191 protein-coding genes, 3 pseudogenes and 2 riboswitches (1 of these 196 running past the window's edge) are annotated in these 230,471 nt (G+C 61.1%); of the genes and pseudogenes, 81 read left to right on the top strand and 113 right to left on the bottom strand.

Annotated elements, in window-relative coordinates; genetic code table 11:
• Together BGK68_RS28210 and BGK68_RS07865 are read right to left on the bottom strand one after the other, a co-directional pair.
• A pseudogene (locus BGK68_RS28210) lies at positions 1-200 on the bottom strand (IS3 family transposase); the annotation flags it as partial.
• Between the two features lie 41 nt (positions 201-241).
• Positions 242-556, bottom strand: a complete 315-nt coding sequence (locus tag BGK68_RS07865; protein WP_017455550.1) for a transposase — start codon at positions 554-556, stop codon at positions 242-244.
• A 269-nt stretch (positions 557-825) separates the two neighbouring features.
• Between BGK68_RS07865 and BGK68_RS07860 the strand changes: the two genes are divergently transcribed.
• Both BGK68_RS07860 and BGK68_RS07855 read left to right on the top strand, forming a co-directional pair.
• Entirely contained in the window at positions 826-2,385 is a 1,560-nt protein-coding gene (locus BGK68_RS07860; RefSeq protein ID WP_075256634.1) for a tetratricopeptide repeat protein, read from the top strand.
• A 165-nt stretch (positions 2,386-2,550) separates the two neighbouring features.
• Complete coding sequence (locus BGK68_RS07855) at positions 2,551-3,711, top strand: porin (protein ID WP_075256633.1); 1,161 nt, start codon at positions 2,551-2,553, stop codon at positions 3,709-3,711.
• 102 nt (positions 3,712-3,813) lie between these two features.
• Here BGK68_RS07855 and BGK68_RS07850 read toward each other — a convergent pair whose 3' ends face one another.
• From BGK68_RS07850 to BGK68_RS07825, 6 genes are read right to left on the bottom strand one after another with little or no spacing between them, the layout of a single operon-like run.
• Positions 3,814-4,251 (bottom strand): Fur family transcriptional regulator, encoded by a 438-nt coding sequence (locus tag BGK68_RS07850; RefSeq protein WP_083657755.1) that lies wholly within the window; start codon positions 4,249-4,251, stop codon positions 3,814-3,816.
• A gap of 15 nt (positions 4,252-4,266) precedes the next feature.
• On the bottom strand, positions 4,267-5,070 hold the full coding sequence (locus BGK68_RS07845) for an ABC transporter permease (RefSeq protein WP_075259725.1): 804 nt from the start codon (positions 5,068-5,070) through the stop codon (positions 4,267-4,269).
• Positions 5,071-5,075: 5 nt separating this feature from the next.
• Positions 5,076-5,669, bottom strand: coding sequence for an ABC transporter ATP-binding protein (locus BGK68_RS07840; protein ID WP_075259724.1), 594 nt, complete (start codon positions 5,667-5,669; stop codon positions 5,076-5,078).
• A gap of 29 nt (positions 5,670-5,698) precedes the next feature.
• Positions 5,699-7,066, bottom strand: coding sequence for a hypothetical protein (locus BGK68_RS07835; RefSeq protein ID WP_075256631.1), 1,368 nt, complete (start codon positions 7,064-7,066; stop codon positions 5,699-5,701).
• Entirely contained in the window at positions 7,059-8,297 is a 1,239-nt protein-coding gene (locus tag BGK68_RS07830; protein ID WP_075256630.1) for an ATP-grasp domain-containing protein, read from the bottom strand. Before BGK68_RS07830 ends, BGK68_RS07835 begins: the two co-directional genes overlap by 8 nt.
• 10 nt (positions 8,298-8,307) lie before the next feature.
• Entirely contained in the window at positions 8,308-9,786 is a 1,479-nt protein-coding gene (locus BGK68_RS07825; protein WP_075256629.1) for a pyridoxal phosphate-dependent decarboxylase family protein, read from the bottom strand.
• Positions 9,787-9,947: 161 nt separating this feature from the next.
• Between BGK68_RS07825 and BGK68_RS07820 the strand changes: the two genes are divergently transcribed.
• The 10 genes from BGK68_RS07820 (at position 9,948) to BGK68_RS07775 (ending at position 22,084) form a co-directional block, all read left to right on the top strand.
• Positions 9,948-10,550, top strand: coding sequence for an undecaprenyl-diphosphatase (locus tag BGK68_RS07820; protein WP_158035423.1), 603 nt, complete (start codon positions 9,948-9,950; stop codon positions 10,548-10,550).
• Between the two features lie 34 nt (positions 10,551-10,584).
• Positions 10,585-11,247, top strand: a complete 663-nt coding sequence (locus BGK68_RS07815; RefSeq protein ID WP_075256627.1) for a response regulator — start codon at positions 10,585-10,587, stop codon at positions 11,245-11,247.
• Positions 11,223-12,572, top strand: coding sequence for a sensor histidine kinase (locus BGK68_RS07810; protein ID WP_075256626.1), 1,350 nt, complete (start codon positions 11,223-11,225; stop codon positions 12,570-12,572). The genes BGK68_RS07815 and BGK68_RS07810 overlap by 25 nt, the downstream gene beginning before the upstream one ends.
• Before the next feature lie 253 nt (positions 12,573-12,825).
• Positions 12,826-13,992, top strand: a complete 1,167-nt coding sequence (locus BGK68_RS07805; protein WP_075256625.1) for an efflux RND transporter periplasmic adaptor subunit — start codon at positions 12,826-12,828, stop codon at positions 13,990-13,992.
• 7 nt (positions 13,993-13,999) lie between these two features.
• Entirely contained in the window at positions 14,000-17,161 is a 3,162-nt protein-coding gene (locus BGK68_RS07800) for an efflux RND transporter permease subunit (protein ID WP_075256624.1), read from the top strand.
• Position 17,162: 1 nt separating this feature from the next.
• The gene (locus BGK68_RS07795) at positions 17,163-18,590 is read left to right on the top strand and encodes an efflux transporter outer membrane subunit (RefSeq protein ID WP_075256623.1); all 1,428 of its coding nucleotides are present in this window, start codon (positions 17,163-17,165) and stop codon (positions 18,588-18,590) included.
• Positions 18,591-18,601: 11 nt separating this feature from the next.
• Complete coding sequence (locus BGK68_RS07790; protein WP_075256622.1) at positions 18,602-19,282, top strand: response regulator transcription factor; 681 nt, start codon at positions 18,602-18,604, stop codon at positions 19,280-19,282.
• A complete protein-coding gene (locus BGK68_RS07785; RefSeq protein ID WP_075259723.1) occupies positions 19,275-20,651 on the top strand; it encodes a sensor histidine kinase in 1,377 nt (458 codons plus the stop codon). Before BGK68_RS07790 ends, BGK68_RS07785 begins: the two co-directional genes overlap by 8 nt.
• Positions 20,652-20,753: 102 nt before the next feature.
• The gene (locus tag BGK68_RS07780) at positions 20,754-21,191 is read left to right on the top strand and encodes a DUF4148 domain-containing protein (protein ID WP_075256621.1); all 438 of its coding nucleotides are present in this window, start codon (positions 20,754-20,756) and stop codon (positions 21,189-21,191) included.
• A 137-nt stretch (positions 21,192-21,328) separates the two neighbouring features.
• Positions 21,329-22,084 (top strand): COG4705 family protein, encoded by a 756-nt coding sequence (locus BGK68_RS07775; protein ID WP_075256620.1) that lies wholly within the window; start codon positions 21,329-21,331, stop codon positions 22,082-22,084.
• A gap of 60 nt (positions 22,085-22,144) precedes the next feature.
• Here the strand turns inward: BGK68_RS07775 and BGK68_RS07770 are convergent, their stop codons facing one another.
• Positions 22,145-24,184 carry a TonB-dependent siderophore receptor gene (locus BGK68_RS07770; protein ID WP_233149445.1) on the bottom strand — a complete coding sequence of 680 codons (2,040 nt, stop codon included), beginning with the start codon at positions 24,182-24,184 and terminating at the stop codon, positions 22,145-22,147.
• Between the two features lie 825 nt (positions 24,185-25,009).
• Between BGK68_RS07770 and BGK68_RS07760 the strand changes: the two genes are divergently transcribed.
• The 4 genes and pseudogenes from BGK68_RS07760 to BGK68_RS07750 all read left to right on the top strand — a co-directional run bounded on the left by BGK68_RS07760 (position 25,010) and on the right by BGK68_RS07750 (position 29,028).
• Entirely contained in the window at positions 25,010-25,507 is a 498-nt protein-coding gene (locus BGK68_RS07760; RefSeq protein ID WP_075256617.1) for a sigma-70 family RNA polymerase sigma factor, read from the top strand.
• A 2-nt stretch (positions 25,508-25,509) separates the two neighbouring features.
• A pseudogene (locus BGK68_RS28655) lies at positions 25,510-25,671 on the top strand (FecR/PupR family sigma factor regulator); the annotation flags it as partial.
• Between the two features lie 12 nt (positions 25,672-25,683).
• Entirely contained in the window at positions 25,684-26,505 is an 822-nt protein-coding gene (locus BGK68_RS07755) for a FecR domain-containing protein (protein ID WP_233149255.1), read from the top strand.
• 84 nt (positions 26,506-26,589) lie between these two features.
• Entirely contained in the window at positions 26,590-29,028 is a 2,439-nt protein-coding gene (locus BGK68_RS07750) for a TonB-dependent siderophore receptor (protein ID WP_158035422.1), read from the top strand.
• 1,462 nt (positions 29,029-30,490) lie between these two features.
• Here BGK68_RS07750 and BGK68_RS07745 read toward each other — a convergent pair.
• The 3 genes from BGK68_RS07745 to BGK68_RS07735 form a co-directional block, all read right to left on the bottom strand.
• Positions 30,491-31,141, bottom strand: a complete 651-nt coding sequence (locus BGK68_RS07745) for a carboxymuconolactone decarboxylase family protein (protein ID WP_075259721.1) — start codon at positions 31,139-31,141, stop codon at positions 30,491-30,493.
• A 100-nt stretch (positions 31,142-31,241) separates the two neighbouring features.
• Positions 31,242-31,724, bottom strand: coding sequence for a (R)-mandelonitrile lyase (locus tag BGK68_RS07740; RefSeq protein ID WP_083657754.1), 483 nt, complete (start codon positions 31,722-31,724; stop codon positions 31,242-31,244).
• A gap of 59 nt (positions 31,725-31,783) precedes the next feature.
• A complete protein-coding gene (locus tag BGK68_RS07735; RefSeq protein ID WP_075256615.1) occupies positions 31,784-32,197 on the bottom strand; it encodes a (R)-mandelonitrile lyase in 414 nt (137 codons plus the stop codon).
• 98 nt (positions 32,198-32,295) lie between these two features.
• Between BGK68_RS07735 and BGK68_RS07730 the strand changes: the two genes are divergently transcribed.
• A complete protein-coding gene (locus BGK68_RS07730) occupies positions 32,296-33,186 on the top strand; it encodes a LysR family transcriptional regulator (protein ID WP_075256614.1) in 891 nt (296 codons plus the stop codon).
• Between the two features lie 495 nt (positions 33,187-33,681).
• Here the strand turns inward: BGK68_RS07730 and BGK68_RS07725 are convergent, their stop codons facing one another.
• The 4 genes from BGK68_RS07725 to BGK68_RS07710 all read right to left on the bottom strand — a co-directional run bounded on the left by BGK68_RS07725 (position 33,682) and on the right by BGK68_RS07710 (position 38,537).
• Positions 33,682-34,122: a GNAT family N-acetyltransferase gene (locus tag BGK68_RS07725; RefSeq protein ID WP_075256613.1), complete on the bottom strand. Its 441-nt coding sequence runs from the start codon at positions 34,120-34,122 to the stop codon at positions 33,682-33,684.
• 239 nt (positions 34,123-34,361) lie between these two features.
• On the bottom strand, positions 34,362-36,935 hold the full coding sequence (locus BGK68_RS07720) for a DEAD/DEAH box helicase (RefSeq protein ID WP_075256612.1): 2,574 nt from the start codon (positions 36,933-36,935) through the stop codon (positions 34,362-34,364).
• The gene (locus tag BGK68_RS07715) at positions 36,928-37,899 is read right to left on the bottom strand and encodes a HamA C-terminal domain-containing protein (RefSeq protein WP_075256611.1); all 972 of its coding nucleotides are present in this window, start codon (positions 37,897-37,899) and stop codon (positions 36,928-36,930) included. The genes BGK68_RS07720 and BGK68_RS07715 overlap by 8 nt, the downstream gene beginning before the upstream one ends.
• Before the next feature lie 311 nt (positions 37,900-38,210).
• A complete protein-coding gene (locus tag BGK68_RS07710; RefSeq protein WP_075256610.1) occupies positions 38,211-38,537 on the bottom strand; it encodes a helix-turn-helix domain-containing protein in 327 nt (108 codons plus the stop codon).
• Between BGK68_RS07710 and BGK68_RS07705 the strand changes: the two genes are divergently transcribed.
• From BGK68_RS07705 to BGK68_RS07695, 3 genes are read left to right on the top strand one after another with little or no spacing between them, the layout of a single operon-like run.
• Positions 38,519-39,226 (top strand): hypothetical protein, encoded by a 708-nt coding sequence (locus tag BGK68_RS07705; protein WP_143432970.1) that lies wholly within the window; start codon positions 38,519-38,521, stop codon positions 39,224-39,226. The genes BGK68_RS07710 and BGK68_RS07705 overlap by 19 nt on opposite strands.
• A 34-nt stretch (positions 39,227-39,260) precedes the next feature.
• Positions 39,261-39,500: a hypothetical protein gene (locus tag BGK68_RS07700; protein WP_075256608.1), complete on the top strand. Its 240-nt coding sequence runs from the start codon at positions 39,261-39,263 to the stop codon at positions 39,498-39,500.
• Positions 39,501-40,190, top strand: a complete 690-nt coding sequence (locus BGK68_RS07695; protein WP_143432969.1) for a hypothetical protein — start codon at positions 39,501-39,503, stop codon at positions 40,188-40,190. It begins immediately after the preceding gene.
• 66 nt (positions 40,191-40,256) lie between these two features.
• Here BGK68_RS07695 and BGK68_RS07690 read toward each other — a convergent pair whose 3' ends face one another.
• The 4 genes from BGK68_RS07690 to BGK68_RS07675 all read right to left on the bottom strand — a co-directional run bounded on the left by BGK68_RS07690 (position 40,257) and on the right by BGK68_RS07675 (position 42,944).
• Complete coding sequence (locus BGK68_RS07690) at positions 40,257-40,886, bottom strand: PqiC family protein (RefSeq protein WP_075256606.1); 630 nt, start codon at positions 40,884-40,886, stop codon at positions 40,257-40,259.
• A gap of 2 nt (positions 40,887-40,888) precedes the next feature.
• Positions 40,889-41,350 carry a paraquat-inducible protein A gene (locus BGK68_RS28650; protein ID WP_075256605.1) on the bottom strand — a complete coding sequence of 154 codons (462 nt, stop codon included), beginning with the start codon at positions 41,348-41,350 and terminating at the stop codon, positions 40,889-40,891.
• 66 nt (positions 41,351-41,416) lie between these two features.
• On the bottom strand, positions 41,417-42,082 hold the full coding sequence (locus BGK68_RS07680; protein ID WP_075256604.1) for a DUF3313 domain-containing protein: 666 nt from the start codon (positions 42,080-42,082) through the stop codon (positions 41,417-41,419).
• A gap of 271 nt (positions 42,083-42,353) precedes the next feature.
• Entirely contained in the window at positions 42,354-42,944 is a 591-nt protein-coding gene (locus tag BGK68_RS07675; protein ID WP_075256603.1) for a TetR/AcrR family transcriptional regulator, read from the bottom strand.
• Between the two features lie 258 nt (positions 42,945-43,202).
• Here BGK68_RS07675 and BGK68_RS07670 point away from each other — a divergent pair, with 258 nt between their 5' ends.
• Complete coding sequence (locus BGK68_RS07670) at positions 43,203-44,744, top strand: sensor domain-containing diguanylate cyclase (RefSeq protein ID WP_075256602.1); 1,542 nt, start codon at positions 43,203-43,205, stop codon at positions 44,742-44,744.
• On the opposite strand, the gene BGK68_RS28645 is transcribed toward BGK68_RS07670, so the two are convergent.
• Together BGK68_RS28645 and BGK68_RS07660 are read right to left on the bottom strand one after the other, a co-directional pair.
• Positions 44,741-45,067 carry a nucleotidyltransferase family protein gene (locus BGK68_RS28645; RefSeq protein WP_075256601.1) on the bottom strand — a complete coding sequence of 109 codons (327 nt, stop codon included), beginning with the start codon at positions 45,065-45,067 and terminating at the stop codon, positions 44,741-44,743. The two genes, BGK68_RS07670 and BGK68_RS28645, sit on opposite strands and share 4 nt — an antisense overlap.
• Positions 45,068-45,104: 37 nt before the next feature.
• Complete coding sequence (locus tag BGK68_RS07660) at positions 45,105-46,004, bottom strand: LysR family transcriptional regulator (RefSeq protein ID WP_075256600.1); 900 nt, start codon at positions 46,002-46,004, stop codon at positions 45,105-45,107.
• A gap of 111 nt (positions 46,005-46,115) precedes the next feature.
• Here BGK68_RS07660 and BGK68_RS07655 point away from each other — a divergent pair.
• Together BGK68_RS07655 and BGK68_RS07650 are read left to right on the top strand one after the other, a co-directional pair.
• Positions 46,116-46,873: pseudogene (locus tag BGK68_RS07655) on the top strand (SDR family oxidoreductase).
• Between the two features lie 85 nt (positions 46,874-46,958).
• A complete protein-coding gene (locus tag BGK68_RS07650; protein ID WP_075256599.1) occupies positions 46,959-48,014 on the top strand; it encodes an alpha/beta hydrolase in 1,056 nt (351 codons plus the stop codon).
• Positions 48,015-48,116: 102 nt separating this feature from the next.
• On the opposite strand, the gene BGK68_RS07645 is transcribed toward BGK68_RS07650, so the two are convergent.
• From BGK68_RS07645 to BGK68_RS07635, 3 genes are all read right to left on the bottom strand, one after another.
• Positions 48,117-48,356, bottom strand: coding sequence for a hypothetical protein (locus tag BGK68_RS07645; protein ID WP_075256598.1), 240 nt, complete (start codon positions 48,354-48,356; stop codon positions 48,117-48,119).
• A gap of 298 nt (positions 48,357-48,654) precedes the next feature.
• Positions 48,655-48,861, bottom strand: coding sequence for a DUF2188 domain-containing protein (locus BGK68_RS07640; protein WP_075256597.1), 207 nt, complete (start codon positions 48,859-48,861; stop codon positions 48,655-48,657).
• A 33-nt stretch (positions 48,862-48,894) separates the two neighbouring features.
• Complete coding sequence (locus BGK68_RS07635; RefSeq protein WP_075256596.1) at positions 48,895-49,200, bottom strand: DUF3892 domain-containing protein; 306 nt, start codon at positions 49,198-49,200, stop codon at positions 48,895-48,897.
• A gap of 133 nt (positions 49,201-49,333) precedes the next feature.
• Between BGK68_RS07635 and BGK68_RS07630 the strand changes: the two genes are divergently transcribed.
• Positions 49,334-49,672 carry a helix-turn-helix domain-containing protein gene (locus tag BGK68_RS07630; protein WP_075256595.1) on the top strand — a complete coding sequence of 113 codons (339 nt, stop codon included), beginning with the start codon at positions 49,334-49,336 and terminating at the stop codon, positions 49,670-49,672.
• A 58-nt stretch (positions 49,673-49,730) separates the two neighbouring features.
• Positions 49,731-50,561 (top strand): ImmA/IrrE family metallo-endopeptidase, encoded by an 831-nt coding sequence (locus tag BGK68_RS07625; protein WP_083657752.1) that lies wholly within the window; start codon positions 49,731-49,733, stop codon positions 50,559-50,561.
• 962 nt (positions 50,562-51,523) lie between these two features.
• Here the strand turns inward: BGK68_RS07625 and BGK68_RS07615 are convergent.
• From BGK68_RS07615 to BGK68_RS27795, 3 genes are all read right to left on the bottom strand, one after another.
• Positions 51,524-52,126, bottom strand: coding sequence for an XRE family transcriptional regulator (locus BGK68_RS07615; protein WP_075256592.1), 603 nt, complete (start codon positions 52,124-52,126; stop codon positions 51,524-51,526).
• 104 nt (positions 52,127-52,230) lie between these two features.
• Entirely contained in the window at positions 52,231-53,457 is a 1,227-nt protein-coding gene (locus BGK68_RS07610; protein ID WP_075256591.1) for a type II toxin-antitoxin system HipA family toxin, read from the bottom strand.
• A complete protein-coding gene (locus BGK68_RS27795) occupies positions 53,454-53,771 on the bottom strand; it encodes a hypothetical protein (RefSeq protein WP_075256590.1) in 318 nt (105 codons plus the stop codon). The genes BGK68_RS07610 and BGK68_RS27795 overlap by 4 nt, the downstream gene beginning before the upstream one ends.
• 193 nt (positions 53,772-53,964) lie before the next feature.
• Here BGK68_RS27795 and BGK68_RS07600 point away from each other — a divergent pair, with 193 nt between their 5' ends.
• Positions 53,965-54,474, top strand: a complete 510-nt coding sequence (locus BGK68_RS07600; RefSeq protein WP_075256589.1) for a hypothetical protein — start codon at positions 53,965-53,967, stop codon at positions 54,472-54,474.
• 858 nt (positions 54,475-55,332) lie between these two features.
• Here BGK68_RS07600 and BGK68_RS07595 read toward each other — a convergent pair.
• The gene (locus tag BGK68_RS07595; RefSeq protein ID WP_075256588.1) at positions 55,333-55,905 is read right to left on the bottom strand and encodes a TetR/AcrR family transcriptional regulator; all 573 of its coding nucleotides are present in this window, start codon (positions 55,903-55,905) and stop codon (positions 55,333-55,335) included.
• A 394-nt stretch (positions 55,906-56,299) separates the two neighbouring features.
• On the opposite strand from BGK68_RS07595, the gene BGK68_RS07590 reads away from it, so the two are divergent.
• The gene (locus tag BGK68_RS07590) at positions 56,300-57,076 is read left to right on the top strand and encodes an SDR family NAD(P)-dependent oxidoreductase (RefSeq protein ID WP_075256587.1); all 777 of its coding nucleotides are present in this window, start codon (positions 56,300-56,302) and stop codon (positions 57,074-57,076) included.
• Between the two features lie 189 nt (positions 57,077-57,265).
• Here the strand turns inward: BGK68_RS07590 and BGK68_RS07585 are convergent, their stop codons facing one another.
• The 9 genes from BGK68_RS07585 to BGK68_RS07545 form a co-directional block, all read right to left on the bottom strand.
• Positions 57,266-58,363 carry a porin gene (locus BGK68_RS07585; RefSeq protein ID WP_075256586.1) on the bottom strand — a complete coding sequence of 366 codons (1,098 nt, stop codon included), beginning with the start codon at positions 58,361-58,363 and terminating at the stop codon, positions 57,266-57,268.
• 209 nt (positions 58,364-58,572) lie between these two features.
• A complete protein-coding gene (locus BGK68_RS07580; RefSeq protein WP_075256585.1) occupies positions 58,573-59,418 on the bottom strand; it encodes a fumarylacetoacetate hydrolase family protein in 846 nt (281 codons plus the stop codon).
• A 118-nt stretch (positions 59,419-59,536) separates the two neighbouring features.
• Positions 59,537-60,406 (bottom strand): alpha/beta fold hydrolase, encoded by an 870-nt coding sequence (locus BGK68_RS07575; RefSeq protein WP_075259719.1) that lies wholly within the window; start codon positions 60,404-60,406, stop codon positions 59,537-59,539.
• A gap of 89 nt (positions 60,407-60,495) precedes the next feature.
• The gene (locus BGK68_RS07570) at positions 60,496-62,250 is read right to left on the bottom strand and encodes an FAD-dependent oxidoreductase (RefSeq protein ID WP_075256584.1); all 1,755 of its coding nucleotides are present in this window, start codon (positions 62,248-62,250) and stop codon (positions 60,496-60,498) included.
• A 113-nt stretch (positions 62,251-62,363) separates the two neighbouring features.
• Positions 62,364-63,701, bottom strand: coding sequence for an MFS transporter (locus BGK68_RS07565; RefSeq protein ID WP_075256583.1), 1,338 nt, complete (start codon positions 63,699-63,701; stop codon positions 62,364-62,366).
• Positions 63,702-63,780: 79 nt separating this feature from the next.
• Positions 63,781-64,818, bottom strand: coding sequence for a 4-hydroxy-2-oxovalerate aldolase (dmpG, locus tag BGK68_RS07560; RefSeq protein WP_075256582.1), 1,038 nt, complete (start codon positions 64,816-64,818; stop codon positions 63,781-63,783).
• The gene (locus BGK68_RS07555; RefSeq protein WP_075256581.1) at positions 64,815-65,765 is read right to left on the bottom strand and encodes an acetaldehyde dehydrogenase (acetylating); all 951 of its coding nucleotides are present in this window, start codon (positions 65,763-65,765) and stop codon (positions 64,815-64,817) included. Before BGK68_RS07555 ends, dmpG begins: the two co-directional genes overlap by 4 nt.
• An 11-nt stretch (positions 65,766-65,776) precedes the next feature.
• Positions 65,777-66,583 (bottom strand): 2-keto-4-pentenoate hydratase, encoded by an 807-nt coding sequence (gene mhpD / locus BGK68_RS07550; protein WP_143432968.1) that lies wholly within the window; start codon positions 66,581-66,583, stop codon positions 65,777-65,779.
• A 19-nt stretch (positions 66,584-66,602) separates the two neighbouring features.
• Positions 66,603-67,553, bottom strand: a complete 951-nt coding sequence (locus BGK68_RS07545; RefSeq protein WP_075259717.1) for a 3-carboxyethylcatechol 2,3-dioxygenase — start codon at positions 67,551-67,553, stop codon at positions 66,603-66,605.
• A gap of 368 nt (positions 67,554-67,921) precedes the next feature.
• Between BGK68_RS07545 and BGK68_RS07540 the strand changes: the two genes are divergently transcribed.
• The gene (locus BGK68_RS07540; protein ID WP_075256580.1) at positions 67,922-68,863 is read left to right on the top strand and encodes a LysR family transcriptional regulator; all 942 of its coding nucleotides are present in this window, start codon (positions 67,922-67,924) and stop codon (positions 68,861-68,863) included.
• 43 nt (positions 68,864-68,906) lie between these two features.
• Here BGK68_RS07540 and BGK68_RS07535 read toward each other — a convergent pair whose 3' ends face one another.
• Positions 68,907-69,719 (bottom strand): IclR family transcriptional regulator domain-containing protein, encoded by an 813-nt coding sequence (locus BGK68_RS07535; RefSeq protein WP_075256579.1) that lies wholly within the window; start codon positions 69,717-69,719, stop codon positions 68,907-68,909.
• Between the two features lie 135 nt (positions 69,720-69,854).
• On the opposite strand from BGK68_RS07535, the gene BGK68_RS27790 reads away from it, so the two are divergent.
• From BGK68_RS27790 to BGK68_RS07520, 4 genes are all read left to right on the top strand, one after another.
• Positions 69,855-70,025, top strand: coding sequence for a hypothetical protein (locus BGK68_RS27790; protein WP_158035420.1), 171 nt, complete (start codon positions 69,855-69,857; stop codon positions 70,023-70,025).
• A 216-nt stretch (positions 70,026-70,241) separates the two neighbouring features.
• On the top strand, positions 70,242-71,351 hold the full coding sequence (locus tag BGK68_RS07530) for an alcohol dehydrogenase catalytic domain-containing protein (protein WP_198937175.1): 1,110 nt from the start codon (positions 70,242-70,244) through the stop codon (positions 71,349-71,351).
• A 17-nt stretch (positions 71,352-71,368) separates the two neighbouring features.
• Positions 71,369-71,908, top strand: a complete 540-nt coding sequence (locus BGK68_RS07525; protein WP_075256578.1) for a cupin domain-containing protein — start codon at positions 71,369-71,371, stop codon at positions 71,906-71,908.
• A gap of 52 nt (positions 71,909-71,960) precedes the next feature.
• Positions 71,961-72,980 carry an ABC transporter substrate-binding protein gene (locus tag BGK68_RS07520; RefSeq protein ID WP_075256577.1) on the top strand — a complete coding sequence of 340 codons (1,020 nt, stop codon included), beginning with the start codon at positions 71,961-71,963 and terminating at the stop codon, positions 72,978-72,980.
• A gap of 127 nt (positions 72,981-73,107) precedes the next feature.
• Here the strand turns inward: BGK68_RS07520 and BGK68_RS07515 are convergent, their stop codons facing one another.
• Both BGK68_RS07515 and BGK68_RS07510 read right to left on the bottom strand, forming a co-directional pair.
• A complete protein-coding gene (locus BGK68_RS07515; protein ID WP_075256576.1) occupies positions 73,108-74,172 on the bottom strand; it encodes a carbon-nitrogen hydrolase family protein in 1,065 nt (354 codons plus the stop codon).
• Between the two features lie 93 nt (positions 74,173-74,265).
• Positions 74,266-75,156, bottom strand: coding sequence for a SphA family protein (locus BGK68_RS07510; protein WP_233149253.1), 891 nt, complete (start codon positions 75,154-75,156; stop codon positions 74,266-74,268).
• Positions 75,157-75,537: 381 nt separating this feature from the next.
• Here BGK68_RS07510 and BGK68_RS07505 point away from each other — a divergent pair, with 381 nt between their 5' ends.
• Both BGK68_RS07505 and BGK68_RS07500 read left to right on the top strand, forming a co-directional pair.
• Complete coding sequence (locus BGK68_RS07505; RefSeq protein ID WP_143432967.1) at positions 75,538-76,581, top strand: AraC-like ligand-binding domain-containing protein; 1,044 nt, start codon at positions 75,538-75,540, stop codon at positions 76,579-76,581.
• Between the two features lie 427 nt (positions 76,582-77,008).
• Positions 77,009-78,490 carry a hypothetical protein gene (locus tag BGK68_RS07500; protein ID WP_143432966.1) on the top strand — a complete coding sequence of 494 codons (1,482 nt, stop codon included), beginning with the start codon at positions 77,009-77,011 and terminating at the stop codon, positions 78,488-78,490.
• A 123-nt stretch (positions 78,491-78,613) separates the two neighbouring features.
• Here BGK68_RS07500 and BGK68_RS07495 read toward each other — a convergent pair whose 3' ends face one another.
• The 7 genes from BGK68_RS07495 to BGK68_RS07465 all read right to left on the bottom strand — a co-directional run bounded on the left by BGK68_RS07495 (position 78,614) and on the right by BGK68_RS07465 (position 87,263).
• A complete protein-coding gene (locus BGK68_RS07495) occupies positions 78,614-79,195 on the bottom strand; it encodes a mechanosensitive ion channel family protein (RefSeq protein ID WP_198937174.1) in 582 nt (193 codons plus the stop codon).
• 163 nt (positions 79,196-79,358) lie between these two features.
• The gene (locus tag BGK68_RS07490; RefSeq protein ID WP_075256572.1) at positions 79,359-79,880 is read right to left on the bottom strand and encodes a DUF2846 domain-containing protein; all 522 of its coding nucleotides are present in this window, start codon (positions 79,878-79,880) and stop codon (positions 79,359-79,361) included.
• Positions 79,870-83,091 carry a CusA/CzcA family heavy metal efflux RND transporter gene (locus BGK68_RS07485; RefSeq protein WP_075256571.1) on the bottom strand — a complete coding sequence of 1,074 codons (3,222 nt, stop codon included), beginning with the start codon at positions 83,089-83,091 and terminating at the stop codon, positions 79,870-79,872. Before BGK68_RS07485 ends, BGK68_RS07490 begins: the two co-directional genes overlap by 11 nt.
• Before the next feature lie 29 nt (positions 83,092-83,120).
• Positions 83,121-84,383 carry an efflux RND transporter periplasmic adaptor subunit gene (locus tag BGK68_RS07480; RefSeq protein WP_083657750.1) on the bottom strand — a complete coding sequence of 421 codons (1,263 nt, stop codon included), beginning with the start codon at positions 84,381-84,383 and terminating at the stop codon, positions 83,121-83,123.
• 7 nt (positions 84,384-84,390) lie between these two features.
• Positions 84,391-85,545, bottom strand: a complete 1,155-nt coding sequence (locus tag BGK68_RS07475) for a TolC family protein (protein WP_233149252.1) — start codon at positions 85,543-85,545, stop codon at positions 84,391-84,393.
• 200 nt (positions 85,546-85,745) lie between these two features.
• Positions 85,746-86,099 (bottom strand): cobalt transporter, encoded by a 354-nt coding sequence (locus BGK68_RS07470; protein ID WP_075256568.1) that lies wholly within the window; start codon positions 86,097-86,099, stop codon positions 85,746-85,748.
• Positions 86,100-86,339: 240 nt separating this feature from the next.
• Positions 86,340-87,263 (bottom strand): LysR family transcriptional regulator, encoded by a 924-nt coding sequence (locus tag BGK68_RS07465; protein WP_233149251.1) that lies wholly within the window; start codon positions 87,261-87,263, stop codon positions 86,340-86,342.
• Between the two features lie 304 nt (positions 87,264-87,567).
• On the opposite strand from BGK68_RS07465, the gene BGK68_RS07460 reads away from it, so the two are divergent.
• The 3 genes from BGK68_RS07460 (at position 87,568) to groL (ending at position 90,338) form a co-directional block, all read left to right on the top strand.
• Positions 87,568-88,203 (top strand): diguanylate cyclase, encoded by a 636-nt coding sequence (locus BGK68_RS07460; RefSeq protein WP_075256566.1) that lies wholly within the window; start codon positions 87,568-87,570, stop codon positions 88,201-88,203.
• A gap of 147 nt (positions 88,204-88,350) precedes the next feature.
• Complete coding sequence (locus BGK68_RS07455) at positions 88,351-88,668, top strand: co-chaperone GroES (protein WP_075256565.1); 318 nt, start codon at positions 88,351-88,353, stop codon at positions 88,666-88,668.
• Positions 88,669-88,715: 47 nt separating this feature from the next.
• Positions 88,716-90,338: a chaperonin GroEL gene (gene groL / locus BGK68_RS07450; RefSeq protein ID WP_075256564.1), complete on the top strand. Its 1,623-nt coding sequence runs from the start codon at positions 88,716-88,718 to the stop codon at positions 90,336-90,338.
• 110 nt (positions 90,339-90,448) lie between these two features.
• Here groL and BGK68_RS07445 read toward each other — a convergent pair whose 3' ends face one another.
• From BGK68_RS07445 to BGK68_RS07415, 7 genes are all read right to left on the bottom strand, one after another.
• A complete protein-coding gene (locus tag BGK68_RS07445; protein ID WP_083657749.1) occupies positions 90,449-91,858 on the bottom strand; it encodes an FGGY-family carbohydrate kinase in 1,410 nt (469 codons plus the stop codon).
• Positions 91,855-92,169 (bottom strand): L-rhamnose mutarotase, encoded by a 315-nt coding sequence (locus tag BGK68_RS07440; protein WP_075256563.1) that lies wholly within the window; start codon positions 92,167-92,169, stop codon positions 91,855-91,857. The genes BGK68_RS07445 and BGK68_RS07440 overlap by 4 nt, the downstream gene beginning before the upstream one ends.
• Complete coding sequence (locus BGK68_RS07435; RefSeq protein WP_198937173.1) at positions 92,169-93,197, bottom strand: ABC transporter permease; 1,029 nt, start codon at positions 93,195-93,197, stop codon at positions 92,169-92,171. Before BGK68_RS07435 ends, BGK68_RS07440 begins: the two co-directional genes overlap by 1 nt.
• Positions 93,194-94,252, bottom strand: coding sequence for an ABC transporter permease (locus BGK68_RS07430; RefSeq protein WP_083657748.1), 1,059 nt, complete (start codon positions 94,250-94,252; stop codon positions 93,194-93,196). Before BGK68_RS07430 ends, BGK68_RS07435 begins: the two co-directional genes overlap by 4 nt.
• Positions 94,243-95,883 (bottom strand): sugar ABC transporter ATP-binding protein, encoded by a 1,641-nt coding sequence (locus BGK68_RS07425; protein ID WP_083657747.1) that lies wholly within the window; start codon positions 95,881-95,883, stop codon positions 94,243-94,245. The genes BGK68_RS07430 and BGK68_RS07425 overlap by 10 nt, the downstream gene beginning before the upstream one ends.
• Before the next feature lie 64 nt (positions 95,884-95,947).
• A complete protein-coding gene (gene rhaS, locus BGK68_RS07420; protein ID WP_143432965.1) occupies positions 95,948-96,982 on the bottom strand; it encodes a rhamnose ABC transporter substrate-binding protein in 1,035 nt (344 codons plus the stop codon).
• 93 nt (positions 96,983-97,075) lie between these two features.
• A complete protein-coding gene (locus BGK68_RS07415; protein WP_075256561.1) occupies positions 97,076-97,879 on the bottom strand; it encodes a DeoR/GlpR family DNA-binding transcription regulator in 804 nt (267 codons plus the stop codon).
• 263 nt (positions 97,880-98,142) lie between these two features.
• Here BGK68_RS07415 and BGK68_RS07410 point away from each other — a divergent pair, with 263 nt between their 5' ends.
• Both BGK68_RS07410 and rhaI read left to right on the top strand, forming a co-directional pair.
• Positions 98,143-100,269, top strand: a complete 2,127-nt coding sequence (locus BGK68_RS07410) for a bifunctional rhamnulose-1-phosphate aldolase/short-chain dehydrogenase (RefSeq protein WP_075256560.1) — start codon at positions 98,143-98,145, stop codon at positions 100,267-100,269.
• A gap of 81 nt (positions 100,270-100,350) precedes the next feature.
• Positions 100,351-101,646, top strand: coding sequence for an L-rhamnose catabolism isomerase (rhaI, locus tag BGK68_RS07405; protein ID WP_075256559.1), 1,296 nt, complete (start codon positions 100,351-100,353; stop codon positions 101,644-101,646).
• A gap of 62 nt (positions 101,647-101,708) precedes the next feature.
• Here rhaI and BGK68_RS07400 read toward each other — a convergent pair whose 3' ends face one another.
• From BGK68_RS07400 to BGK68_RS07370, 7 genes are all read right to left on the bottom strand, one after another.
• Positions 101,709-102,638, bottom strand: a complete 930-nt coding sequence (locus BGK68_RS07400) for an amidohydrolase family protein (protein WP_075256558.1) — start codon at positions 102,636-102,638, stop codon at positions 101,709-101,711.
• 50 nt (positions 102,639-102,688) lie between these two features.
• Complete coding sequence (locus tag BGK68_RS07395; protein WP_075256557.1) at positions 102,689-103,984, bottom strand: MFS transporter; 1,296 nt, start codon at positions 103,982-103,984, stop codon at positions 102,689-102,691.
• Between the two features lie 80 nt (positions 103,985-104,064).
• Positions 104,065-104,991, bottom strand: a complete 927-nt coding sequence (locus BGK68_RS07390; RefSeq protein ID WP_075256556.1) for a hydroxyacid dehydrogenase — start codon at positions 104,989-104,991, stop codon at positions 104,065-104,067.
• Positions 104,988-105,677 (bottom strand): RraA family protein, encoded by a 690-nt coding sequence (locus tag BGK68_RS07385; RefSeq protein ID WP_075256555.1) that lies wholly within the window; start codon positions 105,675-105,677, stop codon positions 104,988-104,990. The genes BGK68_RS07390 and BGK68_RS07385 overlap by 4 nt, the downstream gene beginning before the upstream one ends.
• Before the next feature lie 37 nt (positions 105,678-105,714).
• Positions 105,715-106,635 (bottom strand): SMP-30/gluconolactonase/LRE family protein, encoded by a 921-nt coding sequence (locus BGK68_RS07380; RefSeq protein WP_075256554.1) that lies wholly within the window; start codon positions 106,633-106,635, stop codon positions 105,715-105,717.
• Positions 106,632-107,969: an MFS transporter gene (locus tag BGK68_RS07375; protein WP_075256553.1), complete on the bottom strand. Its 1,338-nt coding sequence runs from the start codon at positions 107,967-107,969 to the stop codon at positions 106,632-106,634. The genes BGK68_RS07380 and BGK68_RS07375 overlap by 4 nt, the downstream gene beginning before the upstream one ends.
• Before the next feature lie 10 nt (positions 107,970-107,979).
• Complete coding sequence (locus tag BGK68_RS07370) at positions 107,980-108,927, bottom strand: amidohydrolase family protein (protein ID WP_075256552.1); 948 nt, start codon at positions 108,925-108,927, stop codon at positions 107,980-107,982.
• Between the two features lie 127 nt (positions 108,928-109,054).
• On the opposite strand from BGK68_RS07370, the gene BGK68_RS07365 reads away from it, so the two are divergent.
• Complete coding sequence (locus tag BGK68_RS07365; protein WP_075256551.1) at positions 109,055-109,957, top strand: LysR family transcriptional regulator; 903 nt, start codon at positions 109,055-109,057, stop codon at positions 109,955-109,957.
• Between the two features lie 32 nt (positions 109,958-109,989).
• Here the strand turns inward: BGK68_RS07365 and BGK68_RS07360 are convergent, their stop codons facing one another.
• On the bottom strand, positions 109,990-110,658 hold the full coding sequence (locus BGK68_RS07360; RefSeq protein WP_075256550.1) for a GntR family transcriptional regulator: 669 nt from the start codon (positions 110,656-110,658) through the stop codon (positions 109,990-109,992).
• 201 nt (positions 110,659-110,859) lie between these two features.
• Here BGK68_RS07360 and BGK68_RS07355 point away from each other — a divergent pair, with 201 nt between their 5' ends.
• The 3 genes from BGK68_RS07355 to BGK68_RS07345 all read left to right on the top strand — a co-directional run bounded on the left by BGK68_RS07355 (position 110,860) and on the right by BGK68_RS07345 (position 113,838).
• On the top strand, positions 110,860-111,726 hold the full coding sequence (locus tag BGK68_RS07355; RefSeq protein ID WP_075256549.1) for an NAD(P)-dependent oxidoreductase: 867 nt from the start codon (positions 110,860-110,862) through the stop codon (positions 111,724-111,726).
• Between the two features lie 30 nt (positions 111,727-111,756).
• Positions 111,757-112,395 carry a 4-carboxy-4-hydroxy-2-oxoadipate aldolase/oxaloacetate decarboxylase gene (locus BGK68_RS07350; RefSeq protein WP_075256548.1) on the top strand — a complete coding sequence of 213 codons (639 nt, stop codon included), beginning with the start codon at positions 111,757-111,759 and terminating at the stop codon, positions 112,393-112,395.
• Positions 112,396-112,512: 117 nt separating this feature from the next.
• Entirely contained in the window at positions 112,513-113,838 is a 1,326-nt protein-coding gene (locus tag BGK68_RS07345; RefSeq protein ID WP_075256547.1) for an MFS transporter, read from the top strand.
• A gap of 131 nt (positions 113,839-113,969) precedes the next feature.
• On the opposite strand, the gene BGK68_RS07340 is transcribed toward BGK68_RS07345, so the two are convergent.
• Entirely contained in the window at positions 113,970-114,719 is a 750-nt protein-coding gene (locus tag BGK68_RS07340; protein WP_075256546.1) for an SDR family NAD(P)-dependent oxidoreductase, read from the bottom strand.
• Positions 114,720-114,909: 190 nt separating this feature from the next.
• Here BGK68_RS07340 and BGK68_RS07335 point away from each other — a divergent pair, with 190 nt between their 5' ends.
• Both BGK68_RS07335 and BGK68_RS07330 read left to right on the top strand, forming a co-directional pair.
• Positions 114,910-115,809 (top strand): LysR family transcriptional regulator, encoded by a 900-nt coding sequence (locus BGK68_RS07335; RefSeq protein WP_075256545.1) that lies wholly within the window; start codon positions 114,910-114,912, stop codon positions 115,807-115,809.
• A 187-nt stretch (positions 115,810-115,996) separates the two neighbouring features.
• Positions 115,997-116,941, top strand: a complete 945-nt coding sequence (locus BGK68_RS07330; RefSeq protein WP_075256544.1) for a TraB/GumN family protein — start codon at positions 115,997-115,999, stop codon at positions 116,939-116,941.
• Positions 116,942-116,969: 28 nt separating this feature from the next.
• Here BGK68_RS07330 and BGK68_RS07325 read toward each other — a convergent pair whose 3' ends face one another.
• Both BGK68_RS07325 and BGK68_RS07320 read right to left on the bottom strand, forming a co-directional pair.
• The gene (locus BGK68_RS07325; RefSeq protein WP_075256543.1) at positions 116,970-120,680 is read right to left on the bottom strand and encodes an Ig-like domain repeat protein; all 3,711 of its coding nucleotides are present in this window, start codon (positions 120,678-120,680) and stop codon (positions 116,970-116,972) included.
• A gap of 329 nt (positions 120,681-121,009) precedes the next feature.
• The gene (locus tag BGK68_RS07320; RefSeq protein WP_075256542.1) at positions 121,010-121,246 is read right to left on the bottom strand and encodes a hypothetical protein; all 237 of its coding nucleotides are present in this window, start codon (positions 121,244-121,246) and stop codon (positions 121,010-121,012) included.
• A gap of 485 nt (positions 121,247-121,731) precedes the next feature.
• On the opposite strand from BGK68_RS07320, the gene BGK68_RS07315 reads away from it, so the two are divergent.
• Positions 121,732-122,409 carry a YitT family protein gene (locus BGK68_RS07315; protein WP_233149250.1) on the top strand — a complete coding sequence of 226 codons (678 nt, stop codon included), beginning with the start codon at positions 121,732-121,734 and terminating at the stop codon, positions 122,407-122,409.
• Between the two features lie 127 nt (positions 122,410-122,536).
• Entirely contained in the window at positions 122,537-123,781 is a 1,245-nt protein-coding gene (locus BGK68_RS07310) for a nitrate regulatory protein (RefSeq protein ID WP_075256540.1), read from the top strand.
• An 18-nt stretch (positions 123,782-123,799) separates the two neighbouring features.
• Here the strand turns inward: BGK68_RS07310 and atzF are convergent, their stop codons facing one another.
• The 7 genes from atzF to BGK68_RS27995 all read right to left on the bottom strand — a co-directional run bounded on the left by atzF (position 123,800) and on the right by BGK68_RS27995 (position 132,395).
• On the bottom strand, positions 123,800-125,215 hold the full coding sequence (gene atzF / locus BGK68_RS07305) for an allophanate hydrolase (RefSeq protein WP_075256539.1): 1,416 nt from the start codon (positions 125,213-125,215) through the stop codon (positions 123,800-123,802).
• Positions 125,212-128,835: an urea carboxylase gene (gene uca, locus BGK68_RS07300; RefSeq protein WP_075256538.1), complete on the bottom strand. Its 3,624-nt coding sequence runs from the start codon at positions 128,833-128,835 to the stop codon at positions 125,212-125,214. Before uca ends, atzF begins: the two co-directional genes overlap by 4 nt.
• A 96-nt stretch (positions 128,836-128,931) precedes the next feature.
• The gene (locus BGK68_RS07295) at positions 128,932-129,567 is read right to left on the bottom strand and encodes an urea amidolyase associated protein UAAP2 (RefSeq protein ID WP_075256537.1); all 636 of its coding nucleotides are present in this window, start codon (positions 129,565-129,567) and stop codon (positions 128,932-128,934) included.
• Positions 129,568-129,582: 15 nt separating this feature from the next.
• Entirely contained in the window at positions 129,583-130,314 is a 732-nt protein-coding gene (locus tag BGK68_RS07290; RefSeq protein ID WP_075256536.1) for an urea amidolyase associated protein UAAP1, read from the bottom strand.
• A 1-nt stretch (position 130,315) separates the two neighbouring features.
• Positions 130,316-131,092 carry an ABC transporter ATP-binding protein gene (locus BGK68_RS07285; RefSeq protein ID WP_075256535.1) on the bottom strand — a complete coding sequence of 259 codons (777 nt, stop codon included), beginning with the start codon at positions 131,090-131,092 and terminating at the stop codon, positions 130,316-130,318.
• Positions 131,089-131,904 (bottom strand): ABC transporter permease, encoded by an 816-nt coding sequence (locus tag BGK68_RS07280; RefSeq protein WP_075256534.1) that lies wholly within the window; start codon positions 131,902-131,904, stop codon positions 131,089-131,091. The genes BGK68_RS07285 and BGK68_RS07280 overlap by 4 nt, the downstream gene beginning before the upstream one ends.
• Positions 131,905-132,051: 147 nt before the next feature.
• A riboswitch (guanidine-I (ykkC/yxkD leader) is annotated at positions 132,052-132,152 on the bottom strand.
• Positions 132,153-132,245: 93 nt separating this feature from the next.
• The gene (locus tag BGK68_RS27995; RefSeq protein ID WP_198937317.1) at positions 132,246-132,395 is read right to left on the bottom strand and encodes a hypothetical protein; all 150 of its coding nucleotides are present in this window, start codon (positions 132,393-132,395) and stop codon (positions 132,246-132,248) included.
• A gap of 446 nt (positions 132,396-132,841) precedes the next feature.
• Positions 132,842-132,941, top strand: a riboswitch (guanidine-I (ykkC/yxkD leader).
• 67 nt (positions 132,942-133,008) lie between these two features.
• Between BGK68_RS27995 and BGK68_RS07275 the strand changes: the two genes are divergently transcribed.
• The 3 genes from BGK68_RS07275 to BGK68_RS07265 all read left to right on the top strand — a co-directional run bounded on the left by BGK68_RS07275 (position 133,009) and on the right by BGK68_RS07265 (position 135,939).
• Positions 133,009-134,085, top strand: a complete 1,077-nt coding sequence (locus BGK68_RS07275) for a putative urea ABC transporter substrate-binding protein (protein WP_075256533.1) — start codon at positions 133,009-133,011, stop codon at positions 134,083-134,085.
• A 169-nt stretch (positions 134,086-134,254) separates the two neighbouring features.
• Positions 134,255-135,181, top strand: a complete 927-nt coding sequence (locus BGK68_RS07270; RefSeq protein WP_075256532.1) for a TorF family putative porin — start codon at positions 134,255-134,257, stop codon at positions 135,179-135,181.
• Positions 135,182-135,321: 140 nt separating this feature from the next.
• Positions 135,322-135,939 carry a flavin reductase family protein gene (locus BGK68_RS07265; protein WP_075256531.1) on the top strand — a complete coding sequence of 206 codons (618 nt, stop codon included), beginning with the start codon at positions 135,322-135,324 and terminating at the stop codon, positions 135,937-135,939.
• A 12-nt stretch (positions 135,940-135,951) separates the two neighbouring features.
• Here the strand turns inward: BGK68_RS07265 and BGK68_RS07260 are convergent, their stop codons facing one another.
• The 9 genes from BGK68_RS07260 to BGK68_RS07220 all read right to left on the bottom strand — a co-directional run bounded on the left by BGK68_RS07260 (position 135,952) and on the right by BGK68_RS07220 (position 147,033).
• Positions 135,952-136,395, bottom strand: a complete 444-nt coding sequence (locus tag BGK68_RS07260) for a MarR family winged helix-turn-helix transcriptional regulator (RefSeq protein ID WP_075256530.1) — start codon at positions 136,393-136,395, stop codon at positions 135,952-135,954.
• Between the two features lie 101 nt (positions 136,396-136,496).
• On the bottom strand, positions 136,497-137,255 hold the full coding sequence (locus BGK68_RS07255; protein WP_075256529.1) for a maleate cis-trans isomerase family protein: 759 nt from the start codon (positions 137,253-137,255) through the stop codon (positions 136,497-136,499).
• Positions 137,256-137,263: 8 nt separating this feature from the next.
• Positions 137,264-138,289, bottom strand: coding sequence for a carbon-nitrogen hydrolase family protein (locus BGK68_RS07250; RefSeq protein ID WP_075256528.1), 1,026 nt, complete (start codon positions 138,287-138,289; stop codon positions 137,264-137,266).
• A 39-nt stretch (positions 138,290-138,328) separates the two neighbouring features.
• Complete coding sequence (locus tag BGK68_RS07245; RefSeq protein ID WP_075256527.1) at positions 138,329-139,264, bottom strand: fumarylacetoacetate hydrolase family protein; 936 nt, start codon at positions 139,262-139,264, stop codon at positions 138,329-138,331.
• A gap of 53 nt (positions 139,265-139,317) precedes the next feature.
• Positions 139,318-140,457 carry a cupin domain-containing protein gene (locus BGK68_RS07240; RefSeq protein WP_075256526.1) on the bottom strand — a complete coding sequence of 380 codons (1,140 nt, stop codon included), beginning with the start codon at positions 140,455-140,457 and terminating at the stop codon, positions 139,318-139,320.
• 31 nt (positions 140,458-140,488) lie between these two features.
• Positions 140,489-142,810 carry a bifunctional salicylyl-CoA 5-hydroxylase/oxidoreductase gene (locus tag BGK68_RS07235; protein ID WP_075256525.1) on the bottom strand — a complete coding sequence of 774 codons (2,322 nt, stop codon included), beginning with the start codon at positions 142,808-142,810 and terminating at the stop codon, positions 140,489-140,491.
• Positions 142,807-143,250 (bottom strand): acyl-CoA thioesterase, encoded by a 444-nt coding sequence (locus BGK68_RS07230; RefSeq protein WP_075256524.1) that lies wholly within the window; start codon positions 143,248-143,250, stop codon positions 142,807-142,809. The genes BGK68_RS07235 and BGK68_RS07230 overlap by 4 nt, the downstream gene beginning before the upstream one ends.
• 10 nt (positions 143,251-143,260) lie before the next feature.
• Positions 143,261-144,769 carry an indolepyruvate oxidoreductase subunit beta family protein gene (locus tag BGK68_RS07225; protein WP_075256523.1) on the bottom strand — a complete coding sequence of 503 codons (1,509 nt, stop codon included), beginning with the start codon at positions 144,767-144,769 and terminating at the stop codon, positions 143,261-143,263.
• Positions 144,770-144,828: 59 nt separating this feature from the next.
• Positions 144,829-147,033, bottom strand: a complete 2,205-nt coding sequence (locus BGK68_RS07220) for a thiamine pyrophosphate-dependent enzyme (protein WP_075256522.1) — start codon at positions 147,031-147,033, stop codon at positions 144,829-144,831.
• 454 nt (positions 147,034-147,487) lie between these two features.
• Here BGK68_RS07220 and BGK68_RS07215 point away from each other — a divergent pair, with 454 nt between their 5' ends.
• Positions 147,488-148,513: an AraC family transcriptional regulator gene (locus tag BGK68_RS07215; RefSeq protein ID WP_083657744.1), complete on the top strand. Its 1,026-nt coding sequence runs from the start codon at positions 147,488-147,490 to the stop codon at positions 148,511-148,513.
• A 79-nt stretch (positions 148,514-148,592) separates the two neighbouring features.
• Here BGK68_RS07215 and BGK68_RS07210 read toward each other — a convergent pair whose 3' ends face one another.
• The 5 genes from BGK68_RS07210 to BGK68_RS07190 form a co-directional block, all read right to left on the bottom strand.
• On the bottom strand, positions 148,593-150,221 hold the full coding sequence (locus BGK68_RS07210) for a phytoene desaturase family protein (protein WP_075256520.1): 1,629 nt from the start codon (positions 150,219-150,221) through the stop codon (positions 148,593-148,595).
• Between the two features lie 5 nt (positions 150,222-150,226).
• Positions 150,227-151,024, bottom strand: a complete 798-nt coding sequence (locus BGK68_RS07205) for a cyclase family protein (RefSeq protein ID WP_075256519.1) — start codon at positions 151,022-151,024, stop codon at positions 150,227-150,229.
• A gap of 38 nt (positions 151,025-151,062) precedes the next feature.
• Positions 151,063-151,629, bottom strand: coding sequence for a flavin reductase family protein (locus BGK68_RS07200; protein WP_083657743.1), 567 nt, complete (start codon positions 151,627-151,629; stop codon positions 151,063-151,065).
• A 9-nt stretch (positions 151,630-151,638) separates the two neighbouring features.
• The gene (locus BGK68_RS07195) at positions 151,639-152,889 is read right to left on the bottom strand and encodes a styrene monooxygenase/indole monooxygenase family protein (protein WP_075256518.1); all 1,251 of its coding nucleotides are present in this window, start codon (positions 152,887-152,889) and stop codon (positions 151,639-151,641) included.
• A 95-nt stretch (positions 152,890-152,984) separates the two neighbouring features.
• A complete protein-coding gene (locus BGK68_RS07190; RefSeq protein WP_075256517.1) occupies positions 152,985-153,773 on the bottom strand; it encodes an SDR family oxidoreductase in 789 nt (262 codons plus the stop codon).
• Positions 153,774-154,205: 432 nt separating this feature from the next.
• On the opposite strand from BGK68_RS07190, the gene BGK68_RS07185 reads away from it, so the two are divergent.
• From BGK68_RS07185 to BGK68_RS07150, 8 genes are all read left to right on the top strand, one after another.
• Complete coding sequence (locus BGK68_RS07185; RefSeq protein ID WP_075256516.1) at positions 154,206-155,117, top strand: SphA family protein; 912 nt, start codon at positions 154,206-154,208, stop codon at positions 155,115-155,117.
• A 104-nt stretch (positions 155,118-155,221) separates the two neighbouring features.
• Entirely contained in the window at positions 155,222-156,802 is a 1,581-nt protein-coding gene (locus tag BGK68_RS07180) for a methyl-accepting chemotaxis protein (protein ID WP_075256515.1), read from the top strand.
• A 142-nt stretch (positions 156,803-156,944) separates the two neighbouring features.
• Complete coding sequence (locus BGK68_RS07175; RefSeq protein WP_075256514.1) at positions 156,945-157,652, top strand: gluconate 2-dehydrogenase subunit 3 family protein; 708 nt, start codon at positions 156,945-156,947, stop codon at positions 157,650-157,652.
• Between the two features lie 45 nt (positions 157,653-157,697).
• On the top strand, positions 157,698-159,479 hold the full coding sequence (locus BGK68_RS07170; RefSeq protein ID WP_075256513.1) for a GMC family oxidoreductase: 1,782 nt from the start codon (positions 157,698-157,700) through the stop codon (positions 159,477-159,479).
• Between the two features lie 13 nt (positions 159,480-159,492).
• Positions 159,493-160,938 (top strand): cytochrome c, encoded by a 1,446-nt coding sequence (locus BGK68_RS07165; protein ID WP_233149249.1) that lies wholly within the window; start codon positions 159,493-159,495, stop codon positions 160,936-160,938.
• A 174-nt stretch (positions 160,939-161,112) separates the two neighbouring features.
• Entirely contained in the window at positions 161,113-161,622 is a 510-nt protein-coding gene (locus tag BGK68_RS07160) for a sigma-70 family RNA polymerase sigma factor (RefSeq protein WP_075256511.1), read from the top strand.
• Positions 161,619-162,599, top strand: a complete 981-nt coding sequence (locus BGK68_RS07155) for a FecR domain-containing protein (protein WP_075256510.1) — start codon at positions 161,619-161,621, stop codon at positions 162,597-162,599. The genes BGK68_RS07160 and BGK68_RS07155 overlap by 4 nt, the downstream gene beginning before the upstream one ends.
• A 106-nt stretch (positions 162,600-162,705) precedes the next feature.
• Entirely contained in the window at positions 162,706-165,210 is a 2,505-nt protein-coding gene (locus tag BGK68_RS07150; protein ID WP_075256509.1) for a TonB-dependent siderophore receptor, read from the top strand.
• A gap of 21 nt (positions 165,211-165,231) precedes the next feature.
• On the opposite strand, the gene BGK68_RS07145 is transcribed toward BGK68_RS07150, so the two are convergent.
• The 4 genes from BGK68_RS07145 to BGK68_RS07130 all read right to left on the bottom strand — a co-directional run bounded on the left by BGK68_RS07145 (position 165,232) and on the right by BGK68_RS07130 (position 171,504).
• Positions 165,232-167,322 carry a TonB-dependent receptor gene (locus BGK68_RS07145; protein ID WP_233149248.1) on the bottom strand — a complete coding sequence of 697 codons (2,091 nt, stop codon included), beginning with the start codon at positions 167,320-167,322 and terminating at the stop codon, positions 165,232-165,234.
• Positions 167,323-167,858: 536 nt separating this feature from the next.
• Positions 167,859-168,908 (bottom strand): NAD(P)-dependent alcohol dehydrogenase, encoded by a 1,050-nt coding sequence (locus tag BGK68_RS07140; protein ID WP_075256508.1) that lies wholly within the window; start codon positions 168,906-168,908, stop codon positions 167,859-167,861.
• A 278-nt stretch (positions 168,909-169,186) separates the two neighbouring features.
• Entirely contained in the window at positions 169,187-170,251 is a 1,065-nt protein-coding gene (locus tag BGK68_RS07135) for an aldose epimerase family protein (protein WP_075256507.1), read from the bottom strand.
• Positions 170,248-171,504, bottom strand: coding sequence for a XylR family transcriptional regulator (locus BGK68_RS07130; protein WP_075256506.1), 1,257 nt, complete (start codon positions 171,502-171,504; stop codon positions 170,248-170,250). Before BGK68_RS07130 ends, BGK68_RS07135 begins: the two co-directional genes overlap by 4 nt.
• 375 nt (positions 171,505-171,879) lie before the next feature.
• Here BGK68_RS07130 and xylF point away from each other — a divergent pair, with 375 nt between their 5' ends.
• From xylF to BGK68_RS07095, 7 genes are all read left to right on the top strand, one after another.
• Positions 171,880-172,896, top strand: coding sequence for a D-xylose ABC transporter substrate-binding protein (gene xylF / locus BGK68_RS07125; protein WP_075256505.1), 1,017 nt, complete (start codon positions 171,880-171,882; stop codon positions 172,894-172,896).
• Between the two features lie 103 nt (positions 172,897-172,999).
• Complete coding sequence (gene xylG / locus BGK68_RS07120) at positions 173,000-174,556, top strand: D-xylose ABC transporter ATP-binding protein (RefSeq protein ID WP_075256504.1); 1,557 nt, start codon at positions 173,000-173,002, stop codon at positions 174,554-174,556.
• A gap of 25 nt (positions 174,557-174,581) precedes the next feature.
• Positions 174,582-175,739, top strand: coding sequence for a sugar ABC transporter permease (locus tag BGK68_RS07115; RefSeq protein WP_198937172.1), 1,158 nt, complete (start codon positions 174,582-174,584; stop codon positions 175,737-175,739).
• A 304-nt stretch (positions 175,740-176,043) separates the two neighbouring features.
• On the top strand, positions 176,044-176,835 hold the full coding sequence (locus BGK68_RS07110) for an SDR family NAD(P)-dependent oxidoreductase (protein ID WP_075256503.1): 792 nt from the start codon (positions 176,044-176,046) through the stop codon (positions 176,833-176,835).
• 33 nt (positions 176,836-176,868) lie between these two features.
• Entirely contained in the window at positions 176,869-178,653 is a 1,785-nt protein-coding gene (locus BGK68_RS07105; RefSeq protein WP_075256502.1) for an IlvD/Edd family dehydratase, read from the top strand.
• Between the two features lies 1 nt (position 178,654).
• A complete protein-coding gene (locus BGK68_RS07100) occupies positions 178,655-179,581 on the top strand; it encodes an L-fucono-1,5-lactonase (RefSeq protein ID WP_075256501.1) in 927 nt (308 codons plus the stop codon).
• Between the two features lie 141 nt (positions 179,582-179,722).
• Entirely contained in the window at positions 179,723-181,141 is a 1,419-nt protein-coding gene (locus BGK68_RS07095) for a sensor domain-containing diguanylate cyclase (protein ID WP_075256500.1), read from the top strand.
• Positions 181,142-181,151: 10 nt separating this feature from the next.
• Here the strand turns inward: BGK68_RS07095 and BGK68_RS07090 are convergent, their stop codons facing one another.
• On the bottom strand, positions 181,152-182,297 hold the full coding sequence (locus BGK68_RS07090; protein WP_075256499.1) for a serine hydrolase: 1,146 nt from the start codon (positions 182,295-182,297) through the stop codon (positions 181,152-181,154).
• A 238-nt stretch (positions 182,298-182,535) separates the two neighbouring features.
• Here BGK68_RS07090 and BGK68_RS07085 point away from each other — a divergent pair, with 238 nt between their 5' ends.
• Positions 182,536-183,837, top strand: coding sequence for a UDP-N-acetylglucosamine 1-carboxyvinyltransferase (locus tag BGK68_RS07085; RefSeq protein WP_075256498.1), 1,302 nt, complete (start codon positions 182,536-182,538; stop codon positions 183,835-183,837).
• A gap of 616 nt (positions 183,838-184,453) precedes the next feature.
• Complete coding sequence (locus BGK68_RS07080) at positions 184,454-197,965, top strand: hypothetical protein (RefSeq protein WP_075256497.1); 13,512 nt, start codon at positions 184,454-184,456, stop codon at positions 197,963-197,965.
• Between the two features lie 169 nt (positions 197,966-198,134).
• Here BGK68_RS07080 and BGK68_RS07075 read toward each other — a convergent pair whose 3' ends face one another.
• Entirely contained in the window at positions 198,135-199,244 is a 1,110-nt protein-coding gene (locus BGK68_RS07075; protein ID WP_075256496.1) for a hypothetical protein, read from the bottom strand.
• Between the two features lie 250 nt (positions 199,245-199,494).
• On the opposite strand from BGK68_RS07075, the gene BGK68_RS07070 reads away from it, so the two are divergent.
• A complete protein-coding gene (locus BGK68_RS07070; RefSeq protein ID WP_075256495.1) occupies positions 199,495-200,154 on the top strand; it encodes an HAD family hydrolase in 660 nt (219 codons plus the stop codon).
• A 4-nt stretch (positions 200,155-200,158) separates the two neighbouring features.
• Here BGK68_RS07070 and BGK68_RS07065 read toward each other — a convergent pair whose 3' ends face one another.
• Together BGK68_RS07065 and BGK68_RS07060 are read right to left on the bottom strand one after the other, a co-directional pair.
• Positions 200,159-200,731 carry a TMEM175 family protein gene (locus BGK68_RS07065; protein WP_075256494.1) on the bottom strand — a complete coding sequence of 191 codons (573 nt, stop codon included), beginning with the start codon at positions 200,729-200,731 and terminating at the stop codon, positions 200,159-200,161.
• Positions 200,732-200,733: 2 nt separating this feature from the next.
• Positions 200,734-201,420 (bottom strand): YoaK family protein, encoded by a 687-nt coding sequence (locus BGK68_RS07060; protein WP_075256493.1) that lies wholly within the window; start codon positions 201,418-201,420, stop codon positions 200,734-200,736.
• 299 nt (positions 201,421-201,719) lie between these two features.
• Here BGK68_RS07060 and BGK68_RS07055 point away from each other — a divergent pair, with 299 nt between their 5' ends.
• Positions 201,720-202,340 (top strand): response regulator transcription factor, encoded by a 621-nt coding sequence (locus BGK68_RS07055; protein WP_075256492.1) that lies wholly within the window; start codon positions 201,720-201,722, stop codon positions 202,338-202,340.
• 212 nt (positions 202,341-202,552) lie between these two features.
• On the top strand, positions 202,553-203,083 hold the full coding sequence (locus tag BGK68_RS07050; RefSeq protein WP_075256491.1) for a hypothetical protein: 531 nt from the start codon (positions 202,553-202,555) through the stop codon (positions 203,081-203,083).
• Between the two features lie 25 nt (positions 203,084-203,108).
• On the opposite strand, the gene BGK68_RS07045 is transcribed toward BGK68_RS07050, so the two are convergent.
• The 8 genes from BGK68_RS07045 to BGK68_RS07010 all read right to left on the bottom strand — a co-directional run bounded on the left by BGK68_RS07045 (position 203,109) and on the right by BGK68_RS07010 (position 212,143).
• Entirely contained in the window at positions 203,109-205,562 is a 2,454-nt protein-coding gene (locus BGK68_RS07045) for a TonB-dependent siderophore receptor (RefSeq protein WP_075256490.1), read from the bottom strand.
• 125 nt (positions 205,563-205,687) lie between these two features.
• On the bottom strand, positions 205,688-206,716 hold the full coding sequence (locus BGK68_RS07040) for a FecR family protein (protein ID WP_075256489.1): 1,029 nt from the start codon (positions 206,714-206,716) through the stop codon (positions 205,688-205,690).
• Position 206,717: 1 nt separating this feature from the next.
• A complete protein-coding gene (locus tag BGK68_RS07035) occupies positions 206,718-207,245 on the bottom strand; it encodes a sigma-70 family RNA polymerase sigma factor (protein ID WP_083657921.1) in 528 nt (175 codons plus the stop codon).
• Between the two features lie 94 nt (positions 207,246-207,339).
• The gene (locus BGK68_RS07030; RefSeq protein WP_075259707.1) at positions 207,340-208,191 is read right to left on the bottom strand and encodes an AraC family transcriptional regulator; all 852 of its coding nucleotides are present in this window, start codon (positions 208,189-208,191) and stop codon (positions 207,340-207,342) included.
• Between the two features lie 132 nt (positions 208,192-208,323).
• Positions 208,324-208,857: a Dps family protein gene (locus BGK68_RS07025; RefSeq protein ID WP_075256487.1), complete on the bottom strand. Its 534-nt coding sequence runs from the start codon at positions 208,855-208,857 to the stop codon at positions 208,324-208,326.
• A 2-nt stretch (positions 208,858-208,859) separates the two neighbouring features.
• A complete protein-coding gene (locus BGK68_RS07020) occupies positions 208,860-209,687 on the bottom strand; it encodes an alpha/beta fold hydrolase (RefSeq protein WP_075256486.1) in 828 nt (275 codons plus the stop codon).
• 136 nt (positions 209,688-209,823) lie between these two features.
• Positions 209,824-210,246, bottom strand: a complete 423-nt coding sequence (locus BGK68_RS07015) for a DoxX family protein (RefSeq protein WP_069375217.1) — start codon at positions 210,244-210,246, stop codon at positions 209,824-209,826.
• A 13-nt stretch (positions 210,247-210,259) separates the two neighbouring features.
• Positions 210,260-212,143, bottom strand: coding sequence for an amidohydrolase (locus tag BGK68_RS07010; RefSeq protein ID WP_075256485.1), 1,884 nt, complete (start codon positions 212,141-212,143; stop codon positions 210,260-210,262).
• A gap of 301 nt (positions 212,144-212,444) precedes the next feature.
• Between BGK68_RS07010 and BGK68_RS07005 the strand changes: the two genes are divergently transcribed.
• The 5 genes from BGK68_RS07005 (at position 212,445) to BGK68_RS06985 (ending at position 215,712) form a co-directional block, all read left to right on the top strand.
• Positions 212,445-213,134, top strand: coding sequence for a hydrolase (locus BGK68_RS07005; protein WP_013236439.1), 690 nt, complete (start codon positions 212,445-212,447; stop codon positions 213,132-213,134).
• A gap of 102 nt (positions 213,135-213,236) precedes the next feature.
• The gene (locus BGK68_RS07000; RefSeq protein WP_013236440.1) at positions 213,237-213,401 is read left to right on the top strand and encodes a DUF1427 family protein; all 165 of its coding nucleotides are present in this window, start codon (positions 213,237-213,239) and stop codon (positions 213,399-213,401) included.
• A gap of 22 nt (positions 213,402-213,423) precedes the next feature.
• Entirely contained in the window at positions 213,424-213,666 is a 243-nt protein-coding gene (locus tag BGK68_RS06995) for a DUF1427 family protein (protein WP_075256484.1), read from the top strand.
• Positions 213,667-213,705: 39 nt separating this feature from the next.
• Positions 213,706-214,083 carry a response regulator gene (locus BGK68_RS06990; RefSeq protein WP_075256483.1) on the top strand — a complete coding sequence of 126 codons (378 nt, stop codon included), beginning with the start codon at positions 213,706-213,708 and terminating at the stop codon, positions 214,081-214,083.
• Positions 214,084-214,137: 54 nt separating this feature from the next.
• Positions 214,138-215,712 (top strand): sensor histidine kinase, encoded by a 1,575-nt coding sequence (locus BGK68_RS06985; RefSeq protein ID WP_198937170.1) that lies wholly within the window; start codon positions 214,138-214,140, stop codon positions 215,710-215,712.
• Positions 215,713-215,725: 13 nt separating this feature from the next.
• Here BGK68_RS06985 and BGK68_RS06980 read toward each other — a convergent pair whose 3' ends face one another.
• From BGK68_RS06980 to BGK68_RS06970, 3 genes are all read right to left on the bottom strand, one after another.
• Entirely contained in the window at positions 215,726-216,625 is a 900-nt protein-coding gene (locus BGK68_RS06980; RefSeq protein WP_075256482.1) for a helix-turn-helix domain-containing protein, read from the bottom strand.
• Between the two features lie 63 nt (positions 216,626-216,688).
• Complete coding sequence (locus tag BGK68_RS06975) at positions 216,689-217,327, bottom strand: FMN-binding negative transcriptional regulator (RefSeq protein WP_075256481.1); 639 nt, start codon at positions 217,325-217,327, stop codon at positions 216,689-216,691.
• 72 nt (positions 217,328-217,399) lie between these two features.
• Positions 217,400-217,852, bottom strand: coding sequence for a PACE efflux transporter (locus BGK68_RS06970; RefSeq protein WP_075256480.1), 453 nt, complete (start codon positions 217,850-217,852; stop codon positions 217,400-217,402).
• 159 nt (positions 217,853-218,011) lie between these two features.
• Between BGK68_RS06970 and BGK68_RS06965 the strand changes: the two genes are divergently transcribed.
• Positions 218,012-218,917 carry a LysR family transcriptional regulator gene (locus tag BGK68_RS06965; protein ID WP_075256479.1) on the top strand — a complete coding sequence of 302 codons (906 nt, stop codon included), beginning with the start codon at positions 218,012-218,014 and terminating at the stop codon, positions 218,915-218,917.
• 219 nt (positions 218,918-219,136) lie between these two features.
• Here BGK68_RS06965 and BGK68_RS06960 read toward each other — a convergent pair whose 3' ends face one another.
• Positions 219,137-220,108 carry a 3-hydroxyacyl-CoA dehydrogenase NAD-binding domain-containing protein gene (locus tag BGK68_RS06960; protein ID WP_075256478.1) on the bottom strand — a complete coding sequence of 324 codons (972 nt, stop codon included), beginning with the start codon at positions 220,106-220,108 and terminating at the stop codon, positions 219,137-219,139.
• Positions 220,109-220,276: 168 nt separating this feature from the next.
• On the opposite strand from BGK68_RS06960, the gene BGK68_RS27990 reads away from it, so the two are divergent.
• Together BGK68_RS27990 and BGK68_RS06955 are read left to right on the top strand one after the other, a co-directional pair.
• A complete protein-coding gene (locus tag BGK68_RS27990; RefSeq protein ID WP_198937169.1) occupies positions 220,277-220,435 on the top strand; it encodes a hypothetical protein in 159 nt (52 codons plus the stop codon).
• A gap of 13 nt (positions 220,436-220,448) precedes the next feature.
• Positions 220,449-221,036 carry a disulfide bond formation protein B gene (locus tag BGK68_RS06955; protein ID WP_075256477.1) on the top strand — a complete coding sequence of 196 codons (588 nt, stop codon included), beginning with the start codon at positions 220,449-220,451 and terminating at the stop codon, positions 221,034-221,036.
• Between the two features lie 107 nt (positions 221,037-221,143).
• Here BGK68_RS06955 and BGK68_RS06950 read toward each other — a convergent pair whose 3' ends face one another.
• From BGK68_RS06950 to BGK68_RS06930, 5 genes are all read right to left on the bottom strand, one after another.
• Positions 221,144-222,211, bottom strand: a complete 1,068-nt coding sequence (locus BGK68_RS06950; protein ID WP_075256476.1) for a porin — start codon at positions 222,209-222,211, stop codon at positions 221,144-221,146.
• Positions 222,212-222,370: 159 nt separating this feature from the next.
• A complete protein-coding gene (locus BGK68_RS06945) occupies positions 222,371-223,459 on the bottom strand; it encodes an ABC transporter ATP-binding protein (RefSeq protein WP_075256475.1) in 1,089 nt (362 codons plus the stop codon).
• Positions 223,460-223,536: 77 nt separating this feature from the next.
• Complete coding sequence (locus BGK68_RS06940) at positions 223,537-225,348, bottom strand: ABC transporter permease (protein ID WP_075256474.1); 1,812 nt, start codon at positions 225,346-225,348, stop codon at positions 223,537-223,539.
• Between the two features lie 216 nt (positions 225,349-225,564).
• Complete coding sequence (locus BGK68_RS06935; RefSeq protein WP_075256473.1) at positions 225,565-226,671, bottom strand: ABC transporter substrate-binding protein; 1,107 nt, start codon at positions 226,669-226,671, stop codon at positions 225,565-225,567.
• Between the two features lie 79 nt (positions 226,672-226,750).
• On the bottom strand, positions 226,751-227,713 hold the full coding sequence (locus BGK68_RS06930) for a Bug family tripartite tricarboxylate transporter substrate binding protein (protein WP_075256472.1): 963 nt from the start codon (positions 227,711-227,713) through the stop codon (positions 226,751-226,753).
• 281 nt (positions 227,714-227,994) lie between these two features.
• Between BGK68_RS06930 and BGK68_RS06925 the strand changes: the two genes are divergently transcribed.
• Entirely contained in the window at positions 227,995-228,669 is a 675-nt protein-coding gene (locus BGK68_RS06925; protein ID WP_075256471.1) for a response regulator, read from the top strand.
• On the top strand, positions 228,669-230,126 hold the full coding sequence (locus tag BGK68_RS06920; protein ID WP_075256470.1) for a sensor histidine kinase: 1,458 nt from the start codon (positions 228,669-228,671) through the stop codon (positions 230,124-230,126). Before BGK68_RS06925 ends, BGK68_RS06920 begins: the two co-directional genes overlap by 1 nt.
• Before the next feature lie 62 nt (positions 230,127-230,188).
• On the opposite strand, the gene BGK68_RS06915 is transcribed toward BGK68_RS06920, so the two are convergent.
• Positions 230,189-230,471, bottom strand: the 3' portion of a protein-coding gene (locus BGK68_RS06915) for a methyl-accepting chemotaxis protein (protein WP_075256469.1). It continues 1,505 nt past the right edge of the window; the window shows 283 of its 1,788 coding nt (coding positions 1,506-1,788); its start codon lies off the right edge, out of view; it ends in the stop codon at positions 230,189-230,191.

The raw sequence follows: 230,471 nt of genomic DNA, 5'->3' as shown, positions 1-230,471 counted from the left end.
TGAACCTCTTCCTGCACCGTGTTCTTATTGAACCCGAGCAGGCCAGCCACCGTGCGATAGCCGAAGGACGGCTCTTCCAGGATCATCTTGCGAATGGGTTCGGCAAAGCGCTCCTGCACCTTGGGCTCAGCCTTCACCGGCTTGTAGTAAGCGCTGCGCCTGGCAATCCCAAACCACGCGCATATCTTGCTGACAGCCACATCGAAACCGTCTTGTTTGAGTCCCTGGCGGATGGTCTCGATTACTTGTCTTCCTCGCCCAACAGGGACGCCAATTTTTTTCTGGCGCGCAGCTCCAGCATGGCTTCTCCGTAGGCTTCCTGCAGCTCCTTGAGTTGCCGCTCGTACTGTTCTCTCACATCCAGCGGCTTGGCGCGCAGGGCGTTCTCCATCCCTTTGCGGCCTTCATCGACCCATTCTTCGATCTCGGATGGCGGGATATCAAACGACCGGCTAGCCTCGGCTACCGTCGTCTTTCCCTGGATGATTTCCATCACCAGCGCCGCTTTGCGCTTGGCTGTCCAACGTTTGAATTCTTCTTCCATGACCTTGCTCATTTTGATTCCCTTTTAGGATTATCTACTGAGCAGGTTTTTAGTGGGTCATTACATTCGCGAACCAGTCATCGGTTGATTCGGCCTACGACGTCCCAAAGCGGCTAGCTCTTCTTAGCTCAGAGAGCGACAGCAGCCAGCTCTACCCGCCATCGACATAGCAACGGAGAAATGCATGAACCGTCAGCATCCCGACGACCTCGGGGCGCAGGGCTTCTTTCGCCCTGACGAATTAGAAGAGGGCCTCGAGAAGACCACCATTGGAGGTGAACATGGCCACCCGTGATGCACTGCCCATTATCAGAGCGGCCAGGACCGGAACCGCAGCGGCCCAACTTGCGCTTGGCGCCCGCTACTTCTATGGAATGAGTGGCCTTCCACAGAGTACCGGCACAGCATTTTATTGGCTTGAGCGCGCCGCACGGCAGAACCTTGAGGAGGCGTTCATGATGATTGGACAGAACGTACCATACGAGACGGTAGCAACAATGGCGCGTCCTTATGAGGCAGCACCTTGGTACGAGAAAGCCTACGATGCCGGCGTTCTTAAAGCCGGTCTCGTTTTCGCGAGAATTGTCCTTGAACATGTAAAACAATGCGGCGTCGGAGCTAAGAAGAAGGCGCTACACGTACTCAAGTCTTTGGCTGACGCTAAGGACCACGAAGCTCAATGGATGCTTGCCCAATACCTCCATCAGAACGTCCCTCCAAGCGCTAATCGTCATTCTGGCGCTATAGAGTCAATTGAGGCCGTTCGATTTGGGAACGAGCTTACCCAGAAAGCGGCCCAGGCTGGGATAGAAGCTGCACAGTATTCTTTGTCAGAGCAGGCTTGGCAGAATGGAAGCTACAAAGAATATGAAATACTTGCCACACCACTCGCGGAAAAGCTACTTCAGCGCTATGAAATAGCACGGTCCCAACATGTCAAAGAACCCCTGGCGGCCGCTCAAATCGAACTTAGTTCCCAGGAAACAGCTCTCTTGATGAATTACGCGGAAGTGTTGCAGAGCCAAACGAAGGTACCACTTCTTAGAGTACAGCGTCTCTTGGAAATAGTGGCCATTAGCGGCTCAGCTCACGCAAGACTTAAGCTTGGGTTGCGACATGCTCGTATCGACCTAGCTGGTGAACGGACCTTCCCTAATCACGGAGCGGCGCACTATACAAAAGCTATTCCTTGGCTGCTATACGCTGCTCATGACGGCTTACCCGAAGCTTGGCACGCGCTGTCACGCATCTACGCAAAGTCAGAATTCTCTCAGCGAAACTTAATTACGTCTCGTGGTTACCTAGAGCGCGCAGCAGAAATGGGGCTCCTATCTGCTCAAATAGAGTATGCGCAAACATCTTGGCGCTATCGGCGTGAATCCCAGTTCAACGATATCCGTGCTGCTTATTGGTGGCTGAAGGCCGCGGAACAAGGAGACGTTCAGGCCCGCAAGGAGCTCGAGGCATTCGCAAAACTACCACTGAAGGGGAAGTGGGCGGAGCAGATTCTAGACCAAGTTACGACAAAAATTCGCAAGGCCAATCCATTTCTATCTATTCGGCTCGAAATCGCCGTTGCATTTGGCCTGTCTCGCCCCGAGGCGTTACTCCTTGATTTCAGGAAGGGAGACCATGGGCATTGCCTAGAGGTAGATATCAGCAAATACCACGCAAAAAGCCGTCGGCGCCTAGTTTTGGTTGATAGCGAAGAACAGCGAGAAGTATTAAAGGCTGCCGCCCGAGTGTTCGGTGACGTTGACCTTAGTACGAACGGTCCTGAAGGGAATTATCGAAAGAGGCAATACAAGTTAAAAACACTTCTTCCCTCTTCAACACCTTAGAAAACAGGCTCAAATAAAACAACAATTTCTATCGAATCACTTGAACGACACCGAAATAGTTATTCATTTTCACCAAGCAGAAGTCACCGCAAAGAAGAACCCTTAATGTTCAACAATCCGACAACAAGTCCGGATTATTACGACCACTTTGTAGAAGGAAGTCACATGAAAAAATCTCTGCTCGCACTGGCTGTTCTCGGCGCATTCGCTGGCGCAGCTCAAGCTCAAAGCTCCGTCACTATCTATGGCATCGTCGACACGGGCGTTGTCTACACCAGCAAGGCTCTGAACGCAGCTGGTACCGGCACCGGTAGCAAGTTCAGCGTCAACTCCGGCGTTCTGCAAAGCTCCCGTCTGGGCTTCAAGGGCACTGAAGACCTGGGCGGTGGCATGCAGGCACTGTTCGTTCTGGAGAGCGGCTTCAAGAACGATACCGGCGCCCTGGATGACTCCAAGACCACCAATACTTTGTTCCGTCGCAAATCGTTGGTAGGTCTGTCCGGCAACTTCGGCTCCGTGCTGCTGGGCCGTAACACCGACTACGCTGACGTCATCTCCTCGTACACTTCGGTTGGCGACTTCTTCGGCGTGACCGGTGCCGTCGGCCACAACCTGGACCGACTGGAAGGTGTTCGTACCAACAATTCCGTCACCTACACCACTAACACCATCGCTGGTTTCACCGGCAACCTGATGTACGGCTTCGGCGAAACAGCCGGTCAGACTTCCGCTGGTCAGGCCTTCAACATTGGTGGCAAGTACGACAACGGTCCTCTGGGTCTGGGTATCAACTACTATCAGTCCAAGCAAGGCTCGACTCCTTCGGACACCAACCTGCTGGTTGGCACCACTGGTCTGGGCGACCCGACCCAAGCTGGCAACTCGGCATTCAAGGTCCTGACCCTTGCTGCGAGCTACCAGTTCGGTGCAGCACGTGTGTACGGTAACTACTCGCGCGTGAAGCAAGACCTGAACACCGGCTCGCCGACCGCTCTGGCTTCGAAGACCCTGTCCGCCGCTAACAAGGCTGACATCTACGAACTGGGTACCTCCTACATGCTGTCCCCCAGCTTGAAGTTGATGGGCGCTGTTACCCACACCCGCGCCGGCTTCAATTCGTCGGCCAAAGGCAAGCTGACGCAGTTCAGCTTGGGCACCGACTACTACATGTCTAAGCGCACTGACCTGTACGCTATCGTCGCTAACATCCGTGCTTCCGACATGGCTAACACCGGCGTGTTTGGCGATGCCGTTGGTAACAGCACCATCGGGGGTGCCGATGGTAGCCAGACCGCCGTGGCTGTTGGTATCCGCCACAAGTTCTAATAGTTTATTTTAGACATCCCGGCGATGTCTTGAGGCTACGCCTCCCCGAAAAGGGAGGCATTCGCCCGCATGAGGTTGATTCATGCGGGCTTTTTTTCTTGCCTAGCGCTCAGCGCAAGTTGGACAAGTTACCTGAATCACGATGGGGCGTTCTCCTGGTTGCAATTCCATGGTCTCCGCGAGGCTATTCAGCTCAGGACGTAACTTGGGGAGTGACACTTCCATGCTGCGATTACACATCACGCATACAACTTCGGGGGAAGCTTGCTTACTATTCAAACGGCCCAGTGAGAAGAGCAGGCGAATTTCCTGCCCTTCTTTATACCAACCTCGCTCTACCAAGCCGTAGTTGCTCAGCTCTTTAAGTACGCGATAGACAGAAGCAAGGCTTATGGAACCACCATCTCCTGTAACCTTCATGAAGATGCTCTCCGCGGTCATACGTTTACGGCCAGTCTCTTCCAAGACAGATAGCAACTGAAGTCGGGTGGCTGTAGGGCGCAATCCTTTTGATTTAAGGAGCGTTAGAGCTTTATTCATATTTATACCGGGATATTAGCGGAAGCCGGGGCGAAGCCTATCTAGCCTGAGTCGATGTCGAGAATCAGTAAGACGTAGCGCGGCGAGAGATGTGCATCCATAGGCAGCCATGCCGCTGGCGCCAGCTAGGATGAACATCAGCAAAATCTGGTATTTCGCTGCTTCCAGCGCATCCATACCTGCCAGCACCTGGCCGGTCATGATTCCAGGTAGGGTGATGATTCCCGCAGCCGACATTTGATTGATGACTGGAAGAATCCCGCTGCGAACCGCGGCAATCAACTGCGGTCGCATGGCCTCATGTCTAGTCGCTCCCAAAGCGATTCTGGTCTCAATCTCTGCGGCAGACGAACTCGCGCTTGAAAGAAATGTGTCCATCGCGATGCTTGCCGAATTCAACACGCTCCCAAGCACGATTCCCGTCAACGGAATCGCATATCGAGGTTCGTACCATGGCTCTGGCCGTATTGCCGTTGTGAGAGCTAGAGCCACCGTTAACAGCGATGAAGTGCCCACAACAATCGCACTGATACCTAGCCCAAATCTCCCTTGAAATTGCTTTTTTGGCCGACTCGCTACTTCACGAGCAGCTGCGGCAATCATCACAAGCACGGCTAGTGTTGTCATCAAGGGAGACTGATTTCCTAGTATCCAGCGCAATATCAGGCCGACCAGGAGCAGCTGAATGACCATTCTTAATGCCGCAGTCACCAACGATTTGTGAACTTGCAAGCCAAGTAGAAGTGAGACCAGACCGTTGACAATGATAAGAATGGAGGCCAGGGTCAAATCCACCGGGGAAAGCGAGAGAACTGTCACGTTCATCATCTCCGCTTAACTTCAATCGTGTTGCTGGCCAAACGCTCTGCTTGTTCTTTAGAATGTGTTACGAGAAGAATCGACATGCCACCTCGCATTTTGGAAAGAAGTAGGTCTTCCATACAAAGTACATTGCCAGCATCCAATGCGCTGGATGGTTCGTCTAGCAGAAGCACTGACGGGTTCTTTAGAAGTGAGCGAATTAATGCGGCTCGTTGGCGCTCGCCAGTAGAAAGTTCGGAGATGGCCGCCTTAAGGCGGTCACCCTTTAAATTGAGCCGTTCCGCAAGCACCTCTGCGGCGCCATGGGCTTCAACCGGCAAGTGTTCAATGACACTCGAGTGCCACCATGCGACATCCGCACCCTGATAGAGAACCTTCTTTCTCCACTCGGGTGCTGTATATGCAGTTCGCGCCTTCCCATCAAGGAAAACCTCGCCAGCGCCCGGGTCCATATCAGCAAGGAGTCGCAATAATCTTGTTTTCCCGGCGCCGGACGGGCCAGATACTACCGTGCACTCCCCTGCCAACAAGCTGAAGCTGATTGGTGCAATCAACGTCGAGCAGACCTCAAGCGCTTGCAGTCGCGGGGTCGACATGACGAATCCTCCCTGTGAAATTGAAGTAATCATGGCAAGAGCCTAATTTCCTCGTCGAGAGCACGGATTGCGGAATGAACCTCTTCGTGCAGCCACACAATTCCTTCGTTGTTCGGCATGCGACATACTTTCACCAGCATTGTCGCTGAGAGGCTTAAACGCAAGAATTGGGTGCGTTGATATCCGCGCCCACCACACGGAACTGGTTGACCAAGGGCATAGATATTTCCGTTACTTTGTCGACGTGTCAGCAAGTTTCGATAGACACGCTCAACTTCGTAAGTAGCCAAGTTCCTCTTAGGAATGCGATGCATTCCTCGCAAGGCAAATAAACTACGTGGTCCTTTTGAGATATCACGAATTGACTCAAGCAACTCCACAGTATCTATCTCTGCGACGGCACTCAGAACGGCCGCCTGAAAGTGCGCGACCACCTCGTTCCGTAGTGCTGCAGATATTCGTTGATGGCGAGACATAGAGAATAGTGCGGCTTCCCAGCGAGCAAGCAGGCCGAAATTCGGAACTCCATGGTCATCTAAATCTGCCGCCTCGCCCGGCCAGAAACGACTCCACTGCTTGTCGGCTAACAGCGCTCCACAGAATGCTGGGGCACCAAAGAACTTCGAGCCAGTGAGAGCCACCATGAAATGTGAGCGGATGTATTCATTGAGACGATTCTCATCGCATCTAAACTGAGAACAATCAACCAAGACGGCCACATCCTCTGGCGACTTAGCAGCTAAAAGCTTGACCAGGTCGAGACTGGGATATATCCCACCTGACTTTGACTCATCAACTCGAATGAGGAGAACAGGAACTTCTGCAGTAATTGCTTCGACCACAGCACGGTAGAAATCCTGGTCAATTGACTTTGCAGACCTCGGTGAGCCATCAAGATGTCGGATTGGAATCTCTGTTATTTCAGCCGTATTTTCTCCGTGCTCACGACTTCCAGTTAGAAGTGACGACAAAATCTTGCTGCCGGTTTCGGGGGACTCCCCCATGACAATACGAAAAGGCTTGCCAAATTTCCGGTGGGCGAGCTCCGCAGCCATTGCATGTGCATCAGTGCCTGAACGGTGCAGATACCAATGTAGACCCACACTAGCAAGCCCCCATATATCGATAAATTCCTTCCGAATCCGCTGCTCTTCAAGTCGCCAAACATTGACGGCATTCCCCTCAATCAGCTCTTCGTTAATTCGATTTCTGAATCTTTCGATAGCAAACCATGCTTCAGGCGAAACATGACTCGCCGTCGAGGAGGAAAACTCAACTTGGCTATCACGCGGCTGAGGGCTGATTCCATATTTGTTGGTGCCGGTTTGCTCGTCCACAAGAATGCGCTCGTCGCCGCCTTGAACGAGCAACTGGCTAATTATCGGCAGCCTATTCATTACACTTTCCCGCTGCGTTGTGAACCATCTTCTGGAACGCCTCAAATACCTTGCGCATTGCGACATGCTTGTACGGGAACATGTCTATAGGGTCCATGGCATGAACAATCATGCCGGTGTCCAACTCAAAGACCAGCAACTTTCCGTCCGGGGTCTCGCCACAGTCGATGCCGAAATAGTCCAAAGGAAACGCATCATGAAGGGCAGCAAAGGCCTCCTTGTGGCGAACAGCAAAACCATCTTCAAAATTGGCCATGGTGCTCGCCTCTTCACTGCGACGCTCTGGACGAGCAGTCATGTCGGCATTGAGATAATGGACCATCCAGTGATTAGAGATGGCCATATGACATAGAAATGGCGCCCCTTCAATGAAAACAATTCTGTATTTTCGGAATAGACCATCGGTACTTCGGTAATCCACAAAGCTAGAGAGATAAAACTCGGGAATGCCATCAAACTGAGCTAAATAGGCACCTAGTTCGGCGCGATTATTTACCTTTTCAAGCCCCTTACCTGCATGAGAATCGACTGGCCGCACAATCAATGGCCACGCTCCGTCGGCCAAAAATTCGGTTTCCTCTGCGCCTTCTACGATGGCACCTAAGTCATAGTTGGAGACACGAGCAGTCAACGGCGCATAAACTGAGGCGACGTCGTTCAAAAGAAGCGATACCGAATCACGCGCTAAACACAGTGAGTGCAACGGATGATTAAGCAGCGGGGAGTTCCAACCATCAGCTGCGCCGCAAAGTTCATTCAATAAATCACTGGTTGCTGCGGATTCGCCTACGGCGACGAAAATGACATCGTGCTCAGGAAGCTTTGATGGTATTGGCTCCCCTGGCACAAGGTAAAACGCTTCAAGCGCTATATCTGCATGAGATACTAAGAATTCCAACGGCGTATTCGCCATGAAGTTACCAGGTGCCACGATGGCTAGGAGCCTCACGGTCGGCTCGGAAGCGGCAGTAGGCAATTTGAAATGCCGCTCCAGACGTAGTGCCTCATTCTGAATGCTGGCAGCCATAGTTTCATTGCCACCAATCTGAAGAATGTACGACAGGTCCATATGCCGAATTGCATCATCTGGGTTCTCAGTCAGATGCGCAATTATTTTTGTACCGAGGGGGGTAAGGTCTACCCCAGAAAATGCCGCGTGAAGTAACCTCTCCAACCCGAGCTGAAAAGGTGAGTCCGGCACAAGTTCCGGGCTCGACAATGAAAAAGGCATGAATTTTTCCCTACGAAGTGCCGACGTTGTTTAGCTCTCGGCCCTGCATGACAACGAAGTCGACCAACGATTCCAGCTGCGCCCGACTTGTTCTATGGTTAAAGAGAGCCGCCCGTATGGCGTACTTTCCCGAGATTCGAGTAGATGATGGCGCCGCGATTCCTGACCGTTGGAGCGCCAACAACAGACAGGAATTTACGTTTTCACTCAACGTCTCGACCGTGCGGTAACGGAAACATACGATGTTCAGGTTCACCGGCGCCAAAAGCTCCAATTCATCACTGCGCTCGATAAGCTTTGCCAAGTACCTGGCTCGTTCGCAGCTCTCTGAAATTGATTTCCCTAATCGCTCAGTTCCATAGACCTTCAACGTCATCCATGTCTTGAGCGCCCGGAACCCTCTCGATAAATCGGGTCCCAGGTCGCACGGCCATGGAGAGCCATCGGACATTCCACCCCGTTCGCGAGCCAGGTAGCTTTGATTTGTTTCGGCAAAGGCGGCCAACTGACGTTCTCTACTTCGAACCAAAATGAACCCTGCGTCATATGGGACATGCAGCCATTTATGAAAGTCCATCGCGATTGAGTCAGCGCGCTGTATTCCAGCGACTTTGTTAGCGAGGTCTGGAGCCAAGACGCAAAGGGCACCGAATGCGCCATCTACGTGGAAATGAACGTTGTACTCGGCAGCCAGGTCGGCTAGCTCGCTCATGCCGTCAATTGCGCCAACATCGACAGTGCCGGCGGTCCCTACGATTAGGAACGGACTGCAACCTGAGGCCAAGTCCTCCTGGATAGCCCGGCGCATAGCTTGAATGTCCACTGCGCCATCTGGCTGCTGCGCTATCAACCTAAGATTGGCACTTCCCAGGCCGGCCATATCCATCGCTCGAGAAATGCATCCATGAGCGGCCGTAGACGCATATGCGACCAACTCTTGCCCAGGCTTCTGTTGCACGCCTTGCTTCCGGATGCTCTTCCCGCAAGCCCAAGTCCTCGCAACTAGCACGCCGATGAAGTTAGCCATGGACGAGCCCGTGACGAACAAGCCGCTGGCGCTGTCTGGAAACTCAAACAGCTGACTCATCCACCGTACAACCTGGCGCTCGACCTCGATAGGCATATGGTCTCGCCCACCTAAGTTCGCATTCAGCCCAGCCGCCAACATTTCGGCGAGCATTCCCACAGGAGTGCCGGCACCGTGTACCCACCCCATGAAACCTGGATGGGTGTTACCTACTGAAAATGGCAGAATGCTGTCTCGAAACAGGCCGTATGTCTGCTCCAACGCACATGGAGCTTGCGGCAACGACTCGATGATGGAATGGCGGACATTTGGTGGAATCGGCTGCCAAACTGGACCACGGCCTGTGGACGCCCGCTGAAGATAGCAAAACATCTCATCGAGCATGGCATGCCCTTGCTTGCGCAATGCTCCCCAATCCTCAGGTTCCAGCGGGCTTTTCCAGTCATTACTTTCGGTATTCATGCAAACCTCAGCGCCCGTCGCAATTCATCGTCAAGTCAGATGACCCGCATCGTATCGAGCCCGACTTAGCTATTACTTAGGTGTGTTGGTGAGAATCCCGCGGTTTATTGGCCTCTCCCCTCAGGAAGGCCTAAGTCTCGCCAACTATGCTGGCGAAACTTATGAAAGCAGAAACAGGCATGGAACTACTTAATCAGAAAATTTTTCTGCTGCTGAATTGCAGCAATGTGTGCAGCGGCACTTGGAGAGACCACCTTGCAATTTTTACGGCCGAATGGCTGGTATGGGCTCTTCCTCTGCTTCTAACGTACATGTGGCTGTCCGGAAACTTCAAGATGAAGCGAGCTGCCGTTTTCGCCGCCTCCTCTGCCTTAGTCGCTTTGGGAATTGGGGGCGTGATTGGCTGGCTGTGGCCACAACCCCGTCCATTTACGTTGCCATTGGGGCATTTGCTCATCAACCACACTGCGGATGCATCCCTACCAAGCGACCATTTGACCCTGTGGTGGGGCATCACTTTGGGCTTGGCGTATTCGCCCCCCACTAGGCGGATTGGTCTAATATTGGCAGTGGTTGGCTTGGCTCCAGCCTGGGCCCGCATCTTTGTAGGTGTGCACTTCCCTGCCGACATGCTAGCCGCGTTTGTGGTTTCTCTTGGCTCTGCTCACATTGTGAGTACGTATGGCCGCACCTTGATGACCAAGGCAGCGGTTATGGGTATTAAGGCCCAGCGTGCGCTTGTTCGGCGATACTCCCCCGGCTGATGTCGCCGGCAACCATATTTTTGGAAGGTTTGATGTGAGAGTGCTATTGGTTGAAGATGACCGCATGATTTCCGCTGCAACAGAACAGGCATTACGCGACGCGGCCTATGCTGTTGATTGTGTCAGCGATGGAGGTGCCGCCCAGCTTTCGGTCAATACCCAGCAATACGACGTGATTTTGCTGGACCTCGGATTGCCGAGGCTGGATGGCTTTCACGTGCTACGTCACTTGCGCGACAACAATATAAGCACGCCTGTTCTTATCATCACGGCGAGAGACGCTCTGGAAGATAGAATCCGTGGCTTAGATGGTGGTGCCGATGATTATGTTATGAAGCCCTTCGAAATGGATGAACTACTGGCGCGCATGAGGGCCGTGATTCGTCGCCACGGTGGTAGCGGGAGCCCCGTCCTTACGAACGGCGCAATTCAATTGGACCCAACGACACGCGAAATGACTTTCGAGGGTATAACTCAGCGCCTGTCGGCCCGCGAATTTAGCCTAATGCAATCGCTGATGTTACGACCGGGGGCCATTTTGTCCCGCCAAGACTTGGAGGACCGAATCTACGGCTGGAACGAAGAAGTCGAAAGCAATGCTGTGGAATATCTGATTCACTCAATCCGCAAAAAGTTTGGAAACCCAATCATCAAAAATGTTAGGGGCCTAGGATGGATGGTCTCAAAAGGAAATTAACTGGCTCGCTGCAAGCTCAGCTCTCATTTTGGCTCTCGGTTGTCATTATTGTGACCTCGGTTGGAGGTGGCTATTTCTCGTTCCTCGGCACTTTTCATGAAGCAAATGAGTTCCAAGATGACCAGCTGAGGCAAATTGCCGGCTTAATGCAGCAACAAGAGCCACACACTGGCCTTCTCATTACTCAAAGTATTGAGCAAAGCGAAGACCCTGAATCCCAAGTAATTGTGCAGGTTCTGGCATCAAACGTGAACCAGATTCGCCTGCTTGATGAGGACGTTAACCTACCATTCTCTCTTCCAGAGGTTGTGCAAACAGTACCTGGGAGTCGCTATATGTGGCGGGTGTTCATAAGGCACTTGCCTAGCGGTGGTCGATTAGTAGTCAGCCAGCGAACAGATATTCGAGACGAAATTGCAAGTAGCAGCGCATGGAGGACAATGTATCCACTCATGCTTTTGATGCCTGTACTGCTTCTGCTCCTTAACGTATTGATTCGCACAATGCTGAAGCCAGTCAAAGCGCTGTCGCATGAACTGGACCTACGCAAGGACTCTGACTTAAGCCCACTAGATGACCGACACGTTCCCAGTGAAATACGGCCATTTACTGCCTCTATTAATGCGCTTCTCCTTCGAGTGAAGCGGTCTGTCGACATGCAAAAGCGATTCGTCGCAGACGCCGCACATGAACTGCGCTCACCTCTGACGGCACTTTCCCTGCAGGCCGATAATATCCGCAAAATTGAGCTTCCACCCGTGGCCCAAGAGCGGATGATGGAGTTACGCGGCGGCCTTCAGAGGATGCGCTCCCTATTGGAGCAATTGCTGGTAATGGCCCGCAGCCAGGAGTCGGTTGCCTACCCCAATATAACCATCTCGATGGAGGATGTCTTCAAGCAAGTGCTAGAGGACCTCATTCCCTCAGTTGAAGCCAAGAATCTGGACATTGAAGTCGATACCGAGCGTTCTGCCATTTTTTCGGGACAGCTTTTTGACGCGTTGATGCTCATTAAAAACTTAGCTGATAACGCCATCAGGTACACACCTGCCGGAGGCCAGCTTATCCTTCGGGCGCGCCGCGAAAATGACTTCTTAACCGTTACCGTAGAAGATTCGGGACCAGGAATCCCCGAACAAGAAATGGAACGTATCTTCGACCCGTTCTATCGTATTCTTGGAAGCGGAGAATCTGGCTCGGGTCTTGGCCTGGCTATTGTCAAAGCTATCGCAGAACGAAACGGCGCCACAATCAAATTTAATAACCGTATTGATAACAACGGTGTACGCTGCGGGCTTCGCGCCACTGTGCAATTCCCCATCTAAAGAGCGATATCCCCTATCGTACGCGCGATGGCCAACTTCCCATGGTCATCGCGCCTCTCCTAAGTAACATCTAAGTCCTCCCCCCTAAAGTGCTCACATGTCGCGACTGCTATAGCAGCGCGTCCGCGCTCACATGAACGTTTCTTAATGAAACGCAAATATCGGCTTAATCGCCTCTCATGCAAAGTGCGCTCCGCCTATCCACCAACTTTGCAAGCCCGCCTTTGCGGTCGAGCACCTTGTGAAAGCACCTATGAGCTTAGTCAAGCCCTACCAAAGCTGCGCCGCCCTGGCAGTGGCAATTACCCTAGCGGCCCTTGCGGGATGCGGGAAGAGCCAACAAGCAGCTCCAGCAGCTGGCCCACAGTCCGTCACCGTGACCACAGTTCACCGTACGTCTGTGCCGGTCAATATCGAGCTGCCCGGTCGGACGTCGGCATATCTGGTCGCCCAAGTGCGGGCACGCGTTGACGGCATCGTTTTGAAGCGTGGCTTCCAAGAAGGTGCTGACGTTCGTGTCGGGCAGTCGCTTTATCAAATTGACCCCGCACCATATCAAGTTGCGTTGAAGAGCGCTGAAGCAACATTGAAGAAAGCGGAATCCAACCTGGTCGCCATGAATCTGCAAGCTGAGCGCTTCAAGGTCTTGGTCGCTGGAAAGGCCATTAGCAAACAGACATATGACAATGCCGTCGCCTCTCAAGGTCAGGCCGAAGCTGACGTAGCAGCCGCTAAAGCAGCTGTGGCGAATGCGCGCATTAATCTCAGCTACACCGCCGTCACCGCCCCAATTTCTGGTCGCAGTAGCGGTTCGCTGGTGACCCAAGGCGCCTATGTCCAAGGAAGTGCTGCCACGTTGCTTACAACAATTCAGCAAATCGACCCGATATACGTCGACCTGAACGAATCCAGCACGGCCGGTCTGCAACTTCGTCGTGATATCGCCTCCGGCAAGATTCGCCCCAACGATGTAAGCGCCGTCAAAATCTCACTGAAGCTGGAAGATGGCACCACATATGACCAACCTGGCAAGCTCCAATACAACGGCATTACTGTGGACCAGACAACTGGCTCAGTGACAGTACGTGCGTCCTTCGCCAATCCCAAAGGTGTCCTTCTACCGGGGATGTTCGTCCATGCGAGCGTCCAGCAAGGCGTGAATGACAATGCGTTCCTGGTTCCTGTTTCTGCTGTGACCCACAACGCTCAAGGTGAAGCCACCGTCATGGCAGTAGATAGCGCCGGCAAGACCGCCACGAAAATCATCCAGACTGGCGCCACCGACGGCCCCAACTGGGTCGTGACCGGTGGGCTGAAGGATGGTGACCGCGTAATTGTGACTGGCTGGCAGAAAGTTCAGCCTGGCTCGCAAGTCACGGCAGTCGAGGCGAGCACGACCAGTTCGTCGGCAGTGAAGTGAGGACGAAATGGCAAAGTTCTTCATCGACCGTCCTATTTTCGCAATCGTCCTCTCCATCCTCATCATGCTGGGTGGCGCGATGGCGATTACCTCTCTGCCCATCGAGCAGTTTCCTCCTATTGCGCCACCCACCGTACAGGTGAGCACTAGCTATCCAGGCGCATCGGCAACAACCGTTCAGAATACCGTTGTCCAAGTCATCGAACAGCAGATGACTGGTATCGACAATCTGCTGTACATGTCTTCGGCCAGCGATGATACCGGCCAGTCCACCACTACTCTGACTTTTGCAGCCGGCACCAATCCGGACGTAGCCCAGGTTCAGGTCCAGAACAAGCTGCAACTGGCTACGCCTCTTCTGCCGACACAAGTGCAGCAGTCCGGCGTGAAGGTCACGAAGTCGACCAACTCATTCCTGATGGTTATCGGCTTTGTGTCCACCGATGGCAGCATGAATAAGTTCGACATCGCCAACTACGTGGTGTCCAACGTTCAGGACTCAATTAGCCGAATCAATGGCGTCGGGAACATGGACGTGTTCGGTTCCCAGTACGCCATGCGTATTTGGCTCGACCCGACCAAACTCAATAGCTACTCCCTGGTTCCATCAGACATCACCACCGCGCTTCAAGCTCAAAACGTTCAAATTTCGGGCGGCCAGCTTGGCGGTGCTCCTGCGGTCAAAGGCCAGCAGCTCAATGCCACTATCACCGAATCTACTCTGCTTCGTACGAAGGAAGACTTCGGCAATATCCTGCTGAAAGTGATGCCCAATGGTGCGCAAGTCCGATTGTCAGACGTTGCCCGCATCGCTCTTGGCGCCGAAAACTTCAACATCGATAACAAGTACAACGGCCAATCAGCCTCTGGTATGGGCATCCAATTGGCGCCTGGTGGTAACGCCTTGACGACTGCCAAAGCAATTAAGGCTCGTATGGCCCAGTTGGAGCCGTATTTCCCGCATGGCCTAAAAGTTGTCTATCCAAACGACGTCACACCGTTCATTCAAGTCTCCATCCAAGAAGTGGTGAAGACGCTGCTTGAGGGTATTGTTTTGGTGTTCCTGGTGATGTACCTGTTCTTGCAGAACATCCGGGCCACACTTATTCCATCCATTACGGTCCCAGTAGTGTTGCTGGGCACCTTCGGCGTTATGGCCGCTCTTGGCTTCACTATCAACACGCTGTCCATGTTCGGCCTGGTCCTTGCGATTGGATTGCTGGTTGACGATGCCATCGTGGTTGTCGAAAACGTCGAGCGGGTGATGCATGAAGAGCATCTCTCGCCACTTGAGGCGACTCGCAAGGCTATGGGACAAATTAGTAGCGCCCTGATTGGTGTGGCGCTCGTCCTGTGCGCGGTATTCGTCCCTGTTGCCTTCTCCAGCGGCACGGTTGGCGGTATTTATCGTCAGTTCTCCCTGACTATTGTCGCATCCATGCTGCTGTCCGTTTTCGTCGCACTGACGTTGACGCCGGCACTTTGCTCAACAATCCTGAAGCGCCCTGACGAAAATCACGCCGAGAAAAAGGGTTTCTTCGGCTGGTTTAACCGGACCTTTGACCTCGGTCGCGACCGTTATGTCTCCGGCGTGCGCCATATCATTGCTCGTTCTGGGCGCTGGCTGGTCATCTACGCAGCTCTCATCGCGGTGGTTGTCGTGATGTTCGGTCGCCTGCCTACGTCATTCTTGCCGTCCGAAGACCAGGGATTCCTGTTCGTTCAAGTGAAGACTGCCCCCGGCACTACGCAGGAAACGACCGGCGCCATCATGGATGAAGTTGCGGCGTACCTGCTGAAGGATGAAAGCGCCATGGTTGATGCCACCTTGACGGTGAACGGCAACGCCAATGGTATCCGCGGACAGAACATTGGCCAGATTTTTGTACATCTTAAGGATTGGTCAGAACGTACAGACCCGAAACTAACCACCCAAGCACTGACAGCCCGCATTGCCAAGCGATACGCCGACTATAAAGCTGCCGACATCTTCGCTCGTAGCCCGCCGCCGATTCGAGGCCTAGGTAGCGCAGCGGGCTTTGACTTCGAGCTTGAAGACCGTGGCGGGCTTGGTCACGCGGCTCTTTCCCAAGCACGCGACCAACTGCTAGCTATGGCGCAAAATGACCCAGCCCTGTCTCAAGTGCGATTCGTTGGGCAATCTGACAATCCTACTTTCAAAATCAACATTGACCGCGAGAAGGCTGCCGCACTCGGCGTGGCTGCATCCGACGTCGACCAGACTTTCTCTTCGATGTGGGGTTCCAGGTATGTGAATAACTTCCTCGACACCGACAACCGCATCAAGAAGGTCTATGTACAAGCCGATGCCCAGTTCCGTATGAATCCGGACGACATCATGAAGCTCTATGTCCGTAGTAACACGGGTGCGATGGTTCCTTTCTCCGCCTTCGGCACCTACCAATGGACCTATGGCCCGCCAAACCTGCAACGCTATAACGGCGTTGAAGCGATGGAAATCCAGGGTCAATCCGCACCTGGCCAAAGTACCGGCCAGGCAATGGCAGCCATGGAAAAGCTGGCGGCGAAGCTTCCCTCCGGCATCGGCTTCGAATGGACCGGCACCTCGCTGCAGCAACAGCAATCCAGCTCGCAGGCGCCTTTGCTGTACGGTCTCTCCATTCTGGTGGTGTTCCTCAGCTTGGCCGCGTTGTATGAGAGCTGGATTATCCCGATGTCGGTAATTATGGTCGTCCCAGTTGGCGTACTTGGCGCCCTGGCAGCAACCTCGGCAACCGGCCTCTCCAACGACATCTACTTCCAGGTGGGTCTGCTGACAGTGATTGGCTTGTCTGCCAAGAACGCGATTCTTATCGTCGAATTCGCTCGCGAACTGCAACACCAGGGCCTGACAGCCCTGCAGGCCGCGATTGAGGCAGCAAAGATGCGTCTGCGCCCCATTGTCATGACCTCGATGGCATTCATGCTTGGCGTTCTTCCGCTAGTCGTCGCCCACGGCGCCGGCTCAGCCAGCCAAAAGGCAATTGGTACGGGCGTCATTGGTGGCACATTGACATCGACGTTCCTGGCTACCTTCCTCATTCCCATGTTCTTCGTCGTAGTGGTGGATAAGCTCGGTGGCAAGAAAGAAAAGAACGGGCCAGACGAACACAGAAGCGATACGACACAGCAGACGGAGGGCCATTGATATGAAACTGATGACTAACGCAATTTGCCTAGCCTTGGCTTCCCTGGCTGCAGGATGCTCTCTCCAACCGGTGTACAACCGCCCTGACACTCCAGTCGCGACGGCCTATCCGACCGGGCCGGCATACGGCACGCAGGCGGCAACATCGCCTGTAGCTGCGAACAACCTTGACTGGCACGACTTCCTTAAGGATGCCCGGTTGCAGCGCCTGGTGGAAATCGCATTGAAGAACAACCGCGACTTGCGCGTAGCCGCACTCAATGTCGATAAAGTTCGAGCGCAGTACCAAATTCAGCGTTCCGCGCTGGTCCCGCAGTTAGATGCTGGCGCCGACCTCGCTGCCTCACGTAAGCCTGGCAGCGTTTCTAGCAGTGGCAAAACAACCTACGCTCACGACTACTCTGCAAATCTGGGAGTGTCTTGGGAGCTCGATTTCTTCGGTCGCATCCGCAGCCTTTCGGATGCAGCCCTGCAGCAATATTTTGCCAGCGGCTATGCACAGCAGGCAGCGAAAATCGCACTGATTTCGCAGGTAGCTGACCAGTATTTGACGCTTTTGGCGTATGGCGAGCAGCTCCAGGTGACCAAAGACACCTTCGAGAATGCTCGTCAAACGTACGACATTATGAAGCTGCAGTACGACACCGGGACGCTGTCTGAACTGGACCTGCGGCTGTCACAGACAACATTGGAACAAGCTCAAATCAACTATTCAGCACAGGTGCGCGCTAAGGCACAGGCTGAAAACGCTATGGTTTTGTTGATTGGCCAGAGCTTGCCAGCTGATTTGCCTACGGGCTCGACGCTGGAAGAGCAAAACCTGCTGTCCGACATCCCAGCCGGCCTCCCCTCTGACTTGCTGCAACATCGACCGGACATCCTCCAGGCAGAGTCGAGCCTTCGCGCTGAAAATGCCAATATTGGCGCTGCGCGTGCAGCTTTCTTCCCTTCTATTTCACTGACGGGCTCAGCTGGCTCGATGAGCACGACCTTGGGCGGTCTCTTCGCCCCTGGGTCTGGAGCGTGGACATTCTCTCCGTCAATTAGCCTGCCCATTTTCTCGGGTGGTGCCAACCAGGCCAATCTCGATGCCGCCAAGGTACAAAAGAGTATCGCCGTGGCCCAATACGAAAAGGCCATCCAGACCGCCTTCAAGGAAGTGACTGACGGCCTCGCGGCACGCGGAACCTACGACGACCAATTGGCGGCTCAGCAGCGTTACGCTGACGCCCAACAACGTCGACTGGAGTTGGCGCAGCTTATGTATGACAACGGCGCCGACAGCTACCTGAACGTGCTGACGGCTAACACCGACTTGTACAACGCTCGCCAATCTCTGATTACCGCACGCCTGAACCGGCTGACGAATCTGGTTGACCTTTACCGCACCATGGGCGGCGGATGGCGCCAACAGGATGTCAAAGGATAAGGAGCGGCCTGATGAAACTACTGATTGTGGAAGACAACGACCGCGTTGCCCATTTCCTCAAGAAAGGTCTCGCTGAGTCTGGACACACTGCTGACCATGCCGACAACGGCCGAGACGGTATGTTTCTGGCAGCGAGCGAGCCCTATGACGCCATCATCATGGACCGTATGCTGCCTGGCGGCATCGATGGACTTGGCATCATCGAGGCTCTTCGTAAGACGGGGAATAAGGTTCCAATCCTTATCCTGAGTGCGATGTCTGGGGTCGATGACCGCATCCGTGGCCTGCAAGCCGGCGGAGACGACTATCTGGTCAAGCCCTTCTCTTTCGGAGAGCTATTGGCCCGACTGGATGCGCTGGCAAGGCGAACTCGCGAATCGAGTGCTGAAACATCTCTGTCTGTGGCCAATCTTCACCTGGACCTTCTTACTCACAAAGTCACTCGCGGCGGAAAGGCTATTCCTATGCAGCCTCGTGAGTTTCGCCTCCTTGAATACCTGATGCGTCATGCCAACCAAGTGGTAACGCGCACCATGCTATTGCAGAACGTCTGGAATTATGATTTTGACCCGCAGACCAACGTCGTCGATGTTCACATCAGCAAGTTGCGACAAAAAATTGATGCGGATGCGGAAAAACCGCTCCTACGAACCATTCGTAATTCCGGCTACATGCTGACCAATGATGACTAAATTCTTCAGATTCTCTGCTCGCACTGTTTCAGCATGCTACGTCCTTTTTAGCTTGATGGTTCTCCTGTCTTTTGCCACCCCTTTAGGCTACGCATGGCGAGAATATGTGGAAGAAGATAGGTCGCGAATACTTCATGCCGACACCTTGCGGTTGCAGCGAGTTTATGAAGAACAAGGTATTGCCGCCCTAAAGCTCGCCATCGAGACCCAAGTCGGCATGAATGCTGGCGGGTCGGAAGATATTATTTTGCTCACCGATGTCGGCCTCGTGCGTCAAGCTGGTAACTTGCCCTCCTGGCCGAAGACCATTGCGGAAGTGCCAAGCGAAGGGCGGTATTCCATTGATGTCAATGGAAAGACGACGCGAACCCTTGCCAAACACATCATCCTCGACAATCGGTATCACCTCCTTGTAGCTCAAGACATCGATAGATATCGGCTGCTGGAGAATTTGTTCGTATATGGTCTTGGCGGTGCGGCGACCGTCATTATTCTTCTTGGAGCGGCAGGCGGACTTCTGGTACGCAGAAGCCTTCTGGCCAAGGTAAAAGACATCAACAATGCTGCTTCAGCCATTATGCAAGGCAATTTCTCGCATCGGCTACCGCATAGCGGTGGTGAAGATGAGTTAGCAGTGGTTGTTGAGACTGAGAACAAGATGCTGGCTCAGATTGAGCAGCTGATGGATGGAGTCCGAAACGTCTCGAATGCGATTGCACATGACCTCCGTACCCCACTGGCTGAACTACGTTCGCGCTTGGAAGAACTCCTGCTAACGAGACCTGACAGCGAACAAGCTTTTGCCGAGATTGAGCTGGCAATTGCAGACGTCGACCGAGTCATTGCTATCTTCAATGCTTTACTTCGCCTAGCGGAAATTGATACCGGAGCACGTCGTTCCGGCTTCAAACCAATTGACGTCGCGACCATCGTTGATGATGTTTCCGAGTTCTACCTTCCTCTTGCCGAATCCAAACAGCGTGTTCTCCGCGCCGAAGGCTCCCGACATCTTCATCTTAAAGGAGACCCTTTACTTTTGACCCAGGCAATCGGAAATCTGATTGATAACGCCTTAAAGTATTCGTCTCAAAATGGTCTTGTAACCGTTACATCCGGACGCAGACAGGATGGAATGGTGTTTGTCGAAGTATGCGATAACGGCCCTGGGATACCTATTGAAGAGTTACCGAAAGTACAGGAGCGCTTCTATCGCTGCGACGCTAGCCGTGCGACTCCTGGGATGGGACTCGGGTTAAGCGTAGTAGCCGCGATAGCCAAGCTGCATCACGGCCGCCTTGAGTTAAGCAATATTCACCCCGGCTTGCGTGCAGTTCTACTCTTAAATCCCAGCACGATTAAAGATGTTTAATGTATAGGAAACAGATAGTTAATGGTCCAAGGCGCATAGTGTCTCCAACAGCCAACCGGGCTGACGAACACCCCCAAGCGGGAACTCTCGAAAGGAAACATTATGAAATCCACTATTACCAAAATCATCGCCACCACCATCCTCGCGGCCGCATCGGTATCCGCGTTCGCGCAGACTCAGAGCACTGCTTCTGCCGAACGTGATTGGGACAACATGCATTCGCGGAACCAGTACCCTATTGTCCCCTTCAAGAGCACCAAGACACGTGCAGAAGTGAAGGCTGAGCTGATTGCCGCTGAAAAGGCCGGCACCATCGCAAACGGCGACAATTATCCTATCCTGCCCGCGCCCACCACTCACAAGACTCGCGCGGAAGTCCGCGCTGAACTGGTGGCGGCTCAACGCGAAGGTCTCATCACCAACGGCGATGACTACCCCATCCTCAAGCAGCCCGTGTCTCACAAGACTCGCGCGGAAGTCGAATCCGACGTTGCTAGCGCCCAGCACGCCGCCATGATTTCCGGCGACCATTCCCAGTAATTCCTTCCTTCAATGAACTGCGTTGCCCGTGCTTGCGCGGGCATTTTTTTGCGTCATTTATAGCGCCCTAAGAATCACCTAAGTCATCGTTTGTATGGTCAGGAGCTCCTATTTGTCGAAAATATCAAGGAGTAACCATGGCTCAGCCCAAGCGCGACCTTGTGAAGGTTCCTGAAGTTACCGCCCTTTTTTGGCTTATCAAGATTGCCGCTACTACTCTTGGTGAGACTGGTGGGGATGCTGTTTCGATGTCGATGAACCTTGGCTATCTAGTAAGCACAGGCATTTTTGCCGTTCTATTTCTCATTGCAGTGGTCGCCCAGGTTCGCGCAAAGACCTTCCATCCAATTCTTTACTGGACGACAATTGTGGCAACTACTACAGTCGGAACCACACTTGCGGATTTCGCCGACCGCTCCCTAGGAATTGGATACGCTGGCGGCTCCAGCCTACTCCTGCTCCTACTACTTTCCTCTCTCTTCATCTGGCATCGAACCCTAGGTAGCGTGTCTGTGGACAGCATCAGCTCCTCCAAAGCCGAAATTTTTTACTGGGTCACTATAATGTTTTCGCAGACCCTAGGCACCGCATTGGGCGATTGGACCGCCGATACAGCAGGGCTAGGCTACACTGGCGCAGCAATCCTCTTCGGCTCACTGCTCCTAGTCGTCCTAGCGGCGCATTTTTCTAGGAAAGTATCTGGTACGGTCCTGTTCTGGGCTGCCTTCATCTTGACCAGGCCACTCGGTGCTGTTGTGGGTGATTTTCTAGATAAGCCAAATGCGCAGGGCGGATTGGAACTTAGCAGATATACGGCTTCTACCGTGTTGCTCGGCTTGATGCTGATATGTATTTTGGTGTTTCGTCAAAAGGCCGCTAAAAGTTCCCACTAGAACGGGAAAATGCCCTGAAATTTCGAATTCAGGGCATTTCTGATAAGGCAGGCCACAAAATTACATATCGATTTTGACGCGCGCAACGACGGTTCGCTCAGTACCTGGAGTCACGTACAAGTTGCTCCAGGAGCCTGTGTAATAGTTGCGGTTGAAAAGATTGTGAACATCAACCGAAACTCGCACATTCTTGCTGACCTGCCAGTAACTCAGTAATTTCACGGTTGTGTATGCCGGCAATGTATAGGTGTCGGCTGTGTTTCCTGAGCGGTTACCCACGTAGTTCACGCCTGCGCCAAGGCCGTATCGATTTCCGTTTTGTAAAGCGTCTTCACGAATGGCCAGGATGCCGGCACTGTAAGCTGGAATATTGGTTAATCTGGTGCCCGCAGCTAATGTCTTGTCCTTGGTCACGCGAGCGTTGTCCCACGAGAAGTTCCCGGAAATGCGCCAGTTCGCTGTCAGCTGACCAAACACATCGGCTTCAAATCCTGCGCTCTTTACCTCGCCAGCTGCTACTGAAAAACCTGGCACATCACTAGACGTCAACACGTTAGTCTTGGTGATGTCGTAAACTGCGAAATTCGCACCTAATTTTTCGTCTTTAGACTGCAGTTTCACGCCTGCTTCATACGCCGTCGAATGCTGCGGGTCAAACGCTCGGCCATTAATATCGACGCCACTATTGCCGCGGAAGGATTTACCTGCAGTGACATAGTAGGAACTCCAGTCATTCGGCAGATACGTCACTCCCGCACGCGGTGAAACAGCACTCTGCTGCTGCGAAGTGTTGCTCACCGAAGGGGCACGAGTCTGTACGCTTTGGTTGTACTGGTCCCACCGCACGCCCCCCAAAACCTTCCATTGAGGAGTCAAGCTAATTTGGTCTTGCACAAACAGTGCCTTAACCCGCTGGCGTTCATCCGAGCTAGAAGTGCGGTTGGTCACTGGCGGCAAAGATAAACCATATACCGGATTGTAGATATCCAGCGGCATATTGGTAGTGGAACGCAGAATTTCGGTGTTCATCCACAGTTGCGATGCTTCGGCGCCGAACAGCATATCGTGTCCGATGCTTCCGGTTTTGAACTTTCCCTCGAGCTCTGCCTGGAACGACACGTCGCGCGATGGAAGTTGGCGCCAAGTGCGACGGCGATTCAACGTCCTGTTGTCGGCAGCCAGAGAGTCGGCCTCGGTGTAGTAGCCGTCAAAGGTGCTTTCTTTGTAGCTGGCACCGAGCTTCGCTCGCCAGTTCTCTGAGAAATTGTGGTCCAGCGTAAGTTGATGAGTATCGCTATTCAACTGCAGGTTTCCGTCGGACGGCTCATTTAACACTCGGTCGCGTGGCAGTGTGCCCAAGACGCCTCGAACATTGATAACACCACGGTCAAGTGGTGTACTCGAACGAAGAATTTCGGCCTCGTAGTTCAGGATAGTGTCGTTATTGATGACCCAGGTCAGCGCCGGCGCAACCAGCTGACGACGATTACTGAGCATGCTGTTGCGGGTGTCACCCTCTTCGGTCATCACATTCAGGCGGTAAGCCAGATTTTGACTCAATGGACCGGTGCTATCTAAGGTCGCGCGCTTCAACCCACCGGTGCCAGCACTCAATTCGGCCACATTCTTCTGAGTGAACTGGGGCTTCTTCGTAACAATATTGATGGTGCCTCCCGGCTCGCTGCTGCCATAGATGGCGGAAGCGGGCCCTTTCAGGAATTCGATACGCTCGACCGTGGCAGTATCGCGTCGGGGATTGTAGCCACGGGAGCCTGGGAAGCCATTGATAAGGAATCCCATATCCGTGCTACTAAAACCTCGTATGCCGAAGTTATCCCACGTGCCACCGAAGTCGTTCAGCTTTGTAATGCCGCTCACATATTCAACGGTATCTGCCAAACGCACAGCACCCACATCTTCAATTTGCTGGGCGGTCATCACGCGCACAGATTGTGGCACTTCCATTATGGGAGTTTCGGTTCGCGTCGCACCACTCGTGCTGGCGGCCTTGTATGACTTCGAGTCCGACGACGAAACGACACTGATTTCTGGAAGTGCATTCGATGTCGAATCGGCCGGTGCACTTTGTGCGCAAGCCATTGTGTTGAGTGAGATAAGACCTACAGCCACCAAGTGGCGACGAATGATGCAGTGCTGTGGAAGTTGCATAGGAGCATGAACGAGATTTTCAGGAGGCTGAAATATAAATGATAATTATTAATATATGCGAATTATTATCAACAAAGTATTTCAACTGTTGTAAATCCCGAAGTCCTAAGTATTGGCTAAGTTTTGGCGTATATCTGGGCGCTTCGAGTGGCCTGTGGTGGCATTTGCATCTTTCTCGTGCTTTATACTTCCGCTCTCTAAAAAGGGAGCGAATACAGGGATTTGGATATCCATGGACGCAGCAACCATTGACCTTTTTTGCCCTGACTGCGGCAGCCGCACCCTCCAGGTGATGGAGCGCGAGCGCCCTATTCAGGAAACGAAGGTGATATGCCCGTCGTGCCTGCAGCCGTCCAAGATTGCCCAACTCAAGACTGTGACCGGTGTCTCCTGTCAGAAGCATATGCGACGCCGTGACCCTAATTCGGCCGTCGGGAAATACCCCCCGCATCTGCGATAACTCCGGACTCCCTCGTACTCCCGAGCTTGTTTTGAGGCCAAGTTCAAATTTAGAGGCTTGACTTCACATCTCCGGACTCCTCTCCCTAGCGACCAAATCGTCGCGACTCACTCCCTGCCATTCTTTCTCACTTAGTCACTTGGGTAATTGACAAAATGACATTTCCAAGGATTAGCCAAACGAGCTTTTTCCCAACACGCCTTTACATTTTGATTGTAATGAAAATCATTCCGCTTTACAGTTCATCTTAAATAATTCTCATTAAAAGTTAAAATCCAACGCCAGAACCCGCGACTATGCCCGCCGACTCATGCGTCTCCGTAGAAGATTTGTATAGCGCCCACCATGGCACCTTAGTGGAATGGTTGCGCAAGAAACTTGGCTGCGCGAGCAATGCAGCGGACTTAGCTCAAGACACATTTCTCCGTGTGCTATTAAAGCGAGACCTCGAGGCTCTTCGGGAGCCCCAAGCATATCTACGAACAATTGCCCATTCGCTAGTGGTCAACTACTGGCGCCGGCAAGATTTGGAGCGCGCTTACTTAGAAGCTTTAACAGCGCTCCCAGAAAACTCTCTGCAGTCAGAAGAAGACAAGGCCCTACTATTGGAGGGGCTAGAGGAGATTGATAAGCTTCTTGGGCGACTTTCAGTCAAGGCCCGAACTGCTTTCCTACTATCTCATCTGGATGGGCTCACTTATGCGCAAATCGCGCTCGAGCTCGCGGTCTCCGACCGCATGGTAAAAAAATACATGGCCCAAGCTATGTTGGTCTGCATGGAATTCCACGCCTAAATATGAAGGGGAACGATACTTCGGGCCCTGTTCGAAGGGACAGCCACAGCGTTTTGGAAGCAAGCGCCGAATGGTATTCCATCATGCGTGCGGACAGCGTTAGCGACGAAGATATTCGCAAATTGAATGTTTGGTTGCTCGAAGACCCGCGGCATCGGACCGCTTGGGAGCGAGTGATGAGTATCAGCAGCAAATTTGAGGGGATGCCTTCGTCATTGAACGCAAGGGCCGCTAGCCAGGCTGTTGCCACGATTGGCAACAAGCGCCGACAGTCACTCAAGCTACTAGGAGTTCTCTCTTCTATTGGCCTCGTCGGCGTCTTAGCTTTCCGGAACCGCTATGCCTCATCTCTTTTGGCTGAATACCGCACCAGTGTGGGCGAGCAGCGTCAACTGACATTGGCCGACGGTACTGAGCTCTGGCTCAATACCGAAACAGCCATCGACGTTGACTATGGGAGGGCTGAACGCCGTATCACTTTGCGGTCGGGGGAGATTCTAGTGAAGACTGCCGCAGATACCCTCTCCCCCTCACGCCCATTTCTGGTTGTGACCGACCAGGGAGCACTACACCCCTTGGGCACTCAATTCACTGTCCGCACTGAAAGCACATCATCCAACATTGCAGTCTTTGAGGGTGCCGTTAAAGTAAGCCTTAAGAGAAACCGGACCGCGTCTCAGGTTGTACCCGCTGGCTTGCAAATGTTCTTCTCGAATACATCTGCAGGGAATCTGACACCGGCAGAAACTCTACGCCGGGACTGGATACACGGCGCATTAACCGCTGACGACATGCGACTAGAAGATTTTATCAACGAGCTGAGTCGCTATCACCCAGGTATCTTGAGCTGTTCTCCTGATGTCGCAAATCTAAGGATTGTCGGCTCCTATCCAATTCAAAACATGCCTGCCATCCTGGAGGCACTGGAAGGCTCGCTACCGATTACCGTTAAGCAATACACACCATGGTGGACTTCCATCAGTAAAAAATCCGCATAAAACGCTTTTCCTGGTTCCCCTTTTGCTCGAGGCGGTTGGCATACCTGATGAAAGCCACAACTCCTCGAACACGAAAGGGACACCATGTCAGCACAACTCACCGGCCGATTGAGCCGCCAGCTCAAGGCAAAGCGCCTGGCCATAGCAATTCACGTAGCGTTTTCCGCTCTGCCGGTCGCTGCCCTGATGACCGCAGCATCGCCGCTACGAGCAGCTGAGCCGGCTGGTGCTAATGTCCGTTCGTACAACATCCCAGCTGCTTCTTTGAGCAGCGTCATCAGCCGATTCGCTACCGAATCCGGCATTCTGCTGTCGGTCGATAGCAATCTGACTGCTGGCAAGACTAGCGCGGGCTTGCAGGGCAGCTATTCCGTACAGAGCGGCTTCGACAAGCTCTTGAGCGGAAGCGGACTGACGGTTACTCAAAGCGGCAGTGGCTACGGGCTCGCACGTGTAGCTAGCGACGCAGCCACCGACTCCAATTCGCTACCGCAAGTGGCCGTCGTTGGCCAACGCGATGCCGTTGTAGGCTATGTGGCCCATAGCACGACCACCGCAACCAAGTCCGACACTCCCATCCGAGATATCCCACAGACCGTGTCGGTGGTCACACGCGATACCATCCGTGACCAGGCTATGCAAAGCATGGCAGACGCCATTCGCTACGTTCCGGGCATCGGAATGGCGAACGGCGAAGGTAACCGTGATAGCCCCATTATTCGCGGCAACAATGCATCGTCTGGTGACTTCTACATCGATGGCATTCGTGATGACGTCGAGTATTATCGCGACCTGTACAACGCCGACCGCGTTGAAGCTCTGACCGGACCAAACGCAATGATTTTCGGCCGTGGTGGCTCCGGTGGCGTCATCAACCGCGTCACCAAGAAGGCTGATTGGTCCAATAACAAGGAATTGAGCGTTACCTACGGCTCTTATAACAACCGCCGAGTTACAGCCGACATCGACCATGCCCTGAATGACGATGTCGCAGTGCGTGTCGCGGCCATGTACGAAAACTCGGACGGTTACCAAAAGAACTTCAACCTGGAACGCTTCGGTATCAACCCAACCGTAAGCATCAAGGCTAGCCCCGACACGCTCATCACGTTGGGCTACGAGCATTATCAAGATGACCGCGTAGCTGACCGTGGCGTTCCATCGCTGCGTGGCGTTCCGTACGACACCGATTTTTCTACTTTTTTCGGTGACCCACGCGCCGACCGTCGTCCGGTGTCGCTGAAAACCGACAGTTTCAGCGCCATCATCAGCCATAACTTTGGTGGCGGTGCAAAGCTGACCAACCAGACTCGTTTCATGGCATATGACAAGTTCTACCAGAACTACAATGCCGGCGCAGTCAATCTGACCACTGGCGCCGTTCCCATCACTGCGTACAACAACCACCAGTGGCGCCGTAATCTTTTCAATCAGACGGACCTGAATTTCGACCTGCAGACTGGCGACATCAAGCACCGTATGCTCGTCGGCATGGAAATCGGCCAGCAAAACACGGATTACTTCCGTACCACTGGCATCTTCGCAAACGGTAGCACCACCACCAACGTGAACCTGGCGAATCCTTCGGCCAACCTGCCTGTTAGCTACATCCTTGGTGCGAGCACAGCCGACCGCGATGCAACCAGCAATGCGAACCTCTTCGGCCTCTACATCCAGGACCAAATGGAATTGTCCAAGCAATTCCAGATTATTGGCGGCGTACGATTCGACCGTTTCACGTTGGATTATCACAACCGCAACCGTGCGGTCATCGCCGGCGGCGACCTTTCCAGCTCGGACAACTTGGTTTCACCACGCTTGGGATTTGTGTTCAAGCCAATTGAAGCGATTTCGCTGTATGCCAACTACAGCGTGGCCTACTTCCCACGAGGAGGAGACCAGCTGAGCAGCCTGAGCAACGTCAACCAGGGGCTGAAGCCAGAAAAGTTCACCAACTATGAAGTTGGCGCTAAATGGGAAATTCGTCCGGACCTTCTTGGGACTGTCGCTCTGTATCGTCTGAAACGCACCAATGTGGCGGTTACCAATCCACTGACCGGTATTGCGGACCAACTGACCGATGGTCAAAAGACTGATGGTATCGAATTCGGTTTGAACGGGTATATCACCAGTCAGTGGAGCATCAAGGGTGGCTATGCTTACCAAGACTCCAAGCTGACAGCAACCACATCAGGCACCGCTCAGAATGGCGCCGTGGCAGCCATGGTTCCCAAACAGACGTTCTCACTGTGGAACCGTTACGACTTCACTCCTCAGTGGGGAGCAGCGCTTGGCATTATCCACGTGGCTGACCAGTACGCTTCCACCAGCAATCTGGTGAAGCTACCTAGCTACACGCGTTATGACGGTGCCGTCTACTTCGTGCTGAACAAGGACACTCAGATTCAGCTCAATGTGGAAAACATCACCGATAAGAAATACTGGACGAACGCCAACGGAGACAACAACATCACGCCGGGGGCCCCGAGGTTGGTTAAGTTGGGCCTGACTACCAAGTTCTAAGCCGCAGTCAGAGCGAGGTTGGCCACTACATTGCCTGATGTAGTGGTCTTTTTTCCTTTCCAGACCTATCTACTCATGTTCTACCTACTGGAATCATCTAGCTGGTAGCTTAGCAATCAATTCGCACGCGACTACTAAACCGGCAACCCGGAGAGCCCCCCAGTCCGGAAAAGTGTCAGGATTGTGGTATTCGCATACACGCACAGCACCGGCAATAACATGTACGCGCATGCTCCAGCCGGCCGTAGCCAAAATACCCACCACGCGATAGTCTTATCCGTTGTGATGGCCATGGAAAACCTGGGAGGATGAGCTCTTACCTGACCGGAGTCGACGCAGTTGTCGAATGTGCATTTCGCTGGTGCCAAAAGGTTGGGCTATAAGTCTGTTCGAGTGCAGAAACCTATAGTCCAAACAACCTCTTAAAGATGGAAGCGAAATAGTTTGCGAATCTAAACTTAGGAGAAGCTTAGGTATTTCTACGCTCCCCTCCCCCTAAGAAGCACCAAGCACAACATCAATCATTGTTATACCCCAGAAACGACGCTACCGTCCTAGCGGCCTAAATCGATACCCCGGCGATGTGGGGGTTCTGCACCGCCCATAAACAGCGCCTCGTACGCGCGCATTATTAAAGAGCACCTTGGGCTGCCGCAGGCGCCCTGGCTGCAAAGCGCGAAGCGCAATACGCCGACCTAAAAAGCGCTTTCTAAAATCGGGGAGGTATTGGGAGGGTGTCTGCGCTCAGTATCAAAGAGCGAAATGCCGTTCTACCCTGATGATTGCGAAGTAATAAATATAGGAGGGGGATTCCATATTAAAGATATCTTTAATATAGCTATATATGTTTTTATTGTTTTAAGGGATATTCCGAGAACCCTATGGGGCCGTCGGTCATCCGTTAAAAACGAAGATTCCGCCAGACGTCTCGAGTCGCGCCTCTAGCTTTGCCAGCGCACCGGTGTTCTCAACTCTTCCCCACAGTAACCGGTTATCCCCTCATCGCTGCCGTTTTCACCCGACCAATGAAGCGGTCACGGCCATGCATTCTCAGTCGAAGAGTTGGCGCAATCAACGTGTGGCATTGCGCTCAAACGTCTAGTGACAGAGGGATTGTATCGCGTCGAAATCCTCTATGGAAGCGGGTTTTTTGCGGTTTCTGCCTACGCTATCTTGCCCTGAAATAATATACCTGCGAATAGCAGAACATTTTGAAACGCTGGTACTAAAAATATTTTTCAGACTTTCGATAGCACGCCGCTGGTATCAACCTTCGGCCACCACCGCAACGACAGCTTGCGGCAGCGCTTTGGATAGCCGCTGTCCATCGCGAGTGAGGCCAACGGCCTCGTAGAAGTGACCTGACCGGTTTCGTCGGCCAGACCGTTTTTCAAGTAGCCCATAGTTCTTCTTGACCTTACGAAGTAAAGTTGCCTATTGGCATTCCTACCGCATCCCCTCGCTACTTACCTAGCGCTTGCTGGCGCTGGATTGCATCGCTAGTACGGCGACCAGCCTCTTCGCCCACCTCTTTCCGCAATACAGTGACCGCTTGCTGAAGCTGAGGAACGGTCAGCCCCACATTCATGCTAATACGGATATGTGCTGCTAGTTGCGGCTCCGTTCCGGTCATCGCCGACAACGCACCAACTGTAGCCAGTTCGCGGCTACGCCAATCCAAATTTGAACGGGAGAAGATATCGCCGAACAGGTGTGCCTTAAGATAGAAATCGATGGCCGGTGCGAAATCGAACAATGGCCCTTTCACCGGGGCGCCGGAAAGCTTCGTCTGATTCTCGGTACCGGCAGAAAGTAGCTCATCTCCTGTAGGTGATGGACCTGGCTCCTCGCCTTGTGCATCATTGAAACCTTGCTGCTTACGCTCTTGCACCACCTTCATCAGCTCGCCCAGAGCATTGAGACTACGCGGGAAGCCAGCATAGGCATACATCTGCACAAGAGTCTCTTTCGTTTCGCTGATAGTCAGCCCCGTGTCCAGAGCGTTTCTGAGTGCAGAGTTCAAACGTACCAGGTCGCCAGTAGCAGCAAAAGCTGCTACTGGAATCAGTGCCTGCTGCTTCGCCGATAGTGCTTGTTCAACATCCATTTTCATTCCTTCTTGAGCGTAGACAATATGCACCTGCGAAAGAACCAGGCTTAGCAAGAGAAACTTGGCCTTTCGAAGCAGGGAGTGCTTAATTTGGTGGATGCGTTCAACGGGAGGCGTATTGTTCATCGCTAACCTTTTCCATCCATTGCACGTTTTTTCCTTCCTTCGTACCAGTCACTGCCAAGTGCGTCATAGCCACGTTGGATGCAGCTCCATGCCAGTGCTTGACTCCTGGCGGGCACCACACAACGTCGCCAGCTTTGATTTCCTGCACTGGCTTTCCCCACTCTTGAGTACGACCAACGCCCGCGACCACGACCAAATACTGCCCCTCTGGATGCGTGTGCCATGCGGAACGAGCACCCGGCTCAAAGGTGACGTATGCCCCCGAGGCATTGATGTTCTGATTCGCAGAATAAAGAGGGTCAACTCGGACTCGTCCTGTAAAGAAATCTGCAGGACCTACGGCCGAAGATTGCATTCCAGCTGCTGTTACCTGTTGGCCCGCGGGTTCTGATGCTTGGCTTGCCTTAACTACCGCCAGCGCCAATAGGACACTGACCAAAGTGCACGAAATTCGGTTCATAGCTCCCTCCAATTGGTCGTTGAGTAAGTACGAAGGTATTTACGACAGAGCTAGCCCAATTAATCTGTTACGACTGGTCCGGCCAGATATTCCTCGTCGGTTACGTGTTCCATCCACTCCACGTTCTTCCCGTCGAGCATTTCAGTAATCGCCACGTGCGACATAGCAGTCTTGTCGGTGGCGCCATGCCAGTGCCTGCGCTGACACGGACACCACACCACGTCTCCAGCTCGAATCTCAGTGCGAGAGCCGCCTTCGCATTGTGTCCAACCAACGCCATTGGTCACAATGAGCGTCTGCCCGAGAGGATGGCTATGCCACGCAGTGCGCGCGCCAGGTTCAAAGGTCACAATGGCGCCACCACTTCTCGCCGGCTCCTCAGCCTGAAAGAAGCTATCAATTCGGACCGAACCGGTGAAATACTCCGATGGCCCTTTCGCGGATGGCTTACTGCCGTTGCGGGAAATCTTCATTCTGAACTCCATTTACTGTTGACCAAACGATTGTAGGAGCTCAAATATTTGTGCGATAGATGGCTAAATCGGGATGCAGTTGTGCATATAATTCACCAATGAAGACCGAAAACTGGAACGATTTGCAGGCATTCGTCGTGGTTGCTCGCGAGCGAAGCTTTACGCGCGCCGCGGCGCAGCTGGGTATTTCCCGCTCTGCTTTGAGTCACGCAATGCTTGGGCTAGAGGCGAGCCTAGGGATTCGGCTATTGACGAGAACGACACGGAGCGTATCGACAACGGCTGCCGGCGAACGACTATTGGCGACATTGGCGCCTCGATTCAGCGAAATCGCGGAGGAAATCGAGGCCCTAACGGAGTTACGAGATAAGCCCGCCGGGGTTGTTCGAATTACCGCCCATGACCACGCAGTCACGACAGTGCTGTGGCCGAAGCTCCTTCCCATGCTGCGTGAACATCCAGACGTGCAGGTGGAGTTCAGTATTGACTATGGCCTGGTCAACATCGTCGCTCAGAACTTCGACGCAGGCGTCCGGACGGGCAACCTCGTCGAAAAGGACATGGTTGCTATCCCAATTGCTCCACCGCTACGGATGGCGGTTGTAGGCTCGCCAGCCTATATGGCAAATAGAAAAGACCCCACCCATCCACGAGAGTTGATTGAACACCGTTGCATTAATCTGCGACTTCCAACCCTTGGAGGTCTTTATGCATGGGATTTCGAGCGAGATGGTCAGGAGCTTAACGTTCGGGTGCAAGGTCAGGCCGTGTTCAACAACACGTTCCTCATGCTTCAGGCGGCCTTAGATGGAATCGGTCTAGCTTACGTCCCACATGACCTAGTGGCGCCGCACATATCCGCCGGCGCCTTGATATCAGTGCTTGAAGAGTGGTGGCCCAGCTTCCCTGGCTACCACCTCTACTTCGCAAATCGCCGTCAGAAATCACCCGCTCTGGCCTTGGTAGTTAATGCGTTAAAGCTGAATTGACTGCACACGAAGAAGCAACGGCCAAATCCTCAAGGCTCGTTGCCGTGTGCGCTCCGCAGATTATCTATTTTGTCGACCACGCAAATAGCCGAGAAACTGAAGTGCCGTTCTGAGATTTGGTGTTGGGGGCCCAAGTGAGTCACTAGGAGAGCTTTGCATCATGCGCGGCTACCCCACAGTAACCGGTTATCCCTTCATCGCTGCCGTTTTCACCCGACCAATGAAGCGGTCACTGTCTTATCTTTTCAAACGGAAAAGAGGGCGAAATCAGCGAATGGCATGACGCTCAAACGCTTAGTGACAAGCCTAGCACAACGTCGCTAGAGCTGCTCTGGAAGCGGTTTTCAGCGGAATTCAGGCACAACGAATTACCCTAAAAAAAGATGTCTTGGAATAGCTGCACTTTTTAAAGTTTAGGGCCTGAAAATATTTTCACCTGAATTACTTTACGCAGACGTTGTGACAATAATTCTCACCAAAGAGCCACTTGCCCTACTAAGGGAGAGCCCTCGAAAATCTCTGCCCGTCGCGAGCAAAACCAAGATTTTCGTAGAACTGGTGCGCAGCTTCTCGCTGGTCGCCGCTGGTCACTTCAATCTTCACACATCCGTTCTCTGCAAACCATTCGCTAGCGGCGCTCATCAGCGCCCTTCCGATGCCTTGGTCACGGCAGCCGGCGTTGACCACCATGCTAGTGATGCGCCCGAGGAAGCCCATCGTGTGAAACATTGGCATCACATGCAGACTTATGCACCCCACCAGATGGTCTTCGCTTGCAGCGACCAAAACTAGGTCAGTGGAACTACTGTGGACAGCAGATATGCGCACCTCCACTTGCTCAACAGAGGAGACATAACCAAGTTGCGCCAACAATGCAGCAATCTCCCCTGCGTCCTCGACGCAAGCATTTCGAATATGCGGCGGCAACTTATTCATCAACTTCTTCCCTAGGCAAAAACCGCTGACGGGCGCGGAACAACCTTGATTATACTGTGCAAAAACCTATGTTTTTAAAAACAGTAATCTTCATTCCGTTGCCTCTCCTGCGACGCTCCCTCGCAGGCGATATCGGGTTGTCTTCACGCACAAATTTGTCCTGCGGTCCTGCAAGTCCGCGCTCATGTACTTGTACAGCTTCGACATAAATCCCCCTGGCCATTCCGAGATGTCCCCTACTACAACGCTGTTTCCAAGCCCAGTCGCCTAATCTCACTAATGATAATTGGCGAAAGCCCTGCACTCTTCACTCGCAAATTTCTCAATCTCCGTTTAATAGCGACAGCATCTAAGTCGCTTCTACCTAACAGGTCAGTTAGCTCCCTGGCAGCAATGCGAGATAACCCGAGCTCCATACAGCCAATCATGGTTCCGCTGCATGCTCCGAGCTCCAAAAACAATGGAATGGGAGGCACTTCGAACTCAAGGTCGGGAGAAACCAATTCGACGGCATATTTCAATAGGTCGATGTAGCAACCGATGTAGCGAACGTAATGAAACCTCAGCATCGTCTCGACATCATCAAGCACCTTGATAATTGTCTTCCCTGGCTCCGGTTCTGCGACCCCATCTCGTTCGGCCTTCTCTTTCGCGTATCGGATTTGATATTCAATCATGTCCCTCAAGGACTGCCCGCGCATCCAGCTCAACGCAAACCAACCAAAATAGTGATGTTGCTTGGTTTCCTTCCCTTCCAGATGGCGGTGAATCAAATCCATAACAAACTGCAACTGTTCTTTGGCTTTGTTAGGCTGCAGTGGATGAGGAGGCACAAGTTGGCGCAGTCGACCTCTTTTCACCGCTGCGAAGAGCACGTCAAACATTGCTTGTTGCCGCAGTGGCGATACAGATGCGTTCTTCTTGAGAACGTCCGATGGCAGCATGACCTTATTCAAGTGCTCCGTGACTGCGTCTCTTATTGCACCAGCGCTTTCCAACGGAACTCCCATCGTGGCGCGCTCAATCGTCTGTTCCATCAGCCCTTCTTTAGCGTCAATAAACAGACGTGCAAATACGCTCTCAGCGAAATTGGTCTCCTTTACACCTGACACATGCTCTTCATCTCGGATGAAATCCATCACCTCTACATGCGACGACGTAAAAGCCTTGCTCAATGACGGCGTAACCTCCTTCTGCCTAGGCTCCTCCACTGGCTGCCGTTCCCATTGCTTATATTCGATTAAGAACACGTTTCCGTGCGTGTCTTTAGCGAGGCGTCCTGCACGACCAGCCAGGTTCCAGAAGTCCTCTGGCCCCATCGGCTTGCCCTTTCCTTTCTTTGGATTACGAATAAAAATGTTTCGCGCCGGCAGGTTCACCCCTTGCAGCAACGTGGAGGTGCAAACCAAATATTTGAGTGCCCCGCTGGAGAAATACTCTTCGATTGCCTTCGTGAGTGTGGTCGGCATACTGCCATAGTGATATGCGACGCCCGACTTTATGCACTCTACCAACGCATATTCAGGATGTACGTGTCGCTTAACGAAGTCCGAGAGTTCAACAAGAGATTCTGCTTGAGGAGTGACCTTGTTCTGCCGCTTCAGCGCCTCCGCTATTGCCTCCGCCATACTTTCAGCGGCAGCCTTTCCAGACGCGTAGACAAGATTTTGCCCTTCGTCACCGAGATTCATGACTGCCGTTAAGAAGCGATTGCCAGCTCCTGAAACGGCCTCACCTTCTAAATCAACCTTTTCCAGCGAAAGTGGCACCATGTTATCTCGATGCAAAGTTAGCTCCAGATATGGCTTTTTCTTTGCAGTCTTGAAGTTCACATAGATAAGATTCTGGCGAACAGGACGTAGAACCGTCTCCACAGAGGGAAGCTCACCCAACCCCATAAGTGCGCCAATAGATGCACCGCTGCGAGAGCCCGGAGTAATGAATAGGATTTGCGCCTCCGGCGCGCGCTGATGCACATCTTCCAAACACGATAACAGCAGCATCCCACGCGAGCCGTCGGCAATCTGCTGCGCCTCGTCTACTATGACACAATCTAGCGCCAAATCGGTCTCGTCCATAGCGGTTCTTAGGCGCTCCTGGGTAAACACGAATATGCGTGACTGAGTCGCTGCCAGTCTCTCATCAGAACGTGGCACGCTGCTAATGACTGGTGCGTACTCAAAATCCTGAAAAGCTCTAGTTAGGGAGGACTGGACTTCGTGAATAAGGGAACGAGTCGGAACAATATAGGCGATGTCTAGTAGTCGGTCCGACTTGCCAAGCATGGCCTTCAAATAAAGTTGAATCAGGAAGGACTTGCCGGCCGAAGTGGGCGCAGCGATGCTCAAAAATTGCTGCTTCTTTAGCTCATCCCATACATCGGCCTGAAAATCGGTGAGCAATATTTTTTTACCTAGGACCGAGACGTAATTCTCATCTCGTCGTACCTGCTCACTGAGCTGAAGTTGCCATGGCAACGACCCGTGCGCAAGGTTGTCTCCCTTCAGGAAGGCACTTGCGGGGAAATTCCCTAGCATTGCCAGAATGTGTTCGCAAACTGCTCGCTGACTGCTTTCTAAAGAAATGGTCGCGAGGGCATACACGATATCTTGCGACAACGTCGAATACTCTTTGCTTCCGGACTGCGCGAGAATGAGCGCAGAGCGTAATAGCTTGTTCTTTTCTCCGGCGTCAATGACTGGATTTCGCCCTGATAGGGACGCCAGGCTCTCTTTCTGCAACAACTCATAGGCAATCTGGAATTGCTGGTTCCCAGCCACACGTTGAGCCAATTCAAGATTGAAGTTACCCATGAAGCTCCCTATTAAACTCGTCACGGAAAGACTGCACATCCGGAAGGGGAAGGAAAAACAAATCAACGGAAGCCAGCGAAATCTCGTGCTTTTCCAAATGGGATTGTGCCGTACGCAGCTTTTGGCTTAGGCTCTTCCGATAAAGCTCCTGAAATTGCTCTTCCGCTTCTTCCGAAGTAGTCTTCGCCAGTTTGGAGTAGGCGCCGTAGTCGTAGCCAATCAGAATGGCAAATCTGTCGCTTCGACGATTACCCTCATCGGTGTCATAGGGGTGGAGATAGCGGAGAAGATACTCCTGTAGTTCCTCAGGGAAACCGTCCAAATCGATGTTGCCGGTGGTCAGCTGAAGCTCATTGTCCATTCGTCCATCGGTATTCTTGGCCAGCCAACCGATAGACTCAGCTGCGTCGGACATTGCACTGGAAAACGTCTCGTGAAGTTTGGACTCGCCGAAATACATAGTAAGTCTCTTACCAGTCTCATCCCACATGGCGTGGACACCATCTGCCCCATGTACCGGCATCGAAGGTGACGTTTTAAGGCGCATTTTTGACAGCACCAATGGCGCCTTCAAATAATGCTCGATGAAAACGTAAAGCAACAGCTCACCGCCCTCTCCCGAGCGGCTACTGGACTCCTTTGTCTTTATAAATAGAGCCTTTGCCCAGTCCGCTAGGCCCTCTGTTTCCCGAGAGTCATATTCACTTTGCCAGTCTTTCTCACGCGCACGGCGGCGCTGCTGCTTCGTCGCACAGAATCCGGTAATTTCCCTCATGAGCAATTTCACGAGTTCCGGGACAGACGGCTTCCCAGCTTTGAAAGCGGGATACAAGAAATGAGCTGAAACTGGAGGTAACCCCTCTTCGTGAACACTGCATTTTTTTATTCGTGCATCAACGTTCCGACGCCCCAATAATCTGTCGAAATGCTTCCTTGGTTGATGCCCATCAACGTGCACTGTCATTAGCGAAGGTCCCCTTACGGAAATGGCGTCGACGTCCCCACGTCGAAGTCCAATGTCGAGCTTGTAACTTAACTGAACTTTACCGCTTCACGGGAATTTTGGTAATTATTCTTAGGCAAGAAATTGCAATATCTCTTGACTTCATTACAGATAATTAGTCTTTTAGTCCAAAAACGGCCTAACGGAGGGCAATGCGCACGCTACTAAGTAGCTGGCTAACAGCCGGCACTACAAGGGGTAGTTACCTAGGGGGCTGAAATATGTGGGTGCGCGGCAGGACACCTTTGCGCCGTGCCGGGCCAGGGTGAATGTCACTTCCGAGCGGAGAGCTCTTGCACGAGGTCCTTCGCCCGCTCGCGGTCTCCATTCTTTAAAGCGCCCCAAGAAAGAACTATCTCTGCGAGTCCATCGTCTTCGCAGTAAAAATAGGCTGTCGGCACCGCTAACGCGGCACCAATCTTCTGCGCCACCTCAAATGGCGGCTCATGAACACCGGTCTCGTATCTGCTAATGCGCGCACTAGCAGTCATCTCATCTAATCCGATTAGCACTCCCAAACGGTCTTGCGGGATGTCTGCCTGCAGGCGAGCTTGCCGCAGACGGAGTCCGAAGACGGTTGATGGGATTCGTTTTGACATACTACGATATTCGTAGAACCCGCTTGTTAAATCTCTACGAAAAACGTAGACTTTCCATCAGGAAATCGCAGAAATGGAGTTTTCTTGAATACCAAACAAAAGAAAATCGATTCCCGGGGGAAGTTATGCTCGACGCGCTCAACATCCTAAATAGGGTGTTTTTGAGCTCCACGTTGCTTTCCAGCGTCACGCTCTACTCTGACGGCGACTACGTGGTGCAGAAAACGGATGAAATCCGCGACGTAGCGAACGTTATCAGTACACACCGAGAGTGGTGGCGCTCCGAAAGCAAATGCAAGTACATCGGCGTCATGGTTCCGTACGTTCGGGACTGGCCAGAGACATCCGTTGTTTCCGAAGTTGAGGTCGTACACCCACCAGAGCCTGACAAAATCGCCGGCCAGGCTTTCATCTTCAATCGCAAGATTTGCCCAGACGTTCCTGACGAACCTATCTTGCGGCTCGCTGAGCAATGGCGTAATCGCGGCTTCATCTACGAGAAGCGAATTATCACCGCAGAAGACCTGGCATCCATGAGACCTGCGGACCGACCCAAGTGGATAGCTCAGGTTTTAGGACGTCTGCGTCGTGTGGCTGAGTATGACCAGAAGGTGAAAGAGTTCGTGGACCACCTATCTATGGCCGTCCCAGCCAAACAGGGACAAGACCAGCTATCCCCGGAGAAGTGAGTCTCCCCCTGTATTAACGACAACTGAGATAACTATGCTGAAAAAAGTATGGACATTGGGCCTTGGCCTTCTCCTGACCTGCGCCGCCGCATCGGCCGCAAAAGTGGAAATGAAAGCCGATTCCCAGGAGTGGCAGACACAGTATTTTGATGCAAACGAAGTGTCTACTGAGGTGTACGTGAAAATGACCGAGGATGGGCAGAACTCAGATATACCGAGGATATACCAGTTCAAAGTAGAGCCAGATTGGGCACAAGCACCAGCGACAATGTGAGTGAAGATTGTTGAGCTGAAATCTCTTGATAAGGCTATGTTCTCCTCTACGAGAACTGCCCACTATGTGCGTCAGCTAGTCAACGTCAGAAAGATTTCAAGGGTCGTCACATTTAAGGCCAACGATTATGCGCAGTTCGGGCTGTCAGAACAGGACGGATTCTGGCTTAGCTACGTATATTTGAGCACCGGCGAAAAGCTGACTGCAGTCGCTCCCAGGGACAACTCTGGTTATCTCGCATGCGGAACGCAAAATGGAGAAGTGAAGGCCAATCGCCAGTTCTCCAAGACGGTTCAACGCCAGACGGTACTCAAGGACTCATGTTCTGGGTTTACTGAACCCAAGGACCAAATCATGGCGTCGCTATCACTTGATACGAGTTTTAGCTTCGGCGAGGAGCTCAAGCCTATTCTGGATGACTGCGCTGCGAAAGCCGCGGCCAGGAAGGAAAGGGAGGAACTTGCGAAACAACAAGCCGCGCAAGCTCGAATAGATGCCGATACGTTGTTCGAACAACAGAGGGCAAAACACAAGATGCGTCCAGGTGTACAGCTGCTGGGCGACATGGGAGCAGACCGCGCGAAACGCCTCGTGAACAATTGCTTCGAGACCCCAAACTTCCTCCAGCCAAATCGTGGCGAGTCCAGCATGACGAAGGAGCAGTGGCGCCAAGGCCATTGCGGCGGCTAATATAAAGAGGAAGTGGAAGACCTAATGAGAGAGTTGCGCATTCGAGGGATTGTCTCGAACTAATCGTCACCGAAAGGACAGAGAGAGTGCTCTTACGGCAACAGCGACGTCTGCAACTACGCTGTTTGATAGCCTTTGAAACGCGATGACCTGCCCATCAGCATCATCAGCAATGTCGAGATTGATATTAGTTCGTCCTATGAGTACCTCTTCCGATGGCATGGCACGAACTGTCCATTGCACAACGGCCGAGAAGTATCCATTTGTGCTGACGTCCGCCCTAGCCAAGGCGATAGATACCTGGAGCCTTTTTAGCCTCTCCGCACCAGGAACACCGTATGAATCCACCGCTCCCAAGCGCTCTTGAAGTCCCAATGAGATTGCGGTTCTAAGTTCTTGTGGAAGCGGTGTGGTCCATCTATCAGCAGCGGATGACTCCATTCCACCATTGCGGCTACGGAGCATTAACTGAGCAGAAGCAAGTGCATCCGCAGTGTGGACGGGCAAAACTTCGATGACAATCGCTTCGCCATCTTGATTCGTTACAGACGAGGCGACCTTCGATGCTCGACCATCATGGTTGCTAAGCGTGTGGTAACGCGTGGTAGCAACACTATTACATGCCGTCAACAACAATGCTGATGATGCTGCAATCAAGACGGTGCGCTGCATCCAAATAGCGAATGATATTTTCATGCCTATCGCCACAGGTCACTAGAATTACTTGCTAACAAAGCCCCCAGAAGAACTATCAGCAGTCCTAGGGAAAATAGCGCTATTCCGGGAACAACCGCTGCTACTAAATTGACGTGGATTAGAGATATCAGCATTCCCAGCATGTAAATCTGAATCATGGCCCAGGGTCGGAAGCGATTCATGATTTGCATGATTCGACATCTCTCTCTGGTTTGGCGCGGCCGGCCCCGAAGCAATACGAACGCCATCGCAAGCATCTCGATAAGCGGATACAAAATTGTGGCTATAACCATGACAAACCGGAATGACGAAGCTCCCCCGCTGCGCGACATAAGAAGGCACTCGATAAATGTGACCTGAACCACGTTTCCAGCGCTAGCCACTTCAGCGATAGGAAAAATATTGCTGAAGATGAGCAATATCAGTGCTGAAAATACGAGCGGAAGTCGTATATCGTCCCTCATCTCAGCGCGCCTCCCGTGCCGATGCTCTCGGCCACATCCGTCATTTCCTACATCAATACGCGATTCCTAACGCAGCTGGGCTAACAACGCCTTCGCACCTTTATCGATACCCGCTTTCGATGCACTGAGCGCTCCCATGCTAGCTCCGATATCCCATGGCTTCGGATATTGCTTAGTGATGTACGCCTTGAGCAGACGATTGTCCTGCGCATCGTAAATTTCTACGGAATAGATGACAGAGCCCCCAATGAGTGCCTCACGGTCGCGTGCATTCTGTACTGCGTTGTATAGACCTCCGCCAATATCAAATCTCGTGAAGGTCGACAAGAAGGCTGTATTCGTCTCCGCGCCAGTTAAGGTCAGCCTTACCAGCAGCGCCTTACCACTAGGTGAACTGCTAACTCGGAAACGGCTCCTCAGCGCCTCTGCGAATTTTTGCTGCATATAGCTCGCCAGTGTCGCCTTGTCTTCCTCGCTCATGCTGCCAAACTGGTTATCGGCGCCGGCGTAGATGGTGACTGGCGCCACTGCGACTACCTCATAACGGCTCCAATCTACGGCTTGCGAATATGAATATGGAATACGACCGCTGCTATCGCTCGTGTTCTTCGTTAAGGCGTTGGAGGAATCAATTCCGGTGTATTTGACGGGGTCCGAGCTTGCACATGCGGTCAATGTGGCGCAAATAAGCGAGACAACACAAAGCCGCTTCACCTTAAGGGAAGAACTCATTTGGTATTCCTTTGTGATTTCCGGACTGGCGGCCCATCGGGGCAAGCGAGGCCCGCAAGGCGACATTAAGTCACCCTAGAGTGCCGAGACGAGTCCGCCCTAACCAACACATCTACAAGATGCGCGATAAGACTGACGCTTGAGCCATGGCCATAGCATGAGAGGCACTATAGCATCGAAATTAGATTTTACAATCCGTCCAGACGGTTTTTATTGTAACTTTAGTGAAGGTCGTTGCAGCGGCGTCACCGCCCTTCTGACTGGATATTAATCAGGCCTTTGTCGCTTTGGATTTCTTCCGCGGTGCTTGTTGCCAGCGTGACTCGTCAAGCAGCATCTCGAAGCAGCGTTCGCGCTCTTCCGAGGAAAGGGGACACATATTGAAAAGTGAGGTCCAGAGCAGACCGCGAGCGGCAGACCAACGGAGGAGCGCCAAGTCAGGGTCATCAGCCTCATTTCTTATGGCCGCGACCTGAACTGCTTCGGAACTCTTTAGCCCGTCAACCAAGGAAGGCTGTTCGCTGACGGCACCAAGGATTGCCAGAGCTACCGATTGGGGCTGCTTCGATGCCTCCCGCAAGACCGAAATCTGCATGGCCAGCGCTGGCTCAGAGGACATTTTTCCCTCCCCTTCCAAGAAATCTCTCGCAAATTGGGAAAAATGTGTGCGTTGGTTATCAAGCAACGCAATTAATACCGCTTGCTTTGTACGGAAATGATGTAAAACCCCGCCTTTGCTTATGCCTGCCTCTTTGGCAATGGCATCAATCGTCAGCTTATTGGCGCCGTCGCGAGCTATGACGGTCAGTGCTGCCTGGATAATGAGCTGTCTTGATTTTTCTGAACGGGCGGAATTTTCCATGTCTTGTGCGGCAAAGGCAACTAGCGAAGCACAACACAATAGCCGTTTAGACCATATGGCGCAAATAGACGAAAAAAGGGTGTTTAACCGAGCAATAAAGATTGAAAATCTGTTCAAAGATGGCAATCAATATTCAGTTCTAACCGAGCCATAAAACGAACGTCGTAGGTAGCAATTACTCCTGGCTGAAGCTGGCTTAGGGCGGCACGTTAAGTTGCTTAGAAGAAGTGATTTCAGGTTTTCTTACAGCAAGAGATTATGACTGCCCAGTCCATTACTGCAGCATCAAAATTCGTCAAGGGCTTCGTAGTAGCCGTTTGCGTCGTCATAGTGTTGCTGGAAGCTTGGGGGTCAATGCAAGACCGGGAGATACAGCTCCTCGAATCAGGGCGCTCCACCGCAAATATGGCCTTGGCGTTGAGCCAGCACGCCAATCAGACCTTCGACGAAGTAGACATCGTCCTGCGGACAGCACGAGAGCATTTTCGCAAGGATGGCAATACACCGGAAGGACTAGAAAGAACTCACCAGTTCCTAGTTGAGAACGTTAGTAGCGTGCCTCAACTGGCTGGGCTCTATATCTACGATGAAACCGGACGGTCGATTGCCACCTCCCTTCCGTTGTCCGACACCACTATCACGAATCAAGAGCGCGACTACTTCGTTTATCACCAGCAGCACCGCTCTGGCATTCCGCACATAGGCAGTCCCATTCGAAGCAAGGCCACTGGACAATGGCTTCTGACCATCAGCCGTCGCATAGACAAAATGGATGGTTCATTTGGAGGCGTTCTTCTGGGGACCATAGACATCGGCTTCCTTGAACGCTTCTACGCCAAATTCAACATTGGCAAGATGGGCGTCATTCTTTTTGGCCTTAGCGACGGTACGATTCTCTATCGCCGACCACTGCTAGATGACTCCATAGGAAAGTCACTTGCGAACTCTCACTTCTACCAGCAATACGTTACAAAGACCGCTGCAAACACGGTAGAAATTCGCTCAATCCAAGACAACGTCGTCCGAATTAGCAGCTTCCAACATGTCGAAAACTACCCACTCTTTGTCACCGTTGCATTGTCCAAGCAAGAAATGCTGGAACGTTGGACTCGGCGCACTTGGCTAAGAGGTATTGGCATAGCCCTTCTTTTACTCATCCTCTCCTATGTCGGGGTCAAGATGGTGAAGCAGGTTTCCCTCAGAGAAGCGGCTCAAGCGGAAGCAACTGAGGCCAAACAACAGCTTGAGAAGATGTATCAAACACTCGAGGAGCAATCTCAGCGGGATGGCCTGACAGGAGTGTTTAACCGCCGCTATTTTGACCAAGCAATATCAACGGAGCTATCTCGATTCCATCGACTTGGCGGTTCGCTCATTTTGATAATGATTGATGTAGACCACTTCAAGAAATACAACGACACATACGGCCATGCGGCCGGCGATACCTGCCTTCAAAAAGTAGCAAGCGCAATAGAATCTGTGACTCAGCGACCCAGCGATATTGTTGCTCGATACGGTGGAGAAGAGTTTGTCGCAATTTTGCCGACCGCAGGCCAGGACGGCGGAATCGCAGTAGCTAATCAGATGTTGACGGCCGTACGCAACTTAGATTTGGCTCATTCCAAGAGCCCAGTAGGGAAGGTGCGAATAAGCGTTGGTATCGCTTCGCTAATTGGTAACCCTGGCCATCTGGTCTCACCAAGAGAACTTATAGAAACAGCCGACGGTGCGCTCTATACTGCAAAAGAGCAAGGTCGCGACCAGGCAGTTTATCGAGACTTCCACTTCAACGAAACCTAAGTATCTCGCAAACTCAGATTTATCTCAGCCCGAGTGAGGTCACCGACGGTGTCGATATCCCTCACTATTCCCTCATCCTGCAGCTGCATATCCAGAACTTCACCCGTTTTACGTCGTTCCGCCAATACCGAGGCCGCCCCTGCGTCACCGCAAAGCTGACGAAGCTGGCTTAGACATTCATGTCGAAATCCAACGGGATGGCCTTTTTGCCCTTGCCAGTGAGGTACAACCGCAACATGCTCATTAAGCTGTGACGCTACCATTCGAATTGAATTGGCCGCGATAAGCGGTAAATCACCAGGCAAGATTAGAGCTCTGCTCATCCAGATTTCAAACTTTCTCCCGCGTCCTAATTTGTGACTATGTTCGCTCCCGCTCCCAGTCCTTGATAGCTTGAGTAAACAGTCTCAATGCTGTTGGCGGGTGTCGATTTGCGGGGTAATAGAAGCACAATCCCGGCATCGTTGGACTCCATTTCTGCAGGAGTGGTACCAGAGCACCAGACGCAACATGGGCTGCCGTTTGATATTCAGGGAGCCATGCAATACCAATGTCCTGCAAAGCGGCATCGAGCATCAAGTTAGTATTCCCGAGCGTCATTGGTCCAGTTGCGTCGATGTTGACACTCTTTCCGCGGCGCTCCAGGTTCCATCGGTACAGGGTCCCGCTGGAGAACCGAAAACGAATACAGCGATGCTTGAGCAGGTCTTCTGGCATATCCGGCGTTCCATACTTGGCCAAATAGGCGGGAGAAGCTACCGCGGTGAATTTGATGTCTGCCCCAAACTTGACGGCAATCATGTCTTTCGGTACGTCGTCGAACACCCGAATTCCTGCGTCATAGCCGTCGGCCACGATATCGACGAATCGCGTGTCGACAACAAACTCGATGTGCACGTCAGGGTACTTTTCGAGAAAGTCAGGAAGGACGTGGCGTATCAGCGGTCTGGCTCCGGCCTCCGCCGCACTGATACGGATTGTTCCAGAAGGTCTATTGACGGCACTGGCCACTTCATCCATAGCATCAGCCAAATCTGCCATTGCCGGCGCCACTCGCCTCAATAACTGCTCTCCAGCCTCAGTCAGAGCGACGGAGCGGGTGGTACGGTTGAATAAGCGAACATTCAAACGCTCTTCCATCCCTCGAAGGGCGTGACTTAACGCAGACGGAGATACCCCCAGTCGCAAGGCAGCGGTCCGAAAGCTCTTATGTTCGGCGATAGCTGTGAAAGCAGTCAGCTCTGACAATCCCACTTTCATTGATGCATTTCCCTCATCAGCTCGTGCATATTTCACCCCATAGTTGAAATAAAAACAGCAATCTATACTGCTTCCATCGACTCCAGTCAACACTTTGAAAGGGACATTGAGATGAACATGCAGCAAAGCAACAATATTGAAGGCAAAGTCGTCGTTATCACCGGCGCAAGCAGCGGCTTGGGCGAAGCAACCGCCCGCCACTTGGCAGCAAAGGCGCCATCATCGCGTTGGGTGCGCGCCGTTTTGAGCGAATTGACCAAATTGCAAAAGACATCACGGCCAATGGTGGCAAGGCGATTGCCGTTGCTACCGATGTAACTAACTCTGACGCAGTGCAGGCACTGGTCGACAAGGCGGTGGAGGCGTTTGGCCGCATTGACGTCATGATTAACAACGCCGGCCTGATGCCCCACTCGCCCCTGGAGCGTCTGAAAATCGCCGACTGGAATCAGACAATCGACGTCAACATCAAGGGTGTCCTCTACGGCATTGCGGCTGCACTTCCGTACATGAAGGCTCAGAAGAGTGGCCACATCATCAACGTCTCCTCCGTCGCGGGCCGCCAGGTTCGTCCTGGTAGCGCCGTTTATGCAGCCACCAAGAGCGCAGTGCTGATGATTTCGGAAGGCCTGCGCCAAGAAGTGAAGCCTTACGACCTCCGCACAACTGTCATTTCCCCAGGCGCAGTTGCGACCGAGTTGCCACAAAGCGTGACGGAGCCGGATGTCGCCGGCGCCATCGGCAAGTTCTACGAGAACTTCGCCATCGCCCCTGAGTCGTTCGCCCGCGCTGTGGCTTTCGCCATTAACCAACCAGCAGATATGGATGTGAACGAAGTCACCTTCTGCCCGACACGCCAGGAAGGCTAACAATAGTCTTATCTATTGAGCGAAGCGCCTTTTGAAGTGTGAAGCGCACTTCGCCCTTAGAGCATCAACTGATAGGAATTTCAAAATGGTAAAGACAACATTGAAAGCTCTGGCAGTCGCGGCAGTTATTGCTGGGGCCAGTGCGCAGGTGGACGCCGCGGATTACAGGAAGAATCCGTTCACGCTCGTATACGACGGCGCCATTACCGAGAACGTACCTGGTAAGGTGAATATTCACCCCGTGACCTACAAGCTGAACGGCCTGGATATTTCAGCGAACGTCTACACTCCTGCCAACTTTGACCCGAAGAAGAAGTATCCGACGGTGGTCGTAGCGCATCCCAACGGAGGCGTGAAGGAGCAAGTGGCCGGTCTCTATGCACAGCGCCTGGCCGAACAAGGTTACATCACCATTGCGGCAGATGCTGCATATCAGGGCGCAAGCGGTGGACAACCGCGCTACGTGGACAAACCACAAAATCGTGTGGAAGACATCCACGGCATGGCTGACTTCATCACTCAATATGCTGGCGTTGATTCCACTAGGCTCGGCCTCCTAGGCATCTGCGGCGGCGGCGGATATTCGCTGAAGGCAGCGCAGACTGACAAGAGATTCAAGACAGTCGCGACTCTCAGCATGTTCAATTCTGGACGCGTCCGCCGTAACGGTTTCATGGATTCGCAAATCTCCAGCATCCAGGAGCGCCTGCAGCAGGCGTCAAATGCTCGAGCCCAGGAAGCTGCTGGCGGCAAGGTCCCCTACGCCAACGACGTTCAGCTGACCGACGAACAAATCGCGAAGCTGCCGTTTGAGATGTATCGCCAGGGCTTTGAATACTATGGCAAAACCCATGCGCATCCCAACTCCGAAGGAAGGTTCACGCTGAGCAGCCTTTTGGACCTCATGAGCTTTGACGCTACCAACCAAATCGAACTGATTAATCAGCCGTTGCTGATGATTGCGGGTAGCAAGGCAGATAGTCTGTACATGACTGAGGACGCGTTCGCGAAAGCTACCGGCACTAAGGACAAGGAACTGTTCAAGATTGAAGGGGCCACTCACATCGAGACCTACTGGGTTCCGAAATACGTGAATTCTGCTATGGAAAAGCTGACCCAATTCTACGGCCGGACTTTGTAATTCGAAGTGACGAGAACAACCTCACAGGCATCAATTAGAAAAGCCCGCATTCGCGGGCTTGAGAACATAAAGCTGGGCAGATGTCTCACTTCGAAGGCGCCATCACAGTGTTGACCAGATTCGCTTGAGATTGCGACTCCTGGACACGCGCTTCGGCGGCGGGAGGGCAACCTCCTGGACTGCAACCATGTTGCCGTCGCCATCTGGCTTATAAACTATCACCGGCGAGGCATTCTTCCGAGCCGCCTTATTTTCCTGGTGCTTCCGACGGTCATGAATCGCTCGGGAATAATCCGTCATTGAAATAGCCTCGAAAGGCTGCTTTTTCATACGCTTGGTCATATTTACTCGCTACGTGTTGGTCCTTAAAAAGGCTCCGCGCGGCAGTCTCAATTGCCGTGGCCACGGATACCAAACAAGTATAGGAACAACGTCAGACCATAATTTCAGCTCACTTCCGCATTGACTGCGACGCCCTCAAGGCACAGAAAATAACCTTGGAACGTGCGGTGGTGCGTTTAAAAGATATGCGCAAGAAGGAACGAAAGCACTAATTCATCGGGGAACTGTAGACTCAATCAGGGTCGTCGGGGCACGACATGGACAACCTCTTGCTGAAGGTGGACCCTGTTGCCATCAATTACGGCTTACGCCACTTGTCAGGATTGCCGCCGGACGTGTGACGAACACGCTCCACGTGCGGCGCAACACCATTGTTCAACTGCTTCGCGCGGTCAATGGCTTCGCGCTGTGTCGGCAAGACATCGCTGGCACGCTGCGAATTTGGCCGCCTCACGGCATAGTCACCTTCCGGGCGCCGTTCAACATAAATACGCTTGTCGGTCATTTTTAGAACCTCCAAAGATTGAAGAATGCGCTTTCAGCGCAGTGGCAGGGAAAGCAGATTGTCAGTAGTCCTGCCATCAGCCACCGTCTGCACGTACTTGATACGGCCATTGCTGTGAACGCGTACCCACGCCCCTTTCAATTTGGGATTCTTGTCAGGGCACCACACCGAGTAATCACCATTTTTCTCGATGAACTCGACCATTTCTTGGCGGGTACACACCCCTGACGAGTGCACTACATTTGCGTCATCGACCCGCTCCCACCACAAGTGGCTGATGTGCTCATGACCATTGCCCTCGGCCATGCGACGAGCCACACACTTAATTGTTGTTGCCATCGTTACATCCTTTCTAAAAGAAGTCACCCCAAATTGTTCGGAGTAGACGCACTTATAGTATTGCCACCCAAAATCCACTTGTCAAGCATAAATAATGCGTCTACTCTGAACTTCATGAACAGGAGATTTCACAGTGGCAACAAAAGCAGCAACGGTTTTAGGTGAAAAAATACGGACGCAACGCAAGCGCCTGAACTTGACGCTTGACCAATTGGCAGAAAAAACAGGCTCTAGCAAGAGTTACATCTGGGAGCTGGAGAATCGCCCGGTTGTAAGACCATCCGCCGACAAACTGGCGCGCTTGGCGGAAGTGTTTGAGGTGACAGTTGAATTCCTCTTGGACGACAACAAAACTGAAGTCACCAAGTCGGATGCTGACGAGGTCTTTTTCAGAAGAATCGGTCAGCTGAATGCGAAGAAGCGAGCACAACTCGAGAAATTTCTAAGGGCAATCGACGACGACGATGAGTGACCCGAGCTCGCCAGTACGATGGGGAATTGACCTAGCCAAACTATGGCGTGCAGCTGGCATGGGATTTCCCGTCGACGTCAAATTACTGGCGCTTGATTACACATCAAAGAAATTCTCAGACCCAATCCGCGAAATCATCGACCATGCACCTCATGGGCTGGATGGTATCGATGGCATGCTAGTGTGCCGCAAGAAGCGCAATGACTGGTGTATTTCCTATGATGGAAACATCTCCATTCCCGGACGGGTCAACTTTACCTTGGCGCATGAATTCGGTCATTACCTGCTGCATCGTACAACCCGAGACGATTTCAAGTGCGGTCAAGAGCAGATGATGGACTACGACAGTGTTGAGTCCAAGCGAATCGAGAGCCAAGCCAATATTTTTGCATCGTACCTGTTGATGCCAAGAACAGACTTCGAAGACCAAATCAAAGGACTGCAAGTAACTTTCGAGCTACTGGGTGAATGTGCCGAGCGCTATGGCACGTCACTCACAGCCACTGCGTTGAAATGGTTGGAATTTACCGAGGAAGCGGCAATGCTTATCGTCGCAGACTCAGACGATTTTATACATTGGAGCTACTGCAGCCAGGCGGCGAAGCGAATGCAATGCTACCGCGCGCCAGGAGAAGAACTTCCAGAGGAAGTCAGAATATCTCTTCGAGAGGGAAAACTTATGCGCGGCCAGCTTCGCAGAGTTGCGCCCGGAGTCTGGCATCAAACTGCTGAAGCCATGGAGTCTTTAGTGATTTCTGACCAATTTGAGCAGAGAATTTTCCTGGTCAAGTTCCCATATGCCTCAAATCGCGACTACGAAGAAGGCAAAGAAACAGACGCATTCGATATGCTGTCCGATAGAGCCAAGGGATTCAACTGGTCCAAGTAAATTTCTTCTAAAAATGCAGAAGCCCCGACTAGCGAGGCTTCTGGTCCATCGGCTCCGATTCCTCATACCCAGCGGTTGCTAGGCCAAGCAAAACTTGGGGGGCGAATTCTGGAGTCGGCTGAAAAGGTCATGTGATACAGGTTATCAAGCGGATGATTACAACGCATATTCAGTGCGGCAGCGGGACGATTCCCTCTACTTCCAGAGATGTTGCGGCACAATCGAAATCGGCTGTGCCGCGGCTCAAGGAAAAATAGAGGCGTCTCAGGAACAGGTCGCGGGACTTCTCTTGGTTATTCCACTCCAGGTGGAACCTCATTCCTAAGATGAGGCGGCGCTTAACTTTTACGACGAACACCCGCTTTTGCTAAGCCTTGCTAGTCTTTCGACTAGACCTCCTTACTAGCTGTTGGCTCTCACCGAAGCGGCAGGGAGGATTTTTTCTCTTAAGAAAACTGGAGCATGGTGGTATGTAACGCCACTCGATTTCGAGGCACGAAATCAGCCACGGCGCAAATACCGTATCAACATGCAGAAGCCCCGACAAGCGGGGCCTCTGGTCCATCGGGTCCGATTCCTCTTACCCAGCGATTGCTAGGCCAAGCAGAACTTGGCGGGCGACCTCGCGAGTCGGCTCAAGAGGTCCTTTAAAACAGCATATCAAGCCGATGGTTACAACGCAAATCAATGCAGCGTGGGAGCAATTCCGTCTACATGCTTCAAGAGATACCGTAGTGTAACTTCATTGGCTTCGCCGAGGCTCAACCCTACATAGTTCTTTGCAAGACGGCAAGATGAGCCGACATGGAGGTCAACCGAGTATGGGCCATTCGGCTGGCAGCCAGAGTGGAATGCGGGGTCTCTACGAATACAGACGTACACGAATTCCCCTGGATGAACGTCCGAGAGAACGGAGAATGCCTCAACGAGCTCTAGGGCGGCTGCCCCATTCAAAACGGAAATTAGCTTGTCTCCAGCCCGGCCGCGGGCATATCATCCCCATCTGCGACACGTGGTAGCCCTTGCGGCATTTCCGTCTTCAGGGCGGCCAGCTTATATCGAGGGCCGGCTGGCGCTTCTATCTCAAAGCGGACATTCTTCCCCGCTCGCAACAGGATGTCGACGAGAGAATCGATAGTGATATTCTCAGGATTCATCCTCGTTATTTCATATACCCGCGCAGGCTTCACCCCAAGTTTTTCTGCGGCACCGGCGTACGTAAGTTGGTTCTCATCTATCCAAGCCGCGAGCTCCTTCATCAGGCTCTCCATGAGGGCCAGTTTTGCCATAAGGGCGATGTCCTCTTCCTCCCTGTTGTCTGGAACCTCCGTCGAATGCAGCACTGCAGTAAGTATGGCACTCTCAACGTCCGCTACAGCAATACGAATTGCCTGCGCCAAAGAGGTAGCACTGCGCGTGAAATCGAGAACAATTTTCCCAGGCGCACTTATTCCAACCAGAGCATCCAGGCAGCCCGCTTCACCAAGCCGTTCGAGGATATCGTCCACGCCACCGGCGGCGTCGGCCGGGTCTAGCAGATATCGGAGGATGAAGTGATACTCCATGGGTGTATCCGACTCTTAGAGAATCAATGAATTGCGCCGCTATACCGCGTTATACGGAGTCTGGATAATTATCCGTTTCCGGGATAACGCTGTTTCCCAAACAGTTAACTCAATCGCTCCACATTGGCCTTCACCTGGGCGGCCATGCCGCGAACTGTGGCCGCACGGACTTCCGCGGCATCGAATGCCTCGGCAAAGCCGCCAGCGACAGCCAAATGCCTGTCTATATATTCTTGCGCCTTGTCGCTCGAGATGTCTGCATAAGCAGCAAGCTCAATCATGTGGTTACGAGTGATTGCCTCCGCTTCTCCCATCACATCCATCTGATGATAGCCACCTGGACCCGCTGCAAAAGTCAAGTCATAGGCCGGCGACAGCTTCCAGCGGCCGTCCTTGTCGATACAGAAGGAGATGTTCTTGGGATGGTCGTCTCGATTATTGAATACGACATTGAACACCACGCGGGCAAATGCCTTTTCCACCTCGCCCCCTTCTCCTGTGAGCTCGCGCGTAACCTGGAGGAACTCTGCATAGCCCAATGCCCCAGGCACGCGGAAGTCTGCACCTGTAATGCCCGCCAACGTATGGACTGGCACGCGCAAGCCGTTTTCCACATCGAAGCGAGCGACACCGAAAGCGCCCAGCTTCTTGGATAGGTCAAAGTATCGCGTGGCAGGTATGTCTAATCCACAGTCCCGCGCCAAGGCGGCGTAGCTGTTCTCAATGGCGCACACCTCTTTGTGCTCACCGGGCAATTGGAATTTCACCATCCAGGGGATACCGTTTGCGATGCCCTGCGTCTTCATGTCACCGGTAGACGGGTTGTAATCCACCAGAATCTTGGGCCGTGCGCCGTGCGGAGCAGCTCCTGCCGCAAGTAGTTGAAGAAAGAACTCGCTATCCTTACCGCGCATAACATCCTGTGCCTGTTGTGCCAGCTCACAAAGGTCAAAGGTTGTCGTGGGCGCAGTCAAGACTTGGGCCGGCGCGTATGTCAGAGCACCCATCGTCTGGCTTCCAAGGAGAGCCAGACGGTCAAGTGATGACACGTCGTCGATTTCGAGGCCGTTCTTGCGCCAATACTGGTCCATCAACATCATCCCCCACCCGTCGGGCAAGCTATCTGCGAATAGCCCCGGCAGAAATTTTTGTTCCCGCCGGAAGGTGAACGATTGCTCTTCCATCGGGAGTTTGAGCGGAGACAGCTCAAGGTCTTGCATGACAGCTTGGAAGGTGTAGCTAAAGACGACGTTGCCGTCAGTGCCCTGCTTTAATACTCCTAGAGGCCAGCGTTCTCCCCAGCCTTCGTAGTAAACATCAACGCTTTTCAATTGGAACTCCTCTTTGGTTGGGCAATATTGTCCACAGCAATCTGAACCCTCGTCTTGACGGTGAGCTCTGGCAAAGGGCCACGCGGTCCTTCTTTCATTTTCTTCAGCTCTATCTGGTCGAAGATATCGAGTCCGAGGCCGAAGCGGTTCAGCACCACCATCAGCTCCATGACGGAATAGTCGCCTGTCGCGTCCAGGATGCGCACAATGGTGCCCGCGGCGAGCCCCAGTTCGGCGTCGAGGGCGTCGTAGTCGTATGCCGAACTGCTGAGCGCATTGCGGAGATAATCGGAGATGTCTTCTAGCGTCTTCACGGCGGGTCCCTATCTGCATCTATGGACTTGGCGCCACCAGTCCGAAAGATAGTGTATAGACCAAGACAGGGCTGCAACAGGGGATGCGAGGGGCATGTACCTTTAATCGAGCAGTAACGCCGATAGGTTCGATTAACGGCACATCGGATAAGTAAAGCATCGCGTGAGTTTGATGATGGTGTAGATTCTCCAAATGAACACTCGAGTCAAAGACATCATCACCAAACTCTATCGTCCTCCAGAGCACGGGCGACGAGTGTTCGCACTCTCTAGGGGCGACGCTGAGAAAATTCCTCTGATAACAGGTGTCGCTGTAGTTTCGATTACCGCGCCTGAGAAAGCACCAGCGCAGCTACCAGCGTACGAATATCTTTTGCGCCTCAGTTTCGCCGACGTCGATTTTCTTGGAGAAATCTCCGCCAGAGCGGCGGAAAAACTGCCGGCCGCGATGACAAGGCAAGACGCTGAAGCCATATTGGGTTTTGTCCAGGCTCTCCCCTCCTCAATACATAGCTTGATAGTTCACTGCGAAGGTGGATTCTCCAGGTCCGCCGGCGTCGTGAAGGCCTTGGAAGAACTATATGGCTATGAGGTAGAGGAGGCGAGATTGACTCAAGCGAATCCGAGTGTAGTGCGGACGCTCCTCGATATCGCGGGCCAAAAAAACGAAACCGGGAAGAAACGGAAGAACAAGCCTGAATAGGCATCGTCGATAGAGCGCGGTCTGCAACGGCGCTTCGCTTAAACGCTCCCATGATTGCGCCCCTGTTTCAGTACCTGGACGCAATCAATCCGAAGGCACTCGCCACAGCTACCGCTGTACAGGGGGCGGCAAAATACATTCACGCCTACACCAAGTCTCCAGTGGGGCATGTCCTTTGGCGCCGCTCGCCAGTTCCACGCGAGGATTCGAATAGCCTAGTCTTGATGGGGAGAACGCATTGCCGGAGGTACTGCGCACACGTCATAACGGGGCGAAATCGGGTGGAAATGCCCGTCGGTGCTAAAAAGAACGTCTTCTTTTTCCGTTTTTCACGAAAATACGATTTTTGATGTCGAGGGGGAGTAATTTTAGGCGAAACTACCTGTTCCAAGAGAGACTGAAAGGTACGCTGGTGCTGGCTCTTAGGTTGGAAATCCAGGATTTTGGGAAGCCAACTATTTCTGGCTTACATGTATTTGTGTCGAGGAAAGTTAATTCGCTCCCTGGTGCAATCGGAATCAAGCACTAACTCACGCCCAGCAAGGAACACAGGCGATGTCAGTTCTTCTGGCATTCGCCTGTTTTTCTTGTTTTGACAGACACATTTATTGACCTTTTTTGGCACGTTCGCCGGCTCCGAGCCACTCAAGAGCCTCATCTGAAGCGGCCCGTCATCAACTGCACAGTCGAGGGGTTCGCCTCTTTAAGGTGCCTCAAGTCTGTTTGGTATCCACACAATTGATGGAGCGCGAGGGCCATCAGCACGCGTCGGTTATCTTTGTACGCGCATAAGCAAAAGCGACGCCGGCTCGCGGAGTAACAGGCCCAGGAACAACGGGAATTTCCACTGCAAAATATTTACCTCACACTGATTCCATCTAGGAACAGGTCGGTCAAATGCGCGATCCGCGGTTTCGTCGTACTACCTTGCTCAACGCTAAGTGAAATCGCTACCACCATACAAACGAGATCCTCGAAGGAGACGTCCTTACGAACGGCTCCCGCATTTTGTGCGCGCTCGAGCAAGCGTCGTACTTCTTCGCCGCTAGCGTGGCAACCGGGCGTTCCACTCTTCAATACTGCACCCAGCGCCGCAGCCAGTCCCCGATAGTGACACGCGTGCGCAACAAGATCACTGACGAAAGCGCGTACCGAATCAGCCGGCTGCAGCTTGTGGTCGCGTCGTCGGCTAGCGTTGGCCAACGCCATCAGGCGCTCGTCATTTGCAGCCGCAAGCAACGCCTCCCTAGTTGGGAAGCGACGATACAGGGTGCCAATCCCAACTTTAGCGCGTTTAGCGATGTCGTCAAGCGAAGCGTCAGATCCGCGTTCCAGAAAGACCTCTTCGGCTGCCGCCAGGATACGCTCACGATTGCGGGCCGCATCGGCTCTTAACGAAGGCTCTTCTATTCGGGGAAATTTGTTCGTCATATTCAAATTAGCTTGCAAAAGTGGATGATATCTCCACATAATAAATGGAGCAAATCTCCGGTTATGAAAACAATGGAGACGGCACAGTGGTTGGAAGCGTGCCTGGTGGTTACCGATAGCAGTGGATGAGTTCGCTGGCCACAGCCAAGCTATTTTTGGTCTAAGGCGTCCACGTTCCGATCAGACGGCAAAAAATACACTGAGGAAATTTGTCTCATCTAGGCCGCTTGACGAAGCAGGATGAAGTTGGGAGCGCCGCGCTGTAACGTAGATCAACCGAAGACATCTGTGTCGCAGATGTTGAGTTATTCCGAGGTGATGGTCGGGTGGCAGTCCGATTGTCTGTTTTTCGTCTGACGGTGCCGGTTTTTAATATAAACGTTAATGAATACTTATGAAGATTGATCTGTCGGGAAAGACGGCATTGGTGACAGGATCGAGCGAAGGTATCGGCTTGGCCATTGCGCAAGGATTAGCACTATCAGGAGCCAGTGTAATCATTAATGGCCGGTCGAAGGATAAGCTGGAGGCAGCGCTCACGCAGCTTGGAGGAGATGCCAGAGGAGTAGCGGTCGATCTCGCTGATCCGGGCGGCATGACCAGACTCATGGAGGAAGTCCCCCATGCTGATATCGTGGTCAGCAATCTTGGCATCTTTGAAATGGGCGATTTCTTCGAGGTTGACGACGCCGCGTGGGATCGGCATTGGCAGATTAATATGATGACGGGGGTACGCCTGGCTCGGGCATATTTGCCGGCAATGGAGAAGAATGGATGGGGCCGAATGATATTCATCAGCTCAGAATCGGCGTTCAATATTCCGCCGGAGATGATTCATTATGGCGTGAGCAAGACTGCTATTGTTTCGCTCGCCCGCGGATTGGCAAAGCGATTTGCCGGTACTGGCGTGACCATCAATTCGGTTCTTCCCGGGCCCACGATGACAGAGGCAATGGCTAACATGATCGGGGCGATGCGCGCAGAGGAAGAGTCTCTTGAAACAGCTGCAGCCAAAGTCATTACAGCGATGCGACCGAGCTCCATCATCCGTCGCGCTGCCAGCGTACAAGAAGTTGCCAATATGGTGGTCTATGTGGCCTCCCCATTGTCATCTGCAACGACTGGTGCCGCCCTCCGTGTTGACGGTGGAATCATCGATACGCTGATGTGAGTGTCGCCTGCCGAGACGGTTACGCGGGCAAACCGAAAAGGCGATATCCCACGACAGACTGCACTTAGCTGCATGCAGTCCGTCGGGGTTGAGCCTTTTCATGGCGGCACTGAAAAATCATCTGGAATGATGGAACCAGAAAATGCGCCCCATACAGCTACTCGCTTGAAGCATTTCTGAAAGCTGGTATCAGAAAGTATGGCGAACACCTGTCATTAAGCCCAGCTGGTTTTTCCCTGCCCCCACCGTTCCTCCCGCATCAAGAGAAACAGCTGACGTTCCACCATTCTTGATATAACCAAGAGAAGAATAGACTGCTGTACGCTTGGACAAGGAATACGTCAGGCGCGCCACCGACAAAGTCACATCATTGGAGCTACCCTTGGTATTGAGTCGTGCCAGCTGCGCATCCAGGACAAGAGCGGCCGAGAATGGATAACTCATGCCCAGATAGTACAAATCGGAATCCTTGTACAGGTTCGACGCTGCTCTGATACGGTGATCCACAATACCGCCACCAACCTTTATATCTCCGAGCATCCAATAGCCGTTTACGGTCACGCGTTGCTCGCAATTGTCGCTACTGGTCAAGCCACCTGCTGCGCCAGCATTTCCGTACAGAATATCGTAAGAGCTGTTGATGCCATAAGCTTTGGTCTCATAGGCCAGCAGTCCGGTAAATTGGCGGCACGCTTTAGCGTTGCCCGCTACCTCGCCAGGGCAATTGGTTGCGGCCGGACCGCCTGTACCTGCAGCGTCACGACCAAAGCTGTAGGTGGCCCCCGCCGTGAAGGAACCGAATGCACCCAGATAGCCGATGGCGTTGTCGCTGCGGGCGTTCGGTAGATATCCGTCGATGCTGCCGATGGAAAAGATGTTCGGACCCATGACATCACTTTTGAGTGGCGCAAGGTAGGTCATGTTGACCTGACGCCCCAACATGATCTGGCCCCAAGCCCCCTTAAGGCCGACATAGGACTGGCGGCCGAATATTCGATTTCCTTGCCCCATTGCTCCGGTGTCAGGGGCAAAGCCCGTTTCTGCGACAAAGATGGTTTGCAAGCCGCTCCCCAGATCTTCGACGCCTTTAAAGCCGATGCGAGACGGGAAAGTGCCGGTCAGCGATGGCATCTTCATTACAGAATTGCCATTCGCGTTTGCGTTGCTCGTGTAGACAACGCCCGTATCGATAATCCCATAAACTGTCACGGCGCTTTGTGCGAACGCATGACCCGCAACGACAACTGAAACGAGCGCAATTGCGCAGAGAATTCTTGAATTCTTCATGTCATTCCTCCTGTAGTAATTAATAGTTTTTTTAATAGTGGTCCGAGCTCTCTAGCCAGACTCGTCAGATATATCGTGCGCTGTTTCTCGTGTGCTCTTTATGAATTAATTAATTGGTGTCGCCTACAGACCTGACATAAGCAGGTCATCGGCATACAGTGACATGAGCAAAAATCGAGCGCTGCAATAATGTGCGGTGTTATGGACATTTATCCTTGCACAACTTGTTGGTGTTGCTCACCCAGACCATCAATACCCAGACGGATCGCCTGGCCAGCGCGCAGGTAGACGGCCTCGGGCTTGATGCCCATGCCCACTCCCGGTGGCGTGCCGGTGGAGATCACATCACCCGGCTGCAGGCTCATGAAGCGCGACAGATAGGACACGATATGCGCCACGTTGAAGATCATGGTGCTGGTATTGCCGTTCTGATAGCGCTTGCCATCCACTTCCAGCCACATGCCCAGCTTCTGCGGATCGGCGATTTCATCGCGGGTCACCAGCCAGGGGCCGATGGGGCCGAAGGAATCGCAGCCCTTGCCCTTGTCCCAGGTGCCACCGCGTTCGATCTGGTATTCGCGCTCGGAGACGTCGTTGACCACGCAATAGCCGGCCACGTGCGAGATGGCATCCTTCTCGTCGATGTAGGCGCCGCCCTTGCCGATGATCACGCCCAGTTCCACTTCCCAGTCGGTCTTCTTGGAGCCGCGCGGGATCTTGACGTTGTCATTGGGGCCGACCACGGCCGAGGTCCACTTGTTGAATACCACCGGTTCGGCCGGAATCGGGAGGTTGGATTCGGCGGCGTGGTCCGCGTAGTTCAGGCCGATGCAGATGAACTTGCCGATATTGCCCACGCAGGCGCCGATACGGGGATTGCCTTCCACCAGCGGCAGGGTGTTGAGGTCGAGCTTGCGGATCTTTTCCAGCGAGGCATCGTCCAGCACGGCGCCGTTGACGTCCTTGATATGCGCCGACAGGTCGCGAATCTTGCCGGCCTGATCCAGGATGCCGGGCTTTTCCAGACCAGTTGCACCGTAACGAACCAGCTTCATCTATGTCTCCTTGTAATGACTGACGCAAGAAAAGCACCAGCCGCATTCGGAGTGAAGGCGTCTGGCGATTTTCAAGCACAAGCTTTTTTATGGATGTCTGCTGCCACAACGCTGCGTATCAGTGGGAGAAGAAGTCCAGCACCATACGATTGAATTTCTCGGCGTGTTCCCATTGGGCCCAGTGGCCACAACGATTGAAGATGTGGAGTTCCGCATTGGGCAGCCCCCAGACGAGCCGCAGGCCGATGTCGAAAGGAACGAAGCGATCATCACGTCCCCAGATAATCAGGGTTTCCGCCTTGATTTCTGACAGACGATGTCCAAGATCCGGGAATTGCTTCGGATTGGCCTCCGCGCTCTTCACGAAGTTTTCCAGGTGGTCCTTGCGAGAAACGATATTGTTCAGACGCGTCTGGTACATCTCTTCTGTGAGGCTGGATGGATCGAAGACGAAAATGCTCATCATCTTCTTGAGGTTTTCGATGGTCGGTTGGCGATAGAGCGCCTGAATGGACTTGATTCCCTCGGTCGGCATCGGCACGAACTGGCTCGGGCCGCCCGTTCCGCCTCCCATCAGTACCAGCTTGGCAACGCGTTCCGGATTGGCAAGCGCAAATGCAACAGCGCTATGTGCGCCCATCGAATTGCCGATGATGTGGACAGGTATGACAATACCAATCGCATTAAGCAAGCCCTTCAGCGAACGCGCATTGAGATCCGAGCGCGAGCCCGTCGACACCACAGGATCACTCTTGCTCCATCCCGGACAGTCCATGAGGATGACGCGATAACCTTGTTGCACCAGCGGCTCAAGGTTCCGGTGGAAATTGGCCCAGCCACTGGCTCCTGGCCCCGATCCATGCAGCATGACAACGATTTTCTCGCCTTCGCCCATGTCGTTGTAGTGGATACGCAGGGCCAGATCGCCTTCTTTGATATCGGCAAATTTACTGGTACTGGCTTCAGTCAGCGGGATATTCTGGCTCATGATCTTCATTTCTCCTTCAACGGGTATCTAAATTGGTCGGCACAATGCGCAACTGCCTGCCGCACCTGCTGGAACTGACAGGCAGTGATTCAGTCGATGCCAAGTACGGCAGCAAGCGCAGACTGCAGCTTTTCTCTGGCGGACGGAACGTCATGAATGGCGCCAATCTCGCGCCAGGCGACATATCCATCGGGCCGCACCAGAATTGCCCCGGCTTCCTCGACTTCGCGCGCGCGCTGCCATTCGCAGTACGGGTCCTGATAGTCACGCGTACCTGTTTGCACCACTTTCAGGAATTCAACATTCAGCGCGGAGGCGGCTTGCGCCCAGGCCTCACCGCTCAATCCGGTCATCAGAGTGAATTTCCCCTTTCCGATGACATCCAGCGTTGAGATGCGCCTACCTTTACTGTTCACCAGCCAGGCATGAGGCAATTTGGCCCCAGGTCGCGTAGTGACCTGAAGGTACAGCTCCTTGTCTGCCTTCCATTCTTCCGCACTGCTGTTCGGATCGGGCAAAACAGCCGCGGAGCAATAACGTTGATTGAGTTCAACCCCCTGAGCATTGAACTCATGATCCTTCAGCGCCAGCGCATCTTGTGCGGCCTTTCGGGCCTTCACGCCCTCAGGGCCGGGGTCTTTGAAGCGCGCAATACCGGCGGCCACAGGGTTCGCAGCACCTTCCACTCTGAAGACTGCCTTCAGCGGCGCATAATCCAGTCGCGACTGGTTTGCGCGCAAGACGATCTGCTTACCCACCGGGGCGCGCTCGTCGCTGTATGAAGCCAGAAGCTTGTCCTTAGCGTGCCCTTTCAACACGAAAGCCAGTTTCCAGGCGAGATTGAAGGCGTCCTGAACGCACGTGTTGAGGCCCAGTCCGCTCGAAGGTGGATGGCGATGTGTGGCATCGCCACCGCAGAACACACGTCCTTTCGAATAGGACGTCGCGTAGGCCTGGTTGACGTACCAGACAGATTGACGCTCGATTTCAACCTCCAGATCGGGGGCGCCGACGAGCAGGCGAATCTGTTTGAGAATGGTCTCCTCACTCAGATCGGGCTCACCCTTCGAGATGTCGATGCCCCATCCGGCAATCCACTTTTTCCAGGGCGTGACGGCGCGCAGCAGACCTAGCCCGATTTCACCGAAGCTGGCGTCCTGCGTGACAATCCAATGCAAGATGCTAGGCCGGTGTTCGACGTATTTGCTCAGATCGGCATTGAAGATCACATAGGCAGTCCCAGCCCGAGCCATCTGCCCTTCAATCTGCAAGCCCAGTTCTTCTACAATTTGCGACCGGGCTCCATCTGCACCAACGAGATACTTCGCCCTCACGCTGTACTCCCGTCCACTCAACCGATCCTGAAGACGGACGCTAACCCCCGTGTCGTCCTGTTCATGCGAAAGATATTCCGTATTGAGGGAGAACGACGCGCCACGTTCTGCCGCGCTGTTCAGAAGGATGGGCTCCATTTTCGGCTGGATAATATCCACCACGGGGCAGGGACTGCCCTTGACATAGTCCCCATGGCGCTGTTCGCCGGTCCCCCAGGCACGCATGCGCAGCAGTTCCTCACCCGCGAAGCTGGTCGTCACCAGGCTGTCGCCCATATACTCCCAAGGGGTTGCCTGCCGGATCACTTCCTCCTCGATGTCGAGATCACGAAATACTTCCATCGTGCGCTGATTGGTAATATGCGCGCGCGGAGTGTTCGCAAGCCAGTTCCATCGCGAGACCATGTGGCAACGCACGCCGTAGGTAGCAAGGGCCAGTGCCGCAGTGGAACCCATCGGGCCGCTGCCCACAATGAGAACGTCGGTTTCGAAGTCATGGGTGGTACTCATAATTGCGTCCTATTTTTACGTATGGCTTTGCACTCAGTGCCCAATGAATGCGCAGCGTTCTTTACCTGTAGGCGTACTTGTCTATCCGGGCAGCGGTACGCCTTCAAGATGGATTACGTGTTGTTCAGGCTAACTTTGGAAGAAATATCGCGTGGTTTCGACGGAACGGCGAAAACCACCAAGATGAGACAGATCACAGAAAGACCCGCGATGCCAGCCACACCGGGCATGAGGCTGCCCGTGCTCGACTTGATGTAACCCAGCAATGTGGGACTGGCGAAACCACCGACATTGCCCAGCGTGCTGATCAGTGCGATACCTATCGGCGCCGTCTTCTTGTCGAGATAGGTCGGCGGCAAGGACCAGATAAGGGGGCCACTGGCAGCCGTAGCAAAGCTGGCTACAGCAAATGCCACCAGGATGAGCGGAAGCGAGCTGGCCAAGGCTGCGGAAATCAGGCCACCCGAAATAAGCAGGAAAATACTGATGAGATGCCAGCGGCGCTCCATGAAGCGGTCAGAGGTCCAGCTCAATACGATGGCCCCGACCACGCCCATTGCCAACGGAATCGCAGTCATGACACCGATGGTTGAAAGAGAAGTGATGCCGCTTTCACGCACAATGGTAGGCAGCCAGAAGAACAGCAGATAGTTGCTGCAGATCGCGGTGAACCAGAGCAGGGCGACGATGTAGTTCATCGGCTTGCGCAAGATCTGGCGTAGCAAGCCGGTCTCATGGGATTCACCTTTGACCACTTGATTGGCAAGGTCTGCTTTCACGATGGCCTTCTCGGCATCCGTGAGCCACTCTGCGTCTTCAGGCTTGTCGCGCAATACAACATACGAAATCAAGCCGAGCACGCACGCTGGCAATCCTTCTATGATGAACACCCACTTCCAGCCGGACATTCCCATGACGCCGTTCATACTTGACATGATCCAGCCCGTCAGAGGGGCCGCAATCGAACCGGCCACCGCATTGGCGACGAAAATGACTGCCGTGACGCGCGCTCGCATGCGTGCGGGGAACCAGAAGGTCAGATAAAGAACAATCCCTGGCAGGAACCCGGCCTCAAACGCCCCCAGAAGGAGGCGAAGAATGACAAGGTGGGTAACGCTGGAGATAAATGCAGTGGCCACTGTAACGAGGCCCCACAAGACCATGATGCGCACAAAGGTCCGACGAGCCCCCCATTTTTCCAGATAAATATTGCTGGGAATTTCGCACAAGGCATAGGTCAGAAAGAAGATGCCGGCAGCCAGTCCGTATGCAGCTGCAGAAATGCCCAGCTCCTCACTCATCTGCAGCTTGGTGAACCCAATGTTGATGCGGTCGATGAAGGAAACGCCGTAGCAGATGAACAGCAGCGGAATGATCCGCCACCAGATTTTTCGATATATCCGTGCGCGGTTTTGCTCGTCATTGACGTGCGTAGCCTGGAACTGTGACATGTCTCTCTCCATTGTCGATTTTTTTGATTTTTATTGAGGCGTCAGGCATCGGGGCCCGGCGCCTTTACTTCTTGAGCCTTCAGGCTGCGACTTGACGTTGTTTGACCATGTCCAAGGCGACATCAACAATCATGTCTTCCTGACCGCCGACCATCTTTCGCTTTCCAAGCTCAATCAGGATGGCGCGGGTATCCAACCCGAATTTCTCGGCGGCAGATTCAGCGTGGCGAAGGAAGCTGGAATAGACGCCGGCATAGCCTAGGCTGAGCGTCTCGCGATCAACGCGGACGGGCCTGTCCTGGAGCGGACGTACCAGATCTTCGGCCGCATCCATCAATTCGAAGAGATCTGTGCCGTGCTCCCAGCCATAGACGTCGGCCACTGCAATGAAGACTTCCAGTGGCGCATTTCCTGCGCCAGCTCCCATCCCGGCTAGGCTTGCATCAACCCGGATAGCACCGTTCTGAACCGCAGCGATGGAGTTTGCGACGCCCAGAGAAAGGTTGTGATGCGCGTGGATTCCACGTTCTGTCTCCGGCTTGAGCACGGCGTCATAGGCTCTGAACCGGGCAGCGATGTCGTCCATCGTCATTGCCCCGCCAGAGTCGGTCACATAGACGCAATGGGCACCGTATTGCTCCATCAGCCGGGCCTGCTCAGCCAGCTTCTCCGGGGCGAGCATGTGCGACATCATCAGGAAACCCGATACATCCATGCCCAGCTTGAGCGCATACTCGATATGCTGTCTCGAGACGTCGGCTTCGGTGCAATGCGTTGCCACGCGCACAGAGCGCACGCCGGCGTCGTATGCGCGCTTGAGATCATGTGTCGTGCCAATCCCGGGAATGAGCAGCGTGGTGAGCTTCGCGTGAGAGATCTCTTGCGCAACCGCCTCGATCCAGGCCCAGTCGGTATGGGCGCCAAAACCATAATTGAAGCTGGAACCTGATAAGCCATCGCCGTGTGCAACTTCGATGGCATCGACTTTTGCCGAATCAAGAGCGCGGGCAATTTTCCGCACATGCTCCAGACTGTACTGGTGACGGATCGCATGCATTCCATCGCGCAACGTCACATCCTGGATATAGAGTTTCTTGGCTGGTGCTGCTGCTGTCATACTTCCTCCACGATTCTGTCGTTCTGCTGGCGACGCGCGATACGTTCAGCCGTTGCGAGGGCCGCCGATGTCATGATGTCCAGGTTCCCGGCATAGGCCGGGAGATAGTGCGCGGCGCCTTCCACTTCCAGGAAGGTCGTCACCTTCAGGCCCGTAAAGACCTTATCCATTTCGGCGATGAACAAGGGATTGCTGTCGTCAAACCGCTCAAACTGCACGGCTTGCTTCAGGCGATAACCGGGAACATACGATTTGACCTGCGCCACCGTTTCCTCGATGGATCTGGTGATGGCGGCCTCATCTGCGAAGTCGCACAGGCAATAAACGGTGTCCCGCATGATCAGCGGCGGCTCCGCCGGATTGAGGACGATGATGGCTTTTCCGCGATTGGCTCCACCGACCTTTTCGATGGCCAGCGAGGTGGTCTCGGTAAACTCGTCGATATTGGCACGCGTACCGGGGCCAGCCGACTTCGAAGAGATGGAGGCAACGATTTCTGCGTAATGGACCTTGCTCACCTTGCTCACAGCAGCCACGACCGGAATGGTTGCCTGTCCACCGCAAGTCACCATGTTGACGTTCGGTGCGTCCAGATTCTGCTCGCCGTTGATGCAAGGGATGGTGAATGGACCAATGGCAGCGGGGGTCAGGTCGATAACACGCTTCCCGAAGGCCTGGAGAACCTCATTGTGGTGTTTGTGCGCCCCGGCAGATGTGGCATCAAAGACGATCTCGATGTCGGCGAAGCCATCCATCTTGGTCAGGCCATCGATCCCACCTGCAGTAATTGGAACGCCGAGGCGTTCAGCACGCTTGAGGCCATCCGATTCCGGGTCGATACCGACAAAGGCGCCCACTTCAAGAACTTTGGACAAGCGCATGATTTTGATCATCAAGTCCGTCCCGATATTGCCGGACCCGATAATTGCCACCTTGGTTTTAGACATAAAAATGACCTTTAAACAAACGTTGCTGTAACTTGACCCAGCTCCGACATCTGGGCAATGAAGGTATCGCCGGCCGCTACGGGAACCATGGGCCCCAGAGCACCGGTGAGAACGACGTCCCCCGCCTTCAGGGGACGGCCGCGCCTGGCAACTTCGCGGGCCAGCCAGACTGCGGCGTTCAGGGGGTGGCCCAGGCACGCAGCCCCGCCACCTTGCGAAACGACAGATTTGGATGAAGGGTCAGCGTTTTGCTCGCGTGTCATGCTCATCTGCAATCCACGCAGATCCAGATCTGCAATCCTGCGTACCGGACCACCGAGCACATACATGCCCGAAGAGGCGTTATCAGCCACCGTATCGAAGATCTTGATGTCCCAGTTGGCAATCCGGCTGCCGACAATTTCCAGGGCAGGAACCACAAAATCGATTGCCCGAATGATGTCCGCCACGGTCACATTGATGTCCGTGATGTCCTCCCCCAGGATCAACGCCACTTCAGCTTCCACCTTCGGCTGATGGAGGTTCCTGATATCAATGGATTCGCCTTCTCCCACGGCCATGTCCGAGAAAAGCATTCCGAAATCGGGCTGATCAACGCCAAGCTGCTGTTGAACCGCCCTGGAAGTCAGGCCAATTTTTCGCCCCACCAAGCGACGACCTTGGGCCTCATAGAATCTCGTGTTGATATCCTGGATCGCGTAGGCCTTATCAATATCAGCCGAGGACAGCCGGTCGCGCAGCGGCTGAATGAATTCCCCTGTGGCGTGCGCATTGCGCAGCTCCGAAGCTAATGCTTCCAGCTCGATTTCGTGAATCATTTCCATCATCCTTTTTGGTTCAATCGCTCTTGGATGCAGGCTCAGCGAACATCATCGCCATGCCAGCAATCCAGCCCTGGATTGCTTCGTAATAGAGAAGATCCGCCTTGTACTGTCCCTGTACGGAAAGAGCCGCAAAAGCCGCCACCCAAGCGAGTACCTCCGGCCCACCCCGACCGGCTTTACGCCTGACCTCATCGTTATTGAGTGCGTCAAAATCGCTCAACTGGCCGCTTTGAAGCTTTGCAATGAATTCACGGTCCCATTCCGGATCGACGGGAAGAATGGCCGGATCGCCCTGCAGCGCTCGCGCTCCAGCCTGGAGCACTCGCTGCTCCCTGGCCAGACGAGCCTCCGGTGAAGGATTTCGACCACTGATGAGTCGTTGCTTCACGTCGTCCGGAGAAGTGGAAATGCTTGGTGTCGGAGGATCGTGGGACAGACCGCCCGAGGAGGAAATAAGCACCCGCTTGCCTGTGGCAAGCGCAAACCGGCCGACAGCTTCGCCGAGAAGTCTTGCCCGCTTGAAAGTCGGCAAGGGCGGCGCCGCGCAGTTGATGAAAATCGGAATGGTGGGATATGAGGAAAACGTATCGAACATGGCTTCCCATATCTGCACAAAGCCGTGATCGACTTCCATGCGATAAGACAGCGCCACATCAATACCGTCTTCTATCAGTTGCCTGGCAAGCGCCAGCGCATCTTCCGATGCCACAGGAAGCGGACCTGGTTTCGTGTCCCAGTCGCCCACTGATGTCGCGTTCACGCCGACGCAGAACGCGGGCATGAGCTCATAGAAAAAACCATTGAAATGATCTGGAGCGAACTGAATCACGAGGTCCGGCTGAAAGTCCTGTACACGCTTGGCCAGATCCTTGAATCCTTGCCGTACCGCAATACGGACGTCTTCGGGGGCGACCCCATCCCGCATCAGCGGGGTATGGGAGGCACTTAACACTGCAATGGACACTGTCTTGTCTCCTGTCTGTCCCTGACCCTGCTTCAATGGGCTGTGCCATTGATGCGGAATGGGCATGCAAACCTTGTCTCCGCATGCGCTCGCTTGGGTTTATTTATTAGGAAGGCCGATGGACCAACTGCGAGCGCATCTCCAGTCAGATGTCGCTCTGGATGTGCGTTGGAGGGAATCTTATTCGCTTCGAAGTTATGCCGATAATGCGTATCGGCTATATTTGTTATCCACAAATCGGATAGCCATTATTATTGGTCTGATCCCGCGATTTTGAGATTATCCCTAGCGAGCGTCTTACTTCTCTGATAGCTGGATGAGAAAGAGTTTGCGCACATACCTATAAGAATTGGCAGGCAGGAGACAAAATGGACTCAAAACTGATCGACTATTTTTTGCGTGTGGCCGAGCTGGGCAGCATCAACAAGGCGGCAGTAGATCTTAGGCTTTCCCAGCCTGCTTTATCGCGCCATATCGCGGTTCTGGAACACGAATTGCGGGCCAAGCTCTTCATCCGGAACCAGGGCGGAGTACAACTTACCGATGCAGGAAATCTGCTCCGTGAGCGAGCACGTCCTATCTTGCGCCAGTTATCCAACCTGATCGAACAAGTAGGTGATCGTGCTGCCGGACAATTGTCTGTGGGGGTCCCACCCTCATGGCAGTATCTCTTTACATCCCGCTTCGTTGAAAAGCTGATCGAGAGGTATCCCAACATTGCACTACGGGTGCACGAGGGTGTCAGCCATGTCCTCCGTGAAGATATGCATGCGGGCATGCTTGACCTGGCCATCGTTCCCTTTGAAGCCGCCTCTCCCAACGGTTATGTCAATAACGCACTTGTGCGAGAGCCACTGGTGTTGGTCTCTCACAAGGATGCAGAGCTTCGGCCTGAAAAATCAGTTCCTCTCGCCCGCCTGGATAAGTTGAAACTGGCGCTTCCTGGAAAACCGAACGTGATTCGAGCCCATATTGAGAACTCCCTTGCGCGCAAGGGATTAGGTTTCAACAATGCCTTTGAGGTTGACGCTGTCAATCTCTCGATGGACTTGGCACGCAAGGGTCTTAGCGATACGGTAACGCCCTGCTGCGCAGTCAGCGGAAATCCTCAGTGGGAGGACTCCGTTTCCTGGAGTCCGATTCGCGGGATGTTCATTACATGGGCACTGTGTGAAAACACCGCAAGAAGCCACTCGCCGGCAGTCGGAGAAGGACGTCGCCTGATAACCCAGGTGGTCGCTGAAGTAGTGCAAAGCGGGACGTGGCTGGGAGCGGACCTATTTTCGCAGACCGAATGGGCCGCTGTTTAGGCAGCAGGCTTGGCCGAAATTTCATCACCCTGACGGGAGCAGCCTAAACGCGGCACGCGGAAGCGCCTTTGGAGATTTCCTCCGCCAAGGTGCGCAGCAAAGGCACATATCGCACCGCAATTTCACGGTCGGTAACGACATTGCTTTGCAATACCAAGTTGATTGCTCCTATGGCCTGTCCTGTGATCAGGATAGGTAAGGCGATGGCAGTCACGCTAGCTTCCGATAACCATTCTCCCCGGTTAACCGCGTAGCCTCTTTTCCGGGTTTCCTGCAGGATGCGCCTGACGTAGGCGTTATCACGCGCCAGCTCACCGATAGAATCAGTCCTCTTTCGCAGAACTGCCAGCGTGGCTTCTCGCTCTTCCTGCGAACAATTTGCGAGCCATGCCCTTCCCAGCGAAGACACCAGCGTAGGGATATGAAGACCAATCGTAGCGCGATGCTGAGACAGCAAGCTTGCCCGGTGAGTAGACTCTCGTACGATCATGAATCCGCTGTCGGGCGTGGCCAAGTCGCTCGGCCAGGAGAGCGACCGCAGGTGCTTGTACATGGCAGGCGAGGCAACCTGATCAATCCAGTCCGCGCTTACATATCCTTCGGATAAGCGGCGAACCTCAAAACCAAGTGCATACGAAGCGCCATCATCCTTCTGATGAACCAGGCCTTCAGCCTTGAGCGTCTCCAGAAGACGTTTCACCGTCGTGCGATGCAGACCGCTGGCACGCGCCAAGTCGGCGACCCCACCAATGCCTCCTGGCATGGCGTTGAGTGCACGCAGAACGGCAATTCTTCGGCTCAACCCCCTCACTTCCCGGTAAGTCTGGGGATTAATCAAGCTATCGATACGCGGCATTTTTGACTCCCAGGTCGTGCACTCTGTGCACAGTCTATACGACGTGATCCGGATCAGAAATACTAAAAAAAACGATGCTGCTTGCCTGTAGCAATAAACGGCTGAGCGTGACACCTAAAAAATATGGAGACACAAATGACCTTTATCAGTCGCATTTTTCGCGCCCTGAATACGCCGGGACACGTATCCATTCCCTCTGTTCGCCGACAGACGCAGTTCGCTGGTCGGTCCTTGCTCGTCGTTGTCGATCTTGCAGACGGTCACGAAGTCAGCCTTCCCACGGAAGTCACCGTACGCCTGAACTGATGCCAGTTGAGCGCGCCCTCGGCATCACGCATCTATCGTTGCGTGCGTGGTCAAACCAGCGCCCACATCTGAAAGTTCAATGCGTGGCGGCGAATTCATGGCCCTCCAGAGAAGATGCTCAAGTCTGTCATGACGGACTTTGTTCTCTCGTCACACACTGACGACCGGATCTGGTCGATCCGGTCAGTTTTCCACCAGCCCAAACAAGGAGAAAACATGACCAAAACGATGCGTGCGGCCCGCCTGCACAAGATTGGAGAGCCTTTTCAGATCGATACGGTCGACGTTCCCGAGGTTCGGCCTACCGATGTACTTGTAGAGGTAAAAGCAGCAGGCGTGGTACCCAACCTGCACAATGTGGTCACGCACTATGCGCAGTGGTTTCCATTTTTACCTCTGCCGACGCTACCTGCCATTTACGGACTGGATTCCGCAGGTGTAGTAACACAAGTCGGCGCTCAGGTTCGCGGTATCCAGCCGGGCGACCGAGTGTATGTGAACCCCGGCCTCTCCTGCGGATCGTGCGAGGCTTGCCGCCGCGGTGACCCTATCAACTGCACTGCATTCACCTTCCAGGGCTATTTCGGTTTCGGCCCAGGGTCACAGAAAATCTTTGAAGACTATCCTTATGCCGGATTTGGCCAGTACATGACCGCACCAGCGGCCAATCTGGTAAAGCTTCCCGATAGCATCAGTTTCGAACAGGCCGCTCGCTTCGGCTATCTCGGCACGGCCTATTCGGCATTACGCAAGGCGCAGTTCGCGCCAGGGCAGACAGTCCTGATCGATGGTGGTACGGGTACGCTTGGTCTTGGCGCTGTTATCCTGGCGTTGGCGATGGGCGCAGCCAAAATCTATGCGACGGCGCGAAACAAGGTCTTGCTTGACCGCGTGCGCAGCATCGACCCTCAAAGGATCATTCCGATTGCGATGGGCGAAGGCCCGGTCGCCGAATCGGTGATGGAAGCGACGAATGGGTACGGTGTCGATGTGCTGATCGAAGCACTGGGACCCAATGCCCCCGTCTCGGCGGTCCTCGATTCTTTCAATGCATTGCGCCGTGGCGGCAAGGCGATCAATATCGGCGGCGTGTCAGATCCGATTCCCCTGGAACCGTTCCCCCTCATGTGCTTGCAGAAGTCCTATATCGGCTCGCTATGGCTCTCCACCTCTGAAGGGCAGGATATGGCCAATATGGCTCACGCGGGTACGTTGAACCTGAATGTCTTCGATCACGAACGATTCTCCCTGGAGCAGGTGAACGAAGCGCTAGCCGCTATTGAGCAGCGCACCGGAGGATTCACCAACGTGGTAATCATGCATTGAAACAAGGAGCGCACATCATGCAATACAGACGTATCGTGACGGGCCATGATGCCAGCGGGCAGTCGATTTTCCTGTCCGACGCAGCGCCGCCGCGTACCACGGCATTCCAGCACATTCCTGGTTTCGTGACTTCGTTATTCTGGGAAACGGAAGCTGACGCGGTTATTCCTGCGCCAGCGTGCGATCCTGCGGAGGTGGCTAAGTCCTGGGTGCCGGTTCCCAACGGCACCAACCTGATAATCGCATGCTTCCCACCAGATTCGGTAATGACGAACCGGGAATTTGACCCCATCGCCGCGCGTGACGAGTACCTGCAGGTGCTTCCCGGATTGGCAGAGAAGTTCGAGAGCGACAGCCCCGGCATGCATACCACCGATACCGTCGACTATGCGGTACTGCTGGACGGAGAGTTGCATCTTGAGCTGGACGGCGGTGCGATGAAGCGTTTGGCGCCGCATGATGTGGTGATCCAGAATGGCACCCGCCATGCGTGGCGCAACACCAGCGATAAACCTGCAACGATTCTTTTCGTGTTGGTGGGAGCCCGCCGCACATAGTCCGATATAGGGTCCGCGCCAATCGCCACGATGCTCCTGTAGATGAGAGTAAATGGCGACTTGGCCCGGCTTCTCGGCTCAACTTAAAAAATACGAGACGCATGAAATGAAAATTCATAGGTATATCGCAAGTGCTGGTTTGGTCGCCGCCTCAATGAGTGCTGGCATTTCGTTGGCACAAGAAAACACAGTTCCTCGCGTCGGCTTCGTGGCAGGTGCCGGGGGCTATCCCAAGATGGCCGTTACCAACCAGGCTTTCTTTGATGGACTGGCCGATGCCGGTTACAAGGACGGCCGTACCATGCAGGTCGTATTTCGCACAGCAGAAGGCAACATGAGCCTCATGCCTGCACTCATTCGAGAAACGCTGGCCGAGAATGTGGATTATCTGGTGGCTTCCAGCTCTCCTGGATGTGCTGCGGCAAAAAATGTAACGACGACAGTTCCTGTGCTTTGCATCTCGGTGCAGGATGATCCGATCAGGGAGGGGCTGACGACCAGCTTAGCCAGCGGCAGCGGGAATATCGTTGGGGTCCACAGCTATCTTGCAGATGGGATTTCCCAGCAACTCGGCATGTTGCAAGAATTGAAGCCAGGTCTGCAGAAGCTAGGTGTTCTTTTCAATCCCAACAATGCTACGCATAAACGTCTTCTGGCTGACTGGGAGAGAGTCGCCAAGCAACAGAGTGTCGTCATCGTCCCCATGCCTGCGACAGTCTCCAGCGATCTGGAAAAGGCCATTTACGCTGCAAAATCGCAGAAAGCGGAAATTGCCATCGGCTTGCTGGGTGCTGATACCTACGCTATGCGAAAAGAAATTGCCGAAGTGGCCAAAGCGAATGACTTCCCTATCGCCATGGATACGCCGGGTGGATACACCCAGATGGGCGGCGTTGCGACGATTGGGGTCGATATTGTCCCGCTCTATCGACGCGGGGCTTTGGAGCTGATGGTGCCTATGCTACAGGGAAAAAAACCTTCGGAATTGCCCTGGATTGGCCCCAAGGAAGCTGTGATGAAAATCAACGATGACACCGCAAGAGAATTCCGTCTCGTCGTCAAGCAAAAATAGAAATGACCACGCACACATGCGTGCGCGGCCAGCGGCTGCGAGCGGCAAGAAGCGAGTACGAGGAAATTATTTACCCATTCCTGATTCGTTGGAGTGGCTGCGCATGCATGCGCAGCCCTACATGCGGTCAAGTACCGACATTAGTCGCATCAGCTCCGTCTTGCCCAACCTCTGTTGATGCTGTGGCAAAGCCATCTGTGGCCTTGACTGCGTTCTCACCGCCAGCAGAGAAATACTCAACCGGTCTTGCGCGTGCCTTGTTGAACAGCAATCGCGTGACATCCGGACGTGCATAGTGTCCCGCAGGATCGGCGGCGCTCTTGGCGATGCTGATGACACCGAGATCAATATCAGCGTAAATCAATCCCTCCTGATGCTCCGGCATCTTCTGGGTGAGCGCACTGCCATCGGGCCCGTAGATGACTGAATGGCCACCTCCTGCGTGAATCAGCCCCAACTTGTCCGGACTATCGCATAGCTCGTCGATAGCCTCTTGCGAGATGACGCAGCTCGGCGCCAGCACAAAGCACGAACCTTCGACTGCATAGACCCGACTCACCGCATTGTTCACCTCCCAACCAAGCGCTGGCGCGAAGGGTTCGTAGAGAGAAAAGCAGGGCCATGCCGCAACGTGCACCTGTTCGTTCTGTGCATACATGGCGAACTTGTTGAGCGGCTGCAGGTGCTCCCAGCAGCACATTGCTCCGAGACGGCCAAGCTCCAGTGTTTCGTGGACAGCCAGATCGCTGCCATCTCCCTCGCCAAAGACCGTACGCTCGGCGTGCGTTGCACGTAGCTTGCGGCGCCGAGCGATGGTCTGGCCATCAGGCCCGATGAGCCATTGTGCGATATACAGGGTGCTGCCACTGCGTTCGGATAGCCCCAGCACTACGGTGATGCGGTTCTGCCGCGCACAGTCCGAGATCCTCGCGGCCTGCGGGCTCTCATAAGCGAGCGAATTATCGAAATAGCGCTGCACGAATCCCCTTGCAATGGCCCATGCAGGCGCTCCCATCCAGACGTGGAATGGATAGCCGGGCAGCCAGGTCTCGGGAAAAGCGATCAGCTTGCAGCCTTGCCGTGCGGCTTCCTCAATGAACGACAGCGTCTTGTCGACGGTCTTGTCGAGGTCAAGGAATACGGGAGCGGCCTGGACCACTGCGACTTTGTACTTTGGATGTGTAGGGCTCATGTTGGATTCCAGTCAAGAATCTGCTGTGGAAGGAAGCTGCTTTCCTGTCTTCAGGAAAGTGCCGGTCAAGCTGCATGCGCAGCAATGAACAAGTCAGAAGGGGATAGAAGCGCGCAACGCCAATGCGGTCCCCTGGGTGCGGTTGCTTACCGCCATCTCTCGCTGGATCTTTGCCGTGAGGACGAACCCTCGCCCATTGTCATATTTGACCGAGGGTCCGATGGCGAACGCTCTTCCCCTGGTGCCGGATAGGTTTGCGCCCTGTTGCTCGTCGTCAGCAATCTGGCGATACCAATAGCCGCTGATCCCCGCCACCCAATCCCGCGCAACGCTGTAACCGGCCGCATAGTCCAGGTTGAATTCGGTCCCACTACGATAGTGACTTGCCGAGTTGGTTTGGTTGATATTGAACGTCGCCTTGAAGTCGCCGTTGAAGCCATCCTTGTCGATGTACGACATAGCCAGCAGAGGTTGCAGAGACCAATAGTTGCGTCCGATGTTGGCGAGGTCGTTTTTGTTGTAGGCACCGGTTGGAGCTACCAGATCGAAGCCGTACACGCTATGCAGGTGCGCCGAGTAGTGGTTCGCGACCGCAGGTCCGAAGGTGATATCGCCCAGGCCGGTTTTGGTCTGGCTACTACCTGCGGCATCGACGGAAAGATTGACCACCGGCAAGATGGTATGCATGACCAGATTCCCACCCAGTAGCTGGTAAGGGGTAGACCACACTATGCGCGTAGCGAGCACCTTTGAGTGCACGGAGAAGCCGGGGATGGCTTTGGCATTGCCGTTGTCATCATTCAGGCGAGTGCTCGAATAGACGTTGCCGAATTGCAGGACATAGAGCCCCGGCGGTGGAACAGCGCCGAGCAGAAAATTATCGGCTCCTGAAAAATAGGTCGATCCACCGCCCTCGGTCGCATGAGACAGCGGCAACAGTGAAGCGGCCAGCAAAATCATTCCACAGCGTGTCAGAGTCTTCACTCTTGTTTTCCTTGGCGGTTAGTTAATGGGCTAGGAAGATGACGGAAGCCCTTCTGCAACGGCAGCTGCTCCGACAAGCCCCCGCCTCGCAGAAAGTGTTGAAACTGCATCGAACCGTGTATATTGTTTCCCCATCTACGAGCCGGACTATGCAGCAGGAAGGGCTTTTCCACTTGGCTGAAACGGCGGATTCAATTGGCTGGATTGGTGGTCTTGTCTGGTTGGGAGCCGTTACTTGTTTCAGGTGGAGATTTGGCGCCGGAAAGCTCTTGCGCGGCCGTCAGGCGTAGAACAAAAAATTATTCATGGCGCGAAATTTGCTAGCGCCTAAAGGAGACGTTGCGTGGATCGGCCACTCTTTTGAGGGGCCGCGATCAGGCAATGAACTTGGTCGATCCTAAGTTTCAGCACACCATCATGATGACGAGCACATCTTCGCAGGCAGGAGAGAAAAAGCAGGTCATGACCCTGTCCACGCGCTCAGCCGGCGCCCCCGACAGTCTGGCCTACTGGCACGAACTGGTCTCCGACAAGATCCTTCCCCTGGACTTCAGGCTGCTCGGTGCAGCACCTTTCGAGGCGGAAATGAAATGCTTCGACGTAGCGGACCTGCATATCTCGCATATCCGCGCCAGCCCGCATTGCGCCTTACGTACCAACGAGCTGTCACAGCATGCGGGAAGCGAATCATTGATCTTCAACTTCGTCTTGGATGGTTCCTGCGAGGCGCGACAGGATGGCAGGCAGACCCTGCTCAAAGATAGGGGCGGCGCATTTTGTAACGCCGCACGGCCCTATGCGCTCAACTTCCACGAGCCTGTCCAGATTCTGGTTCTGCAGCTTCCTTATGACGCCTTGGGCAAGGCGGTACGAGGTCTTGATTGTCTGGCGGCACAAGATTTCTCCACCGACAGCGAAATCTTCCCGCTCGTGCTGAATTACATCGGTCATCTGGCTACACGCACTCACCAGCTGGATGGTGTTCCGGCAAGCCGGATAAGACAGAATCTCGTCGACCTCGTCAGTGCAATGATGACCGAATCCCTGCAGCGGGGGCCCATGGAATTATCCGAGTGCAAGACCGCCGCGCTAGTGCGCGTCCGCTCATTCATCGAAAGCAATATCAGCAATCCGGAGCTCAACCCTTCGCTGGTATCCGGTGCGCTGCACTTGTCTGTCCGGTATATCAATCAGTTACTGGAAAAAGAAGGAACCTCCCTATCGCGTCTGATCTGGCGCCGCCGCCTTGAGTTGGTTGCGGAAGACCTGATTGATCCACGCGTGTCCGCGCTGAGCATCTCCACCATCGCCTTCAATCGCGGATTTAACGACCTGGCTCACTTCAGTAAGTCGTTTCGCCAGCGTTATGCGAAAACTCCTCGGGACTATCGCGCCACGAGGGGGATGGGTCTAGACTATGCGTAAATCGAGATGAAGCTCATGTCGGACGAAGGACGAGATAGATCATGTTGCCGGAACTTCCCGTTCTTATCCCATTAAGGCGACGCGCAAGTGAATTACATCCAAAATTGATCCACACCATCCGTGGATTAGTTTCAGTGCAATTCAACAGACGTTCTTCTGTCACGGAAAAAAATTATCCCGAATGTGACAAACTCATCCCTCGCCACAGGCAGTGAGACCTGAACACAACAAGTCGCCCCCATCAGATTCCGCATCCCGACATATAGAATCCACGTATGATTTACACTTTGGTTGCCGGTACGTGAGATGACTCGCATTACAACGATGGGTAGATCTTTAACTCATTAGTACATTGCTTTCTCGACTTTATGAATAAGCGCATTTGGCAGCGTAGTAGACTTTCTCGGTCCTTAATTACAAGATAAATATGACAAGCCAAATTACCTACTTTGTTCCAAAGGCTTCTTCTACATCAAAAGATATCAATTTCGATCTGGATACCGATCCATTTAAAAGCCAGTTCAAATTGGGATCACCTCCGCACGATCCAATTCCAACAACTGGATTAATGGCGATGGCATTGAACAGCGGCTATGGCGCCGTACCAACCGAATTATTCACTCCAACCGCCGTTTCCTGGTGGCGTCATATGCGACGCTATCTCATAGGAAGACTGAGTTTAGCTAACCGCCTAATCTCGCGACAAGGAACACCACCTACCATTCAAAGCGTGATTCCTCTCGATCTATTGGAAAAAACTGAATCAGGAGATCTGGCTACATTATTCGGCATGATTTTTTGCCGCGCTGCTGCTGAAATCTGGGCCACCCGCTATCAAGGCGGAGCGAAAATAACGCGGTTCTGGCATGTACAAATAGCAAAAGATAACGCAACGAAGCTCGATATAACCACCGATCTCTTTTATGACGACGCCCTCAATCCAGATTATGTCTTTGAACTCGACGGGAAAAACTGGTTCAGCCTCGAGGCGAAAGGAACATTTGGTCCCAAACGATGGACCTTTTTGCAACCTGGATTAAAACAGGCCAGCAAGATCCTCAGTATTTCATTTATTAATCCCGCAACTAATTTTCGTTATAAGAGAAATATTAAATCGTATGCCTGCACGCTGTGCTATTTCGACAGTCAGAGAGAGCTTCAAGTCATTCATGTCGATCCTCCATCGAACTCTGAAGAGCGAGATACGAACGAGGGCAGCATCTCGCCCATCTTGGTAAAGGAATTTGCCGACCTCGTGAAATTTGAACAATCATTTGCACAGTTCTCCTTATTGGGAAGCGATTTTTCTTCAAGTCAGCTCCATGAAATACCGTTTAGCGATAGATTTACATGGAAGCTACTTATCGATGGGGAGACTTTCAGAGAGCGAATTTATATCGGACTCCCATCTGCGATGGATAATTTCAGAGACTCCTTGCGGACCGCCCTGCTAATACTTCGCAGCACGGTACCTCTATGTAACGCTCTTAAAAACAGTTCTACCTCGGATATCTCCAAAGCCGCAGATATATGCATGAGTTCGTTAGCGAGCGGCGAATCAAACGCCTCAGAACAAGAGCGTTTTGCTCGCGACAAAGTGCTTGAAATCATTCAATACGTGATGAAAGGCCGTGATGACAGCGAGAAAAAATCTGCAACCATTCTCAAGGAAGTAGCCGAGCAGAAACTTTTGACGTCAGAGGATGAGACGCAGCTGAGCGTGCTGCAACTGCATCGCCATTTGAGGAACATCGTGAAAGTGGTTGACCGATATGCACGCATGAACCTTGAGCTATGGGCGAAGGAAGAAGAGCGTCCCGATTTGACCGTCACAGATAATGGATTGATTGTTTCATCTGGAATCCAATTTACGCCCCCTAGCGCCAGATTTCCTAAGGTCAAGATCTGAAAACCTTATCCCATAGAGATAGCATCGGGAATTGCTTCTATTTCAGGGGGCGCCGTTTTCCAGGCAAATTTCTGAGCGAAGAAGGACGACTCCCGATGCAACCCGACCTGGACTGCAATGGTTTCAGGACAAAGACCCAGACCCATCACTCCACCTACGCACGATCCTCTGGAAGAACAGGCTGTTAGGCAGTTGCAAGGTCGTCTCGCCCCCCTCATGCTCCTCCGCAAGGGTGGTATAGACCAGATTGATGTCGAGCACCCGCCCCTTTAACCCCGGCTTATCGCCACCTTCGAGAACCTCAATCACATCCCCGACCCGGAATGGCTGGGTGGTGTAGATCAGGATGGCGCAGAACAGGTTGGACAGCACGCTCCACGCGGCGAAGAACGCCACTGCGCCCACCGCCGCAAATCCGGTAAAGGCAGACCATAGCGCGGCGCTGGAAACACCCATGCGTTCCAGCGCCCACAGCAGCGCGCCACCATAGACAAAGAACCCGAGCACGCGCTGCGTCAGTGCGGCCGCTTTGTTAGGAAATCCGTAGGTGAGCGCCAGCCTGCCAATCAGCATCCTGGCCACGCGCATGATCGCCAATGCGCCGAGCACGATCAGGATGACCTCTGCGGTCGGCACTAGAACATCGAACCAGTCGGCCAGCCATTGGGGCAGGCCGTCATGTATCGATTGCAGAAATTTACTCATTCAACTCCTCTTTTATCAGGGACGGGATCTCATCGACTTGCCTGAATAGTTCAACGATGAATAGCGCCGGATCGAAAATTATAAAAGAGCGAAGGATAAGACACCGAGGATCGACCAAAAAAAGGGGCGCACAATGCGCCCCCTGCTCCATGAGCAGATTCGCTCAGTCGGTGTTGGTGACGACCAGATCAAGCGGCTGCATCGACTCTCTCGCACGTCCTTGGCTGACCGGCTTGATGGTCGGTTCAGCCGAAAGCAGGTGCTCTACGATCTGGTATTCCAGGAAGGCCTCCTTTGTCATCTCGACCGGGATCGATACGGTCTTCCTCTCCTCCACAGTCACCTTGATCGTATGCGTTCCCGGCCTCAGCTTTATCCGGGCGAAGGTCTTCGGCCCCAACTCTGCATGCAATACATCATCCACGAAAATCCTGGATTTGATGCTGCGCTGCTGGGAATACGGCCTCGTCACGTACAGATAGCCCCATCCCTCGGGCGCAGGCGCCAATGCCTTGGCCTCATCCTCATGAGCATCGTCATGCAGCGGCACCGCTACGCAGGTGCTGGACTGCTGCAAGATCGTGCAGGGAACGCTGTCACGTGCAGGCGCAGCACATGCGGACATCAAGATTGCGGACGCTGCCAGCAGAGACACCTTCGTATAGCGCTTGGTATCAGTAGCCATGGTGATTTCCCTTCACGGTGGATGAATGCTTGACCCAGAATTTCCAGAACGGCGGGCGTGATAGCGGACCTGCGGGATTGTCTTCTTCGTCCTTGTCATGGGCCAGCTTGTACAACAGCGGCAACACCAGCAAGGTGAGCGCGGTCGAGGACAGGATGCCTCCAATCACCACCGTGGCCAGGGGACGCTGCACCTCTGCGCCGGTGCCGGTGGCCAGCGCCATCGGCACAAATCCCAGCGAGGCCACCATCGCGGTCATCAGGACCGGACGCAGGCGCGTCATTGCCCCTTCATGAATGGCCTCATCCAGCGTACGCCCTTCTTCCCGCAGGCTCCGGATGAACGAGATCATGACCAGACCGTTGAGCACCGCAACGCCGGACAGGGCGATGAAACCCACCGCCGCCGAGATCGACATTGGAATGCCGCGCATGGCCAGCGCCAGAATGCCGCCCGTCAGTGCAAACGGAATGCCGGTGAACACCAGCAGGCCGTCTTTGACATTGCTGAACATCGCAAACAACAGCACGAAGACCATCAGCAAGGCGACCGGGATGACGATCTGCAATCGCTGCGTTGCCGATTGCAGGTTCTCGAACTGGCCGCCCCAGGTCGTCCAGTAGCCGGCGGGTACCTTGACCGCAGACTGCAGCTGGCGCTCGGCCTCGGCCACGAAACCGCCCAGATCGCGCCCGCGCACATTGGCGCTGACCACGATGCGGCGCTTGCCATCCTCGCGGCTGATCTGGTTGGGGCCGGGGGCGATCGTCAGGGACGCGACCTCACCCAGCGGCACATAGCTCACGCGCGTGGCGCCCTCCTGTGGCGGCAGGGCAATCGGCAGCCGTCGGATGGCCTCCAGATCGGTACGGGCCTGGTCCGGCAGGCGCACCACGATGCCGAAGCGACGGTCGCCCTGGAACATCGTGCCGGCTTCCTTGCCGCCGATGGCGGTGGCGATCGTGTCCTGGATGTCGGAGACATTGAGGCCGTATCGGGCCGTCTTCTCACGGTCGATCTCCACCGTCAGCATGGGCAGGCCGGTGGTCTGCTCGATCTTCACTTCGGTGGCGCCGGGGATCTTCTCCAGGACGGCCGATATCTTGCTGGCGGTGTCGTTGAGCACCTGCATGTCGTCACCGAAGACCTTCACCGCCACATCGCTGCGCACGCCGGAGATCAGTTCGTTGAAACGCAGCTGGATGGGTTGCGAGAACTCGTAGCTGTTGCCGGGGATCTTCGCGACCTCTTCCTGGATCGCCTCCAGCAGCTCCTCGCGGCTCTTCTTCGGTTCGGGCCACTGCTCTTGCGGCTTGAGCATGATGTAGCCATCCGATATGTTGGGCGGCATCGGGTCGGACGCCACTTCCGCCGTGCCGGTGCGGGCGAATACGCGCTCCACTTCGGGGAATTTCTGCTTCAAGGTCTTCTCGATCTGCTTCTGCATCTCCAGCGACTGGGTCAGGCTGGTGCCGGGAATGCGCAGCGCCTGGATCGCCATGTCGCCTTCATTGAGGCTGGGCACGAATTCCGAGCCAAGACGGCTGGCGACGACGCCGCAGACGAGGATCAACGCGCCGGCAAAGGTGAGGGCGACGGGCTTGTTTTCCATGATCGTCTTGAGCATCGGCTCATACAGACGCTTGGCCCAGAGCATCAAGATGTTCTCTTTCTCGGCGACCTTCTCGCCGATGAACAAGGCAATGGCGGCCGGAATGAAGGTGACCGAGAGGATCATCGCGCCGATCAGGGCGGCAACGACGGTAAAGGCCATCGGCGTGAACATCTTGCCTTCGACGCCGGTGAGCGCAAACATGGGCAGGTACACGATCATGATGATCAGCTGACCAAAGATCAGCGGACGGCGCGCTTCCTTGGCGGCGGCGAACACTTCGTGGAAGCGCTCGCTGCGCGTCAAGGTACGGCCATGGTGCGCCTGGGCGTGCGCCAGCCTGCGTACGCAATTCTCCACGATCACCACGGCGCCATCGATGATGATCCCGAAGTCCAGCGCCCCCAGACTGAGCAGGTTCGCGCTCACCTTGTTGGAGACCATGCCGGTGAACGTGAACAGCATAGCCAGGGGAATCACCATTGCCGTGATGATGGCGGCGCGGATGTTGCCGAGGAAGACGAAGAGCACGGCCACCACCAGCAAGGCGCCTTCGACCAGGTTCTTCTTGACCGTGGCGATGGCCTTGTCGACCAGGACCGTACGGTCATAGACGGTGACCGCTTCGACGCCCTTGGGCAAGCTGCGGTTGATCTCTTCCATCTTCCTGGCGACGGCCTGCGAGACCTTGCGACTGTTCTCGCCGATCAGCATGAAGACGGTGCCGAGCACCACTTCACGGCCGTTCTCGGTGGCTGCACCGGTGCGTAGTTCACGTCCGATCTCGACCTCGGCCACATCGCGTATCCGGATGGGAACGCCTTTGACGTTGGCCAGAACGATGTTGCCGATGTCTTCGATCGAGGCTACCTGGCCCGGTGCGCGGATCAGATATTGCTCGCCACGCCGCTCGATGTAGCCGGCGCCGACATTGCTGTTGTTCTTTTCCAGCGCCTTGATGATGGTGTCCATCGTCATGCCGTAAGAGACCAGCTTCTCTGCGGACGGTGCGACCAGGTACTCCTTGGCGAAGCCGCCGATGGTGTTGATCTCGGTCACACCGGGAACCAGCCGCAGTTGCGGCTTGATGACCCAGTCCTGGATTTCCCGCAGGTCCGTCGCGGTATAGGGGGTGCCGTCGGGCTTGCGCGCGTCGTCCCGGCTTTCCACCGTCCACAGGTAGATTTCCCCCAGGCCGGTGGAAATCGGCCCCATGCCCGGATCGATGCCTGGCGGCAGCTGGCTCCTGGCCTGCAGGATGCGCTCATTGACCAGTTGGCGGGCGAAGTAGATGTCCGTGCCATCCTTGAAGATGACCGTCACCTGGGACAGGCCGTAGCGGGACAGGGACCGCACCTGTTCCAGATTGGGCAGGCCGGACATCACCGTCTCGATCGGATAGCTGATGCGTTGCTCGGCCTCCAGCGGCGAATACCCGGGCGCGGAGGTGTTGATCTGGACCTGCACATTGGTAATGTCGGGCACGGCGTCAATGGGCAGCTTCTGGTAGCTGTAGACGCCATAGGCGCCCATCCCCAGCACCGCGAGCAGGACCAGCCATCGATGCTCGATGGCGAAGCGAATGATGCGTTCAAACATGATTGTCGTCTCTCTCGAAGTCGCCGGTCTTAGTGGCTATGCTCGGCGGAACCCTTGCCCAGCTCGGCCTTGATGGCGAAGCTGCCGGTGGCGGCATATTCGGCGCCGGCGTTGAGGCCGGATCGGATTTCCACGAACTTGCCGTTGCTGCGTCCGGTGACGACCTGCTGGGCCGCAAAGCCGCCAGGCACGCGCACGAAGACGACGCTCTTCTCTTCCACGGTCTGCAGCGCATCCACCGAGACCGCCACGGGCACTTGCGCCTCGTCCGACACCACCTCGACATTCACGAACAGACCGGGGCGCCAGCTGTCATCCGGATTGGGCAGGATCACGTGGGCCTTGGCGGTGCGGCTCTGTTCGCCGATCAGGGAGCCGACGTAGGAGATCTTGCCGCTCGCGCTGGCGTCGAAGGCGGTGGCGCGAACGGTGACCTTCTCGCCCGCGCGGACGAACTGCATGTCCTTGGGCGAGACGATGATCTCGGCCCATACGCTGCTGAGGTCCGAAATGAGGAAGGCGTTGGCGTCTTCCTTGACCGCCTCGCCCAGGCCCAGGTGTTTTTCCACAACGACGCCATCAAATGGCGCGCGGATTTCATAACGGTTCAGGCCACCGGAGGACGCCGTCGCACCGATGGCGCGCAGCTTCTGCTGGGCGTTGCGCACGGCCACTTCGGCTTCACGCAATGCGGCCTGGGCTTGCAGGTAGTCTTGTTCGGCGGAGATCTTCTGTTCCCACAGGTGCTTCTCGCGTTGATAGGCGGTCCTGGCCAGGGCCAGGCGCTGCTCGGCGTTGAGCAACTCGGATCGCTGTTCCGACACGGCGCTGCTGTTGATCACCGCCAGGACTTGTCCCTTCCTGACCTTCTGGCCCAGCTTGGCCGAGACCGATTCCACGATGCCGGCCACCTGCGGCACGACGTGCGCAGTGCGGTCTTCGTTGAAACGGATCTCGCCCGGCAGTTGCACGCTGCTGTTCAAGATCATGGGGCCAGCTGTCTTCACCTCGATGCCGGCGGTCGCGATCTGCTCAGGGTTCAACGCGATCTTGCCCTCTTCCCTGGAGGGCTCAGCGTCGTGGTGCTCCCCCTCGCCGTGTTCTGCGGAGTCCTTGTGCTCGCCGCCTTTCTCTTCGCCGTGGTGCTCGTTATCCTTGTGGCCGCTCTCCTCCTGGTGTGCGGAGGATTTTTCTGCGCCGGCTGGAGTACCGGCCTGCATCAGGCTGATCCCCGACAAGATTGCGGCGATGGCGATGATCGCCGCGATGGCGAATTTCTGCTTCCTGGTCATGTTGTTCTCACTCTGCTGAAGGGGTCTCATTGCCGGCCAGACGATCCAGGTCTGCGGCGGCCTGGAATGCGGTGGAAAGCGCTTTCCAGTACTGCGCCTTGGCCTGGAAATAGGTGCGCTGCGCGTCCAGTACATCCAGGTAGGCGAACTTGCCCAGTTCGAATCCTGTGCGCGCGGCCTGGTAGGCGCTGTGTGCGCCGGGGACGATCTCGTTGCGCAAGGCAGCGGCTTCTTCCCTGGCGTTGCGCAGGCGTTCGAAGCTCTTGGCGGCCTCGCTCTGCATCTGCACCTCCACGATGGACAGTTCGTCGCGGGCGATGTCGACGCGCTTCAAGGCTTCCAGCTCGTTGCCCTTGTTGCTGTCCAGCACCGGGATGGGAACGGAGAAGCCGACCACCCACATGTTTCTGGCATTGGATTCGTCACGCTTGTTACCAAAACTGAGATTCACGTCCGGTGTGCGCTTGCTGGTCTCTATCCGCGCCAGTGCGCGGCGGCGCTCTACTTCCAGCTGCGCCAGCTTCACCGCCGGTCCCACAGCCACCTTCCCGGTGAGCTGTGCGATTGAAGGGAGCACTGGCAAGGTTTCGACGCCGCCCTCCGTGAGCTCGAAGGCATTGCCGACCGCCCCCCAGAACGTCGCCAGTTTCTTCTGCGCGAGCAGCACATCGCTGTCGGCCTGGTGCAATTCCAGTTGCGCACTGGATTCGGCCACTCTGGCCTTGGTCTGCTCGACCGGCGAGATCTTGCCCGCCGTGACGCGACGGCCGGTCATGTCCGCCGCGGTCTTGGCCAGTCCCAGCAACTCCTTGGCCAGGCGTTGGCGTTCCATCGCGACCATGACCTCGTAATAGGCCGCGATCACCCCTGCGCGAATCTCGGTGCGCTTGGCGGCGTAGTCCAGCAAGGCCATCTCCCGTGTGCGCTGGGCGGCTTCGATACGGGCGCTGCGCTTGCCGCCGAGTTCAATGGGTTGGGTGATCTGGTAGGTGGTGGTGCGGCTGGACTTGCGGAAGTCCTCCATCAGCGCCGAGAACTCAGGATTGGGCCGTGCTCCCGCCTGGATGATGGTGGCCTCGACCGCCTCGATTTCCTTGCGGGCGGCGGCCAGGGTCTTGTTCTGCTCGAGCGCCAGGCTGATGGCTGCCGGCAGCGACAGCAAGCGAGGCTCTTGAGCAAGAGACGAGGCGGTGTGGGATTGGGGGTGTTCCGTGTTTGCAGGCGCAGTGTCCTGCGCATGGCTGACGCCGGCTGCAAGCAGCCCGAGCGCCAGCAAAATGCTGTGCCGATACATCGAATTCTCCGGTGATGAAAAGGGGAATCCGGCGAGAGCGCGTGGGGGTGCGGGTCAGTCTCGCCGAGTCAGGCGGCGAGCGGCCAATTGGGCTTGTCAGGCCCATCGGCGATATGGGAGGCGGGATGAAGGAGGTAAGCCGGATGCGCCTTTTGCTGAGGCGCCAGCGGAACGGCCACGCTCAAGCGGCAGATGTCCAGCGACTTGATGCAAGAAAAATGGCACAGGGAACAGTCAGCGTCGCTAACGCTGGGCGCTGGTTTCTCGGTCCCTGTTGGCGCATCTGCTGTGGCGGAAGGATGTTCGTGATGCCCCAGATGGGTCGTGATCCGTTCGCTTTCTTCCTGGCAATACGCCGCCACTGCCGCCCAGGAGAGCTGCATCGGCAACAACAAAGCAAGCAGGACAATCAGTGCGCGCATGGGAAGAAAAGGAGGATAGCCGCCGACCGGACCGATCGTTAGCGAGGAGCTGGGCGTGCTACATGGCCAGTCATCGGCGGCGATTATGCATCATGACAGGCCCACTGTCAGTGCGAAAAATCGTCGGGGTGGATTCTACGGCGAGGCTGCGTACAAAAAGATTGCCCAGTGATTACAGCTTTGTAATGAATGCCGTACGGAAAATGGAAGGCCTGGCCCCATGCCGGCGCTGCCACCCTGTCATCCCTCCTGCCTGAGCGGATGCCGGCTGCGGAAATAGTCTTGAATATGCTCCACGCACACGAGCACCTTCTGCGGCACCTGGTCACGGTAGTTGGTGGACAGGAAGGCACAGTAACCATTGGCCGTCCACTCCGGCAGCACCCGTTGCAGCCGGCCGGCGTCGAGGTCTTCCTGTACCTTGGTCTGCAGCAGCCGCGCCACGCCATGTCCCTGCAAGGTCAACTTGTGCAATGAATGGGTGTGGTTCACCGAGATGCGCGGTGTCAGGCGCATCTGCACCTGCTGTCCGTGGCGGTCACGCAGGCCCAGTTCCATGGTCGAGCCCAGCGGCGTAAAGAACATGAACTCATGCCCCATCAAATCCTCGGGCGTACGGATGGGTGCGGATCGTTGCAGGTAGGCCGGCGCTGCGCACAGCACTGATTCCAGCGGGGCCAGGAACACATCCTCCGGCCCGGGTGCCTTGCCCGCGCGCAAGGCGATATCGACGCCCTTTTCCATCAGATCGACGTTATGGTCGTTGACGTCGATATTGATGCGCAGCTTGGGATGGTTCTGGATCAGGCCTTCCAGCGCCGGCACCAGATATTCGGAAGCCATGAAGCTGGAGGTGGCGATACGCAGTTCACCGACCACTTCCTTGTGCAGGTTCTCGGCGGTCTGGCGGGCCTCATTGGCCAGCACGACGATGCGCGCGCAATTGGCATAGAAGGTCTGCCCGGCTTCGGTGAGACTGAGCTTGCGGGTGGTCCGATGCAATAGCGTCATTCCCATGGCGGCTTCGAGGGCGCTGATGTGCTGGCTGACCGAAGACGAACTCAGCCCCAGCGCGCTGGCCGCTCCGGAGAAGCTGCCCATTTCAACTACCCTGGAAAAGATCACCATGCGCGGCAGGTAATCCATGACATCGTTTTTTATCATTGCGGTTTCGTGATTGCGTTGCGCGAGGCCCCGGACTTCGGGCGCTGCCACCGCAAACCCGCGTGCTGTCTTGGCGCAGGCCATTTGGGGAGAATGCCTAGGCCAGGCAAGGATGAGACTCTAGTGCAGATCGGTGCTTTTGATTAGCGGCAGAAAATTGAGAGATGTGTTCAACAGAACCGCGGAATGGAAGCGATCCTCCTCGCCACCGCGAGGGATTGAAATTCCAGCTCGACAACTTCTAGAATAAGCGCACAGAGTTGCCGACACCCTTGCCACCGTCCCGCTACAGGAGATTTGATCGATGGAAATCTTCGACAACGTCACGGCCCAGATGGAAGCCATCCGGCTGCCGCTCTATGCGGTCAGCGTCAGCGCTGCCCATGCAGCGGACAGTCCGCTTTATCTGTTCCTCCACTGGCATGGTTTTCAACGCGCCACCCCGCTGCATTTGCCGGGGATAACGATTCCGCCCAGGCCCGTGCCCAGTTCACTGCTGCAGGTGGACGGCCCTTGGTATTCCGATTTGCTGCGCGACGAAGTGGTGCTGCAGTTGGCCTGGCGACTGGGCGCCTGGGATGTCAGGCGCACCTACGCGCGCGCTTGCAATGAAATCGGTGCGCCGCCCCGAGAGGCGTTGCAATGCCGTCAGGCTTTCGGCGAGGGTGACGAGGATCACCCCGTCACCCTCGACGAGACCCCGCAGGGGCGACGCGACGCCATGCAGCTCGCGGCCCGCCGGGGCTACTGGCGCTGGCTGTTCCATCCGGTCAAGGGCGGCTTGTGGTCGCAACTGGCGCAGGATGACGAAACCCTGGCCAGCGATGGCGCACGTGCTGGCCCCTGTCCCGTAGCGCCGCTGCCGAGCGAGGGGTGCGGGCGGCAGACGGTCTATCGCATGGGGCGCATCACGCGGCTGATCCTGCCGCGCCGGTTGTAACAATCAGTTACAAATTGAGTCCGGCGCGGGTCTTGATAAGGCCGCCAGTGAGACCTATTTCCTGCATCGCCGAATTTGCAAGGCCGGGATCGCCAGATCCCTGATTCTCTTTTCTTCACGTGACATTGACCATTCTGGAGATTGAACATGAAACTTCGTCCCCTTTATGACCGAGTGATCGTCAAGCGAATCGAACATGAGCGCCAGACCGCCTCGGGCATCGTCATTCCCGACAGCGCCACCGAAAAGCCCGAGCAGGGCGAAGTGCTGGCCGTAGGCAATGGCCGCGTCCTGTCCGATGGCAGCCTGCGCGCGCTGCAGCTCAAGGTCGGTGACCTGGTGCTCTTTGGCAAGTACGCCGGGCAGACCGTCAAGCTCGATGGCGAGGAACTGCTGGTCCTGCGCGAGGAAGACATCTTCGGTGTCTTCGAGCCTGCCGCCGTGCAGGACAGGAAAGCCGCCTGACGCGGCCCATCCCCGCCCCCCTATTCCCTAGTTCGTGGAGACCTAACATGAGTGCGAAACAAGTGAAGTTTCATGACACTGCCCGCGCCCGCATCGTCAAGGGCGTCAACGTGCTGGCCGACGCCGTCAAGGTGACCCTCGGCCCCAAGGGCCGCAATGTGCTGCTGGACCGCAGCTTCGGTGCACCGGTGATCACCAAGGACGGCGTCTCGGTGGCCAAGGAAATCGAATTGAAGGACCGCCTCGAAAACATGGGCGCCCAGGTCGTCAAGCAGGTCGCCTCCAAGACCGCTGACGTGGCGGGCGACGGCACCACCACCGCCACGGTGCTGGCGCAGTCCATCGTGCAGGAAGGCATGAAGTATGTCGCCGCCGGCATGAATCCCATGGACCTCAAGCGCGGCATCGACAAGGCCGTGGCCGCCGCCATCGATGAGCTCAGGAAGATTTCCCGCCCCATCACCACCAACAAGGAAATCGCGCAGGTCGGTGCGATCTCGGCCAATTCGGACGAGGCCATCGGCAACATCATCGCCCAGGCCATGGACAAGGTCGGCAAGGAAGGCGTGATCACGGTGGAAGACGGCAAGTCGCTGGAGAACGAGCTCGACGTGGTCGAAGGCATGCAGTTCGACCGGGGTTACCTGTCGCCCTACTTCATCAATGATCCGGACAAGCAACTGTGCCAGCTCGATGATCCGCTGGTGCTGCTGTATGACAAGAAGATTTCCAGCATCCGTGAACTGCTGCCGGTGCTGGAGATGACGGCCAAGGCCGGCAAGCCGCTCTTCATCGTGGCCGAGGATATCGATGGCGAAGCACTGGCCACCCTGGTGGTGAACTCGGTGCGGGGCGTGCTGAAGGTGGCTGCGGTGAAGGCACCGGGCTTCGGCGACCGCCGCAAGGCCATGCTGGAAGACCTGGCCGTGCTGACCGGCGGCACCGTCATCTCGGAAGAAACCGGCAAGAGCCTGGAGAAGACCACGCTGGAAGACTTGGGCAGCGCCAAGCGCGTCGAGGTGCGCAAGGACAGCACCACCGTCATCGATGGTGCAGGCGCCCAGGACAAGATCGATGCGCGCGTCAAGGCAATCCAGGCCCAGATCGAGGAAGCCACCAGCGACTACGACCGCGAGAAGCTGCAGGAACGCGTGGCCAAGCTGGCCGGTGGCGTGGCCGTGATCAAGATCGGTGCGGCCACCGAAGTGGAAATGAAGGAAAAGAAGGACCGCGTCGACGACGCCCTGCATGCCACCCGGGCAGCGGTGGAAGAAGGTATCGTGCCCGGTGGCGGCGTGGCGCTGCTGCGCGCACGTGCGGCCATCAGCAAGCTGGAAGGCGCCAATGCCGACCAGAACGCCGGCATCCAGATCGTCCTGCGCGCCCTGGAAGCGCCGCTGCGCGTGATCGCCACCAACGCCGGCGACGAGCCTTCGGTGGTGGTGGCCAAGGTGTATTCCGGCAAGGGCAACTTCGGCTATAACGCCGCCAATGGAGAGTACGGCGACATGGTTGAACTGGGCGTGGTCGATCCCACCAAGGTCACCCGCACCGCCTTGCAGAATGCGGCCTCGGTGGCGGCCTTGATCCTGACTACGGATGCGACCGTGGCCGAGGCGCCGGCGGAGGAGAAAGAAGCCAGCCCTGCTGCCGCCGCCCTGGATATGTGAACCGGGTGCGCGATCCGGATAGATCGCACCGTTCATGAGGAAAAATCTGACGCCCGCTTGATGCGGGCGTTTTTTTTGAATGGCGCGTATCCCTTCCTGATCGAGAATCCCTACGCCGCTACCCGCTCAAGTTCACCGAGCTTGCGCAGCCAATCCTCCCGATAGGCCGCCAGCCCGCGCAGCGCAAGCGGCTCGGCCGGCAGCAATGCGGGCAGCGTCGCAGTTTCCGGAGTGCGCTCCCACCGATCCAGCAGCCATCCACCCAAGGTCGTCCCGCTGGCATCGCTGGAGCGATAGACCGTGCGCGAGACCAGCGCCGCCAATAGCGCTGCGAAGTGCGGATTGGCCGTAAAGCTGCCTTCGACGACGATCTCGCCCGGGGCGTCCAGCGCATCCAGGCAATACGCGGTCATCAGCGCGCAGTACAGCGTGGCCAGCGCATAGCGGCCGCCGGGCTGCGGCGGCATCTGGCCGACGATGCTGCCGCGGCGTCCGGCAAACGGGCCGCCGCATTCCGAAAAACAGGGCAAGGCAAAGACCTGCGCATCGATCAGGGCCTGCAATTGTTCAGCGCTGCAGGGGAGATCATCACCGGCAATCTGCGCAAATTCCCGTCCCCCCATGAAGCGCATGCAGGCCACTGGTGCGCCCAGCACGTTGACGTTGGCGAGCATGTCGGCCTCTTCCCGCAGGCCGCTCACGCGCCCATCGAGCGCGGCGGCGATGAGCCAGGTGCCGCTGGAGAGCACGATGCGCGGCCCGCCGCCATCACCGCGCAGATAGCGCAGCAAGGAGGCATTGCTGTCATGCACGCCGCACAGGATGGCGCAGTCGGCAGGCAGGCCGGTGCGCTGCACAAGCTCCGGACGCAAGGGCCCCAGCCGTTCCCAGCCCGAGCGCAAGGGCGGCATCAGCTGCGTCCAGTTGCATTGCGCCGACAGCGATGAATAGCACTGCTGCCCTGGCTGCCACAGGTCGGTATGGCAACCCAGCGAACTGAGCTCGCCCGCCGCCACCCCAGAAAGCCGCCAGGACCAGTATTGCGGATACATCAGCAGATGGCGGGCGCGGGCGAAGGCCTCCGGATAGCACTGCGACTGCCAGTAGAGCTGCCGGCCCAGGTTCAAGCCCATGCCCAGCAGCGGCGATGCACTCTGCGCGAAGGGCGGGCGCAGCGATTCGTAGGGACGATGCGCGGGCGCCAGCGCAAAGTCGTGTTCGTAATCCGCCACCGGCAGCACGATGCCGGCCTCATCCACCAGCGCCGCCGTCGCCCCATGGGTGACCGGGACGATGGCGCGGATGCGCCATTGGCGCGCCAGGGTGGCGAGATTCTCCAGCAGCCAGGCCTCGATGGCGGCCACGTCGTGGTGCGGATAGGGACCGTCCTGGCGCGGCTGGTTGGGACGGCGTCGCACGGCCAGCTCCTGCCCGTGCTCATCGACCAGGGTCAGCTTGATGTTGGTCTTGCCGATGTCGAAGACGGCGATGGCCGTCGTAGGGGTGGCGGATTGCATCATGGCAGATGGAACATCGGGATCAGGGGCTGCGTCAGCGGCTGATAGTTGCGCGAGGTCTCCATCAGGTCGGCCATCGAGGTCCACCAGCGCTGCATCAGGGGATTGAGCGGCAGGCTGTCCATGCAATGATCCGGCGTTCGCCGCAGCACCGCGAAAAGCTTGCCGCTGTCGGCCTCGAGGAAGATGCTGTAGTCGCGCACGCCGGCCTGGTGCAGCAGCACGGCCAGTTCCGGCCACAAGGCGTCATGCCGGGCGCGATACTGCTCGGCGCAGCCAGGGCGCAGCTGCATGGTGAAGGCGATCTGTTCCATCACCGCCCTGCCCCCTGCCGGCCGCGCAGCAGGCGCGGTATTGCAATGGTGGCCAGCAGCAGCGCACCGACCACGATGGTCATGATGATGCCGGGGATGTTGGCCAGCGCCAGCCCATAGGTGAGCATGCCCATGACCAGCACCGACAGCATCACACCGCCGATAGTGCCGGTACCACCGGCAATGCTCACGCCGCCCAGAATGACCACCGTGATGATCTCCAGCTCCCAGCCCATGGCGATGTTGGGACGGGTGCTGCCGATGCGTCCGGTCAGGAAGAAGGCCGCCAGGCCCGCCATCGCGCCGGTCAGCACGAACAGCGCCAGCCGGTAGCGGTCCACCGCCACGCCGGAGAAACGCGCCGCCACCGGATTATTGCCGATGGCATAGAGACGGCGGCCCCAGCGGGTGACGTGCAGCAGCACGGCGAACACCACGGCGGCCAGCAGCCAGACCACGAAGGGGCGCGGCAGGACATCGAAGAAGTAGCCCTGTCCCCAGTCGCCCAGCACCTCCGGGTACTGGGTAAAGGCCTGGTCACCCAGCACCACGCTGGCCAGTCCACGAAAGAGCGACATCGAGCCGATGGTCACCACGATGGAAGGCAGGCCCAGGCGCGTGACCAGCGCGCCATTGAGCAGGCCGCAGGCGGTGCCGGTGGCGATGGCCACCAGCAGCAGCCCGAGCGGCGGCACGCCGGCCTGGTTGGCCAGGCCCATGGCCACCGAGGCCAGCGCGATGATGGCCGAGACCGAGATGTCGATCTCGCGGCAGATGATCAGCAAGGCCATCGGCAAGGCGATCATGGCCTTCTCGCTGAAGTTGAAGGTGCTGTCGGCGAGGTTGTAGGGATCGAAGAAATGCGGCAGCAGCAGGCCATTGACCGCGCACACCAGTACCAGCAGGATGGCCAGCAAGGCCTCCCAGTGGCGCAGCAGGTCGCGGGGCTGGAAGCGCGCCTTCTCGTCGATGCGATAACGGGACCGTGGCGGGGACGCCGGCTCGTTCATGCTGCTCATGCTGCTCATGCTCTACTCCCGGTGATGGCGGACTTGTGCCCGTGCAAGGGCAGGATCTGCTTGCGGCGGCCCTGCTTGCCACGGGCATTGAGCACCACGGCGCAGAGGATGACCAGGCCGGTCAGGGCGCTCTGCCAGAAGGGCGAGATGCGCATGATCGGCAGGGCATTGTTGATCACCGACAGGAACAGCGCGCCCAGCACCGCTCCGCTGACCTGGCCGACGCCACCGGCGATGCTCACGCCGCCGATCACGCAGGCGGCGATGACAGTCAGCTCAAACCCGTAGGCAATCTCGGTATAGGCCACCGCATAGCGCGCCACCCACAGATAACCGGCCAGCCCCGCCATGGCGCCGGACAGGCCATAGGTCCACAGCAAGCGTCCACGGCTGGCAATGCCGACATAGGCCGCTGCGGCGGGATCGTTGCCGATGGCGTAGAGGTCGCGGCCAAAGCGCGTATGGCGCGCCAGGAACCAGATCGCCACCACCGCCAGCGCGCCCAGCCAGACCAGGTGCGTCAGGCCGCCCAGCCGCGCCAGCGGGAAGGCGATGAAATCAGCCGGCATGTTGCGCGAAGACACCCACGCGCCGCCCGAGAGCACGAACACCATGCCGCGATAGACGCTCATGCTGCCCAGCGTCACCACGATGGGCGGCAGTTCCAGATAACCGATCAGCCAGCCATTGAGCAGCCCCAGCAGCAGGCCGATCAGCACCGCCATGAGGATGAACACGCCCACCGGCAGCGCCGGGAAATGCATCGCCAGCAGCGCCGACATCATGCCCGACAGCGCCAGGTTGGAAGCCACCGACAGGTCGATGCCGCGGGTGAGGATCACCAGCATCTGCGCCAGTGCCAGCATGATGGTGATGGCGCTGTCGGTGAGCAGGTTGTCCATGCTCTGCGCACTGAGGAACACCGGTGCGCGCAAGCCCACCAGCAAGATCAGCACCACCGTCAGCAGCGCCAGCAGCGGTTCGCGGCGCTGCCACAGCGGTTCTCCGGCCTCGCGGCCCGGGGCGCTGGAAGCGCGCAGGGAAGTCAGGAAATTCAATGCCATGTGGTCTCTCCGGCAAGGCTTGCGGTGGCAGCATCGGCGTGCAGGCCGCCCGAGGCAGCGGCGGCCAGCGCCTCGGCGCTGGCGTCGGCGCGGTTGAAGACCTGTTGCACGCGGCCCTGGTGCATGACCACGATGCGGTCCGACATGCCCATCACTTCCGGCAGTTCTGAAGACACCAGGATCACCGCCAGGCCTTGCGCCACCAGTTCACCGATGAAGCGATGCACGGCGGCCTTGGAGCCGATGTCGATACCCTTGGTCGGTTCATCCAGGATCAGCACGCGCGGCTGCGTGGCCAACCACTTGGCCAGCACTACCTTCTGCTGGTTACCGCCCGAGAGCTGCGCCACATGCTGGTGGAAATGGCTGGCCTTGAGTTCGAGCTGTTCGCACAGGCGGCGGGCGATGTCGATCTCGCGGCGGCGATGGCGGCGCAGGAAGAAGCCGATGCCAGGCAGCACCGGCAAGGTGATGTTCTGGAAGATCGGCAGGGACAGCAAGGCGCCCTGGCGCTGGCGGTCTTCCGGGACATAGGCCAGGCCATGGGCGATGGCCTGGGCGGGCGAACACAGCTTGACCTCGCGGCCATCGATGCAGACGGCGCCCTGCGCCTCGGGCGAGAGCCCGAACAGCGCATGCATGACCTCCGAGCGCCCGGCCCCGACCAGTCCATAGAAGCCCAGGATCTCGCCAGGCCGCACGGCAAAGCTGACGTCATCGAATTCGCTGGGGTGGGACAAGTGCTTGACCTCCAGCACCGGCGCAGTCCCGTCCTTGGTGTTGCTGGCGGCGCGGCTGAACACCTGGCCGACCTCGCGTCCCACCATCAGGGCCACCAGTTGCTGCTCGGTGATGTCGGCCAGTTCGCCGCTGGCGATGAAGCGGCCATCGCGCAGCACCGTATAGCGGTCGGCCACGGTATAGATCTCGTCGAACTTGTGGGAGATGAAGATGACCGCCGTGCCAGCGCGACGCAGTTGCCCGATGATCCGGTACAGCTCGCCGATCTCGTGGTGCGACAGCGCAGCGGTGGGTTCGTCCATGATCACCACCTGCGCCTGTTGCGACAGGGCCCGTGCGATCTCCACGAAATGACGCTGCGCCACGCTCAGGTCCTTGACCCGTGCGCGCACCGGCAGGTCCACTTCGAGACGGGCGAACAAGGCGCGCGCCTCGTCCTCCATGCGCCGCCAGTCGATGCGCCGGGGCGTGCCGCACAGCGGCTGGCGACCGATCCAGATGTTCTCGGCCACGCTCAGTTCCTCGAACATCACCGTCTCCTGATGCACAGCGGTGATGCCGCCGCGCATCGCATCCTGGGCGCTGGCAAAGCGCACTTCGCGCCCGCCCAGATGGATGCTGCCTTCGTCGGGCTGATGAATGCCGGTGAGGATCTTGACCAGCGTGGACTTGCCCGCGCCATTCTCGCCCAGCAGCGCCATGACTTCGCCGGGGCGCACCGTGAAACCGACATCCTGCAGCGCCACCACGCCCTGGAAGCGCTTGCCGATGCCGGACAAGGACAGCACGGGCGCGGTGCTGTCATCAGCGACGGCGCGCATGGCGCTGCGCGCAGGCGCCTGGGGAGGATGCAATGCAGTCCCTGGGATGGACATGACGTGACTAGACATGAATAGACCGTGAGCGTAAGCAGGGAAGAAAGGAGCGCCGGGCGCTCCCGCTGGCGGCGGATCGTCAGAAGATCTTGGCGAATTTGTCCACGTTGCTGGCGTCGTAGGTAAAGGGCGGCGCCAGGGCCGCCTCGCCTGCGGCGTCCAGCTTGATGCTGCCCATGCGTCCCACGGCGATGCTTTCACCCTCCTTGCCCTGGGCCTTGCCCTTGACGAACTGGTAGGCGGCATAGGTCGCGGCATAACCGAGGTCGATCGGATTCCAGATGGCGAAGCTCTTGACCGCGCCGCTCTTGACGTGACCCGCCATCTCCGAGGGCAGGCCCAGGCCGGTCACGTAGACCTTGCCGACCAGCTTCTCATCGACCACCGCCTTGCCGGCCGCATTGATGCCCACGGTGGTCGGCGCGATAATGGCCTTGAGGCCAGGATGGCTGCGCAACAGGCCGATGGCTTCGCGATAGCTCTTGTCGGACTGGTCGTCGCCATAGACGGTGGCCACCAGCTTCATGCGCGAGAACTCGGGACGGGCCAGCGCCTTCTTCATCTCGCCGATCCAGATGTTCTGGTTGGTGGCCTGCGCGGTGGCCGACAGGATCGCCACGTCACCCGCGCCGCCGATGGCGTCAGCGGCCATCTGGATCTGCTTGAGGCCAATGAGCTCGGTATTGGAGGGATTGAGCTGCATCAGGCGACCGCCCTTGGCGATGCCGCTGTCGAAGGACAGCACCTTCACGCCGCGCTGCATGGCGCGCTTGGTGATGGGCACCAGCGCATTGGCGTCGTTGGCCGAGATGACGATGGCGTCGACCTTCTGGCTGATCAGGGAATTGACGATCTCGATCTGCCCTTCGGCGGTCGGTGTGGTCGGGCCGGTGTAGATGACCTCCACATCACCCAGTTCGCGCGCGGCTTCCTTGGCGCCTTCATGGGCGGCGTCGAAGAAGCCGTTGCCCAGGCTCTTGACCACCATGGCGATGCGTACCTTCTCGGCAGCATGGGCGGGTGCAGCGGCGATCAGGCCGATGGCGCCGGCGGCCAGGGCCAGCAACGCTGCGCGTAAAGGCCGTGCGGCCGCATTGAACGTGTTGCGGGTCATGTCTTGTCTCCTTGTTGGATGAGTAAGTTGCGGCCCTGTCTGCGCAGGCGCCGTGTTGCAATCAAGGTGCGATGTGCTGGTTACGGATGAAGCTCAGCCGACCAGGGCCAGCCGTTCGTGCTCGGGCGCCACCGTGACGACCTTCACCCCGGCCTGCTCCATCATCTGCGCGGCGGCGTCCGAGATGCCGGTGTCGGTCACCAGGCAGTTCACCCGGTTCAGGCCACACAGGATCAGGCCGGCCTTGCGCGAGAACTTGCTGCTGTCGGCCAGCACCACCAGCTGTTCGGCCTGGCCCAGCAAGCGCTTTTCGGCCTGGATCAGCAAGGGATCGGCTTCCATCAGGCCCAGCATCGACACGCCGTAGATGCCCATGAACATCTTGCTGGCGTAGTGATGCTGGGTGATGTCGTTCTCGAAGGGACTGAGGATGACGTTCTGCTCACGATAGATCTGGCCACCCGGAACGATGATCTGGTTCTCGCTGGTGGTGAGCAGGCGCTCGGCCATCAGGAAGGAATTGGTCAGGATCTTCAGGCGCTTCTGGGCCAGGTACTCGGCCATCAGGAAGGTGGTGGTGCCGCCATTGATGATGATGGTCTCACCGTTGTCGCACATCTCGGCCGCATGGCGGGCGATGGCGCGCTTCTGCGCCGGCTGCCGCGCCAGGCTGGCCTGGAAGGTCTCGCCGGAGAGCGCAAAGGCGCCGCGCTTCTGGGCCAGGCGCTCGGCCCCGCCACGGGTGCGGGTGAGCATGTCGCGTTCGGCCAGCCAGGCGATATCGCGCCGCACCGTTGCCGCCGAGGCATTGAGCAAGTGGCAGAACTGCTCGACGGTGAGCGCCGTATGCTCGCCCAGCAGCGCAAGCAGGCGCTTGCGGCGATTGTGATTGATCATGCCTGTCTCCATGATGATTGCCGGCAAGCCTGGTCTTTGCCAGGCGTCTGGTCCGGCGTTTTTCGTTATGGAGCAAGACTAAGCGATCGCCAAAAAGCAAGTCAACAATCAATCAATCAACTTGATGAGTGATTTACAAACAATCAGAAAGTTGATTGCAGATCGATTGACTCTGATTGCTGGCTGCTTTTTACTAGCCTCCATGCTGTTCAAGCAGGATTCTTGCGCCGTTGCGCGCAACCATAACCAGAACTGGAGACCCCATGACTATCGCTTCACCGACCGGACTCGCCCACCCCAAGGCGGGCCAATCGCGCATCGCCTCGGCCTGGGATGAGGCCTACGCCGCCACCCTGGACGAGCCGCAGCGGCTGCTGTACCGCTCCAACCTGCTGGGCGCGGACAAGGAGATCACCAATTTCGGCGGCGGCAACACCTCGGCCAAGATCGCCATGCCTGATCCGCTGACCGGACAGACGGTGGAAGTGCTGTGGGTCAAGGGGTCCGGCGGCGACCTGGGCAGCATCAAGCTGGACGGCTTCGCCACCCTCTACATGGACAAGCTGGAAGCCCTGCGCAGCCGCTACCGCGGCCTGGAGCACGAAGACGAGATGGTGGGCTACCTGCCGCATTGCACCTACAACCTCAATGCCCGCGCCGCCAGCATCGATACGCCGCTGCACGCCTACATCCCGCGCCGTCATGTGGACCACATGCACCCGGACGCGGTCATCGCCATCGCCGCCTGCAAGAACAGCCGCGACCTGACGGCGCGCATCTTCGAAGGTGAGCTGGGCTGGCTGCCCTGGCAGCGTCCGGGCTATGACCTGGGCCTGAAGCTGGAACAGCTGGTGCGCGCCCAGCCGCATCTGAAGGGCATCGTGCTGGAAGGACATGGCCTCTTCACCTGGGGCGACAGCGCCCGCGAATGCTACGAGAACACCCTCAACGTGATCCGCCGCGCCGATGCCTGGCTGGCCGCCAACAGCCGCGCCCCGGCCTTCGGCGGCGCGCGCTACCAGGCCCTGCCGGCGGCCGAACGCGCCGCGCTGGCGGCCCGCATCATGCCCTTGCTGCGCGGCAAGATCAGCAAGGGCGAATACAAGCTGGGCCACTTCGATGACAGCCAGGCCGTGCTCGACTTCGTCTGCAGCAATGACCTGGCTGCGCTGGCCGCGCTGGGCACCTCTTGTCCCGATCACTTCCTGCGCACCAAGATCCGCCCGCTGGTGTTGGATTTCTCCCCGCAACAGCCTGACCTGGCCGCCCTGGAAGCCAGCCTGGACGCTGCACTGGAAGCCTATCGCCAGGACTACGCCGCCTACTACCAGCGCTGCGCCCGCCCCAACAGCCCGGCCATGCGCGATCCCAATCCGGTGATCTATCTCATTCCCGGCGTGGGCATGCTGTCCTTCGCCAAGGACAAGGCCACCGCCCGTATCGCCGGCGAGTTCTACATCAATGCGGTCAACGTCATGCGCGGCGCCAATGGCGTGGACAGCTACGTGGGCCTGCCGGAGCAGGAAGCCTTCGATATCGAATACTGGTTGCTGGAAGAAGCCAAGCTGCAGCGCATGCCCAAGCCCAAGAGCCTGGCCGGACGCATTGCCCTGGTCACTGGCGGCGGCGGCGGCATCGGCCAGGCGGTGGCGCGCCAGTTGCTGGCCGAAGGCGCCTGCGTGATGCTGACCGATATTGATCAATCCGCGCTCGACAGTGCGCAACAGAGCCTGCTCAAGCACGGCGGCCCGGACGCCATCGGCGTGGTGCGCGCCGACATCACCAGCGAAGCGGATGTGGCGACGATCCTCAACAGTGTGGCGCTGCGTTTCGGCGGTATCGATCTGCTGGTCTCCAATGCCGGCATCGCCTCGGCCTCGCCGCTGCAGGACACCAGCCTGGAAGTGTGGCAGCGCAATCTCTCGGTGCTGGCCACCGGTTACTTCCTGGTCAGCCGCGCCGCCTTCTCCAGCATGCTGACCCAGGGCCTGGGCGGCAGCATCGTCTACGTGGCCAGCAAGAATGGCCTGGTGGCCTCGGCCGGGGCCTCGGCCTATTGCACCGCCAAGGCGGCCGAGATCCACCTGGCCCGCTGCATCGCGCTGGAAGGTGCGCCGCATGGCATCCGCGTCAACGTCGTCAATCCCGACGCCGTCATTCGCGGCTCGCGCATCTGGGACGGCAAGTGGAAGGAAGAACGCGCCGCCTCCAACAAGATCGAGGCCGACGACGTCGAGGAATTCTATCGCCAGCGCAGCATGCTCAAGCGCAGCGTGCTGCCGGAGGATATCGCCGAAGCAGTCTACTTCTTCGCCAGCGAGAAGTCCGCCAAGAGCACCGGCAACATCCTCAACGTCGATGCCGGCAATGCCGGGGCCTTCACGCGCTGAGGCACGGCGCTGGCCCTCTCTTCAGCATTCCCTTCAACCATGATGACGATGCCCAAGGACGGCGTCGTCGCAGGAGACAGCATGAGCTATCGTATCGAGACCCAATTCATTGCCGAGCAGAACGCCCGCGCGCACCAGCAACTGCAATCCGACTACGAAGCGCTGGCCGGCGTGCTATCGCGGCGCGGCTGCGACATCGAGGCCCTGACCCGCCTGGCGCAAGCGTTTGCCGTGGCCCTGCCCAGCTGGGGCGTCGGCACCGGCGGCACCCGCTTCGCGCGCTTCCCCGGCCAGGGTGAGCCGCGCAACGTCTTCGACAAGATCGACGATTGCGGGACCATCCACCAGCTCACCCGCGTCACGCCCGGGGTATCGCTGCACTTTCCCTGGGACCGCACCACCGATGCCCGCGCCCTGCGTGAAGCGGCGGCCCAGCATGGGCTGCACTTCGATGCGGTCAATTCCAACACCTTCCAGGATGCCGCCGGCCAGGCCCACAGCTACAAGTTCGGCAGCCTCACCGCGTTGGATCCCGACGTGCGGGCGCAAGCCGTGGCGCACAACATCGATTGCATCGAACTGGGACATGCGCTGGGCTCGAAGGGGTTGACCGTCTGGATCGGTGATGGCGCCAACTTCCCCGGCCAGAGCAATCTGCGCGGCGCACTGGAGCGCTATCTGGAGAGCATGCGCGCCATCTATGCCGCGCTGCCTTCGGACTGGCTGGTCTACATCGAGCACAAGCTCTTCGAGCCGGCCTTCTACGCCACCACCATCGCCGACTGGGGTACCAGCTTTGCCTGCGCCACCGAACTGGGGCCCAAGGCCAAGTGCCTGGTCGACCTGGGCCACCATGCGCCCAATACCAACATCGAGATGATCGTGGCGCGCCTGGCGCAGTTTGGCAAGCTGGGCGGCTTCCACTTCAATGACAGCAAGTATGGGGACGACGACCTGGATTCAGGCAGCATCAATCCCTTCCAGCTGTTCCTGGTCTTCAACGAATTGCGCGACGCCGCCCAGCGCGACGGCCAGGCCTTCCGCCCGGCCTACATGCTGGACCAGTCGCACAACGTCACCGATCCCATCGAGAGCCTCATGACCAGCGCGGTGGAAGTGCAGCGCGCCTATCTCCAGGCCGCATTGGTGGATACGCAGGCGTTGTCGCATCATCAGAAGAACAACGATGCGCTGATGGCCGCCCAGACGCTCAAGCAGGCCTTCCGCACCGATGTGAGCGCGATCCTGGCCATGGCCCGCTATCGCAGCGGCGGCGCCATCGATCCGGTTGCCTTGTATCGCGCCAGCGCCTATCGCGATCACAAGCGTGAAGAACGCCCGGTGGTCGCAGGACGTAGCAGCAGCGGCATTGTCTGAGGACTGCGTAAATCTATCGGTGCATCGCCGCCACCGCCGGACGGTGGCGGCAATGACCCCACTCAGGCAAAGCCGAACAGCGCCGCCGGATTGCTCACCAGGATCTGCTGGCGCAAGGCCGGATCAGGGGCCCATGCAGCCAGCAGGTCGAACAGCACAGCGTCATCGGGCTTGATCTTCTCGGTCGGATGCGGCCAGTCGCTGCCCCACAGGGTGCGCTGCGGCGCGGCCTGCAGATAGGCCTTGGCCAGCAGGCTGGTATCGGGATAATCGGGCGGCCCTTGCAGGGTATCGGCATAAGGTTCGGACAGCTTGATCCAGGTATTGCCCTTGGCCAGCAGGCGCAGCACCGCTTGCGCGCCGGGATGATCAAGACCGTCCGGCTGCGGGATGCGGCCCAGGTGGTCAATGACCACCTGCGTAGGCAGCGCGGCCAGGACGGACTCATGCTGCGCGATCTGCGCACCCGACATCAATACCTGCACATGCCAGCCCAGCGGCGCGATGCGCTCGGCGGTGCGGCGCAGACGCTCCACGGTGGTCACGCCCCAGCTCTGCGCAGAGAGGAAATTGACGCGTACGCCGCGCACACCCAATCGATCCATTTCCTTCAATTGCGGCAAATCGACATCGTCATCGATAACCACGATGCCGCGCGCCTCTGCGCCGAACTGGGTGAGCGCATCCAGCAGGCAGCGATTGTCGCTGCCATAGGTGGAGGGCTGCACCACCACATGCCGCGCAATGCCCAGCTTGGCCATCAGCAGCCGGTAGTCGGCTACGGTGGCCCCGTCCGGGCGTCCGCCGCGCCAATGCGGCGAGACCGGGAAGCGCGCATCGTAGATATGGTGATGACTGTCGCACGCCAGCATCGGCGCCTTCAGCCTGGGCGGCTGGCTGCCGGCAGAATTGGGAACGGATTGCGCAGTCGCGCTGCGCACGCCGGCACAGGCCAGCATGGCCCCGGCGATGAAGCTTCTTCTATCGAGCATCGTTGTCTCCAGCGGCGCTGGCGGGCGCCGCCATGTTCATGGCTTGGGGTTCAATGGCCCGCGCGCGACTTGCGCGACAGGAACAGCAGGATGCCCACGCTCACCACCGACAGACCCACCAGCGGCAACAAGGCCATGGCATAGCTGCCGGTGGCGTCCTTGACCCAGCCATAGACGTTGACCATCAGGCCACCGCCGATCAGGTTGGAGACGGCGTTGATGCCCGCCAGCCCGGCCGCTGCCGAACCCGTGGCCAGCCAGCTGGAGGCCATGGCCCAGAACGGTCCCTTGAAGGAATACGCGCCGATCAGCACCATCGTCAGCAACAGCACCACCGGGGCCAGCGAATTGGCCAGCGACGCCAGCGCCAGTCCGCCACCGATGAGCATGAGCGGAATGGCGGTATGCCAGCGGCGCTCGCCGGTACGGTCGGAATGACGGCCCCACCACACCATCAGCACCGAGGCGATCAGGTAGGGAATCGAATTGACCAGGCCCGTCTGCATCACCGACAGACCGAAGGACTTGAGCAACTGCGGCTGCCACACGTTCAACACCGAACCGGCCGCCGAGGCGCAGGCGCAGACCAGGGCCATGCCCCACACATGCGGCTGGCTGAACAGCTTCCACAAGGGGATATGCTGCTTGGCGGCGCGGCTGGCGGCCTCCTTGTCCATGGTCTCGGTCAGCCACTGGCGCTGCTCATCGCTGAGCCAGCGGGCCTGATCGGGACGGTCGGTCAGGAAGGACAGGCAGACCAGGCCCAGCACCACCGTGGGCAAGCCCTCCAGCATGAACAGCCAATGCCAGCCGCGCAGTCCGCCGATGCCATCCATCTGCAGCAGCAGCGCCGACACCGGCGAGGCCACGAAGCTGGCCGCGGGAATGGCCACCATGAACAGCGCCACGATGCGCGCGCGGTAGGCCGAGGGTACCCAATAGGTCAGGTACAGCACCACGCCGGGGAAGAATCCGGCCTCGGCCGCACCCAGGATGAAGCGCACGAAGTACAAGGAGTTCGGTCCTTGCACCAGCGCCGTACAGGCCGAGATCAGGCCCCAGGTGATCATGATGCGCGCCAGCCATCTGCGCGCGCCGAATTTCTGCAGCGCCAGGTTGCTGGGCACTTCGAAGATGAAATAGGCGATGAAGAAGAGGCTGCTGGCAAAGCCGAACATCCTGGGCGACAGGCCGAGGTCGTGATTCATCTGCAGCGCGGCCATGCCGATATTGCCGCGATCGATGAAGGCGAACAGGTAGCACAGCATCAGGAAGGGCAACAGTCGCCATGTGACCTTGCGCACGGTCTCTTGTTCGAGCCGCTTCTCGTTCTGGATGGTCTCCATTTGTCTCTCTCGGAAGGAGGGCTCAGCCGGTCTTGCCGGCTGGCCGATTGCATTGTAATTGTTGATCGGTACTTTGCGCGCTACGCGCCAAGTACGGCCAGGACGTTATTGGCTGCGCCCGTCCCCATGGCAATATAGGCATCGGAGGTCACGCCGCCGATGTGCGGACTCAGCACCGCATTGCCGACGTGCTGCAGCGGATGGGGAGCGGTGAATGGCTCCTTCTCGAAGCTGTCCAGTCCGGCCGCGCGCAGCTTGCCGCTGTCGAGCGCAGCGATCAGGGCTTGCTCGTCGATCAGGCCGCCACGGGCGGTATTGACGAGGATGGTGCCGTCCTTCATCCGGGCCAGCGACTGGGCGTTGATCATGTGCTTGTTCTCGGCGGTCAGCGGGCAGTGCAGCGAGACCACGTCGGACTGCGCAAAGAGCGTATCGAGATCGACCAGTTGCACGCCTTGCGGAGCTTCCTTGGCATAGGGGTCATGGGCCAGTACCGGCATGTCCAGTGCAGCAGCGACCGCCGCCACGCGGCGTCCGATGGCGCCCAGGCCAACCAGGCCCAGCGTCCGGCCCCGCAGTTCCAGGCTCTTGTGGGTGGACTTGTCCCAGTGCCCTTCACGCATGCGCTGGTCCAGTCCCACCACGTTCTTGGCGCAGGCCATGATCAGAGCCCAGGTGTGCTCGGCCACGGCCGGGGCATTGGCGCCTGCCGCTGCTTTCACGGCGATGCCGCGTTGCTGCGCCGCCTGGCTGTCGATGGAATCAATGCCGGTGCCGTGCTTGGAGATCACGCGCAGGCCTGGGGCCGCGTCCATCACGCGGGCGCTCACGCCGCCGTATCGCACGATGATCGCCACCGGCTGATGTTGCTGGGCCAGCTTGAGCAGATCCTCTTCGGTCGGCTTGGCGCCGGCGTAGACCAGTTCATAGTCACGCAGCAGTTCGACCGCAGCAGGCGCCAGGTCGACACCGGTGACGATCACCACTTGCTTGTTGGCTGCACTCACAGCGACTCTCCTTCGGCCAGCACGCCAGCCTTGCGCAGTTCGCTCTCCAGCCAGGTCGGACGCAGCGGGCCGCCGCCGCGGATGGCGGTGAGGCGCTTGGTCTCGTCATCGACCTTCTTGGCGGCAGCGCCCAGCAGCGAGGCCGCCTTTTCACGCTCGATCACCACCACGCCGTCGGCATCGCCCACGATCAGGTCACCCGGTTGCACGGCGGTGCCACCCACCGAGATGGGCCAGTTCACGCGACCGGCGATGTTCTTGGTCGGACCATTCGGATTGGCGCCCACGGCATAGACCGGGAAACCGATTTCACAGAGGGCCTCGGTGTCGCGCACCGAACCGTAGATGATGATGCCGGCCAGGCCGATGGCCTTGCATTGCGAGACCATGATCTCGCCCATCAGCGCGCAGGTCTCATCGCCCTTGCCATCGATGACCAGCACGTCGCCCGGCTTGGCGATGGCCATGGCGGCGTGGATCATCAGGTTGTCGCCCGGACGGACTTCCACCGTCAGCGCCGGACCAGCCACGCGCATGGACGGCGACAGCGGCGCTACGCGGCTGCACAGGGTGCCGCGACGACCAGCCACGTCGGCCAGGATGGAGGCGGCGAATTCCGAGGCCTGGGCCACGATGGCGGCATCGACACGTTTGAAGTCGCGGATGAAATCAGGTTGAGTGCTCATGGTGATCCTTTGATGAAAATGAAGACAGCGGCCACGCTCAGGCGTGGGAATACATGGGCAGACCGGCCACCGGCACGTCGGCGCGCAGGATGGACCCGGTCTGGGATTCGGTGATGAAGAGGCTCTTGCCGTCCGGCCCGCCAAAGGCCAGGTTGGTGGTGGAGATGCCGGCGCTAGAGCGGATGCGCAGCAGCGGTTCGGCAAACTTGGACAGCCGCCAGATGGAACCAAAGCCGGTATGGGCGATGTAGAGGCAGCTCTCCGCATCCAGCGCCAGGCCATCGGGACCGGCCATGCCGCCATGCAGGTTGGCAAACACGCCGACCTTGCCGACCACGCCGTTGTGATGCAGCGGGATACGCCAGATCTGCTGCGCCCGCGTGACGGCCACCAGCAGGTGGTTCAGGGCCGGGTCATAGACGATGCCGTTGGGACTGGGGATGGTATTGATCAGGCAGGTCAACTGGCCATCCGGCGCGAGCCGGTAGACGCGGCCAGTGGGGTCCTGCAGGCCGGTCTGGCCCTGGTCGGTGAAATAGATCTCGCCCTTGGGGCCGAACACCAGGTCATTGACGCCCTTGAAGCCTTCCGAGCCCACCGTCTCCAGCAGCGGCGTGACGGTACCGGTATCAGGATCGAGCTGGACCAGGCCGCGTTTGTAGTCGGTGATGACGATGCGGCCGGTCTTGTCGATCTTCAGGCCATTGGGCCAGCCATCGTACTCGGTGACCAGTTCCCACTGACCGTCCATGGTGATGCGGAAGATGCGGCCATAGGGAATGTCGGTGACGTACAGGCGGCCCTGACGGTCGAAGGACGGACCTTCGAGGAAGGAATCGATGGGCAGGCCGCCGCGGTTGGCGTCGCCCCAGGCGTTCTTGCGAGGAGTACGGAAATGCTCGGGCAAGCGGGTGAAGACGCTGGCCTCGACCACGGGAGGCGGGGCAAAGAAGCTCATGCTGTTTCCTTGGAAGTGGGAGGGACGCGGGACGGATCGCCCAATGCCAGCGTGATGACAGCACCCAGCAGCAAGGCGCCGGCCACGAAGATCAAGGGATAGGTAAAGCCCTGGGTGGATTCGCGGATGAAGCCGATCACCGACGGTCCGACAAAGCCGCCCAGGTTGCCGATGGAGACGATCAGCGCCAGTCCGCCGGCGGCAGCGCGTCCGGTCAGGAAGCCCGAGGGAATGGCCCAGAAGGTCGCCTGGAACGACAGGATGGAGGCCACCGCCACGGTGATGGCCAGCATCTTCAAGAGCGGCGTATGCAGGAAGGCCGAGACGCCCAGCGAGAGCGCCGCCAGCACGATGGCGCCAGCCACGAAGAACAGGCGTCGCTCACTGCGATTGGCCAGGCGCGCCCACAGCGTCATCGCCACTGCACCGACCAGGTAGGGCACCGCCGCCACCAGGCCGACCTGGTGCGAGGGCAGGCCGAACTCGCGGATGATCTGCGGCAACCACAGGCCGATGCTGAGCGAACCGATGATGCCGCAGAAGTTGGCCCCGGCCAGGGCGAACACGCGCCAGTTGGTGAAGGCGTCCTTCAACTTGTTGCCATGGCGGGCGGCCAGCACGTTCTGCTCGGTGGACAATTCATTTTCCAGCCATTGCTTTTCGTCAGCGCTGAGCCACTTCGCCTTGGCCGGACGATCCGGCAGCAGGAACAGGCACATCACGCCCAACAGTACGGCGGGCAAGGCTTCCAGCAGCAGCAGCACCTGCCAGCCCTTGTAGCCCCACATCCCGTGCAATTCCATGAGCGCGCCCGACAGCGGCGAACCAATGATGTTGGCCACCGGAATGCCGATCAGGAAGAAGGCCGTGGCCTTGCCGCGCCATGCGCCCGGGAACCACTGGGTGAAGTACAGGTAGATGCCCGGCGTGAAGCCGGCCTCGGCCATGCCCAGCAGGAAGCGCGCCAGTGCAAAGCTCTTGGGACCGACCACGAAGGCCGTGGCCATCGAGATCAGGCCCCAGGAAATCATGATGCGCGAGATCCACATGCGCGCGCCGAAGCGATGCAGCGCCAGGTTGCTGGGAATCTCGAAGAAGAAATAGCCGATGAAGAAGAGGCCCGCGCCCAGCCCGAACTGCGAAGGCGTCAGGCCCAGGTCCTTGTTCATGGTCAACGCAGCGAAACCGACGTTGATGCGGTCCAGATAGCTGACCACGTAACACAGGAGGATGAAGGGGATGAGGCGGCGCATCACCTTCTTCATGGTGGCTTCTTCGCTGACCACTGCGGTGGCGGCAGCCGAGGCGGCGGGAGAAATGGATACCTGCGACATGGGCGCTCCGTCAGAATTGGTAGAGGCGGGCCGGATTGGCGACCAGCACGGTGCGCACCATCTCGTCGGAACCCAACCAGGAAATCATCACATCGAGCAGGCGCGCATCATCGGGCTTGTGCTGCTCGGTGGGATGCGGCCAGTCGCTGCCCCACACCAGCTGCGTCGGCGCCAGTTGCACCAGCGCGCGGGCCAGCGGCGCGACGTCCTCATAGTCGGGCGCGCCACGCTTGCTGTAGAGATAGGCGCCGGAGAGCTTGACGCTGGCGCGTCGCTCACGCATGAGCCCGGTGACGAAATCGAATACCGGATGGGTCGCATCGGCCTGCAAGGGAATGCGGGCGAAGTGATCGAACACCAGCGGCACCGGCAGCCGCGCCAGCATTGCGCGATGGGCCAGCAAGACCTCATTGGGCATGTTGGCCTGCAGGTGCCAGCCCAGCGGCGCTACGCGGCGCGCCAGCGGTTCCATCATCTCCACGGTGGTCACCGAGCCCACGGCCAGGTTGAAGCGCAGACCGCGCACACCGGCCTGGTGCAGGCGCTGCAGCTCGGCGTCGCTGACCTGGTCGTTGACCACGGCCACGCCGCGCGCCGAGCGACCCAGTTGCTCCAGCGCATCCAGCGTGCAGCTGTTGTCCACGCCATAGGCAGAAGGTGTGACGACCACGTTGCGCGTCGTGCCCAGCCGTTGCTGCAACTGGCGGTACATCGCCACCGTGGCCGGCGCATGCACCAGCTTGGCCCCGGGCGCCCATGCGAAGCGCGGGTCATAGATGTGCATGTGGCAATCACAGGCATCGTCGGGCAAGCGGCTCGCAGCGCGTTGGCTGCCGGAAGAATGCGGATAGGCGTCGGCCTGGGCCAGTGCGTGCGGCAGGTGCATGGCAGCGCCAAGGCTGAGGGCGAGCTGGCCGCTGCGTCGCAGGAAGGCACGCCGGGAAGGCAGGTCTTGCATCGTACTGGTCTCCAGGTTGTTGTCGTCGCCACGTGGGCGAGGGTTCTTTTGGAGGGCAGTCTACGTGCGCGAATATTTAATGTATATTTGCTTTTATTTTGTTATCCATAACTTTCAGGAATGAATCATGGACTTCCGCGATCTCAAGTATTTCGCCGTCATCGCCGAGGAAGGGCATGTGGGACGGGCCGCCGAACGGCTCTACAAGACGCAGCCGGCGCTGACCAAATGCATCGATCGCCTGGAAGAACAATTGGGGGCGCCGCTGTTTGAACGGGTCGGTCGCGGCATCCGCCTCACTGCGGTCGGCGAGGCGCTGCTCAACCGTGCGCGCCAGATCAGCCTGATGATGGACGAGACCGCCCGCGAGATCGGCGACTATGCCCATGGACGCGAAGGCAACATCCGCCTGGGCTGCGTGCCCACGCTGGCCGAACATGTGCTGCCCGGTGTGTGCCAGCAATTGCTGGGCGAGGCGCAGAAGGTCACGATCGACCTGAAGGTGTCCATGAACGACGCCCTGCTGGCGGGCCTGAAGGCGGGAGAACTGGATATCGTGCTGGGCCCGATGATCCAGGATGATGAGCTGTTCCATACCGAAGAGATCATGCAGGACCAGATGGTGGTCATGGCCAGCCCGCATCATCCCATCTTCGACAAGAAGATCCGGCTGCGCCATCTGCTGGACTACCAGTGGGTGCTGCCGGCGCAATCGGTGCTGAGCCGCCAATGGCTGGACAATGTCTTCGACCGCCACCACCTGCCCCGCCCCAAGGTCCAGATCACGCCCACGGTGCTCAACATGATCCTGCCGCTCATCGAACGCAGCAACCTGCTGGGTTTTGCCTCCAAGCTGAACCTGTCGGAAGGGCGCGGTCACCTGCGCGAAGTGGTGCTCAAGGAGACCACCATGCTGCGCCGCATGGGGCTGACCTACCGGCGCGACATGTATCTCTCGCCGGCGGCGCAGCGGCTTATCCGCATCCTCCATGAGGCGTCCTTGCAGCACTGGGATGCGGACAAATCCTAGAACGCATCTCACGCCTATTGATGAAATGGGTTCTAGTCAGGCGCGCCCATGTCCTCGTACTGGCTGCGGCGGCGCATGAAGCGGTGATAGGACATGCGCAGATGGAGCTGCATCACCTGGCGCGCCAGCTCTGCGTCACGCGCCTGCATGGCCAACAACAGATCCTGATGATGATGCAGGCTCTGTTCCAGTTCCGATTTCTCGTAGAGATGGAATGAACGCACGATGATGGGCATGTCGATGATGGTCTCCAGCATCGCCCGCAATCGCGGCGAGGCCGAGTATTCCAGTATCGTGCGATGGAAGACGCTATTGGCCGCCTGAATCTTCTCCACAGAATGGACGCCGCCGCTTTTGATGGCCTGCGCCATTTTCTCGTTGCTCTCCCTGAGCAGGGACAGCATCTTCTCATCGCCACGTTCTGCGGCCAGGCTGGCGGCATAGGGCTCCAGCAACATGCGCAACTGGAAGGTCTCTTCGATATCCCAATCACTCCAGGCCGCCACATGAATCCCTTGGCCGGCATCGGCGGTGGCCAATCCATCTTCGACCAGGCGCCGCAAGGCCGTGCGCACCGGGGTGCGGCTCACGCCCAGTTCGCGGGCCAGCGGTTCTTCCTTGAGCTGGGTGCCGGGCTTGTATTGCCCGCCCACCAGACGCTGCCGAAGGATCTCGTAGACCTTCTCCTTTCCGCGCTCCACCGTTGTGACTCCTGATTCAAATGTCGTGGGCGGATTCTATATGGCGCATCGCAAGCGCGTCCAATGGGCCGCCAGCGATACCCTCGCTTGTTTCAAAAATGTATCCATTCTGGATTTTTAACCGGATCATCACGGCAGCGATTGCTTTATTTGTTCTTTTTTTGTATTCTGCCAAAAAGCAATCAAAACCAGGAGACCGCAATGCATATTGCAATCATCGGCATGGGCGAAGTAGGTCGCTGCTATGCCAAAGCCCTCTATGACGCTGGCTACGAGCTCAGCCTGTGTGAAGCCTTCCCTTCTGCGAGCGCCACCGGACTGGCTGCGCAATGGGGTATCCCGCTCCATGAAAAACCGGGAAATTGGCTCGAAAATGTACAGTGGGTGCTTTCCTGCGTGACGGGCTCGCAGGCCTTGGCCGTGGTCGGCCAGGTTGCGCCCTTCCTGAAAAGCGGCACCGGCTTTGCCGACCTGACCACTGCAAGTCCTGCAACCAAGCGGCAGGCATCTGCAGCGGCGGCCCAGTCTGGCTTGCACTACCTAGACGTCGCCATCATGGGCGCCATTTCCCTGAAGTGGGAAAAGACGCCTCTGCTGGCCGCTGGTGAAACCGCCAGCGCATTCAAGGAAATGCTGGAGACAGCCGGCGCCCGGGTGCAAGTCATCACCGATGGCAAGCCGGGTGACGCGATCTCGCTGAAGATCCTGCGCAGCATCTTCACCAAGGGCATGGAAGCGCTCGCGGTCGAATTATTGATGAGCGCCGAAAAACAGGGCGTACGGGAAGAGTTGTATCACCAGCTCAAGGACATCGACGAGACCCCCTTGCGCGACTTCATCGACATGCTGGTGCGCACCCATGTGATTCATGCAAAGCGTCGCGCCCACGAAGTGCGCGACGCCAGGAACGAGCTCGACCAGCAGCAGCTTCCCTCGCTGGTGCTGCCTGGCGTCGAAGAGCGCTTCGACGCTACCGCTTCCCTGCTCGAAAGACACCCTCTGGGGCAGGACCAGCCCGACGTCGGGCAGGCCCTTGCCTGGCTCCTCAGCAATTCGGCAGCGACCTGAGCTGCATCTCCTCCACACACAGGACTCATCATGATCACCCAAGAACAAATCCAGCAATTGCGCGCGCTTGGCTCGGCGACCGTATACGAGGCGCAAGGCGCCAAGGGCGCCCTCGACCACGGCATGAAACCGATCGACCCGGCCTCGCGCCTGGCCGGTCCGGCACTGACCGTGGATGCGCGCCCTGGCGACAACCTGGTATTGCACTATGCCGTGCTGCAGGCAAAGCCCGGGGATGTGCTGGTCGTCGACGCCAAGGCGTTCATGGAAGCCGGGCCATGGGGCGACGTGCTCACCGTGCTGGCGATGAAGAAGGGCATTGCCGGCCTGGTCGTCAATGGCTGCGTGCGGGACGCCAATACCATCATCGACCTGGGCTTCCCGGTGTTCTGCCGTGGCCTGTCGATCAAGGGTACCGGCAAGCATCAGCCGGGCAAGGTCAACGTTCCCATCGTCATTGGCGATGTGCTCATCCATCCTGGCGACATCATCGTCGGCGACCGTGACGGCCTTGCCGTGGTGGCCCAGTCTGAAGTCGAGATGACGATCGCCAGCAGCATGGCGCGCGAAGAGAAGGAACAGAAGATGCGCGAAGCCATCGAGAACGGCGCCTCCACCGTCGAGCTGATGCAGCTGGACACGATCCTGAAGCAATACGGAATGGTCTGATCTGATCCCCCTGCGGCAAGCCGGCACAAGACCGGCAGCAAAGACAACGCGCCTGGAAATCCCGCCAGGCCGACCAATACAGATAACAGCAAATCCAGATTGCTGAAGGAGACATTCATGGAAGCAGCAGCAATTCAACGCACCAAAAAGAAGACCCATTTCCGCTGGGTCGTCGGCGCACTCATCTTCATCGTCTATACCGTCGCGGCGGCAGACCGCGCCAATCTTGGCGTCGCACTTCCTTTCCTGCGCAAGGAATTCGTGATGTCCAATACCGAGGCGGGCGCACTGGCCAGTATCTTCCTGTTCGCCTACAGCCTGGCGCAACTGCCCTCGGGACTGGCCTATACGCGCTTTGGCATCCCCCGCGTCTTCTCGCTGGCCATGCTGGCAACCTCGGTCTTCACGGGCCTCATCGGCACCGCCTCCTCGCTGCTGGCGCTGAAGATCTTCCGCTTCGGCCTGGGCCTTGCGGAAGGTCCACTGCCCATCGGCATCACCTCGACCATCAACAACTGGTTCCCGGCGCGCGAAAAAGGCACGATGACCGGCATCTTCCTGGCCGCCGCCAAGTTTGGTCCGGTGCTGGTTCCGCCGGTCTGTGCGGTGATCATGTACTACTGGGGCTGGCGCCACATCTTCTACTTCTTTGCGGTTCCCGGCGTCATCCTCTCGGTCGTGTGGCTGATGGTGGTGAAGAACCGTCCTTCCGAAAGCCCCCATGTCTCGGCGGAAGAACTGGAGCACATCAACGACAGCCAGGGCGCTGCCGCCGGCCAGGGTACAGGCCCTGCCGTGACGCGCGACTTCGCTTTGCTGGACCGCATCATCCGCAGGAGCCAGGTCGCCACCATCGAGACGACCAAGGGCATCTTCTGCTCCTGGAACATCATGGGGGCGGCGCTTGGGTATTTCTTCATGACCGCCATCGTCAACGTCTTGCTGGCGTGGATTCCGACCTACCTCATCAGCGTGAAAGGCTATTCGATCGCCAACATGGGGATGGTGGCCGCAGCGCCCTGGGTGGGCGCGGTGATCGGCAACCTGCTGGGCGGCACGATGACCGACCGCTGGCTGGAGAAGCGCAGAAAGCCCGCGATGATGATTTCCGCCTTCTTCACCACCATCATGATGGTCATCCTGATCAACTCTCCTGCTGATCCGCTGCTCTATGGCGCATTGCTGCTGCTGACGGGGATCTTGCTCAACATCGGCTATTCGACCTACATGGTGTATCCGATGGGGATGACCTCGAAGAAGGTGTATCCCATGGCCTGCGCCATGGTCAATACGCTGGGCCAACTGGGCGGCGCCTGTGCACCGCTGGCGGCGGGTTTCTTGCTGGACAGCTACAGCTGGAACCATGTCTGGATCTTCATGGCCGTGTGCTCCATCCTCTGCTTCATCACCATCCTGACCATTCGCGAGCCGGTGCAGGGCTGATACATTGCCGCTGCCACATGGCCACCAAGCCGAGGCATATCCTGCCTCGATCCTCAATGCGATAGCCTGACCTGGGACGGATGCTTTCGTCCCAGGTCAATGCCATTACCTCAGCCTTCGTTGCTGCGCCATCACACCTGCGCCATCCCGCCATCGACGAACAGCTCGATGCCATTGACGAAGCTGGCGGCGTCCGAGGCCAGGAAGGCGACAGCCTTGCCGATTTCCTGCGGCTCGCCCAGGCGGCCCAGCGGTACCTGGCTGGCCAGGTAGTCGAACAGGCCTTGGCGGGCGTCGTCAGGCACCAGCTCGCCCAGGCCGGGGGTGCGGATCGGGCCGGGGCTGACCACGTTGACGCGGATGGCGCGGTCCTTCAGGTCGAGCGCCCAGGAGCGGGCGAAGTTGCGCACGGCGGCCTTGCTGGCGCTGTAGACGCTGAAGTTGGCCGTGCCCAGGACCGAGGTGGTCGAGGAGGTGAGGATCACCGACGCGCCATCGACCAGCAAGGGCAAGGCCTTCTGCACGGTGAAGAGCACGCCGCGCACATTGGTGCCGAAGATGCGGTCGAAGTGCTCTTCGGTGATCGCCCCCAGCGGCATCATGTCGCCGCCGCCTGCGTTGGCGAAGAGGATGTCGAGCCGGCCTGCGCTCTTGGCAATCTGTGCATAGACGGTGTCGAGGTCCGAGAGCACCGAGGCGTCGGCGCGAATGCCGGTAGCCGCAGTGCCGATGCTGGCCACCGCTGCATCCAGTTCGGCCTGGCGACGGCCGGTGATGAATACTTGCGCGCCCTGCGCCGCCAGTTCCTGCGCGGTGGCCAGGCCAATGCCGGAAGTGCCGCCGGTGACCAGTGCGATCTTGCCGTTGAGTTGCTTGTTCATGATGTTTCCTTTTCGATCAGGTTGAAGGTGTCAGTCAGTTCGGTCTGCCATGCCGCTGCCGCTGGCGTTCTGGGCCGTGTGCAGCAAGGCATGACTGCACTTTATCGATCCGGCGTTTATGGATAAAGTGTGTAAAATGAAAATGACTATGCACATCCATAGATAATGAAAAGACGGCGAGGAAGCGACCATGGATCAACTGTTGGCCATCCGGGCCTTTGCCCGGGTCGTGGAGGCGGGCAGTTTCACCCGCGCGGCGGATTCGCTGGACATGCCCAATGCCACCATGAGCAAGCTGGTGCGGGAACTGGAGGCGCACCTGGGCGTGCGCCTGCTGCAGCGGACCACGCGGCGCGTGAGCGTTACGCCGGAGGGACAGGATTACTACGAGAGGACCGGCCGCCTGGTGCGCGACCTGGAAGACATCGATACCTCCTTCAATGCCGTGCGCGGCAATCCGCGCGGCAAGCTGCGCATCGATGTGGGCGGCTCCACTGCCCGTGATGTACTGATCCCGGCGCTACCGGATTTCCTGGCGCGCTATCCGGACATCAGCATCGACCTGGGCGTCTCCGACCGCCCGGTGGACCTGATCGGCGACAGCGTCGATTGCGTCATCCGGGGCGGGCCGCTGGACAATTCTTCCCTGGTGGCGCGCCAGATCGGCCAGGCGCGCATGGTCACCTGCGCCACGCCGGCCTATCTCAAGCAGTTCGGGGTGCCGGCCTATCCGGATGAACTCAAGAATGGCCACCGCCTCATCAGCTATCTGTCGCCGCAAAGCGGGCGCGCCTTTCCCTTTCGCTTCGAGCGCAAGGGTGAAAAGATCGAGATCAAGACCGAGCACCGCATCGGGGTCAATGAAAGCAACGCCCACCTGGCGGCGGCGCTGGCCGGCCTGGGCATTGTCCAGACCTTCCGCTATGCGGCCGGGCCCGCCCTGGCGCGGGGCGAGCTGGTCGAGATCCTGACGAAATGGCGGCCAGCGCCGTATCCCTTCCATGTGGTCTATCCGAACAACCGGCATGTCTCGCATCGCCTGCGGGTCTTCATCGACTGGCTGATGGCCTACCTGCCAGCGAAATTCTGATGGCATGGCCGGCGCTGGCCGGCTGGCAGCGGGCGCGGGAGTGTCGCTGAACGGTTCCGGTTGTTCTTATGAAAACGTCCTGTTCATTGATCAGATCTTGTCACAGAGACGTCGGCGATTTGTCAGCTCTTTTTAAACTGGGCTCTCTATGATGAACCCATCGTTCCCGCCGAAAGACCTGCCGACCATGAACCTCATCCGGACCCGCGCCATTCTGCTCATCGCCCTGCTCTTTTGCGCCCATGGCGCGATGGCGCAAGCGATCCCGGAGGACTGCCCGCCCCAGGTCAGGGTCTCGCCTGAAGAAATGAAACGGCTCGCCCATAGCGCGCAACCGGACCGCGGGCCGTTGTGGGAAATCAGCAAGGACGGGCATCTTTCCTATCTCTACGGCACCATCCACTTGGCAAGGCTGGAATGGGATTTTCCCGGCCCCACCATCCTGAAGGCCTTGCGTTCGGCCCGCACGTTGGTGGTGGAAATGGACATCACGCGTCCCGGCATGGCGGCGACGATGCTCGCGCCCATGCCGCAGCAAGCCGCCGATGCGTCCTCACCCTTGTACCAATCATTGCTGGCAAGAACAGACCAGCAATTGCGCAAGGCCTGCGCCGATCCGGAGAATTTCAAGGGCGCGAGCCTGGCCTCGAAGATGGCTTCGCTCACGCTGCTGTCGGCCCGGCGTCGCGGCTTCTATGCTGACTTTGCCATCGACGCCGCCTTGATTGGCTTTGCCCGTTATGCAAAGAAAGACATCGTCGAACTGGAGCAACCGTCGGACCAGCGGCGCGCCATCGGCCAGACCCAGCTGACGTCGCTGGAGCGCGATCTTGACGAGCTGGAGAGCGGCAAGACCGAAGACGACCTGAGCGCGCTTGCGCTGGCATGGGAACGCGGTGATATGGTCGGCATTGCAGAACTGTGCAAGCAACTGCAATGCACCGACGACCGGCAATACTACGAAGACCGTAACAAGGTATTCGCGGCCGGCATCGCCAAGGCCGTGACGGGGCCAGGTCCGGCCTTCATCGGCGTGGGCTTCCTGCATATGCTGGGGCCGGACAGCGTGATCGACCAGCTCAGGGCGATGGGCTTCGAGGTCCGGCAGGTCGCCCTGTCTGGAAAAAGTTAGTTTCCGCACAGCCCCCTCCCCGGCCTGGCTAGAAGCGCCCGCTCACCTGGAAGTTCAATGACTGCGAGGTCGTCATGGCGTTGGCGGCATTGTGCGAGTAGAGCAGCATCAGGGCCAGGCCGTTCTTGAGCAGCAGCCGTCCACCCAGCGTGAGCAGCCATTGCCTGCTTTCCTGGGTGGCGTCGCTGTAGCGGTAGACCGGACTGGACAGGGCGGAATCGGCGTAGCTCATCGTCGCCGTTCCCGTTCCCTGCAGGTTGCGCTGGTAGGCCATCCTGGCCTGCGGCGTCAACAGGCCCACGGGCAGCGTCACATCGAACTGTGCGCGCATGCCGAGATAGGCCGCATCATTGCGCAGGGACTGGCTGAAATAGGTCAGTGCGCCCGCGCCGCCGCTTTCGGTATAGCGGTCCAGGGTGGCGCGGGCCAGGTCCAGCCGCACATAGGGCGAGACCAGCCAGTCCTGGCCGCGCCATTCATAGCCCACCGTGGTCGAACCAAACACCTGGCGGCCTGTGCGCGAGCCGGCAGCCAGGGCGCCGGTATCGGCGATGAAGCGCGACAGCTCGAAACGCAGCGCGCCATAGCCGGCCAGCGCGTCCACGTACAGATCATCGGCAGGATGAGTACTGGCATAGAGCACACCCATGACGCCCTGGCCACGGCTGCTGGCGCTGTCATCATCGGCGCGGTAGCCGCTGAGGCTGTAGCCGGCGCCCATGCCTAGCGTGAGGCCGCGACTGATCCGGTAATCGCCGCCCATACTCACACCCGAGGTGGACAGGCGTGCGCTGCTCTGGCCGGCGCTGCCTTTCTGGTTGACCAGATCAAGCGCGCCGCCGATCCACCAGGCGATATCGCGCCGGGAGGCAGCTTCGCTGACTTGCGGCAACTCGGGCAGCTTATCGTCCGGGCCGCTGGTGCTGGCCGTGCTGACCGTGCTGGACCCCGCCAGCGCCGTCTTGCGCAAGCCCGCGCGCAGGTAGGCCAGTTCACTGTCCCGATAGTTGACGATGTCGCCGCCGCGCGCCCAGGTGGTGGGTTCACGGCGTGGATCATTGGTCTGGCCGAAGCTGAGGCCGAAGGAGGACGGGGCGGCGCCCTCGCCATGCAAGAGTTCCAGGCGCTGCGTGAAATTGGCCAGGTGCGCCGTGGCGAAGCGCTGCACCGCCTGGGTCTGGGCGCGCACCATGGCGGTGACGGCGGTACTGCTGGCCGGATCTGCCAGGATGGCATAGCTGAAGCCGCCGGCCACGGTCACCGTGCCACCGGCGGCGGTCACCACCAGATCGACCGTCCCTGCGGTATGCGCGCTGGTGACCACCACCAGTTCGGTATCGCTGTTGGAGACGATGCGCGCAGCGCTGCCGCCAAAGCTGACCGCGCTCGCGCCCGCCAGACGCACGCCGCTGATGCTCACCCGGGTATTGCCCAATGCGCTGCCGCCGGCGGGCGTCACGCCAGTCACTGCCGGGCGGATGCTGGCCACGGCGACGGTCACGCTGGCCGAGCCGGTGCTGTTGTTGTTGCTGTCGCCGTTATAGACCGCTGAGAGGCGATGGCTACCCACGGTCAGCGTATTGAGGGTGAGGCTGGCGCTCTGTCCGGAGAGGCTGACCGTGCCCAGGATGGCCGCGCCATCCATGAAGCTGACCGTGCCGGTGGGCGCTATGCCGCCCGCCACGGTGGCGGTCAGCGTCAAGGGCGCCTGTTCGTTGAGGGCGCTCGCCGAACTGGCCAGCGAGAGCGTCGGCGTGGACCTGCCGATGCTCACGCGCACCCCGGTTGAGTTGGCGCTGGCGTTGTTGCTGTCACCGCTGTAGTGGGCAGTGACGGTGTGGCTGCCGAGGGCAAGGGTGGAAGTGCTGAAACTGGCCGCGCCGGAGACCACGTTGACCGTGGCCAGGGTGGTCCCGCCCTCGCTGAAGACCACGGTGCCACCGGGGAGGCTGCCGGTGCTGCCACTGACGACGGCATTGAAGGTGATGCTGCTGCCCAGGCTGGCGCTGGCCGGGGTGGCGCTCAGGGTGAGCGTGGCCACGACCTTGTTGATGGTCACGGTGATGGCGCTGCTGGTGGCTGCGGCATGGTTGCTGTCGCCGGCGTAACTGGCTCTGATGATGTGGGTGCCGGGAGTGAGCGTGCCCAGGCGCAGCGACGCCGCGCCGCCCGACAGGCTGGCCGCGCCAAGCGTGACGCCGCCCTCCGTGAAACGGACCAGGCCGGTGGCGGCGGACCCGCCGCTGAGGGCGGCGTTCAGGGTCAGCGTAGCGCCGTAGCTCACCGACGTGGAAGAGGCCGACAGCACCAAGGCCGGCGTGCGTTGGATCACCGTGACCGTGGCGACGGCGGAACTGGCGGCGGCGTTATTGCTGTCGCCGTCATACTGGGCTTCCAGGCTGTGCGTGCCGATGGCCAGGGTGCTGGTCGAGAAAACGGCCGCGCCGGCGGAGACCACGGCGCTCCCCAGCACGACGCCGCCGTCGGTGAAGGTGACCGTGCCACTGGGCGAGCTGCCGCCCACCGTGGCCGTCAGCGTGACGGCAGCGCCGAAGGCCGTGTGCGATGTCGAGGCATTGAGCACCACCGTCGAACTGACCTGCCCCACCGTCAGGGTCGTGGCGGACGCGGTCGCACTGTCGTGGTTGTTGTCGCCTGAGTAGACGGCGCTGATGGCGTGGCTGCCCACGGCGAGTCCCGGCAGGGGCAAGCTGGCGCTATCGCCGGACAGTGCGGCGGTGCCGAGGACGGCGCTGCCATCCTTGAAGAGGATGGTTCCACCGGGAGAGAGCACGCCGGTCAGTGTTGCCGTGACCATGGGTGTCGCGCCATAGGTGATCGCGTTGGACGAGGTGCTCACCAACAGCGTCGGACTGAGCGGGGAAACGGTGACCATCAATGCCGATGAACTGGTCGCAGCATTGTTGCCATCACCGGCGTAGCGTGCGGTGATGAGATGGGCGCCAGCCGTCAGATTGCCCAGCGCGAGCGTGGCCGCGTTGCCGGCCAGTGTGGCGCTGCCGATGACGGCGCCGCCCTCGTGGAACTCGATGCTGCCGCTGGGTGAGTAGCCGTTGCTGAGCGCAGCGTTGAAGAGGAGATTGCCACCATAGCTGATGGACGACGCGGAGCTGCCCAGCGAGAGCGTGGGCGTGGCCGCAGCGACGGTGACGATGAGCGGCGCAGAACTCGTGGCATCGCCATCGAAGACGGCCGTCAATGCATGGCTTCCCGGCGCAAGCGTGCTGATGTCGAGGCTGGCGGTGTAGGAAGAGACAGCGACGGTTCCCAGCGTGACGGCGCCGTCCATGAAGCTGACAGTGCCGCTGCCGGCATAGGTGCCTGCCAGGTTGGCGGTGAGCGTGACTGCTGCACCATAGGCAGGGCTGGTCGATGAACTGCCCAGCGAAATGGAAGTGGGCGTTGAGACGACCGCCGTAATGGTCCATTTGGCCGACCCGATCGGATTACGTTTCGCATCGAAATAGTCCAACGTGACCGTGGAAGTGCCGGCCACAGTGGGCGTTCCTGAGACGACGAGGTCGAAGAAGCTCGAACCGATGCCCACTAGTAGTCCGCTGTCCCAATTGTCGTAGGAATAGAGGGTCTGGTAGCAGCCGCCGCAGTGGGGTGTGAAGGTGGCGCTATAGGGAACGCCCACCAGGGCGTCAGGCAAGGCCGTCACCGTCTGCGCCCGCGCTGCCGGCCAGCTCCAGAGCAGCAGAAAGACCAAGGCCATCCATCTGCACATGACTGGCCAGCGGCAGTCACGCCAAGCATATCCCGTTGCCAAAAATGGTGAATCCACCACTGCGCCCTTATCAAGATTCAAGTGTTGGCTTTATGCGCGCAGGGAGATACGCGGTCCACGCACTATCAACGTAATGGCGCGTAAAAAAAGGAAAAGAGGCCGTGACGGCCAGGATGCGCCAGCCCTCGACAGAGGCGCTGCGAGCGCGGCGCGACTAGGCTGAAGATGGAAAAAGGAATAGCCCGATGGGATGCCCGATGGGACGGTAGGGATCGCCGGGACCGGCGAAATCCGCAGAGGGAAGGATCAGGGAAAAATCAGGGGAAGACCAGTTCCAGGCCGAACATTTCGCTGACGAAGAAGGTGGCCACGCCCAGGAGCAGCAGCGACAGCACGAAGATCGCGACGACCTGCCCAGTGGCGCGCAACACTGCGCGACGCTCATTGATCCTGCCCTTCTTGCCCTGGTCGTAATGCCACTTGATGGCATAGAACATGCCGGTGCACAGCACGATCACCTTGAAGGTGACGAAGAGTATTGGGACCCAATCCATGATGTCGATAATTTCCGTTTGCTGGAGAGACGAAACTCCGATGACGCGCCGGCACTCGGCATGCGTATCGGCTACCACCTGGCCCTTCGCTGATCCTTGTTGCGCCGGAACCTGGCAAAGGCGTGTCACTGTCTCCCCGTAACACTGGCACTTCTTGCACGTGCCTGGGCATTTTACCCAGTCCGCTCGGGGTGGGTCCAGAAGACAAGATCCATACAAGGACTGCCCAGGCCCGAATACGCCAGCCACCGAGGCAGCGCTCCAGCTTGCCCACAGGCATGTTTCCTGCTTGGCCGAAAGTGTTGCAGGGATGCAGCGCCGTCCCATCCGGGCATCGCCGCACTGCAACAAATCCTTTACCATGCGGCCCAGCAGCGACTGTCAGCGACAGCAGGCAGTTGCGATGCAAGGGCGATACCGGCTTACCCGCCAGCGTCGCTCCTGCCTGACGCGTTCGTTATCCACGATAGATGATTGGTATCGCCATGAGCACTTCGACCACTTCCCCGGCCGCTTCTTCCGCCTCCCGCCCCGTCGCTCCTGCGCCCGTACGCGGCCCTGCCGCCAGCCCGGTGCGCCACAGCTGGATCGACAACCTGCAAGGTCAGCTCTTTGGCGTGGTCATGGTGGCCTTTGGCATGTCCATGCTGCACAGCCTGGGACTGATCATCGGCCAGATCGCCGGGGTGGCCTTCCTGGTCAGCTATGGCAGCGGCATCAGCTTCGGCCTGGCCTTCACCCTCATCAACCTGCCCTTCTACCTGCTGGCGGCGCTGCGCATGGGCGCCGCCTTCACCTGGCGCACCCTGGCGGCGGTGACGGCAGTGTCGCTGCTGACCAATATCGCCGGCAACTACATCAGCTATCGCCACCTCGATCCCGCCGTGGGAGCAGTGCTGGCAGGCCTGTGCGTGGGCATCGGCCTGATCGCCCTGTTCCGTCACCAGGCCAGTTGCGGCGGCATGAGCATCCTGGCGGCCTACGTGCAGGAGCGCACCGGCTTCAAGGCGGGCTGGCTGCTGATGGGCTTCGACCTGGCGCTGTTCGCCACGGCGGCCTTGTTCCTGCCCATGGAGCGGGTGCTGTATTCGCTGGTGGGGGCGATCACCATGAATCTCTTCGTGGCCTGGAATCACCGCTATGAGTGGTACATCGCGCGCTAAAGACGTGCAGCGCTGCCCCGTCCCAGAGCGCGCGGCGGGTTGATTCCATTACAATTCCGGATCAGCGGGGGCATTGCATGCATCTTGCTTGCCCCCAGCGGCCCTGCCCCTCTTTTCCTGCACGTCCATGAGCAATGTCCTGACCTACCTGATCACCGCCCGCCGCTGCGAAGTGGAAGAGCTGCAACGCCTGTCCCGCACCTGCCAGATGGTCTTGACCGTGGGCCAGCTGATCCACTGCCTGCAGCAGGAACGCGGCCTCTCCAACATCTACCTCGGCTCGGGCGGCCAGCGCGACGCCGCGGCCCGGCAGGCGCGGGTGGCCAACAGCCAGGCCGCAGCCGCCGAGTTCCAGGACTGGCTGCATTCCATCGAACAAGACAATGCGCTCTCCAACGGTGCGCGGCTCTATACCCGCATCGCCTTTGCGCTGCATGCGCTGGAGGGCCTGCCGCGGCTGCGCGAAGAGATTTCGGCGCTGCGCTGCTCGCCCACGGAAAGCTATGAACGCTTCAAGACCGTGGTCGGCGCACTGCTGGCGCTGGTCTTCGAGGCCGCCGACGTGGCGGTGGATGCGCAGATCTCGCGCCTGCTGGTGGCGCTGTTCAATCTGATGCAGGGCAAGGAATTCGCCGGCCGCGAGCGCGCCGCCGGGGCCGCTGCCTTTGCCAGCGGCAAGATCACGCGCGAGCAGGAACAGAGCATCGAATACCAGATCGAGATGCAGGAACAGGCGCTGCGCCGCTTCGAGTCCTTCGCCGAAGACGTGCGCGCACCCTGGCAGGCGCTGCAGGCCGGCCTGCCGCTGGCCGAGCTGGAACGCCTGCGCCGCAAGCTGCTCACCAGTCACGAGCGCGGTCTGGATGCCGAGATGGCCGAGGCCTGGTACCAATGCTGCTCGGCGCGCATCGATGGTCTGCACCAGATCGAGATCCACCTGGCGCAGTTCGTCCAGGCGCGCTGCCAGGCCAAGATCACCGAACTGCAACAGGAACTGGACGACCAGGATCAGCTCTTCAGCCAGCACGACCGGCTGGACCCGCTCACCCCGCTGGCGGCCTTTTCCGCACCGCTGGACGAACAGGCCTTGGCCGACGGCGTCGGTTCGCACCTGGCCCACAGCATCGTCGACATGCTGCGCAGCCAGTCCGATCGCCTGCAGAACCTGACCGCCGAACTGGCCACCGTGCGTGACAGCCTCGAAGAGCGCAAGCTCATCGAGCGCGCCAAGGGCGTGCTGATGATGAAGCAGGGCTTGAACGAAGAAGCCGCCTATCGCCTGCTGCGCAAGCATGCGATGAACCAGAACCGGCGCATTGCCGAGGTGGCGCAGGCGATCCTCTCGCTGACCGAGATCCTGCCCGAAGCCTGAACGCCTCCCGGCGCACGCTCAAGCCGCCCGCCGACGATCCTCGAGCTGGCGCTGCCCGACCAGTGGCCGCCCATGTGCGCGCTGCAAGGCGTCGGCCACGCCCAGCAAGGCCTGGTCGCTGAAGGCCGGGCCGAATACCGTGATGCCCCAGGGCAGGCCGTTCTTCATGAAGTTCATGGGCGTGGCCACGGCGGCGTAGTCCAGCATGTTCATGAAATTGGTATACCAGCCCAGGTCCGAATTGCGCTGCACCGGCTGCTCGCGCAATTCTTCCAGCGTCACCGGGCGTGGATAGGCGGGCGTGACCACGCAATCGACGCTGGCCAGGATGCGGTCGCATTCGGCCTTCAATTGCTGCAGGCGATATTGCGCGCGGAAGGTATCGACGGCGCTGTACTGCGGCGCCTTGCGCAGCACATCGCGAATCACCGGCAGGATTTCATCAGGCTGCTCCTGCAACAGCGCTTCGATGGTGCAGTAGCGCTCGGCCACCCAGGGTCCTTCATAGAGCAGGCGCGCCGCTGCCAGGAAGGGACTGAAATCGATAGGCACAGCGACGCCGCCGATGGCTTCCATCTGCGCCAGCGCCTCCACGAACAGCGACGGGCTCTCGCTGCAGCCGAGGAATTCCAGCTGGCGCGGCACGCCAACGCGCAGGCCCCGAGGCGGCGGCTGGAAGGCCGAGGCGTCATTGTGCGGCAGGTTGGCGCGGCTGTATTCGTCGCGCTCGTCGGGCTTGCCAGATTGTGTACACAGGGCCAGCAAGTGACTGGCTTCGGCCGCCGTGGCGGTGAAGAAGGTCACGCAGTCCAGCGTGCGGCAGGCCGGCACGACCCCGGCGGTGGACAGCAGGCCTTTGGTCGCCTTCAGTCCAACCAGGTTGTTCAGCGCGGCCGGCACGCGACCGCTGCCGGCCGTGTCGGTGCCCAGCGCAAAGCTGGACAGGCCCAGCGCCACCGCCAGCGACGAACCGGAGGACGAGCCGCCGGAAGGATAGTCCGGATGCACGCTGTTGCGGCAAGCGCCGTAGGGAGAGCGGGTGCCGTTCAAGCCCGTGGCGAACTGGTCGAGGTTGCATTTGCCCACCGGGATCGCCCCCAGCGCGATCAGTTGCGCCACCAGCGTGGCGCTCTCGCGCGGCACGTAACTGAAGGCCGGACAGGCGGCCGTGGTCGGGATGCCCGCCAGGTCAATGTTGTCCTTGATCGAGAAAGGCACGCCATACAGCGGCAGGCTGTGCGGGGATTGCTGCTCCAGCGCCTGCAGGTAGGGCTCGCACTCCTCTTGGCTCAACAGGTGGATGTAGAGCCGGTATGTCGGGTTGAGCGCCGCAGCGCTCTCGCGCAGGCGCTGCATCACCGTGCGCGGGTCCAGGCTGCCGTTGCGATAGGCGGCGGTGAGCGCATCGATGCGCAGGTCGAAGGAATGGATCATGCGGCCTCCTGTTGGGTATCTTCCATGACCAGCACGCACTGACCTGCGCGCACCGGACTGCCGGGCTGCACACGCACCTCGGCGACAACGCCCGCTTCGGGCGCGGCAATGTTGATTTCCATCTTCATCGATTCCAGGATCATCAGCAGCTCACCCTGCGCCACGCGCTGGCCGGGACTGACCTTGACCTGCCACAGGTTGCCGGCGATCGGCGCATCGACAGCCGTCTGACCGTCCTTCAGGGGCTGGTCTTCCTGCTCGATGGCGCTGCCTTCCTCGCTCTCGTAGTTGGCCTGGCCGCTGGCGATCCAGCGCTGGCGCTCGGCATCGAAAGCGGCTTGCTGGTGCTGGCGGAAGGCGGCGATGCCCTCGGCTTCGCGCTGCAGGAAATCCTGGTAATCCGCCAGATTCAACTGCGTCTCTTCGATGCCGACCTCGAAGCGGCCCAAGGGGAAATCACGGCGGATAGTCTGCAATTCTTCGGCCGTGACCGGATAGAAACGGATCTGGTCGAAGAAGCGCAACAGCCAGGGCTTGCCGTGGAAGGCTGCGACCTCGCGGTAGCGGTTCCACATCTGCAGGGTGCGGCCCACGAACTGGTAGCCGCCCGGCCCTTCCATCCCATAGATGCACAGGTAGGCGCCACCGATGCCCACCGAGTTCTCGGCGGTCCAGGTGCGCGCCGGGTTGTACTTGGTGGTGACCAGGCGATGGCGCGGGTCCAGGGGCGTAGCCACCGGTGCGCCCAGGTAGACGTCGCCCAGGCCCATGACCAGGTAGCTGGCGTCGAAGACCGTCTCGCGCACCGCGCCGATATCCTTGAGGTCGTTGATGCGACGGATGAATTCAAGATTGCTGGGACACCAGGGCGCATCCTTGCGCACGGTGGTCATGTATTTCTCGATGGCGAGCTGGCAGGCCGGATCGTCCCAGGACAAAGGCAGATGCACGATACGCGACGAAACCGTCAGGTTTTCGCTGGCACAGACGGCGTCCCACAATCCGGCGATGGTCTGCAGCAGCGTCGCCAAGGGCAGCGCTTCCGGCTGGTAATGCATCTGCAGCGAGCGGATGCCCGGAGTCAGGTCGATCACGCCCGGCAGGGCCTGTTCTTCCAGCGCCGCGATCAGGGCGTGCACGCGGAAGCGCAACACCAGGTCCAGTTGCGGGCTGCCCACTTCCAGCAGCAGATTGGCATCGCCCGACAGGCGCGCCACCAGACGTCGCTCATCCTGACCCAGGTCCAGCACGATGGGCGAGGCCAGGGGTGCAGGCGACCAGTCCACCGGCTGCGGCTGCAGGCTGGCGACACCGGCGTGTGCTGCCAGGGCAACGCGGCGCGCCGTGCTTACGTCCACCGGAATGAAGCGGACCTTGTCGCCCGCCTTGAGCTGCCCGATCTGCCAGAGGTCGGCTTCGATCACCGTGACCGGGCAGACGAAGCCGCCCAGGCTGGGGCCATCCGGCCCCAGGATCACCGGCATGTCGCCGGTGAAGTCCACCGCGCCCACGGCATAGGGATTGTCATGGATGTTGGAAGGATGCAGGCCCGCCTCGCCGCCGCTGTCGCGCACCCATTCCGGCTTGGGGCCGATCAGGCGCACGCCGGTACGGCTGGAATTGAAGTGGACTTCCCAGTCGGTGGCGAAGAAAATCTCCATGTAGGCCGGCGTGAAATATTCCGGCGCACCATGCGGACCATAGATCACGCGGACCTGGCGCACTGCCTCCAGCGCGGGATACAAATCGGCAGGCAGGGTCTGCCCGGCCTTGGTCATCGCCTCTGCGGCCAGCGGGGCGAGGTGCAGGATGTCGCCACTGGCGAGGGCGCGCCCCGCATGGCCGCCGAACTGCCCCAGCGTGAAGGTGCTGCGGCTGCCCAGATAAGTCGGCGCCTGCACGCCACCGCGCACGGCCAGATAGCTGCGCGCACCGGCCCCGCTGATGGCGCCGAGCTTGAGCGTACTGCCGGCAGGGATGTGCAGCACGGTGGCCATGGGCTGCGCCACGCCATCGAGCAGCACGGGAATGACTGCGCCAGTGACCACCACCATGGCGGCGGTATTGAAGCGCAGGATCGGCCCGCTCATGGTCACTTCCAGTCCCGCCGCATCCTCGGCATTGCCCAGCAGGCGATTGCCCAGTCGCAGGGCGCGCTCATCCATCGGTCCCGAGGGCGGCACACCGACGGCCCAGTAACCGATGCGGCCAGGATGGTCCTGCACCGTGGTCTGGGTGCCGGGGGAGAGCACCTCCACCGTATCGGCGCGATAGACCAGTTGTTCCAGGCAGCGCGTCCACGGCTGACCGCTGGCGAACGGGGCATCGTCCAGGATCTGGCGCAGGTAGTGCTGGTTGGTTTCCACGCCATACAGCATGGTCTGGCGCAGCGCCGCATCCAGCGCCAGGCGTGCAGCTTCACGGGTGGGCTGCCAGCTGATGAGCTTGGCGATCATGGGATCGAAATACGGCGGGATCTCGCAGCCGGCCTCGACCCAGGTATCGATGCGCAGTGCCTGCCCATCGGCAGGGGGAAACTCGACCGCTGTCAGCAAACCCGGACAGGGCTGGAACTGGCGACCCGGGTCTTCCGCATACAGGCGCGCCTGGATCGCATGGCCGCGCGGCTGCAGACTGGCCGCCAGTTGCGCCAGCGGCGGCAGGTCACCAGCGGCCAGCTCGATCATCCAGCGCACCAGGTCCACACCCCAGACCTGTTCGGTGACGCCATGCTCCACCTGCAGGCGCGTATTGACTTCGAGGAAGTAGAACTGCCCGGCCAGGCTGTCATAGACGAACTCCACCGTGCCGGCGCTGCGGTAGTTCACCGCCCGCGCCAGCTTGATGGCCGCCGCGCACAAGGCTTCGGCCATGCCCTCGGGCAAGTTGGGCGCGGGAGTTTCTTCCAGCACCTTCTGGTTGCGCCGCTGCACCGAGCAATCGCGCACGCCGAGTGCGATCACCTCGCCTTGGCCATCGCCGAAGACCTGCACTTCCAGATGGCGGGCGCGTTCGATGTATTTCTCGATGAAGACGCCGGCATCGCTGAAATTGTTCTGGCCCAGGCGGCGCACCGAATCGAAGGCATCGCCCAGTTCGGCATCGCTGCGGCAGACGCGCATGCCGATGCCGCCGCCGCCGGCGGTGCTCTTCAACATCACCGGAAAGCCGACACGGGATGCAGCGGCCAGCGCATCGTCGATGCTTTCCAGCAGGTCCGTGCCTTCCAGCATCGGCACGCCCTGTTCACGTGCCAGTGCGCGCGCGGTGTGCTTGAGGCCGAAGATGCGCAATTGCGCAGGCGTGGGACCGACGAAGGCGATGCCAGCGGCTTCGCAGGCTTCGGCAAAGGCGGCATTCTCGGAGAGGAAGCCATAGCCGGGATGGATGGCCTGCGCGCCGCTGTCGCGGGCGGCGGCCAGGATCTTGTCCACGGCCAGATAGGTCTGTGCGGCCGGCCCTTCTCCCAGCGAAATGGCGCGGTCGGCCTGCAAGACGTGCAGGCTGCCGAGGTCGGCTTCGGAATAGACGCACACGCCGGTCACGTCCAGCGTGCGCAAGGTGCGCAGGATGCGGCAGGCAATGGCGCCGCGATTGGCGATGAGCAGATGGTCAAACATGGAATGGGCCTGGAAATCCGGGTCGTCCCGTGATTCGAAAAACCGGCTCGCGGTCGTCCGCGAGGGGCTGGGCTGCGGTCGTTCAAGTGGTGCGGATCAGTCCCACACCAGCACTTCGGCGGCGGTGGGGTTCCAGCCGTTGCAGGGATTGTTCAATTGCGGGCAGTTGGAGATGAGCACGATGAGATCCTGCTCGGCGCGCAGCTCCACGTACTTGCCAGCAGCGGAGATGCCGTCCTCGAAGGTAAGGCCGCCCTCGGGCGTGACCGGCACGTTCATGAAGAAGTTGATGTTGGCGCCGATGTCGCGCTTGTTGAGGCGGCCATCGTGAAGACAGGCACACAGGAAGTTGTCGCGGCAGCTGTGCATGTAGCGCTTCTCCAGCGCATAGCGCACGGTATTGCTCTCCTGCGCGCAGGCCCCGCCCAGGGTGTCATGGCGGCCGCAGGTATCGGCCACGATGGTGGCCAGGGCGCGCCCCAGGTTGGAATACAGCACGCTGCCCGCGCCCAGATAAGCACGATTCTGGCGGCGCAGGGTGCGCTGGGGATCGTAGCGCTCACGCGGATTGGCGGCGCTGTAGAAGAGGGTGTCGATGGCCTGGTTGCCTTCCAGGTCCAGCAGGCGCACGGTCTGCCCGGCGCTGAGATTGAAGAGATAGGGTTCGCCCGCTGGGATCACGTGACGGAACACGGCTTGTTCAGGGGCGCGCTGGCTTTCGATGATGTGCATGTGAGTCTCCCTGGCTCAGAGATGGAAGCGTTCGGTGTTGTGGAAGGCGCGCTCGTTCTCCGGGCGCGCATGGCGGCAGGCGTGGGTGCTGTCGTCGCTGTGCGTCTGCAGCCATTCCAGCCGGACCGGGCGCGGCGCATAGTGTGGATGCGGGTCCATGGGATGCTGCAGGGCCGTCAGGATGATGAGCGTGTCCATCGGTGCGGCCAGCTCGATGTAGTCCCCTGCTTTGGAATTGCCGGGCACGAAGTGGAAGACGCCTTCGGCATCCACCTCCACGCGCGAGAACAGGTTCACCACCATCAGCAGGTCTTGCAGGTCGAGGTTCCACTTGCCCATTTCCACCAGCAGGTTGTCCACGCCGTTGCGATAGAAACCATTGCGCAATTCCTGGTAGCGGCCCTGGCCGTATTTCTCGCGCACCTCCTCGGCATTGAGCACACCACCGAAGCTGTCATGCCAGCCGCAGGTATCCTCGGTGATGGCGGCCAGCACCCGGCCCATGTCGGAGTAAAGGCAATGCCCGGCCTGCAGGCGCGCGGTGTGCTGGCCCTTGAGGGTATCGGGCAGGTTCAGGCGTTCGCTGGGCTGCTGGGCGTTCAGCATCATCATGCTGACGTTGGCGCTGCCTTCGATGTCGGTGATGCGCAGCGACTGGCCGCGCTTGAGGATGAAGGAGGTATGGCCGCCGCCGGGCAGCAGTTCTTCGTAGAGTCTGGCTTGCAGGGCCAGGGGGTCCTTGCTCATGTCAGCTTTCCTTTGCAGTGAGGAGGGAGGCCAGCTTGCCGGCCTGTTCGCGGGCGCGGGCCTCGTTGAGGGCGATGTCGTAAGTGATGTGGGCCCCGTAGGCCTGCGGGTATTGCGGATCGACGCGCACCTTGTCGAACACCAGCAGGCGGGTGCCGAGCGTGAAGCCTTCGGAGAGGTCGTGGGTGACCATGAAGACGGTCAGGCCGCTGTCCTTCCACAGGTCCAGCAGCAGGGTGTGCATCTCCTTGCGGATGCCCGGATCGAGCGCACCGAAGGGTTCATCCAGCAGCAGCACGCGGGGACGCACGATGAGCGCCTGCGCAATCGCCAGGCGCTGCTGCATGCCGCCCGAGAGGCTGCTCGGATACAGGTCCAGCGCGTGACCCAACCCCACGCGATGCAACAGCTGCGCCGCCTCTTCGCGGGCGCGCCGCTTGGCGCCGCCGAACAGGCGACCCAGCAAGGGCGAGCGCGGCAGCTCCAGGCCGATGGCCACGTTGTCCAGCACATTCAGATGAGGGAACACCGAGTAACGCTGGAACACCACGCCACGCGTGGCGTCGGGCTCGGATGGAAAGGGCTGGCCCTGCAGCAGCAACTGTCCCTTGCAGGGACGCTCCTGCCCCAGCAGCAAGCGCAGGAAGGTCGACTTGCCACAGCCGGAAGCACCGACCAGGGTGCAGAACTGGCCTTCTTCCACGCGCAGGTTCAGGCGTTCCAGCACCACGTTCTGGCCGTATTGCTGCCAGACGTTGCGGATCTCGATATAGCTCATGCGCGGCCTCCTTCAGCCCAGGGGAAGAAGCGGCGGTGGACGGCGCGCAGCAACCAGTCCATCAGCCACGCCAGCAGGGTGATCCAGACCACGTAGGGCAGGATCACGTCCATGGCCAGGTAGCGGCGCACGAGGAAGATGCGATAGCCCAGACCCGCCGTGGCCGAGATCGCTTCTGCGGAAATGAAGAACAGCCAGGCTGCGCCCAGTGACAGCCGCAGCGAGACCAGCAGGCGCGCCAGCATCTGCGGCAGCGCCACGCGCAGCACCACGGTCCAGCTGTTGGCCCCGAGCGTCTGCGCCTTGATCAGCAACTCGGCGGGAATGGCGCGGCCCGTATGTTCCAGATCGCGCGCCAGCAGGGGCGTGACGCCGATGACGATCAGCATCACCTTGGACAATTCATCGAGTCCCATGACGATGAAGAGAATCGGCAGGATCGCCAGCGGCGGCACCATCGAGATCACGGTCAGCAGCGGTGAGAATCCCGCGCGCAGCACCGGGAAGACGCCATTGGCGATACCCAGCACCAGCCCAACCAGCGCGGCGATGCCCAGGCCCAGCAAGACCCGCTGCAGGCTGGCCAGCGTATCGGCCCAGAACAGGTAGTCGCCGGTGCGCGGGTCTTCCATGAAGGCCATGTGGCGCACCGCATCGACCATCTGCATGAGGCTGGGCAGGAGCTTGTCGTTGGGATTGTCGGCCAGGCGCGTGGCCGAGCCGACGGCATAGAGCAAGGCCAGGATGAGGAAGGGCAAGAGCGTGAGCAGCCACTGCCCGGAGCGGCCCGGATGGCGGTTCAGGAAACGCATGGCGCGCCTCCCTGCGACAATGACCGGGACGGGGACGGAGGCAGCACAGCGGCTGCCGGATGAGACCTGGGGATGCGAACAACGATCACGAGAAACTCCGGTCGGGTTGAACAAAAGCAGGAGCAGCGCAGCACCTGTGGTGCAACTCTCTCCCGGGCTTTTGTCCCGCCGTGTAACCTCGACCGAGGTCGCCGGCTCTCGGACCAGTCATCTGCCTGCGGCAGACCGGAACCCTAGCCAGCTATTTGAACGTCTTGTGCAGCCGTCGGATGATCAGGTCATCCTCAGATCATCGGTGCGGGCTGCCCTGCATGCAGCGAATTTCAGCAAATTCCATACCATCAGCGCGCGCGGCGCAGCCAGCGCAGCGCATGCGCAAGCACTTCCATCAGCAGCAATGAAGTGCGCATGCGGCCACACAGCGGCAGGGCCTGCGCGGCCTCGCTGGAAAAGGCGAAGGGAAAAACGGCAGTGTCGTGAGATCGGGTCATGGGCATGGTCTGCTCCTGCGAACATGGCCTGGCCGTCCAGGGATGGTTGCCGATGCTACGCGTGATGCATGCGCTTCATTTGCTTCGGCCCAAGTCGTCTTGGCTCGCCCACGGCGAGAACGACAATCTTGCATGCAAGATCCAGACCAGCCCTGCACGCCTTTGCGCACCCGGCGCAAACCCGCATCTGCACTGGTTCGCAGCCAATCGCACGTAGCATCGCGGATCGCCGGAGCGCAAGCATGGTGCAAGCCGGCACCGATTTGGCGCGCGCACGATGCGCCAGCATCGCTCACGTATGGCGCAGCCAATGGAGCGTTGAGCCGTTCGCTATTAATAGCGAAAACCGGCATCCCGCATCATCGACATCGCCTCAGGGCATTGGCATGAACCTTGCTGAAAAGCGAGCGGGAGCCGGCGAGTCCGGTCTTGTGTAGGCACAATTTGCAATGGACAGCTAGGGTTCCGGTTCGCTGTTGCGGATGTCTGGTCCGAGAGCAGTCGACCTCGCAAGAGGTTACACGGCGGGAGAAAAGCCCGGGAGATGACGCGTTCGCAAGGACCGCGCCGCTCCCGGGCTTTTTTCCAATAAACCCTTCGAGGACCCTACGCCGTGTACAACATTTCCCGAATCCTTGGTGGCGCTGCCATCGCCCTGGCCGCCTTCACGGGTGCGCTTTCATCCGCCCACGCCGCCCCCCGCACCGACTTCAAGGTCTGTACCTCCATCTACGCCGGCTGGATGCCCTGGGGTGAAGCCCAGGCCCAGGGCATCCTGGCCAAGTGGGGCAAGAAGTACGGCATCACCATCAACGCCGTGCAGTTGAACGACTACGTGGAATCGATCAACCAGTACACCGCCGGCAAGTTCGACGGCTGCACCATGACCAACATGGATGCGCTGACCATTCCCGCCGCCGGTGGCGTGGATTCCACGGCCCTGATCGTGGGCGACTATTCCAATGGCAACGATGGCATCGTCCTCAAGGGCAAGAACAAGAAACTGACCGACATCAAGGGCCAGTCGGTGCAGCTGGTGGAATTCTCGGTCTCGCACTACCTGCTGGCCCGCGCGCTGGAAACGGCCGGCCTGCGCGAGCGTGACGTCAAGGTGGTCAACACCAGCGATGCCGATATCACTGCCGCCTTCTCCACTCCTGCGGTGACCAGCACGGTGACCTGGAACCCGATGCTGTCCTCGATTGCGGCCTCGCCCGATGTCTCGCTGGTCTACACCTCCAAGCAACTGCCCGGCGAGATCATGGACCTGATGGTGGTCAACACCAAGACCCTGCAGGAGAACCCTGCCTTCGGCAAGGCATTGACCGGCGCGTGGTACGAGATGATGGCCATCATGAGCGCCAAGGATGAACGCGCCACGCGCGCACTGACCGCCATGGGCAAGGCTTCCGGGACCGACCTGGCGGGCTTCCAGTCGCAGCTGGCGGCGACCGCCATGTTCTACCAGCCCAAGGCGGCGCTGGAGTTCGCGACCAAGAAGGAGCTGCCCGGCATCATGGGTCGCATCGCCAAGTTCAGCTTTGACCACGGCATCCTCGGCCCCAACGTCAAGAGCGCCGATGGCATCGGCATCGCCTTCGACGGCAACGTGGTGATCGGCGACAAGAAGAACGTCAAGCTGCGCTTCGACCCGGCCTACATGAAGATGGCAGCCGACGGAAAACTCTAAGTTTTTTGCGCGCATGCGCCGGTAGTCCCCACAGTACCTGCATCACAAGAATGCCTTGCGCGGGTCCGGCAACGGACCCGCCCGGCCCTGTTCGTCCCTCGCTTTCACACTGATCCACGCTGATCCACGCTGATCCGCGCTTACCTGGTACAACCCAACGGAGAGAACCTTGACTACCTACACCGCTTCCCTGTCGCGCCTCGGCGCCCTCAGCACCTGCGCCGCCCTAGCCTCCCTGCTGGCCTGCGCCCCGGCGCTGGCCGAGGACGCCCCCGCCGCCGCGCCCGCCGGCCCCTGGACCATCACCAAGCACATCGACCTGGCCTCGCGCTATGTGCTGCGCGGCGTCACCACCACCTACGGCAACGGCCAGCCGCTGGGCAACAGCGGCGCCGACGCGCCCGAATCGGACCAGGCAGCGCTGCAATGGGGCATCGATGTCGTCCACAGCAGCGGCTGGAGCTTCGGCTACTGGGCTTCCACCATCAACTATTCGTACAAGCAGTTGGGCAATTCCTACAGCGACCGCAGCATCACCGAATTCCAGAAACCGCGTTCGGTGGAAAACGATCTCTACTTCGCCTATGCCGGCAATATCAGCGGCGACCTCGGCTATACCCTGGGCATGACCGGCTACTACTATCTCAACGGCAGCCATGCCAATGCGCTGGAAACCAAGGCGGGCCTGACCTGGGGCGCGCTGTCCTTGAATGCCCAGACCCTGCTCAACGACGTGGTCTGGGGCAACAAGGGCGACACCTACTGGACCCTGGTCTACACCAAGCCGCTGCCCTATGACATCACCTTCACCAGCACGCTGGGCGCCTACACCTACAAGCGCGAAGGCAAGTATCTCGGCACCCGCGATACCGCCACGGGAGCAGCCTGCGGCGCGGGGCAGGCCTTCGCGGTCAATGGCTGCTTTGCCGGCAACGCTCCCAGCAGCGGCGGCCTGCGCCACCTGACGCTGGGCCTGTCGGCACCCTTCCCCAACTCGCCCATCACCTGGTCGCTGCAAGCCATCCTGGGCGGCTACAACCGCTTTGACGTCAAGCAGGGCAACCAGCTGGTGGGGATGTTGAGCCTGGGCTTCTGAATGGCGGATTGCTGACAGTCCAGGCAGCGCAGTGACCGTCCGTATCTGGCAGGAATGATGCGGCGGCCTGCCTGCCGCAACAGCAGGGGCGACATAATGCGGGTTCCATCCGCTTTCACCGCAGCTTGTCCGCCCTTGCCATGAACCCGCTCTTTCACCGCTATGAACCGCGTCACGGCCACGGCCTGGCGCATGATCCCATCCCGGCCATCCTGGGGCCGCGTCCGATCGGCTGGATCTCCACCCGCAGCGCCGAGGGACGACCCAACGTCGCCCCCTACAGCTTCTTCAACATCTTCAATTACCGGCCTCCCATCGTGGCCTTTGCCAGCGTGGGCAAGAAGGATAGCGTGCGCAACGCCGAGGCCACCGGCGAATTCGTCTACAACCTGGCCACGCGCACGCTGGCCGATCAGGTCAACCTGAGCAGCCTGGAACAAAGTGAAGTCGATGAATTCGCACTGGCCGGATTGACCGCAACACCCGGCATGGTGGTGGCCGCGCCGCGTGTGGGCGAAAGTCCGGTGGCCATGGAATGCCGGGTGACGCAGATCCAGCAACTGAACGCGCTCGATGGGCGCACGCTGGAGACCTGGATGGTCTTCGGTGAAGTGGTGGCGGTCCACATCGACCAGGCGCTGCTGGCCGATGGCGTCTACGATACGGGCGCTGCGCAGCACATCCTGCGCGGCGGCGGACCGGCGGATTACTTCGAGGTGCTGCCGCAGGGACTGTTCCAGATGCGGCGGCCCAAGTGAGCCGGGACCAGGTCAGCGCTGCGGACGGTAGCGCGTGATGATTTCCTGCAGCAGTTCCTTGAGCATCTCCACCTTCTGCGGATTCATCGAGGCCAATACCTCGCGCTCATGCTGCTCGGCCAGTTCGATCAGACCCGAGACCAGCCGGCGTCCATTGCGCGTGACCCGCACCAGGGTATAGCGGCGATCATCCTGGCTGGTGGTGCGCTCCACATGGCCCTGGGCTTCCAGCCGCAACAGCAAGCGCGTGACGGTAGGCTGCTTGCTCACCGCCGCATCGGCCAGGGCCGAGATGCTCATGCCGCCATTGCTGGCCAGGATCGACAGCACGCGCCACTCCAGCACCGACAGGCCGTGTGCTTCCACCACTGCATGAAACTGGGTCGACAACAACTGCCAGGCCTGCCCCAGCAGTGCCGGCAGGTAGTTGTCGACGAATGCCTTTGACTTTGCCATTCCCCTCACTGCCTCTTCTTCTGAAAGCAGCAAGGATACCCCGTCCCCGGGCGCAATGGGGAGACCCATGGCGTCCTCGGACGAGGCTTTCTTGACCCCGCTCAATAGCGCCCCGACAGCAGCGCGCCAAAGCCCGGCACGGCGGTCTGCAGCTCCAGCCGCTTGAGCATCATGTAGGTGGTGGCCACTGACGAAGACAGCACCGGCAGGCCGACGCGATCCTCGATGGCCTGGACCGAGGCCAGCGACGGCATCTGCACGCAGGCCGACGCCACCACGGCATCGATCCCCTTGGTATGGAGGCGCTTGGTGATCTCGATGGGCGCACGCGGGTCCTGGCGGCCCACTTCCAGGTTGTCCGGGATTTCCAGCGAAATGCTGTCGACCACCTCGATGCCCTCATTCTCGATGTAGTCGATCACCAGTTGCGTGAGCGGCTTCATGTAGGGCGTGAGGATGGACACCTTCTTCGCGCCGATGGCATGCAGGCCATCGACCAGGGCGCCGGCGCTGGTGACCACCGGGGCCGGACCGCCATTGTCCACGGTGCGTTGATGCAGGCGTTGCTCGGAGAGGCGATGATAGCCGCGCCCCATGCTCATGATGGCCACCAGGCAGGCATAGCCCAGCACATCGACGCGCGCATCCGAGAGCTCCAGGGCGCAACGGTCGCTGTCGCCATCCATGGCGGCCAGCTCTTCCTTGGTGACGTGCTTCATGCGCATGCGGCTGGAGTGGAAGGTGAAGCGCTCCGGCAGGATCAGCTCACGCGCGCGCAGGATGGCCGGGATCTCGGTCTCCATGGTGGTGTTGGACGAGGGCACGATCTGCCCGATGCGATAGCTGCGTGGGGTGCTCATTGGCGTGCTCATGCTTGGCCCTCCGGGCTGTCCGCCGCTGCATCGACCGGCGCTTCTTCCATGACGCCGCCGCCATCGGAGAAGTGCGCCGCCTGCAGAGGCTGGCGATTGACGTTGAGATTGAAGACATCGAAACGGTTGTAGTGACCGGTGATGTCGTGCATCTGGCGCGGCTGGATGCAGCGCGAGAGATCGATGTCGGCATAGACGATGCCTTCCTCGTCGATGAGCGGGCTGCCGATCACCCGGCCATCCGGACCCAGCACGCCCGAGAAGGCGCTGTTGCGGCGCGACAGCAGCGCGCGGGCCTGCGGATGGCTGGCTTCCATGGCCTGGATGATCTCTTCGGAGACCGTGGAGCAGGAGACGATGGTGAAGACCTTGCCCTCGAAGCAATGCGCCGCTGCGCGCACCTTGATGGCGTCGGCCATATCGTAGTCGGCCGGCGCCACCGGCAGCGCGATATAGCTGGCCACGTGGACCAGCTCGCCTTGCGCCAGCAGCGAGAAGCGCGCCAGGGTATTGGTGTTTTCTCCACAGGCCAGCGCGCCCAGCGGGCCGATGCTGGTCTGGTGCACGCGCAGGCCGGAAGCGTCGCCCGGCGCCCAGGTCAGCTTCTCGGCCCAGGTCGGTACCAGCTTGCGATGGCGGCCAATGATGCGGCCATCATCGGCAATCGTCACCACGGTGTTGTAGATCGTGCCGATGCCGTGGCGGTTGCGCTCGTTCACGCCCACCACCACGTTGACCTGGTGGCGCGCTGCGGCCTGGGCGATCTTGCTGATCTCCGGGCCGGGGATCTCGATGGCCGAGCGCGCCAGGCGCTCGAACCAGCTGCTGCCCTCGATGGGGTTCATGATCCAGCTCCAGTAGGGATAGCCGGCCACGAACACTTCCGGGAAGGCCACCAGCCTGGCGCCGTTGCCGGCGGCCTCGGCAATGAGCGCCACCACCTTGTCGACGGTGGCGTCGGTGTCGAGAAAGACGGGCGCCGCCTGGACCGCCGCGGCCTTGAAACGTTGAAGTTCGAGCATGTCAGTTCCTTGTGATTGAACAGGCTGGTGTGCGCAGCTTCAGGCCTTGCCCGGCGGCAGTTCGCCGACCGCCACGATGGGGTTGCGCAGGCTGCCGATCTTTTCCACGGTGGCCACCACCACGTCGCCCGGCCACATCCATTCCTGCGGCGAGCGGCCTGCGCCCACGCCAGCCGGGGTGCCGGTGGCGATGATGTCGCCGGGTTCCAGGGTGATGCCGGCGCTGATGTCGGCGATCAGGGTATCGACCTTGAAGAGCATGTGACGGGTGTTGGCGCTTTGCTTGGTGACGCCGTTGACGGTGAGGCTCAGGTCCAGGTTGTGCGGATCGGGGATTTCATCGGCGGTGACGATCACGGGACCGAAGGGCGCGTAGGTGTCCTGGCCCTTGGAATAGATCCACTGGCCGGCGCGGCGGTTGTCGCGGGCGCTGATGTCGTTCATGACGCTGTAGCCGAACACGTAGTCCAGCGCGCTGGCCTTGCTCACACCCTTGGCCTGCTTGCCGATGATGACGGCCAGTTCCACTTCCCAGTCCATCTGGCGGGTGATGGCCTGGTTATGCTCGATGGCGTCACCCTGGCCGATCACGGTGGTGGGCGGCTTGGAGAAGATCACCGGTTGCTTGGGCAGCTCCTTGGAGGTATCCAGGGTGCGGCTGGACTCTTCCACGTGTTCGACATAGTTCAGGCCGATACCGAAGATGTTCTTGCGTGGACGCGGGATCGGCGCCAGCAGCTTGACGTTGACCAGCGGACGCGCCACGCCCACTGGCCACTGGCCGCGATGACGCTCCAGCAGCGCGGTGGTGCTGGTCATGGCGCACGGACCGAGGTCGATGAAGTCCAGCATGTTGTCGGGCAGGGCTTCGCCGGCGTGCAGACCCAGCTGTTGCAGATCGACGACCAGCTCATCGACGATGGCGCCCAGACGGGCAGCGGCGCTCACATTGGCGCGATAGGTAACCAGTTTCATTGCATCTCACTCCTGTTGGATGTTGGTGGGGCGTTCAGAAAATCCCTGCAGCCTCATTGGCGTGCAGCGGTGATGATGGGTTGGTGGCCCTGGTGCTCGGCATAGGCTTCTTCGCGGTACAGGCCCAGCTTTTCCATGACCGGCAGGTCGCTGAAGCAGAACAGGCAGGCGTCGTCGCTGGCGCTGCCGTTGACGTGCTCGTGCCAGGCCCAGGACGGGACGCAGAAGATGTCGCGCTCCTTCCAGTCGAAGCGCTGGCCGTCGATGATGGAATGGCCATGGCCCTTGGCGACCTGGTAGATGAAGCTGCCGGTATGCCGATGCGCACGTCCCGCGAAGCCCGGCCGCAGCAACTGCATGCTGGCGCCGATGGTGGCCATCACATGGCCGCCGCCCACGGGATTGGTGTAGTGCATCAGCAGGCCGTCGTAGGGACTGCCTTCGGCTGCGCGCGCATAGCGCTGCAACGCCTCGTAGGTCGGCCCCCACTGGTACTTGAAGAGCGGCGAGTAGGGTCTGTTCCAGCCCACGTCCTGCGGACGCAGTCCGGGTGCACCCCACAGCGCCACGGCGTCATCCACCGGATGGGCCACGGCCTGGTGCAGGTCTGGATGCACGGCGTAGAAGCCCGCTTCCAGCGCATTGACCAGCGGGATATCCAGGCCATCCTGCCAGATGCAGGGCAGGCCATCGGCTTCGACGCCATGTTCGTGCCAGGTGCCGTTGGGGGTGAGCACGAAGTCATTGGCTTCCAGCGTCATCTTGTGGCCATCGACGATGGTGTAGGCGCCGCGACCTTCCATGATGAAGCGCAGGGCCGAGGAGGAATGCGCATGCGCGCTGGCCACCTCGCCCGGATGCATCACCTGCAGGCCCGAATAGAGCCAGCCGACGGCGGCGGAGACCTCGCGCCGGCCCGGATTGTCGAGATAGATCACCCGGCGGCCCGCCTTCTCCGGCGAGACCAGCGCCACCGAACGCAGCACATGCTCGCGCAGCTCGGCATAGCGCCACAGCACTGGTACCGATTGCGACTTCGGCTGCCAGGGTTCGATCTTGTTGGCCACGGTCCACAGCGCGCCGGTCTTCAACTGTTCCAGCTGGCGGTAGTAGGCCAGCAGTTCCGGCGTGTCCGAGACATCGGCACGGCCGGCCACGCTTTCGCGGTACTGATCGTAGGTGTCATTGCTCACGATGCTTCCCTTTCATGGATGGGTTGACGACTCAGCGGCGGGTGCCGGCCAGGCTGCGTTCCAGCTGGTCACGGCCCCACTGGTAGGCCGGCGGCCAGGCCACGTCCGACCATCCCTGGCGCGCACTCTCGTGCAACAGCCAGGCCGGATCGGCCAGCAACGGGCGCGACAGCGCGCACAGGTCGGCGCGGCCCGAGGCGATGATGCCGTTGACCTGGTCGGCCTCGGTGATCGCCCCCACGGCGATGGTCGGTACACCCGCCTCGTTGCGGATGCGGTCGGCAAACGGTGCCTGGAACATGCGGCCATAGACCGGCTTCTGCGCCGGGGTCACTTCGCCGGAAGAGACATCGATCACGTCGGCCCCATGCGCATGCAGTTGGCGGGCGATTTCCACCGCCTCATCCACGGTCGTGCCGCCCTCGGCCCAGTCGGTAGCCGAGATGCGGACCGACAGCGGCAGGTGCGCAGGCCATGCGGCACGCACCGCCTTGACCACTTCCTGCACGTAGCGCAGGCGGTTTTCCAGCGTGCCGCCATACTGATCCTGACGCTGGTTGGTCAGCGGCGAGAGGAAGCTGGAGAGCAGGCAGCCATGCCCAGCCTGCAGCTCCAGCCAGTCGAAGCCGGCCTCGACGGCACGCCGCGTAGCGGCCACGAAGTCCTCGCGGATGCGCGCCAGTTCATCATGGCTGGCCTCGGCCGGGACCTGCGAAATTCCTTCCAGATAGGGCAGCGCACTGGCCGAGACCAGCGGCCAGTTACCCGTCGTCAGCGGACGATCCGGCTGCTCCCAGCCCAACTGGGTGGAACCGCGCCGCCCCGCATGATTCAGTTGCAGGCCGATGCGGGCCTGGCTGTTGGCATGGACCATGTTCACCACGCGCTTCCAGCCCTGCTTCTGTTCCTCGTTCCACAGGCCGGGGCAGCCCGGCGTGATGCGCCCTTCGGGACTGACGGCGGTAGCTTCGGTGAGCAGCAGGCCGATGCCGCCCAGCGCGCGTGCGCCCAGGTGCACCAGATGGAAGTCGCCCGGCACGCCGTCACGCGCCGCATACAGCAAGGTAGGGGACGCCACCACGCGATTGGACAGCGTCAGCTCGCGCACCTTGAAGGGTGTGAGCAGCGGCGGCGTAGGACGCGCGCCATCGGCGGGCAGGCCGGCGCACTTGGCCAGCCAGCGCTCGTAACCGTCGAGCCACTGCGGATCGCGCAGCCGCAGATTCTCGTGCGAGATGCGCTGCGAGCGGGTCAGCAGCGAATAGGCGAACTGTTCCGGCTCCAGGTCTGCATAGCGGGCGATGTTCTCGAACCATTCGGTGGAGTTGCGCGCGGCGTTCTGGATCTTGAGCACTTCCACGCCGCGCACCGCTTCGTAGCGCTCCAGGCCAGCGCGCAGGCCGCCCGGCTGCTTGAGCATGTTGGCCAATTCGATGGCGTCTTCCAGCGCCAGCTTGGTGCCGGAACCGATGGAGAAGTGCGCCGTATGGGCAGCGTCGCCCATGAGCACCACCGGGACTTGCGCCCCTGCCTCGCCATGCGGGCGGGTCCACTGCACCCACTTGTCGCAGATCACGCGGGGGAAACGGATCCAGATGGCCGAACCGCGCAGGTGGGTCGCGTTGGAAATGAGCTTTTCGCCATCGAGCCAGGGCGCAAACAGTTTTTCGCAGAAGGCCACTCCATCTTCCTGCGACATCTTGTCGATGCCGGCGGCCTGCCAGGCGGCATCGGTGGTTTCGACGATGAAGGTGGACAGGCCATTCTCGAAGCGGTAGGCGTGCGCCTGGAACCAGCCATATTCGGTCGGCACGAAGATGAAGGTGAAGGCGTCAAAGACTTTGTGCGTCCCCAGCCAGACGAAGCGGCAATTGCGCTGGTCGATGTCGGGACGGAAGGTGTCGGCATAACGGGTGCGCACGGCGCTGTTGATGCCGTCGCTGGCGATGAGCAGGTCGGCCTGGTACTGGCGTGCGATCTCCTGGTCATCCTGCACCTGGGTTTCGAAGACCAGTTCCACACCGAGCTCTTCGCAGCGCGCCTGCAGGATGTTGAGCAGGCGCTTGCGGCCGATGCCAATGAAGCCGTGGCCGCCACTGCGGATGACGCTGCCCTTGAAATGCACGTCGATGTCATCCCAGCGGCTGAACTCGCCGGTGATGGTGGCGGCCGATACCGGATCGGCCTCGCGCAGGTTGTCCAACGTGGCATCCGAGAACACCACGCCCCAGCCGAAGGTGTCATAGGGACGATTGCGCTCGACCACCACCACGCGGTGGGACGGGTCCTGCAGTTTCATCAGCAGACCAAAATACAAGCCGGCGGGACCGCCGCCGATACAGACGATGTTCATGTCGCACTCCTTTGTTGTGGGTGAGCCCCCGTCTCCAGGGCATTGCGCAGCAGGGCGGGCACATCGATGGAGCGGTGCGTCTGCAGCGAGGTGCAGACCAGCACCTGCCGCACCTTCATGCGCAACTGTCCGTCGGCTGCGGTACAGGACAGGTTCAGCGTGAGGGACTTGCCGCCGACGCGCTCCACTTCCAGCGCCAGCGTGACCTCATCGCCCATGCGCGAGACCGCCTCGAACTGCGCCTGCAGTTCCACCGTGGGCAGGCCGTAATGCAGCTGGCCGATGTAGCCGGCAAAGCCGACCTCGGGCAGCAGGTGGTCGATCCAGGCTTCGAGCAGATCGTTGAAGAGCACGAAGTACTGGGGATAGAAAACGATGCCGGCCGGATCACATTCGGAAAAACGGATGCGGTGGGGGCGTTCGAATCGTTGCAGAGTCATGTCGCTCTCCTCATTGCAGGGCGTGCTGTTGCAAGCTGGCGCGCAGCTTGTGGCCGTGCTCGTCGGCCAGCTCCGCTTCGCGCAGTTCGCGCAGCACCGCCGGGGCCAGGGCGCGGGCATGGCGGTCCACTACCTGCATCAGGGTTTCGTAGTTGCGCAGGCCGCGCACATGGGTGTCGCTGTAGCCCTTGACCAGCCGCTGGCATTGCGCCACTTCCAGCGCCAGGGCCGGATTGACGGCGGCCAGCGTGGTCACGCGCTGCCACCAGCGTTCGATGCGCTCGGTCTCCTGCGCGTAACGCAGCGTGACGCGGCGGAAACGCCGCCAGCGCGACAGCCCATAGAGCAGCAGGAAGCCCGGCAGCGAACTGGTCTTGATGACCCGCCCTTGCTGCGTGCAGCGGCGCACCAGGCGATGCGCCCAGTGCGGACGGGCCAGCCAGCGGCCCAGGCCGGCCGGCAGGGTCTCGCAGATTTCTTCCAGGCGCGGATGCATGAATTCGTTGATGTCCACCAACTGCTCCTGCTTGGCGCGCACATCGCTGCGCACGCGATCGAAGCGGCTGCTGCGGGTCTTGATATCGGCCACGCGGATGGTGTCTTCATAGGACATCCATAACGCCAGGTAGCGCGCCGACTCGGCCAGCAGCTCCGGCTCCTGGCCCCCGGGCGCAGCCGCCAGCGCCGCCAGCCGTTGCAGGTAGAGGGCGGCGTAGTCGGGGTCCTGATAGTCGATCAGGCGGCGCACGCCCTCCACCGCAATGGGCGCCACCGCTGCGGGATAGGCCTGGGCCTGCTGGACCAGCCGGGCGACCTGCCTGTCGGCGATGGCGGCCACGTCCACCGGCTTGAACATCGGTGCAGCCGCTGATGCACCCGGTTCTGCCGCCTCGGCCTGGCGGGCCTGGTCGTGACCCACGGCGAAGGCTTTCAGGCTGGGCTTGACGCCCACGCCGCCGCGTTCGATGGTGGCCTCGAACTGGGCGCGGCTGAAGGGCAGCACGCCGGTGCCGCACAGGCTGCCGAAGAGCACGGCGCTGATCACGCTGCCCACCCGTTCGGCGGCCTCGGCCATGTCGAAGCTGACGAAACGCTTGGCGGCCTTGCGGGCGTGCTCGACCAGCGCGTCGCTATCGACGCGGCCATCGCCCATGGCGGTGCGCTCGCCGATGGAATAGACGCGATGGGTGGAACTGAGCAGCGTGGTGCGGTCCGGGGTGACCAGTCCGCGCTGGACGGCGCGCCCGGCTTCCATCAGTTCGGAGGCCAGCACCACATCGACATCGCCCGGCATGGGCATCAACGCCAGCACCGGGGTGCGCGCACCGGGCTGGTCGGCGCCGGGGAACAGTTCCACGTAGTAGATGGTGGCGCCGGTGCGCTGGGCCACGCCGGGCACGGAGGTGGTCTGGGCGAAGTAGCCATTGGATTCGCCCAGGTCGACGATCCAGTCGGCCAGCACGCCGCCGCCTTCGCCGCCCATGGCGAGGATGGCGATCTTGATCGGTTTAGGGGACATGGTGCAGCTCCATCTTCAAAGTCAGGTTCTTGTACATGGCGGTCATGCCGTAAGCGCGCTCAGAAGGCATAGCGCGCACGGCGCCTGGCGTCGCGTCCTTGCAGCCAGCCGATCACCAGGGTGCGCACGCGCTGGCGCAGCTGGTCCATGCGGCTGGGATTGGTGATGATCTCGGCGCGGAAGAAGGACGGGCACAGCACCGCGGCATGCGAGACCTCGCCGCACAGGCCGCAGCCCACGCAGCTGTCCACCACGGTGGCCACCGGATCGCGCCGCAGCGGATCGGGATTGCTCTTGATGGACAGCGACGGGCAGCCCGAGAGACGGATGCAGGAGTGATCGCCAGTGCAGGTCTCGGGATCGACCCCAAAGCGCTCGCGCACCACACGCTGGCCGGCGGCGATGGCCTTGCGCATCTTGGGCTTTTCGCGGCGCTGCAGGTTGAGCATGCATTCGCTCTGCGCTACCAGCACCTTGGGGCCTTTCTCGGTGGTGGTCAGGGCTTCGCGCAGGGTGCTGGTCATGCGCTTCAGGTCATAGGTGCGCTTGATGGTGCGCACCCACTTCACTCCCACGCCCTTGACCGCTGCTTCGATCTCGTGACCGGTGCTGCGGGTGGCGTTGAGGGCGCGCGAGGACAGGATGTCCTGGCCGCCGGTGGCCGAGGTGTAGTTGTTGTCGATGATGATGGTGAGGTTATCGCTCTGGTTGAAGACCGCATTGGCCACACCGCTGGTCAGGCCGTTGTGCCAGAAGCCGCCATCCCCCATCACCGCGATGGCGCGCTTGCCGGCTGGCGCGTTGAGCGCGGCCGCCCCGGCCCCGCCCAGGCCATAGCCCATGGTGGTATTGCCCAGGTTGAAGGGCGGCAGGATGGAGAACAGGTGGCAACCGATGTCGGCGCTGATGTGGTGCTCGCCCAGTTCGCGCTCCACCAGCTTCATGGCGGTGAAGATGGGGCGTTCGGGACAGCCGGTGCAGAAGCCCGGTGGCCGTGCATGGACCGACTGGTCCAGCGTGGGCAGCTTGGCTTCGGTGATCTTGACCTCGCTGGACTTGGCCGGCGCGTTGCCGTTGGCGATGGGAATCACGCGCGCGGTTGCCGGGGCCGGAGCCGGGGCTGCCGGCGCCTCGATGAGCTGGTAACGCTCCAGGAACTTGCGCACGCCCGCCAATACGGTGGCGGTGTTGTATTCCCCGGCCATGGGCAACAGATCCTTGCCATGCAGTTGGGTGGCCGAGCCGAGCTGGCGCAGGATGTTGGCCACGTTCTGCTCGACGAAGTTGGGCTGGCCTTCTTCCAGCACCAGAATGGCGCGCTTGCCCTGGCAGAAACGCTCGAACTCGGCATCCACCAGCGGATAGGCCACGTTCATCACGTACAGCGGGATCTTCGACTCGCCGAATACATCGGCCAGACCCAGTTGCTCCAGCGCACGGATCAGGGTGTTGTAGGTGCCGCCCTGCAAGGCGATGCCGACGTCGGCTGCACCTTCGGCAAAGAATTCGTTGAGCGCACGCGCACGGATGAACTCGATGGCGGCGGGCCAGCGCTGCTCCACCTTTTCCTTTTCATGCAGGAAGCTGGCCGGCGGCAACACGATGCGGCTGAGGTCGCGCGCCGGGTTTTCCAGCGCGTCCTTGACCGTGAAGGCCGGACGTCGGTTGGCCGAGCTGACGAACTGGCCATGGACGTGGCAGGAGCGGATGCGCATCTGCAACATCACCGGCGTGCTGCTGGCTTCGGACAGGTCAAAGCCATCCTTGACCGCCTGCACGATGCAGGGCAGGTTGGGACGCGGGTCCAGCAACCACATCTGCGACTTCATGGCAAAGGCGTGGCTGCGCTCCTGCATGATGGAAGAGCCTTCGCCATAGTCTTCACCGACGATGATGAGCGCACCGCCCAGCACCCCGCCCGAGGCCAGGTTGGCCAGCGCGTCGGAGGCGACGTTGGTGCCGACGGTGGCCTTGAAGGTCACCGCCCCGCGCAGCGGATAGTTGACCGAAGCGGCCAGGGTGGCGGCGGCGGTGGCTTCGCTGGCGCTGTTCTCGAAGAGGATGCCGTGCTCGGACAAGATGTCCTGGGCGTCGGCCAGCACGTCCATCAGGTGCGAGATGGGTGCGCCCTGGTAGCCGGCGACATAGGCCACGCCAGATTCCAGCAAGGCCTTGGTGACGGCCAGGATGCCCTCGCCGCTGAATACTTCTCCTGCGCCCAGGCGCAGTTTCTTGACTTCTTCTACGAATGATCGCTCGGCCATCGTGGTCCCCGTGTGCAGTGAATTTCCTTGAGTTGCACTTTCGTTTCTGGGGACGCTGGCGTCAATACATGATTAATCATGCATTAGGACTTTTGGCAGAGGCTGGATAGGGCGCGCATTTCCGGGATAGGAAAGGGGCCGTGCGAACCGTGATGGTCGTGACGGAAGCAAGGCGGGCGGCGCGCAGAACACCGCATAAGATAATGATTTACGGATTTTCCGTTACCCGCTGACAACATCCTCTGTGCCTACCGACAACGCCATGTTGCAGCGCATATTGCTTCTGCAGGCCTGGCAATGAGATAAAGGCAATACAAGAACTAAAACATGATTTTTCATGCATCTTGGCACGGAACTTGTTAGGCAAAGGAAGTCATTCCGCCCTCTTGTTGCCGTCCAGATGATGAGATGACAAGAGACACCACCGCCGGACTAGCCCGCAGAGGTAGCAGCCATGATGAACGTACTCCACTCCGATCCATCCACCGGGCGCATGCCCATGCCGGCGTCGATCGAACGCCTGCTCAACGGCTCCAACAAACTCCTGTTCGCCTCTTCCGACCTGGACGAAGTGCGCTCCATGGTGGGCCGCGTGATGAAGCCGCACCGGCTGGACCTGGCCGGACACGGCGAGCGGCTCGATGCGCGGATGCACTACACCTCGCTGGGCGACCTGTCGGTGAGCCGCCTGCGCTATGGCTCGGCGGTGCAGATCGAACCAGGGGCGCTGGAGAGCTTCTTTCTGGTGCAGATGCCTCTTTATGGATCGGCCAGTATCGAAAGCGGTGCGCAGCGCATCGATTCCTCGGCGGAGCTGGCTTCGGTGCTGAGCCCGCAGGAAGCCACCCGCATGACCTGGATGGCCGGCACCGACCAGCTGATGCTGCGGCTGTCGCGTTCCCTGGTGGAACGCACGCTGGTTGGTTATCTAGGCCATCCGCTCAACGAGCCGCTGCGTTTCGAGCTGGGCTTTCGCTGGCGCGACTGTGCGCCCTGGCAATGCATGCTGGCCTACCTGATCGATTGCACGCTGCAGCATCCCGACCTGGCCATGCACAAGATCGTGGTCTCGCAGATCGAGCAACTGGCGGCCTCCATCCTGGTCACCTCGCATCGCCACAACCATTGCGAGGACGCCCCGGCGCGCCGCAGCACCATCCTGCCGCGCCATGTGCGGCGCGCCCAGGATTTCCTCGAAGCCCACGCGCATGAGCCGGTCACGGCCGAACAACTCGCCCAGGCCGCCGGGGTGAGCGTGCGCAGCCTCTACGCCGGTTTCAAGGATTTCCTCGGCGTGAGTCCCATGCAATACCTGCGCGACCTGCGCATGGAGCGCGCCCGCACCGAACTCATGAGCGGCGACAGCAATCACGTGGCCGGCGTGGCGCTGCGCTGGGGCTTCGCCCACATGGGGCGCTTCAGCAACGAGTACAAGCAGCGCTACGGCGAATCGCCCAGCAAGACCTTGCGGGCGCGCTGATCCACCCTCCGGTTGCGAAAAAAAACGCCGGGATCAACCGGCGTCCAAGACCCTCCAGACCAGAGAAGAGAAAGATGCATCAGCGCCGCGCCAGCCGCTGCGCCACCATGTAGCCGGAGCCGGCGCCCAGTCCCGGTCCGGGGTGGGTGCTGGCGCCGATGTGGAAGACATTGGCCACCGTGGTCTGCTGTCCGCGTGCGCCCTGGCTGCCGGCGAAGGGGCGCAACCAGAAGAACTGGTCAGGTGAACAGACGCCCGAATACGGATCGCCGCCCACCAGGTTGCAGTTCAGCGCCTCCAGATCCGCCGGCGAATAGGCCCGGCGGCCCACCACCTGCTTGCCCAATCCCGGCATGACCCGCTCCAGCCGCGCCTGTACGCGATCGGCAAAGGCCTCGCGCACCGCCGTGTTCCAGCGTCCATCGGCCGGCACGGCAATCTCGCCGGCGGCATCGCCCTTGAGGCGGGTGGGCAACTCCTGCATCTGTATCCACAGGATCCAGCCGCCCGCAGGCGCGCGTGATGGATCGGCCGTCGTGGGCTGGCCGATGGCCAGCGTGGGGCGCGCGGGCAAGTAGCCATTGTTGGCCTCGGTGACGTTGGCGCAGACCTGCTCCATGCTCTCGGCAAGGTGGACCAACGGCACCTGCAACAGCTCCGGCGTGGTCCAGGCCGGCGGCGCATCCAGCGCAAAGTGGATCTGCATGCCGCCGCGGCCGAACTGATAGCCCTGCGCACGCTGCTGCACCTGCTGCGGCGCCTGCGCCAGCAAGCGGCCATAGAGTTGCGGCGGCGTGACGTTGCAGACCACGGCCTGGGCCGCCTGCAACTGCGTGCCATCGGCCAGCGCCACCCCGGTGGCGCGCTGCTTGCGGCCTTCGCCGTGGGTGAGGATGCGCGCCACGTCGGCATGGGTGCGGACCTCGCCGCCATGCAGTGCAATGAGACGGGACAGCGCCGCCACCAGCTGGCTGCCACCGCCCTTGACCACCGGCATGCCGCCACTGACCACCGCCGCGAAGGTGAGCTTGCCGATCAGGGCCGAGGTGGCATCGTCCGGACCGAGGCCGGAATGCAAGACCCACGGCGCGATCAGGGCGCGGGCCAGATCGGATGTGAGGGTGCGCTGGGCCCAGCGGCGGAAGCTCTCCATGGCGTCCGCGCCGAAGCCCAGCAGGCCATCCAGGCCGCGCGCGCGCCATTCGGAAAAGAGCAGGCGCAGCAACTTCCAGCCGTAGGGATCGCTGCCCAGCAGACCGAAGGTCAGCGCCGCATCCTGGCCGAACAGACGCTGCGCCATCGCCAGCAAGGCCGCGCCATCGCCTGGTGCGAGCGCGTCGATGCGGGCGGCGGCGTCGGCCAGGTCCTGGCGCAGCGCCAGGCCTTGACCATCGGGCGTGACCAGTCCGGTGGTGTAGGCCGGTTGCAGCAATTCCAGTCCGGCGGCCTTGAGGTCATCGGCCAGTTCCGCATACGCGGGGCTGCCCATGAACAGCGGATACCAGGACGACAATACCTCATGGGTATAACCCGGAAACAGCTCTTCGGTACGGATGCAGCCGCCGGCGCGGTCATTGCGCTCCAGCACCAGCACGCGCTTGCCGCGCCGCGCCAGCAGCGCCGCGCCGACGAGCGAATTGATGCCGCTGCCCACGAAGATGACATCAGCGGCGTCTGCACCGGAAAAGGAATGTGCGGAGAAGGCCATTTGCCTTACTCCACCAGCGCCAGCACGCGCAAGGGACTTCCGGAACCGCCCTCGATCTTGAGCGGCGCCGAGAAGATGATGGCGCCCTGCGGCGGCAGCTGGTCGAGGTTGCGCAGGCATTGCAGGCCATAACGATTGGCCCCGTGCATCAGGGTATGGCAGGGATAGGGAACAGGCCAGGCGTAGGACTGGCCGGCATCGGTATTGATGGTTTCCACCCCGAAGCCATGGACCTTGCGCTGGTGGATCAGCCATTCCACCGCCGCCTGCGTGGGACCGGGTGTATGGGCGCCGTCCTCGCGCAGGTTCAGGAACGCGTCAGCATCATCGGCCCGCAGCGACCAGTCGGTGCGCAACAGCACCCAGGCGCCGGCGGGGATGGCGCCGTGGCAGGCTTCCCATTGCGCCAGGAAAGGCACATCGAGCAGCCAGTCTTCATTGGCCGCCACTTCGGCGCTGGCGTCGATCACCACGGCCGGCGCAATGAAGTTGCCGGGTGCGATGGTGTCCACGCTGTTGCCGGGATGGTCGCGTCCGCTGATCCAGTGGACCGGGGCGTCGAAGTGCGTGCCGGTATGTTCGCCGCAGGAGAAGTTGTTCCAGTACCAGGCTGGACCGGCTTGATCGTAGTGCGAGATGCGTTCTATCCGGAAACCCTGCACCTGGCCGAACTGCGGCGGCAGTTGCAGCGCGGGGAAGGAAGGCGACAGCGTCTGCGTCAGATCGACCACACGCAGGCGGCCATCGGCCAGACCGGCAGCCAGGGCGGGCAACAGCGCAGTGGAGGCAGTGGGGGATGCCATGGAGGGCTCCTTGTGGAATCGGTGGATCGGTGGATCTTTCAGGACGAGGCCTGCAGCGCCGTGAAGCGCCCGGCATGGAAGACCAGCGGCGCGGCCGGCTGGTGGTGGGTGCGTACCACGCGCCCGACCATGAGCAGATGGTCGCCCACGGTACGGCAATGGTCATGCTGGCACACCAGCACGGTCAAGGCGTCGCCGATGACGGGCAAGCCTTCGGGCGCGTGCGCCACGGCCACGCCCTCGAACTTGTCGGCAATGGCCGGGGTGGCGAAGCGGCGCGCCAGTTCCTCGTGGCCATCGGCCAGCACATTGATGGCGAAGTGCGAACAGTCGCGGAAGGCCTCCAGGTTGGGCGAATGGTTCACCAGGCTCCACAGCACCAGCGGCGGGTCCAGCGACAGCGAGGCGAAGGAATTGATGGTCAGCCCGACATCGCGTCCGTCAGCGGTGCGCATGGTCACGATGGCCACGCTCGTCGGGTAGGCGCCCATCAGGTTGCGCAGGGTACGGGGCGCCAGGTCGGTCTGGCCCCAGGGGGCCGGTGCTGCTTGCGCTGCGGTATCTGCAGCAGTATCGGCATAGGCCAGGTCGGCGGTGGTGGACATGATGGCTCCTTATGCAGCAACAGCCACGGTCTTGGCCTGGTGGCCGGCGACCAGTGCCTCGCAGGCCTTGGCGTCGGCCCACCAGGGGAAGTAGCGCGGCGGGTGGTTGAAACCTTCGGCAATTTCCTTGGCCAGCGAAGGCATCTGTCCGGCCGCGCCCAGCAGACCCAGGATGTGCGGCGGCGGCGGGGTCAGCAGCGAGTTGGTCCATTGCACGACCCACTTGGCGTAATCCCAGAATTGTTCGAAGGTCTGCTCCATCCAGTCGCGGGTGTAGGGCTGGTCGCCATGGGCGAGGATGGCGTCCAGGTAGACCTTAGCGGCCTTGGTGGCGTTGTTGGCGCCCTGTCCGGTGATGGGGTCATTGGTGGCGACGGCGTCGCCCAGGCCGAAGACCAGGCGGCCGGAAGGCAAGGTCAGCACCGGCTTGCGTACGGTGGGCGCAAACGACCCTGCCAGGATGCCCTTGTCGTCGGTCAGCTCGGCCCGCTCTGCACGCTCGGCCTCCCACGGCAGGTACTTGCGCAGGAAGTCCTTGGAGGTCGCCAGGTGTTCCTGCGGCGTACGCACCTCGCGCCAGCAATCCAGCGGACCACCGGGGATGCCTTCGAAGACCATGATGTCGCAGGGACCGGAGAGCGTCAGCGCCGGGAAGACGAAATACTCGCCCACCCCGGGAATGAGATTGAAGGCCACGCTGGAATAGTCCGGCTGGGGTGTCAGGCCATGCACGTAGGTCAGCGCCAGCGCGCGTTGCGGCTTGTCGAAGGGAGAACGGGCGGCGTCGCGCTCGAAGAGCTTGACCACTTCCCCCTTGCCGGCGGCCAGGATGACCAGGTCGTGCTGCTCGGCCAGGGTTTCCAGTTCGGCCACGCCGGCGTCCTGGATCAGCACCTTGCCGCCGCGCGACTCTACCTGCTCCAGCCAGGACGACATCTTCAGGCGCTGGTCCACCGCCTGGGCCGGGCGATCCAGGCGGGCGCGCCAGTCGATGACCTTGGCGCCGGCCACTTCCGGATGCGGCACGGCAAAGCTGATGCCCTGCACCGGGGGACATTGTCCCTCCCAGTCATTGATGCCCAGGTCGCGCTCGATCTGCAACGACGGATCGAACATGCACTGACTGGACATGACCTTGCCGCCGCGCAGGTCGTCTGGCGTGCGATTGGTCACTACGGTGACCTGATAACCCTGGTCCAGCAGACCGAAAGCCAGCGGAAGACCGGCCTGACCACCACCTACGATCGCGATGCTACGCATGATAATTCTCCTCTCGATGTCGATCGAATCAGATCGATCGTTGCAAATCGTTTAAATGCTTTAAATTTTTAAAATCGTATAAATCATTGATCGCGTCATTGCGCCAGGCGCGCAATGGCCGGCACGGCCTGCTCCGGCCCCATGGCCGAATAGCCGCCATCCACCGCATAGTCGGCGCCGGTGACGAAGGAGGCATGGCCGGAGAGCAGGAAGGCCACCACATCGGCCACTTCTTCCGGATTGCCCACGCGCTTGAGCAAATGGAAATCGGCTGCCACGCGGTCGGTCTTGGCGCGGTCGCCGCCGGTCAGTTCATCCATCACGCGCGACCAGGTCCAGCCGGGCGAGACCGAATTGACGCGAATGGCGTCGCCGGCGAAGTCCATGGCCATGTTGCGCGTGACCTGCACCAGCGCCGCCTTGGAAACCGGATAGAGCCAGCGTCCGGTCTGCGCCACCTTGGAAGAGATGCTGGTGAAGTTGACGATGGCCCCGCCGCCAGCCTTGACCATGTAGGGACGCGCCGCATGGGCGGCCATGACGGCGCTGACCAGGTTCACATCCAGGGTCTTGAGCCAGTCCTGGCGCGAGGAGGCGGCGCCGTCATCGAGATAGGACGCGGCCAGGTTGACCAGGAAATCGAGCCGGCCGAAATGCGCCGCCACCTCTTCCATCGCCTTGGCCACCTGGGCGTCATCGGTGATGTCCACACGCCAGAAGCGACAGGCGCTGCGGTCCTCGCCAGCCACGCGCTGGCCGCCATCGGCGTCGATGTCAAACAGCGCCACCTTGACGCCGTAGCTGCGCAGACGCTGGACCACGCCTGCACCGATCAGGGTGGCGCCGCCGGTGACGACAGCCACTTTGCCTTCGAGATCTTTCATTGCGCTCATCCTCTGTTCTCAGTTGTCTGTTGTGGTGATGCAGGGCGAAGCGCCTGATGGCATCACTTCTTCACTTCGTCGCTTCGCCGCTGCCCCTGCAATGCATGATGGACGCAGCAAGCCGTAAGTCCCTATCCGCAGCGCGCACGGGTTATCCACCATTTGCCGCAATTTGAAAATCAGCGGGATGCAGCCCGCGTGCTTTGCCACGCGGCAAGCCGGCGTTCACCGTCGGCGCAAGTTCCTGCACAGAAGGGATAGCGATGACCGGATCTGGATCATCGGTTTGTCCACGCTGCCGCGATCATTGATCCGCCTCAATTCATCTGCACGCCAGGCCGCGGCGCCCCGCTCGGGGCCGCGGCAAGGGCTGAAGCGAGCGCGTCGTCCGCACCTGACCTGCCACCACCATTTCAACCACAGAGGGAAACCATGAAGAACGCACCACGCACACTGCTGGCACGCGCCCTGGGACTGGGCTGCAGCCTTGGACTGGCCCTGGCCTGCCTGCCGGCTCACGCCATCGATAGCAACGGCCTGCCGTCCTATCCGGACGGGCTGGAAAACTTCGGCTCGGGCGCACTGCCGCCACCGGGGGTCTATGGGATGGTCTATACCGGCTATGCGCAATACGATCACGTCCGCGGCAACAATGGCCAGGACATCGGCCCGCCGGACTTCCGCGTGCAGGTGGGCGTGCTGGCGCCGCGCGTAGTGTGGGTCACGCAGCAAAGCATCCTGGGCGGCCAGTTGGCCTTCCACGCGCTGGCGCCGCTCCTGGATGTGGATGTACGCGCGGGCGGTCGCACCTTCCACAGCCGTGGCCTGGGCGACATCACCGTCGGCCCGGCCCTGGCCTATCACGCCTCGCCGGCGCTGCACTATGCCGTCGGCTTCGACATCACCATGCCTAGCGGCCAGTACAGCGTCGACAATCCGTCCAGCCTGGGCAAGAACATCTGGGTCTACCAGCCGCTGCTGGCCCTGAGCTACCTCCAGCGCGAGGGCGTCAATGCCGACCTCAAGCTGATGTATGACTTCAATGGCCGCAACGGCGCCACGCAAACCCGTTCGGGCCAGGCCATCCACGCCGACTATGCGCTGGGCTGGGGCTTCGGCAATGGCCTGGTGGCCGGCGTGGGCGGCTATGTCTACCAGCAGGTGACCAATGACAACGGCCCCAATGCCGCCGCCGGCAAGTCGCAGGCGCTGGCCATCGGCCCCAACCTGAAGTACGACAACGGCCGTGGCCTGGTGGTCACCGCCAAGTTCCAGCAGGAATACGACATCCGCAACCGTCCCGAGGGCAAGCAGTTCTACGTGAAGGCCATCCTGCCGTTCTGACCCGGCACGCCCGCCGGCCTGCTGCTTGCCCATGGGCCAGGCAGGCCGTTGGCGGGCTGCTTCCTCCCGGCTGCGCCGGGAAACCCACTTGCTGGAGACCGCTCATGGAGACCGCACCTCTCACCTCGCGACCGCTGCCCCTGGCGCTGCGCATTGCCCTGACCTTTGGTACGCTGGCGCTGCTGTGCATCCTGTCGGGCCTGATCGGCCTGTGGCAACTGCAACTGGTGACCGGTAAGCTCGACGCCGTGGTCAATGACGGCAACCTCAAACTGGCCCTGGCGCAGGATCTCTCGCGGCAAGTGCATATCGGTGTGGAATCCTTCCAGAGCGTCATCATCATCAGCGACAAGAGCGCCGCCCAGGCCGCCATGCAGCGCGGCGGCGCGGCCCATGAACGCTTCATCGCCCAGCGCAAGGCCTTGCTGGCGCTGGCCGGCGACGCGCAGATCCGGCAACTGATCCAGACCGTCTTTGCCGTCAACGACCAGAAGGCCGAACCGGCCTTCGGACGCTTCGTGCAACTGAGCATGGCGGGGCAGCGCGACGAGGCTGGCCAGTGGCTGGCCACGCAGCTCAATCCGGCGCTGGCGCAGTTGCAGGCGGCGATCCAGGCGCTGATCGATGTCCAGACCGAACGCAACCAGCAGCTGCAACGGCAAAGCCAACGCGACAGCCAGCGCGCGCGTTGGCTGATGGGCGCATGCTTCCTGGCCTGCCTGGCGTTCGCGGGCGGGGCGGGTTATGCGCTCATCGCCAGCATGCGCAAGAGCCTGGGAGGCGAGCCGCATGATGCACTGCAAGTGGCGCGCGAGATCGCCGGGGGCAACCTGGTGGTGAGCGTGCCGGTCTCGGGCCGTGACCAGGCCAGCATGATGGCGGCCATGCGCGAGATGCGCGACAAGCTCATCGACGTGGTCGGGCTGGTCAATCACAATGCCCATGCGGTGGCCTCGGCCAGCCAGCAGATCGCGCAGGGGCACCACGATCTCTCCGAGCGCACCGAGATCCAGGCCAGTTCGCTGCAGCAGACCACGGCGTCGATGGGCGAATTGAGCAGCAAGGTGCGCTACACCGCCGAGCAGTCGGCGCTGGCCTGCCGCCTGGCTGACGAAGCCTCGACGACAACCCATAGCGGGCGCGAGGTGGTGGAGCGCGTGATCGCGCAGATGCAAGAGATCGATACCAGCTCGGGCAAGATCGTGGACATCATTTCGGTCATCGAAGGCCTGGCTTTCCAGACCAACATCCTGGCCCTGAATGCGGCCGTGGAAGCCGCGCGCGCTGGCGAACAAGGGCGCGGCTTTGCCGTGGTGGCCACCGAAGTGCGTACGCTGGCGCAGCGCTCGGCCGCCGCCTCGCGCGAGATCAAGCAACTGATCCTGGCCTCGGTGGACAGCAGCGCAGCGGCCAGCAAGCTCTCGCGCGAGGCCGGTGCGGCCATGCAGCAGGTGGTGCAGAGCATTGCCCGCGTCAACAGCGTGATGGGCGACATCTCTTCGGCCAACCAGGAACAGAGCACCGGCATCGGCGAGGTGAACCAGGCGCTGATCCAGCTCGACGATCTGACGCAAAAGAATGCGGCCCTGGTCGAAGAGGCGACGGCGGCGTCCCTCTTTCTGAAGGACAAGGCCGGTGAACTGGAGCGTTCGGTGCTGAGCTTCCAGCTGCCGGTCATTGCCTGAGGGTGAGCTTGCGTCAGACATTTCCCACAACAAAAGCACCGGATCGCTGATCCCCCTTGGCGGTCTGACGGCGCATCATGGCTCAGCCGTGAGCAGGGCAAGTCCTTGCTCACGCTCCGGATTTCCTCCAAGGAAACGCGCCATGAAAAAAATAAGCATCTCCCCCAATCGCCGCCGTTTCCTGCGCGGCGCGCTCACCGCCGCACCGGTTGCCGCGCTGGCCGTGACGGCCGGCAGCCTGACGGCCAATGCCGAAGGGCCGTCGAGCGACAAGCCTTACCAGCCCAGCTTCTTCAACCGCGACGAATTCGCCCTGCTCAGCGCCCTGGCCGACACTCTCATTCCGGCGGACGACACCGGTCCCGGTGCACTGCAGGCGGGCGTGCCGGAATTCATCGACGCCCAGATGAACACGCCCTATGGGCAGGGTCAGCTGTGGTACATGCAAGGTCCCTTCACGCCAGAGGCGCCCCCTGAATTCGGCTACCAGCTGCCCTATCCGCCACGCGAGCTGTACAAGAAGGGCCTGGCCGAATTCGATGCGGCCATCCGCCAGCAGTACGGACATGGCTATGTTGAACTCAATACCCAGCAGCGCGAAAAGATGATGGCCGAGTTCGAAAAGGGCGAGCAGGGCAGCCTGAAGATGGCCACCATTCCGCCCTCGGCGCTGTTCAACCTGCTGCTGCAGAACGTCCACGAAGGCTATTTCTGCGATCCCACCGACGGCGGCAACAGGGGCATGGGGTCGTGGAAGATGATCGGCTTCCCCGGCGCGCGGGCCGACTACTACGACTGGGTCGAGCAGTACGGCAAACCCTATCCGCTGCCGCCAATCTCGCGCGGCTGACCTGAACCGCCCCCCTGCACTGCCCAACCGAGAAAGACCAAGCCCATGGCCAACAAGAACATGAAGCCCGTCGATGTCGTCATCGTCGGCTTCGGCTGGACCGGCGCCATCATGGCCAAGGAAATGACCGAGGCAGGCCAGCGCGTGGTGGCGCTGGAACGCGGCGACTATCGCGATACCTATCCGGACGGCGCCTATCCCAAGACCATCAATGAGCTGGAATACCAGCAGCGCTTCAAGCTGTTCCAGAACCTCAACAAGTCCTCCTTCACCTTCCGCCGCAAGACCGCCGACAGCGCCATCCCCTATCGCCAGATCGCCATGTTCAAACCCGGCGAAGGCGTGGGCGGCGCGGGGCTGCACTGGTCGGGCTGCCATTGGCGCATCCTGCCCGAGGAACTGCGCATGCGCAGTCATTACGAAGAACGCTACGGCAAGAATTTCATCCCCAAGGACATGACGCTGCAGGACTGGGGCGTGAGCTACGAAGAGCTGGAACCCTACTTCGATTTCGCCGAAAAGATGATGGGCACCTCCGGCACCGCCTATCGGGTCGGCGGCAAGGTGGTCGATGAGAGCGGCAACCCCTTCGAGGCCAATCGCTCCGACAACTTCCCGCTGCCGGCGCAGAAGGAGCAATACCAGGCGGCGCTGTTCCGCAAGGCGGCGCAGCAGGCGGGCTTCCATCCGTTCACCCTGCCCTCGGCCAACGCCGCCGCGCCCTACGTGAACCAGTACGGCTGCCAGATGGGACCCTGCACCTTCTGCGGCTTCTGCTCCGGCTATGCCTGCTACAACTATTCCAAGGCTTCGCCGAACGTGAACATCATGCCGGCGCTGCGGCAGAGCAATCTGTTCGAGCTGCGCAGCAGTTGCAATGTGCTGCGCATCGAACTGGACAGCAGCCGCAAGAAGGCCACTGGCGTGACCTATGTGGACGTCAACGGCGACACCGTATTCCAGCCGGCCAGCATTGTCATCGCCAGCACCTTTGCCTACAACAATGCGCGGCTGTTCCTGCTCTCCGGCATCGGCAAGCCCTATGACCCGGTCAGCAATACCGGCGCGGTCGGGCGCAATATCGCCTTCCAGATGATGTCCACCATCAACGCCTTCTTCGAGCCGGGCAAGAATATCAATGGCTTCATCGGCGCAGGCGGCAATGGCGTGGCCGTCGATGATTTCAATGGGGACCATATGGACCACGGCCCGCTGGGCTTCGTGGGCGGCTCGCCGATCTGGTGCAATCCAGCTGGGGCCAAGCCGATCTCCGGCATTGCGGTGCCGAGCGGCACGCCCAAGTGGGGGCGCACCTGGAAGCAGGCCGTCAAGGACAGCTATCTCAACACCATGTCCTTCGATGTGCATGGGGCCAACATGGTCTATCGCGATGTCTATGTCGATCTCGATCCCAACTACAAGGACGCCTTCGGCCAGCCGCTGCTGCGTTTCACCTTCGACTGGAAGGACAACGATATCCGCATGAGCCGCTATGTCACCGACCAGGCCGTGAAGATCGCGCATGAACTGAAGGCCAGGGAAATCAAGGTCACCGTCAAGGACTTCGGCGCCGCGCCCGACCTGCGCAGCTACCAGACCACGCACTGGGCCGGCGGCGTGGCCATGGGCACGGACCCGTCCACCAGCGTGGTCAACCGTTACCTGCAGAGCTGGGATGTGCACAACGTCTTTGCGGTCGGCTCGGGCGTATTCGCCCAGGGCATCGGCTACAACCCCACCGGCGCGGCGGTGGCCCTGACCTACTGGTCGGCGCGCGCCATCCGCGAGCAGTACCTCAACGACCCGCGACCGCTGGTGCAGGCCTGAACCGGGGACGATGATGAAACGACTGATCCTCATCCCGTCGCTGTTGGTGACTGCCGCGCTGGCGGGCGCCGCCGCTTTCCAGCCGGCCTTGGCCGAGCCGTCGCTGACCGTGCCGATTCCGCCACAGCCACCGGTGGGCGCGCGCCTGCTCAACCGCGAGGTCAAACCGCTGCGCCCGCACGCCACCCCCGCTGCCGATACCGCGCTGTCGCAGCGCATCGCCGCCCAGGGCAGCGCCAGCGCAGAGGACCAGCAGATCCTGCGCGGCGCCTACCTGGCGCGCGCCGGGGATTGCGTGGCCTGCCATACCAGCAAGGGCGGCGCGCCCTTCGCGGGCGGGCTGGCGCTGGCCTCGCCCATCGGCGCGATCTATTCCACCAACATCACGCCCGACCAGCAGCACGGCATCGGCGACTGGAGCTACGAGGACTTCGCCCGCCTCATGCGCACCGGCGTCACCAAGGCCGGCTACACGGTCTATCCGGCCATGCCCTATCCGTCCTACTCGCGCCTGAGCGACGAGGACATGCAAGCGCTGTACGCCTATTTCACCAAGGCGGTGCCGCCATCGGCGCAGGAAAACCGCGCCAATGACATCCCCTGGCCGCTGTCGATGCGCTGGCCGCTGGCGCTGTGGCGCAAGGTCTTTGCGCCCACCCCAGCCCCCTACACGCCGCCCGCCGGCAGTGACCAGGAACTGGCGCGCGGCGCCTATCTGGTCGAAGGGCTGGGACACTGCGGCAGCTGCCATTCACCGCGCGCGGTGACGATGCAGGAAAAGGCGCTCAAGGAAGACGGCGGCAGGCTGTTCCTCTCCGGCGGGCAGGTGGTCGATGGCTGGAGCGTACCCTCGCTGCGCAATGAGCATGGCGGCGGCATTGCCGGCTGGAGCCAGGCCGACCTGGTGGAATTCCTGCGCACGGGCCGCAACCAGTACACCGCGTCCTTCGGGGCCATGAACGACGTCATCGAGGATTCCATGCAATACATGAGCGATGCCGATCTCAACGCCATGGCGCGCTACCTGCTGAGCCTGCCGCCGCGCCAGCAGGCCGCGCCCTACCGCTACGATCCCGCCGCTGCGCAGGCCGCCTATGATGGCCGCCCCGATGGGCCGGGCGCGCGCATCTATCTCGACCGCTGCGCGGCCTGCCATCGCAGCAATGGCACCGGCTACGGCAAGGCCTTCCCGGCGCTGGCCGGCAATCCAATGCTGCAGACCGGCGACACCACCTCGGCCATCCGCATCATCCTGCAGGGCGGACGCCAGCCCTCCACCGCCTCGGCCACCGCCGGGCTGGTGATGGCGCCCTATGCGCAACTGCTCGATGACCAGCAGGTGGCGGAGGTGACGTCCTACATCCAGACCGCCTGGGGCAACCGGGGCGGGACCACCACGGCAGCGGATGTGGCAAAGGTGCGCAAGACCGCCGTGCCTGTGGCGGAGCGGGCGCCATGAACGGAAAACGTCATTGGCTCTTGTTGCCCTCAGATCAACAATAACACCCGATTATTGCAAGATGGCAATGTCGCGTCACTCGCATCATGCACACGGGCTGTTGCGCGCGACATTTGTTCCAATATATAGTGAGAACCATTCGCATTAAGCAGACCGCCCGTGGGCGGCGTCCGAATGGAAATCCTCATGTCCCCCGCAGAGGCGCATCAAGAGATTGGTGGGCTCTATCGCGAGCATCACGGCTGGCTGGTGGCCTGGTTGAGCCGCCGGCTGGCCTGCCGCCACATGGGCGCCGACCTGGCGCAGGACACCTTCGTACGCCTGCTGGGCCATCGCCCGCCGCCTGACCTGCGCGAACCGCGCGCCTACCTGACCACCATCGCCAAGGGCCTGGTGGCCAGCCATCTGCGCCGCCGCCAACTGGAGACGGCCTATCTGGAAGCGCTGGCGGCGCTGCCCGAACCCAGCCAGCCCTCAGCCGAAGAACGCCTGCTGGTGCTGGACACCCTGTGCGAGATCGACCGCATCCTCGACCAGTTGCCGGCCCGCGCCCGCCAAGTGTTCCTGCTGGCGCAGCTCGACGGGCTGCCCTATGCCAGCATTGCCGGATTGCTCGGCATCTCGCTGAGCACCGTCAAGCGCCACATGGTGCTGGCCCTGCGCCATTGCCTGGCGGCGCTGTGAGAAGCCCGACCCGACCGGTCGATGGCATCGATGAGACCATCCTGACCGAAGCCGCCACCTGGCTCATGGAAATGCATGAGGGACCGCTCGATGCGGCCCGGCGCAGCAAGCTGGCGCAGTGGCGGCAACGCAGTCCCGAGCATGAACGGGCCTGGTCCAGGGCCGCCCTGTTGCAGGAGACCTTTGCGGCGCTGCCGCCTGGGGGCGCGACCGCGCTCAAGCAGGTCGGCCCCGCAGGCCGGCGCAAGGCCATCAAGTTGCTGGCCTACGCCCTCACGCTGGGGCCGGCGGGCGGGCTGGCCTATCATGCTCTTTCCGGACCGGAAGACGGCGCACGCATCCAGACGGCCACTGGCGAACGGCGCGAGTTGCAGCTCGATGATGGCACCCGCCTCTGGCTCAATACCGATACCCGCGTGGCCCTCGACTTCAGCACCAGCCAACGTCTGCTCAAGCTGCAACGCGGCGAGATCATGGTGCTCACCGCGCCAGACCGGCAGCAGCCCGCACGCCCCTTTGTGGTGGCCACGGCCCAGGGTAGCCTGCGGCCCCTGGGAACGCGCTTCACCGTACGCGAACGCGACCAGGCGGTCGAGGTCGCCGTGCTGCAAGGGGCAGTGGAAATCGCCCCGGCCAGCAGCGCGCAAAAGACGGTCCTGCACAGCGGCATGCAGACCCGCTTCACCCGCAGCGGCAGCGCCGCCCCGCGCCCCTGCGACGATACCCAGGCGGCCTGGAGTCGGGGCCTGCTCATTGCCGAGCGCATGCCCCTGGCGCAATTCATCGGTGAACTGGGACGTTATCGCAGCGGCCTGCTGCAAGCCGATCCGGCCATTGCCGGACTTGAGGTCTCCGGCGTATTTCCGCTGGCCGACACCGACCGCGTGCTGCGCCTGCTGGCGCAAACGCTACCGGTACGGGTGCAACAGCTGACCCGCTACTGGGTGCGCGTGCTGCCCGCTACGCCAGCCGGATAAAAAAGATAAGAAAATTTTGCAACAGCGTGAGCCATTTCCGGATCTCGTGCGGCAGATCAGGTGAAGACCTGACTTCTGACCCCTGCTCCGTTACCGAAAGACGCTCATGCATCCTCATCACAAGCCTCCCCGCATCTTCCTGAAGCGCCCGGCGCTTTCCATCGCGCTGTCCTGTGCACTGGCCACGCTGGCCGGGCCGCAAGCAGCGTTGGCGCAAGCGCCCGCCAACGCCAAGGCCGTGCAGGCCTACGCCATCGCCCCCGGCCCGCTCTCGCGCGCCCTCTCCAGCTTTGCCGCCCAAGCGGGTGTGGCGCTGTCCTTCGACGCCAGCCTGCTGGCGGGCAAGAACAGCCCCGGCCTGTCGGGCAACTATGGCGTGGAGGAAGGCTTCGCCCGTCTGCTGGCCGGCAGCGGACTGCAGGCGCAACGGCTGGCCGATGGCGCTTACACGGTCCGGCCTGCGGCTGCCGCAGCAGGCGCGACGGGAGCGGCAGCCTCCGGCATCGTACCTGGCAGCAACGCCGCCACCCCGGCCCTGCAGGCCATCGAAGTGAGCGCACAACGCACCACCAGCCCGCTGGTGCGGCCGACCCGCCAGAGCAACACCGTGGAGCGCCAGGAACTGGAAGCGCTGCGCCAGGGTTCGGACAGCCTGGCCACGGTGCTCAGCAAGATCGTGCCCGGCATGGCCGATTCCAGCCACACCATCACCGACTACGGCCAGACCCTGCGCGGGCGCAACATGCTGGTGCTGGTCGATGGCATTCCCCTGAACACCAATCGTGACTCGGCCCGCAACATGGCCACGCTCAACATGAGCAGCATCGACAAGGTCGAGGTCCTGCGCGGCAGTAGCGCCATCTATGGCGCGGGCGCAGCCGGCGGCATCATCGCCGTGACCACCCGTCCCGCCGGCGGCGAACCCTATGCCGAGACCAGCTTCTCGATGCGCTCTTCGCTCTCGCACCTGGGCAGCGATGGACTCGGCGGCGAGGTGACGCATTTCATGTCCGGCTCCTCCGGCGCGGTGGACTATGCCGTGAACCTGGGTCTGCAGCACCTGGGCGGGTCGTTCGACGGCAAGGGCAACCGGCTGGCTCCGGAGCCCAGCCAGGGCGACCTGTTCGACAGCAACAACTACACCGTGGGCGGCAAGCTGGGGCTGCGCATCGACCGCGACCAGCGCCTGCAATTCTCGGCCAGCCGTTATGTAGCCGAGCAGGACAGCCGCTATGGTTCCGACCCCTCAGTGGCGCGCCTGCCCGCTGGCAGCACCGTGGCGCGGCCACTGGAAGGACTGCAGCTGGCCGACCAGAACCAGATCCGCAACACCCTGCTGGGACTGGATTACCAGAACAAGGACGTGCTCGGCAGCAGCCTCTCGACCCAGCTCTACTACCGCGACTACTTCACCCGCTTCACGCCCTTCGACGCGCGGGCGGTGGCCACGCGCGGCAACAACGTGGACCAGGTGATGCAGAACTCGAAGGTGCTGGGCGCGCGCGCCACGGTCGATACGCCACTGTCGGAACGCAGCAGCCTGCTGTGGGGGATGGACTTCAACCAGGAACGCAGCGACATGCCCGACGACGTCTTCAGCCCCAGCGCCTATGACGCCAGCGGCGGCCTGCTCTTCCAGCGCACCGGCACGCTCATGTACATGCCGCCGCTGACCACGCGCACGGTGGGCGTGTTCGGCCAGTTGCGCCACAAGTTCAACCAGCAGTGGGCCGTGGAGGGTGGGTTGCGCTATGAACGCGCCCGCGCCAGCTATGATGATTTCGTGCCGCTGTCGCAAAGCCGTGCGGCCAATCCGCGTGCGGTGCGCGGTGGCGCGGTTTCCTATGATGCCTGGCTGGGCAATCTGGGCGCGGTATTCAAGCCGGTCAACGGCCATGAGTTCTATGCTTCCTTCAGCCAGGGCTTCCAGTTGCCGGATATCGGCGTGCAGATCCGCAATGCCACGCCGGCCTTCGACATCAACTCGTCCGCGCTGGAACCGGTCAAGACCAACAACTATGAACTGGGCTGGCGCGGCGCCTTCGGTGATGTGGTGGGCACGCTGGCGCTGTTCTACACCACCTCCAAGCTGGGTGATGTGCAAAGCTTCAACAACGGCCTGATCCTGACCCGCACCGAAGAAAAGATCCGCGGCATCGAGGCCAGCGCTGACTACCTACCGGACGACTCGGCCTGGGGTGGCGGTTCCACCTTCACCATGATGTGGGGCCGCGAGACTCCGCAAGGCAGCAACCGCGACCAGATCATGACCGGCTATCGCATCCCGCCGATGAAGCTCACGGCCTACCTGCAATACAAGCCCGGCAGCCACTGGAGCAACCGCCTGCAGGCCAGCTACTATGCGGCGCGCGACTACCGTCTCAACGGCCAGACCAGCTTTGGCCGACGCGAGGTCGGCAGCTATACCACGCTGGACCTGGTGAGCCGCTACCAGCTCACGCCCAAGGATACCGTCACGCTGGGCATCGAGAACCTGCTCAACCGCTACTACCTGCCGGCCTACAGCCAGCTCATGCGCAACAGCAACAACACCAGCCGCCTGCCGGCGACGGGGGCGGTGCTCAATCTGAGCTACAGCCACCGCTGGTAAGCCGAGCGGGCGGCTTGCTTGTCAGTACTTCAGGTTGGCCGACAAGTACACCGCCCGTCCGTCACCCGGCGCATGACGGGTCTGGTCGTTGATCCACACATACTCGTAGTAGCGATTGGCCAGGTTCTTGACCTGCAACTCCAGCGCCAGCGTGGGCGAGACCTGATAGCTGGCGCTCGCATTGATCAGGGTATAACCGCCGAACTTGCCGCCGGTGTTGGCGGTGGTCAGGTAATAGCTGCCCTGACCGTTGAACGAGGTCGACAGTTTCAGATCGACGGTGGCCTGGTAATCCACGCCGCCGGAGAAGAGATAACGCGGAACGTGGTCGATTTCCTTGCCGATGGTGGCCGGAGCGCTCGGATCGGGCGTGATGATTTCCGAACGCTGGCGTGAATAGGCCAGCCACATCGTGGTGCGCTTGCCAGCGCGCAGGTTCAGTTGCAGGTCCACGCCGCTGCGCTTGGTGCGGCCGACGTTTTCAGAGTCGCCCGTGGGGTCGTTGAGGCGGCGCTTGACCTCGTCCGAGGCGCGCTGCTCCCACCATGCAAGGCGGCCGTCGAGCCATTCCACCGGGGTGAATTTCACGCCGCTCTCCCAGCCATCGTTGATGGACGGACGCAGGTCGTTATTGTTGGACTTGTAGGCCGCCGCGCCCGCGCCGACCTGGAAGGTGCGGCCCCAGTTGGCATACAGGCTGGCCTGCCTGATGGGTGCATAGACGACGCTGAGCTTGGGCTGCTTGATCACGCCATAGTTCTGGATGCCATAGCTCACGCCGCGCGAGGGATCGGTAAAGCTGCCACCGACCTTGTCCACCCGATAGCCGGGGATGATCTTGAAGGATTCCACCGGCTTGATCACCGCCTGCAGATACGCGCCGAAGGTATCGAAGGTGAAGTGGTGATCGCGTGTCTGCGTCACCCGGACCTTGTTGACGGTGCTGAAGCGCGGGCTCTGGTCTTCCTGGCGCTCGACGTTCAAGCCGCCCTCCAGGGCCAGATCGCTCATCCCTTCCAGCGCCTTCCACCGTGGCCGATAGGTGGCCGTGGTCATGAGCCCGTAATGGGTTTCATCGATCAGCCGTTCCTGCTGCGAGGTGGTGGAGGAGTAGCGCAGCCAGCGCTGGTCGCGCACGCGGTTCAGGTAGAGCTTGGCGCCCACGGAAAGCTGATCATCGATATCGCCATCGAAGTGCAGGCTGACCTGATCGAGCTGGCGGTTGCCGCCATCCGACTGGGCATAGGCGTAGGAGGCACGCGGATCCACGCGCGCATCCTGCGCCGTCAGATAGCCCGGCTCCTGGGCGTAGGCATTGGCATGGCGGATGCTCAGGCCCGTGCGGTAACGGCCATCATCGCTGGTGTAGAACCACTTGCCGGAAAAGGCGATGTTCTCGGCCTGGGCATGCTCGCGGTAGCCATCGGATTTTTCGTAGCCGAGGAAATAGTTCTGCGACCAGTTGCCGTTTTCCACGCCCTTGGCCACCTGTACCTGGCGTGTATTGAAACTGCCATAGGTCACGCGGGCTTCGTCGTAGGTCCCGCCCTGGCGGGTGAGGATGTTGACGTTGCCGGCGATGTTGTGCAGGCCATAGCGCGCATCGTTGGTGCCGCGCACGACCTCGATGCCGGCCATGTCCAGCGGGAACAGCGTGCCCAGGAAGGGCATGCCGCCGGCATTGTCATTGCTGGGAACGCCATCGATGAGCAGCTTGACCGCATTGACCTCGCCCTCGCCATTGAAGCCCCGGAAGGACAGCTTGCCGGACTCGTTGCCCTGGCGGAACTGGGTCAGCATCACGCCGGGCGACTGCGCAAACAGTTCCCAGTTGTACAGCACCTGCTGTTGCTGCAGGCGGTCCGCGCCGATCAGATCGACTGAGGTCAGCACATTGCGCAGCTGCAGCGGGCCGCTGCGGCGGCCGCTGACTTCTACTGTTCCCAGGGTGAGCGCGGAGTCCTCGCTGCTGGCGGTGGTCTGGGCCAGTGCGTCAGGTACAGCGGAGAAGGCCAGCAGGCCGCTCAGGGCGGTGGCGCGCACCAGCGGGCGCACGCGATGAAGGTGATCAGGACAGCGGGCGCGCCGGCGTCGGGCTGCAACGAATGTCATTGGTCTTGTCGTCGAAATGAGGGCATGCGGCAGCGCCCGGCAGCCAGCGCCGCCGTCCCCTGCGATGCCGCACGGAAATCAGGAGCGGCAAGAATAAACTGGCATGGGACATTATTGAATGTGGCAATTTGTCGCATGCAGTTGGCATCCGCGCGGCTCTTGCCGTGTTCATGCCCCCTTACCGTTCGTCCTGAGTAGCGGCATGGCCGCGTATCGAAGGCGTGCCTGCCGGTCAGCATCATGCGCGCCTTCGATACGGCCCAGGAGGGCCTACTCAGTCCGAACGGTTTCAGATGATTGGCTGAGTGGCTGAGTGGCTGAGTGGTTGAGTGGTTGAGTGGTTGAGTGGTTGAGTGGTTGAGTGGTTGAGTGGTTGAGTGGTTGAGTAGACGAGTAGATGAGTGGATGTGTGAGGAGTGCGGGTACAGCCGCTCAAAAAAATCGCCGCGCCTGGATTGCCCAGGGGCGGCGATTCCTCCTTGACCGGACGGCATGGTCGCCGATCCGGTCCTGTCCTGCCAGACGCCTGGAGACGATCAGGCTGCCAAGCTGGCGTTGTCGATCACGAAACGGTACTTGACGTCGCCCTTGAGCATGCGCTCGTAGGCGGTGTTGATCTCGTCGGCACGGATGAGCTCGATGTCGGCGACGATGCCGTGCTCGGCGCAGAAGTCCAGCATCTCCTGGGTCTCAGGGATGCCGCCGATGAGCGAGCCAGCCAGCGAGCGGCGCTTCAGGATGAGGTTGAAGACATTGGGCGAGGGATGCGGCGTGGCCGGCGCGCCCACCAGGGTCATGGTGCCTTCGCGCTTGAGCAGCGCCAGGAAAGCGTCGAGGTCATGCGGTGCGGCCACGGTGTTGAGGATGAAGTCGAAGCTCTTGGCATGCGCGGCCATTTCCTCGGCATTGCGCGAGACCACCACTTCATCGGCGCCCAGCGCCTTGGCATCAGCGCGCTTGGCGTCGGAGGTGGTGAAGGCCACCACGTGCGCACCCATGGCGTGGGCGATCTTGATGCCCATGTGGCCCAGGCCGCCGATGCCGACCACGCCCACCTTCTTGCCCGGACCCGCGCCCCAGTGGCGCAGCGGCGAATAGGTGGTGATGCCGGCGCACAGCAGCGGCGCAACCGCGGCCAGGTCGGCTTCCGGATGGCGGATGTTGAGCACGTAGCGCTCATGCACCACGATCTGCTGCGAGTAACCGCCCATGGTCCAGCCGGGGGCATCGTCGGTCTTGCCGTTGTAGGTGCCGACCATGTTGTCGCAATAGTTTTCCAGGCCTTCGTCGCAGTCCGGGCAGCTCTGGCAGCTGTCCACGATACAGCCCACGCCGACCACATCGCCGACCTTGAACTTGCTCACGTGCGCACCCACGGCGGCCACGCGCCCGACGATTTCATGGCCGGGAACGCAGGGATACTGGGTGCCGGCCCATTCGGAACGGATCTGGTGCAGGTCGGAGTGGCAGATGCCGCAATAGGCGATGTCGATCTGGACGTCGTGGGCGCCGGTGGCACGACGGGTAATGTGCAGGTGTTCCAGCGGCTTGTCGGCCGCGTGGGCGCCATAAGCGTGTACTTGCATGGGATCTCCTGAGTAAGCTGGCGTTGAAGATGCACAGGCCGATAAAGGGGAGCCTGTCATGGGACGGGATAGTGTGGCGTAGCGGCAAGCTGCCGGACAGACCTATTGCTCGGTGATTCCTGCCTAAAAATCCAGGACGGCAGCGGCAATGGTCGCGGCACCGCTTGCCCGGCAAAACGCTGGCCACAGTGATTGCGCCTGATCCTGATGAAGCGGATCAGGCAGCCCGGGTTGGTTGGGCTGTGGGGGTTGGGGATTAGTTCCGATTCAGGGCGACGTCAGTCCCGCACACCCAGCCGATAAGCCGTGGTCTGCCGATACACCTGCCCCGGCCGCAGGATCACGGCTTCGCGCAAGGGGGTATTGACCTGGTCGGGATAGGACTGCGCCTCCAGGCAGAAGCCATCATGGATGGCATACGGCTGTTCGCCCCGGCCCTCGACTCCGGAGAGGAAGTTGCCGCTGTAGAACTGCAGGCCGATCTCGGTGGTGGACACGCGCAGCTCGCGGCCAGAGCCTGGCTCGTAGACCGTGGCCACCTCGCGCAGGGCCTGTGCGATGCGGCCTTCGCCGGGGGCGGGCTCGCGCTCGCTACGCAGGCAGTAGCAATGGTCGAAGCCGCCAGCGAGCTTCAGTTGCGGATCGGGCCAGTCCAGCCGGGGGCCGATGGGCGCGGGCTGGCGGAAATCGAAGGCGCTGCCGGCCACCTCGGCGCGGTCCACCGGGATGAGCTTGCCATCGACCTGCAGATAGGCGTCGGCATCGATGGCGATGATGTGATCGCGGATGTCGCTGGCGCCGCCGTTGAGATTGAAGTAGGCGTGCGAGGTCAGGTTGATGGGGGTGGCGGCGTCGCTGGTGGCGGTGTAGTCGATGCGCAGTTGGCCTTCGTCGTCCAGCCGGTACAGCACCGAGGCCATCACCGTGCCGGGAAAGCCCGCCTGGCCGGCCGGCGAGACCAGCATCAGGCGCAGGCCCTCGGGATCGGGCTGGACCTGCCACAGCTGGCGGTGGAAGCCGTCCACGCCGCCATGCAGGTGATTCTCGCCTTCATTGCAATCGACCTGGTGGTCCACGCCGTCGAGGCTGAAACGGCCAGCGGCGATGCGGTTGCCCCAGCGGCCCACGATGGCGCCGAAATAGGCCGGGTTGTGCTGGTACTGCTGCACATCGGCAAAGCCCAGCAGGACGTCGGCCTCGCGGCCATAGCGGTCCGGCGCCCACCAGTTGATCATGCTGGCGCCGAGGTTGCTGATGGTCACGCGCATGCCGGTGTGGTTGCGCAGGGTGTAGAGCTGGATGCCGTTGGCGGCGGTGGTGTGGGAGAGTGTGAAGTGCGTCATCGTGTCGGTTCTAGTAGGGTGGTCCCTGCGGACTTCTTTTTCTGCCGGACAGCAGGCGCGGCTGCGCGCTCCAGCCCGGCGGCGAATTGTTCCTGGTATTCCCTGGGCGTGCAGCCCAGTTCACGCTTGAAGACGGCGTGCATGTATTGCACCGAGGTGAAGCCGCAACTCACGGCGATCTCGGCGGCGTGGCTGCCGGCCTGCTCCAGCAGGCGCTTGGCGGCGTCGAGCTTGAAACGCAGGATCTCGTCGTGGACGCTGCGACCCAGCTCGCGGCGGAAATACCATTCCAGCGAGGAGCGCGAAATGCCCACGTAATCGGCCACCTGGTCGGTCTTGATGCCCTGGCAGGCGTATTGCCGGATGAAATGCAGCGCCTGCATCACATGCGGATGGTTGCGCACCTCGTGGCGGCTGGAGGCCAGCACATTGATGCCCACCGGCGGCACCATGATGCGGGTGTCGGGAAAGCGCGCCCCATGCAGCATCTGGTGCAACAGGTGGGCGGCGGTGCGGCCCATTTCCACGCTGCCCTGGATCACCGAACTGAGCGGAATGCGCGTCAACACCCGCGCCAGAGGATCATTGTCGATGCCGATCAGGGCCACCTGCTCCGGCACGGCAATGCCGGCGAACAGGCAAGCCTGCAGCAACTGCCGCGCGCGCGCATCGGTCACTGCAATGATGCCCACCGGCTTGGGCAGGCTGCGCACCCAGGCGATCTGCTGCTCCACGGCGGTATCCCAGGACTGCGCGCTGGTGCCCACGCCCCGGTAGATATGGCCGGCAATGCCGTCGGCCCCGGTCAGGTCGGTGAAGATGCGTTCGCGCTCCTGGGCCCAGCGATTGCAATTGGATTCGGGCAGGCTGAACAGGGCGAAATGCTGCAGGCCGGCTTCGATCAGGTGGTCGTAGGCCAGCTTGACCATCTTGTAGTTGTCGGTGGCCACGTAGGGGCGGTTGGCGGGGTATTGCGAGGGATCGGCGTAGGAACCGCCGATGGCCACCACCGGCAGCTGCACGCCTTCCAGCGCGGCCGTGGTGACCGGGTCGTCGAAGTCGGCAATGATGCCGTGCCCGGCCCAGCGCTCGATGCCCTGCGGACGGCAGCGGAAGTCCTCTTCCAGGTACAGGTCCCAGGAAGCGCGGGTGCTGCTGATGTATTCGCCGATGCCGGCGATGATTTCGCGGTCGAAGATCTTGTTGCCATTGAAGAGCAACGCAATCCTGTGCACCGTGGGTGCTTTTGCCACGCTCTGTCTCCTGTCTGGCGGCGTCGCCGGGCGCGCCGTTTTTATCTAGAACCCATTTCATAAATAGGCGTGAGATGCGTTCTAGTGGGGAATTGTAGCGAGTCATCGCCGTGCTGGCCGATATGTGCTCCTGCAACAAAAAGAATCACTATGACGTTTGGTGAATTTCGTAATTGTAGATTGGATTGACGCGGGGCTAGTATCGCCTTCGCACCATCATGCGGCGTGACCATCACCGGACCAGCTTGGCCCCACGCGCCCTCCGGAAGCGAATGCCCCAAAAGGAATCACTCTTGGGGATGACTCTTTCCACCGGACAACGCCGCTTCAAAAATCATAATCAATTCAAATTCAATTCAAATCGGAGACTGGACTATGAAGGCAATACTGAAGAAGACCGTATTGGCGCTGATGACCGTGACCACCCTGTCCATGGTGGCCGGCAGCGCCATGGCCGACGCCAAGAATCCCAAGATCGGTTTTTCCATCGATGACCTGCGCGTGGAGCGCTGGGCACGTGACCGCGACTTCTTCACCGCCGCCGCCGAGAAGCTGGGCGCCAAGGTCTATGTGCAATCGGCCGACGCCAGCGAACAGCGCCAGATCTCCCAGATCGAGAACCTGATCTCGCGCGGCGTGGACGTGATCGTCATCGTCCCCTTCAACGCCACGGTGCTGACCAACACCATCAAGGAAGCCAAGAAGGCCGGCATCAAGGTGCTCTCCTATGACCGCCTGATCCTCAACGCCGACGTCGATGCCTACATCTCCTTCGATAACGAGAAGGTCGGTGAAATGCAGGCCGAGGGCATCCTCAAGGTCAAGAACAAGGGCAACTTCTTCCTCCTGGGCGGCTCGCCCACCGACAACAATGCCAAGATGTTCCGCGAAGGCCAGATGAAGGCCTTGAAGCCCTACATCGACAAGGGTGACATCAAGATCGTCGGCCAGCAGTGGGTCAAGGAATGGAACCCGACCGAAGCGCTGTCCATCGTCGAAAATGCGCTGACGGCCAACAACAACAAGATCGACGCCATCGTGGCGTCCAATGACGGCACCGCTGGCGGTGCGATCCAGGCCCTAGCGGCGCAGAAGCTGGCCGGCAAGGTGCCCGTCTCGGGACAGGACGCCGACCTGGCCGCGGTCAAGCGCGTCGTGGCCGGCACCCAGACCATGACCGTCTACAAGCCCCTGAAGCAGATCGCTACCGAGGCTGCCAAGCTGTCCGTGGAACTGGCCCGCAACGAGAAGCCGACCTACAACGCCCAGTATGACAACGGCTTCAAGAAGGTCGATAGCCTGCTGTTGAAGCCCATCCTGCTGACCAAGGAAAACGTCAAGGTCCTGGTCGATGATGGCTTCTACACCCAGGCCCAGATCGACGGCCGCTGATCCCTGAGTCAAGCATGCCGGCTGCTCCCCCCCGTGGCAGCCGGCATCGCCGTCTGCGCATCCTCCGCGCGCAGACCCCGGAGACTTACTGGAAAGAACAGGCATGTCCGAGTATCTGTTAGAAATGAAAGGCATCGTCAAGAGCTTTGGCGGTGTGCGCGCCCTCGATGGCATCGACATCAGGATCCGGCCCGGCGAATGCGTGGGCCTGTGCGGTGAAAACGGCGCGGGCAAGTCCACGCTGATGAAGATCCTCTCCGGCGTCTATCCCCATGGCACCTGGGAGGGCGAAATCCTCTGGGATGGCAAGCCGCTGCAGGCCCATTCGGTGCGCGACACCGAAGCCGCCGGCATCGTCATCATCCACCAGGAACTGATGCTGGTGCCCGAGCTGTCGGTGGCCGAGAACATCTTCATGGGCCACGAGATCACCCTGCCCGGTGGCCGCATGAACTACCCCGCCATGTATCGCCGCGCCGAAGAACTGATGCGCGAACTGAACATGCCCGACATCAACGTAGCCCTGCCGGTCTCGCAATATGGCGGCGGCCACCAGCAGCTGGTGGAAATCGCCAAGGCGCTCAACAAGGATGCGCGCCTGTTGATCCTGGACGAGCCCTCCTCCTCGCTGACAGCCTCCGAGATCGCCGTGCTGCTCAAGATCATCAAGGACCTGAAGGCGCGTGGCGTAGCCTGCGTCTACATCTCGCACAAGCTCGACGAAGTGGCCGAGATCTGCGACACCATCTCGGTCATCCGCGACGGCAAGCACATCGCCACCACGCCGATGCAAGAGATGGACGTGGACAAGATCATCACCCAGATGGTCGGCCGCGAGATCACCGCCATGTACCCCGAACGCAACCACGCCATCGGCGAAGTGGTGCTGGAAGCACGCAACATCACCTGCTACGACATCGACAATCCGCGCCGCAAGCGCGTCGATGACGTCTCCTTCTCGGTGCGCCGGGGCGAGATCCTGGGCATTGCCGGCCTGGTCGGCGCGGGCCGCACGGAACTGGTGTCGGCCATCTTCGGCGCCTATCGCGGGCGTTACGAAGGCCAGGTGCTGCTCGAAGGCAAGGTGGCCGATACCGGCTCACCGCTCAAGTCCATCCGCCAGGGCCTGTGCATGGTGCCGGAAGACCGCAAGCACCACGGCATCGTGCCGGACCTGGATGTGGGCCAGAACATCACCCTGACCGTGCTCAACCGTTTCTCGCGCGGCAGCCGCATCGATGGCAGCGCTGAACTCAAGACCATCCAGGACGAGATCGGCCGCATGCGCGTCAAGACGGCCACGCCCTTCCTGCCCATCACCAGCCTGTCCGGCGGCAACCAGCAAAAGGCCGTGCTGGCCAAGATGCTGCTGGCCCAGCCCAAGGTACTGATCCTGGACGAACCCACGCGCGGCGTGGACGTCGGCGCCAAGGCCGAGATCTATCGCCTGATCTCGGAACTGGCCAAGGCCGGCCTGGCCATCATCATGGTCTCCTCCGAACTGGCCGAGGTGCTGGGCGTGTCGGACCGCGTGCTGGTGATCGGCGAAGGCCGCCTGCGCGGCGACTTCGTCAACGACAACCTGAGCCAGGAAACCGTGCTGGCCGCAGCGATCAACCAACCCGTGCCGCAGGCTACCTCCCGCGCGGCGGCGGGCTGAACAAAAACCACAAGGTGAATCCGGTATGACTTCAAGCACTCTGGCCAGCATGGCCGACCTCAAGCAGGTGTTCCGCCGTTACAAGATCATTGCGCTCTTGATCGCCATCGCCATCATCTGGGGCTTCTTCAGCTTCATGACCGATGGCGGCTTCGTGACGCCCCGCAATCTCTCCAACCTGCTGCGCCAGATGTCGGTGACCGGCATCCTGGCCTGCGGCATGGTGCTGGTCATCATCGCCGGCGAGATCGACCTGTCGGTGGGTTCGCTGCTGGGCCTCCTGGGCGGCATCGCCGCGCTGCTGGACGTGAGCCACCATCTGCCGCTGGCGCTGAACCTGGTGCTGGCGCTGGGCTTCGGCCTGGCACTGGGCCTGCTCAATGGCTACCTGACCGCCTATCTGGGCATTCCCTCCTTCATTGTCGGCCTGGGCGGCATGCTGGCCTTCCGCGGCATCCTGCTGGGCATCACCGGCGGCCTGACCATCGCGCCGGTGTCGGACAACATGGTCTATCTCGGCCAGGGCTATCTGCCGCCGCAGATGGGCGCGGCGCTGGGTATTGCCCTATTCGTGCTGGCGCTGGCCCTGACCTGGATGAGCCGCGTGAATCGCAGCCGCCATGGCCTGCCGCTGGCGGCGCTCTGGCGCGATGCGCTCAAGGTGGTCGTCATCGGCGCGGTGCTGCTGGCCTTCGTGCGCACGCTCAACAGCTATGACGGCATCCCCGTGCCGGTGCTGCTGTTGCTGGCGCTGCTGGGCCTGTTCAGCTATGTGAGCACGCAGACCGTGTTTGGCCGCCGCATCTATTCGGTGGGCAGCAACATGGAAGCCACCCGCTTGTCGGGCGTGAACGTGCAGGCGGTCAAGCTGTGGGTGTTCGGCATCATGGGCGTGATGTGCGCGCTGGCCGGCCTGGTCAACACCGCGCGCCTGGCTGCCGGTTCGCCCTCGGCGGGCAACATGGGCGAACTGGATGCGATTGCGGCCTGCTTCATCGGCGGCACCTCCATGCGCGGCGGCTCCGGCACCATCTATGGCGCGCTCATCGGCGCGCTGGTGATGGCCAGTCTCGACAACGGCATGTCCATGCTCGACGTAGGCACCTACTGGCAGATGATCGTCAAGGGCAGCATCCTGGTGCTGGCGGTGTGGGTCGATGTGAGCACCCGTTCGGGCCGTTGAGCGTAGCAAGGCGATGCCCTCGATAACGTCCGGACGACTGAATGGCGAAACGCAACAAATTGACTTCCGTTCGCACTGCTGACCGGAGTGACGCAAGCAAATGACTACCGTTCGGACTGAGTAGGCCCTTGGGCCGTATCGAAGGCGCTCTGGCGCAAACGTAGGAGCGCCTTCGATACGCGGCTATGCCGCTACTCAGTCCGAACGGAAGGGGATGAGAACGAAATCCTTGTTCCTCTCCGAATGACCTGATTATTTTTTCGGGCCGCACCTGCGGCCCATCCTATCCTCTGGAGTACCAAGCATGACCGCAGCTACCATCCCCGCATTCGAACACGCCCTCTATCGCAGCCTCGCCGGCAAGCGGGTCGTCATCACCGGCGGCGGCAGCGGCATCGGCGCTGGCCTGGTGGAAGCCTTCGTCGGGCAAGGCGCGCAGGTGTGCTTCCTGGATATCGCTGTGGAGCCCTCGCAGGCGCTGGTGGCGTCGCTCAAGGATGCGGCGATCGCGCCGCGTTTCTTCCCCTGCAACCTGATGAACGTGGACGCATTGCGCGCCACCTTCGCCGAGATCGACACGGCGATGGGCGGCGTGGACATCCTCATCAACAACGCCGCCAATGACGACCGCCACAAGACCGCCGAGGTCACTCCCGGCTACTGGGACGAGCGCATCGCCGTCAACCTGCGTCACCAGTTCTTCTGCGCCCAGGCCGTGCTGCCGGGCATGCGCGAGCGCAAGCAGGGCGTGATCCTCAATTTCGGTTCGATCTCCTGGCATCTCGGCTTGCCTGATTTGACCCTGTACATGACCGCCAAGGCCGGCATCGAAGGCATGACCCGCGGCATGGCGCGCGACTTCGGCCACGACGGCGTACGCGTCAATGCCATCATCCCCGGCGCCGTCCGCACCCCGCGCCAGACCCTGCTCTGGCATACCCCCGAAGAAGAGGCGAAAATCCTGGCTGCGCAATGCCTGCCTACCCGTATCGATCCGCATGATGTCGCGGCGCTAGCGCTGTTCCTGTCCTCCGACAGCGGCGCCAAGTGTACTGGCCGCGAGTACTACGTCGATGCCGGCTGGCTGGGCGCGTAACCTATCCACACGCCTTTCGGCCCCGAGGAATCCATGAACAAGCCACACGCCACCCCCCGTCGCTTCCGCTCCCAGGACTGGTTCGACAACCCGGACCACATCGACATGACCGCGCTCTACCTGGAGCGCTTCATGAACTACGGCATCACCGCCGAAGAACTGCGCTCGGGCCGTCCCATCATCGGCATCGCCCAAAGCGGCAGCGACATCAGCCCCTGCAACCGCATCCACCTGGACCTGGCCAAGCGGGTGCGCGATGGCATCCGCGATGCGGGCGGCATTCCCATGGAATTCCCGCTGCATCCCATCTTCGAGAACTGCCGCCGTCCGACCGTAGCCATCGACCGCAACCTGGCCTACCTGGGCCTGGTGGAAATCCTGCATGGCTATCCCATCGACGCCGTGGTGCTCACCACCGGCTGCGACAAGACCACGCCCTCGCAGATCATGGCCGCGGCCACCGTCGATATCCCGGCCATCGTGCTCTCCGGCGGCCCCATGCTGGACGGCTGGATGGATGGCGAACTGGTCGGCTCCGGCTCAGCCATCTGGAAGGGCCGCAAGCTGCTCTCGGCGGGGACCATCGACAACGAGAAATTCCTGGAGATCGCGGCGGCTTCCGCGCCCTCTTCCGGCCACTGCAACACCATGGGCACCGCCTCCACCATGAACGCCATGGCCGAGGCGCTGGGCATGTCGCTGACCGGCTGCTCGGCCATTCCCGCGCCCTATCGCGAACGCGGCCAGATGGCCTATGAGACGGGCCGGCGCATCGTCGGCATGGCCTACGAAGACCTGCGCCCCTCGGCCATCCTGACGCGCGACGCCTTCCTCGACGCCATCGTGGTCAATGCCGCCATCGGCGGCTCCACCAATGCCCAGCCACACATCATGGCCATGGCGCGCCATGCAGGCGTGGAACTGCAGTCGGAAGACTGGATGAAGTACGGCTACGACGTGCCCCTGCTGCTGAACATGCAGCCCGCTGGCAAGTATCTGGGCGAACGCTTCCACCGCGCCGGCGGCGTGCCGGCCATCATGTGGGAACTGCAGCAGGCCGGCAAGCTGCGCGCCGAGCGCATCACCGCCACCGGCAAGACCATGGCCGAGAACCTGCAGGGCCGGGCATCGAACGACCGGGAAATGATTTACCCGTTTTCCGCGCCGCTGCGCGAGCGCGCCGGCTTCCTGGTGCTGAAGGGCAACCTGTTCGACTTCGCCATCATGAAGACCAGCGTCATCTCCGAAGCCTTCCGTGAGCGCTATCTCAGCACACCCGGCCAGGAAAACATCTTCGAATGCCGCGCCGTGGTCTTCGATGGTTCGGACGACTATCACGCCCGCATCAACGACCCGGCGCTCAATATCGACGAAAACACCCTGCTGGCCATCCGTGGCGCAGGTCCGGTAGGCTGGCCCGGTTCAGCCGAGGTGGTCAACATGCAACCGCCCGATGCGCTCATCAAGCGCGGCATCTCCACCCTGCCCACGCTGGGCGATGGCCGCCAGTCCGGCACCTCCGACAGTCCCTCCATCCTCAACGCCTCGCCCGAGAGCGCTGTGGGCGGCGGCCTGGCCTATCTGCGCGATGGCGACCGCGTGCGCATCGACCTCAACACCGGTGAGTGCAACATGCTCATCAGCGAGGAAGAGCTGGCGCGCCGCAAGAGCGAGGGCATCCCGCCCGTGCCGCCCAGCCAGACGCCCTGGCAGGAAATCTATCGCAGCACGGTCGGCCAGCTGGAGACCGGCGCCTGCATGGAACTGGCCTTGAAGTACCAGGGTGTGGCGCAGACCCTGCCGCGCCACAATCACTGACATGCTGACCCTGCACCGTGAAGCACGCATGCCAACGCCGCCCGCAGGGCGGTGCAAGCCGCCTTTGCGCATCGACGCCCACCAGCACTTCTGGCGCTATCGCTCGGAAGACTATCCCTGGATAGGCGCAGGCATGGACCTGCTGGCACAGGATCGCCTGCCCTACCAGTTCCAGCCGCTGCTGGAGGCCCAGGGGCTGCATGCGTCGATCACGGTGCAAGCGCGCCAGGGCCGCGATGAAACCGCGTTCCTGCTGGAGATGGCGCGGCGCGACAAGCGCATCGCCGGCATCATCGGCTGGGAAGACCTGGCTGCGCCCGACCTGGCCGAGCAGATGGAACGCTGGGGCCGCCACAAGCTGCTGGGGCTGCGCCACCAGTTGCAGGAACACGATGACGCCGACACCCTGCTCACGCCCGCGCCGCTGGACCAGGGCGTGCGCTGGCTGCAGGAACGCGGCTACGCCCTGGATGTGCTGGCGCATGAACGCCATCTGCCGCAGCTGCGCCAGTTCTGCGCGCGCCATGACCAGCACTGGGTGGTGCTCAATCACCTCGGCAAGCCCGCCCTGAAGGAATTCCGCAAAGGCCGTGCCGCCTTCGAGCGCTGGCGCCAGGAGCTGCGCGAGCTGACCGCCATGCCGCATGTGGCCTGCAAGATCTCGGGGCTGCTGACCGAAGCGGATTGGTTGCGCGGTCTCTGCACGCGCGACTTCGAGCACATCGTGCAATGCCTGGATACGGCGCTGGACCTGTTCGGACCGCAGCGCCTCATGTTCGGCTCGGACTGGCCGGTCTGCCTGCTGGCCGCCTCCTATTCCCGTGTGGTGACCGTGGTGCGCGAATGGTCCGCCACCCGGCTTTGTCCCGGTGACCAGGACGCCCTCTGGGGGGAATCCTCGGCGCACATTTATGGACTAGTGACATAGCGTTTTGACCCTCTGCCTTTTCGTTGTCAAGCACCAAGGCCTATGCGATGTTTATCGACAGCCTGGTTAAAGAAAAGGTAGGGGGATAAAATCAAACGGCTAAAACGCAGTTTCACATACACCATCTGGACGCTGGCGCTGATGTCGGCCACCGTCAGTTGCGCCGTGCTCTACCAGAGCTACAGGCAGGTCGAACGCTCTGCCATCGAACATAGCACCAACATCGCCCGCATCGCCCAGCGCTCCATCTTGCGCAACGTGGAATTGCTCACGCTGGGCCTGGACAGCCTGGCCTGGCGCTACCAGCATACCCAACTGCACGAGATGCCCTTGCAGCAGAAGATGGAATTCCTGCTGGGCGAAAAGATCGAGGCACGCTATGTCGCCGCGCTGGGCATCGTCGATGCCCAAGGCAAGCTGGTGGCGGGATCGACGGCCTTGTCCCAGATCTTGCCCGGACCCTATGCGCAAAGCGATTTCTTCACGGCCCATCATGCCCAGGGCAATACCAGCCTCTACATCTCTGCGCCCGTGACGGTGCGCCTGGAGCGGCGCATGCAAGTGGTGGTGCTGTCCAAGCGGCTGGCGCAGCCGGACGGCAGTTTTGCCGGCGTCGGCCTGATGGTGCTCTACCTCGACTATTTCCGCGACCTGTTCCAGGGCCTGACGCTGGAAAACGATGGCGTCATCTCGCTCTATTCGGCCGAGGGCCTGGCCTACATGCGCATTCCCTACAACGAAGCCTTCATCGGCTCGCGGCTCAACATCTCGCAGGACCTGGAACGCGTGTTCGCCCAGTCGGGCCCGGCCCAGGGCAGCTACTTCACGCGCGCGCAACAAGATGGGCCACGCTGGCTCTACACCTTCGTGCGCATTCCCGGCACCAGCTGGATCGTCTTCATCGGCCGCAACGAGACGCATATCTTCCGCGAGTGGTACAACATGCTCTATGCGGTGCTGTTCCTCATGGCCAGCTTCTGCATCGCCAGCGTCTACCTGATCGGGCGGGTGCGAACCGAACTGCAGCGGCGCATCGCGCTGGATCAGCAACTGGAAGAGCAGGCGCGCACCGACAAGCTCACCAACCTGCTCAACCGGCGCGCCCTGGACGAAGCCCTGGCGCGCGCCTGGAAAAGGGCCGAGGACAATCCCGACGTCATTTTCTCGGTGCTGTTCGTGGACGTGGATTTCTTCAAGCTCTACAACGACACCTATGGCCACAAGGCGGGCGACTATGCCCTCATGGCGGTGGCGCGCTGCATCGTCGGGGCGGTCTCGCGGCTGGCCGACCAGCCGGGACGTTATGGGGGCGAGGAGTTCGTGGTGCTGCTCAACGGCACCGATACGGTGGGCGCGGTCCATGTGGCCAAGCGTATCATCGGCGCCATCCAGGGACTGAAGATCCCGCATGAGCGCAGTCCCTTTGGCATCCTCACCGTCAGCATAGGCGTGACCTCGCTGCTGCGCGAACACCACAACAGCATGGAAGAAGTCGTCAAGGACGCCGATGCCGCGCTCTATCGCGCCAAGCAGGACGGCCGCAACAAGTTCAGCCTGTAGCGGCGCAGGCTCAGTCGAGCGAGCAGTTGAGCCACTTGGCGATGCGCACGCCATCCAGGCGCGAGCCATCGGCGCTGCCGCTGCCCAGCATGGTGACGATCACCGGGCGGCGGTCATGCACCAGCATGCGCAAGACCATGTTATGGCCGGACTCGTTGATGAAACCGGTCTTCTGCACGCTGGCATTGACCTGGTCATAGCGGATGAGGCGGTTGGAGTTGATGTATTGCAACTGGCCGCGGCCGATGTTGATCATCTTCTGCTTGTCCAGGGAGTCATTGCGAATCAACTGGTAGCGGTTGGCCGCCTTCACCAGTTCGGCCAGCTCGCGCGGCGTGGAGACGTTCTCCGGCGAGAGGCCGGTGGCGTTCTCGAAGTGGGTATGGGTCATGCCCAGCGCCTGGGCGCGGGCGTTCATGGCGGCGATGAAGGCCGGGCGGCCGCCCGGATAGTCGCGGCTCAGGGCCGCTGCGGCGCGGTTCTCGGAAGACATCAAGGCAATGTGCAGCATGTCCGCGCGCGACAGGCTGGCCCCCACGCCCAGGCGCGAATGGGTGAACTTGAGGGTGTCGAGATCATCCTCGGTCACTTCCAGCCGATTGCCCATGGCCAGCTGCTTCTGGTCCAGCCAGACGATGGCCGTCATCAGCTTGGTCACCGAGGCGATGGGGGCGACGGTATCGGCATTGCGCTCGAAGAGGGGCGTGCCGGTCTGTTCATCGAGCACATAGACCCCGCGCGAGAAGATGTGCCGGCGCGAGGCCTCGGTAAAGCCGCAACGCGAGAGCAGCTCCGGCTTGCCCGAGGCTGGCGCGCTGGCCGTGGCCGCTGTGGCCGCTGCCGCCGCCGGTGCGGCCACTGCAGCTGCCGCCGCGCGACGCCGCGAACGGCGGGAACGCGCCGTGCGGGCCGGCTGGTCGGCTGCGGCCTTCTTGCGCACCACCCGCTTGCGACCCTTGGCGCCGGTCGTGGCAGTGCGATGCTTGCCGGCGCTGGAGCCGGCCGCCTGGGCCTCGGAGACCTTGCCGGCCAGGGTGGTGAGCATCAGCACCAGCAGGCTGCACATCATCAGACGGGCCACTGCGCCAGCGCGGCGCAGCAAGGACAGGAACAGGGGGGTGGCATGAGCGTAGGGGGACCGCAGCGTACTCAACATCGTCGGAAACCTTAGAAACCTTACAAAGCTTGGTGGGTGCATTCTTCCAGAGAGGGGCCATGATACGGAAACTTGGACTTTGGTGCAGCCCCTGGCGCCGTCAGGCCGAAGTTCGGGCCGAAGTTCAGGTCGATGATGTCAGCCAGGCAACCTGGCACAAAATCCTTCCCCGGCACCGGGCCGGCGGCGCATAATCTGTCCCATTGCCTTTGTCAGCCTGATCCCTTCATTTCGTCCCATGTCCAATCTGATCGTACACGGCGGTCGTCCGCTGCGCGGCGACATCATCCCCTCCGCCAACAAGAACGCCGTCCTCCCCATCCTCTGCGCCACCCTCCTGACCGACCAGCCGCTGCGCCTGATCGGCATTCCCGAGATCACCGACGTCAAGAAGATCCTCGAGATCTTCCGCGTGCTCGGCAGCGAGGTGAAGGTGGACTATGCCAGCGGGGTGCTGGAACTGCATCACCGCGATACCCATTTCGATCCCAAGCTGCACCACCTGCCGGAGGAGATGCGTTCTTCCATCATGCTGGTGCCGCCGCTGCTGGCGCGCTTTGGCGTGGCGCGGCTGGAGAATGACGTCAAGGGCTGCACCCTGGGCGTGCGCGAGATCGATCCGCATGTGGAAGTGTTCCAGCGCTTCGGCGCGCAGGTCCAGAGCAGTCCCGATTCACTCATCATCCGCACCCCTGGCCGCATGCAGGCCAATGACCACTGGCTGGACTACGCCTCGGTGACCACCACCGAGAACTTCGTGCTGTGCGCGGCCAGCGCCGCCGGCGAATCGGTGCTGACCAATGCCGCCTCCGAGCCGCACGTGCAAGAGTTCTGCCGCTTCATGGCCATGCTGGGGGTGCAGATCGAGGGCATCGGCACTTCCCGCGTGAGCGTGCGCGGCGGTGGCCCGCTGGGCGGCGGCGAATTCCGCTTCGATGAAGACTTCCACGAGATCGCCACCTTCCTCGCCATGGGCGCCATCACCGGCGGCCAGGTGCGGGTGCGCAACAGCGCGCCGCAGCAGTTCCCGCTGATCGACCGCACCTTCGCCAAGTTCGGCGTGGAAGTGGTGCATGAGAACGGCTGGTCGCACACCCGTCAGAACGGGCCGCTGAAGGTGGTCAAGCCCTTCACCAGCAATATCCTGACCAAGGTCGAAGCCGCACCCTGGCCCTATCTGCCGGTGGACCTGCTGCCCATCTTCATTGCGCTGGGCGTCAAGGCCGAGGGCAATACCATGTTCTGGAACAAGATCTATGACGGCGCCATGGGCTGGAGCAGCGAACTCTCCAAGTTCGGCGCACACGTGTTCCTGGGCGACCCGCATCGCCTGATCACCTTCGGCGGACTGCCGCTGTCGCCGGCCTCGGTGGAGAGTCCCTACATCATCCGCGTGGCCATTGCGCTGTTCATGGTGGCGGCCAGCATCGAAGGCCGTTCGGAAATCCGCAACGCCCTGCCGATCCGGCGCGCCCATCCCAAGTTCGTGGAAAACCTGCGCTCGCTGGGCGCGGTGGTGGACTGGGTCGAGGAAGACTGATCTTGCACACAGCGGGAAGGAGGCCATGGCGCTCCTTCCCGTCTGCCGCCTGCGCTCTGGCAGCCTTACCCCTCCTTTTTCGCTCCTTTTTCTTTCCTTCTTCCCTCCTGCATCCCCCCGTTCTGCTTGTCCGCCGGAGCCGCGCGCATCGTCTTGCCGACCGCATTTCTGCTCGCTCGTCATTTTGTTTTTCCGTGTGACAGAACCGACGCGGCGCGCTGATGAAGGCATCCGGAACAGATGCTTTTTTGGCAAACAATTCGACTTTTTTCGACAGCTTTGCGGCAAGCCAAGAAGGATAATTTCCGCCGATAGTCTACGCCGTGGCGGAAGTACAGGTCTCCGAGCCGGACCCGGTCAAGTCACCGACATGCGACAGGACCGACCGGCCGCCTCCCTGCAGAAACCGCCTCATCTCCCTCCACCGGGACAGGCTTCGCCACACTGATCCGCGAACAGCTCCCTGCTCCGGACGGTCCTGTCTCAACCGCAAAGACCACCATGCCTGCCCTAGCGGGCGGCGTCGTGGCGGCTGTCGTCCTGCGGTGGCGTAGTCGTGACCAATATGCATGCCGGAGAACGCGATCAGGCATGCCTTCAACGATAAGGCCCCCCCATGAGCATTACCGTATTGAACCTGACCGAAGCCAGCAGCCTGCTGCGCACCATCCACAAGCGCGACATCAAGGACGTGCGCGCCATCGACCTCGACCTCGCACTGGTGATGGAAAATGGCCACAAGATCATCATCAGCCGCGGCGCGGTGGCGGCGGCGAACACGCCGCAGCTGGTCCTGGAATTTGCCGACGGCGACGTCGCCATAGGCGATGTGTTCGAGAAGCTGAACCACATCGAGGTCCCGCCCGAGACCGCCGGGACCTTCACCGTCTCCGAAACCAAGCGCTATGGCATCAAGCGCGTGAGCAAGCCCAAGTCCGCCAAGAACGACCAGGACCAGGAAAGCGACAAGGACAATCACGATGAGGGCGCTGCCCGGCCCGACCACAGCGAGCCCGGGCCCGCCGAGGCGCTGGGCAGCGATGGCGGTGCAACGGCTGCGCGAACGGTCCAGACTGTCAATGCCAGCGGCGCGGGCAGTTCTTCCGCGCTGGCCGCGCAGGATATCCCGGAGGCCGCAGCCAACAGCGGCGGCAGCAGCAACGCAGGCGGCATCTCCTGGCCGGCGATTGCCGGCGGCCTGGGCCTGCTGGCCGCCGCCGGCGGGGGTGGAGGTGGAGGTGGAGGCGGCGCCGCTGCGGCCCAGAGTGCGCCGGCCAGCGCCGCTGCCATTTCCGGCGCTGCGGTGCTGGGTCCACTCAACAACGCCACCATCACCGCCTATGACGCCGAAGGGCGCGTGATCGGCAAGGCCACGCCGGTGGTCAATGGCCGTTACTCGATGGTGCTGGAGCGGCCCGGCTACAAGGGCCTGATCCTGCTGGCCGTGCGCGACAACACCCCCGGGGTGGCCGACAACTATGCCGATGAAGCCACCCTGCGCGTGACCGACCTGGGCAACACGGTGCTGCGAGCAGCGGCGCTGGCCGATGGCAGCAACCAGATCATCAACGTCACGGCGCTGACCGAACTGGCGGCGCTGATGGCCGGCGTGACGACCGGACAGACCAGCCTGGCCGCCGCCAAGGTCGGTGCGGCCATGGTGAGCGGCGCCAATACCGCCATCAGCAATCTCTTCAAGGTCAATATCATCGCCGGCGACGTGGTCGCGGTCACCACCATCGACGCCCAGGGCGCGGCGGTGATCAACCCCGAGTTCGCCCGCAGCACCAGCGTGACGGCGCGCAACTACGGCATCGCCCTCAAGTCCATCTCCAACCTGACGCCCACCGATCCGGTGCGCTACGGCAACCACGATAGCGCCATCAAGAAACTGGCCGACAGCCTGCAGTTCAGCGACGCCTCGCTGAACCGGATCAAGTGGAGCGACGACCGCACCCAGTCGGATCTGTTCGGCGAAGGGCTCAAGGCGCGCGCCAACGATTCCACCCTCAGTGCAGGCGAGCGCGAGCGCGCCCGTACGCTCTACGACGACCTGCAAAAGCTGCCCAACGGCGGCAGCATCAACGATTACCTGCTGAACAACCATGTCGGCATCCCCGACCCCGCCATCCTCATCAAGAACACCACGCCGGGCGCACCGACATGGCAGCCGCCGGCAAAGAGCAGCACGGTGATCCTGAACCGCGAAGACTTCGGCAACGACGGCCTGGCCGTGCAAGCGCCGCCGCAGTCCAAGGTGGAAGTGACCTTCACCGGCCATGATGCGCAGGGCCAGGAAGTGCGTGTGAAGCTGCCGGCCAGCGTGGCCGATGGTAGCGGCATTGCCGTGCTGCGCCCCGACGGCGCGGCGCTCGAACTGCTCAAGCAGATGACGCGCGAACAACCGGTGACAGCGCAGGTGGCCGTGATGGATGGCGACAACAACCGTAGCAACACGACCGTCTGGCAGACCAGCACCGATGTGCGCATCGACCTCAATACCCCACCCGGCCTGACCGATTTCGCCAGCAATAGGATCATGCTGGTCAATGACACCTTCTACACCGGCGGCGAAGGCAGCGATCCGCTGCGCACCTCGCCGCTGGGCAATACCGACCTGCTCACCAGCGACGCCGCCGTGCAGGTGGTGCTCAACCGCGAGATCAGGAGCGCAGAACGGCTGCAGTTCGCCGTGGCCACGTCCACGGGGACGGACGGCAAGCCGATCTACGGCGGCTGGATCACCCCGGCCGACCTGACGATGCAGCGTAACGAGAGCAACGGACAGGTCAGCTATCTGGCGCGCAACCTGGTCAACACCGATGGTCCGGTGTGGCTCAAGGCGCGCGTACAGCTGACCGGCGCGCCGCCCGCCAACGGCTACGGTGACGCACGCGAACTGGACACGCCGCTGCAGTTCAGGCTGGACAAGACCGCACCGGCGGCGCTGCAATTGGGCATGGCCGAGAGCCGCGATGACGGCATCAGCAACAGCGATGGCATCTCCACCCAGAGCCAGGTGACGCTCAACCCGCTGACCGCCTTCGAGGCTGGGGCCGAGGTACACCTGCGCCTGAGGGCCGGCAGCGGCAGCAGCAACGGCACGCTCAAGCTGTTCCGCGCCGGCGGGGCGGAAGTCGCCATGGAACCCGGCACCTGGTATCAGTGGCAAAGGGGCGACACGCTGCAGCTCATCGGCGCCTCCTCCACCAACAACGGCAAGGCGCGCCTGGAAGTGCGCCAGATCGACCTGGCCGGCAACTACACCGACGGCATCCAGACCTTCATCGCCGACAGCACCCGCGTGATCGAGCAGACCGTGATGCTGGCCAAGCGCGAAAAGGCCGTGATCGAGGCCAAGGCCGCCGCCGTCGCGGCGCAGCAGGCCTTCGACCTGGCCGCGGCGGGCGACACGGCGGCAAAGCAGGCTGCCCTGGCCAGTGCGCGCACCGCGCTGCAGGCCGCGCAAGGCCAACGCGACCAGGCCCTGGAACAGGCCCGCATCGCGCTGACCAAGAGCGATGGCAGCACGCGCCTGTCGGACCTGATCGGCCAGAGCGTCGATGCCGCCTACCTGCCCGCCGTGCTGCACGCGGTGGCCGCCACGGGCGACCCGGACAAGGTCAGCGACGCACCCAGCCTGACGGCGCTGGTCAACAGCGCCATCCAGGCCGCCGACCTGGCCCTGGCCAAAGCCAGGGTCTACGGTGACAACGACAGCAACCCGCCGATGACCGCCGCCGACTTCGGACACATGGGCATCTCCGGCAGCGATGATCCGGCCACGCTGACCCTGGCCAATGCCGCCTTGAAACTCTTGCCTGGGGCCCGCAGCAATACCATCCCCGCCGTGCGCGCCATCGTGCAGGCCGCGGCGCGCGTGGCGGCCCTGGCCGACGGCGCGCCTGGCAACACCGCCGATGCCGCCCTGCCCGAGGCCGCCACCTACGCCACCCTCGGCGTGGTCACGGCGCTGAGCGCGGCAGCCGCGCGCGTGCTGAGCCAGGTGATCGACGGCAAGCCGGCGCATGAAGTGGCCACCCTTGCGCTGATCGAGACCATCGCCAATGCCGCCCAGCGCGTGACGCAGCACGCCGCTGGCATCGACCTGGGCGTGGCGCTCAGGCCGGACGATTTCAGCGCCCTGGGCGTGCAGGGCATCACCGCCAGTAGCGTGGACCGGTTTGCCGCTGCGCTGCGCGCAGTGCCGGCGACGCTGGTTGCCAGCAGCAAGGTGGTCGGGGTGGTGGACACGCTGGACGAGATCCGCGCCATCGTGGCACTCGAGCTCGGTACGCTGCAGGTGGTGATGAACTACGCCCAGGGCATCACGCCCATCGACGCCACCGACCCCACGGTGCTGACTCCGGCGCTGGCCCACTATGCCCATCCGGATCTGGCCGCCGCCGGCGCCGAGGTCACCGCTGAACGACTGGCGGCCATCAACGATGCCGTGCGCAGCGTAGGCGTGGCCGCCGTCGAGAGCTGGGGCAAGCTCGCCCTCCTGGTGAAGTCCTACACCGTGATCCTGAACGCCGCCGATGGCGCCGCCAACGGCACGGCGGCCACCCTGCCCACGGCAGCGGACTTCACGCAGGTGGGCGTGACGAGCCTGCAGAACAGGTTCCCCAGCGCCGCCGATGCCGCCGCGCGCAGCAACGCCGTCAAGCTGCTGGCGCAGGCCGTGGACCGCAGCACCAGCAGCGAAGTGGATACGGTGACCGAACTCAACAGCCTGGCCGACATCGCCAGCCGCATCATCCGCATTGCCGCCGGACAGGCAGACACGGTCAGCGCCGAGGAATGGGCGCGCCTGCATGTGGGCAGGAACCTGAGCACCGAGCAATTGCGCATCGTGCTGCCATCCATCGCCGCCACCGCCGACGATGGCAGCGAGGTCGCCACGATCTCCGCACTCGCGACCCGTGCCGCCAATGCGCTGGCCAGCGCCGAGCGTATCGGCAAGTACGCCGACAATGACGCCACCGCCACCGACCCGTCGCTGGCGGACTACCAGAACCTGGGCGTGAGCGCCGTGGACGACGCAGCCATGGCGGCCAGCATCAACTCGGTGCTGCAGACAGTCGCCATCAGCAGCGCCAACGTCCTCCTGCCGGCACAAGTGCAGGCCATCGCCACGGCCTATCGCAAGATCTTCGGCCAGCTCGGCAATAGCGGCGCTGGCGGCGCTGCCAACCCCGCGCCGGCGATGGACGACTTCACGGCCATCGGTGCTACCCCGCCGCAGTCTGCGGCCAGCCTGTCGCTGCTCAACTCGGTGCTGGCCGCAGGCGGCAAGCAGCGCACCGATATCGATACCGTGGGCGAACTGCAGGACCTCATTGGCGCCAGCGATACCGTGATGCATATCGCCGCCGGCAACCTCAGCGACCTGCCGGCCCAGGCCGCCGCCCGCGCACCGGCCTTGCAAACCACCCTGGCCAAGCTGGGAGTGACTGGATTACAGGCCGACAGCATGCCGGCCGTGCTCAGCGTGCTGCAGGCCAGCCCGGATAACGGCAGCGCCGTCGATACCCTGACCGAACTGCAGACCCTGGCCACGGGCGCCCGGATCGCACAGGCGCACCTGCACGCCTATGCCGACGACGCCACCCAGCCCGCGCCGACCCTGGCCGACTACACCGGCATGGGCGTCAGCGGCGCTGATGCAGTGGGCCAGAATGCGCTCAATTCGGTGCTGGCCGGCGCACGCATCGGCAAGGAGCAGATCGCCACGCCCGCGCTGCTGCAAGCCATCATCGACAGCTTCACCCGCATCCTCTCCGAGGCCAACGAAGTGCCGGCCACCGGTGGTGCGCCGGCGGCCAATCTCGATCTGGCGGCCGACGCCACGCCGTCCAGCGATCCGCTGCTGAGCGACTACAGCAACCTGGGCCTGACCATATGGGGCCTGACCGATCCGGCCGGACCGAGCGACAAGATCACCGAACACCTGAGCCTGCTCAACGATGTCCTGCATCGCAAGAGCCGCGACCAGGTGGACAGCCTCGGCAAGCTCGAAGCCCTGGGCGCTGCCGTGGCGCTGTTCATCGATGGCCGGGGCGTGAACACGCTGGACGCCGCAGGCCGGCAGACGTGGGCCGAGGCCGCTGCGCTGCTGGGCGTGCGCGATCTGGTCACCAGTGGCGACGGCGAAAACCTGGAAGCCCTGGTCCAGACCCTGCGCAGCAAGTCCGCCAGCCAGATCGATACGGTGGACGAACTGCAAGCCCTGCTCGAAGGCGGCAACCAGGCCCTGAACGTGATCATCGCCTACGCCACCAACAGCATCACCAACACCGCGCCTGGCCTGGCCGACTACACCGCCACCGGCATTACCGCCGGCAGCGGCTCGGTGAGCATCGATGCCAACAACCTGGCCAGCATCAACGCGGCCGTGGCCAAGCTCAATGGCGCCGATGTCAATTCGCGCAGCAAACTGAGGAACGTGGTGCAGGCCTACAACACCATCCTGGCCGCTGCCGACGGGACCAGCGGCGATAGCTCCGCGGCGGCGCTGCAGGCCAGCCACTACAGCACCATCGGGGTGGACCTGACGAACCTCTACCGTAGCCCCGGCAGCCGCGAGATCGACGCCGACAAGCTGGCCCTCTTCAACAGCGTGGTCGGAGCGCAGAACAAGCTTGGCGTGAGCACGCCGGAGCGCCTGGAAAGCCTGGCCGCCACCGCTGGCGACCTGATCCGCCTGGCGCGCGAAAGCACGGCCGACCCGCTCTCGGCCCAACAGGCCAGCACGCTCAGCCTGGAGCGCTTGCAAGCGCTGGGCCTGACCGCGATCAACACGGAGACCAGCTACCGCGCCTTCCTCAACGCCGTGCAATTCAAGGGCAACGCGGTCGATCCGGTCACCCGCGCACCGCGTTCGGAGGACAATGCCGCCACCCACGATGCAGCCGGCGTCAACAGCGTGGAGAAGCTCGCCGCCATCGCGACCAGCTACGCCACAGTGCTGGCCTGGGTGAACAGCGGCGGCACCGTGGCGCCGGTCCTGGCGGACTTCCAGAACATCGGCATCCAGCTGCCCACCGGCAATATCGAAGCGGCCCTGCTGCTGCTCAACAGCAGCATCCACGGCCAGCCTGACGCCAGCCGCATCAATACCATCGCCGGCCTCAATCGCATGGTGCTGCTGGTGGAGCAGGTGATCAGCGCAGGCAGCAGCTCCGCTACGCCGGTCTCCCCCATCGTTGCCCTCGACGCGCCGACAGCCGCTCCCATCACTGCGCCGCCAGTGGTCAAGCGGTCCTTGAGATCACTTGCGCTCAAAGCACCGTCCAGCAGTGGCCTCACCGTCGATGACCTGCAATATCTGGGCCTGACCGGCGTCACCACCGACAACCTCAGCTTCGTGATCCAGAAGCTGCAAAAAACGCCAGGCACCAGCCTGACTTCGCTGTCTGCGCTGCAAAGCCTGGTCACGGGCGCCAGCAATGCGCGCGAACACATCGTCAGGCTGGCGCAGGACAACACTGGCGCGCTCACTACGGCCGCTGACCTGGAGGCCATCGGCCTGGCCCTGCCGGTCAATGGCGCTGGCAGCAATGCGGAATACCTCAAGCTCTTCAACGAGGCCCTGCAATCGACCGCCATCGATACGAGTCGGGCCAATACGCCGGCGCTGCTGCAGACCATCATCACGTCAGCCAAGCGCGTGGTGGACAGCACCGCCGGGCATGCCCCTCAATCGGCGACGCGGCCAACGCTGGAAGACCTGGTCAACCTCGGCCTGGCCCCAGCCGACGTGACCCGCGCCACGGCGGCAGACCTGAGCTTGCTGATCGATGGCCTCACCGCCCGCAGCTTCACCGACCTGGGACGCGACCACACCGACACGGCACTGGCGCTGCCGGCCAAGCTGAGCCATCTGCTGGACGTGATCATCGGCCTGCGCAGCAGCGCCGCTACCGGTGTGGCCTCGGCCAGCATCAGCGCGGCGCAATTGCAGGAACTGGGCGTGACCGTAACGCCCTACGCCGACGCTGCCGGCAATGCTGGCCATCACCTGCCCGCGATCCTGGCCGCCATTGCCGCCAGCCGTAGCGACGGCAGTGAAGTCGGCAGCCTGAGCGGCTTGCAGGGCCTGGTCACCCGCGCCGGTGCGGCGCAGGAGAAGATCCTGCGCTATGCCGATGAAACCCGCTTCCCGGACGCCCTTGCGCCGACCGCCGAGGACTATCGCGCCATCGGCCTGGTGCGCCCGGAAGCCGACGCCAGCGGCCTGCGCACTGCGCTGCTCAGCGCCGACCGGGTGGAGGCCGTCAACGCCGCCCTGCACGCCAGCGGCATCGGCCCGGGCATGGCGGATACGCCGAGCGGGATCAAGACCGTGGTACAGGCTTACAACGCCATCCTCGACAGCGCCAATGGCCGCGCCAGCGATACCACCGTCGCCCTGACGGCCGAGCAATACCGCCACATCGGCGTGACCATTACCGGCGTGACCGCCCCCAGCGGCGGCGACAAGGATGTGGCCATCCTCTCGCTGCTCAATTCGCTGGTGGACAGCCTCAGTGCTGCCGCCGTCTCCACGCCCGGCCAGATCGCGGCGCTCGGCGCTGCGGCGGGCAGGCTGGTCGGACTCTCGGGACAGTCGCGCGCGCAGCCTGTGGTCAATGCACCGGCCAGCGCCGACTTTGCTCACTTCGGCATCAGCGGCCTGGGTAATGACGAGCGCAGCGCCCTTGTCGCCGTGCTGCAGAGCAAGCCCGTGGCCGACTTCGACACGCTGGCAGAATTGCAGCCCCTGGCCGCCAGCGTGCGCGCCGCCTATGCAAAGGTGATCGCCTATGCCGAGACCAACGGCGGCGCAGCCCCGACCCTGGCCGATTACCAGGCCCTGGCCATCACCGGTGTGAGCGACAGCAACGGCCATCGCACAGCCGTCAACGCCGCCCTGGCCACCGCTGCCGTCACGGGCAATGCGGTCGCCAAGCTCAATGACCTGCAGGCCATGGCCGATAGCTATCGCCAGCTGCTGCTGCAGGCCGACGGCACGGCTGACAATACCGCCACCGCCGTCCTGGCCAAGCAGGAGGACTTCGAGCGCATCGGCGTGGACCTGAGCCTGCTCAAGGCGCTCGATAGCGCGGCCCCAGAGGCGACGCGCAATGCCGTCCAATTGCTCAGCTCGCTGGTGGACAGCCGCAGCGCCGCCGCCATCGACACGCCGCAAGCACTGCAGCAACTGGTCAGCGTGGTGCACAAGCTGGCGCTGGCCGAACAGGGTGTGAACACCTCGCCATTGCAGCCCGCCGACTTTGCCCTCATCGGCATGCCGGTCAGCGACGCGGCCATGGTCGATCAGATCCGCGCCCAGCTCGCGCTGCGGCCCGACAACGGCAGCAGCCTCAACACCTGGAGCCAGCTGCGCACCCTGCTGCTGAGCGTGACAGGCGTGCCGACCTGGGACAGGGTCGCGGGCGATGATGTGATCAACAAGGCCGAACGCGCAGCCGGAGTGACCTTGACCGGCAGCGCTGGAGAGAACGATGTGCTCACACTGTTCTACCCGGATGGCACGGTGATGAAGAACGGCATCACCCCACGCGAGACCGGCGGCAAGTGGGTCTGGAGCTACACGCTGAGCACCGAGAACTGGACGCGCCTGGGTGCGGACGGCGCCAACGGCGTGGAGGTCGCGCTGCAGCTGCAAGCGCGCAATTCCAGCACCGGCGTCGATTCCCTCAAGGTTGGCCACCGCGTCACCATCGATACGGTGGCGCCCCCGGCCAATCTGGTCGTGAAGCTGGAAGACGACACGGGTACGTCGAGCACCGACGGCTTCACCACCAATGGCAAGGTCATCGTCACGGGCCTGGCTGCCGACACCCAGTGGGAATACACCCTGGACGGCGGCGCGACCTGGTCCACGACGGGCATCATCGGCAACACCGTCAGCTTCGCCGACAACGGCAGGACGCGCAATCTGCAGGTACGCCAGATCGACAGTGCCGGCAACGCCAGCGATCCGAGCACCGGGCTGAACTTCACGGTGGATAACACGGCCCCGGTCAAGCTGGTCCCGACGCTGCTCAAACCCGCCAGCGCGGGCAGCACCACCGATGGCACCGTGCTCATCGGCACGCCGGAAGCCGGCATTGGCTGGGAGTACAGCCTGGATCGCGGGGTGAACTGGCAGACCGGTAGCGGTGACCGCATCAAGATCAAGGGCGTGGATGAAGGCGGCGTCGATGGCCCCAAGAGCATCCAGTTGCGCCAGACCGATGCCGCCGGCAACGTCAGCGTGAGCAATGTGCTGGAGTTCAACCTGCTGACCAAGCTGGATGCGCCCACCTTCGAGGTGCTGGGCACGATAGGCAGGCTGCCCGACGGCGCCGTGCTGCTCGATGCGGCCAGTACCACCCTGCCCATCAGCCAGAAGATGGTGCTGGAAGTCAGCGGGCGCGCCGGCATGACCGCCATCGTCACGCGCGACGACGGCAGCGAAGTCGGCCGTGCCGTCCTCGACGCCAGCGGCAAAGGCCAGCTGGAGGTGGGACGCACGCTGACCGTGTCGGGCCTGAAGACCGTGGCGGGCGCCGATGGCGCGGCCAATGCGGTCTATCAGCTGGTGCATTCGAGCGAGACCATCTTCAAGATGCGCGGCGCCACCCCCTTCTTCGGCGCGGCCTTCTCGGAAAGCAGCTCCCCGGTGGTTGACATGAGCAAGCCGGTCTACCGCACCGGCCCGGCCGACAGCGACTGGTACGTCTGGTCGGCCATGGGCGGCGGCTATGTGATCTCGCGCCGCAGCGACAGCAGTGAGTGGTATCGCGAAGCGCCATCGACGCAGCCGGCATTGACGCCGGAAGGCGTCAAGAGCTGGGTGGCCGTCGATCGCAGCGCCAGCCTGGTCGCCGAGGAACAGTTGCGCAACAGCGGCGTGAGCTCGCACCAGCGCACGCTGGGCGGCGTGAGCCTGGTCAATGCCAACGGCTGGCGCGAAACGCCCTGGACCTACAAGGCAGTACAACAGTCCAGTCCGGAAAACCGCAGCGAGGCGTCCCAGGTCAAGGTCAGCATGTTCACGACCACCCCCTCCGCCCTTGACCTGGATGCCGGCACGACCGGCGTACAGAGCGACGTTCGGCTCTCGGCGACCCGCACGGAGCTGCTCAACGGCTTGTCCCTCCTGGGCGCGGTGGCCGCACCGGCCGGCGGCGCCATGCGCACCATCGAGCTGGTGTACAACAACAAGTCCCTCTTCAGGGACCGCCCCATCAGCGAAAACGACCTGCTGGTGCTGGACGGCACCGAAGTGCGCATGAACGCCAGTCACGCACGCGTGGACAACCTGACCGTGGGCGGCGTGAGCGGCGTGACCTACGAGGCCACCAAAACCAGCAACAACATCACCACGCTGACCCTGTCCAAGACCTCCGGTGCCGCCTTGACCGGGGCCGAAGTGCAAAAAATCCTGGCCGCAATCAAGCTGCGCAACTCACTGGACCTGGCCACCACGTTCGAGCCGCGCACCCTGGAAGTGGGACTCATCGACCAGGGCGGACGCCGCAGTTACGACACGGCGCGGGTCACCATCCAGTCCGAGGGATATGGCCTGCAGGTCGACCTCAACGCCAGTCAGGCAGGCGTACAGCGCACTTCCACGCGCTATCTCAACAGCCAGTTCGTCAGCACCAACGGCCTCACCGAAGGTACCCCCTTCGTCAGGGACATGGTGGCACCGACGGGGACGCCGCTGACCATCAAGCTCAACTTCACCGGTGTGCATCCCATCAATGAGATGATCTACAGTACCGATGCAAGAGTTGAGATCCGTGCTGGCGGTGTGCCGGCCTACTTCGGCTCCATCGCCGGCGTCTATGGCCTGTTCTGGTGGTCGCCTAAAGAGGGGGAGATCCAGATCGGCAAAAGCTCCGGCGCCAACTTCACGGGTGACGAAGTCAAGCGGATCCTGGAAGGCTCGCGCATGGTCACCACCACCCGCAACGATGTGCAGCGCAGCGTGGACATCACCCTGCTCGGCCCCGGCGATGCGGTCGGTTCCACCTCGCGCGCCACGCTGATCGTGGATACCCGCGCGCCCGACCTCGACCTGGATGCCAGCCAGGCCGGGCGTCAGGACACGGTGAACACCATCGTTCCCAGGAACCAGGCCAACGACGGGGTCAATCTCTTCAAGGGCGAGGTGACCGCACCCGTGGCAGGCGACACCGCAAAGGTGGTGCTGACACTGCCTGTGCCTGCGGGGACCAGCCCCGCAGGCTCTGAAAAGATTGTCCTGAATGCGGACAAGCGGCTCCCCACTACCATCGACTTCAACATCACCAGCAGCATCGGCGGGGTGGACGGGCTGGCGATCCGCTACACAGCCGCCACCCGTGAGCTGAGCATCAGCCGTCAGGACGGGGCGAGCCTGCCCGGCAGCCAGGTCAAGGCCATCCTGGAGGGGCTCAAATACAGCTTCCCGCCCAATCCGGATCTCAGCAGCGGCCTCAACAACGAACACCGGTTCGAGATCGCGCTGGTGGATCAGGCGGGCAATACCAGCAAGGGCCGCGTGGAAATGTCGACCCTCAGGACGATACCGGCCAGCCTGACCGTGAGCGTGGTGGAAGGACAGTTCGGCTATGGGCTCGTCAAGATGTCCAACGTCTTCGGCTCCTCCGTGGCCCCGCTCAGCTTCCCGGCCGTGCTGACCAGGAGTGAGGAGGCCATCCCGACGCTGCCTGCCGGTTTCACTGCGGCCAGCCTGCTCCAGGCGATTCGCGGCATTTCCGCCGAATGGGGCGGCAAGGGTGTCTCCGGCGCCGGCAACACCAGCATCGGCAGCCTCAAGAGCTACCAGATGTTCGACAAGCTGGGGACCGGTACCACCTCCTTCAGCCTGCTGCAGCAGGGCAGCAGCCTCGATACGCTGGGGGCGTGGCTGCGCCTGGGCCTGAAGCCTGCCGGCGCGGCCGGGCTCAACAACGTGACGCTGGAAATGCTGGGCGGCTTCAAGCGCAACAGCGTGGACCAGTACAAGGTCAGCCCCGACCTGGAAACCGGCCTCAGTGATGTCGGCCTGGCCAACATCGGCTTGCTGTACCAGTTGAGTGTGGTCAACACCAGCAGCCGACCCGTACTCCGCGTCCGGTTCGACAGTTCCCACAACGTGGTGGGGAACATGATCGAGCTGTATGAAGGTGGCCGGCTGGTGGGCAGCAAGACATTGACCGCCAGCGATCTCGGGGGAGGACCGAAGGAAGTGGACGTCACCGTCTTCCAGAGCCTGTCGGCCGGCAAGCATGATCTGGAGATCCGCTACACCGACACCGGCGGCAACGCCGTCAGCAGCAACCTGAGCCTGGACGTGACAGCCGGTGGCGCACCGGTGACCTTGACGGACCTGGCGGTGCGCGGCAACAAGCAGTCCGCTGCCGAGGCGCAGTCGCTGGGCCAGTCCGGCACCTCCTATGCCGTCATCAGCGATGCGGACACCAGCTTTGCCTCCGGGCACGGCAACTTAGGCCCGGTGTTCGTCGGCAAGGTCGGCGGGGGCGATGCGGCGGACCGCTATCTGGTCACCATCCAGATGGGCGGCAAGGTCGTGGCCTTCGAGGATGTAGGCGCGGGCAGCTTCTCCATCGGTATCCCGGCCGGGATCCTGCCACCCGGCTATTACCAGGACCTGAGCATCAGCGCGACCGTGCTTACCGCCGGTGCGCGCCTGGGCCAGACCACCAGCATGCAGGGCCTCAAGCTCGGCTGGTACTGGGCAGCGCAGGCGGGAACCGCCATCGTCGGCGGCAACGGCAACGACGAGCTGGTTCTGGGCGCGGCTGCCGATCCCGAGGCCCCCGGCGGCATCCTTGTGCAAACCGGTGCAGGCGATGACCGGATCACCGTGGGCAGCTTCGGCAAGACGAGTGCACTGAGGGCAACCGTTACCGACTTCACGATCGGCATGGACCGGGTGAAGGTCTTTGACCAGATCGTGAACCAGGACTTCGTGAAGAACTTCGTCACGGCCTCCGATCTGAACGGCAGCACGCAGTTGCAGATCGACCTGGATGGCGCAGGCGCGGGCAGGCTGTATTACCACCTGACCCTGCAGGGCGTGCAGTACAACCCGTCCACGATCGGTAGCATCTTCGGCGTGTAAGCGGCAGGTCTCACCAGCCAAAGCACAAGGGCGGCCAACTGGCCGCCCTTGTGCGTTATTGCGTGTACTACGTTGATGACTGCGTTCAGAACAGCAGGATCAGCAGCAGGATGATGGGAATCGGAATACCCAAGAGCCAAAGCAGAATGGCGCCCATGTCAGTCTCCTATCAAAGTTGGTGTTCGGGTCCGCCGACGCGGTGCTCATGCACTTCGTGACGCAGCACCGGCTCGGCATAGAGTTCGTTGCGGTCACGCAGGCGGCCGCCGTAGGTGGCCAGCAGGCTGGCGATGAAAGCACCGCACAGCAGCGCCAGGAACATCCACAGCGAGGCATAGGCAGCGGCCTTGCGGGCAGCATCAGCGGCTTCCTTGGCCTTGGTGGCGGCCTGTTCCAGGTTGCGCTGGTAGGCGGTGAAGGTATCGCTCACGCGCTTCTCGGCGTCGGCTTGCGACAGCCCTGTGTGACGCGCCACCAATTGGCCCAGGTAGCGCTTGTCGCCATCGGCCAGTTGCTGGTTGGCCAGCGAATAGGCGAACACGCGCGCCACTTCCATACGCTGGGCCGAGCTCAGCTCACGGCCATCAGCCGGAGTCGGTGCGGCCAGTGGTGCAGCAGGTGCGGCGGCATCGCCGCCGGCGGCCGGAGTCACCGGCGCGGCGGGTGCAGCGCTGCTGTTGGTGCTGTTGGTGCTGTTGCTGCTGCCCGCAGCACCGGTACGGAACATGGAATCGATGAAGTAACCCGAGGCGCGATCGGCCAGGTTGCCAGCCTGTTGCGCGCCTTCCGGGCCCATGGCTGTCGCGGTCGCAGCAGCACCGGCGCCCAGTACGCCACCGGCTGCGCCCACGGTCTTGACGCCACCCGAGATGACGCTACCTACCGCCGAGCCCAGCAGGGCGGCAGTGGCGAGAGACGCTACCGCCCAGGCCAGCAGGCCGTGCGCGGTGTCGCGGAAATAGACTTCACGGGTATGCAGGCCCGCCCACTTCACGCGCAAGCGACCGGCCAGGAAACCGCCGATGGCCGACGCCGCGATCTGGGTGAAGAGCAGCCAGCCAGCGGTGGAATAACCGATGGTCTTGGCCGAGACGCCTTCACCGGACCACGGCGAGATCGACGAAAAACCCAGGCCGAAGCCCAGCATCACCAGGATGAAGGACAGCGCCGCCGCCGCGAAGGCGCCGGCCAGGATGGCGCCCCAGGAGACGCCGGAGCCATTGTTGTTGACGGCCTCGACGCTGGCCGGTGGAAGGGGATGGATGGTTGAGGTGGTCATGAATCTCCTCGCGATTCTTGATGGATTGATCTCTGCGGCGAGCGCAGGGCCGGGGGGCATTGCCACGGTGAGACTGTAGGGGCGCGCTAGTGAGGACGCCATCGGCGCAGTTCGTCAGCCCACGTAGGAGAGATGGAAAAAATCGCCGCGGCGTAGCGGAAAGAGCGCACAGCACATCCGCGCCGGGTCTTATAGAATGGGCGCTCATTCTTTGCATCCATCGCATCCATTGCGCTCACCCTACCCTCCCATGCCCATCACCCATTTCCTGTTCGACCTCGACGGCACGCTCATGGACAGCGACGCCCTGCACCACGCCGCCTTCAACACCATCCTGGCGCGCTGGGACCGGCACATCGACGTGGAGTACTACAAGACCCACATCATGGGCGCGTCCAACGCCATGATCTTCGGCCACCTGTTTCCGGGCATGCCCGCCGAGCAGTACCTTCCCCTGGCCGAAGAAAAGGAAAGCCTGTTCCGCTCCCAGCTGGACCAGCGCGTCGAACCCACCCCGGGCATCGACCGCCTGTTGGAGCACATCCGCCGCATCGGCGGGCGCAGCGCGGTGGTGACCAATGCGCCGCGCGCCAATGCCGAGCTGATGTTGAAAGCCACCGGCCTGGCCGACCAGTTCGATACCCTGGTGATCGGCGACGAGCTGGCGCGCGCCAAGCCCGATCCGCTGCCCTACCTGACCGGCCTGCAATTGCTGGGCGGCGAGGCCGGTGCAGCGGTCGCTTTCGAGGATTCCAGCTCAGGCGTGAAAGCCGCCAGCAGCGCCGGCATCTGGACCTTCGGCATGCTGGGCGGTCTGGATGAGGCGCGCCTGCGCGCCGCCGGTGCGCATGCGGTGATCCGCGACTTCAACGCCGCGGCGCTGTGGGACAAGCTGGGCGAGCAGGCTTGAGTGCCTAATCGCGCAACTGCTCGAAGCGGTGATCCGGCAAGAACCACAACAAGGCCAGTGCCACATAGATGAAGGTCGCGCCCAGGGGACTGGGCAGCGACAAGGGAATGGCCAGCGCATAGAGCAGGATGGAGAAGAGATTCTTGCGCCCCTGCCCGATCACCGAGGCGCGCTGCGGATGGCTGGCCTCGCTGTGACGCAAGGCCCGCTTGAGCAGCAGAAAAGACACCGAGCACATCAGCAGCACCACGCCATAGCAGGCCACCGGCAGGCTATCGCGATGATGATGGGCGACCCAGCCCGTGACCAGCGGCAGCAGCGACAGCCAGAACAGCAGATGGAGATTGATCCATAGCACCCGGCGATCCACGCCCGTAGCCGCCTGCAGCAGGTGATGATGGTTGACCCAGTAGATGCCCACATAGACGAAGCTGAGCAGATAGCTCAGCAAGGCCGGCATGAGCCGCCACAGGTCCGCCAGCGCCGCGCCCTGCGGTACCTGTATGCCCAGCACCATGATGGTGATGGCAATGGCGATGACGCCATCGCTGAAGGCTTCCAGCCGCGACTTGTTCATCATCACGGCGGCGACTGACGAAACTCCGCCACGATCAACGCAACCAGGATCAGCACCGGCGCCATCAGCCCGGCAAAGCCGATCGCATGATAGGCAAAGGCCGCCGCGATCGCCCCCACGCCGAAGGACAGCACCGGCCACACGAACTTGACGCAGCGCTCGGTGGTGCCGGCATCGGCCGCGCCGCGCAGCATGTCCACCACATCGATCACCACCTGGGTGACGTTGCCCGTCATCAGCGAAGTCGGCGCAAGATGCGCCAGCAAGAGCCGGCTGATGGCGCTATGCACGCCCATCGACGCCGTGCCCAAGAGGCCCGCGGCCATCACCCAGCCCGCCGTGGGCGATTGCACAGGCGCAGCGGCGACACCGCACACCATGAAGCCCAGCAGCAATACAAGTTGCAGCAGCAGCGACCAGCCCAGCGCCCGGCCCTGGCGGCGCTGGATGGCGGCGATGAACAGGCGCGCTGCCGCCACGCCCAGGATGAACGCGGGAAAGGCCAGGAACTTGAGCAGGATGGACATCTGCGAACTGTCGGCCAGCGCTGCGCCGATGAGGATGAAGTTGCCCGTCACATGGGCGGTGAACAGGCCGAACAAGGCGATGAAGCCCAGCGTATCGACATAGGCGGCAAGGAAGGCCAGTGCGGACGACTGGAGGCGGTTGCGTTGGGCGGCAGCATTCATGGAGGGCTCGCTTAAGGGGAGGCCGCCACCATAGCACCGCAACGAGGGGCCGCCCATTATCCCTGTGGATAAGACAAGTTGCGACGGGATTGTCAGGGAGGCAAGATCAGGGCGGCGAAGACCGGCCAGGGCAGAGCCTGGCGCATTTTCTACAAAAAACAGCACATTCGTACAATCCAAAGCCGGGCTGAATGCAGATCATAGGCTGCATTGCAAAGCACGGCACCGGGCGTCTCGCCGCCCTCCCAGGTACGCCATGCCTTGCGCAGATTTCGCAACAGCGCATGACGGACATTCCCATGGACAGAACAGTATTTGTCGTCGACGACGACAACATGGTCAGGACCGCCTTGCTGCGCCTGCTGGCGTCAGCCGGCTACGCGGCCCACGGCTTTGCCTCAGCCGATGAATTCCTGCAGGCCCGCCTGCCAGCCGTGCCCTGCTGCCTGTTGCTGGACATGAAGATGCCCGGCTCCGACGGCTTCGAGGTGGTGCGCCGGCTGGAGCGCCGGGGGGACGCCATTCCGGTGATCTTCATTTCCGGTTACGGAACCATCCCCGCCACGGTGCAGGCGATGAAGGCCGGGGCGCATGAATTCCTGACCAAGCCGATCCAGGACGAGCGCCTGCTGGGCGCGGTCGAGGAAGCGCTGCAGATCGCCGAGCGGCAATTGCAGAGCCGCACCGAGCACGCGGCCAGCACCTCGCGGCTGGAGACGCTGACCCCGCGCGAACGCGAAGTGCTGGAGCTGGCCATCGGCGGCCTGCTCAACAAGCAGATCGCCACCGAACTGGGCATCAGCGAAATCACCGTGAAGGTCCACAAGCGGCGCGTGATGGACAAGATGCAGACCAAGACGCTGGCCGACCTGGTGCGGGCGGCGGAGCGGCTGCAGATCAGTTCGGCGCGGCAGCGCTAGCATACTCCGCCGGCCCGCCGGTCCTGCCCGGCAAAGATGGCCGGGCGGAGTGTCATCGCGCTTGATCGCAACTTACATTCCCATTGAACAAGAATCAAATCTGCGGATAAAATGCCATACAGCAACAGTTACGCCGCAAACCGCTGTGGAAAAGATAAGAACATCAGCAGCCACGCGGATTTGATCCTTGAACAAGAGAATGCAAGCTCCCGATGAAGTCACTGACCTCCCTGAAGACCGCCGCACTGATCCTGGCCGCCACCACCACCCTGCTGCTGGGCGGTTGCGCCAGCTACGACTACACCGACGCCCCACCCACATTGGGCGTGCTCTACTCCAAATACCTGGTCATCGGTTATCCCGGCGACATCCAGCCTATCAATGAGGTCGGGGTGGTCACGACCGATGGCCTGATCCAGATCCACTCGGTCGATGGCAAATCGGTCAACACCTTGCGCCGCATGAAGGAGAGCGGTTTCTATTCGGGCGGCCGCTATCAGCTGCACCTGCTGCCGGGCACGCATACGCTGGGCATGGGCTTCCACGATGACCGTGGCGGCCCGAGCAAGTCCTGGTCCACTTCGGACATCACCAAGGTCATCGAGATCAAGGCCGGCTCGGTGGTGCATCTGTCGAAATGGGAGTCGGGCTATCGCTGGGGCGCCAATATCAACGATGGCGCAGCGGCGCTGCCGACCATCACCGCAGACTTCGAGAGCCTGCGCACGCGCACGCCGGACTGAGGCGTGGCGGCTCTCGAAGCCGACTTCACCAGCGATAGCTGGCCGTAGCGAGGACGCTGCGCTGGTCGCCGGAGTAGCACATCGACGCGGTCGTATCGCAGTTGGTCAGGTAGCGCTTGTCGGTCAGGTTGCGCAGGTTCAGCGCCAGGCTCCAGCGGGCAAAGTCATAGCCCAGCAAGCCGTCCAGCAAGGTATAGCCGGGCACCTTGACCGGTGTGCCGCCGCCATTGCCGCTGGTGGCGCTAACATAGCGTGCGCCCAGCCCCAGCCGCACGCCATTGCCCAGGCGATGATCCCCCCACACCGAGAACTGATGTAGCGGAACAGCCGCGGCCTGCTTGCCGATCTCGGCTGGACGGCTGCTGGCGGTGACCACGGCGCGCGGCGTGTAGCTATAGGCGGCGGTCAGGCGCAGCGCCGCCATGGGCTGGGTCACCGCTTCCAGTTCCAGACCGCGCACGGCGATCTCGCCCTTCTGGGTCGGCATGAAATTGGCGTCGTAGCTGATGTAGTTCTGGCGCTTCAGGTCGAACAGCGCGGCGCTGTACAGATCATTGGTGCCGGGCGGCTGGTAGCGCAGGCCGACTTCGGTCTGCTTGCCCGTCTCGGGGCCGAAGGACTGGTTGGTCAGTGGATTGACCGTGGCCGTGGGATTGAAGGATTCGGTATAGCTCAGGTAGGGCGCCAGGCCGTTGGCAGCGTGGTAGAGCACGGCTGCGCGCCGGGTGAACTTGCGATCGGTGCTGCTGGTGCGGCTGCCGTCGAGGCGGTTGTCCACGGTACTGCTGGCGCTGTCATGGCGGCCGCCTAGGGTCACTTCCCAGCCATTGTTCCATTTGATCTGGTCTTGCAGGTAGATCCCGGTCTGCGTGAGCACGGCGCGGTTATCGCTATACGGTGCAGGCACCACGAAGGGTCCATTCGGATAGCTGGGTGCGGCGATGTTGAGCAGCGGCGCACTGCCGCCGCTGAAGCTGACCGCATCGAAACGGCTGCGCTGGTAATCCACCCCCGCCAGCACGGTGTGACGGACTGCACCGGTGCTGAAGTCGGCCTGCAACTGGTTGTCGATGCTGAACATGGTGGCCGATTCACGACTGCCGAAGAGATTGCGGGTGAGGTTCTGGAAGTTCACCGGGTCATTCGGATTGGCGGCATTGAGGGTGGCGAAACGCGGTGTCTGCACGGCCCGGTAATCGGTGCTCATATGCCCCACCCGCGCGCTCTGGGTGAAGGCGAAGCGCTCGTCGAAACGATGCGCCAGGCGATAGCCGAACAGTTCCTGGTCCTGGCTGAAGTGGTCGAAGTGGGGATTGCCCGTGTACAGGTCGCTGGGAATGGTGGTGCCAATGGCGGTGGGCACCAGTGAGCCTACCAGTGGCCGGGTGCGGGTATAGACGCCGCCCTGGTCGCGCAGCAACGCGGCCTGCAAGGTCAGCGAGGTCGCGGCGCTGATCTTCCAGACCAGCGAAGGGGCCAGGTAGAGGCGGTCATTCTTCATCCCGCCGGCGGGCAGTTCGGCATCGCGCACCACGCCGATGACGCGGTAGAGCAGTCTGCCATCGGCGTCGATGGCGCCGCCGATATCCGCGCCGACCTGGCGCCGCCGGTCCGATCCCAGTTGCACCTGCAATTCACGCGGGGCATCGGCGCTGGGCAACTTGCTCACCACGTTGACGACCCCGCCCGGCCCGGCCTGTCCATACAGGACCGAGGCCGGACCGCGCAGCACGGCAAGCTGCTCGATGCCGTAGTTCTCCGTGCGCCAGACCGCGAAGCTGTTGGCATTGCGCAGCGGCAAGCCATCCAGGTAGAAGCCAGGGCTGTAGGCATCGAAGCCGCGCAGGTTGATCCAGTCATAACGGGAATCCGAACCATAGGGAGAGATGTTCACGCCCGGGGTATAGCCCAGCGCATCGCGGGCGGTGGTCGCGCCTATCGCCGCGATGCGCTCGGCGGTGACCACCGAGATCGACTGCGGCACTTCGACCAGGGGCGTGGCAGTCTTGGTGGTGCTGGCGCTGTCGCGTGCAGTCCAGCGCTGTTCGCCAGGATCGGCGCTGGCGCTGATCTGGATGGCCGGCAGGCTGCCCGATGCCGCAGGGGCGGCGGCAGCGGGCGGCGCCCCCGCCTCGCTGGCCGGCACCAGCACATAGCCCGAGGCGGTCTTGCCGATGCGATAGCCGCTGCCGGCCAGCAGCGCGTCGAAGCCGGCTTCCACACTATAGTTGCCCGCCAGGCCCGGCGAGTACTGCCCCTGCAGCTTGCCCGACTGCAAGGCCAGCGGCACATCGGCGGCCTGGGCAAAGCGGGCCAGCACTTGCTCCAGCGGTCCGGGCGGGATATCGAAACGCTGCTGCACAGCTTGCGCATGCAGCGCAGCCGTGACCATGAGGGCCGGGGCCAGCGGCCACCATCGTGGCGACAATGCGCGCGGGCGCGATAGCGGGGACATGCGGGTACGCCTGAACAAGCTCATGCTGGTCTTCCTCCGTTCCTGGATGATCGATGGCACAGGGCCAGCGGCGGCCCTGTTGGATGGACTTCACAGGACATGACGCGCCAGAACGGCAAACCCGCAAGGCAATGAAAAAAACCACCGGCTCAGGAAGCGGGCGCGAGATCGATATAGGTCAGATAGGGGGTGAACTGCCGCACCCGCAGGCCGGGTACGCCATCGACCAGCAATTGCAAGGCGCGCTGGGTATCGTCCAGGGGCAACACCACGGTCATGTGCAGGCCCGCCAGTTGCGCCTGGTCGTAGAGGATGCGGCCAGGCCGATGACGATTGAGTTCGTCCAGCACCTCGGTGAGCGGACGGGCGTTGCTGACCAGCTGATGCCGCCGCCAGGCGCGCTCCAGCGCCGCCGCATCGATGCGTTCCAGCGGCCCGGCGGTCCCGCCATGCAATCGCACGCGCTGCCCTGCCTCCAGCACCAGCGGGGCCTGCGTGGTATCGGTGCCGGGCTGGATGGACACCTTCGACTCCAGCATGCTCACCAGCGTACCGGCCTGGTCACGCCGCACCAGGAAGCGCGTGCCCAGCGCCCGGATGCTGCCGTCGGCGGTCTGGATGACGAAGGGCCGCACCGGGTCGCGCGCCACCTCCACCAGCAGTTCGCCCTGCACCAGCTCGACGGTACGGCGCTGCGCATCGAAGTGGAAATTGGCGGCGCTGCTGCCAGAGAGCAGCAGGCGCGAGCCGTCGGCGAGGGTGCGCGCATCCCAGTGGCCGGTGGCCGTACGCATGTCGGCCAGCAGATAGCGGGCCGGATAGGCCTGCCAACCCAGCCACAGCGGCAGGCCGATGCAGCAGGCCAGCGCCAGCGCAGCCACGGCGCGGCGGCCACGTCCGGGCCGCGGCGGCGGCGCCATGGCCGCTTCCAGGCCGGCCAGCAGCGGCGAGGGATCGCCCTGGGCGCTGTGCAAGAGCCCCTCGCAATGCGCCAGCACGCCCTGCAGTTCGCGCGCGGCCTGGGCATGCTGGCGGCTCTGGCCTTGCCAGCGGGCGAAGGCGGCGGCGGTTTGCTGTTGCTGGGCCGCGTCGCCGGCGGACAGGCGCACGATCCAATCGGCCGCCACGGCGGTGAGGTCCTCGCTGCTGGCGGCAGGCGGCACGGTCTGGTCCATCATGCTATGCGCCCGGCGCTGCCAGGTGGCGGTGGCACTGGACCAGCGCCTGCGCCAGCCAGCCCTGCACGGTGCGCAGCGAGACGCTGAAATGGCGGGCCAGCTCCTCCTGCCTGCGCCCCTGTACGTAATGCAGGATGAAGGCCTCGGCGGCCTCGGCGCGCACCGCCTGCAGGGCCCGGCCCAGCGCCTCGATGGCCTGCACGGCTTGCAGGATGGTCTCGGCCGAGGGGGCATGCATGAGTTCGGGGCAGGCTCCGAACTGCCGTTCCAGCTGGTCCAGGTAGGCCTGGCGGATCTGTTGCCGGCGGCTGCGATCGATCAGCAGGTGGCGGGCGGCGGTGACCAGGTAGGCGCGCGGTTCCTTGAGCGCGGAGAGCACGTCGCGGGTGGAAAGCAGGCGCAGGAAGGTGTCATGCGCCAGATCGGCGGCCTGCTCGGTACAGCCCAGCTTGCGGCGCAACCATGCGCGCAGCCATCCGTGATGGTCGCGATAGAGCGTTTCAAGCGGATCCACATGCAGCTCTTCCATGGCCGGCATCGAGAAGGAGAAAGAAGGGGCGTATCGCCATTGATGAGAATGCTTATCATTATAAACAATAACATCACGGCGGCGCTCGGCAATTTCACCCTCGCCGGCGCAGCCACGCCGCCGGCCCCATCCCCTGCACCTGCTTGAAGACCCGGCTGAAGTGGCTCTGGTCAGAGAAGCCGCATTCGAGGGCAATCGTGCTCATGCTCTTGCCGCCCTCGTGCAGCAGGCGGCACGCCAGGGCGATACGCTGCTGTTGCAGCCAGGCATGCGGCGACAGGCCGAAGCTCTGCTTGAAGGCGCGGCTGAAATGGGCGCGCGAGAGGCCGCTCTGGGCGGCGATCTCGGCCAGGCTCAGGCGCTGCGCCAGGTGCGAGAGCATGAAGTCGCGCACCCGCGCTTCCTGCCAGCCGGCCAGGCGACCCGCAGCGCTGGCCGGGCGCGCGCTCTGCTGGCCATAGCGCTGCCAGAGATGGGTGGTCAGGGCCAGCATCATGGAATCCAGAAACAGCGTCTCGCTGGCAACACCGGCAGCACCAGCCGTGCGGGCCGCCGGCAGCATGGCCTGGGCCAGATGGAACAGCACCGGGTCGGACTCGCCCTGTACCGCACGCAACTCACCCACCGGGCGGGCAATCTCCTCGCCCAGCTCTTCCATGGCGGTGCGCGGCACCAGCAGGCGGACGTTTTCGTAGCCTGACAGATGCTGGCAGCGCCATTGCTCGCGCAGGTCGGTCACGGCGACCTCGCCGCGCCGGTGCGCACCGGCATGCACCAGGCGCTGGCCGCGCCAGAGCTTGTGCTCGCGGAAATCCTGCAACTGGACGATGACCGACCAGGCATCGGCCCCGGGGATCTCGATCACCGGCGCCGGTACGCGCGCCTGCGGCTGCGGCTGGGCGGCATGCACCAGGGCCATGCCATGCTGCAGGGGGATGAGCTTCATGAAGCGGGAGGGAGAATCCTGCATCGGGGGTTGTTAGTTTTTCTCTAACGAAAAGTAAGTGTGGAGTATGCGCAGAATAACAAAATGGGCAGGACCTTGCGGGCCTGCCCATCTCGTTAGTCCGGCCTGCGTTCAGAACGAAGAGCGGCCCGACTCGAACAGGAACCAGGCGCGCTGCTCGGCCTCGTCGATCCAGTTTTCCAGCAGGCTGGCGGTGGCCACGTCGCCGTGCTGGTCGCACAGCTCATGCGTGGCCATCATGAAACCGACCAGACGCAGATTGTCTTCGCGCAGCTCGGCCAGCATGTCGGAAGGGGTGACGAAGTCGGCGTCGTTATCGGCCAGCCGTTGCAGCTTGCCGATATGACCGGTGGAGCGCAAGGTGGTGCCGCCGATCTTGCGCACCCGTTCGGCCACCGCATCGGTGATGGCGATGATCTGCTGGGACTGGTCGTCCAGCAGCAGATGGTAGTCGCGGAAATGCGGACCGGACATGTGCCAGTGGAAATTCTTCGTCTTCAGGTAGAGGGCGAAGATGTCGGCCAGCAGCAAGGTCAATGCCCCGCCGACTTCCAGGCGGGCCTGTTCGGACAGCACGCCGGGCGTGGCCAGCGGCGCCATGCGGCGCTTTTCCAGTTGCTGGCGTTGGGTAGCATCCAGGCTCATGATCACCCCTTCAGGAAGGCCAGCAGGTCGGCACTGACCTGGTCCTTGTGGGTGGCGCACAGGGCGTGCGGCGCGCCGCTGTAGATCTTCAGTTGCGCACCCGGCACCATCTCGGCCACCAGCTTGCCAGTGGTCTGGAAGGGGACCACCTGGTCGTCGTCGCCATGGATCACCAGGGTCGGGAAGTTGAACTTCTTGATGTCTTCACGGAAGTCGGTTCCGGAGAAGGCGGTCACGCAATCCAGCGTGCCCTTGAGCGACGCCAGCATAGCGATGTTGAAGGTCTGCGCCAAGACGCCAGGGCTGACGGCGTCGGCCTTGCCGGGACGGTTGGTGCCGAAGAAGACGGCGGCGAAGTCGCTGATGAATTGTGCGCGATCCTTGAGCAGGCCTTCCTTGATGCCGGCAAAGACCTCGGCCGGCACGCCCTGCGGGAAGTCCGGAGCCTGGCCGAAGATGGGCGTGACCGCGCCCAGCAGCGCGGCCTTGGCCACGCGCTTGCTGCCGTGGCGGCCGATGTAGCGGGCCACGTCGCCGCCGCCCATGGAGAAGCCCACCAGGGTCGCACCCTGCAGGTCCAGATGCTCCATCAGCTCGGCCAGGTCATCGGCGAAGGTGTCGTAGTCGTAACCGCTCCAAGGCTGGGTGGAACGACCGAAGCCACGGCGGTCATAGGCGATCACGCGGTAGCCGCGCTCGGCCAGGAAGTTCATCTGGTATTCCCACATGTCGCCGTCCAGCGGCCAGCCATGGCCAAAGACGACCGGTTGGCCGCTGCCCCAGTCCTTGTAGTAGATCTCGGTGCCGTCGCGGGTGGTGATGGTGCTCATGGATGTGCTCCTTGGGTGAGGGATGAGGGATGCCGTGCGGGCCGCACCGCCTTGCGCAGCGTCAGGCAAGGCGGTGACGAAAAACTAAGTTTTCGTCCCGGCAAAACTTAGGGACTGCGTGGAGAGAACTTAGTGCCTACGGCTGAGCCACGCCGCGCCCCAGCCGCCACTGGCCGGGACCGCACAGGGCGATGGCGGTGAAGATCACCAGCAGCAGCCAGCCGAATTGGCCTTCGGCAATGCTCCAGTCGGGATGCACGGCCAGCATGGCCACCAGCAGCACGCCGATGATGGGCAGGCAGGCCAGGCGGGTGAAGAGGCCGGCGGCGATCAAGAGCGGGCACAGCGCTTCGGCGAAGATGGCGGCCCAGAGTGATACGGTCGGACCGAGGCCGAAGGGATCTTCGATCACCGTCAGTTCGTGTGCGTAGTGCAGCAGCTTGGGCAGGCCATGCACGTAGAACAGCATGAAGCTGCCCGCCAGGCGCAGGAACAAGAGCCCCAGGTCCAGCGGCGGGACCGGCAGCGCCTGGCGTTGGGTGGGATGACGCGTCTGCATGATCAGCCCCTTGTCAGAACGCAAAGCAGCTGCACCCCAACGCGCCCCAGAAGCCGGCGAAGTGGGAGACCGGGACGCTGGACTTGCGCGCCACATCATGCGCGTGACCATGCACGCCGCAGGAACCCGCGCAGGCATGCGGCAGCGTGGCCTTCTTCTGGCGCGCGGCATCGGTCTTGGCGACGGTGCGGTAATGACCCGGCACCTTGGCCACCGGCGACCATTCGGGCAGCACCGGGATCTCACCGGGGCCGTGCGACGAGAACGGGCCGGCCCCATAGACCACCTTGCCATCGACCACGGTCATGAGCGATTCGATGCCCTTGATCTCGTCTTCATGCACGCTGAAGAAGTCCGCCGACAGCACCGCCAGGTCGGCCAGCTGGCCGACCTGGATGCGACCCTTCTTGGCCTGTTCGCTGGAGAACCAGGCGCTGCCTGCGGTCCACAGTTCCAGCGCAGTCTCGCGCGGCAGGCGGCCCGCTGCGCCATACAGCTTGGCGCCGCCCACGGTGCGGCCCGAGACCAGCCAGTACAGCGCGGTCCAGGGGTTGTAGCTGGCCACGCGGGTGGCGTCGGTGCCAGCGCCTACCGGCACGCCCATCTCCAGCATCTTGGCGATGGGCGGCGTGTGTTCGGCCGCCTCGCTGCCGTAGCGGTCGATGAAGTATTCGCCCTGGAAGGCCATGCGATGCTGGATGGCGATGCCGCCGCCCAGCGCCTTGACGCGCTCGATGTTGCGCTCGGTGATGGTCTCGGCGTGGTCGAACATCCAGTGCAGGCCGTCGAAGGGGATGTCGCGGTTGACCTTCTCGAACACGTCCAGCATGCGCGCGATCGATTCGTCATAGGTGGCGTGCAGGCGGAACGGCCAGCGGTTCGAGACCAGGTGGCGCACCACGCGCTCCAGTTCTTCTTCCATGCCCTCGGCCAGGTCCGGGCGCGGCTCCAGGAAGTCTTCGAAGTCGGCGGCCGAGAACACCAGCATCTCGCCGGCGCCGTTGTGGCGCAGGAAATCGTCGCCGTCACCGGGCTTGACCATGCCGGTCCACTTCTGGAAGTCGGCCAGCTCGCCGCCCTTGTTCTGGGTGAACAGGTTGTAGGCGATGCGGATGGTCAGCTGGCCATCGGCGGCCAGCTTGTTGATGATCTGGTAGTCGTCCGGATAATTCTGGAAACCGCCGCCGGCGTCGATGGCGCTGGTCACGCCCAGGCGGTTCAGCTCGCGCATGAACTGGCGGGTGGAATTGACCTGATACTCCTGCGGCAGGGTCGGTCCCTTGGCCAGGGTGGCGTACAGGATCATCGCGTTGGGACGGGCGATGAGCATGCCGGTCGGGTTGCCCGAGGCGTCGCGCACGATCTCGCCGCCCGGCGGGTTGGGCGTGTCCTTGGTATAGCCCACTGCCTGCAGCGCGGCGCGGTTGAGCAATGCGCGGTCATACAGGTGCAGCACGAAGACCGGGGTATCGGGCGCGGCGGCGTTCAATTCTTCCAGGGTGGGCATGCGCTTTTCGGCGAACTGGAACTCGGTCCAGCCGCCCACCACGCGCACCCATTGCGGATGCGGAGTGCGGGCGGCCTGGTCCTTCAACATGCGCAGCGCATCGGCCAGCGAGGGCACGCCTTCCCAGCGCAGCTCCAGGTTGTAGTTCAGGCCGCCACGGATCAAGTGCAGGTGGGAGTCGTTCAGGCCGGGGATGACGGTGCGGCCGCCCAGGTCGATGACCTTGGTGGTGACTTGCTGCAGACGCATCACCTCGGCGGCGCTGCCGACTTCGAGGAATTTGCCGCCGCCGATGGCGACAGCCTCGGCGATGGGGTTTTGCTTGTCGACGGTGTGGATCTTGCCGTTCAACAGGATCAGGTCAGGGGTCACACTGGCTGCGGTCGTCATGGAGGCTCCGGGCATGGAATAGGGCGAATAGGGCCATTACGGCGATGAAGAGGGCGTATTGCGTACATGGTGCGCGCCGCTGCACGGGCAGCGACGATCATCCCATACGCTTTTATTGGTGATGGCAGTGTGCAAAAACGCCGTGCCAGCGTCTAGCTATACGAACAGATAATGGCAGCGCCCTGCCCGCTTGCCTATGATCGCCTCCGGCAGCCTGACTCCCGCTGCCAAGCCGGTAGGCGCCCCCTCCCCGAACGCCGCGCCGGCGCCTGTCTCCCCACATCCCACCTACGGAACCATCATGACCACCAATACCAAGCTCGACGTGCTGACCCCGACCAATTGCCAGCTCATCATCATCGATCATCAGCCGCAGATGGCCTTCGGCGTGCAGTCGATGGACCGCCAAGCCCTGAAGAACAACGTCGTGGCCCTGGCCAAGTCGGCCAAGGTCTTCAACATCCCCACCGTCATCACCACCGTGGAAACCCAGGGCTTCTCCGGCTACACCTATCCGGAACTGCTGTCGGTCTTCCCCGAGCACGACATCCTGGAACGCACCTCGATGAACTCCTGGGATGACCAGAAGGTGCGCGACGCGCTCAAGGCCAATGGCAAGAAGAAGATCGTCGTGGCGGGCCTGTGGACCGAAGTCTGCAACAACAGCTTCGCCCTGTGCGCCATGGCTGAAGGCGACTACGAGATCTACATGGTGGCCGACGCCTCCGGCGGTACCTCCAAGGAAGCCCACGACTACGCCATGCAGCGCATGATCCAGGCCGGCGTAATCCCCGTGACCTGGCAGCAAGTGATGCTGGAATGGCAACGCGACTGGGCCCGCAAGGAGACCTACAGCGCCGTCATGGACATCGTGCGCGAACATTCGGGCGCCTACGGCATGGGCGTGGACTACGCCTACACCATGGTGCACAAGGCTGACCAGCGTCCGCACGGCAACCAGAAGACCCTGGCGCCGGTGCCGGCCAAGTAATCCATCGGCCTGCCAAGCTGCCAGCGTGCCGGTTCCGTACGGGGTCGGCGCGCTGGCTTCACAAGTTACGCGTTACGAGTCACGAGTCACGAGGAAACGGCCATGTCCGCCTACCTGATTTCATTGTGCGCCGGCATCCTGATCGGCGTGGTCTATGCCTTGTTCCGGGTGCGCTCGCCGGCCCCGCCGGGCATCGCCCTGGTGGGCCTGCTGGGCATGGTGCTGGGCGAACGCCTGGCTGCCAGCCTGCACCTGCTGGGCAGTTGAGTTGAGCTAAGAGGAAGCCTGCATGAAACCCTATCTGATCTCCCTGTTGATGGGCATCCTGGCCGGCCTGATCTACGCCGCCCTGCATGTGCAATCGCCGGCGCCGCCCATCATCGCGCTGCTGGGCTTGCTGGGCATGCTCATCGGCGAGCAGGTGGTGCCCATCGTCAGGCGCAAGCTGGCCGGAGAGCCGCTGACCGCCTCGTGGTTCCATCGCGAATGCATGCCGAAGATCACCGGGACGCCGCCGCCAGAGGAGCCTTGAGGGGCGCTGATCAACCATCATGACGAGCGGGGGGAGAACATGCCGTCATCCCATGGCGCCATCGCGGTGATCGATGACGACCACGGCGTGCGCGCCGCCTTGTGCAATCTGCTGGATTCGGCCGGGTATCGCAGTTGCCGGTTTTCTTCCGGGGAAGAGTTCCTGGCCAGCGACTGCCTGCCGGTGGCGGTGTGCGCCATCATCGATCTGCAGCTGGCCTGCATGAGCGGCTTCGAACTGGCCGAGCGCCTGGCGCTGGCGCGGCCGGACCTGCCCTTGCTGTTCATCTCGGCCCAGGTCACGCCGCGCCAGCAACAGCGTGCCAGCGCACTGGGCGGCGCGTTGCTGGCCAAGCCGGTCGACGCCGATACCCTGCTGGCGCTGCTGACGGCCTGCCTGCTGTATGGCCGCCCATGAGCGGCGGCAATGCGGCACAATGCTGGCCTGATCCATCCGCTCCCGGAGCCCCGATTGTCCGCCCCTGCGCACCTGCCCGCCGGCCCTGCCGACCCCGATGACAGCACGCGCCTGTTGCAGGCGCTGCGCGAACTGTCGGCGCTGCTCGACCCACTGCGGCTCAAGCCCGCCATCGCCCGCGCCGCCTGCGCAGTGACCGGCGCGCGCCATTGCCTGCTGGTGCGCACTACCCCGGAAGGCCTGCTGATCGAGGCCGAAGCGCTGCGCCAGGACCAGAGCATCCTCGACGCCAGGCGCAACCGGGCAGTCACTGAAGACGAACTGCAGGGACTGCTGGCGCTGCCGCTGATGCAAGGCCAGCAGGCGCTGGGGACGCTCTATCTGCAATGGCAAACGGCCCTGCCGGACGCCGCGCGCGACTTTGCTGCGCAGTTCGCGCACTACGCCGCCGTCGCCCTCGCCAACGCCCTGGCGCATGCCCACCTGCTGCAGGAAAACGAACAACTGACCTGCGCCGAAAAGGAATTGCGCACCAGCCAGGAATTGCTGAAGCAGGGCGAGCGCTTCAACCATACCGGCAGCATGCGCTACCTGGTGCGCGAAGACCTGATGTACTGCTCCGACGAGCTGTGCCGCATCTACGGACTGGCGCCGGGCCGCAACTGCATCACCTACGAGGAATTCGCGGCCATCATGCATCCTGATGACCGCCAGGAAGTGGTCGAGACCGTCAATGCCGCCGTGGCCATGGGCGGCACCATCCGCGTGGAGCACCGCATCTGCCGCCAGGACACCGGCGAGGTGCGCTACCTGTCGGGCATCGGCAAACCGATCTGGCGCGACGGCACCTTTACCGAATACGTCGGGACGGCCACCGACATCACCGTGCGGCGTCAGAACGAATACGCCATCCGCGCCGCCCAGATCGACATGGAGCGGGTCTCGCGGGCCAATACCGTGGGCCAGCTGACGGCCTCCATCGCCCACGAGATCAACCAGCCGCTCATGTCCATCGTGGCCAATGCCGGCGCCAGCCTGCGCTGGCTGGACCGGGCCGTGCCCGACCTGGAACATGCGCGCACGGGCCTGCGCGACATCATCGCCGAAGGCCAGCGCGCCGGCGGCATCATCAGCGGCCTGCGCGACCTCACGCGCAACGCCGCGCCGGTGTGCGAGCGGGTCAACCTGCATGCGGTGATCCGCCACATCCTCACGCTCTCGCGCAGCGAACTGGAACGCCGTGAAGTGTCGCTGCTGCTCTCGCTCACACCCGCCGACGCCTTCGTCCTGGGTGACCAGGTGCAGCTGCAGCAGGTGATGCTGAACCTGGTGGTCAACGCCATCGAAGCCATGAGCAGCATGCCCGAGCATGCCCGGGTACTGAGCATCACGGCCAGCAGCTGCGACGAGCAGCGCATCGAGGTCAAGGTGCAGGACAGTGGTGAGGGCATTGCGCCGGAGGCGATGCGGCGCGTCTTTGACGCCTTCTACACCACCAAGGACAGCGGCATGGGCATGGGACTGGCGATCTGCCGCTCCATCATCGAAAACCATCGCGGCCGCCTGCGCGTGGCCGCCGCCCAACCACACGGGGCGCTCTTCAGTTTCGACCTGCCGCGCGTACCGTGATGTCCTGATCTGCCTAGCGCAGGCGGCGTCGCCACGCGCCGGGCGTACTGCCCACCACCTGCGAGAACACCCGGCTGAAATGGCTCTGGTCGTAGAAGTCGCAGGCCAGCGCGATCTCGGCCAGCGTGAGCTGGGTGCTGCGCAGGTACTGCTGCGCCATCTCCACCCTTTGCACCATGAGCCATTGATGCGGTGTATGGCCGGTGCTGGCCTTGAAGGCGCGCAGGAAATAGCTGGCCGACATATTGCATTCACGGGCGATCTCGGGGATGGAGACATTGCCCTTGACCTTCTCCAGCAGCATCATCTTGGCGCGCTCTTCGTGCAGCCGTGACAGCGGCGCCGTACGCAAGGTGGACGCGGGTGCGCCGCCATAGCGATGCAGCAGGTGGGTGCCCAGCGCCACGCCAAGCTGATCAATGAAGAGACGGCTGTCGGGGTCCTGGTTGGCCAGCGCCGGCGTGAGCGCATAGGCCAGGTGCTGCAGCACCGGGTCATGCTGGCCGGTGACGGTGGCCAGGCCGCTGACACGGCGGCGGCGCAGCTCATCGCTGGCGGCGGCGAACCAGCACAAGGGCATTTCCACCAGCAGGAAATCGAAGGGCGCTTGCAGGTCGGCGCGATAGTCTTCGGAGAAATCGCGGGTATAGATAGCGCCGGGGGCGAACTCGAACTTGGCGCCCTGGCGGCCACGGAAGATGCTGCGGCGATGCGGGGCCAGCGAGATGCCCAGCAGGAAGCCCCGGTCAGAAGCCGGCGTGACGACCTGGGAGATTTCCTCGCCTTCGACGCGCTTGCGATAGAAGCTGAAGTCGCTGCCCTGCAGCTCCTGATCATGCTTGAGGCTGCGCGCCGAACAACCCAGCGAGTCGCTGCGCTCGGCAATGGTAGACAAAGGGGCCAGTGCAGCCATGTTGGACCTCGTTGTAGAGCGGCGCTCCCGGATGGCGGCGCCGTGGCAGGATTCTACCCGGCCTCAGGATTGCTTGCGCTGCGCCTCGGCCAGCATGGCCTGGCCCAGCGCCTCATGGCCGCGCGCCACCAGGGTGTGGCCGGCGCCCTCGATGTCACGCACTTCCTTGTTCTGGCTGAGCTTGCGCTTGCCTTCCAGGCGCGTGATCTCGATCTCGATGCCGACGATGGCCTTGAGCAGGGTATCGGTAAAGTCGGCGGGCGCGTCCGACATCTTCCAGGGCTTTTCCTCGCCGGCCTCGTGGGTGCGCGTCAGGCGCGCCACCACGCCGCGCAGGTAGCGCTCGTCGTCATGGATGGTAACGCGGCCATGGGCGTGCGCCACGCTGTAGTTCCAGGTCGGCACCTGGCGGTGCGCCTCGTGCTTGCTGGGATACCAGCTCGGCGACACATAGGCGTCGCCCGCCGAAAAGACCACCAGCACCGGGTCGCCATCGGCCAGCTCGCGCCACAGCGCATTGGCGCGCGCCACGTGCAGGTGCAGCGTACCCAGGGGGCCCTGCGCGGTGTCGAGGTGACAGGGCAGATGGTTGGCGTCCAGGCCGCTGGCGGTATGCGAGACCAGCACGCCGAAGGGATGGGCGGTGATCAGCTGGTGCAGGCTGGCGGTATCGTTGTCGGCGAAGTGGGCGGGGATGTACATGGTGGTCCTGGCGGGTGGCAGAGGGCAGAGCGCCTTATTGTAAGGGCATTGCCGCCACCAATGCCGCCGCCTTCAGCGCATCTGCGCAGCCTGGCCGGACGGGGCCGGCATGGCCGAGCTGGGCAGGCCGAAGACGCGGTCGAACAGCAGGTTGAACAGGTAGGTGTAGACCATGAAGAAGACGATCAGTCCCAGGTCCAGCACAAAGGCGTCCCACAGGCTGATGTCGAGCCACCAGGCGAACAGCGGCACCAGCATCAGCACCAGCCCGCCCTCAAAACCGATGGCATGGGCGGCGCGCCGGGCGAAGTTGCGGCCGCGCCGGGGCTGGCGCGCCTCCCAGCGTTCGAACAGGCCATTGAAGATGAAATTCCACACGAAGGCGATGGTCGAGGACGCCACGGCAGCCGCGGTAGCGTGGCCGCTGTCGTGGCCGCCCAGGACCGACAGGCCGACGGTGGTGAAGACGATGGCCAGCGCCTCGAACAGGCAGGCATAGACCAGTTTGCGTTTGAAACCTTGCATCATGAACTCCGGAAGAAGTGGCAAGCCGCAACCGCCACAAGATGTTGCTGACAGGACAAGGCGGGCTTGGGAATGGCCTCATTCTATGGTTTAATTTTTGATAGAAGAAATCAGCTTCTTTCAATTTTATTGATAGGTAAATGGATAGGTGAAAACCTCATGGCCTTCTCCAGCGACAACGTCAGGGTGTTTCTCGCGGTACTCGACAGCGGCTCCTTTTCGGCGGCGGCCCGCGAGCTGGGCCGCGTGCCCTCCTCGGTGAGCATGACCATCAGTCAGCTCGAAGCCGAGCTGGACCTGCAACTGTTCGACCGCACCGCCCGCGACGCCCGTCCCACCGACATGGCGCGTGCGCTTGAACCGGATGCGCGCCTGCTGGCCAGCACCCTGCGCCAGCTCGATGCGCACGCCCTGGCCATGCACCAGGGGCTGGAGCGCAAGCTGACCCTGGCGGTGGCGCCGGAACTGCTCTCCGTGCCCTGGGCCAAGCCGCTGGCAGTGTTGGCTCAGGAATTTCCTTCGCTGGAGGTGGAGGTGCTGTCCTCGCCGCAGGCCGACGCCATGCGCATGCTCTATGACGATACGGCGCAGCTGGCGCTGGTGTTCGAACGTCCGGCCGGCAATGATCGCGAGGCTTTCCAGGAATTCAGCAGCGAGATGCTGGTGGCGGTGATCGCGCCGGACCATCCGGCCTTGCGCCGCAAGAAGCGCAAGCTGCGCTATGAGGACCTGTACGACATCCGCCAGATCGCCGTGGCCAGCCGTGACGCGAGGGTCTCTGACCCGCGCTTCTTCCTGGCGCGCCAGATCTGGCGCACCGACAACCACCTGGCCACGCTCTCGCTGGTGCGCGAAGGGCTGGGCTGGGCCTACCTGCCGCAGAGCCTGGTGCAGGCGCAGATCGAGGCTGGCGCGCTGACGGTGATCGACTTCGACAACATCAGCAACCAGCAGCGCCAGTGGGTGGACGTGGTGTGGTGCAAGGACAGGCCGCTGGGGCTGGGAGCGCAGCGCTTCGTGGCGCTGATGCGCGAGATGGCGCCGGCGCGGCGCAAGCGCAAGTGAGGTGCGTTGACGGAAGAACATCCATCACCCCCGTTCGGACTGAGTAGGCCCGCAGGGGCGTATCGAAGACGCTACCCCGCTTGCGCCTTCGATACGCGGCTGCGCCGCTACTCGGTACGAACGGTCTATAGCGGCGCAATATCAATGTATTCACTACATCCGTTTTTATAACTTTTCTGGATCTTCCTAGTTAAGAAGAAGACCCAAGAAACTTAGTTTTCAGGGTATCACCCTGGCCCGGCTCTTGGCCGCCAGCAATTGCACCAGCAACTGGTCGCGCTCGGCGGCGATGTCGGTGGAGCTCTTGCCGGCCATCTGCTCTTCCACCCCTGCCCGCACGGTCGCCTTGAGCGCATCGGTGAGCGCGGGCGCGCCGAGGTCGGCCCACCAGCTTTCTATCGGCCCGCCCAGGTGGTCCAGCAAGTGCTGTATCCCGCCCTCCCCGCCCGACATGTGCAGGTTCAGGTAAGGCCCCATCAAGGCCCAGCGCAGGCCGGGGCCGTAGGCGATGGCCGTGTCGATGTCCTCGGTGCTGGCCACGCCCTGCTCGACCAGATGGAAGGCTTCGCGCCAGAGCGCGGCCTGCAGGCGGTTGGCGATGTGTCCCTTGACTTCCTTGCGCACGTGGATGGGCTTCTTGCCGATGGCGGTATAGAAATCCAGCGCCGTCTGCACCGCCTCCGGCGCAGTCTGCGCGCCGCCGATCACTTCCACCAGCGGGATCAGGTGCGGCGGATTGAAGGGATGACCCAGCACCACCCGCTGCGGATGACGGCAGGCTGCCTGCACCTTGCTCATCAAGAGGCCCGAGGAACTGGACGCCAGCACCACGTGCGCGGGCAATGCTGCATCCATGCGCCGGAACAGGTCGATCTTCAGGTCTTCGCGCTCGGGGCCGTTCTCTTGCACGAAGTCTGCGCCTTCCAGCGCCGCTTCGAGCTGATCGTAAAAGCGCAGGCGCTCCAGGGAGGCGTGCTCGGCCAGGCCCAGCGCCTGCAGGCTCGGCCAGTGGCGCGCGATGGCTGCGCGCAGCTTCTCTTCGGCCTGCGGCATCGGATCGACCGCGCTCACCTCCAGGCCCTGCGCCAGGAAATAAGCGGCCCAGCTGGCGCCGATGACGCCGGTGCCGACCACGGCCACGCGGGCAATCCTGTGTTCAGGCTTCCCTTTGGGGCTGACTTGTTGCTGCATTGCTGTCTCCTCGGTGGATAGAAGTGTCATGCGGGAAAGAATATCGCGAATAAGGTAGCGAATCTCGAATTATTACGATGTCTGCCAAGGTAGTTTGGCGAGGTCGCTGGGCTACGATAGCGAACAAAGCTTTCACTCTAATCGACTTCTGAACGAACGCTATTTGCCATGTTCCTGTACCTTCCCTTCATTCTCGCCTTCCTGACTGTGCTCGGTATTGCACTGGGCTGGAGAACCTTCAGCAATACGCTGTGGCTGGCCACCATGGCGGTGACCTTGTGGTGGTTCGGACGCTATGTGAGCGTGCCACCTTGGATTTCGCTTTGACCTGGAGGCAGCCGTGAACCGATCCATCGTCTTCACCCCTCGCGAGCCGGTCATGCCGGGCGGGCTCGTGCTCAATGGCCTGTGCCTGCTGGTGGTGAGCAATTGCCTGTTGGCACTGCTTTATACGGAATGGTACCTGCGGGTGCCGCCGTGTGAGCTGTGCATGCTGCAACGCACCGGCATCATCCTCACCGGGATGGGCTTCATGAAGAATCTCTGCCAGGGCGTCAAGAGCGCGCACTACGGCGTGGCGCTGCTGGGGGCCTTGCTCACGGGCCTGATCGCCCTGCGCCAGCTGTGGATGCAACCGGTGGCGGACATGCTGAGCCAGCCGGTGTGCCTGTTTGCGGCCTTGTTCGCACTGGCGGCCATCGTCATCATCGCCTGCCTGCTGGGCGTCAAGAGCGCCGAGTATCCTGGCACCCTGCTGTTGCTGCAGACCGCCGAAGCAACCGACGAAAAACATGGCGTGCCGTGGGGCCGCATCCTGGTGTGTGCGGTCTTTATCGCCACGGTCGCCGTCACCCTGTTCAGCAGCATGATCAACTGCACCACCGCCACCTGCGGTGCGAGTGTGCTGGAGCGGCTGGTCAAGCCCTGAGCACGCCGAAAAAAAACGGCGCACCGCGTCCGCAGACCGGTGCGCCGTGCAAATAACGGCTCAAGACTATCCCGGAGCAGCGCTGGCCGCCGCCCCGGCTGAAGACATCAGAAGCGGTGCTGCATGCCCAGCGTCATGCCGAACTGGCTGCTGCCATAGCCCACATCATCACGCGAGAGACCGACCAGTTGGCCGTTCTTGGCCTTGGCATAGGCCGTGCTCAGGTACAGGTCGGTGCGCTTGGACATGGCGTACTTCAGGCGCAGCGAGTACATGATGGGATCGGCGTCGTTGGCCACGTTCTTGATGTTCTGGTAGTAGATCGCGCCGATCAGGGTCATGGCCGGCGTGAACTTGTAGGCGGCGCCGCCCCAGAAGAAATCGCTGCGCAGGTCGGCAGCACCGGTGGCCAGCGACTTCTTGTAGTAGCGATAGCCGAGGTTGAACTTCCAGGCTTCGCTGGGCTGGTAGCCTGCGGCCAGGTGGGCGCTGGTGGCACGGTCGTAGGGGGTGTTGGTGGTGCTGGCGCTGTTGTTGCGGTCATAGGTGGCCACCACGCTGAACGGACCCGTGCCCCAGCCCAGGCCCACGCCGTACTTGGCGCCGTTGCGGGTCTCGCCGGCGACTTCGCCGAAGCCGTACATGGCGCCGATCTTCACGCCGCTGAACTCACCCTGGTACTTCACCAGGTTGGACACGCTGGTAGGCATGCCATCCTTGCGGTTGCCGGTCGCGCCCGCAGTAGTGGCCCACGAGTAGTTGGCGGAATAGCCCATGGGATCGAAGGGGCCGAGGAAGTCATAGGTGGTGGAGTAGGAACGGCCCGCCACCACGCGTCCGAAGCCGCCTTCCAGGCCGACGGTGGACTGGCGGTTGAAGAGCTGGTTGGCGTCGCCATCGAAGCTGCCGTTGTCGAGCTTGAAGCCGTTTTCCAGCTGGAAGAGGGCCTTCAGGCCGCCGCCCAGGTCTTCGGTGCCGCGAAAACCGATACGCGAGGTATTGGTCGCACCCGAGGTCATGCGGGTGACGCTGCCGGCGCCGTTGGGGCCGGCGTTGTTGAGGTACTCCACGCCGGTATCGACGAGGCCGTAGATGGTGACGCTGGATTGCGCCTGGGCGCTGCCGGCGGCTGCCAGGGCGGCCAGGACGGCGGCCGCGAGGTGTTTCTTTTGCACTGAGGTCTCCTTGTTGAAAGCAGAAGTTGAGCGCGCCGCGACCCGGCATGGACCGGGACGGCGTCTTCTTGGAAATGCGCCGGTGACCCGGCGCGGTAGCTGGAACGGACGGCGCAGGCCGTCCGCCCGGACTTCAGGAGCGCAGGAAGATGCGCGGAATCAGAATGCCCACAGCGACTGCTCGGGCAGGGACAGCCAGTACTCGCCCTGGTCCAGGCGCTGCGGCGCATAGGCGCGCAGGCCGACGCTGCCGGCAGGGCCGCCCTCGACCTTGAACAGGCATTCCCAGCGATCGCCCAGGTACATGCAGGTGGACAGGGGCAGGCGGATGGCGTTGTCGCTGGCCTGGCCGGAGATGCGCACCTGCTCGACGCGGATGATGCTGGTGAGCTGTTCGCCCGGACGCACATCGCTGCGCCCGCGCAGGGTCGCCACGGCGGTGCCGCCGTCGAGCTTGACGGTGACGCGCTCGCCTTCGCGGCTGACCACTTCGGCGGCCAGCTTGTTGTTGCTGCCCATGAATTCGGCGGTGAAGAGGGTATTGGGCGCCTGGTACATGCTCTGCGGCGTGCCCTGCTGTTCGATGCGGCCATTGTTGAGCAGCAGGATGCGGTCCGAAATGGCCATGGCCTCGCCCTGGTCGTGGGTCACCATCAGCGCCGACAGGCCCAGGCGCACGATCAGCTCGCGCAGGAAGGCGCGGGCTTCTTCGCGCAGCTTGGCGTCGAGGTTGGAGAGCGGCTCGTCCAGCAGGATCACCTGCGGGTTGTAGACCAGCGCGCGGGCAATGGCCACGCGCTGCTGCTGGCCGCCGGAGAGCTGGTGCGGATAGCGTTCGCCCAGATGGCCCAGGCCCAGTTGCGCGAGCACGGCCTTGACGCGGGTGGCGATCTCGCCCGAGGGCGTCTTGCGCAGCTTCAGGCCATAGGCGACGTTGTCGGCCACGGTCTTGTGCGGCCACAGCGCATAGGACTGGAACACCAGGCCCAGGTTGCGCTCTTCAGCCGGCATCTCGAAGTTGCGCGCGCCATCGAAGACGCGGCGCTGGCCGATGTCGATGGCGCCGGCCTTGGGCGATTCCAGCCCGGCCACGGCGCGCAGCAGCGTGGTCTTGCCGCTGCCGGAGGGACCCAGCAGGGCCACCACTTCGCCGCGTTGCAGCTCCATGGAGACACCCTTGAGGATGGGATTGGCGTGCGCGCCGGTACCGTAGTCCAGGTGCAGGTCGTTGACGGAAAGTTCGGTCATGATGGTTCCTTAGATGCTGTTGCTCATTGAGGCGGCGCAGGCTCTGTGCCCCGCCGCCTGCCATTCGGTTGAGAGGATCAGTCGTGCAGCTTGACGCCGAAGCGCAGCGCAATACCCAGGCCCACGGCCACCAGCGTGATGTTGATGAAGGACAGCGCCGCCACCAGTTCCACCGCGCCCGCGGCCCACATCGACACGATCATCGAGCCGATCACTTCGGTGCCGGGCGAGAGCAGGTACACGCCGGTGGAGTATTCGCGCTCGAAGATCAGGAACACCATCAGCCAGGCGCCGACCAGGCCATAACGCACCAGCGGCAGGGTGACGTCACGGGTGACGCGGGAGCGCGAAGCACCGACCGCGCGCGCCGCTTCTTCCAGTTCCGGGCCGACCTGCAAGAGGGCGGTGTTGATCAGGCGCAGGCCATAGGCCATCCACACCACCGAGTAGGCCAGCCAGACCGAGAAGATGGTCGAGCGCAGGCCGCGCAGGGCGGGGATGAAGCTGTCCACCAGCCACAGGGCGATGGGGTTGTCGATGCCCTTGAGGGCCGAATCCAGCAGCGAGGGCACGAACAGGAACACCCACAGGAAGGACAGGCCGGCCAACAGACCCGGCACCGCACGCGGCACCAGGACGCTGTAGTCGAGGAAGCGGGTCACGCCGTCCTGCTTGCGGTGCATGGCCAGGGCGATGGCGGTATAGCAGGCCACGGCCAGGGCGCCGCCGATGACGCCGATCAAGACGGTGTTGATGATGCCGCGCACCAGCGAGGGTTGGTCCCAGACGTTCAACAGGTTCTCGAAGGTCAGCACTTCCAGCAGGTTCACGCCATCACCCCAGTGCGAGACGAAGGTGCGCAGGCCGATGCCCGAGAGCGGAATGATGACGGTGAAGAGCAGCCAGCCGGCGATGAGCACAAAGGCGACCCAGCGCCACTTGCCCAGCGGCAGCGCCTTCTGGCGCGCGCCCTTGCCCTTGATGGCCACGTACTTGTTGGCCGAACGCAGCAGCCAGCGCTGCAGCATCACCAGCGGCATGGTCACCGCCACCAGGCACACGGCCACGGCGGCCATGAGGTGGTAGGAAGGCGTGCCCAGCTTGTTGGTCAGCTTGTAGAGATAGGTCGGCAGCACCAGGTGGCCTTCCGGATCGCCCAGCACCAGCACCAGGCCGAACACTTCGAAACCGAGGAAGAACACCAGCACGCCCGAATAGGCCAACGCCGGCATGATCATCGGCAGCGAGACGTTCAGCGCCACCTGCAACGGCGAAGCGCCGGCCACGCGGGCGGCTTCTTCCACATCCGAACCGAGGCTGCGCAACGCGGCCGAGGCGTACAGGTAGACGTGCGGCACGTGGGTCAGGCCGGCGATGATGACGATGCTGGTGAAGGAATAGATGTTCCAGGGATCGCCCTCGAAGCCGAACACCGACAGCAGGTTCTTGACCCAGACGGTATAGAAGCCCACCGGCCCCATCGAGACCACGTAGCCGAAGCCGATCACCATGGGCGAGACGAAGATGGGCACCATCAGCGCGGGCGCGATGAAGCTGCGGCCCGGCAGGTCGGTACGCACCATCAGGAAGGCCAGCATGCCGCCCAGCGGCACGGCGATCAGGGCCAGGCCGGTGGCCAGGGTCAGGCCGTTGACGAAGGCCTGGCGGAAGTCCGGATCGTCGAAGATGAAACGGTAGGAATCAAAGGTCAGCTCCTTGACCGGCGCGAAGAAGGGCGCGGAGAGGAAGCTTTGATAGAAGATCAGCAGCAGCGGCACGAAGATGGCCAGGGCCGCCAGCAGCACGACCAGTCCGCGCGGCCAGTTCAGCCGGAAACGACGGGCCGGCAGGGCTTGCTCGCTGCGCGGTAGGGTGGTGGTGGTTTGCATGTTGCGCCTCATGAGTGGGCAGATGGATCAGGACTGACGGGACGACGCCGCCGCGCCGTCCACGGAGGCGGCCAAGGCCGCACTCCGCAAAGCGATGACACAAACTAATGAACGAACCTCCCGTTCGGACTGAGTAGACCAGCAGGGTCGTATCGAAGGCGTGACGGCCTCTGATCTCCGGGCTACCCGATCCGCGACGGAAACGATCTAAATGATTTACTTCTTGGTGGCTTCCTTCCACTGCTTCAGGAAGTCCAGGCGCTTCTTCTGGTCCAGGTATTCCAGCAGCTCGGTGGACACCGGCATGGGCTTCAGGGCCGCGCCCAGTTGCTTGGTCAGTTCGGCCGAGGTGGTGGTGCCGGTCACATCGCTGCGGATGGCGAAGAGCTGCGCATCGTTGGCAATGATGGTCTGGCCGCGCTTGGAGAGGATGTAGTCCAACCACAGCTTGGCGGCATTGGTGTTCTTGCCGGCCTTGTTGATGAAGATCACGCGCGAGAGCACCAGGTTGTAATCCTTGGTAAAGGCCACGCCGATGGACGGGTCCTTCTTGGCGCGCACCAGGGCGTAGGGGCCGAGGATGTTGTAGCCGATCAGGTTTTCTCCGGAGGAGATGCGCTCGAGCATGGTGCCGGTGGAAGACTGCACCCGCGCGGCCACGCCGCCCATGGCCTTGGCGAAGTCCCAGAATTGCGGGTTGTACTTCAGGTCATAGGTCATGAGGCTGAAGCCCACGCCGGATTTCTCGATGTCGTAGGTGGTGACCTTGTTCTTGAACTTGTCCTGCTTGCTGGTCAGCAGGCGGGTGAATTCGGCATGGCTGGTCGGCACTTCGGACTCGGCCACCAGGCGCTTGTTGTAGACGATGGCAGCGGGCTCGAAGGTGGTGCCATAGGCGGTGTCCTTCCAGTTGGCCCATCCGGGCAGGGCGGCGGCCTCGGGCGACTTGTAGGGCAGCGCATAGCCTTCGGCGGCCAGCTTGACCTGCAGGTCCATCGAGGCCGACCACATCACGTCGGCGGTGGCACCGCCGGCGGCGGCTTCGGAGATGAAGCGGTTGTAGACCTCGGTGGAGTTCATGTCGTTGTACTCGACCTTGACGGCCGGGTACAGCGCGCTGAAGTCCTTGATCAGCGCCTCAGCGGCCTTGGAGTCGGTGGTGCTGTAGATCACGACCTTGCCTTCCTTCTTGGCCCCTTCGATGACCTTGGCGTAATCGGCCGGATAGCCAGCGGGGGTGTCAGCATGGGCGACACCGCTGAAAGTGACGGGCAAAGCGAGGGCCAGGCCGAGCGCGAAGCTCAGGCGACGTTTGTGCAACATGGGTTCTCCTTGATGATGATGAGGGCTTGGGGCTGGCCGGGCTGCAGAGCACGCCTGTCGGCGTGTGCGGCCCAGCGGATCAGCGCACCAGGCCCAGCTCCTGGGACTGCTTGCGGTACTGCGTGACGGTCTGGTTGATGTACTGCGACAACTGGCTGCCGGTCATGGCGAATGGCTGCAATCCGGACGTGCTGCGCTGGGCCAGGAACACCGGATCGGCCATCATCCGGTCGAAATAGCGCACCCAGCGCTGGTAGTCGGCCTCGGGAACATGCGGGCTCATGTAGAAGCCGCGGATGATGGGCCAGACCACCTCATACCCTTGTTCGCGCGCCGTCGGCACGGCTTGCAGCGGGCCGGGCAGGCGCTGTTCGGACAGCACCGCCAGCACCCGGACCTTGCCCTCGGCCATGAAGTAGGCGGCCTCCGAGGCGTCCCCCGAGATCACCTGCACATGGCCGGCCTGCAAGGCCGCAAACGAATCGCCGCCCCCCTCCAGCGCGACGAAACGGAACTGGCGCGGCACGATGCCGGCGCGCTGCCCCAACAGCGCCATCTTCAGCCAGTCCTGGCTGCCCACCGTGCCGGACAGGCCGATGGTGACGGCCGACGGATCACGACGGATGGCTTGCAGCAATTGCTTCAGGTTGTGCCAGGGTGCATCGCTGCGTACCGCAATCATGCCGTGATCGATACCGATGCCGGCCACCCAGCGCACATCCTCGGGAACAGCCTTGCCATACTTGCCCTGCGCCAGTCCCAACAGCGATCCGCCGGAAAAGGCCACCAACGTGTCGGGTCCGCCACGGCGCTGCGAGACCACCGAACTCCAGGCCACCGCACCGATGCCGCCGGGCAGGTAGTTCAGCTTGAGCGAACGCGGCTCGCCCTCTTCCTGCATGACCCGTTGCAACAGCTTGCAGGAGGCGTCCATGCCGCCGCCCGGCTTGGCCGGCACGATGCATTCGGCCGCCAGCGCGCACGGGCCCAGGCACGCCAGCAGGCATGCGGCCAACAGGCTGCGCCAACGCGAGGCCAGCATGGCGCTCAGGACAGGCAAGAAAACGGTACCGAGGGAATGAGGGTCATGATGCGTCTCCTACGTGATTTTTTTAATATGGGCGCATCGTACAAGAAAAGCCTTTCAGCCGGCTTTCAGCCAAGCTTTCCATGTCGGATCGCTGCTACGCAGTTTCCGCAGTTGGCGCAGTTGCCACCCTTGCCGACTTTGCCAGCCGTGGGCGCTTCAAAGCGCGCGGCCCATCTGTTAGCATCCGCGCTGGAGACCAAGGCAACACCCTGACAACGACAAAAGGCCGCAACATGCGCATCCTGCTGGTCGAAGACCATATCGAACTTTCCCGCTGGCTGGCCAAGGCCATGCGCGACGCCCACCTGACGGTGGAGTGCGCGCACAACGGCGCTGATGCCGACAGCCTGCTGCTCACGCAAGACTACGCGCTGGTGATCCTGGACCTGACCCTGCCGCGCATGGATGGCATGGAAGTCTTGAAGCGCATGCGCGCGCGCGGCAACCGCACGCCGGTGTTGATCCTCACCGCCCGCGGCGGCCTGGCCGACCGCGTCAGCGGCCTGAACATGGGGGCCGATGACTACCTGGCCAAACCCTTCGAGCTGGAAGAGCTGGAAGCCCGTGTAAAAGCCTTGCTGCGCCGCTCGCAAAACAATGAAGCGGTCACCATCAGCTGCGGCGCACTGAGTTTCGATACCGTCTCGCGCACTTTCACCTATGGCGGGGAACTGCTGGCGCTCACGCCCCGCGAGCATGCAGTGCTGGAAGCGCTGATCGTGCGCCAGGGCCATACGGTCCCCAAGGAAAAACTGTTCCAGCAGGTCTTTACCCTGGAAGACAACGCCAGCATGGACGCCATCGAAATCTACATCCACCGCCTGCGCAAGAAGCTGGAACACGAAGGCCCTGGACGGGTGGGCATCACCACCCTGCGCGGCCTGGGCTATCTGCTGCAAGCGACGTGATGGCGAGCACGCCGCGCCGCCTGGGCAGCCTGCGCAGCCAGCTGGTGCGCTGGCTGCTCATTCCGCTGACCCTGCTGGTGGCGCTGGATGCGGTCTCGGTCTACTACAACGCGCTGGAAGTGGCCGACCTGGCCTATGACCGTTCGCTGCTGGCCTCCACCCGCGCGCTGGCCGAGCGGGTCTCGGTGGTCGATGGCCACGTCACGGCCGATGTGCCCTACGTGGCGCTGGACAGCTTCGAGACCGACAACCTGGGCCGCATCTACTACAAGGTCACTGGCCTGAACGGCGAGCTGGTGTCCGGCTACGACGACCTGCCGCCGGTGCCGCCCGATGTCAAGCGCTCGGAAGTCTATCCGGCCCTGGTGCGCTTCTACCAGGCCGACTATCACGACCAGCCGGTGCGCATCGCTGCGCTCTTGCAACCGGTGTATGACGACAGCATCCGTGGCATCGCCTTGATCCAGGTCGGCGAGACCATGGAAGGGCGCAATGGCATGACCCGCAAGATCCTGTTCGATACGCTCTGGCGGCAAGGCACGCTGGTGACGGTGGCGGCCTTGCTGGTGTGGTTCGCGGTGCGCTTCGTGCTGCGTCCGCTGATGCAGTTGAAGGGCGAGGTGGAGTCACGCGCGCCGACCGACCTGTCCGGTTTCGATACGGCGCTGGTGCACAAGGAAATGCGTCCGCTGGTGCAGGCCATGAATGGCTACATGGGGCGGCTGCAAGCCTTGATCAGCGCGCAGCGGCGCTTCATCGCCGACGCCTCGCACCAGCTGCGCACGCCGCTGACGGTATTGAAGACGCAATCCGAACTGACCCTGCGCGAGCTGCGCCGCGAGCAGGTAGATGCTGCCGAACTGCGCGACCTGGTCGAGGGCATGGCGCGCACCACCGACGCCGCCGTGCATCTGGCCAACCGCCTGCTCACGCTGGCGCGCGCCGAACATGGCGCAGCCGAAGGCGGGACCATGCCGCTCTCGCTCACCGATGCGGCGCGCCAGGTGGCGCTGGAGCTGTCGCAGCAGGCAGTCTCGCGCGAGATCGGACTGGCCTTCGAGGAAGAGGGAGACATCAGCATCCAGGCCAATGCGCTGCTGCTGCATGAACTGATGGTGAACCTGCTGGACAATGCGATCCGCTATACCCCGGCTGGCGGACAGGTGACCTTGCGGGTGCGCGCCCAGAGCCATCCGGGACAGCCCACCGTGGCATTGCTGGAGGTGGAAGACAACGGCCCCGGCATCCCCGCGGCCGAACGCGAAAAGGTGTTCGAGCCCTTCTACCGGGCCGGTGCGACCCAGCACGTCAATCCGGGCGGCACCGGCCTGGGCTTGTCCATCGTGCGCGAGATCGCCGCCATGCACCGGGCCAGCGTCACGCTGGATGCGCCGGAGCAGGGATCAGGACTGGTGGTGAGAATCGTCTTTCAAGGTGTGGTGCAGTTGCGGGTATGACGGGATGACGGGATGACGGAGATGAGCTCGCGGCGCTGCGGCGAGCTCATCCCCTGGCGGCCTCAGAACTGTTCCCAATCCCCATCGTCCGCAGCCATGGCCTTGCTGCCGGCCTTGGCGCTGGCTGGCGCGGCTGGCTTGGCCGGCAGCGCCTTGGGCGTAGTGGAAGCCGCGGAAGCCGGGGCGGCCGAGGAAGCCAGGACAGCGGCAGGCTTGGACGGCGCGGTGCGCACGGTAGCGGCTGCTGCCGGCCTGGACGCAGCCGGTGCAGGCTTGCGCGGCGCGGCTGCGCGCGGGGTGTCGTGGCTGCTGAGCTTGAAGACGCTGACGGTTGCGGACAGGCGC

This window comes from Herbaspirillum camelliae (assembly GCF_001929405.1).
In the GTDB taxonomy this organism is placed as follows: domain Bacteria; phylum Pseudomonadota; class Gammaproteobacteria; order Burkholderiales; family Burkholderiaceae_D; genus Herbaspirillum; species Herbaspirillum seropedicae.
The sequence above is the reverse complement of the archived record's forward strand: the minus strand, read 5'-3'. Positions and strand labels throughout refer to the sequence as shown.

Coding starts and splice junctions, on each gene's coding strand:
- BGK68_RS07515 (WP_075256576.1), bottom strand. CDS start 74,172: ATGAGCCCTACACATCCAAAGTACAAAGTCGCAGTGGTCCAGGCCGCT.
- BGK68_RS07425 (WP_083657747.1), bottom strand. CDS start 95,883: ATGTCTAGTCACGTCATGTCCATCCCAGGGACTGCATTGCATCCTCCC.
- BGK68_RS07485 (WP_075256571.1), bottom strand. CDS start 83,091: ATGTTTGAACGCATCATTCGCTTCGCCATCGAGCATCGATGGCTGGTC.
- BGK68_RS07480 (WP_083657750.1), bottom strand. CDS start 84,383: ATGACCAGGAAGCAGAAATTCGCCATCGCGGCGATCATCGCCATCGCC.
- BGK68_RS07005 (WP_013236439.1), top strand. CDS start 212,445: ATGACCACCAATACCAAGCTCGACGTGCTGACCCCGACCAATTGCCAG.
- BGK68_RS07495 (WP_198937174.1), bottom strand. CDS start 79,195: ATGAGTAAATTTCTGCAATCGATACATGACGGCCTGCCCCAATGGCTG.
- BGK68_RS07830 (WP_075256630.1), bottom strand. CDS start 8,297: ATGCCTTTTTCATTGTCGAGCCCGGAACTTGTGCCGGACTCACCTTTT.
- BGK68_RS07235 (WP_075256525.1), bottom strand. CDS start 142,810: ATGAACATCGTCTGTATCGGCGGCGGTCCCGCCGGCTTGTATTTTGGT.
- BGK68_RS07770 (WP_233149445.1), bottom strand. CDS start 24,184: ATGGCTTGCGCACAAAGTGCACCGGCCGATTCGACATCGAATGCACTT.
- BGK68_RS07190 (WP_075256517.1), bottom strand. CDS start 153,773: ATGAAAGATCTCGAAGGCAAAGTGGCTGTCGTCACCGGCGGCGCCACC.
- BGK68_RS07810 (WP_075256626.1), top strand. CDS start 11,223: ATGGATGGTCTCAAAAGGAAATTAACTGGCTCGCTGCAAGCTCAGCTC.
- BGK68_RS07160 (WP_075256511.1), top strand. CDS start 161,113: ATGGAAATCCTCATGTCCCCCGCAGAGGCGCATCAAGAGATTGGTGGG.
- BGK68_RS07180 (WP_075256515.1), top strand. CDS start 155,222: ATGGAGACCGCACCTCTCACCTCGCGACCGCTGCCCCTGGCGCTGCGC.
- BGK68_RS07030 (WP_075259707.1), bottom strand. CDS start 208,191: ATGAAGCTCATCCCCCTGCAGCATGGCATGGCCCTGGTGCATGCCGCC.
- BGK68_RS07720 (WP_075256612.1), bottom strand. CDS start 36,935: ATGGGTAACTTCAATCTTGAATTGGCTCAACGTGTGGCTGGGAACCAG.
- BGK68_RS07365 (WP_075256551.1), top strand. CDS start 109,055: ATGGACTTCCGCGATCTCAAGTATTTCGCCGTCATCGCCGAGGAAGGG.
- BGK68_RS07570 (WP_075256584.1), bottom strand. CDS start 62,250: ATGAGTACCACCCATGACTTCGAAACCGACGTTCTCATTGTGGGCAGC.
- BGK68_RS07330 (WP_075256544.1), top strand. CDS start 115,997: ATGAACCTCATCCGGACCCGCGCCATTCTGCTCATCGCCCTGCTCTTT.
- BGK68_RS07725 (WP_075256613.1), bottom strand. CDS start 34,122: ATGAATAAGTTGCCGCCGCATATTCGAAATGCTTGCGTCGAGGACGCA.
- BGK68_RS07210 (WP_075256520.1), bottom strand. CDS start 150,221: ATGGCCTTCTCCGCACATTCCTTTTCCGGTGCAGACGCCGCTGATGTC.
- BGK68_RS07855 (WP_075256633.1), top strand. CDS start 2,551: ATGAAAAAATCTCTGCTCGCACTGGCTGTTCTCGGCGCATTCGCTGGC.
- xylG (WP_075256504.1), top strand. CDS start 173,000: ATGTCCGAGTATCTGTTAGAAATGAAAGGCATCGTCAAGAGCTTTGGC.
- BGK68_RS07730 (WP_075256614.1), top strand. CDS start 32,296: ATGAAGACCGAAAACTGGAACGATTTGCAGGCATTCGTCGTGGTTGCT.
- BGK68_RS07175 (WP_075256514.1), top strand. CDS start 156,945: ATGAAAAAAATAAGCATCTCCCCCAATCGCCGCCGTTTCCTGCGCGGC.
- BGK68_RS07555 (WP_075256581.1), bottom strand. CDS start 65,765: ATGTCTAAAACCAAGGTGGCAATTATCGGGTCCGGCAATATCGGGACG.
- BGK68_RS07335 (WP_075256545.1), top strand. CDS start 114,910: ATGGATCAACTGTTGGCCATCCGGGCCTTTGCCCGGGTCGTGGAGGCG.
- BGK68_RS07760 (WP_075256617.1), top strand. CDS start 25,010: ATGCCCGCCGACTCATGCGTCTCCGTAGAAGATTTGTATAGCGCCCAC.
- BGK68_RS07585 (WP_075256586.1), bottom strand. CDS start 58,363: ATGAAGAATTCAAGAATTCTCTGCGCAATTGCGCTCGTTTCAGTTGTC.
- BGK68_RS07750 (WP_158035422.1), top strand. CDS start 26,590: ATGTCAGCACAACTCACCGGCCGATTGAGCCGCCAGCTCAAGGCAAAG.
- BGK68_RS07060 (WP_075256493.1), bottom strand. CDS start 201,420: ATGAATGCTGCCGCCCAACGCAACCGCCTCCAGTCGTCCGCACTGGCC.
- BGK68_RS07200 (WP_083657743.1), bottom strand. CDS start 151,629: ATGTCCACCACCGCCGACCTGGCCTATGCCGATACTGCTGCAGATACC.
- BGK68_RS07850 (WP_083657755.1), bottom strand. CDS start 4,251: ATGAATAAAGCTCTAACGCTCCTTAAATCAAAAGGATTGCGCCCTACA.
- BGK68_RS07230 (WP_075256524.1), bottom strand. CDS start 143,250: ATGACTCTGCAACGATTCGAACGCCCCCACCGCATCCGTTTTTCCGAA.
- BGK68_RS07440 (WP_075256563.1), bottom strand. CDS start 92,169: ATGGAACAGATCGCCTTCACCATGCAGCTGCGCCCTGGCTGCGCCGAG.
- BGK68_RS07540 (WP_075256580.1), top strand. CDS start 67,922: ATGGACTCAAAACTGATCGACTATTTTTTGCGTGTGGCCGAGCTGGGC.
- BGK68_RS07170 (WP_075256513.1), top strand. CDS start 157,698: ATGGCCAACAAGAACATGAAGCCCGTCGATGTCGTCATCGTCGGCTTC.
- BGK68_RS07535 (WP_075256579.1), bottom strand. CDS start 69,719: ATGCCGCGTATCGATAGCTTGATTAATCCCCAGACTTACCGGGAAGTG.
- BGK68_RS07795 (WP_075256623.1), top strand. CDS start 17,163: ATGAAACTGATGACTAACGCAATTTGCCTAGCCTTGGCTTCCCTGGCT.
- BGK68_RS06930 (WP_075256472.1), bottom strand. CDS start 227,713: ATGCTGGCCTCGCGTTGGCGCAGCCTGTTGGCCGCATGCCTGCTGGCG.
- BGK68_RS07705 (WP_143432970.1), top strand. CDS start 38,519: ATGGGATTCGTTTTGACATACTACGATATTCGTAGAACCCGCTTGTTA.
- xylF (WP_075256505.1), top strand. CDS start 171,880: ATGAAGGCAATACTGAAGAAGACCGTATTGGCGCTGATGACCGTGACC.
- BGK68_RS07085 (WP_075256498.1), top strand. CDS start 182,536: ATGTCCAATCTGATCGTACACGGCGGTCGTCCGCTGCGCGGCGACATC.
- BGK68_RS07640 (WP_075256597.1), bottom strand. CDS start 48,861: ATGACCGACAAGCGTATTTATGTTGAACGGCGCCCGGAAGGTGACTAT.
- BGK68_RS06995 (WP_075256484.1), top strand. CDS start 213,424: ATGAAACCCTATCTGATCTCCCTGTTGATGGGCATCCTGGCCGGCCTG.
- BGK68_RS07860 (WP_075256634.1), top strand. CDS start 826: ATGGCCACCCGTGATGCACTGCCCATTATCAGAGCGGCCAGGACCGGA.
- BGK68_RS07000 (WP_013236440.1), top strand. CDS start 213,237: ATGTCCGCCTACCTGATTTCATTGTGCGCCGGCATCCTGATCGGCGTG.
- BGK68_RS07260 (WP_075256530.1), bottom strand. CDS start 136,395: ATGGCAAAGTCAAAGGCATTCGTCGACAACTACCTGCCGGCACTGCTG.
- BGK68_RS07670 (WP_075256602.1), top strand. CDS start 43,203: ATGACTGCCCAGTCCATTACTGCAGCATCAAAATTCGTCAAGGGCTTC.
- BGK68_RS07345 (WP_075256547.1), top strand. CDS start 112,513: ATGGAAGCAGCAGCAATTCAACGCACCAAAAAGAAGACCCATTTCCGC.
- BGK68_RS07320 (WP_075256542.1), bottom strand. CDS start 121,246: ATGGATTGGGTCCCAATACTCTTCGTCACCTTCAAGGTGATCGTGCTG.
- BGK68_RS07460 (WP_075256566.1), top strand. CDS start 87,568: ATGGAAATCTTCGACAACGTCACGGCCCAGATGGAAGCCATCCGGCTG.
- mhpD (WP_143432968.1), bottom strand. CDS start 66,583: ATGATTCACGAAATCGAGCTGGAAGCATTAGCTTCGGAGCTGCGCAAT.
- BGK68_RS07010 (WP_075256485.1), bottom strand. CDS start 212,143: ATGACGACCGCAGCCAGTGTGACCCCTGACCTGATCCTGTTGAACGGC.
- BGK68_RS07660 (WP_075256600.1), bottom strand. CDS start 46,004: ATGAAAGTGGGATTGTCAGAGCTGACTGCTTTCACAGCTATCGCCGAA.
- BGK68_RS07290 (WP_075256536.1), bottom strand. CDS start 130,314: ATGAGCAAGGACCCCCTGGCCCTGCAAGCCAGACTCTACGAAGAACTG.
- BGK68_RS07590 (WP_075256587.1), top strand. CDS start 56,300: ATGAAGATTGATCTGTCGGGAAAGACGGCATTGGTGACAGGATCGAGC.
- BGK68_RS07400 (WP_075256558.1), bottom strand. CDS start 102,638: ATGCTCGATAGAAGAAGCTTCATCGCCGGGGCCATGCTGGCCTGTGCC.
- BGK68_RS07035 (WP_083657921.1), bottom strand. CDS start 207,245: ATGGAAGAGCTGCATGTGGATCCGCTTGAAACGCTCTATCGCGACCAT.
- BGK68_RS06925 (WP_075256471.1), top strand. CDS start 227,995: ATGCGCATCCTGCTGGTCGAAGACCATATCGAACTTTCCCGCTGGCTG.
- BGK68_RS07635 (WP_075256596.1), bottom strand. CDS start 49,200: ATGGCAACAACAATTAAGTGTGTGGCTCGTCGCATGGCCGAGGGCAAT.
- BGK68_RS07045 (WP_075256490.1), bottom strand. CDS start 205,562: ATGAGCTTGTTCAGGCGTACCCGCATGTCCCCGCTATCGCGCCCGCGC.
- BGK68_RS07385 (WP_075256555.1), bottom strand. CDS start 105,677: ATGAGCACTCAACCTGATTTCATCCGCGACTTCAAACGTGTCGATGCC.
- BGK68_RS07195 (WP_075256518.1), bottom strand. CDS start 152,889: ATGCGTAGCATCGCGATCGTAGGTGGTGGTCAGGCCGGTCTTCCGCTG.
- BGK68_RS07840 (WP_075259724.1), bottom strand. CDS start 5,669: ATGTCGACCCCGCGACTGCAAGCGCTTGAGGTCTGCTCGACGTTGATT.
- BGK68_RS07225 (WP_075256523.1), bottom strand. CDS start 144,769: ATGTCCCCTAAACCGATCAAGATCGCCATCCTCGCCATGGGCGGCGAA.
- BGK68_RS07020 (WP_075256486.1), bottom strand. CDS start 209,687: ATGAGCACCATCACCACCCGCGACGGCACCGAGATCTACTACAAGGAC.
- BGK68_RS07220 (WP_075256522.1), bottom strand. CDS start 147,033: ATGGCCGAGCGATCATTCGTAGAAGAAGTCAAGAAACTGCGCCTGGGC.
- BGK68_RS07165 (WP_233149249.1), top strand. CDS start 159,493: ATGAAACGACTGATCCTCATCCCGTCGCTGTTGGTGACTGCCGCGCTG.
- BGK68_RS07820 (WP_158035423.1), top strand. CDS start 9,948: ATGAAAGCAGAAACAGGCATGGAACTACTTAATCAGAAAATTTTTCTG.
- BGK68_RS27990 (WP_198937169.1), top strand. CDS start 220,277: ATGTTCCTGTACCTTCCCTTCATTCTCGCCTTCCTGACTGTGCTCGGT.
- BGK68_RS27995 (WP_198937317.1), bottom strand. CDS start 132,395: ATGACCCGATCTCACGACACTGCCGTTTTTCCCTTCGCCTTTTCCAGC.
- BGK68_RS07055 (WP_075256492.1), top strand. CDS start 201,720: ATGGACAGAACAGTATTTGTCGTCGACGACGACAACATGGTCAGGACC.
- BGK68_RS07625 (WP_083657752.1), top strand. CDS start 49,731: ATGGGATTTCCCGTCGACGTCAAATTACTGGCGCTTGATTACACATCA.
- BGK68_RS07090 (WP_075256499.1), bottom strand. CDS start 182,297: ATGTTGAGTACGCTGCGGTCCCCCTACGCTCATGCCACCCCCCTGTTC.
- BGK68_RS07430 (WP_083657748.1), bottom strand. CDS start 94,252: ATGGCATTGAATTTCCTGACTTCCCTGCGCGCTTCCAGCGCCCCGGGC.
- BGK68_RS07490 (WP_075256572.1), bottom strand. CDS start 79,880: ATGGCTACTGATACCAAGCGCTATACGAAGGTGTCTCTGCTGGCAGCG.
- BGK68_RS07790 (WP_075256622.1), top strand. CDS start 18,602: ATGAAACTACTGATTGTGGAAGACAACGACCGCGTTGCCCATTTCCTC.
- BGK68_RS07040 (WP_075256489.1), bottom strand. CDS start 206,716: ATGATGGACCAGACCGTGCCGCCTGCCGCCAGCAGCGAGGACCTCACC.
- BGK68_RS07315 (WP_233149250.1), top strand. CDS start 121,732: ATGAGCACTTCGACCACTTCCCCGGCCGCTTCTTCCGCCTCCCGCCCC.
- atzF (WP_075256539.1), bottom strand. CDS start 125,215: ATGATCCATTCCTTCGACCTGCGCATCGATGCGCTCACCGCCGCCTAT.
- BGK68_RS07580 (WP_075256585.1), bottom strand. CDS start 59,418: ATGAAGCTGGTTCGTTACGGTGCAACTGGTCTGGAAAAGCCCGGCATC.
- BGK68_RS07285 (WP_075256535.1), bottom strand. CDS start 131,092: ATGAGCTATATCGAGATCCGCAACGTCTGGCAGCAATACGGCCAGAAC.
- BGK68_RS07415 (WP_075256561.1), bottom strand. CDS start 97,879: ATGATCAATCACAATCGCCGCAAGCGCCTGCTTGCGCTGCTGGGCGAG.
- BGK68_RS06960 (WP_075256478.1), bottom strand. CDS start 220,108: ATGCAGCAACAAGTCAGCCCCAAAGGGAAGCCTGAACACAGGATTGCC.
- BGK68_RS07600 (WP_075256589.1), top strand. CDS start 53,965: ATGAACACTCGAGTCAAAGACATCATCACCAAACTCTATCGTCCTCCA.
- BGK68_RS07710 (WP_075256610.1), bottom strand. CDS start 38,537: ATGTCAAAACGAATCCCATCAACCGTCTTCGGACTCCGTCTGCGGCAA.
- BGK68_RS06990 (WP_075256483.1), top strand. CDS start 213,706: ATGCCGTCATCCCATGGCGCCATCGCGGTGATCGATGACGACCACGGC.
- BGK68_RS07110 (WP_075256503.1), top strand. CDS start 176,044: ATGACCGCAGCTACCATCCCCGCATTCGAACACGCCCTCTATCGCAGC.
- BGK68_RS07355 (WP_075256549.1), top strand. CDS start 110,860: ATGCATATTGCAATCATCGGCATGGGCGAAGTAGGTCGCTGCTATGCC.
- BGK68_RS07015 (WP_069375217.1), bottom strand. CDS start 210,246: ATGCAGACGCGTCATCCCACCCAACGCCAGGCGCTGCCGGTCCCGCCG.
- BGK68_RS06940 (WP_075256474.1), bottom strand. CDS start 225,348: ATGCAAACCACCACCACCCTACCGCGCAGCGAGCAAGCCCTGCCGGCC.
- BGK68_RS07755 (WP_233149255.1), top strand. CDS start 25,684: ATGAGTATCAGCAGCAAATTTGAGGGGATGCCTTCGTCATTGAACGCA.
- BGK68_RS07865 (WP_017455550.1), bottom strand. CDS start 556: ATGAGCAAGGTCATGGAAGAAGAATTCAAACGTTGGACAGCCAAGCGC.
- BGK68_RS07645 (WP_075256598.1), bottom strand. CDS start 48,356: ATGACCAAGCGTATGAAAAAGCAGCCTTTCGAGGCTATTTCAATGACG.
- BGK68_RS07500 (WP_143432966.1), top strand. CDS start 77,009: ATGACAAGCCAAATTACCTACTTTGTTCCAAAGGCTTCTTCTACATCA.
- BGK68_RS07650 (WP_075256599.1), top strand. CDS start 46,959: ATGGTAAAGACAACATTGAAAGCTCTGGCAGTCGCGGCAGTTATTGCT.
- BGK68_RS07615 (WP_075256592.1), bottom strand. CDS start 52,126: ATGGAGTATCACTTCATCCTCCGATATCTGCTAGACCCGGCCGACGCC.
- BGK68_RS07520 (WP_075256577.1), top strand. CDS start 71,961: ATGGCGACTTGGCCCGGCTTCTCGGCTCAACTTAAAAAATACGAGACG.
- BGK68_RS07255 (WP_075256529.1), bottom strand. CDS start 137,255: ATGAGCACCCCACGCAGCTATCGCATCGGGCAGATCGTGCCCTCGTCC.
- BGK68_RS07395 (WP_075256557.1), bottom strand. CDS start 103,984: ATGGAGACCATCCAGAACGAGAAGCGGCTCGAACAAGAGACCGTGCGC.
- BGK68_RS07775 (WP_075256620.1), top strand. CDS start 21,329: ATGGCTCAGCCCAAGCGCGACCTTGTGAAGGTTCCTGAAGTTACCGCC.
- BGK68_RS07150 (WP_075256509.1), top strand. CDS start 162,706: ATGCATCCTCATCACAAGCCTCCCCGCATCTTCCTGAAGCGCCCGGCG.
- BGK68_RS07245 (WP_075256527.1), bottom strand. CDS start 139,264: ATGAAACTGGTTACCTATCGCGCCAATGTGAGCGCCGCTGCCCGTCTG.
- BGK68_RS27790 (WP_158035420.1), top strand. CDS start 69,855: ATGACCTTTATCAGTCGCATTTTTCGCGCCCTGAATACGCCGGGACAC.
- BGK68_RS07410 (WP_075256560.1), top strand. CDS start 98,143: ATGACTATCGCTTCACCGACCGGACTCGCCCACCCCAAGGCGGGCCAA.
- BGK68_RS07575 (WP_075259719.1), bottom strand. CDS start 60,406: ATGAGCCAGAATATCCCGCTGACTGAAGCCAGTACCAGTAAATTTGCC.
- BGK68_RS07340 (WP_075256546.1), bottom strand. CDS start 114,719: ATGAACAAGCAACTCAACGGCAAGATCGCACTGGTCACCGGCGGCACT.
- BGK68_RS07800 (WP_075256624.1), top strand. CDS start 14,000: ATGGCAAAGTTCTTCATCGACCGTCCTATTTTCGCAATCGTCCTCTCC.
- BGK68_RS07325 (WP_075256543.1), bottom strand. CDS start 120,680: ATGGCCTTGGTCTTTCTGCTGCTCTGGAGCTGGCCGGCAGCGCGGGCG.
- BGK68_RS06975 (WP_075256481.1), bottom strand. CDS start 217,327: ATGTACATCCCCGCCCACTTCGCCGACAACGATACCGCCAGCCTGCAC.
- BGK68_RS07505 (WP_143432967.1), top strand. CDS start 75,538: ATGAACTTGGTCGATCCTAAGTTTCAGCACACCATCATGATGACGAGC.
- BGK68_RS07065 (WP_075256494.1), bottom strand. CDS start 200,731: ATGAACAAGTCGCGGCTGGAAGCCTTCAGCGATGGCGTCATCGCCATT.
- BGK68_RS06970 (WP_075256480.1), bottom strand. CDS start 217,852: ATGCAAGGTTTCAAACGCAAACTGGTCTATGCCTGCCTGTTCGAGGCG.
- BGK68_RS28645 (WP_075256601.1), bottom strand. CDS start 45,067: ATGAGCAGAGCTCTAATCTTGCCTGGTGATTTACCGCTTATCGCGGCC.
- BGK68_RS07070 (WP_075256495.1), top strand. CDS start 199,495: ATGCCCATCACCCATTTCCTGTTCGACCTCGACGGCACGCTCATGGAC.
- BGK68_RS07115 (WP_198937172.1), top strand. CDS start 174,582: ATGACTTCAAGCACTCTGGCCAGCATGGCCGACCTCAAGCAGGTGTTC.
- BGK68_RS07350 (WP_075256548.1), top strand. CDS start 111,757: ATGATCACCCAAGAACAAATCCAGCAATTGCGCGCGCTTGGCTCGGCG.
- BGK68_RS07735 (WP_075256615.1), bottom strand. CDS start 32,197: ATGAAGATTTCCCGCAACGGCAGTAAGCCATCCGCGAAAGGGCCATCG.
- BGK68_RS07215 (WP_083657744.1), top strand. CDS start 147,488: ATGATGAACGTACTCCACTCCGATCCATCCACCGGGCGCATGCCCATG.
- BGK68_RS07080 (WP_075256497.1), top strand. CDS start 184,454: ATGAGCATTACCGTATTGAACCTGACCGAAGCCAGCAGCCTGCTGCGC.
- BGK68_RS07595 (WP_075256588.1), bottom strand. CDS start 55,905: ATGACGAACAAATTTCCCCGAATAGAAGAGCCTTCGTTAAGAGCCGAT.
- BGK68_RS07380 (WP_075256554.1), bottom strand. CDS start 106,635: ATGAGCTTCTTTGCCCCGCCTCCCGTGGTCGAGGCCAGCGTCTTCACC.
- BGK68_RS07075 (WP_075256496.1), bottom strand. CDS start 199,244: ATGACCACCTCAACCATCCATCCCCTTCCACCGGCCAGCGTCGAGGCC.
- BGK68_RS07455 (WP_075256565.1), top strand. CDS start 88,351: ATGAAACTTCGTCCCCTTTATGACCGAGTGATCGTCAAGCGAATCGAA.
- BGK68_RS07470 (WP_075256568.1), bottom strand. CDS start 86,099: ATGCGCGCACTGATTGTCCTGCTTGCTTTGTTGTTGCCGATGCAGCTC.
- BGK68_RS07105 (WP_075256502.1), top strand. CDS start 176,869: ATGAACAAGCCACACGCCACCCCCCGTCGCTTCCGCTCCCAGGACTGG.
- BGK68_RS07370 (WP_075256552.1), bottom strand. CDS start 108,927: ATGCAAGACCTGCCTTCCCGGCGTGCCTTCCTGCGACGCAGCGGCCAG.
- BGK68_RS07565 (WP_075256583.1), bottom strand. CDS start 63,701: ATGTCACAGTTCCAGGCTACGCACGTCAATGACGAGCAAAACCGCGCA.
- BGK68_RS07100 (WP_075256501.1), top strand. CDS start 178,655: ATGCTGACCCTGCACCGTGAAGCACGCATGCCAACGCCGCCCGCAGGG.
- BGK68_RS07525 (WP_075256578.1), top strand. CDS start 71,369: ATGCAATACAGACGTATCGTGACGGGCCATGATGCCAGCGGGCAGTCG.
- BGK68_RS06980 (WP_075256482.1), bottom strand. CDS start 216,625: ATGGCTGCACTGGCCCCTTTGTCTACCATTGCCGAGCGCAGCGACTCG.
- groL (WP_075256564.1), top strand. CDS start 88,716: ATGAGTGCGAAACAAGTGAAGTTTCATGACACTGCCCGCGCCCGCATC.
- BGK68_RS07740 (WP_083657754.1), bottom strand. CDS start 31,724: ATGAACCGAATTTCGTGCACTTTGGTCAGTGTCCTATTGGCGCTGGCG.
- BGK68_RS07185 (WP_075256516.1), top strand. CDS start 154,206: ATGAAGAACGCACCACGCACACTGCTGGCACGCGCCCTGGGACTGGGC.
- BGK68_RS06935 (WP_075256473.1), bottom strand. CDS start 226,671: ATGTTGCACAAACGTCGCCTGAGCTTCGCGCTCGGCCTGGCCCTCGCT.
- BGK68_RS07530 (WP_198937175.1), top strand. CDS start 70,242: ATGACCAAAACGATGCGTGCGGCCCGCCTGCACAAGATTGGAGAGCCT.
- BGK68_RS07280 (WP_075256534.1), bottom strand. CDS start 131,904: ATGCGTTTCCTGAACCGCCATCCGGGCCGCTCCGGGCAGTGGCTGCTC.
- BGK68_RS07205 (WP_075256519.1), bottom strand. CDS start 151,024: ATGGCATCCCCCACTGCCTCCACTGCGCTGTTGCCCGCCCTGGCTGCC.
- BGK68_RS07825 (WP_075256629.1), bottom strand. CDS start 9,786: ATGAATACCGAAAGTAATGACTGGAAAAGCCCGCTGGAACCTGAGGAT.
- BGK68_RS07310 (WP_075256540.1), top strand. CDS start 122,537: ATGAGCAATGTCCTGACCTACCTGATCACCGCCCGCCGCTGCGAAGTG.
- BGK68_RS07140 (WP_075256508.1), bottom strand. CDS start 168,908: ATGCAAGTACACGCTTATGGCGCCCACGCGGCCGACAAGCCGCTGGAA.
- BGK68_RS07785 (WP_075259723.1), top strand. CDS start 19,275: ATGACTAAATTCTTCAGATTCTCTGCTCGCACTGTTTCAGCATGCTAC.
- BGK68_RS07095 (WP_075256500.1), top strand. CDS start 179,723: ATGTCGGCCACCGTCAGTTGCGCCGTGCTCTACCAGAGCTACAGGCAG.
- BGK68_RS07675 (WP_075256603.1), bottom strand. CDS start 42,944: ATGGAAAATTCCGCCCGTTCAGAAAAATCAAGACAGCTCATTATCCAG.
- rhaI (WP_075256559.1), top strand. CDS start 100,351: ATGAGCTATCGTATCGAGACCCAATTCATTGCCGAGCAGAACGCCCGC.
- BGK68_RS07250 (WP_075256528.1), bottom strand. CDS start 138,289: ATGCTCGAACTTCAACGTTTCAAGGCCGCGGCGGTCCAGGCGGCGCCC.
- dmpG (WP_075256582.1), bottom strand. CDS start 64,818: ATGACAGCAGCAGCACCAGCCAAGAAACTCTATATCCAGGATGTGACG.
- BGK68_RS07780 (WP_075256621.1), top strand. CDS start 20,754: ATGAAATCCACTATTACCAAAATCATCGCCACCACCATCCTCGCGGCC.
- BGK68_RS07745 (WP_075259721.1), bottom strand. CDS start 31,141: ATGAAAATGGATGTTGAACAAGCACTATCGGCGAAGCAGCAGGCACTG.
- BGK68_RS07690 (WP_075256606.1), bottom strand. CDS start 40,886: ATGAAAATATCATTCGCTATTTGGATGCAGCGCACCGTCTTGATTGCA.
- uca (WP_075256538.1), bottom strand. CDS start 128,835: ATGTTTGACCATCTGCTCATCGCCAATCGCGGCGCCATTGCCTGCCGC.
- BGK68_RS07050 (WP_075256491.1), top strand. CDS start 202,553: ATGAAGTCACTGACCTCCCTGAAGACCGCCGCACTGATCCTGGCCGCC.
- BGK68_RS06945 (WP_075256475.1), bottom strand. CDS start 223,459: ATGACCGAACTTTCCGTCAACGACCTGCACCTGGACTACGGTACCGGC.
- BGK68_RS07680 (WP_075256604.1), bottom strand. CDS start 42,082: ATGAGTTCTTCCCTTAAGGTGAAGCGGCTTTGTGTTGTCTCGCTTATT.
- BGK68_RS06920 (WP_075256470.1), top strand. CDS start 228,669: ATGGCGAGCACGCCGCGCCGCCTGGGCAGCCTGCGCAGCCAGCTGGTG.
- BGK68_RS07805 (WP_075256625.1), top strand. CDS start 12,826: ATGAGCTTAGTCAAGCCCTACCAAAGCTGCGCCGCCCTGGCAGTGGCA.
- BGK68_RS07375 (WP_075256553.1), bottom strand. CDS start 107,969: ATGTCGCAGGTATCCATTTCTCCCGCCGCCTCGGCTGCCGCCACCGCA.
- BGK68_RS07025 (WP_075256487.1), bottom strand. CDS start 208,857: ATGAGCCTGGATGCTACCCAACGCCAGCAACTGGAAAAGCGCCGCATG.
- BGK68_RS07835 (WP_075256631.1), bottom strand. CDS start 7,066: ATGAATAGGCTGCCGATAATTAGCCAGTTGCTCGTTCAAGGCGGCGAC.
- BGK68_RS07445 (WP_083657749.1), bottom strand. CDS start 91,858: ATGATGCAATCCGCCACCCCTACGACGGCCATCGCCGTCTTCGACATC.
- BGK68_RS07700 (WP_075256608.1), top strand. CDS start 39,261: ATGCTGAAAAAAGTATGGACATTGGGCCTTGGCCTTCTCCTGACCTGC.
- BGK68_RS28650 (WP_075256605.1), bottom strand. CDS start 41,350: ATGAGGGACGATATACGACTTCCGCTCGTATTTTCAGCACTGATATTG.
- BGK68_RS07715 (WP_075256611.1), bottom strand. CDS start 37,899: ATGACAGTGCACGTTGATGGGCATCAACCAAGGAAGCATTTCGACAGA.
- BGK68_RS07265 (WP_075256531.1), top strand. CDS start 135,322: ATGAACCCGCTCTTTCACCGCTATGAACCGCGTCACGGCCACGGCCTG.
- BGK68_RS07295 (WP_075256537.1), bottom strand. CDS start 129,567: ATGCACATCATCGAAAGCCAGCGCGCCCCTGAACAAGCCGTGTTCCGT.
- BGK68_RS07135 (WP_075256507.1), bottom strand. CDS start 170,251: ATGACGCACTTCACACTCTCCCACACCACCGCCGCCAACGGCATCCAG.
- rhaS (WP_143432965.1), bottom strand. CDS start 96,982: ATGACCCGCAACACGTTCAATGCGGCCGCACGGCCTTTACGCGCAGCG.
- BGK68_RS07465 (WP_233149251.1), bottom strand. CDS start 87,263: ATGATAAAAAACGATGTCATGGATTACCTGCCGCGCATGGTGATCTTT.
- BGK68_RS06965 (WP_075256479.1), top strand. CDS start 218,012: ATGGCCTTCTCCAGCGACAACGTCAGGGTGTTTCTCGCGGTACTCGAC.
- BGK68_RS07435 (WP_198937173.1), bottom strand. CDS start 93,197: ATGAGCAGCATGAGCAGCATGAACGAGCCGGCGTCCCCGCCACGGTCC.
- BGK68_RS07145 (WP_233149248.1), bottom strand. CDS start 167,322: ATGACATTCGTTGCAGCCCGACGCCGGCGCGCCCGCTGTCCTGATCAC.